Below are 230,686 nucleotides of genomic sequence, written 5' to 3' on the forward strand. Positions count from 1 at the left end.
GCGAGCGCGGCGCGGAGGGCGGGCTCCTCGTCGCGGGCGACGTCCTCGATCCGGAGCCAGAACCGATCGATCGTGCTGCGCTCGAAGCCGGGGAGATCGAAGACCTCGTCGTGGAGGCGCGGCAGGCGGGAGCCGAGGAGCACCGCCGCGAACGCGACGGCGGCGGCGCAGAGGACCGCGGTCTCGAAGACGATCGGGACGTAGGTCGGCCACGACGCGTGCGGGCGGCCGCCGACGTCGAGCGGGTAGTCCCACGCGTTCGTCCACCACTGGATCGCGAGCGCGAGCGTCGCGCCGCCGCCGCCGGCGAGGAAGACGAGGAGCGGGAGGCGCGGCCGCGGGCGCGCGAGGGCCTCGTCGAGCTCCTCGAGCGGGAACGGCGTGTACGCCTCGACGCGCCCGTAGCCGAGCGCGCGCACGCGCCGCGCGGCGAGGACGACCGCGTCCGGCGTCGTGAACTCGGCCGCGACGGTCTCGAGCGTCTCAACCATCTCAACCATCGCGCTCCCTCGCGAGCTCGTGCTGCAGGTGCTTCATCTCCGCGATCGGGACGAGCGGGACGTAGCGAAGGAAGAGGAGGAAGAGGAACGCGAAGAAGCTGATCGTCCCGCCGAGGAGCGCGAGGTCGACCACCGTCGGCGTGAACGTGCGCCACGACGACGGGAGGAAATCGCGGCTCTGCGACGAGACGACGAGCATGTAGCGCTCGGTCCACATCCCGGCCTGCACCGCGAGCGAGAGCGCGAAGAGGAGCCACGGGCTCGTGCGGGCGCGGCGCGACCAGAGCAGCTGCGGCGCGACGCAGTTGCACGCGATCGTCGTCCAGTAGAGCGGCGCGAAGGCGCCGAGCGGCCGCGCCTCGAGGTAGACGTAGCGCTCGAACGGATCGTCGGAGCGCCACGCCGCGTACGTCTCGGCCGCGTAGCTGTAGAGGACGATCCACGACGTCAGGAGCAGCATCTTCGCGATGTTGTCGAGGTGCCGGCCGGTGACGACGTGCTCGAGGCGGTAGAGGCGCCGCACCGGCACGAGGAGCGTCACCACCATCGCGAAGCCGGAGAGGATCGCGCCGGCGACGAAGTACGGCGGGAAGACCGTGGCGTGCCACCCCGGCAGGTTGGCGGTCGCGAAGTCGCTCGCGACGATGCTGTGGACCGAGACGACGAGCGGCGTCGCGAGGCCGGCGAGGAGCCCGTAGCCGATCCGCCACCGCCGCCACGCCGCGGCGGAGCCGCTCCAGCCGAGGGCGAAGACGGCATAGACGCGGCGGCGGCGCAGCGTCGGCGCGCGATCGCGGAGGGTGGCGAGATCGGGGACGAGGCCGAGGTACCAGAAGAGGAGGGAGACGAGGAGGTACGTCGCGACCGCGACGACGTCCCACGTGAGCGGGCTCCGGAACTGAGGCCACATATCCATCGTCGCGGGATAGGGCATTAGCCAATAAAAGAACCAAGGGCGGCCCATGTGGAGGAGCGGAAAGAGCCCCGCCTGCGCGACGGCGAAGAGCGTCATCGCCTCCGCAAATCGATTGATCGACGAGCGCCATTTCTGCTCGAGCAAGAGCAGAAATGCCGAGATGAACGTCCCGGCGTGGCCGATGCCGATCCACCAAACGAAGTTGGTAATCCCGAACGCCCAGACGTTGGGGACGTTGTTGCCCCAGACGCCGATGCCGGTCGTGACCGTATATGCGATCGCGGCGAAGAGCCCGAGCGTGCCGGCGAAGGTGACGGCGAGCGCGGCGACCGTCCAGCGCGGCGGCGCGAGGACGCCGCGGAGGAGGTCGTCCGTGAGCTCGCCCTCCGGGCGCACCTTCGCGAGGACGGCGGCGCTCATCCGAGCTCCGGGTTCGGGTTCCTGATCTTGGCGAGGTAGCGCACGCGCGGCTCGGTGCCGAGCTCCTCGAGCGCGGCGTAGGCGCGATCGCTCGCGGCGAGGCGCGCGACCGGGGCGCGTTCGTCCTCGAGGTCGCCGAAGACGATCGCCTCCGCGGGGCAGGCCTGCTGGCACGCCGTGAGCGGCGCGGCGGGCGCGTGCGCGCGGAGGCGCTGGACACAGAAGGTGCATTTCTCGATCACGCCGCGCTCGCGCACCGTGACGTCGGGGTTGTGCGCGAGCTCCTCCGTCTTCGTCTCGGCCCGGTGGTAGTCGAACCAGTTGAAGCGCCGGACCTTGTACGGGCAGTTGTTCGAGCAGAACCGCGTGCCGACGCAGCGGTTGTAGGTCATCTCGTTGATGCCGTCGGGGCTGTGCGTCGTCGCCCCGACCGGACAGACGTACTCGCAGGGCGCCTTCTCGCAGTGCTGGCACAGCATCGGCTGCGCGATGAGCTCGTCGCCCGCGACGTAGCGATCGATGCGGAGCCAGTGCATCACGCGCCCGCGCAGCACCTCCTCCGCGCCGACGGAGGGCACGTTGTTCTCGGCCTGGCACGCCACCGTGCACACGCCGCAGCCGATGCAGCGCGAGAGGTCGATCACCATCCCCCACTGCGGGCCTTCGTGCCGCGGCGGCTGGTAGAGCGTGAGCGCGCGGCGACGCGGGGGCGGCTTCCGCGCGCGCTCCTCCGCGAGCGTGCGGTGCTGCGCGATGTGCTCGCCCCTCCCGGCGAGGTCGTGATGGAGCTGCACGAGCGGGAGCGGGACGCGCGCGCCGGTCTTCGTCACGACGAGGCCCGTGCCCGCGCCGATCGCGGCGGCGTCCACGCCGTGGCCGCGTCCCCAGCCGAGGTTGAGGCCGACGACGTCGTCGGCCTGGCCCGCGACGACGAGGGCGGGGGCGCGGACCACCCGCGCGTGCCCGCCCTCGCGTCCGAGCTCGACCTCGTCGCCGTCGGCGAGGCCGAGCCGCGCCGCCGCCGCCGGCGAGAACGTCGCCGCGTTCGTCCACGTCAGCGTCGTGACCGGCTGCGGCAGCTCGAGGAGCCACGCGTTGTCGGCGAAGCGCCCGTCGTGGAGGCGTGGATCGAGCGGCGTCACGAGCTCGATCCCGGGCGCCGGCGCGCGCGCCTCCGCTCTCGCGCGCGCGACGACGGCGGACGGATCGAGCTCCGGCGTCACGGTCGCGAGCGCGCTGCCGTCGACGACGCCGCGCCGGAGCGCCCGCCGCCACGCGCGATCGTCGGCGAAGCGCCCGCGCACGAGTGCGTACGCGCCCGCGCCGCCCGCGAAGAGCGCGAGGACGTCGAGCGTGGTGCGCCCGCCGAAGAGCGGCGCGATCAGCGGCTGGACCACGCTCGTCGTCCCGTCGAACGCGCGCGCGTCGCCCCACGACTCGAGCGGATGCGCCTCCGCGAGCGTGACGGTCGCCCCCGCCGCGGGGTAGAGCGAGAGGCACGCGGTCCGCGGCGCGGTGAGCGAGAGGCGCGATGGATCGACCCCACAATGGACGACCGTGCTGGCGCCGCCGGCGGGCGCGTCGTGGCTCTTCTCGCCCGCGTCGAGGATCGGCGACGGCGCGTACGTCACCGTGCTCGCCACGTTTCCGAGGAACGCGTTCAGCGCGTGCGCGACCGCGTGCACGAGGGCAGGCTGATCGTCGCCCGCGATCACGGCGGAGCGCCCGCGACGGGCGAGGAGGTCGCGCGCGATCGCGCGGAGCTCCGGCGTCGGCGCGACCGGCGCCGGGCCGAGCCCGACGAGGCCGGCGAGATCGAGCGCGCGCGCGAGGACGTCCACCGCGCGCACGCGGACGCGGTGATCGGCGACGCTGCTCGTGATCGTCACGAGCGGTCCCAGCGCGTAGAGCCGGCTCGGATCGGCGGAGCCGCGGCGCGCGGCGAGATCGCGCGCGAGGCGGAGCCGCTGCGGACCGCGGCCGAGGAAATCCGCGTCGAGCGCGACGACGACATCGGCGCGGCGGAGGTCGTAGCGCGGCTCGAGCACGCGCCCGAAGGCGACGCGCGCCCCCTCCCACGCCGCGCGCGGTGAGCCGATGGAGTGGAACGCGACGCGCACGTCGGGGCGCCGCGAGCGGATCGCGTCGACGAGCGCGGCGACGGACGGCGACGACGTTGGCTCGAGCACGAGCGTGACGTCGCGCGCGGCGCGGAGCTCGGCGGCGGCGCGGTCCCAGCCGTCACCGCGCGCGCGGCGCGGATCGTAGAGCGATCGGATCGCCGCTTGCTCGAACGCGCTCGTCGCGCCGAGCGAGGCCGGGTGATCGGGGTTGCCCTCGACCTTCGTCGGCCGTCCTTCGTGGCTCTCGACCAGCGTGCCGGTCGCGTAGCCGTCGAGCACCGACGCCGTCGCGTAGTAGCGCGGCTTCCCCGGCGTCACCTCCGGCGGCCGCTGCGCGTAAGGCAGGATCTCCTCGCGCGGCGCGCGTGTGCACGCCGCGAGCGCGAAGCTCGATCCGAGCCAGCCGAGGAGCTCGCGGCGCGCGATCATCGGTGGCACGTCGAGCAGTGGACGAGGGACCGCACCGGCGCGGCGGGCTCGCTCGTCTCGTCCCGCTCCCAGTCCATGTCCGTGATTCGATCGAGCGGGCGGAGCTCGGGCTTCGGATCGCGATGGCAGTCGAGGCAGAAGTCCATCGTCAGCGCGCGCGCGGCGAAGACCTGACCCATGCGATCGACGCGCCCGTGGCACGTGACGCAGCCGACACCTTGGGTCGTATGCGCGGCGTGATCGAAGAAGACGAAGTCGGGGAGGGCATTCGTTCGTTGCCAGCGGAGCGGCGTGTCGGTGAGCGCGCTCGCGCGCACGGAAGCGAGCTCGGGGCTGTCGGTCCAGATCTGGGCGTGGCAGCCCATGCAGAGCGACGTCGCAGGCACGCCGGCGACCGGTGCACGCAGCGCGCCATCGTGGCAGTAGACGCAGTCGATCGCGGCGTCGCGGACGTGGTGGCGGTGGTCGAACTTCACCGGCTGCGTCGCCGGCTCGCCCGCGCCGGTCGCGTAGGGCGTGCGCGCCCACACGATCGCCGCCGCCGGCGCGCCGGCGAACGAACAAGAGAGCGCCGCGATCGCGACCCAGTAGACCGAGTTCGCGGACGCCGGGAAGAGGTTCACCGCGCCATCACCGCGCCGTCACGCTTCGGCGCGCCGTTCGCTCCCCCGGTTGCGGTCGTGCTCGCCGACGCGGCGCGGCGCCTGCGAATACTGCGGGCAGTCGTCGCTCGGCAGGAGCTTCGGGTCGGCGCCGTCGCTGCTCTTCGCCATGCGCTTGATCGCCGCGTAGCGGACGAGGCCGGAGGCCTCCTTCGCCGCGACGTAGACGCCGGCGGCGGCGACGCCGTAACCGAGGAACCTCGCCGCCTTTACGATCAACCGAGCTGTTGCACGTTTCATCGAACCGTCTCCTCTGTTTGTTTCCTGCGGATTGCCTCCGCGATCATCCGAGCGGCCGCGGGAATGGCGCGCTCCACGTCGCTCGTCATCCCCATCTCCGCGCGCGGCTCCTCCACCTCGCAGCCGAGGACGAGCACGGGCGGGAGCTCCGCGCCGAGCGACTTCGCCGTGAGCATCACGGAGTAGAGGTCCATCCCATGCGCGTCGCGTGCGCCCCGGGCGACGTCGCCCTCTTCGCGCGCCGGCTCGATCAGGTGGAGCGTGCCCGGCGCGCCGCGGGAGGGGATCACGTCGACCGCGATGAGGAGGTCGTAGCCGTCGACGAGGTCGTAGGCGAGGTGGAGCCCGCGGATCCCGACGTCGCGCACGACGACGTGGGCGTCCTCCGCGAGCCCGGCGCCGCTCTGTCGAAGGTGCTGCGCGACGGCGACGCCGAACCCGTCGTCTCCGAAGAACACGTTGCCGATCCCGGCGACGAGGACGCGCATCGTCATGACGCGACCTCGAGCGGCTCGATCTCGTCGGTGTAAAACCAGAGGTAGCGTCCGAACCAGCGGTTCATCTCGGCGGCGGGATCCTCGTCGACGATCACCGCGATCCAGCCGTTGCCCTCGAAGTCCTCGCGCACGTCCTCCACCGTCGCGACGCGACCGTCGACGAACATGTCTTGCGCGTCGCTCCGGCGCCGCTTCGCGCCGAGGCGGATGCGGACGCGGCTCCCGCGAGCGACGCTCGTGCCCGCGACGCGGAGCGATCGGATCGCGCCGTGGAGGCGGTTCATGTCGTCGGCGGAGATGTCGTCCGACCGCGCGACGAGCGCGGCGGCGCGGGGATCGGTCGCGCGCGCCTGCCGCTTCTCGTCCTCCGTCAGCGTCATCGTGCGGAGGGTGAGCATCTCGTCCATCTCCGTCGCGTCGAAGAAGTCGCCCTTCGACTCCGGCGCGATCGCGGGCCAGTCGTAGAGGATGATCGGGGAGCCGAGGACGGTGCTGCGATCGCCGGGGCGGCCGACGAGGACGGGGAACGCGCGCTCGTTCGCGCAGCTCTCCGCCGCCGCGCGCGCGTGCTCGGGCGGCTCGAGGAGCGACACGAGCGCGCCGTGCTCGACGTGGAGGAGGACATGCGCGCCGACGAGGGACGCGCGGAGGGCGCGATCGCGATCGAGGCTCGGATCGTCGTAGGGCGTCACGTTCGCGACGTGGACGTGGAGCTTCCACACGTCCGCGCCGGCGCGCGCGCTCTGGAGCGAGAGCTCGCCGCGGAGCCGCTCCGTCCGCCGAACGACGCGCCCGGCGACGGCGCCCGCGCCGTCCAGCACCGTCTCCGTCGTCGTCTCCGCCTCCCAGCCGAAGGCGAGGCGCGCGCGATCGCCGGGCGGGAGCGCGAAGTCGACCTCGCGCTCGATCGCCTCGTCCCACGCGAGGTGGAGCGCGGCCCCGACGTCGAGCTCGTCGGCGTCGACGAAGCGCGCGCCGTCCCAGCGCTCGACGGAGCGGCGGCGGAGCTGGAGGAAGCGGACCTTGCCGCGCACCGCCAGCTCGGCGCCGCCCACCGCGGGGACCTCCACCGTCATCGACGACGCCTCGGCCCCGCCCGCGCGCGTGAAGCCCTCCGGCGCGACGACGCCGAACTGGAAGCGGAAGCGGTTCTTCCGCGACGACGCGCGGTACGGGTAGAGGATGAGGCCCTCGTAGAGGACCGTGTCGGCGACGCGCCGTGCGTCTTCGAAGCTCACGAGAGGGCCTCCTTCCGTCTCCGCTCCTTGATCGCCTCGGCGCCGAGGAGCTCGCGCATCACCGCGTCCCAGGTCGGGAGCGCGCGCGACGACTTGAACGTCACGAGGGCGTCGAGGACGTCGCGCCCGAGCCGCAGCCATCCTTGCTGCGGGAAGAACGCGTCCATCGTCGCGCGCCACGTCGCGACGGGGAGATCGAACGCGGCCTCGCGGTCCCACGGCAGCATCGACACCGAGAAGCCGCGCTCGCTCGCGACGAACACGGTGCCGCGGAAGAGGAAGCGCACGGGGACCGCGCCGTCGCGCATCGCGTGGAGGTACTTGCTCGCCGCGACGTCGAGGTCGTACGTGCACGGCACCGCGACGTCGATCTCGGTGCTCCCCTCGAAGGCCGGCACCATGCGCGCGACGTCGGCCCAGTGGAGCGGGCGCAGCGTCTGCCCCCAACGCCCCGGCTCGCCGAAGACCTCGCCGAGCGCGTGCTGCTCGTCGGGATCGTGCCGGCGACGCGCGGGCTCGAGCCGGAGCTGGGCCTGGAGCGCGATCGCGTGGATGTGCGCGCCGGACGGCTCCTCGATCCGGAGCCCGAACACGATCGTCGGCGCGGCCGCGTGCGGATCCGCGCGCGCGCCGGTCACGCGGAACCCGATCATGACGCCTCCGGGGCGAGGACCGCCGCGTGATCGCGGAGCGCGGCGAGGTGCTCGGCGACGGCGGCGCGTCCCTCGTCGCCGCCGTCGAGGCCGCGCCAGCGACGGCGCACGCGGCCGACGAGCGCGTAGCACGCGTGGATCGGGACGAGCACGCAGTCGCCGCCGTTCCCGTCAGGGCCCGCGTCGAAGCTCACGAGGAGCGCCTCGACGTCGTCCTCGAGCACGCGCGCGAGCGGCGTGCGCGCGGCGATCGCCTCCCACGTCTCGAGCGGGAGCAACGACTCCACCGGTCCGGCCGGGCTCGGGTACGCCGCCGTCCATCCGCCCGCAGCGGTGCTGCGGAAGAAGAAGGCGATCCCGACCGGGATCCCGAGCGCCTCCCACTCGTGATGCTCGAGGCGGAACGACGGATCGCGGAGGTGACGTTCCGGGACCGCGCGCCACCGCGTCCGCGCCGGATGTCCGTCGTTCGTGGGGGACGGCGGGCGCGCGAAGAGGAGCGCGCACGGCCGGCACGCGCAGGCGAGCGCGCGCCGATCGACGTCGGCGAGGTGAGCGTGATCGCGATCGAGCGGCGCGCCGCAGAGCTCGCAGCCGTGCGCGGAGCGTGAAACGTGCCGCCGCGTGACGAAGGGCTGGAGCGCGCCGAAGAGCGTCATCGCGCGACCTCTTCACCGTCCGCTTGCGGCGGGCGCTTTCGGTGGAGCTGGACGAGGTCGCGCCCCGGCGAGGCCGCGAACGCGCCGTCGCGCGTGATCTCGACGCGCTCGAGGTCGGGCGCGGCGTCCTCGATCGCGCGCCGGAGGGCCGCCTCGAGGCCGGCGCCGCCGAGCGGGCTGCTCCGCCAGTCGCCGGTGACGCGGACCGCGAGGACGCCGTGCGCGACGAGCCCGTGCTCGATCCTGCCGCTCGAGACCTCCGCCCCCGCGGCGCGCCGCACGTGCTCGATCGCGCGCGCGACGCGCTCTTCGAGCGGCACGGGATGGAGCCCGTGGAGGAGGAGCACGCTCGCGACGACGGGATCGTCGGAGAGGCGCGCGCGGGCGTCGTCGTCGAGCGGTCCCTTCTCCGCGAGCGCGCCGAGGGTGCGCGCGAACGCCTCGCCGTACACGCTCGTGAGCGCCGCGACGAGCTCCTGGACGCGCGCCCACGCCGCCGGTGCGATCGACGCTCGAAGGTCGGCGAGGAGCTGCTCGATCCGCTCGCTCGCGCGGCGCATCTCGTCGCTCATCGCGGCACCACGAAGTGGGAGGGAGAGTGAACGACCGCGATCTCCTTGCCCTCGCCGAGCCACATGTGGACGCCGCAGGGGAGGCACGGATCGAAGCTCCGCACCGTGCGCAGGATGTCGATCCCCTTGAAGTCGTCCTGGCCGTTCTCCTCGAAGATGGGGCAGCCCTGGACCGCGTCTTCGTAGGGGCCGGGCGTGCCGTAGGTGTCGCGCGGAGAGGCGTTCCACGGCGTCGGCGGGTAGGGGTGGTAGTTCGCGATCTTGCCGCCGCGGATCACCATGTGATGGGAGAGGACGCCGCGGACGGCCTCGGTGAAGCCGCAGCCGATCGCCTCCTTCGGGACCTTGAAGTCGTTCCAGGTTCGCGAGCTGCCTTTGCGCAGCTCCTCGAGCGCGCGCTCGGCGAAATAGAGGCCACACGCCGCGGCGTAGGCCTGGAAATACGAGCGCGCGCGGTTCCGCTCGATCGTGTTGGACCACGTGGGGACCTTCCACTCGAGCGTGACCGCCGGCTTCAGCGCCGTGCGCGGGAGCTCGATGCGGACGCTGTGGCCGGTGGCCTTGAGGTAGGGGAAGTCGACGAGCCCGGCGAGGGCGGTGGCCCAGAGGCGCGCGAGCGGTCCGCCGCCGGTGTCGAGCGCGAGGTGGTCCTTCCCGTCGAACCAGCGCGGGGACATGACCCAGGTGTAGTGCTTGTCGAAGTCGCGCTTCTGCGGCACCGGCAAGGTGTGCTGGTTCCAGGGGTGGCGCGGATCGACCTTGTTCCCGAGCGGGTCGTGGCTGACGAAGATCTCCTGCTCGTTCCAGTCCTTGTAGAAGGAGCTCCCGAGCAGGATGCGGAGGCCGAGGTTGATGTCGACGAGGTCGGTCGTGACGAGCTTGCCGTCGACGACGATGCCGGGGGTGACGAACATCCTTCGTCCCCACTTCGTCATATTTTCGTATTTGAAATCGCAGTGATCGGGGTCCTGGAATGCGCCCCAGCACCCCAGCAGAATGCGGCGATTGCCGACTTTCTCGTAACCGGGAATGGCCTCGTAGAAGAAGTCGAAGAGGTCGTCGTGGAGCGGGACCACCCGCTTCAGGAACTCGATGTAGCGCATCAGTCGAACGATGTAGTCGTTGAAGAGCTGCACCGTCGCCGGGGTGCCGATGCCGCCGGGATAGAGCGTCGACGGGTGGACGTGGCGCCCCTCCATCAGGCAGAACATCTCGCGCGTCATGCGGCTCATCTGGAGCGCCTCGCGGTAGAACTCGCCCTCGATCGGGTTCACCGCCTTCATGATGTCGCCGACCGTCGCGTAGCCGTGGGCCTCCGCGTTCCGCGCCGGCGTCTGCTGCGCGCGCTCCCAGACGCCGGGGTTGGTCTCGCGGACCATCTTTTCGCAGTAGTCGACGCAGACAAGGTTCTCCTGGAAGATGTTGTGGTCGAACATGAACTCGGCCGCTTCGCCGAGGTTGATCATCCACTCCGCGAGGTGGGGCGGCGTCACGCCGTAGGCCATGTTCTGCGCGTAGCAGGAGCAGGTGGCGTGGTTGTCTCCGCAGATGCCGCAGATGCGGCTCGTGATGAAGTGGGCGTCGCGCGGGTCTTTGCCCTTCATGAAGATGCTGTATCCGCGGAAGATCGACGACGTGCTGTGGCACTCGGCGACGACCTTGTTCGCGAAATCGATCTTCGTATAAATCCCGAGGCTCCCGACGATGCGGGTGATCGGGTCCCAGTGCATCTCGACGAGGCCGGATTTGGTGCCGCCGTTCGTGGTCGTATTTGCCATTTCGTCCTCCCGCTCACCAAATCGGTTTGTAGCCGGTCGAGAGCGTGCTCCCGCGCTTTCGCCATTTCGTCTCGGTGTCGACCGTCTTCTTCGTGATTTCGCGGAGCGACCGGATCATCCCGCCGTAGAGCTTCACCGCGGTCGACGACACGCTCCCGCCCGGCGGCTCATCCATGAACGGCATGAACATGTCGGGGAACCCCGGCATCGTGCAGCCGATGCAGATGCCGCCGACGTTGGGGCAGCCGCCGAGCCCGTTCATCCACCCCCGCTTCGGGACGTTGCACTTCACGACCGGGCCCCAGCACCCGATCTTCACGAGGCACTCCACCGTGCCGTACTCCTTCGTGAACTGCCCTTGCTCGTAGAAGCCGGCGCGGTCGCAGCCCTCGTGGACGGTGAGCGAGAAGAGCCAGGTCGGGCGCAGCTTGTCGTCGAGCGGGATCATCGGCGCGTTGCCGTTCACCTGCTGGAGCAGGTAGTGGATCGTCTCGGAGAGGTTGTCGGGCTGGATCGGGCAGCCCGGCACGCAGACGATCGGGAGCCCCGCCTTCGTCCGGAAATTCCAGCCGAGGTAGTCGGGGAGCCCCATCGCGCCGGTGGGGTTGCCCTCCATCGCGTGGATGCCGCCGTAGGTCGCGCAGGTCCCGACCGCGATGATGGCGGTCGCCTTCGGCGCGAGCCGATCGATCCACGCGCAGGTCGTCCGCGGCTGACCGGTCGCGGGGTCGTTGCCGAAGCCCGCCCAGTACCCTTCCTTCTTCGTCTCCTCGTTCGGGATCGATCCTTCGATGACGAGGACGAAGGGATCGAGCTCCCCGCGCTCGGCCTTGAAGAACCAATCCATGAACTCGTCGCCGACCTGGTAGTCGATGAGCGGCCAGTGGAACTGGACCTTCGGCAGGCCCGGGAGCGCGCCGAGCGCGATCTCCTCGATGCTCGGCTGGGTCGCGGCGGTGAGCGCGACGGAGTCACCGTCGCAGCTCAATCCTGCGTTGATCCAGAGGACGTGGACCACGGTCTCCGGTTTCTTCGCTTCAGCGCTCATCGTGACAGCTCCTTCTCCAACTCCGCTCGTTCGTTTCGAATCCAGCCGTAGAGCGCCTCGAGCCCCGCGCCCGTCCGCACCGAGAGCGGAAAGACCTGGAGGCCCGGATTGACCTTGTGCGCGTTCGCGAGGCACCGGTCGACGTCGACGTCGAGGTGCGGGACGAGGTCGGTCTTGCTCAGCACGACCACGTCGGCCGCGCGGAACATGTGCGGGTACTTGAGCGGTTTGTCCTCGCCCTCCGTCACCGAGAAGACGACGACCTTCGCGCGCTCGCCGAGGTCGAACATCGCCGGGCAGACGAGGTTTCCGACGTTCTCGATGAAGAGGATCGAGCCGCGCGCCGGCTCGAGCTCGCGCATCGCGGCGCCGACGCGCTCGGCGTCGAGGTGGCAGCCGGCGCCGGTGTTGATCTGCACCGCCCGGCAGCCCGTCGCGCGGATCCGCTCGGCGTCGTTCTCGGTCTCTTGGTCGCCTTCGATCACCGCGAGCGGGGCGTCGCGCTCGAGCTCCTTGATCATCCGCTCGAGGAGCGCGGTCTTCCCGGCGCCGGGCGAGCTCATGAGGTTCAGCGCGAGGATGCGCTGCGCGTCGAAGAAGCCGCGGTTCCGCTCGGCGAGTCGGTCGTTCTTCGCGAGCACGGCCTGCTCCATCCGGATCACCTTGTCGTCTTCGTGATGATGGTGGTGGTGATCGTGATGGTGGTGATCGTGGTCATGGTGGTGATGACCGTGCCCGCTCGTGTCTGCACATCCGCAAGTCCCGCACATGATCAGGCGACCTCCACGTCTTGAATGACCAGCTCCTGGCCGGCGAGGATCGCGACCCTCGCCGAACCGCACGCGCAGAGAGGAAGGCCGTCGCTCATCGCGAAGACGTCGTCGCACTCTTCGCAGCGGGCTTTGGCGGCGACGGGCTCGATCTCGAGCGCGGCGCCCTCGAGCGACGTCGACTGCGTCGCGACGTCGAAGCAGAATCGCATCGCGTCCGGCACCACCGCGACGAGCGCGCCGACGCGGAGGCGGACGCGGACGACGCGACGCGCGCCGAGCCGCGCGCTCACTTCGTCGACGACGCGCTGGACGATCGCGAGCTCGTGCATCTCATGACCGTAGGTCGAACTCCCGATCTGTCGAAGGCTGATTTCGTCTCGATGAAGGCTATTTGCAATTTGAAACAGGTATTGCAGTGATCGGATGACGACGGGATCGGGCGACGCGCGGTCATCCGTCTCATGTCGTCGAGTGCTACGGCGTGTCCGTCGCACTTCGAACTTCGATGTCGCGTTGATCCGAATTGCAGTCGGGGTCAGGATCGATGGATGGGCGCCGCCGTCACGAGCCGTCGTCGACTGCGTGTTCGCGGCACCGTCCAAGGCGTCGGGTTCCGGCCGTTCGTGTATCGGCTCGCGCACGAGCACGGCCTCGACGGCTTCGTCCGCAACGACGGCGCGGGCGTGTGGATCGAGGTGGAGGGGACGACGCGCGGGCTCACGCGCTTCGAGGCGCTGCTGCGTGACGAGCCGCCCCCGCTCGCGCGCATCGTCTCCGTCGACGCCGACGACGTGCCGTCACGCGGCGGCGCGGGCTTCCGCATCGTCGAGAGCGCCTCCGCGCCGTCGACGCGCGCGCTCGTCCCGGCCGACGTCGCGCCGTGCGACGACTGCCTGCGCGAGCTCTTCGATCCGCGCGACCGCCGCCATCGCTACCCGTTCATCAACTGCACCGCGTGCGGCCCGCGCTACACGGTCGTGACGGCCCTCCCATACGACCGCGCGCGCACGACGATGAGCGCCTTCCCGCTCTGCGCCGAGTGCCACGCCGAATACGAAGACCCGACCACCCGCCGCTTCCACGCCGAGCCCACCGCATGCACGACCTGCGGCCCCTCCCTCCGCCTCATCGCCCCGACCACGCGAGCATCGACCGCACGCGGGGAGGAACCGCATGCGCTTGCGGAGGGAGGTGCTCCGTTCGCGCGTGAGGATGGGGCGCGTGTGTTTTCGGAGGGCGGTGCTCGGTTCGCGCGTGAGGATGGGGCGGGGGGCCTTGCGGTGCGTGGTGTTCAGGCTGTGCGCGAGGGCGCGCTTCGGGGCGCGGTGCGCGCGATCGCGGCGGGGGGCGTCGTGGCGGTGAAGGGGGCGGGGGGGTATCTGCTCGCGGTGGACGCGTGGAACGCGGCGGCGGTGGCGCGGCTCCGCGCGCGGAAGCGGCGGCCGGACAAGCCGTTCGCGCTCATGGCGCGGGGGCTCGCGGAGATCGAGGCGCTCGCGCACGTCTCCGTCGTCGAGCGCGCGGCGTTGCTCTCGCCGGCGCGGCCGATCGTGCTCCTCCGTCTCCGCGACGGCGTCGATGCGCCGGAAGGGGTCGCGCCGCGGCTCCGCGAGATCGGGATGATGCTCCCGTCGACGCCGCTCCATGCGCTCCTCCTCGCGGACGGTCCCCCGCTCCAGGTGATGACGAGCGGCAACGCGCGCGACGAGCCGATCGCGAAAGACGACGAGGACGCGTTCGCGCGGCTCGGCTCGATCGCGGACGTCTTCCTCGCGCACGACCGCCCGATCCATACCCGCGTCGACGACTCCGTCGTACGCGTGACCGGAGGCGCGACGCAGCTCCTCCGCCGCGCGCGCGGCTTCGTCCCCGAAGCTCTCGCGCTCCCGAAAGCGCCCGCGTTCCCAAAGGAGAGCGAGAGCGCGCACCCGGAGGCGCTCGTGTTGCCTGTCGTGGGGCCGGCCGTTCTTGCGGTGGGGGCCGACCTCAAGAATGCGGTTTGTCTCACGCGTGGCGGGGAGGCGTTTCTTTCTCAGCATGTCGGGGACCTCGCGGCGCCGGCGGCGCTCGACTTCTTCGTCGAGACGATCGACAAGCTCGCCGGCTTCCTCGACGTCCGCCCCGCGCACGTCGCGCACGACCTCCACCCGGAGTACCGGTCCACGCGCTGGGCGCTCGCGTGCGGGCGCGCGCTCGTGCCGGTTCAGCATCACCACGCCCACGTCGCGTCGTGCCTCGCCGAGCATGGGCGCGTCGGGCCCGCCATCGGCGTCGCCTTCGACGGCACCGGCTGCGGGCCCGACGGCTCGCTCTGGGGCGGCGAGCTCCTCGTCTTCGACCTCGCCGGCTTCCGCCGCGCCGGTCACCTCCGACCGCTCGCGCTCCCCGGCGGGGAGGCCGCCATCCGCGAGCCGTGGCGCCTCGCGCTCGCCGCGCTCGTCGACGCGGGCGTCGGCGACGGCGTCATCGCCGACGTCCTCGCGGACGTCGCTCCCTCGAAGCGCGCGCTCGTCGAGCGCATGATCGCGCGCGCCGTCGCGACACCCCACGCGACCGGCGCCGGTCGCTGGTTCGACGCCGTCGCCGCGATCGCCGGCGGCGCGCGCGCGATCTCCTACGAAGGCCAGGCCGCGATCGAGCTCGCGGCCGCGGCGACGAACGCGCCGTACGACCTCGCGTTCCACGGCGCCGAGCCGTACGAGCTCGCGTTCCACGGCGCCGAGCCGTACGAGCTCGCGTTCGATGGCGGCGAGCCGTTCGTCGTCGACCTCCGGCCGACCGTGCGCGCGATCGCGGCCGACGTCGTCGCGGGGGCTTCGCGCGGCGCGGTGTCTGCCCGCTTCCACGAGACCGTCGCGCGCGCGATCGCGCTCGCGTGCCGTCGCGTCCGCGCCGCGACGCGGATCGGGCTCGTCGCCCTCTCGGGCGGGTGCTTCCAGAACCGCCTCCTGTCCGAGCGCGCCGCGGCGCTGCTCGGCGCGGACGGCTTCGAGGTTTTCGTCCATCGCCGCGTGCCGCCGAACGACGGCGGCGTCGCGTTCGGACAAGCAGCGATCGCGAGCTGTCGCCTCTGGCGGCGACGAAACCGAAAGGGTGGGTGACGAACGTGTGCCTTGGCATTCCCGGAGAAGTGATCGACGTCCGTGACCTCCACGGCGTTCGCTACGGAACGGTGCAGTTCGCGGGCGTGACGCGCGACGTGTGCCTCGAGTGTCAGCCCGACGTCGCGCCCGGCGACTTCGTGCTCGTCCACGTCGGCTTCGCGATCGCGAAGATCGACCGCGAGGAGGCGGCGCGCGCGTGGCGCGTGCTCGAGGAGATCGGAGAGCTCAACGACCTGTTCGCGAACGGTGAAGAGAGGGGAGGCGTGTCATGAAGTACGTCGACGAATACCGGAACAGCAAGGTCGCCGCCGCGCTCGCGAAGCGCATCGGCGAGGTCGCGTCGCGCCCGTGGGTGCTGATGGAGATCTGCGGAGGTCAGACCCACTCCATCGTCCGTTACGGCATCGATCGCATCCTGCCGCGCGAGGTGGAGCTCGTGCACGGGCCGGGGTGCCCCGTCTGCGTGACGCCGCTCGAGACGATCGATCGCGCGCACGCGATCGCGCGCGAGCCGGACGTGATCTTCACGTCGTTCGGCGACATGCTCCGCGTCCCCGGCTCGGCGACGGACCTCCTCCAGCTCCGCAGCCGCGGCGCCGACGTCCGGATCGTGTACGCCCCGACCGACGCGGTCGCGATCGCGCGCGAGAACCCCGACAAACGCGTCGTCTTCTTCGGGATCGGCTTCGAGACGACCGCGCCCGCGAACGCGCTCGCGGTGTCGCAGGCGCGTCGCCTCGGGGTCGCGAACTTCTCGATGCTCGTCTCCCACGTGCGCGTGCCGCCGGCGATCGACGCGATCCTCGATGCGCGCGACAACCGCGTCCAAGGGTTCCTCGGCCCCGGCCACGTCTGCGCGGTGGTCGGCACCGAGGAGTACGAGGAGCTCACCGCGCGCCATCACGTCCCGATCGTGATCGCGGGCTTCGAGCCGATCGACCTGCTCGAGGGGATCCTCATGACGGTGCAGCAGCTCGAGGAAGGACGCGCCGAGACCGAGAACCAGTACAAGCGGACGGTGAAGCGCGAGGGCAACGCCGGCGCGCGGCGCCTCGTCGACGAGGTCTTCGAGGTCTCCGATCGCAAGTGGCGCGGCATCGGCCTCATCCCGCGCTCGGGCCTCCGCCTCCGCGAGGAGTACCGCGCCCACGACGCGGAGGCGCTCTTCGACGTGCAGGCGATCACGACCGCGGAGTCGACCGCGTGCATCAGCGGCCTCGTCCTCCGCGGGCTCAAGAAGCCGTCGGACTGCCCCGCCTTCGGCAAGACCTGTCGCCCGGAGCAGCCGCTCGGCGCGACGATGGTCTCGGCCGAGGGCGCGTGCGCGGCGTATTGGCAATACGGCCGCCGACCCGACCTCGAGGTCGCGCCGGGAGGCGAACATGCTTGATCCCAAGCTCGGCGACGCGCTCCTCGCGGCGACGTGTCCGGTCCCGATCGCGGACACGCCGACGGTCCTCCTCGGCCACGGCAGCGGCGGTCGCCTCACCGCGAAGCTCATCGAGGAGACGATGCTGCCCGCGTTCCGGAACCCGCTCCTCGAGCCGCTCGAAGACGCGGCGATCCTCGCCCCCGCCGCGGGCCGCATCGCGCTCACGACCGACTCGTACGTCGTGACGCCGATCTTCTTCCCCGGCGGCGACATCGGCGAGCTCGCGGTGAACGGCACCGTGAACGACCTCGTCGTGTCGGGCGCGAGGCCGCTCGCGCTCTCGCTCGCGTTCATCCTCGAGGAGGGCTTCCCGCTCGCCGACCTCGAGCGCGTCGTCGCGTCGGTGAAGCGCGCGGCGGAGCGCGCGCGCGTCCGCATCGCGACCGGCGACACGAAGGTCGTCGGCCGTGGCTCCGCCGACAAGGTCTTCATCAACACGTCGGGCGTCGGCGTCGTGCCGGAGGGGCGCGAGGTGTCGGCGCGCCGCGTGCGCGAAGGCGACGCGATCCTCGTCTCGGGGACGATCGGCGATCACGGCGTCGCGATCCTCTCCTGCCGCGAGGGGCTCGCGTTCGGCGGCGACCTCGCGAGCGACACCGCTCCGCTCGGCGATCTCGTCGAGTCCCTCCTCGCCGCGTGCCCCACCGTCCACGCGATGCGCGATCCGACGCGCGGCGGCGTCGCCGCGACCGTGGTCGAGATCGCGTCGCGGGAGAAGGTGGGGATCGAGCTCGACGAGGAGCTCCTGCCGGTGCGCGACGTCGTGCGCGGCGCGTGCGAGATGCTCGGGCTCGATCCGCTCCTCGTCGCGAACGAAGGCAAGCTCGTCGCGTTCGTGCCGGAGAAGGACGCCGCGATCGCGCTCGCGGCGATGCGCGCGCACCCGCTCGGACGAGGCGCGGCGCGGATCGGCCGCGTCACGCGCGAGCACCCCGGCGTCGTCTGGACGCGGACGCCGATCGGCGGCGCCCGCATCCTCGAGCTCCCCTACGCCGAGATGCTGCCGCGCATCTGCTAGACGTCGTCCGCGCCCTCGGCTTCGGACTCGCTCTCGGCCGCGCCGCGCATCGGGCCGCGGAGCAGGACGCGGCCGCCGGCGAGGCCGAGGACCATCGCGAGGACGGAGGCGACGAGGATCCCTGTCTTCGCGGAGGCGAGCTCCGTCTCGCTCGGGAACGCGAGGGTCGCGACGAAGAGGGAGATCGTGAAGCCGATCCCGGCGATGAGGCCGAGGACGGAGAGCTCGCGCCATCCGACGCCGCGCGGGAGCGCGACGAGGCGCGTCCGCACGGCGATCGCGCACGCGGCGAGGATCCCGAGCGGCTTGCCGGCGAGGAGCCCGGCCACGATGCCCGCGCTCACGACGCTGAAGGAGGAGCCGCGGATCGAGACGCCGGCGTTGACGGCGGCGAAGAGGGGCATCACCCCGAACGCGACCCAGGGATGGAGCGCGCGCTGCAAGCGCAGCGACGGCGACAGCGCCTCACGCTGCGCGAGGACGAGGTAAGACGCCTCGTGCGCGAGCGCTTCGTGGTCGCGCCCGCCTCCGAGCTTCGATTCGATGTGGTCCGCCGATCGACGGACGAGGTCGACGAGGCCCTCCGCGTCGAGGCGCGGGCGGACGGGGGTGAGCATGCCGACGAGCACGCCGGCGATGGATGGATGCACGCCCGCGCGGAGGAAGCCGTCCCAGACGAGGATCCCCGCCGGGAGGTAGAGGAACGCGCGGCGGATCCCGAGCCGCTGCATCGTCAAGATCGCCCCCGTGCCCGCGGCGAGGACGGCGAGGCCCGACACGTCGAGGCTGCTCGAGTAGAAGAGCGCGATCACTACGATGCCGCCGAGGTCGTCGATGATCGCGAGCGCGAGGAGCAGCACGCGCAGCGCGGGCGGCACCCGCTTGCCGAGCAACGCGAGGACCCCGACCGCGAACGCGATGTCGGTCGCCATCGGGACGCCCCATCCGCGGCGCGCCTCGGGATGCGCGGCGGCGATCGCCGTGTAGAAGAGCGCGGGCGCGAGCATGCCGCCCGCCGCCGCGACGATGGGCAGCGCCGCGCGCCGCCACGTCGCGAGCTCGCCCTCGTGGATCTCGCGCCGGATCTCGAGGCCGACGACGAAGAAGAAGACCGTCATCAGGCCGTCGTTGACCCAGAAGTGGAGCGGACGCTCGACGTTCAGCGCGCCGGCGCGGACGCCGAGCGGCAGGTCGACGAGGTGATGGTACGCGCCCGCCCACGAGGAGTTGGCGGCGGCGATCGCGGCGATCGCGGCGGCGAGGAGGACGACGCCGCTCGCGGCCTGGATCCGCAAGAACGACTCGATCGGCGAGACGAGGCGCTGCAGCCATCGCCGCGCCGCGGGCGATGCTTCTGGCGGGACAGGGAGATCGTGTTCGACGTGCTGCCGGGGACCCAACGCAAACCTCCCTGCAGCGTGCGCTGCACGAGAGGGTTGGCGGCCCGACCAACCTCACCGACCTGACGTGGACGCTCTCGCGCCACGGCACCCACGCCATCGAATAGACGAAGCGCGCCCGGCGTTCAAGCGCGTCTACGTCGCGTCGGGCGCGCCGGCGTCGGACGGCGCAGGAGGCGGGCGCTTCGGATCCGCGATCGTCGGCTTCGCGGTCGGGGCGAGCGGGGCCGTGTCCGGATCCGGCGCGGGCGCGCCTGCGTCGCCGGCGTAGCGCTTCGGATCGTAGCCGCTCGCGGCGGCGCAGGCGGCGCACGCGAGGAGCAGGAGCGGGAGCGCGAGGGCGAGGCGCGTCATCGCGCGACGTCCGGCGCGGGGTGCTCTCTCCACGCGGTCAAGAAATGGAGGTCGGGCGGATCGCCGTGGCACGTGGCGCAGTCGTGCTCGCGGCCGTCGGTGCGCTTCAGCTTGCCTTCGTAGACGTCGGTCATGAAGTCGGTGACCTTCGATTTGTCGCGGCGGTCGAGCACGAAGAGCGCGCCTTGATGGCACGAGTCGCAGTACGCGGGCTCGCCGTCGTCGAGCGCGACGACGCGCGTCAGCTCGTTGTACATGCGCTTCGCGACGCGCTTGCGCCGCGTGTCGGCCGCCCAGTCGACGCCGGCGTGGCAGTCGACGCACGCGACGCCGAGCGACTCGGTGAAGGTCCGCATCACCGCGAGCTTCTGGCGGCGATCGAGCGACTCGATCGGCGGCAGGTCCTTCGGGTCGAGCCCGGCCGCCCTCAGCTTGCCGCCGAGCGTGCTCGCGCGCACGGGCGGCATCGCGCCTTCGCCGCGCTTCGGCAGCGCGGCCTCCGTCGTGCTCGTCCGCGCAGGCGGCCGCGCCGGCGCGCCGCACGCCGCGAGCCAGACCGACAGAACGAGGAGCCCCGAGCCGACGCGCACGCCGCGAGGCTACTCGATCCGGCCGCGGCGCGTCACTGCGTCGCCGCGCGCGCGACGAAGACGGTGGGCTCCTCGGAGGGGCCCTGCTCCACCGCGATCGGCTGCGCGAGCACGTCGCCCGGCTTCGCGCCGTCGGCGAAGCGCGTGAGCCCCGCCTTCACGTCGGCGGGGAGCCGCGACCGCGCGAGGTGCTCGCGCTCGACGACGATCGGCTTCGGCCGCTTCTCGTCCGCGCTCGCGGTCTCGCCGAGGACCGCGACGACGGCGTCCGCGATCGCGGCCCGCGCCGGCGCGCCGTCCTTCAACCGCGCCGCGAGCTCGCGCGCGAGCCGCTTCGCGAGGACGGGCGCCATCGCGTCCCGGTAGGCCCGCGCGACGAGCTCCTCCGACGGCTTCGACTTCTTGATGACGTGGAACCCGTCGTCGCTAGGGACGAGCGCCGGCGCGACCTCGCCCACCTTCAGCTTCGCGTAGGCGTCGCGGACCGGCTCGGCGAAGTCTCGCACCTTCTCGTCCGCGTGCTCGCGGGGGTCTTCGCTCGACTCGCGCGCGAGCTTGTCGAAGTCCTCGCCCTTCTTGATCCGGTCGAGCAAGGCTTGCGCCTTCTTCTTCGCCGCCGGGTCGCCCTTGCCCTTGATCAGGATGTGGCGGAACGACTGCGCCGGCGCGTCCTTCCAGGTCTCGAGCTCGAGCGGCATCGTCTTCGCGACCCACGGGATCCGGATCGCGACGACCTCGACGAAGAGCGGCGCGCGCGAGGCGGGGGCGGTGACGACGGGGCCCGGCGGGGTCGGCGGCGGCGCCGCCGCCGGATTCGGCGCCCCTCCGCAAGCGACGACGAACGCGAGCGAAGACGCGAGCGCCCTCACGCGACGTACCGGCGCACGACGTCCTCGAGGCGCTCCTCTTCGTCCTCCTCGAGGTCCCCGACCGCGAGCACGTTGAGGCGGTCGGGCGTCGCGAGCATCGCGGCCAGGTCCTGGATCTGCTTCGCCGTCACCGCGGCGTTGCGCGCGATGCGCTCCTCGATCGACTCGTGGCGATCGAAGAGGATCCCCGCGGCGTAGAAGCCGGCGAGCTCCTCCGGCGAGTCCATCATCGAGCGCATGTCCCAGCGGTGACGGCGGCGCGCCTTCTCGAGCTCCTCCGGCGTGGGGCCGGTGCGCGCGAGCTCGCGGAAGAGGCCCGTGATCTCCTCCGCCACCGTCGCCGCCCGCGCGTGCTGCACGCCCGCCGCGAAGTCGACGATGCCGTCGTCGTCGTAGCCGTCGTACTGCGCGCTCACGTCGTAGCAGAGGCCCTTGTCGTCGACGACGCGGTGGTAGAGCCGCGTCGACATGCCGTCGTCGAGGAGCCGCATCATCATGTCCATCACGTGCCGCTGCGGCGCGACGTCGGGCACGGCGCGGAAGCAGACGCGGAGCTCGGTCTGGCTCGAGACGTTCTCGACGACGTCGAAGCGCGCCGCCTTCTGCGCGTGCTTCGGCGGCGCGCTCGTCACGCGCGTGCCCTTCGGCAGGCGTCCGAAGTGCTCCGCCGCGAGCTCGAGCGCGCGATCGGGGCCGACGTTGCCCGAGAACACGAGCACGGAGTTCGCCGCGTTGTAGTGGCGCGCGTGGTGCGCGACGAGCATCTCGCGGTCGAAGGAGCGGACGCGCTTCTCGTCGCCGGTGATCGTGAAGCCGAGCGGGTGATCGGGGTAGATCATCTCGCGCGACAGGTTGTCGGCGTCGACCTGACGGCCCTCGTCGTCGAGGTCCTCCAGGATCTCCTCGCAGACGATCTCCTTCTCGACGTCGATGTCCGCGAAGGTCGGCGACGTCATCACGTCGGCGAAGAGCGCGGTCGTGGGCTCCAGCGTCTCGGCCGGCAGCGTGACGGAGAAGACGCCGAAGTCGACCTGCGTCGCGGCGTAGAGGTAGCCGCCGAGGCCCTCGAAGGCGAGGTTCACGTCGTGCGCGTGCGGCAGCCGCGGCGTGCCGCGGTAGAGCATGTGCTCGAGGAAGTGGGAGAGGCCGTTCTCCTTCGCCGTCTCGAAGCGGGAGCCGACCCGGACGTAGAGCGCGACGTGCGCGCGATGGAGCGCGGGCTGCGGAGCGACGACGACCGGCAGCCCGTTCGCGAGCGTGTGGAACCGCGCGGCCTCGAGGCCTGCCATGGGGCGGCCTTACTCGTCGTCCTCGTCGTCGCGCGACGCGCCGCCGTCGCCCTTCGGGGCGCCGAACAGGTTGTTCGTGTCGACCTTGATCTCCTGCTTCGACGACTCGCGCAGGCGGCGCACGTAGTACGCGAGCGCCTCGTTCTGCTTCGCCGCGAGGAGCGACGCCGCGTACGTGTCGCGCTCCTTGTCGAAGTCCTCGCGCGACGCGGCCTTCTGCTCCTTGAGCGACACGACGATGTAGCCGTCGTCCGTCTTCACCGGCTCGGGCGCGACGTCGCCCGGCTTGCCCTCGAACGCGAACTTCACGATCGACTCGGTCGCGTCGTGCGAGATCGCCGGGATCGGATCGCCGCCGCGGTTGAACGCCGACGACGTGAGCACCTGCGGCCGGGTCGGGTCCTTGTCCGGGGTGAAGGTCTCCTCCACCGGAGCGGCGGCGGCGTCCGCGCCCGCGTCGCCGCCGGCGGCCTCGGGCCTCCGCTCGACCTTCGGCGTGAATTTGGCGTACTTCACGATTGCGGCGGCGATCGCGTCATCCGCGGATTTGCCGCTCTTCATGTCGGCGGCGACGTCCTTCGCGATCGTGCGCGCGAGGTCGTCGGACTTCCCGCCCTTGTAGGCCTTGAGGATGTCCTCCTTCGTCGCCGGGTCGCGCTTGATGATGTGGTAGCCGTACGAGGTCTGGACGAGCTGCTGATCGAGCTCGCCCGGCTTGAGGCCCTCGACCGACTTCTTGAACTCGGGGACGAAGTTCTCGACCTGCTCGCCGGGGTACTGGCCGCCCTTGTCCTTGCTCCCGGGGTCCTCCGAGAACTCCTGCGCGAGCTTGGCGAAGTCCTCGCCCTTCTTCACGCGCTCGAGGATGCCCTCCGCCTTCGTCTTCGCGGCGGCGAGCTCGTCGGCCTTCTCCTTGTCGCCCTTCACGAGGATGTGGCGGACGGGGACCATGATCTTCGCCGGGTTGGCCTTCGCCCACTCGTCGACCTCCCGCGCGTCGGTGCTGATCGCGTACTTCTCGACCCAGCCCTTGCGGACGATGACGTACCCGACGGTGGAGGTCGAGCGCTCCTCGACGAACTTGTCGAAGGCCTCGTCTTCCGCGACGCGGATCGGCGCCTTGACGAGGTCGCGCATCTTCGCGGCGAGGAGCTCGCGCGCCTGCCACTCGCGGAACTCGGCGGGGGAGCGATTCACGAGCTGCTTGATCGTGCGCTCGTAGATCTTCATGTCGAACTGCTTCGTGTCCTTGTTCTTGTACCCGTTGGGCACGAGGCGATCGACGTTGGTGCTCCCGTTCGGGAAGCCGACCTGCGCGCCGACGTTCGGGTTCTCGCTCGGCAGCGACACGTAGATGTCGCCCTTGAAGATGCTGTCCGTGATCTCGTCTTCGCTCACGGTGAGGCCGAGGCGCTCTGCTTCGCCGATGAGGAGCTCGCGCTCGATCATGCCTTCGAGCACGAAGCGCGAGGCCTGCGCCTGCCTCATGCCCGGGGCGCCGCGCGAGAAGACGAGACGGTACGCGGCGCGGTGGGCCTTCGGCTCGATGCAGTTGCCACGGACCTTGGCCGCGCACGCGTCGCTGATCGACCCGAGCTTCTTGCCCGCGCTCGGGTTGAAGTTGATGACGAAGACGAGGACGGTGGCGACGATGACCGCGCCGTAGACGGCGGACGTCAGGCCTTTTTGCCGAAAGACATCGAGCATGGGAAGCGCGTCCCCATAACACGGGAGCGCCCGTGTCGATACCCGCCGATGCTAGGCGTGGTGCCCGACCGCTTTCTCCAACGAGAGCGCGAGCTTGAGCACCGGGACCGCGTCCTCGACCGAGGCCACGTCCTGGGAGAGGAAGACCTCGTAGAAGGTGTCGATCGTCCGGGAGGCGTCTCCGGGGTCGCTCACGGCGCGCACGCCGGTGGAGGTCTCGGAGAACCCTTTCGCGACGGCCGGCTCGGCGAGCTTGCGGACGCGGTCGAAGAGGGCGGAGTCGTCGTCGTTCGGGAAGTCCGCCTTCTGGGCGCGGAGGACGAGCCTCACCTGTAGCCTCCCGCCCTCGAGTGGTGCGATGCGGACGCCGGAGTCGAGGATCAGGTTCTCTCGGACACGCTCCGCGAGGACGACCTCGGTCGGAAGGGTTCGGAACACCTCGAACCCGCTCGCGACGAGTGCTTTCTTCAGCTGTTGCGGAGTGGACGACACGAGGTGTCCTACATTCTGGCCAAAGGCCCCTCTCCGTCAACAGTGATCGGTTGGGGGGTCCCCGTGCTACTCTCCGTACCCGCTCGTGAGCGATCGAACGAATCCCCCCGGAAGCGAGACGCCGAAGGCCGTCCAGCCGCCCTCCGTGCCGGCCACGCCTGCGATTTCGAAGGTCCCGAGCGGCGTGCACGCGATGCGCCGCGGGGGGGCTCGGCGCGAGGTCACGGAGCGCGTCAACCTCAAGACCGAAGACGGAAAACTCTTCGAGGGCTGGGCGCTCAACGTGAGCCGCGGCGGCCTCCGGGCCATCCTGGAGGACAAGGTCCACCTCGGCCAGAAGTTCGAGATCGAGCTCGGCACCGACGAGATGCTGAGGCGTTCCGGCCGCATCGTCTGGGTCCAAGAGGAGCCCGACGGCGTGATCGTCGGCATCGAGTTCACGGGCATGTCCGGGACGCAGCAGTCCGTTCCGCCGCCGCCCCCCGGCGCCGAGAGCGAGCGCAACCTCGTCGCCGCCGCCGACCCGAGCGAGCCCCTCGACCTCGGCGAAAAAAAATAATCCTACGGCCGGCAGAACAGCGGGATCGCCGCGGTGCCGCCGTTCGGGCCGGTGAAGGTCGCGCGGTTGGTGCCGTCGTATTCGAGCGAGACCTGCTGGTCCTTCGTCGAGATCGTGATCTTGCCGCCGGCCTCGGGGCAGCCGCGGGCGCAGCGGCGGAAGTCCTGGATGACCGTGCGGATCTCGCGGTCGCGGACCTTGCCCTCGGAGGTGCCGTCGAGCGCGAAGCACGCGTCGCCGAGCGACCACGAGACCTTGTGCGTGCTCTGACGCGAGAACGACTTGCCACCCGCGGTCGTGCCGCTGAGGCTCGCGGACCACGTCATCGTGCGCGTCGTTCCGCTCGCGACGATGTCCGTCGACGCGGAGCCATCGATCTTCGCGCCGTTCACCGCGAGCCCCGTGAAGGTGAGCTCGAGGCGGAGCTTCCCCGGCTCCACCGTCGCCGCGGCGACGACGACGCCGCTCACGTCGCGGAGCCCGTTCCGGCCCTGGCAGCTCGTGAACGTGAACGTGACCTCGTCGCCGCCGGACGCCGGCTCGCGCGTGAAGCAACGCGCGGGGTACGCCGCGAGATCGTTGGCGAGCGCGACCTCTCCCGGCGCCGACGACACGAGCGACGACGTGACGATCTGCACGTCGGTATCCGCCGCGTTCGAGTCGGTGCCGTCCTCCGCGAACGACGTGTCTTCTTGCACCGGCGTCACCGGAGGATCTTTGACGTCGCCGTCGCCGTCCTTCTCGCTCGTGCATCCGGCGACGAGGAGCGCGACGACGGAGGTGAACCGGCCCATGCCTCGACCATAGCATCGACGATGCCAGCGACCGGAGGCCCGCAGAGGCGCGGCCCCTGCGTTGAAGACCTGGACGCACCGGCGTCCACCCGGCTCGGCGCTCGTTCGGCGGCTTCTTCCCACGGGGGCCGGAGGTGTGCGAGCGTGGACGAGATGCAAGGCTCGACGCGAGCTCGCGTCCTCCACTGGTTCGTGCGCGGCGGGGTGGTGCGCCTGCCGGACGGGAGCGAGCGCGCGATCGACGTCGATCCGATCGTGATCGGTCGCGACGAGGGCGCCGCCGTCCGCCTCGAAGACCCCGAGGTGAGCGCGGTCCATTGCGAGCTCCGCGCGGTGAACGAAGGGATCCTCGTGCGCGATCTCGGCAGCACGAACGGCACGCACGTGGGCGCGGTGCGCGTGAGCGAAGGGATCGTCACGACGAAGGCCGAGCTCGTGGTCGGGCAGAGTCGGCTCGGGCTCGAGCCGCGCACGGACAAGCAGCGCGTCGACGTCGGGTACGCCGATCGCTTCGCCGAGCTCGTGGGGTCTTCGCCGAAGATGCGCCGCGTCTTCGGCGTGCTCGAGAAGGTCGCGAAGACGCCGCTCTCGATCCTGATCCTCGGGGAGACCGGCACCGGGAAAGAGGTGGTCGCGCGGAGCGTCCATCAGTCGAGCGAGCGGAAGGACGGTCCGTTCGTCGTCGTCGACTGCGGATCGATCCCGTCCGCGCTCGCGGAGAGCCTCCTCTTCGGTCACGAGAAGGGCTCCTTCACCGGCGCGACCGAGCGGAAGAAGGGCGCGCTCGCGGAGGCGCACGGCGGCACGCTGTTCCTCGACGAGCTCGGCGAGCTCCCGCTCGACATCCAGCCGAAGCTCCTCCGCGCGCTCGCCGAGCGGCAGGTGAAGCGCGTCGGCGGGAGCGCGTTCGAGCCGATCGACGTGCGCGTGCTCGCCGCGACGCGGCGCGACCTCGCGGCGGAGATGAACGCGGGCCGCTTCCGGAGCGACCTCTACTTCCGCATCGCGCAGGTCAAGGTCGAGCTGCCGCCGCTCCGCGAGCGCATCGACGACGTGCCGATGCTCGTCGAGGAGGTGTGCAAGCGATCGGGCAAGCCGGAGGCGGCCGTGGTCGTCCTCGACTGGATCGACCGTCGCCTCGGCGCCTACGACTGGCCCGGCAACGTGCGCGAGCTCGTGAACGTCGCGCAGGTCGCGGCGACGCTCGCCGACACGCCGGAGGCGATCGACGACGTGCTCACGCTCGCGCGCGGGGCGGAGGAGGGGGACGCGCGCGGTCCGCAGACGGCGTTCGCGGAGGCGAAGAAGGGCGCGATCGCCGCGTTCGAGCGGGACTACTTCACGCAGCTCGCGAAGGGCGCGAAGGGCAACGTGAGCGAGATGGCGCGGCAGAGCGGGATGGAGCGCCATCACGTGCGCGCGTACCTCCGCAAGTACGCGATCGAGAAGGGCTGAGGGCGGGGATCGTTCGCGACCATGTCCGAGTCACGGCAGCTGCCGTCGTACCCGCCGCGGCGGCCGATCCCGACCGCGGCGCTGCTCCAGTTCGCGCTGACGATCTTCGCGGGGGCGACGCTCCTCTTCGCGTGCCAGCCGATCATCGGGCGCATGGTCGTCCCGCTCCTCGGCGGCGCGCCCGCGGTGTGGATCGTCTGCTCGCTCTTCTTCGAGACGATCCTCCTCTTCGGCTACGCGTACGCCCACTACGTCGGGACGAAGCTCCCGATCCGCGCCCAGGTCGTCCTCCAGCTCGCGATCGTCGCGTCGGTGTTCCTCGTGATGCCGGTGAGCGTCGACGAGCGCGTGATGCAGCGGCTCACCGCCGAGCACCCGACGCTCGGCCTCTGCCTCGTGCTCTTGCGCTCGGTCGGGCTGCCGTTCTTCGTCCTCTCCACCAGCTCGCCGCTCCTGCAGCGCTGGTTCGCGGAGCTCGGGGAGAAGGACCCCTATCACTTGTATGCTGCAAGCAACGCGGGGAGCTTCGTCGCGCTCTTGGGGTATCCGCTCGCGCTCGAGCCGCTCTTGCCCGTGCACGCGCAGGGCCGCGCGCTCCACACCGGCTACGCGGTCTACGCGGTGTGCGTCGTCGCGTGCGCCTTCCGCGCGATGCGTGCGCGGAGCGACGTCCGCGTCGACACGACGCCGGCGCCGCCGCAGGTCCTCGTCACGTCGGGGGCCGGCCCGCGCCACACGACGCCGGCGCAGCGCTGGCGCGAGCGGCTCGTGTGGATCGCGCTCTCGTTCGGGCCGTCGAGCCTCCTCCTCGGCGCGACGGAGTACGTGACGACCGACGTCGCGAGCGTTCCGCTCTTGTGGGTGCTGCCGCTCGCGCTCTACCTCCTCTCGTTCATCGTCGCGTTCGCGAAGCGGCAGCCGATCAAGCCGGCGACGTACTCGCGCGGCACCGCGCTCGTCGCCGCGATCGTGGCCGCGATCACGCTCGCGGACGTGACCGGCCCCGCGTACCTCGTCATCGCGGCGCACATGCTCCTGCTCTTCCTCGCGAGCGTCGTGTGCCATCGCGGCATCGCCGAGCGGCGCCCGCACGTCACGCGCCTCACCGAGTTCTACCTCCTCATGTCGATCGGCGGCGTGCTCGGCGGCGCGTTCAACGGTCTCCTCGCGCCGTGGCTGTTCGACGACCTCTACGAGTATCCGATCGCGATCGCGCTCGTGTGCCTCGGTCGCGCGTCGCTCGAACGCGCCGGGTCGCTCGACTGGAGGCGCATCGGCAAGGACGTCGCGCTCGGCGCGGCGGTGGGGCTCGCGACGTACGGCCTCGTGAAGCTCGGCGCCGCGCGGCGCATCGACCGGACCGGCAGCTTCGGCTGGATGTTCGGGGTGCCGCTCGTCTTCGCGTTCATGTGGTCGGCGCGTCCGCTCCGCTACGCGGTCGCGATCGGCGGCCTCCTCCTCGCCGGCATGAGCCGCGGCTACGACTTCGGGACCACGATCTGGGCGGACCGCGGCTTCTTCGGCGTGCTCAAGGTCATGGTCGACAGCGAGCGCCGCTCGCACCTCCTCGTGTCGGGCAACACGATGCACGGCAAGCAGGCGCTCGATCCGGAGGGCGCGCTGATCCCGCTCGCGTACTACCACCCGACCGGACCGGCGGGCGACGTGCTCGGCCCGCTGCCGTCGTGGGATCAGGAGCTCGTGCCGCGCAAGGTCGCCGTCATCGGCCTCGGGGTCGGATCGCTCGCGGCGTACGCGCGTCCCGGCGACGAGTGGACCTTCTTCGAGATCAACCCGTCCGTGGTCGAGGTCGCGACGGAGCACTTCACGTACCTCAGGCGCGCGGAGGAGTCGGCGGTGGTTCACGTCGAGGTCGGCGACGCGCGCCTTCGGTTGCGCGAGGCGACGACCGCGCCGTTCGACGTCCTCGTCCTCGACGCGTTCAGCTCCGACTCGGTCCCCACCCACCTCGTGACGCGCGAGGCGTTCGCGATCTACAAGCGCGCGCTCCGCCCCGGCGGCGTCCTCCTCGCGCACGTCTCGAACGATCACGTGCAGCTCCAGCCCGTCCTCGGCGCGCTCGCCAAGGATGCGGGGATGTACGCGATCGACCGCCGCGACGACGACCTCACGCGCGAGGAGAAGGCGGCGGGGAAGTCGAGGTCGGAGTGGGTGCTCATGAGCGAGCGCAAGGACGCGCTCGACCTCACGCTGCGGGGGCGAAAGGACTGGCATCCGCTCGCGGCGCCGGCGGGGCAGAGCGTGTGGACGGACGACTACGCGAACGTCCTCGGTTCGCTACGCTTCTAGGCTGTCAGACGAGCTCGCGCTCTCCGTCGGAGGGAGGCAGGGACACCGCACATGCCGCTCACGTTGCACACCTGGTTGGATCGCTCGTCCCTTCGCCCCGCCGGCGAGTCGCGGCTCTCCGCCGTGTTCGAGATCGTCTCGCACGGCGCCGCGGTCGAGGGGGCGCGGCCGCGGTCGCGGACGGTGCTCGCGCTCGACGTGTCGCTCTCGATGAAGGGCGCGCCGATCGCGCAGGTCATCCGCTCGGTCGATCGCCTGCTCGACGCGCTCGGCCCCGAGGACGAGGTCGGCATCGTCGCCTTCTCGGAGCGCGCGGTCCGGGTCGTCGATCCGGTGAAGGTCGACGCGCACGGCAAGCGGCTCGTGCGCTCGCGCGTCGGCCGGCTCACGGTGCTCTCGGGGACGAACATCGAGGCGGGGCTCGAGGCGTCGGCGGCGATGCTCGCGTCGACGCCGTCCGGGATGCGCAAGGGCGTGGTGCTCCTCTCCGACGGCGCGCCGAACGTCGGCGCCCACACCGCGGAGGCGCTGCGCGAGGTCGTGCGGAAGCACAAGCCGGGCATCTCGTTCTTCGCGCTCGGCTACGGCCCCGATCACTCCGAGGACGTCCTCTCCGCGATCGGCGACGGCTACGAGTTCGTCCCCGATCCCGCCACCTGCGCCCGTGCGTTCGCGCGCGCGCTCGGAGCGCAGGGCGACGTGGTCGCGTCGGACGTGGAGCTCGTCGTCGCGCCTTCGAGCGGCGTCGAGATCTCGCGCTTCCTCGCGAGCGAGCGGCTGCGCTTCGGCAAGGAGGGCGCGGTCCTCTCGCTCCCCGACATGGTCGCGGGCGTGCGTCGCTTCGTCGTCGTGGAGCTGCGCGTCCGCGGTCCGGGCGGCGACACGTTCGCGACGACGCTGCTCGACGTGACGGCGCGCTGCCGCGAGTCGGGCGCGGTGAGCGAGTCACTGACGATCGAGGTCGCGGACCGCGAGCCCGCGGTCGTGGTGGAGGCGGCGCGCCACGCGCTCCTCGTCCACGCGGAGCTCGCGCGCGACGAGGCCCGCGCGCTCGCGGATCGGGGCCAGTTCACCGGCGCGGCGGCGACGTTGCGGAAGATCATGACGGAGATCGCCGCGCTCCCCGGCTGGATCGCGAACGACGGCACGCCGCTCGCGGAGGCGTACGAGCTCCTCGTCGACGAGGTGATGGTCTACGAGCGGCGCCCCGATCCCGAGGTCTACGCGATGTACCGAAAGTCGACGATGGGCTCGCGCGTCGCGACGGTGGCGCCGGTGTCTTCGAAGCTTCGCGGCGACGCGAGCTCGAAGCTGATCGAGCACATCGCGGGCGACATGCCGATCGCGTGGCTCCTCGATCCGAACGGCGTGCGCCATCGCTTGCAGGAGGAGTGCGTCATCGGCCGCACCGCCGACGCGGACATCACGATCGCCTCGGCCTCCGTCTCGCGACGCCACGCCGAGGTCTTCGCGAACGCGGGCGACTTCTGGCTCGCGGACATGGGCTCGACGAACACGACGAAGGTGAACGGCATGAAGCTGGACCGCGCCCCGCACAAGCTGACGCCGAACGACGTCATCCACATCGGCGACGTGGAGCTCCGCTACGTCGAGGACCCACGCAAGGTCACCGATTAGACGCGACTAGGCGCGACTAGGCGTCGGCCTAGAACGAGAGCCCGGCCTGCACCGGCGCGCGCACGGTGCGTGTGCCGAGGTAGTAGTACGCGACGAGCGCGATCGTAGCGGCGCCGAGGAGGGCGGGGACGGCCCACGACGCGTACGCGGTGTCGCGCGCGCCCTCGTAGTCACGTTCCGCGCGCGCGGCCGCGGCGTCGTCGCGGCCGTTCGCGCGGTCGTAGTCGTCGCGGTAGTCGCTCGCGCGCGTGTAGAGCGCGGCGGGCAACGCGAGGGACACGAGCGTCACGCCGGCGCCGACGAAGACGAGCGAGCGCGAGTAGGGATGCTCCTCGCGCGCCTCCCATCGGATCGGCGCGGCCGCGGGCACCACGACGGGCGGGGGCGGGAGAGCGGGCGCGGCGGGCGGTGGCTCGACGTCGACGACCTCGCCGGCGGCGACCTCGATCTCGACGCGGCGCGGGTCGGGAGGGAACACGATCGCGTGTTTGCCGGCGGTGACGTACGCGATGTCTCGGCCGACGAGCGGCACCGCGTCGATGACGACGGCGACGTCGGGACGGCGCAGGCGGATGCGTCCGAGGGTGGTGCGGAGCTCCGCGACGCGTTCGCCGGCTTCTTCTTCCTGTTTCGCGACGACGGGCTCGATGGTCTCGTTCGCGTCGCGCCGCCTCCGCACCTCCGCGAGGTACACCTCGTAGTGCTCGGCCGCGTGAGGCGTGTCGTTCACTTGCTCGTACGCGCGCGCGAGGTTGAACGCGAGCCGATACCCGCGCTCGCTCCCGAGCTCGCGATAGATCTCGCCCCAGATCAGGATCGCCGCTTCGAACGCGCCGGCGCGGTAGCGATCCATGCCCTGGCGAAAGCGATCCCGCTGCTTCGCGAGGTCGGGCGACTCGGCGGCCGCCGGCGCTGGAGCTTCCTGCGCCCACGCCGTCGCAGCGAGGAGGAGGAGAGGGGAAGAGACGACGAGCGCGAGCGCGCATCTCCAAGCAGAGCGCCCCACGCGCCCCACGCGAGAGAGGACGGCGTTCGCGCCCCATCGCGCGCGCCACTTCGTTTGCATCTCGCGCCGACACGGGCAGCGCTCAGAAGGGCTTGTCATCGACATCCAGCGGTTTCGTGCTGGGCACCGGCTGCGCCGAGCCCGAAGGCGCGCCCGCTTTCGCGGCGTCGGCCCGCCCCCGGCTCGCCCCGGAAGCACCGGCGCCAGAAGCGCCGCTCGCGCCCGAACCGCCGCTCGCGCCGGGGTTCGCGCTCGCGCCGGCGCTGCCGTTCGCCCCCGAAGCGTTGCCAGCGCCAGCGTTGCCGCTTGCGCTGGAAGCGCCACCCGCGGCGGTGCTGCCGTTCGCCCCCGACGCGTTGCCAGCGCTGCCGTTCGCGCCGGAAGCGCCACCCGCGCCGACGTTGCCGTTCGCCCCCGAGGCGGCGTTCGCACCGGCGTTGCCGCTCGCGCCGGCGCTGCCGCTCGCGCCGGCGCTGCCGTTCGCTCCCGGAGCGTTGCCGGCGCCGGCGTTGCCAGCGTTGCCGCTTGCGCCGGAAGCGCTACCCGCGCCGTTCGTCCCCGAAGCGGCGTTCGCGCCAGCGTTGCCGCTCGCGCCGGAAGCGGCGTTCGCACCGGCGTTGCGGTACGCTCCCGAAGCGCTGCCGCTCGCGCCGGAAGCGCCAACTGTGGCCGCGTTTGCGTTGTTGCTCCCACCGGATGCGTTGCCGGTGTTTGCGTTGGCGCTGGCGTTGCTGTGCGCGCCGGAGGCGCCGCTCGTGCCAGCGTTCGCGTTTGTGCCGGTGTTGTCGCTCGTGCCGGAAGCGCCGGTCGTGCGCGCGCTCGCGCCCGCACCGTTCGCGCCCGCGTTTGCGCCGCCGCTGCTCGCCCCCGCGCCGTCACCGCTCGCGCCCGCGCCCGCCGCGCCCGCGCCGTTCGCGGTGGGGTCCTCCGCGTGGGCACTCGGAGCGGATGGTGTGGCCGTGCCGAGGCGCCAGGCGATGATGGCTGCGAGCGCGGCGGGGAGCGCGAGGCGGGCGGCGCGCAGGGGACGCGCGCGCGACGTCTCGGCGGGAGCTGGGCTCGTCGCGCGGGACGGACGCGACGGCGGCGACGGGAGCACGCTCGCGTCGGCTCGCGTCGGCGTGATGTCGCGTGAGCGGTGATGGGCGTCGGCGTCGTCTCGCGTCGGCGTGATGTCGCGCGAGCGGTGGTGGGCGTCAGTGTCGGCTCGTGTTGGCGTGACGTCGTGGAGGGAGGACGTGAGGCGCTTGCGTTGGTCGGCGGCTTGCGCGGCGAAGTGGCGGGTGAGGAGCGCTTGGAGCGCGCGTTGCGCCGTGTCGCGATCGCCGGCGTGGGGGGCGAGCGCGGTCGCGACGTCGGCGGCCGTCGTCGGTCGATCGGCCGGCGCGCGCGCGACGAGCTTCGCGTGCAGCGCGACGAGCTCCGGCGGCAGCGCGCTCCGCCCCGTCGCCTCGAGACCCGGCGGCGACTCGAGCGCGAGCTTGCGGATCACCTCCATGTCCGTGCCGTCGCCCCACATGCGGCGGAGCGCGAGGCACTCGAAGAGGACCGCGCCGACGCCGAAGAGATCGCTCCGGCGATCGAGCGGATCGCCCATCGCCTGCTCCGGTGACATGTACGCGCTCTTGCCCTTCACCTCGCCGGTCTTCGTCACGCTCTCCGTCTCGATCTTCGCGACGCCGAAGTCGAGGAGGCGCACGCGGCCGTCGTAGCCGAGCATCACGTTCTGCGGAGACACGTCGCGATGCACCAGGTTCAAAGGTTGCCCCGTCGCCGGGTCCGCGAGCTCGTGTGCGGCGTGGAGGCCACGGCAGACCTCCGCTAGCAAGTAGGCGACCAGCTCCACCGAGAGCGAGAGCGACGCGCCCTCCTCGTCCGCGAGCGCGCGCAGGACGCGCGAGAGAGGTTGGCCCTCGACGTACTCCATCGCGAGATAGAGCTCGCCGTCGGCCTCGCCGTAGTCGTAGGCGCGGACGACGTTCGGATGATCGAGCATCGCCGCGAGCTTCGCCTCGCGGAGGAACATGTCGACCCGCCGCTTGTCGCGCGCCGCGTCCGGCAAGAGCCGCTTCAACGCGACGATCCGATCGGGCTCGCCCTCCGCTCCCGCGTCGCCGATCTCGAGCGCCGCCTCGACGGAGCCCATGCCCCCTCGCCCCAACACGAAGAGGGACCGGTACCGCCCGCCGACGCCCGGCGAAGAGGAGCGCTCGGACACGCCCGAAGCGTACCGCATCTCGGCGCGCACGTTGCTACGGCTCCAGTAGTATCCGCGAGGCGGAAGCGGACGGAAGGATCGATTGAGCACGTCGAAAGCGAGCACGATGCGGTTCACCACGCTCGTCGCGGTCGGCGCGACCACGGCCGCCGCCGCGACCGCGATGCTCGGCGCGTGCCTCTCCGACCTCGCTCCGTTCATCCCCGCCGACGCCGGCGCCGACACGAGAACGACCCCGCCGCCGGCCGCCGCGACCGGCTGCGGCGACGGCATCATCGCGACGCTCGACGACGGCGGCGACGCGGGAGAGAGCTGCGACCCCGGCGCCGGCGCCGCGCCCGGATGCACTCCGCGGTGCACGCTGTCGTGCGGCGGCGTCCTCGGGCCGTCGGGTCATTGCTACTTCCTCGCCGATCCCGGCGATCACGCGGCGGCGGTCGAGCACTGCGCGCGCGCGGGCGGGCACCTCGTGACGATCGGTGACGCAGAAGAGGCGAAGCTCGTCGACGCGTTCGTCGATGGCGGCAGCTACCGCGTCGGGCTGAGCGTCAGCCCCGCCGCGAACGCGTACGTCGCCGAGAGCGTCCCGCGCGTGGGCGGCTCGGGCGTGCCGGAGCCCGGATGGCCTCGCGGCGACGACCGGTGCGCGGGCTGCTTCGCGATCGTCGACGCAGGCCCCGACGGATCGAACATCACGTTCCCGCCGGCGGATCCCGACGCCGGCGATCGGTCGTGCGTCGTCGCGCGCGGCGGCGTTTGGCTCGAGGTCCCGTGCAGCGGCGCGAGCGATGCGCTGACCGTCTGCGAGCGCGAGCCGGCGGGGCAGCGAACGCAATACTGCGGCGGACCGTATTGCACGACGCTGCCCGCGACGAGCGGACGGAAGCGGTACGTGATCTCGCTCGAGCCCGCGACGGCCGCCGCCGCGAGCGAGCTCTGTCGCGGCTACGACGCGGGCCGCCTCGTCGTCCTCGAGTCCCCCGCGGAGCGCGCGCAGCTCGCGCGCGAGATCGTGCTCCTCGCGCGCGACCGAGACCTCGAGACGAACGACGTCTGGATCGGCCTCGCGCGAGAGGACGACGGCTGGCGCTGGGACGACGGCGTCCCCGCCGACGACGCCGGCGCAGGCCGGCCGCGGCCGTGGGCCAACAACGAACCGCGGCCCGACGCGACCGGCCGCGCGTTCCTTCGCCTGACGACCTTCTTCGACACGCAGCTCGTCGCGACGAGCCCCGCCGCCGACGCGGAGACGAAGCTCTTCGTCTGCGAGCGCCGCTGAGCCGCGCGCTTACTTGGAGTCCTTGTCCTTCTTGCCCGCGATGCGGTCCTTGAGCTTCTGCACGAGGTACGGATAGCCCTGACCCTGCGTCGTCAGCATCTTGTGCGACTGGTCGTAGTAGTTCTTCGAGAGGATCGAGCCCTCGGTCACGAGGTCGACGACCTTGTACGGCCCGCTGCCCTTGATGAGGTAGTCGACCTGCACCGCCGGCTCGCGCGGCTTGTTCTTGTCCTTCGCCTCGGTGCGGACCTTCGCGATGTCGTTGCCCGCTTCCTTCGCGCCGCGGTAACTGATGTCGTAGTCCTTCGTCTTCTGCGCGTTCTCGCGGTACTTCTTCTCGACGAGCTGACGGAAGAGGCTCGTCATCTCCTTCTTCTGGTCGTCGTTGAGCTCGGCCCAGTGGTTCGTGCAGCTCGGGATCGTGGTCGGGCAGGGCTGACCGAGCGCGCGCCGCGCGACCTCGTCGTAGTCGACCATCGCGTCGATCACCTTCGTGACCTCCGACTGCGCAGCGTTTGCGTCGACCAGCTTCTTGATCGCCCCGTGCTCCTTCTCGACGAAGGCTTGTGCGCCCGCGACGTCCGCCGCGGCGGCGAAGCTGAGCGTGGTGACGGTAAGGCCAAGGGTGGCGGCACGAATCAAAGTACGGAGGCGCATGGTTCGGGGATCCTGAGGTCTCCTCCTGCCGGGTCAAGGGCGGGGGAGAAGTGAGAGCCTGTTGGGTTGGACGACCGTTCCGAAGCGTGATTCATGCCGGCTCCGGGCGGCAACTAAATGGTTTGATTTCCGTTGGTTAGCCTGAGCTCACCCGTGGCTTTGCGCTGGGTGTGGCAGAACGTTCCGATGCCGGTAGTGAACCTCGGGTCGCGCTCCTTTTAGTCGCTGAGCCCGTGGGGGCAAGCACGACTTCGAAGGTGGCGCCCTTCGCCGCGCCGGAGCGGACCTCGATCGACGCCCCGAGGTGCGCGTGATCGTCGATGATTCGCCGCACGAGCGCCAACCCGAGGCCCGCGCCGTGCGCGCGCGTCGTGAAGAACGCGTCGAAGATGAGGCGCTCGCTGCCGGGCTCGATGCCGGGCCCTTCGTCCGCGACCGACATCCGGATCTTCTCGCCGTCGCGCTGCACCGAGACCGTCACCGTCGTCCCCGCGCCGGTCGCCTGGACCCCGTTGCGGACGAGGTTCCACAGCACCTGCCTCATCTGCGCCGCGTCGCACGTGGCGAGGACCGGCTCGGCGGGGCCGTCGTAGATCACGGTGACGTCGCCGGCGCCGCTCCGCTCCGAGCGCGCCGCGAGCGCGACCACGTCGCGCGCGAGCTCCGCCACGTCGACCTCCGCCGGATCGGGCTTCCGCGGCCGCGCGAGGTCCATCATGTCGGTCACGAGCTGGTTGAGCCGCCCCGCCTCGCGCTGGACGATCTCGCAGAGGCGGCGATCGTCCTCCCCGAGCCCGGGCGCCTCGCGCAGCATCTCGATCGAGCCCGAGATCGAGCCGAGCGGGTTCCTGATCTCGTGCGCGAGCCCCGCCGCGAGCCGCCCCAACATCGCGAGCCGCTCCGCTGCTTCGGCGCGCTCGGTCGCCTCCTGCAGCGCGCCGCCGGTGCGGCGGAGGCGATCGGCGAGGTACCCCGAGAGCAGCGCGACGACGACGATGCCGAGCGCGTTGACCGCGAGCGGGTAGAAGATCGCCTCCCACTCGACGATGTAGTTGCCGCCGCGCTGATCGGCGGGGGGGAGGACCCAGCCGAAGCCGAACGCGACGCAGAGGAGCCCGAACGCGCCGATGCCGACGACGGCCGCGATCGCGGCGCCGCGGAGCCCGATGAGGACGGCGGCGACGAGGCAGGTGAGGCCGTAGAACGTGGTCGCGCCGCTCGTCGCGCCGCCGGTGACGTAGACGATCGCGGTCCACGTGAGCTGATCGAGGACGATCTGGGCTTCGGCGAGGCGCTGGAGCCGCTTCCCACGCCGGAGCAAGGTCGCGTAGAGCGCGGTCAGCGCGAACGCGGCGCCGATCGAGACGAGGACGATCGTCTGGCTCTGCGGGTAGTGCGTGAGCGCGCCGCGCAGGTAGATGAACGCGGTCGCGCCGAGCAGGAGCGAGAGGAAGCCGAGCCGGAGGCCGGTGACCCACGCGAGCCGGCTCGCGAGCCTGTCTCGCTCCAAGACGCGGCCTAGTTCGCCTTGATCTTGCCGGCGATGCTGAAGATCGGGAGGTACATCGCGATGAGCACGACGCCGACGGTACCGCCGATGCCGACCATCATCACGGGCTCGATGAGGCTCGTCATCGCGGCGACCGCGACGTCGACCTCCTCTTCGTAGAAGTCGGCGATCTTCGAGAGCATCGCGTCGAGCGCGCCGGTCTGCTCGCCGACGCCGACCATCTGCACGACCATCGGCGGGAAGACGTTCGTCTCCATGAGCGGCGCCGCCATGTTCTTGCCTTCGGAGATCTTGGCGCGCGAGTACATGATCGCCTCTTCGACGACGACGTTGCCGGCCGTCTTCGCGACGATCTCCATCGCGTCGAGGATCGGGACGCCGGACGACAGGAGCGTGCCGAGCGTGCGCGTGAAGCGCGCGACGGCGATCTTGCGGAGGACCGGTCCCATGACCGGCGCGCGCAGGAAGGCGCGATGGAAGAACTTCTTACCGACCGGTGTCCGGTAGAAGTAACTGATCGCGATGCCGGCGGCGACGAAGCCGACGAGGAAGAAGGGCAGGTAGCCGATGAACGTCTCGGAGACCGAGATGACGACCTGCGTGAGCCACGGCAGCGCGTCGTCGGAGCCGAGGTCCTTGAAGATGTTCTTGAAGGAGGGGATGACCCAGCCGAGGAGGATGCCGAGGACGCCGGCGAAGATGATCAAGACCGCGCTCGGGTAGACCATCGCGCCGCGCAGCTGGCGGCGAAGCTTGATCGCCTTCTCGTTGTAGACCGCGAGACGCGAGAGGATCGTGTCGAGGATACCGCCGACCTCGCCGGCCTGGACGAGGTTGACGTAGAGCGCGTCGAAGACCTTCGGGTGGCGGCGGAGCGAGTCGCTGAACGTCGCGCCTTGCTCGACGCTCGCCTTGATGTCGCGCAAGACGACCGCGAAGCGCTTGTTGTCGGTCTGGTTGCAGAGGATGTCGAGGCACTGGACGATCGGGAGACCGGCGTCGATCATCGTCGCGAAGAGACGCGTGAAGGTGACGACGTCCTTGAGGTCGACGCCGGTGCCGATCTGGAAGTTGAACGCGGCGGACTTCTTCTTGATGCGCGTCGGCATCAGCTGCTGTCCGCGCAGCTTGGCTTGAACGGCGGGCTCGTCGTCCGCCTCCATCACGCCCTTGCGAAGCTCGCCGGTGCGAGCGCGTGCTTCCCAGACGAATTCCGCCATGACGTTGGTAGGAAAGGTTACGGGCCAGGTGCCCGCTCGGTAAAGTATCCGCCGTGCCAGACGGTGCTTTCTCTTCGCCGGCCGAGGCGCGGCTCGCCGCCGAGGTCGTCGCTGCGGGCGTCGCTCCGGACGCCGCCGTCGGCTGGGCCGTCCGGACCGAGCGCGGGTGGGATATCGGCCACGGCCACGCCGGCGACTGCCCCGACGAGCCGATCTTCGACCTCGCCAGCCTCACGAAGCCCCTCACGGCGGTGGCGATCGTGCGCTCGCCGGTGCTCCGTCCCGCCGATCGCCTCGCCGACGTCCTCGAGGAGGTCCGCGGAACCGCGAGCGCCGACGCGACGCTCGAGCTCCTCCTCGCGCATCGGGCGGGGCTCGTAGCGCACCTGCCCCTCCACGAGAAACACCTCCTCGGGAGCGAGGTCGACGACGCGCTCGAGCTCCGCCTCGTCGCCGACGCGAGGCGGCCTGATGCGGTCGGGGCGATCCCGGACGAGGGGTTCCCTGCGGTCTACAGCGATCTCGGCTACATCCTCGCCGGCCGGGCGCTCGCGCGCGCGACGCAGGCGGAGGACGCGGGGCAGGCGATCGAGTGGCTCGTCGTCGACGCGCTCTCCGCCGGTCGCACGCCGATCGAGCTCGGCACCGCGCGCTCGCTCGCCGCGCAGGGGATCGACTTCGAGCGGCGCGTCCGCAAGACCGAGGTCGTGGCGTGGCGCGGCGGCGAGGTTCGCGGCGTCGTCCACGACGAGAACGCATGGGCGCTCACCGGCCACGGCGCCTCCGGCCACGCCGGCATGTTCGGCACCGCCCCCGCGATCCTCACCTTCGCCACCGCCTTCCTCGACGCCTTGAAAGGAAGACAAAGCCCCCTGGCTAGCCCCCGGGGCCCCAGAAGCGGCCGCGAAAGCGGGCGCGAAGCGCCCCGAGTCTTCGAGGGCCGTGTCTGGGGCGGGGGTGTCGGGGGCAGAGCCCCCGACGTTGAGTGGCTTGTTCGCGAACGTCCGGGCGGGACGCATCGCGCCGGATTCGACGGCAAGAGCGCGACCGGGTCGAGCGCGGGGGAGCGCGCGGGTCCGCGCACGTTCGGTCACCTCGGCTTCACGGGGACGAGCTTCTGGATCGATCCGGACGCGGACGCCGTCGCCGTGTTGCTCACGAATCGCGTGCATCCTACACGCGAAAACGGCGCGATCCGCGAGGCGCGACCCCGCGTCCACGACGCCCTCTTCCGTCTCGCGGCCGCGCGGGCGGGAGCCTAGGATTTCCCGATGTCCGCCGAGGCGCCGCCATCGTCGACCCGCGCGCTGTCGCGGACGCCCACGCGGCGGGCGGTGGTGCGCTACCGCGGACGGAGCGAGAACCGCTGGCGCTTCGTCCGCGCGTACACGACCACGTTCCAGGTCATCTTCAGCTACCTCTGGCTGTTCTGGAAGGCGCGGCTCCTCGGCCGGGGCTACCGCGAGCAGCACATCGCGAAGGTCCACCGCAAGAACGCGAAGCGCGTCTACGAGACGATCCTCCGCCTGCAGGGCCTCTTCATCAAGGTCGGTCAGGCGCTGTCGATCATGGCGAACTTCCTGCCCGACGCCTTCCGGCGCGAGCTCGAAGGCCTTCAAGATCAGGTCCCGCCGCGGCCGTTCGAGGAGATCGCGAGGCGCATCGAAGAGGACCTCGGCGGCGCGCCGGGCGAGCTCTTCGCGCGCTTCGAGAAGGCGCCGATCGCGAGCGCGTCGCTCGGGCAGGTCCACGAGGCGACGACGAAGGACGGCGTGCGCGTCGCGGTGAAGGTCCAGCACCACGACATCGACGAGATCGTCCGCCTCGATCTCCGCACCATCCGGCGGATCCTCCGCATCGTGCAGTGGTTCGTCCCGGTGCAGGGGCTCGACGGTTACTACCACCAGATCAAGGAGCTCCTCTCGCGCGAGCTCGACTTCACGCTCGAGGCCGACAACATCGAGCGGATCGCCCGGAATTTCTCGAAGGACTCGCGCGTCCTCTTCCCGACGCCGATCCGCGAGCTCTCCACGAAGCGCGTCATCACGGCGACCTTCGTCGAGGGGAAGAAGCTCGGCGACCTCGCCGCGCTCGACGAGATGGGCATCGACAAGAAGGACCTCGCGAGCCGTCTCGTCCGCGCCTACTGCCAGATGATCTTCGTGGACGGCGTCTACCACGCCGATCCGCACCCCGGGAACATCCTGGTCGACGCGGAAGGGAACCTCATCCTCCTCGATTTCGGCGCCGTCGCGGAGCTGTCGCAGCCCATGCGCGAAGGGATCCCCGAGTTCCTCGAGGGCGTCCTCCGCCGCGACACGGAGCGCCTCATCCGCGCGCTCCGCAAGATGGGCTTCCTCTCGCGCACGAGCGACGAGGCCGTGAGCGAGAAGGTCATCGAGTACTTCCACCGCCGCTTCCAGGAGGAGGTGAAGCTCGAGTCCTTCAACCTCAAGGACATCAAGATCGATCCGCAGCGCGGCTTCGAGAACCTCCTCGACCTGCGGAAGATGAACGTCGGCCTCAAGGAGCTCTCCGGCGCGTTCGAGATCCCGCGCGACTGGGTCCTCCTCGAGCGCACGATCCTCCTCGTCTACGGCTCCTGCGCGCAGCTCGATCCCGAGCTGAACCCGATGGCGATCATCCAGCCGTACCTCCAGGACTTCGTCCTCGGGAACCGCGACTGGCAGAAGGTCGCGATGGAGACGGTGCGGGACATGGCGCTCGGCGCGGTGACGCTGCCCGACGACCTCCGGAAGTACCTCGTCCGCGCGACGCGGGGGGAGATGGAGGTGCGTGTCCGCGGGATGCAGGAGGGGGCTCGGACGGTCTACGCCATCGGCCGCCAGATCATCTACACGGCCGTCGGCCTCGCCACCGGCTACGCCGCCCTCCACCTCCACGAGCGAGGCGAGGACGGCACCCCCACGCGCGTGCTCGCCGGAACGGCGGCATTTTGTGCCGTGATGCTCGTGATTTCCTCGATCATCGGCCGCCCTCGGGCGCGCTGACGGCAAGCTCGTCCGCCGCGAAGGCGACGACGCATCGATGGATAACCGCGTAGTACGCTTCGCAGTATCTCATGACGACCCCGTGACAAAACGCGGCGTTCCAGGCTCTCGTGGGTTGGCATGAGCCGTGTATGAGACGCCTTTCAATGGCCCTTCCCTTCGATACGACCTCCGGCGCCCGTGACGCGCGCGCCGTTGCGATCCTCGCGAAGACGATCTACCGCGAGCTCCGCGCGAGCGGTTACGCCGAGAAGGACGTCATGGCGCTCGCCGGCGAGCTCCTCGGCATGGTGACGTCCGAAGTGCAGGGGCGCCGCACGCCGTCGAACGACTGAGATCGGTTCAAACGAAAGGAAGAGCCGGGCGCTTCGTGCGGTCCCGGCTTTGTTCTTTTGTGCGTCCGATCTCGCGCCGAGCAGGGTCAACTCGGCAATAGCCCGCAAGTTGACACGGAACGCGTAACAACCTGACAATCGCGTTGAAATCTCCGGCCCGCGCGCTCGCGTGGGTCCGGGTGGTTTGCCACGTCACGCAGTTACGGCTCCGAAGGATCGCACACGCGTGTTTGCCATCATCATCAGCGAAAAGGGTGGGGCGGAGCGCCGCGAGTCGTTCGACAAGAACGAGATCAACGTCGGCCGCGTGCAGGGCAACGACCTGATGCTCCCGAAGGGGAACGTCTCGAAGCACCACGCCCGGCTCCTCTTTCGCGACGGTCGCTTCATCGTCACCGACCTGAAGAGCACCAACGGCACGTACGTCAACGGCCGCAAGATCGCGCAGGCGACGATCGTCCGCGAAGGCGACAAGATCTACATCGGCGACTTCGTGCTTCGCCTCGAGACGAACGGCGCCGCCGGTGCGTCCGTCCCGCCGCCCGCGGACCCGGGCGCCACGGCCGCGGCCCCGCAGGAGACGGCCGCCTCGCTCGCCGACGAGGCGCGCACCGCGATGGCCGGCTCACCCGCGCCCGTCGCTCCGCCGAAGCCGCTCCCGAACCCGCCCGCCGTCACGCTCAAGGCGCCGACGCACCCGCCCGGCGCGCCGCTCCCGCGGCCGCAGGTCTCCAACGTCTCGAACGCGCCGTCGCTCGGCTCGTCGTCGCCGCAGTACCCGCTCGATCAGGATCCGGACGACAGCGCGCCGATGCAGAAGCCGCCGCCGCGCAACTCGGCGTCGCCGCCGGCCTTGGGCGGCAGCGGCGGCATTCGTCCGATGACGATGCCGCTCAACGTGTCCGCGCCGGGCCTCGCCGGCCTCGGCGGTCGCCCCGTCACGCCGGGCGGTCTCCCGCCGCTCGGTGGAAGCGCGTCGCCGCAGCCCACGCCGCCCGCGGCGGAGGCGAAGGCGCCTGCGCCCGCCGCGCCGCCGCCGCTCCCGCCGATCGCGCCCGTCGCGTCACCGTCGGCCGCGCCGCCGCCGGAGCCGAAGCCCGAGCCGAAGCCGGAGCCCAAGCCGTCCGCGTCGGTGCCGCCCGGTCGCGCGACCGCGCCGCCGCCGCGCGTGCCGCCGAAGGAGACGCCCGCGCAGGCGGGGCGTCGCCTCGCGTTGATGACGCTCCTCGATCGGATCGGCGAGCACGTCGATCTGTCGTCGCTCCGCACCAACCCGAACGTGAGCGACGCGCTCGCGCAGCAGATCGAGCGCGCGGCGAAGGATCAAGCCGCCGCGATGCGCGTGGAGGGCGATGCGCCGGAGGGCATCGATCTCGACGCCGTCGCGCGCGACGCGCATCGCGAGCTCGTCGGCCTCGGCGCGTTCGCCCCGCTCCTCGACGACGAAGAGGTCGGCGAGATCCACTGCGTGCGCTTCGATCAGCTCTTCACCGTGCGCGGCGGGAACAACACCGCGATCGCGGAGCCCACCGCGTTCAGCAGCGAAGAGGCGCTCGCGCGCGTCGTCGCTCGCCTCGCGCAGCAAGCGGGCGCGCCGTGGCAAGCGGGCGAGAGCGTCGTCGAGCGCCGGCTCCCGCGCGCCGCCATCGTCGCGATCGCGCCGCCCGCCGCCGCGAACCACATCGTCTCGATCCGGAAGCGCCGTCGCATCGAGACGACGCTCGAGGAGCTCACGCGCACCGGCTCGGCGTCGAAGGGCATGACGCAGTTCCTCGAGGCGTGCATCGTCGCGCGCGCGAACATCCTCGTCTCCGGCAACACGCCGCTCCCGCTCCTCTCTGCGCTCGCGGTCGCGAGCGGCATCGGCGGCGAGCGCGTCGTCGTCGTGCAGGACGTCGAGGAGATCGGCGTCGGCAACGCGCACTCCGCGACGATCTCCGTCGGCGACACGAAGAAGCAGGGCGAGGACGCGATGCGCGCGGCGGCGAAGCTCCGCGCCGATCGACTCATCGTCACGCAGCTCGCGGGCGGCGTCGCGGCCTCCACGATCGACGCCCTCGCGTCGGGCAACGACGGCATCCTCGCCGCGCTGCCGGCGCCCACGCTCCGTCAGGGCATCAGCCGCCTCGTCGCGCAGCTCGTGCTGCATCGGCCCGGCCTCACGCTCGAGGGCATGCGCGAGGTCGTCGGCGAGTCCTTCGACATCGCGGTCGAGGTCGGCGCGTTCCCCGACGGCCGTCTCCGCGTCATGCGCATCGCCGAGCTCGGCGGCGCGGACGCGAAGGGCGTCGTCGCGCGCGACCTCTTCGTGTTCAACGCGGACCCGGGCGGCGGCGACGGCACCTTCAGCGCGACCGGCGTCGTGCCGCGCATCGCGAACGAGCTCGCCGCACGCGGCATGAAGCTCGACGCTGCCATGTTCAAGCGCGCCACGCGTTAGCCGCGATCGTGACCACGCGCGGCGAGGCGCGCGTTCCCAGCGCGTGCTCGCGCTGGCGCGCCTCGGCCGCGTTTTTCGCGGTCGTTCCGCCCTCGTTCCTCCGGCCGAGCTCGCGGTTCGGCATGCGCGCTGCACCCTGGCCCCGCGTTCAACGGAACTACCAGGAGAAGAAGATGATGAAGCCCATGAGTGTCCTCGCCGCGGTGTCGCTCGCCGTCCTCGCCGTCGGGTGCAAGAAGGACGAGCCCGCGAGCGAGACGAGCACGACGTCGGCGCCCATCGTTCAGGACCAGCCCGCGGCCGAGCCGCAGGTGACGACCGGCACGACCACGACCGGCAGCGCCAACGACCTCGGCAACACGCAAGCCGGCGGCGCGATCACCGGAACGACGCAGACGACGACCGGCACCATCCAGAGGGGCGGCGACGCGGGCGTCCGCGACGAGGTCCCGACCGGCGGCACCGACCTCGGCACGAGGACGGTCCCGTCGGAGCGGACGGTCCCGTCGGAGAAGACGGTTCCATCGGAGCGGACGGTTCCGTCGGAGCAGCGGCTCGGCGCCGAGCCGAACCACTCGACCCCGCTCGGCGATGGCAAGTCCGGCTCGTACACCGACGGCAAGGGCACCCGCGGCGGCAAGGCCACGTGGGGAACGGGCCCGCAGAAGGACACGCAGATGGACCAGCCCGCGGAGCCCCGGCCCTAGGGTCTTCACGGTCAGGGGCTTCGCCCCCGACACCCCCCGCGCGCGCGAACAGGGCCCGCCGAAGCGGCGGGTCGCTTCGCGACCGCTTTTGCGGCCCCGTTCGCGCGCCGTGCGGTCGCTGCAGCCTTGTGCGCGCGCCGTGCGCCTGCTGCGGCAGGCGCTTGCGACCCGCGTTCGTTCGCGTGCTCGAGTGTGCGCTGCAGCCCGGGGAACTACCGAAGCGGCGGGGTGCTTGGTGGCCCGTTCGGGCTGCTGCAGCCGCGTGGAGAGGGGGCGGTCGTGCAGTGGGGTGCGCGAGATGCGCAGGGGGGAATGTCGAAATAGTAGGGAAGGAAATTCAGGGGGCGGCGGGGGTGGCGCGGGCGGTTGTGGCTGCTAGAGAGGCGCATGCTTGCTCGCCTTCTCGGGGCCTCGCTTGCTCTTGTCGCGGTCGCTGCTTGCGGTGACCAACCCGAGGAGGTCACGAGCGATCGGTCGAACCTGATCGGTGGCGCGTACCTCGGCGAAGGGGACCTGCCGTCGACGCTCCGGATCAAGAACAGCTGCACCGCCGCGAAGGTCGGGCCGCGGCACATCCTCACCGCCGCGCACTGCGTGTACAACCGCGGGCTCAAGCCCGCCTACGCGACCGGGGCGCGCATCGAGGTCAGCTCGGCGGTCCGGCAGACCGCGACGAGCGCGTACCTGCCGCTCACGATCAAGCAGACGCACGTGGCCCCGGAGTGGATCGAACGCTGTACCTCCCCCGAGTCGATCTGCGAAGCCGCGGGCGACGACAACGACCACCGCCCCGCCGACGTCGCGCTGGTCGAGACGGTGCAGGAGATCCTCAACGTCCCCGTCGCCACGATCGACACGTCGCCGCTCCCGGTCGGCGAGGCCGTCGTCGTCGCCGGCTACGGCTGCGAAGGGTCCGTCGGCGGCTACTGGTCGTACGCGTCGTCGAACCTGAAGGCCGGCGTCGTGCAGCTCCTCCACCCCGGCGCGCTCCTCCATCGCGGCAGCAGCGTCACCGTCGACAACCTGCACGTCGTCGCCGATCACGACCTCATCACGCCCGGCCCCGCCTGGCCGACGCCGGGACCTGGCCTCTGCCCCGGCGACTCCGGCGGCCCGCTTTTCCGCGCGAAGGGCGGCGGCGCGACCGTGGTCGGAGTGAATGCATCTTACACGTTCTCCGGCGGCGTCGGCGCCGGGCTCCCCGTCACGAACTGGCACGCGCGCCTCGACACCGCGACGCCGCGGAACGTCGGCGGCTGGCTCGCGACGCTCGGCGCGACGACGTGCGCCGGCGACACGTGCCCCACGCGCGCCCCCGCCGCCTCGCTCGCCGCCGCCGCGCCCGCGCCCGCGATCGTCGCGCGGCTCGTGAGCGACGGACGCGACAGCTCGTGCCAGCGCGCGGCGCTCGATACGTCGGGCGTGCAGGCCGCGATCGACGACGTCCTCGCGACGAACGCGTTCTGCATGTCGCTCAACGGCCAGCGCGTCGCGCTCGAAGAGGGCCGCTACACGTACGGCTCGGTCGCGTGGTGCTCGATCCAGACCCAGCCCACCGCCGCGCAGGCGGCGGCGTTCACGAACGCGATGGAGGCGCGAGGCTTCGCCGGCTTCGCGCTCCAGAACGGCGGCGTGGTCGGCACGATCTACTCGCAGGCGTGCGACGCGTTCCCGAACGGCGACGCCGCGTGCCGCGCGTCGTTGCCGTCGAACGAGAAGATCCGCTCCGACGTCAAGTTCGTCTCCGGCACGCGGTCGACCTGCTCCTTCCTCGCGGCGCCGCAGCACCTCGCGTCGTCGGGCTTCGACGGCTACGGCGTGCCGTTCACCTGCACGCTCACGTCCGCGCCGTCGGCCGAGGTCGAGGCGTACATCCCGCAGGCGATGAACCGGTACCCGTACACGAGCGTCACCTACGACGCCTCGACCGACACGCTCGTCGGTTGGGCCGTCGGCGCCCCGTGCGCGACGTTCGCCGCGTCGACGCCCTGAGCGGCAGGCGAATTCAGAGCGCGCGGAGAAGGAGAGGAGTATCGCGTGAGCCCGATGCTCCTCCGCGCTCTCTTCTGCCTCGGCCTCGCGACGATCGCCGCATGCAGCGCCGGCGAGAGCGTCGCGGTCGATTCGAGCGACCTCATCGGCGGCGCGAAGCTCGCGGAAGGCGACCTCCCGTCGGCGCTCCGGCTGAACCAGAGCTGCACCGCGGCCCGCGTCGGTCCGCGTCACATCCTCACCGCGGCGCACTGCGTTCACGGCGGCGGGGGGCTCTGGCCCAACTACCGAGCCGGAGCCCGGATGGTCGTCAGCGGCGCCGCCGTCCAGGACGCGACCGCCGTGCACCAGTCGCTCACCGTGAAGGCGACGCACGTGGCGGCCGCCTGGCTCGAGCGCTGCACCGCGGCGGCTCGTTGCGAGTATTCGCGCGACGAGAACGAGCACCTCGTCTCGGACGTCGCGCTCATCGAGACGGTGGAGGAGATCGCCGGCATCGCGATCGCGCCGATCGACACCGCGCCGGTGAGCGCGGGCGAGAGCGTGATCGTCGCCGGCTACGGCTGCCAGAGCGCGGTCGGCGCCGAGGTGACGGTGACGCCACGCTTGAAGGCCGAGGTCACGCGCGTCCTCCCCGCGACGACGCTCCTCCATTGGGGCAGCGGCGTGCGCGCGGACCGGGTCTCCGACATCGGCGCGCGCGACCTCGTGACGCCGGGCCCGGCCTGGCCGACGGCGGGTCCTGGTCTCTGTCCGGGCGACTCCGGCGGACCGCTCTACCGCGCGTCGAGCCGCGGCGCGACCGTCGTCGGAGTGAATGCATCCTACACGTTTGCGGGGAGCGGCGCCCCACTGCCGGTCACGAACTGGCACGCGCGGCTCGATCGCGACACCCCGCACGACGTCGGCGGGTGGCTCGCGAGCCTCGGCGCAGAGACGTGCGCGGGCGAGACGTGCCCGCGGAACGCCGCCGCCGCGCCTGCGCTGAGCGTGGAGCCCGAGCCCGCGGCGACCACCGCCGACCTCGCGAGCGACGGCCGGGAGGCGCGCTGCCAGAGGGCGATCCTCGAGGTCTCCGACGTCGAGGACGCGATCTGGGAGCTGCTCGATACCGGCGTGGTCTGCGGGTCGTTCTCCGCTCGGCGTGAGCCGCTTCCGGACGGCGACCACCGCTACGTCGCGAGGACGGTCTGCGTCCTCGATCGAGCGCTCACCGGCGCCGAGGAGGCCGCTGTGCCGCGCGGGCTGAGCGCGAAGGGCTTTCCAGGTTTCGCCTTCGAAGGACGCCAGCTGACGGGCCCCCGCGCGACGGCGGGCTGCAAGTCAGGCGCGCTCTGAACGCGACTACGTGCTCGCTTCGGCTTCGGCGCGCTTCACCATCTTGCGGTGGGTGAGGCGCTTCTTGAGCGGACCCATGTGATCGATCATCAGGACGCCCTGGAGGTGGTCGTACTCGTGCTGGATCGCGACCGCGAGGAGGCCCTCCGCCACGAGCGTGAACTCGGTGCCCGACTTGTCCTGCGCGCGGACCTTCACCTTCGCCGCGCGGTCGACGTCCTCCTGGACGCCGGGGAAGCTCAGGCAGCCCTCCTGCCACGTGATGTCGCCCGTGGTCTCCAGGATCTCCGGGTTGATGAACACGCGGAGATCGCTCGGCGCGCCCTCCTCCGCGATGTCGATGATGAAGAGCTGGAGCGGCTCGCCGATCTGCGTCGCGGCGAGGCCCACGCCCGGCGCCGCGTACATGGTCTCGGCCATGTCGTCGATGAGCTTCTGGATCGCCGGAGTCACCTCCTCGACGCGCTTGCCAGGCTCGCGGAGGCGCTTGTCCGGATAGTGCAGGATGGTGCGAATCATGGCTCCGGATCCAGCGTAGCACGCGTCCTAATCGGGATGAACGATGGGGCCGTGCACGTAGGCGTCTTCACCGACGAGCTCCCAGGCGGGCGCGGCGATTCGCGGCGCCTGTTGCGGCGTGTCGGGGCCGGCCCAGTCCACCGCGCCGGGGCGGCCGCGCGGGCCGAGGAGGATCGGCGCGATGAAGGCGTGGAGCTCGTCCGCGAGGCGACCGGCGAGGAGGCTCCCCGCGAGCTCGGCGCCGCCCTCGACCAGGAGCGAGACGCAGCCGCGCTGCGCGAGGAGGCGGAGCGCGGAGACCATGTCGAGCCGGCCCTCGGTCGAGAGCGGGATCTGGACGACCTCGACGCCGTGCGCCGCGAGCTGCGCCGCCAGGTCCTCCTGCGCGTCCGGACCCGCGAGGACGATCGTGGGGATCTCGCGCGCGGTCGTGACGAGGCGGCTCTCGAGCGGGAGGCGCAGGTTCGTGTCGAAGACGATGCGGACGGGGCTGTCGCCCGGGGCGTCGCGCACGGTGAGCCGCGGATCGTCCGCGACCGCGGTGCCGATGCCGACCGCGACCGCGTCCGAGCGCGAGCGGAGGAGGTGCACCTTCGCGCGCGCGTCCGGGCCGGTGACCCACTTCGAGGCGCCGGAGCGCGTCGCGATGCGGCCGTCGAGCGAGAGCGCGAGCTTCAGCGAGATGTACGGCAAGCCCGTCGTCACGTACTTCGTCCACGGCTGGATGAGGCCGCGCGCGTGCGCCTCGCGGATGCCCATCGTCACCGCGACCCCGCGCTGCGTGAGCACCTCCGCGCCGCCGCCGTCGACGTGCGGGTTCGGATCGCGACAGCCGATGACGACGCGCGCGATCTTCGCCTGCACGATCGCGTCGGTGCACGGCGGCGTGCGGCCGTGGTGGTTGCAAGGCTCGAGCGTGACGTAGAGGGTGGAGCCCTCCGCCGCCGCGCCTGCGTTCTTGAGCGCGAGCACCTCGGCGTGCTCGGTGCCGGCGCGCTCGTGGTGCCCCGTCGCGACGAGCTCGCCGTTCTTCACCAGCACCGCGCCGACGTGCGGGTTGGGGGAAGGCTTCCCGCTCCGCCCGTGGACGAGCGCGAGGTCCATCCAGCGCTCGTCTTCCTCTTGTCCCGCCGTCAATGGGGCGTTGTCTCGATCGCTGTTCACGGCGTCCTCGCGACCTTCTCGATCTCGGAGCGGAGCTCGTCGATGTCCTTGAACTGACGATACACCGAGGCGAAGCGGACGTAGGCTACCGGATCGACCTCGCGGAGGTGCGCCATCACGCGCTCGCCGATCTTCTCCGACGCGACCTCTTTGTCGCCCGCGTCGATGAGCTCCTTCTCGATCGCGTCGACGATCGCGTCGATGCGCGACGCCGCCACCGCGCGTTTGTCGCACGCGCGCCGGAGGCCGGCGACGACCTTCTGCCGCTCGAACGCCTCGCGCCGCCCGTCCTTCTTCACGACGAGCGGGAGCACCTCCTCGACGCGCTCGTAGGTCGTGAAGCGCCGCCCGCACGTCTCGCACTCGCGCCGGCGGCGAATGACGTCGCCCGCCGTCCCCGCGCGCGAGTCGGTCACCTTGCTCTCGAGCTGCCCGCAGAATGGACACTTCATGAGCGCGACCTCAACGAGGCAGCTCGATCTTCTCGCGGCGGCGCGCGTGCCGCTCGTTCGCGTCGACGGGCTCGTCGAGCCACGCGGTGACGATGTCCCAGGCGAGGCCGGCGCCGACGACGCGCTCGCCGAGAGACAGGATGTTCGAGTCGTTGTGCGAGCGGGAGAGGCGCGCGGTGTACGTGTCGGAGCAGTTCACGCAGCGGATGCCGTCGTGCCGGTTCGCCGCGATCGCCATCCCGACGCCGGTCCCGCAGACGAGGATGCCGCGATCGAACTCCTTCGCGAGGATCGCCTTCGCCACGCGGTGCGCGTAGTCCGGGTAGTCGACGCTCTCCTCCGCCTGCGTCCCGAGGTCCTCGAGCACGAGGCCCTCGCGCTTCTGCAAGAGCGGCACGAGCTGCGCCTTCAGGCGAACCCCGCCGTGATCGGAGGCGATGCAGACGCGCACTCTTCAACCCTCGTAGCGAGAGAAGACCAGCGAGCAGTTCGTTCCGCCGAACCCGAACGAGTTGTTGAGCGCGTGCTGGACGCGGCGCTCGCGCGCGGTGTTCGCGACGTAGTCGAGCGGGCAGGCCGGGTCCTGGTCCTCGAGGTTGATGGTCGGCGGGACCTTGCCCTCCGCGATCGCGAGGGCGCACACCGCGCTCTCGACCGCGCCCGCGGCGCCGAGGAGGTGGCCCATCATCGACTTGGTCGAGCTCACCCAGAGCTTCTTGTCGGTCGCGTGCGCGCCGAAGACCGCGATCGTCGCCTCGGTCTCGGCGATGTCGCCGACCGGCGTGGAGGTGCCGTGCGCGTTCAGGTAGTCGATCCGATCGGGCGCGAGGCCCGCGTCCTTCAGCGCCATGCGCATCGAGCGCTGCGCGCCCTCGCCGTGCGGCGCCGGCTGGGTGAGGTGGTTCGCGTCACTCGACGCGCCGTAGCCGGTGACCTCGGCGTAGATCTTCGCGCCGCGCTTCTTCGCGCGCTCGAGCGACTCGAGCACGAGGACCCCCGATCCTTCGCCGCAGACGAAGCCGTCGCGCCCCTTGTCGAACGGGCGGCTCGCGCGGGTCGGCTCCTCGTTCCGGCGCGAGAGCGCGAACATCGCCTCGAAGCCGCCGATGCCGACCGGCGTGACGGTCGCCTCCGCGCCGCCGGTGACCATGACCTGCGCGCGGCCGCGGCGGATCCACTCGAACGCCTCGCCGAGCGCGTGCGCGCCGGACGAGCACGCGCTCGTGTTGCAGTAGGACGGGCCCTTGAGGCCGTACTGCATGGAGACCTGGCCCGCGGCGAGGTTCGCGATGATGCCCGGGATCGAGTACGGGCTGATGCGGCCCGGACCCTTCTCGAGGATGATCTGCTTCGTTCGCTCGAGCGTGGCGAGCCCGCCGAGGCCGACGCCGATGAAGCAGCCGGCCTCGTTGCGCTCTTCGTCCGTGAGCTCGAGCGCGGCGTCCTTCATCGCGATCGAGGCCGCGCCCATCGCGAACTCGATGAACCGGTCCATCTCCTTGAGCTTCTTCTTCTCGATGAAGCGGGAGCCGTCCCAGCCCTTCACCTCCGCCGCGAAGCGAACGCGGTACGCGCTCGCGTCGAACAGGGTGATGGGCGCCGCGCCGCTCTGACCGGCGAGCAAGGCGTCCCACGACTCCTGCCGGCCGATGCCGACGGGCGTCACGAGCCCCACCCCGGTGATCACGACGCGGTTCATTCGCTACTTCTTGGCGTGCTTCTCGATGTAGTCGATCGCGTCCTGCACCGTGCGGATCTTCTCCGTGTCCTCGTCCGGGATGTCGATTTCGAAGGCTTCTTCGAACGCGAGGACGAGCTCGACCAGGCCGAGGGAGTCCGCCCCGAGGTCCTCGATGAACGTCGACTCGGGCTTGATGTCCTTCTCTTCGACGTCGAGCTGCTCCTTGATGATGCGCTTGACCTCGCTGCCGATGTCCTGGGCCATGTTCTATCGATGCCTCGTCAGTTCCTGGTTCCGAGCCAGAGCTGCAGCTCGCGGGGGGCCCTTCTACACAGCCTTTCCCGGGACCGCAACCCGCCTAAGACAGCGTAAATCCCTACACGTACATCCCGCCGTTCACGCGGAGGACCTGGCCGGTGAGATAGGCGGCCTCGTCGCTGGCGAGGTAGACGCACGCGGCCGCGACTTCGCGGGCGGTGCCGGTGCGGCCCAGCGGCACGATCTTCACGAGGTGCTCCTTCATCTGGTCGGTCATCGTGCTCGTCATGTCGGTGTCGATGAACCCCGGCGCGACGACGTTGACCGTGACGTTGCGGGACGCGTACTCGCGGCCGATCGACTTGGCCGCGCCGATGAGCGCCGCCTTCGACGCGGCGTAGGCCGTCTGCCCGACGTTGCCCATCTCGCCGACGACGCTCGACATGAAGACGATGCGGCCGGACTTCGCGCGCATCATCGACTTGAGGGAGGCCTTCGCGCAGGCGAGGGCGCCCTTCACGTTGACCTGCCAGAGCTTGTCGAGGTCCTCGTCCTTCATCCGGAGGAGGAGGCCGTCGATCGAGATGCCTGCGTTCGCGATCAGGACGTCGAGCTTGCCGTGCTTCGCGACCAGGTCCGTGATCGCCTTCTCGCAGGCCGCGGCGTCGCCGACGTCGAAGCCGGCGATCTCGGCCTTGCCGCCCTTCGCCGCGATCGCCTCCGCCACCTCGCGTGCGGCGGCCTCGCCCTTCACGTAGTTCACGATCACGGTCGCGCCGTGCTCGGCGAGCGCCTCGCAGCAGGCGCGGCCGATGCCGCGGGAGCCGCCGGTGACGAGCGCGATCTTGCCATCAAGCTTGAACATTCGAACCTCCGAGGAACGCGCCGAGCGCGTCGAGCGAGGCGACGTCGCCCACGCTGGTCATCTTGATCTCCTTCGCGATGCGCTTTCCGAGGCCGGCCAGCACCTTGCCCGGCCCGATCTCGATCGCGTGCGTGACGCCCTCGAGGTGCATGAGGCGGATCGCCTGCTCCCACCGCACCGCGCCGTCGACCTGACGGACGAGCAGCTCCTTCACGCGCGCGGGCTCCGTGTTCGGCTTCGCGTCGACGTTCGCGACGACCGGGAACGCGAGCGGCTTCACGACGACCTTCTCGAGCTCCGCGGCGACGACCTTCGCCGCCGGCGCCATCAGCGCGCAGTGGAAGGGCGCGCTCACCTTGAGCGGGATCGCCTTGCCCTTGATCTCGCCGGCGCGCTCGCTCGCGCGAAGGACCGCCTTCGCGTCGCCCGCGATGACGATCTGGCCCGGCGCGTTGAAGTTCGCGCACGCGACGACGCCGCCGGTCTCGGCCACGACCTCGCGGCAGATCGCCTCGAGCGGCTCGGGCTCGACCCCCATGATCGCCGCCATCGCGCCGACGCCGGGCGGGACGGCCTCCTGCATCGCGCGGCCGCGCGCGCGGACGATGCGCACCGCGTCCTCGAGCTCGAGCGCGCCCGCGGCGACGAGCGCGGAGTACTCGCCGAGCGAGTGGCCCGCGGCGAAGCGGGGCGCCGCGAGGTCGGGGTGGCGCTCTTTGATCGCGGCGAGGGCGGCGATGCTCGCGGTGACGATCGCGGGCTGCGCGTTCGCGGTGAGCGTGAGCTCGGCCTCGGGGCCCTCGAGCATCAGCTTCGTGAGCGGAGCGCCGAGCGCGGCGTCGGCGCGATCGAAGACCTCCTGCGCGGCCTTGGAGCTCTTCGCGAGATCGCCGGCCATGCCGACCGCCTGAGAGCCCTGCCCGGGAAAGAGCCAAGCGAACATCATCGTAGACGCGCCGACTAGCGCAGCTCGAAGTCCGCTTCAATCGACCCAGGTTCGAGAGGGCTCTGCCCTCTCGAGCTCTCCCGCCGGGACCGTCGCGCGAAGACGCGCTCCGCGCCCCGGACCCCCGAGAGGGACCTTTCCGGGCTCTTCAGATCAGAGGACGCCGTCGATGCCGCTTGCGTCGGGGAGCTGGATGTCGTCGTCGTCGCCGCGCGGCCCGTCGTCGTCGTCGTTCTGCTTCGCCTCGGCGCCGCCGGTCGCGCGGCGCCCGCCGCCTTGGTAGCCGCCCGAGTCGAAGCACGCGGCCGCGAACGAGAGCGCGGCCACGCCGAGGAGGAGGAAGAATTGCCTGAGCGTCACTTTGGACAATTCCATGCTCCTTGATCCGTGCAGGTGCACTCGGTGTCTTCGCTCGAGTTGGCGCCGAACCGGCGGCACCGGTCGTCCGGCTCGTAGAAGCCGAGGCAGGAGCTGCCGGGGACGATGAGGACGGGCGGGCACTCCGCGAACTTGACGTTGAACTCGACGGAGCGCACGAGCTCGCCGTCGAGCCGCACCTCGCAGATGTAGCTGCCGGCGAAGAACGGCGCGGAGTCGTCGGGCTCGCCCTTGTCGTTGATGGGGACGAGCGCGATGTCGAGCTTCGTCGGACGCCCGCTCCCCGGCGTCGGCTCGGGCGCGAACTCGGCGTACGCGACGTACTGGTCGCTGTCGACGAACTTGCGCTCCTCGACGCTGTAGATGCTCACCATGCGGATGTGCCCCTCCACCGTCACGTCGGTGCGACCGAAGCCGCCCTCGATGATGCAGTGGATCTCCCGCGCGTCGGTCGTGAACTCTTTGCGCGGACGGTTCCCGTCGCCGTCCAGCGCCATGTACACGTCGCTGATGTTCGCGGTCGAGGCGCAGGCGCTGAACACCGGCAGCGCGGCCGCACCGAGCAGGACGGCGGCCGCGGGGAGGCGACGGAGACGCACGCCCCGATTATGCCTCGGTTTTCGCGAAGGCGCCTAGGCCTTTGCGGGCTAAGCCTTCGCGGCCTTGACCGGCTTGACCTCGCGGCCCTTGTAGTGGCCGCAGGAGGCGCAAGCGCGGTGGGGCGTCACGGGCTCGCCGCAGTTCGCGCACGCGATGAGCTGCACCGGCACGACCTTGTCATGGTTCGCGCGGCGCATGTTGCGCTTGGAACGGCTGGTACGCCTCTTGGGAACGGCCACGGTCGACTCCTAAATCTTCTTATTCAGTTTCGCGTTTGCGAGCGGAGAACCCGAGCAGCGGCGCGAGCCGCGGGTCGATGGCCTTGGCGCCGGCGCCTTGACCTTCTCCGTCTTGATTGGGGGCGGGAGCCATACCCGGACATGACTCCGAGCACAAGGGAATCATGGGGACCCCGAGCACGAGCTCGTCGCGGACCAGGTCGTCGAGCACGACCGTATCGCCGGAAAACGGGAGCGTATCCGCGTCCTCGTCGGAGAGCTCCTCGTCGCCCTCCTCCCGGAGCTTCGCCGCCGGGACGTAGAGGACGGAGAGGTCGGCGTGGATCGGGAGCACCGTCCGCTCGAGGCAGCGCGCGCAGGGGATCTCGAGCTCGGCGTCGAGCGTGCCGTGGACGATGACGTCGTGCCCGCTCTTCGACGCGCGCACGGCGATCTTGCCGTCCTTGCCCGAGGTCGTCGCCTCGTGGCCCTCGAGCGCCCCCCGCACCCACGCCGCCCGCACGGGAAAGACATACTCCCGCCCCCCCGCGTCGAGCTCACTCGTCGGAATCGTATACTCGTCCTTCTCTCGCTCGTTCGCCATCGAGCCGCTGAACCTAATACGCGTTGCCGGCGCGCGAAAGCCGCCGCGCTCAGGGCGAAGCCCCTGACCTAGGGAAGCGCCTCGATGATCTTGTCGGGATCGCCCAGGAACTCGAAGTGCATCGTGTCCTGGAGCACGTCGTGGCCGAGCCAGTAGAAGCCGTACTTCTCGAAGGTGTCGACCCAGGACTTGGGCATCACCATGCGCTTCCACACGTCCGTCGTCTTCTTGCAGACGGGGTCCTCGTTCCACGGCGCGACGCAGCCGCAGCACTTGTTGCGGTCCGGCTCGATGTCGATCGCGATGCCGTAGAGGTGGTTCGAGACCTCCGCGCCCTTGTACGTGTTCTTGAAGCGCATGCCGCTCGACGTGCGCGGCGTGTACTCCGAGCCGGCGCTCGTGCTCTTCAGCGCGGCCTCGACGCACTTCACGGCGGGGATGATCTTCCCGTTGAGCTGCAGCGAGAGCCCCATGAAATTCACGCTCTTCGCGTAGAACTTCGGCGGGTGCGCGTTCAGCTTCGCGTTCCCGAACGGCTCGAAGTAGCCGTACTTCTCGGTCCGGTAGTCGATCGCGCGCTGAAGCATCTTCACCGCTTCCTTCAGCTTGTCGGGATCGTTCGTCTTCGGGAACCAGTTGCCCCGGACGAGGAAGGGCTGCACGCCCTGCTCGCGGCAGGCGACCTTCTTTCCGTCGAGCTCGATCGTGAGCTTGTTCGCGGCGGCGGGGAGCGCGGCTTCGGCCGCGGACTCCTTCGGCTTGCCGACGGACTCCTTCGGCTCGGCGGGCTTGGGCTCTTCGCTACGCGCAGGGAGCGCGGTGGCGCCGAGCAGACAGAGGAACGGGGCGGCGATGAGGGAACGGCGTACTACGGTCACGGCTGAGCCTCCCTACAACGCTGTAGCTGAGGTGTCAGCAGTCACCAAGAAATACGCGCGATCCTGCGGCGTTCAGCGTCGCCGTTCGAAGCGGAGGACCTCGCCGAGGGACTCGTGCTCTTCCACGCCGCTACGGACGAGGCCGGAGCGCTCGAGCACGCGGATCGACGCGGCGTGCCACGGCGGCGTGGTCGCGGTCACGGCGAGGATCCCCTCCTGCACGAGCGCCCACTCGACGCAGGCACGCGTCGCCTCGCTCGCGTAGCCCTGCCGTTGCCACCGCTCCTCCACCCCGTAGCCGACCTCGGCGACGCCGTCGGCCGGGCGGCCGTGGAAGACGACGCTCCCCACGACGTAGCGGCCGCCGTCGGCCTCGGTCGCGATCACGAGGCGATCGCCCCAGAGGCGGGTCGCGGGGTCGGCGCGGATCGCGTCGAGCGAGGCGCAGAACGCGCGCTCGACGAGGGCGCGGCCGGGCCACGCCTCCGGCACCCGCGCGCGCGCGAGGTCCTCGAGCGCGGCGCGATCGCCCGCGAACGTCGCCTCGACCTGCGCGAGCGTGATCGGCTCGAGGATCAGCCGCGGCGTGCGTAGTGACGGGCCGGAGTCCATCTCTCCTCCTCTCCTCGAGCGTAGCGCCGTTGACGGCGGCGGGCTTCCCGTGGATATTTCGTACACGAAATAATATGCCGGCTGCCCTCAACCCCGAGATCAAGACGGACGTGGACGAGGTGATCGAGGCGATCGTCTACCTCTATACGGAGAGCCGCCGCCTCACGAAGGAGATGGCGCGGCGCGCCGACCTCACCGGACCGCAGCTCACGGTCGTGAAGATGCTCGAGCAGATCGGCGACCTCTCGCTCTCGGAGCTCTCCGAGCGCATCCGCGCGCAGAACAGCACCGTGACCGGCATCATCGACCGGATGGTGCGCGAGGGGCTCGTCACGCGCGAGCGCTCGAAGGAGGATCGCCGCGTCGTGTACATCCGCCTCACCGCGAAGGGGAAGAAGCTCGCGGAGGAGATCCCGATCGAGCCGATGGAGATCTTCCGCGGCGCGCTCGAGACCCTCACCGCGAACGAGGTGCGCGACCTCGTGAAGATCCTCGGCAAGGTCGCGAAGCGCGTGCGGCAGGCCGTGCAGCGCGAGACCGCGACATGACCGCGCCCGATCGCGATCCCGACCTCTGCGTCATCACCTGCGCGGTGACGGGCGTGCTTGCGAACCGCAAGCAGTGCCCGCACATCCCCTACACGCCGGAGGAGATCGCGGAGGAGGCGCGGCGCGCGTACGACGCCGGCGCGTCGGTCGTGCACATCCACGCGCGGCGCGACGACGGCTCGCCCACGTTCGATCCGGCGACGTTCGCGCGGATCAAGGAGGAGATCCGGAAGCGGTGCCCGATCCTCCTCAACTTCTCGACCGGCACCATCCTCGACGACGTGTCGGAGCAGTGCGCGTACATCACGGAGAGCAAGCCCGAGATCGCCGCCCTCAACATGGGCACGATGAACTACGCGAAGTACTCCGAGAACCGGAAGGCCTTCGTCTTCGACATGGTGTTTCCGAACACCTACGAGAAGATCATCAAGCTCCTGACCGCGATGAACGACGCCGGCGTGAAGCCGGAGCTCGAGTGCTTCGACACCGGCCACACCCACGGCATCTGGCCGCTCCTCGACATGGGCGTCCTGAAGAAGCCGCTCCAGTTCTCGTTCATCGTGAACGTGCTCGGCGGGATCCCTCCGCTCGTGGAGAGCCTCCAGCTCCAGACGAAGATCATGCCGCCCGGCAGCGAGTGGGAGGTGATCGGCATCTCGAAGAGCGGCTGGCGCATGATCGGCGCCGCCCTCGCGCTCGGCGGGAACGTCCGCGCCGGCCTCGAGGACAACCTGTACCTCCCGAGCGGCGAGATGGCGCGCTCGAACGGGGACCTCATCGAGGTCGCGGCGCGCATGGTCCGTGATTGCGGCCGCAAGGTCGCCACCGTCGAGCAGGCGCGGCAGATCTTGCTAACGGAGAGGAACGCATGACCTTCGGCAAGCTGAGAGTCGCGGACGAGCGCGGGGTGCGCGTGCTCACGCTGAACAACCCCGAGCGCCGCAACGCGATCGGGCCGCAGATGGTGAACGAGCTGCTCCACGCGCTCGAGGCGGCGCACGCGGACGCGGGCGTGCGCGTCATCGTCCTCACGGGGGAGGGGAGCGCGTTCTGCGCGGGCGGCGACTTCACGTCGATGAACGACGAGAGCGGCCTCGCGCACAAGGGCGACTACGCCGATCTCCTCCTCGCGATGACGCGGGCAGAAAAGCCGATCGTCGCGCGCGTGAACGGCCACGCGATGGGCGGCGGGCTCGGCCTCGTCGCGGCGTCGACGTTCGCGATCGCGGAGACGAACGCGAAGCTCGGGACGCCGGAGATCGACGTCGGCCTCTTCCCGATGATGATCATGGCGGTCCTCGCGCGCCTCGTCCCGCGCCGCGCGCTCCTCGACATGATGCTGATGGGCCGGAAGCTGACCGCGGCCGAGGCGCACGCGATCGGCCTCGTGAACGCGGTGCACCCCGCCGCCGACCTCGACGCGGCGGTGGCGCGCGTCACCGACGCGCTCGCGGCGAAGAGCCCGATCACGATCGCGCTCGGCCTCCGCGCGTTCGCGGAGCAGGACGACATGGCGCTCGCGGAGGCGCTGCCGATGCTGCGTGGCAAGCTCACGGAGGCGCTCGCGACGGAGGACGCGCAGGAGGGTCTGGCGGCGTTCCTCCAGAAGCGCGCCCCGGTGTGGAAGGGCCGCTGACGAAGGCGGCGACCTCGTCGCTGAGCGGATCGTTCCGCGCGCCGAACGCGAGGACGACGCCGGCGTGGTCGGTGTCTCTCAGCTCGACGTACTTCGGCGGCATCCCGAGCGCGGTGAGCTCCTCGCGCGCGCGGCGGGCCTGCGGGATCATGTACTCGTAGTCGCGCTCGCCGACGACGACGAAGTACGGCGCCATCCCAGGATGCAGTCGCTCGATCGGCGATCGCTTCTTCCACTCCGCGCGGTCGGTCCCGAACGTCCGGTGCGTGACCTTCGCGTTGAAGTCGGCGCTGAGGTCCTCGCTCATGTGCTCGACGTCCCAGACGCCGGAGAGGACGATCGTGCCGCGCACGTCGCGCGCGAGCGCCTCGTCGGTGCCGATGAGCGCGACGAGGTGGCCGCCGGCGGAGTGCCCCATCGTGTAGAGGCGCTTCGGATCGCCGCCGTACTCCTCGGCGTGCGCCGTCGTCCAGCGCATCGCGGCGAGGACGTCGTCGAGGATGCCGTCGATCGCGACCTCGGGCGTGAGGCGGTAGCTCTGCACCACCGTGACGATGCCGCGCCGCGCGAGGGCCTCGCCGACGGAGCCGTAGAGGCCGGTCGCGAGGGCGTAGTAGCTCTTGTCGCCCTGCTTCCAGTAGCCGCCGTGGACGAAGTGCACGACCGGCGCGCCGCGCGCGTCCTTCGGCGCGTAGACGTCGAGGCGGTGCTTCGGGTTCGTGCTGCCTTCGACGTACGTGACGTCGCGCGTGACGGTGACCTCTCCGGCGGGGTACGCGAGGCGGAGGCGCGTCTTCTTGCGCGTGACGACGGCGCCGGCGATCGCGCCGAGCGCGACGACGGCGGCGCTCGCGAGCGCGAGCTTCTTCCTCAGCGACATGGTGCTCAAGGCTCGAACTGGATGCGGAAGCGATACTTGCCGGGCTTCGCGTCCTTCGTGAACACCTTCACGACGTAGGCCCCGGCCTCGAAGCTCTTCACGTCGGTGGCCTTCAGAGTCTTGTCGTTCACGAGGAGATCGAAGTCGACCTGGCCTTCGATCACCGCCTGGAACACGGTGAGCTTCTTCCCGGCCGGCGTCTCGAACGTCGCGTAGTCGACGTCGGCGCCGGGCGAGATGGTCCCGCAGAACGCGAGCCCGTTCACCTTGTTCGCCTCCGCGGGCGTGTCGTTCGCCTCGGTCTCGACCGTGGTCCCGAGCGCGCAGTCGACCGGGATCGGCGCCGGCGACGGCGGCCCGCCGGACCCACCCGTCGCGGTCGTCGTCGACGTCGGCGCGGGCGGCGTCACGTCGGCCCCCGCGTCCGCGACCGGCGCCGGCGCGTCATCGTCGCCGCACGCCGCGCCCGCGACGGCGAGCGCCACGAGCGCTGTCCAAGTGCCGACAGCGGCGCGAGGGCCACCCGACCGGGCCGTCGGCATGCCGACAGCGGCGAGGGAGACGGGCGGATGCTGGCGCGGCGACGAGGAGCCCACGTCTCCACTATCCACGGAAATTTCCGGTGTGGGGGCCGCAAAAGTGATGACGCAGTGGGCTATTTCATGACATGTGGTGGCGTGAGGGGATGTGGTCCCTCATATAAAGAGCCCCTGTTTCGCACGGGGACACGAACGCCAATGCGCACTGCTGCTCTTCTCCTTCTTGGTTCCACGCTCGCGGGCACGTTCGCCGTCACCGGTTGCTCCGGCGCCGACGAGGACACCGGCGAGGCCACCTCCGAGGTCGGGGCGTGCGCCGACGTGAGCCCCGACACGTTCCGGTTCTCGCATGGCGACGACGACGGGCACGCCGATCCGCTCGGCGCGGTGGCGGCGCACCAGGCGCGCGCGGGCCGCGTGAAGGCCGGCGACATCGTGCAGGCCGCGGACGCGCGGCACAAGGTCCGGCCCGGCGACTTCGTCCTCGCGAACGACAAAGTTGCAGTCTACATCGAAGACGTCGGCCGCTCCGACGGGTACTTCCCGTTCGGCGGCGAGATCCTGAGCCTCGACAAGATCGGCGCGAACGGCCGGCCGCAGGGGCTCTCCCACTACGGCGAGACCGTCCTCATGTTCGGGCTCCAGACGATCGCGCCGGACAAGGTGACCGTGCTCGCCGACGGCAGCGACGGCGGGCCCGCGATCGTGCGCGCGTCGGGCATCCTGAAGCTCATCCCCTCGCTCGACGCGTTCCTCATGCTCTTCCCCGACCAGTACGGCTTCGCCGCCGCGGTCGACTACATCCTCGAGCCGGGAGCGTCGAAGGTCACGCTCCGCTACAGCGTCGCGAACTCGCGCAACCAGGCGGTGAGCTTCACGACGCGCTCGCACCTCGGCGTGTTCCAGTCTTCGTGGTCGCAGACCTTCGCCGAGAACGGCGGCTTCGGGAAGGTCACCGGCCAGAAGCCCTTCATCGCGTGGGAGCAGGGCGACGCGTCGTTCCTCGTGCGGCCGCGCAACGGAAAGCTCCAGACGTTCCTCGCGACGAACGGGCTCGAGGCCTACCAGGCCCCCACGATCCCGCTCCAGGCCTGCGAGAAGAAGACGGTCGAGTACGCCGATCTCGTGATCGGCGGCCCCGGCATCGACGGCCTCCTCGAGGCCAAGCGCGCGGCGTTCGGAGAGGCGCCGTGGCGCGAGGTGCACGGCGTCGTGCGCGAGAACGGCGGCGGCCCGCTCGCCGGCGCGATGGTCCACGCGACCGGCAACACCGGCTACCTCACGCGCGCGGTCGCGGACGCGGAGGGCAAGTACACGATCCACGTGCCGCCGACCGGCGCGGTGAACCTCACCGCCACCGCGAAGGGCTGGGCGGTCCCGAGCGCGCGTCCGCTCGCCGCGACCGAGAGCGACGTCGACCTCACGTTGCCGAAGCGCGCGACGATCGAGGTCACGACGACCGACGCCGACACCGACGAGGCGCTCCCGGTCCGCATCCAGATCATCCCCGACGCGCCGTACGCGAAGGCGCCCGCGTCGTTCGGGCTCAAGGCCGACGAGCCCGACGATCGGCTCTACCGCGAGTACGCGATCAGCGGGAAGCTCAGCGTCCCGGTGCCGCCCGGCGGCTACCGCGTCGTCGTCACGCGCGGCTTCGAGTACGAGCTCTTCGACGCGCCAGTCCTCGCCGAGGAAGGGAAGACCGCGACGGTCACCGCGAAGCTCCGGCACTCCGTCGCGACGCCCGACTCGATGTGCGCCGACTTCCACATCCACTCGGCGTATTCGGTCGACTCCGACGATCCGGTGCTCCGCAAGGTCGAGGCCTCGCTCGCGGACGGCCTCGAGATCCCGGTCTCGAGCGAGCACGAGTACATCATCGATTTCCAGCCGATCATCGAGCAGCTCGGCATGACGAAGTGGGCCTTCGGCGTCCCGTCGGAGGAGCTCACGACGTTCAAGTACGGTCACTTCGGCGTCTTCCCGCTCGTGCCGCAGCCCGACCAGACGAACAACGGCGCGATCGACTGGACCTACCAGACGCCGGCCACCATCCTCCCGAGCGTCGAAGAGCTCGCCTCGAAGCCGCTCCTCATCGTGAACCACCCGCGCGGGAGCATGGGCTACCTCGATCAGGCCGGCTACGATCCTGCGCGCGGCAAGGGCCAGGACGGCCTCTGGAGCGACGCGTTCCACGCGCTCGAGGTCTTCAACGACAGCGACTTCGAGGCGAGCCGCGAGAGCACCGTCGCCGACTGGTTCGGGATGCTGAACGCGGGCCGCAAGATGGCGGCGACCGGCGCGAGCGACTCGCACCACCTCAGCACGAACCCGGTGGGCTACCCGAGCACCTGCCTCCGCTTCGGCCACGACGATCCGCGACAGCTCACCGCGAACGCGATCCGCGACGCGCTCCGCAACGGCGCCGCGGTCGTCAACGGCGGCATCACGCTCGCGGCAGAGGGGCCCGACGGCACGACGCCCGGCGGCGACTCCACCGCCGGCGCGTACAAGGTCTCGGTCTCGTCGCCGAGCTGGATCCGTCCCTCGAGCGTCGAGGTCATCGTCGACGGCAAGACGACGCAGACGATCGCGCTCGATCCGAACGCGGCGGGCTCCGGCCCCGGCAAGCGCTGGGAGCTCTCGATCCCGGTCGCGCCGGTCGAGAGCCGCCCGCGCCACTGGGTCGTCTTCCACGTGAAGGGCGACGGCGACCTCGCGCCGCTCCACCCCGGCCGTAAGCCCTTCGCGGTGTCGAACCCGATCTACTTCTGAGAGCTGGCGTCCGCGTCGTAACAGGCGCATACGCGAGACATGCGCCTCGCGTGCACGGTCTTCTTCTTCGTTCTCGCCGGCGTCGCTACGGTCGGCGGATGCTCCTCCGACGACGGCGGCGTGCCCGCCGCGCCGCCGCCGGTCGCGAACGTCTGCGAGGACCCTCGGTTCCGCTTCCCGAACGGCGGCGACGGGCACGCCGATCCGCTCGGCGCCGCCGCCGCGCGCCAGGCCCGCGCGGGCAAGATCACGCGCGCGAGCGACGTCGTCCAGTCGGTGGAGGCGCGGCACAAGGCGCGGCTCGGCGACTTCGTGCTCGCGAACGACAAGATTGCAGTCTACATCGAAGCAGAGAACGGCGCGCACGAGAGCGACGGCTACTTCGCGTTCGGCGGCGAGATCCTCGCGATCGACGTGATCGGCGTCGACGGGCGCCCGGCGGGCCTCTCCACCTTCGGCGAGGCGGTGATGTTCTTCGGCCTCCAGACGATCGCGCCGGAGAAGGTCTCCGTCCTCGCCGACGGCAGCGACGGCAAGGCCGCGATCGTGCGCGCGCAGGGCACGCTGAAGACGGTCGCGTCGCTCGATTTCTTCAGCAACGTCTTCCCCGACAAATACGACTTCCCGGTCGCGATCGACTACGTCCTCGAGCCGGGCGCGATGAAGGTCGCGACCCGCATCAGCGTCGCGAACGCGACGAACGCGCCGGTCGACCTCACGAACAAGCTCCACCTCGCGACGTTCCAGGGCTCGCGCTCGCAGACGTTCCACGAGGGAGGCGGCTTCGGACCGATCCGCGGCGAGCAGCCGTTCGTCGCGTGGGACAACGGCCCGTCGTCGGCGTGGCTCTACCGCTCGCCGCTCGGTCCGATGGCCCCCGCGCTCACGGTCGCGGGGATGGAGGTCCTGAACACACCCGCGTTCCCGCTCGCGCCGTGCGAGCACAAGACCGTCGACTACATCGACGTCCTCGCCGGCCGCGGGCTCGACGACGTGCTCGAGGCGAAGCGCGTGACGTACGGCGAGAAGGCGTGGCGCGTCGTCCGCGGCAGCGTGCGCGAGACCGGCGGCACCGGCCTCGCGGGCGCGCTCGTGCACGTGCGCTCGAACGGCGCCTACGTCATGCGCGCGATCACGGACCAGGACGGCGGGTTCTCGCTCCACGTCCCGATCGATCAGCCCGTCGACTTCACCCCCACGTTGAAGGGCTGGCCCGTCCCCGCGCCGAGCCCGCTCACGCCCGGCGCCGGCGTCGTCGACCTCGTCCTCCCGCGCCGCGCGTCGATCGCGGTGACGGCGATCGACGCCGACACGAGGGAGCGGCTCCCGGTCCGCGTGCAGGTCATCCCCGCCGCGGCGGTGCCGGAGGCGGACCGCTCGTTCGGCGTCGAGAGCGAAGGCGACGGCCTCCTCTACCGCGAGTACGTGATGAGCGGCGAGGCCACGCTCCCGGTGCCGCCGGGCGAGCACCGCGTCATCGTCTCGCGCGGCTACGAGTACGAGCTCCACGACGAGGTCGTCACCGCCGAGGCCGGCAAGACGACGCAGGTCTCCGTCGCGCTGAAGCACTCCGTCGACTCGACCGGCGTCATGTGCGGAGACTTCCACATCCACTCGATGTACTCGGTCGACTCCTCCGATCCGGTGGAGCTCAAGGTGCGCGGCGCGATCGCGGACGGCCTCGAGATCCCGGTCTCGACCGAGCACGAGTACGTCATCGACTTCCAGCCGGTGATCCAAAAGCTCGGCCTCACGAAGTGGGCGTTCGGGCTCTCCGCCGAGGAGCTCACGACGTTCAAGTGGGGCCACTTCGGCGTCTTCCCGCTCTCGGTGGATCCCGAAGCGACGAACAACGGCGCGATCGACTCGACGAAGGAGTACCCGCCGGTGCTCTTCCCGCAGATCGCGGCGCGCCCCGACGACCCGCTCTTCATCGTCAACCATCCGCGCTCCGCGGCGCTCAACCAGGGCTACTTCGAGGTCGCGGGCTTCGATCGCGCGACGCTCACCGGCTCGAACAAGGAGGTCTGGAGCGACGTGTTCGGCGCGCTCGAGGTCTTCAACGACAGCGACTTCGAGCGCGAGCGTGAGCGCGTCGTCGCGGACTGGTTCGCGTTCCTCAACGCCGGCAGGAAGATGCCCGCGGTCGGGAGCAGCGACAGCCACTCGCTCCGCTCGCGGCCGGTCGGCTACCCGCGCACGTGCATGCGCTTCGGCCACGACGATCCCACCCAGCTCAACCCCGGCCTCGTCCGCGACGCGCTCGCGGCGGGCGCGTCGACGATCAGCGGCGGCCTCTTCATGACGGTGGAGGGCCCGAACGGCGTCGGCCCCGGCGGCACGACCACGGCGGGGAAGTACAAGGTCGTCGTCGCCTCGCCGAGCTGGGTCGACACCACCTCGCTGGAGGTCATCGTCGACGGCACGACCGCGCAGACGATCGCGATCGACCCGACCACGGGCGGCCCGGGCCCGGGCCATCGTTACACGCTCGAGGTCGACGTCGCGCCGTCGCAGAGCAAGCCGCAACACTGGGTCGTCTTCCACGCAAAGGGCGACGGCGACCTCGCGCCGGTGCATCCAGGCCGCAACGCCTTCGCGGTCTCGAACCCTGTTTTTTTCTGACGAGAGGGGCGCTGCCCCTCTCGTGCTCTCCCCGCCGGGGGATGCTTCGCGCGCGGGGCGCGCTACGCCGCCCCCGGACCCCCGCAGAGGGGGGCGCGCTGCCGCCCCTGGACTCCGCAGAGGGGGCGCGCTCGCCGCCCTCGGACTCCCGCAGAAGGGGGGCGTCCTATGGGGCGATGGCGTCGAAGAGGGGGGCGGTGAGGAGGTGCTCGTCGGCGTTGAGGCGGGCGCGTTCCTCTGTGAGCGTGGCTGCGAGGGTGGGGTGGGCGTCGAGGAGCCAGCGCAGCGTCTTGTAGGCGAGGGCGGCGTGGCGGGCTTCGTCGTCTGCGATCGTCGCGTAGTACGCGGCGAGCTCGGGGTCGCGCGCGTGCTCGCGGCGCTCGTCGGCGTCGGCGGCGGCGAGCGTCTCGCCGACCGCGCCGCCGCGGAGGACGTCGCGGAAGAAATCGGCGACGTCGCGGCGGAGCGGGAGCGTCGCGGCTTCGAGCGCGGCGATGCGGAGCGGACGACCGGCCCGCTCGAGGAGCGCGAGCGTCATCTCGGTGTGACGGATCTCGTCCGCGAGCGCGGCTTGCGTCTCGTGGACGAGCGCGAGCGGCGCGCCGAGCGCCATCAGCTCGCAGACGGTGCGCGCGAACGCGGCGATGCTCGCGTGCTCGTCGTGCGCGGCGCGAACGAGCGCGGCGGTCTCGTCGTCCCCGAGCGCCGCGTGCGGGGCGACGTACGTGACGCCCTCGACCACGAGCGGGCGGCCCTTGATCACGCGCACGTTCCCGCGCGGCGTGGGCGGCGGACGCGAAGGCGGCGGCGGGCGGCCGATCGAGAGGACCGGGCGCGGCGGCGGCCGGAAGCTCGTCATGCCGGATGGCGACGGCCTCGACGATGCCGCCGCCGACGACGCCGCCGAGGAGATCGGCGCGAGCGTGGACCCGACCGGGCCGGGCTCGTGCCCGAGGATGAACGGGCCCTCCGTCGTCGTGCTCGTCGGCGTGACGCTGCCGATCGGGATCACCTCCGCCTCGACGACCGGTCCTTGCGACGCGCACGAAGCGAACGCCCCGCCCACTCCGAGGTGAGCGAGGACGAGGAGCGGGATCCGCGACGAGCGCATCGGGCAGAGCGTACCAGCCTACGGGGCGGCGTTGCAGCAAGCCGGGAACACGGGCGGAGGGCTCGTGCGCTTGCACTCCTGCTGGCAGATGCCGCTGACGCCGTCTCCGCAGCTGGCGACCTTGGTGCCCCTACCGCCCTTGCACTCGACGACGAGCTGCTGATTCGTCGCCGGCTCGTAGTCGCGGAAGGTCGCGATGCAGTACGTGCCGTTGGGCTTTCCAGCGCAATCATCGCATATATCGTTTTCCCCGAACGGCATGACGAGGCAGCCGCTCGCGCAGCGATGCACGCACTTGTTGACACAGTCGACGAGGTCGTTGGCCCCGCCCGTGTACCCCGAGAAGGACGACCCGCAGCTCAGCGCCGCCTTCCCCGCGCACGCGGCGTCGGTGACCGCCGGATCGTCCACGCAGCCGGGCGGCAACGAGGACGTCGCGTCGCCCGCCGCGTCCTCGTGGGCCTCGGATGCGCCGTCCTCGCTCGAGGTCGTTCCCGCCTCGTTCACCTCGCTCGAGTCGGGAGGAGCGTCGAGCGCCTCCACGCCGAACGGCGTCGAGCAGGCGTACGCGGTCGTGAGCGCCGCGCCACCGAAGAGCAACCGCCGACCCCAACGCATCCGGCAGAGCGTAGCAGCGACCCCTTGTCAGGAGATATTTCGTGTGCGAAATATCTCGGCCATCCCATGCCGAACATGCGAGAGCTCGTCGCCGATCTCGAGGCCCGCCGCGCGCAGATCCGCGAGATGGGCGGGGCGGAGAAGGTCAAGAAGCAACACGAGCGCGGAAAGCTCACCGCGCGCGAGCGCGTCGCGGCGCTCTTCGACGACGGCGTCTACTTCGAGGTCGGCGCGCACGGCACGCAGATGGGCCTCGCCGCCGGGCCCGACGGCAAGGACAAGCCGCCCGCCGACGCGGTCGTCTGCGCGTTCGGCAAGGTCGACGGGCGCATGGTGTGCTGCGCCGCCTACGACTTCACGGTGAAGGGCGGCACCGTGAGCTACACCGGCGAAGAGAAGGTCACGCGCCTCCGCTCGATGAGCCTCAAGGGCCGCTGGCCGATGGTGTGGTTCATCGACTCGGGCGGCGCGCGCATCGATCCGGGCTCGAACCACCCCGACATGATCTCGCTCTTCGCCGGCTCGGGGCACCTGTTCCGCGAGCAGGTCCACATGAGCGGCGTCGTCCCGCAGGTCGCGGCAATGGTCGGCCCCGGCGCGGCCGGCACGGCGTACATCCCCGGCCTCGCCGACTTCGTGCCGATGGTGAAGAACGTCGGCTCCCTCGCGCTCGCGGGACCGCCGCTCGTGAAGGCGGTGACGGGGCAGGACATCACCGAGCAGGAGCTCGGCGGCTCGAAGGTGCACTCCGAGACGAGCGGCGTCGGCGACGGCGAATACGAGAGCGACGCCGACGCGATCGCGGCGACGAAGAAGTACCTCTCCTTCATGCCGTCGTCCTGCGACGAGCTCCCGCCCGAGCTGCCGGTGACGGACCCGATCGATCGACGCGAGGAGTCGCTCCTCGATCTGCTCCCCGACTCCGCGCGGAAGCCGTACGACATGTACAAGCTGATCCGCGCCATCGTCGATCACGGCGAGATCCTCGACATCAAGCCGCGGTTCGCGCGCAGCATCATCACCTGTCTCGCGCGCATCGGCGGCAAGAGCGTCGGCATCGTCGCGAACCAGCCGAACTGGCTCGGCGGCATCCTCGAGAACGACTCCGCCGACAAGGCCGCGCGCTTCATGCAGATCTGCGACGCGTTCAACGTGCCGCTCGTGTTCCTCCAGGACGTGCCCGGCTTCATGGTCGGCTCGAAGGTGGAGCACGCCGGCATCATCCGCCACGGCGCGAAGATGCTGCACGTGATGAGCGCCGCGACGGTGCCGAAGATCACCTGCGTCGTGCGCAAGGCCTACGGCGCGGGCTACTACGTGATGTGCGGGCGCGCGTACGAGCCGGACCTCTTGCTCTCGTGGCCCACCGGCGAGATCTCGGTGATGGGCGCGGAGGGCATGGTCGGCATCGCCGCGCGCAAGCTGTTCCCGAACGGCGACGCGCCGCCGGAGGCGAAGGCCGCGATCGTCGAGCAGATCAGGAAGAACATCGACATCTACAAGGTCGCGGGCTGGGCCCTCGTCGACGAGGTCATCGACCCGCGCGACACGCGCAAGGCGATCGCGTGGGGCCTCGAGCTCTCCCGCCACAAGAAGGTCGAGCGCGCGCACAAGAAGCGCGGCATCATCCCGGTCTGAGCGCGCGGCGCATCAGCGGCCGGCGGACGCGCGACCCGCTTCGAAGTGAGCGACGATGCGCTCGCGCGGGAGGGCCCTCTCGTAGATCGCGACCTCGTCGAGGACGCCGGTGAACGAGGCGCCGATCGTGAGGTGCTCGCCGGTGTTCGGGGCATCGATCTTCGGATCGATCGTGCCGCCGCCTTGCGGCACGCCGTCGACGTACATCGTCGAGACGGCGCGTCCGCTCGGCTCCGCCGCGACCGTCAGCACGAGGTGGACGAAGCCGCTCGCGAGCCGGTCCCTCGTCTGCGTGCTGAGGTCGACGCCCTGGCCCCAGAACTCGAAGTGGACGTGGCTGTCCGAGCCGCGCGCGTACATGATCCAACCCTGGAAGGGGTCGACGTCCTCGTCGCGCTTCGAGAAGATCCAGCGGTCCTTGCCGTTGGGCTCGTCCGCCGCCCAGACCTCCAGCGTGAAGCTGCTCGCGCCGGCGAAGTCGTAGACGTCGCCGACGTCGAGGCCGCCCCACGGAGCGAAGCGCGCGCCCTTGCCGATCGCGCCGGGGACGCCGAGGACCATCTCCTGGCTCGGCGTCCCCGCGTGGCCGCCGCGCGCGTCGGCGACGGTGCTCGCGCCGGCTTCTTCCTCGAAGCGCCACCACGACGACGGAGCGTCGGCGCTCACCTCGCGACCGTACGGGTCGAGCGGGTCGTCGCCGGCGTCCGGCGGAGGCTCGCCGCCGTCGGTCGCGGGCGGCGTCGCCGTCGCGCCGGCGTCGTCGCCCGGCGCGGCGTTCGCGTTCGCGTCGCCGCCGCTCAGTCCGTCGAGGCTCGTCGCGAGCGAGCACGCGCCGCAGGCGAGGGCGAGCGCGAGGAGCGCGGCGATCCAACCCCGTCTCGACATGCGATGGACGGAGGTTACCTCCTCGCGGAACGGCGCGCCTTCATCTAAGTTTCTCCCACCTATGGAAGGCGAAGCGAAGGACTTCATCCGAGAGATGATTCGCGCCGACGTGGCGGCGGGGAAACACGGCGGAAAGGTCGTGACGCGGTTCCCGCCCGAGCCGAACGGCTGGCTCCACATCGGCCACGCGAAGGCGATCTGCATCGACTTCGGCGTCGCGCAGGAGTTCGGCGGCCGCTGCCACCTCCGCATGGACGACACGAACCCCACGACCGAGGACATGGACTACGTCCGCGCCATCCAGCGCGACGTGAAGTGGCTCGGCTTCGACTGGGGCGAGCACATGTACTATGCATCCGATTACTTCGCGCGCTTCTACGAGCTCGGCCGGCTCCTCATCGAGCGCGGCCGCGCGTACGTGTGCGACCTCTCGGAGGAGGAGTTCTCGAAGAGCTACCGCGGCACGATCACCGAGCCCGGCAAGGTGAGCCCGTTCGCGTCGCGCAGCGTCGAGGAGAACCTCGACCTCTTCCGCCGGATGAAGGAGGGCGAGTTCAAGGACGGCGAGCGCGTGCTGCGCGCGCGCATCGACATGGCCTCCCCCAACATGAAGATGCGCGACCCGCCGCTCGTCCGCATCAAGCACGCGCACCACTTCCGCACCGGCGACGCGTGGTGCATCTACCCGCTCTACGACTACGCGCACTGCCTCGAGGACTCCTTCGAGGGCGTGACGCACTCGCTCTGCACGCTCGAGTTCGAGAGCGCGCGCGAGCTCTACGACTGGGTCATCCAGGCGACGGAGGTCCCGCACGTCCCGAAGCAGACGGAGTTCGCGCGGCTCAACATCACGTACACGGTGATGAGCAAGCGCAAGCTCCTCCAGCTCGTCGAGCAGAAGCACGTGAGCGGCTGGGACGATCCGCGCATGCCCACCATCGCGGGCCTGCGCCGTCGCGGCGTCACGCCGGAGGCGCTCCGCACCTTCTGCGCGCGCATCGGCGTCGCGAAGAACATCTCCACCGTCGACATCGCGCTCCTCGAGCACACGATCCGCGAGGACCTCGACCGCCGCTCGCCGCGGGTGATGGCGGTGCTGAACCCGGTCGAGCTCGTCGTCGACACGTGGGCGGGCGACACGACCGACGAGCTCGAGGCCGGCTACTGGCCGGCGGGCACCGAGCCGGCGGCGGGGGCGGCGCGCACGGGGAGCCGCACGCTCCCGTTCTCACGCGTCCTCTACGTCGAGCGCGACGACTTCGCGGAGGACCCCCCGAAGGGCTGGCACCGCCTCGCGATCGGCAAGAAGGTGCGCCTCCGCCACGGCTACATCGTGACGTGCACGAGCGTGGAGAAGGACGCGGCAGGCAACGTCGTCCGTATTCACTGCGCGCACGATCCCGACACGCGCGGCGGCACCGCGCGCGCGGGAGAGAAGGTCGACGGCACGATCCACTGGGTCTCGGCCTCGCACGCGGTCGACGTCGACGCGCGCATCTACGATCGCCTCTTCACGGTGGAGAACCCGGGCGACGGCGACGCCGACTTCGTCACGCAGCTGAACCCGAGGTCGCTCACCGTCGTGAAGGCGAAGGCGGAGCCGTCCCTCGCGACCGCGAGGGCAGGGGAGCACTATCAGCTGGAGCGGGTGGGGTTCTTCGTCGTCGACGAAGACACCGCGCAGGGGCCGGTCGCCTTGAACCGCACCGTGGCGCTGAAGGACTCGTGGCAGAAGGTCGTCGCGGCGGCGTCGGCTCCTTCGGGGCGGCCGGCGGCGGCGGCGCCGGCCGCGGGCGCGCCGCGGGCGCCGAAGGAGAGCAAGGTGGCGGAGCTGTCACCGGAGGCGATCGCGCTTCGTGACGCGCACGGTCTCGCGCCGGACATCGCGCGCGCGATCGCGGGCGAGCCGGCGCTGGCGTCGATGTTCCTGGCGGTCGTGGCGACCGCGGAGGGGAAGGCGGCGGCGAAGCCGATCGCGACGATGCTGGCCAACGACGTCCTCGGCGAGCTCCGCGCGAGGAAGCTGGACGCGGTCCCCTTCGGGCCGGCGGCGGCGCTCGAGCTCGCGGCGCTCCTGAAGGAGGGCATCATCTCGAGCGCGCAGACGAAGGAGGTCCTCGCGGTCCTCTTCGTGACGCCGGACAAGACCCCGCGCGCCGTCGTCGCGGAGAAGGGCCTCGCGCAGATCGCGAACGCGGACGCGCTCCTCCCGGTCGTCGACGAGGTCCTCGCCGCGAACGCGGACGCGGTCGGCCGCTACAAGGCGGGCAACGCGAACGTCGTCGGCGCCCTCGTCGGCATGGTCATGAAGAAGAGCGGCGGCCGCGCCAACGCGAAGCTGGTGAAGGAGCTCCTCGAACAGCGCCTCGCCTGACCCGCTCCGCTCAATCGTCTCCCGGGAGGTCGAGCGCGCCTTCGTAGAGATCGTCCACCACGAGGACGGTCCCGTCGGTCAGCTCGAGCCGCGCACCTTGGCCGACGACGCGGTAGGTCCACGTGCCGTTGGTCGCCCGCGCGAAGTGTTCGAGCCGCGCGCTCCGCTGCGAGACGAGGACGTAGTCCGTGAGCGACGCGATGCTCTGGTAGTCCTCCCATTTGTCGCCACGATCGTGCTTCTCCGTGCCTTGCGAGAGGACCTCGACCACGACGCGCGGGTTCTCGATTACGTCCGTCGTCCCGGGGTGGAGCACGACCGGCCCGCAGACCACCGTACCGTCGGGGTAGACGAAGTCCCCCGTCGCGGGGACGTGGACCTTTTGATCCGACGAAAATGGTCCGCGCGGACCTCCGCGGAGCGCCTCACGAAGCGCGGCCAGCACGTTCGCGCTCAACCGGTTGTGACGGGGGCTCCCGCCGGCCATCGCGAAGACCTCTCCGCGAAGGAGCTGATGCTTGCCCAGCTGCGCTCGCTCCCACGCGAGGTATTCAGTGGCCCCCATGCGCACGGCTCGCGAGGTCGTGGCGCTCACGGTCGTACGATACCACTCGCCCGCACGCGGGCGTTTCCCGAGGCCGGTCACGTCTGCTGGGAGCGCCTACCCTTCCTGAATTGAAAATGACTTTCACTTGCAATATGGTGCCGGCAGTTGCGAGCGGCGTGGGTGCGTCACGGAGTCGTAGTGGTCGTGGCGTGTGGTGCGGGCGCTCAGGTGCAGTAGAGGTGAGGTCATGCGCTGGTTGAAGCTCGGGATCGTGTCGGTGGTGGGGGTCGTCGTTGGGTGCGGTGGGGCGTCGGCGAGCGCGCCGGAGACGTCGGCGGCGCCTGCGACGTCGGCGACCGCCGCGGCGGGGTCGGGGTTCGGCGTGATCGTCATGGCGCACGGTGGGTCGCCGGAGTGGAACCAAGGGGTCATCGACAGCGTCGAGCCGCTGCGGGCGAAGTATCCGATCGAGATCGCGTTCGGGATGGCCGACGCGACGACGATGAAAGACGCCGCGCAGAAGATCGAGGCGCGCGGCGCGAAGCGCGTCGCCGTCGTGCGGCTCTTCGTCAGCGGCGAGAGCTGGTTCGAGCGGACGGAGCAGATCTTCGGCACGAAGCCCGGCGCGCCGGCCGACGGCGGCGCGTCGGACCCGCATGCTGCGCATCACGGTGGCGGGCACGGCGGGCACTCGATGGCGTTCTTTCGCGTGCCGAGCGTCGCGTCGTATGCGTTCACGACGGAGGGGCTCTCCGATGTCCCCGAGATGGGGGTCGTCCTCGCCGATCGCGCCGCCGCGCTGAGCAAGGAGCCCGCGAAGGAGGACGTGCTCATCCTCGCCCACGGGCCCGAGGACGACGGCGAGAACGAGCGGTGGCTCACGAAGCTCGGCTCGCGCGCCGACACGATCAAGAAGCGGGCGCCCTTCCGCCGCGTGCAGGTCGAGACGCTGCGCGAGGACTGGCCCGACAAGCGCGCGCCCGCGGAGCAGCGCATCCGCGCCTATGTCGAGCGCGCCAAGAACGAAGGCGGGAAGGCGATCGTGATCCCGTTCCGCGTGCAGGGGTTCGGTCCGTACAAGGAGGTGCTGAAGGACCTCGACTACGTCGCCGACGGGAAGGGGCTCATCCCGCACCCCGAGGTGACGAAGTGGATCGATCGCCAGATCGTCGCGCTCCAGGCCGGGCCCTTCCGGCCGCAGGTTCAGTGACGGAGCGCGGCCGAGTACCAGGTGTTGGCGTCGTACCAGCCGTTGCCGTCGCCGCCCCAGCCCATCTCCAGCTCGAAGCGGCCGTTCGAGTAGCCCTTCGCGATCGGGTAGTGGCCGTCGCCGCCGAAGAGCGAGCCCGTGCCGACGATCGCGGGGCGGCCGTCGCAGAGCGCGTCGAGCATCGCGTCGCGCACGCCGTTGTCGGCGATCATCAGGAAGTTGTAACGTGCATCGAACGTCACGCCCGGCGCGCGCGCGGTGATGAAGCCGCCGACGTCGCCCATCGCCCACGGCGTCGTCATGCCCTGGCCCTCGATGCACGACGTCCGCACGACGCGGTTGATCTGCATCATCAGGTTCGAGACGTCCGCGTTCATCGCGAGCGGCGCGTTCGGGAGGAGACCCGCGAACGCGCCGTCGTTCGCCGGATCGGCCGCCGCGCGACGGCTGCCCCAGCCGAAGAGCGTCGCCCACGCGGTCGGCCCGCAGCCGCTCATGCACGCGGTCGTGTTCGGCCCCTCGCCGGGCGAGAGCTGATCGTACGAAGGGACCTCGCCCTTCACCATGCAGGTCCTCTCCGGCGCCGTGCCTCCGAAGAGCGGCGAGTCTTGCGTGCGGAGGCTCTTCGCGTTCTTCACGTGCGCCTCGAGGAGCTCCGTGCGCGCGGCGCGCCACGTGCGCATCGCCTCCTCCGTCGACACCGGCACGAACGTCGCCTCCTCACCGGAGCGATCGATGCGGAGGAGCGAGCGCGTCGAGCGGCCGAGCGCGTTGCCGAGCCCGTCGGCCGCGACGTACACCGCGGCGTCGAGGCGGTACACGCGCGTCATCGCCGACCGCACTCCGAGCTCGAGCCGCGCGCTCGGGCTGCGACCCGTCGTGCCGTACTCGACCACGCGCGCGGGGCCGCTCGCCGTGACGACCGCCCACCCGCTCGCGGTCGCGATCTCGAAGTACGCCGGCGCGTCGCCGTCCGGCTCGTAGATCGGCCGGCCGCGCGTCGCGTCGAGGCCCGCCGTCGCCTTCACCGTCGCCGCCGCTTCGCTCGGCAGCGTCACGAGGCCGTCGTCGTCCACGTTCACCGCCGCCGGGCTCGCGCTCTCGTCCCCTGCCGTCGTCGCGCAGCCCGCGAGCACAGCCCCCGCGCCGGCAAGGAGAGCGCCCGCAAGGAGACGGAGCCGTTTCATCGGCTGCATCCTGGCCCACCTTCCCTGAACGACGCGTCTCAAAGGTGTCCTAATGTGCGATTCTTGCCTACCCGTGGAAAAGCCACACCGCGGCCGGAATTACGGGCAAATTCGAGGGTATGTCGGACCCCGTCGCGATCCTCTCGAAGCTCGTGGCCTACCGCTCGGACGTGGTCGGCGGCGAGGAGCGTCCGATCGCGGAGCACCTCGCGGAGCTGTTCCGCGGGCTCGGACCCGACCGAGGACCCGACGAGGTGACGGTGGGCGACGTCCCCCGTCCGAACGGGAAGACCGCGTCGTGGGTCTACGCGCGTTATGGAGCGCCGAAGGTCCTCGTCAACGCGCACCTCGACACCGTGCCCCCGAACAGCGAGTGGAGCGCCGACCCGTTCACGCCGCGCGTCGCCGACGGCAAGCTCTACGCGCTCGGCGCGTGCGACACGAAGGGCGCGGCGGCGGCGATCCTCGCCGCCCTCGCCGAGACGCAGTCGAAGCCGAAGGACGTGGGCGTGCTCTTCTCCGGCGACGAGGAGTTCAGCAGCGTCGTGATGCGTTGGTTCGTGAAGAGCCCGCATCGCGAAGGGCTCGAGCGCGCGATCGTGTGCGAGCCGACGAACCTCCGCGTCGGCACGCGGCACCGCGGCTTCCACGCGTTCGAGGTCACGGTGGAGGGACCGGGCGGCCACTCGTCGCGCGCGGACACGACCTACGCGCCGCTCGCGCGCCTCGCGCGCCTCGCGACGGCGTTCGACGACTGGGCCGCGCAGCACAAAGGAAAGGGCCCGGAGGGCTTCCCCGGCATGTGCATGAACGTCGCGAAGCTCGACGGCGGCGTCGCCTTCAACGTGATCCCGCCGCAAGGCCGCCTCCTCGCGTCGATCCGCGTGCCGCCGGGCGTCGACTCCGCCGCGATCGGCGCGGAGCTCCGCGCGCTCCAAGAGCAGCTCGTGCCGGAGGCCACGTTCACGTTCCTGCGCGAGAACGTCCCCTTCGCGACGCGCGACCCTGCGTCGTTCGTCGAGCTCGTCGGCGACGCGGCGAAGGCGCCGATCGACCTCGGCTTCTGGACCGAGGCCGCCCTCCTCGCGCAGGCCGGCGTCGACGCCGTCGTGATCGGCCCCGGCGACATCGCGCAGGCCCACGGCCCCGACGAGTGGGTCCCGCTCGACGAGCTCCATCGCGCGAAGGAGATGTTCCAGCGCGTCTTCGCGCGTTAGCCGCGCGCGAGCGAGCGACTCAAGGTCAGGCCTTGCTCTTCGACCCAGCGGCGGAGGACCTCGAGGGCGCGCTTCTTCGGCGGCTTGTTCGCGGGGCCCTTCACCTGGCAGATCTCGCGGCGGTCGCGGTTCACCTCGATCGTGACGGCGCGGAGGCGCTCGCCGTGCTCCTCCACCGTCATCGACCAGATCGAGCTGCCTCCGAACGCGCACTTCGGAGCGTACGTCGCCACGCAGTGACGCATCGCGAGGCCCTCCTCGCGGAGCTCGTCGCTCGTGCGGAGCTCTCGGATACGCCACGCGCGAAGCCGGGCGTCCGTCCCGTCGGCGCGGAGCCACACGAGGCCGCCGAACGGCGCGGGCTTCCACGAGAGCCCGCTCGACCGCGGGCGCGGCGCGACCGCGCGGCCGCCCCACCCGCGGAGGATGCGGTCGCGCGTCTTCGAGCCCAGCCCGCACAGCGCGACGTCGGCGCGCGGATCCGTGTTCGGCGGCCATGTCCCGGCGAGCGACGTCGACGTCCGGGCGCTCCTCCGTTCGTGGAAGAACTCCACGAGCCGGTCGACGAGCACGCGATCGAGGTCTCCTTGCGCGACGAGGAACGCGACGACGTGGGCGATGAAGCCCTCGTCGCCGCTCTCGCGACCGAGGCGCGTCATCGCGACCGCGCGCGCGAGCTCGGGCGAGCCGTTCAGGCCGCGCACCTGCGCCCAGCGGAGCGCGGCCATGATCGACAGATCGTCGGGCGCACCGCGAAGAGCGTGCGCCATGCGGCGGCTCGGGCGCAGCGGGAAGTCGATCGCGCGCACGCTCTCCCCCGCGCCGAGGCGGATGTACCAGCGCTGCTCCCGGCGCGCGCGATGCCCGCCGAGCCACGCCGCCGTCATGAACCGCGGGACCGGAAACGACGCGAAGAGGTGCTCCGCGAGCGACGCGAGGACCCGCGCGTCGGAGCGCGTCTCCGGCGGCGTCCACGCGCCGACGGGTCGTCGCCAGTCCCAGCGATGGACGGCCATCGCGAGGAGCGCGTCGACGAGCGCGCGCGATCGATCCGTCGCCACGCTGCGCGGCGAGAGGATGGTCGTACGCTCCTGGACGGTCGCGAGCAGATGCTGAAATGCAGCGACGACGCGCGGACCCACCCGCGTCGCCCGCCGCAGCGCCGCGCGGACCGCGGCGTCGAGGACCCGCTTCCGGGCCTCCCGAAGGTGACGAAGACTCTTCATGATGCGCTCCGAGCGCGCGACGGCGCGCCGTTCGTGGTCGAAGGACGGCAGCCCGCGGCGGGCTACGAACCGGCGACGATGACGAAACGCATGGGCGAGAAGACTGCGCATCGAGGACGACACGCGCAAGGCCGCTCGTCGCCTCCGCGGTCCACCTCGACGTCCAGGAACGCGACGTCGACGACAGCGTCGACGCTCACTGTGACCGAGTAACACGTGTTCCCGTGGACGTGAACGCGCCCCTCTCGGGCGCGAACACCATCCACTCGTGCTCTAATCATCGCCGGATAAAGAGGTGTCGAAATGCGCAAGGTCTCTCTGCCCGTCGCGGGCGCGCTGGTCGTCGTTGCTGGCTCCGTCTTCGCTCAACCGTTCAAGCCAATGCAGCTCCCTCCGGAATCGGCCCAAGTCCAGCCCGCCAGCGCCGTCGGCGCGGCAAGGCTGCTGTCGATCGCTCCTCCTGCTGCGCTGACTCCGGCCGCGCGCCTTCAGCGAGCGAGGGCGTTGCCGGCCGCTGCGAACGCGACCTCGCTGCCTGCCCAGTTCGAGTTCCGCGTCACCCCGAAGGCACCGAACAGCGGCAACGCCAAGATCCTATACTCCGGTCTCTTCTCGTTCGAGCCAACTGGATCGAGTGGCCGATGGGCGATGTTCGGCGTGCACGGTATGGGGGCGCCTTCCTTCGTCGAGATCGAGCTGGTCACAGTAGCCAACACCAACTACCTGGCGGACTGCAGTGTCAAGGTGAACTGGGGCGCGCTCACCGTGAACAACGCTTCGACGCAGGCCATCCAAGACGGGCACCTGTTTCATGTGATCCGATCGACGGGCACCACGACGAAGGTCCTCCTTGTATGGCCCACCAATCCCGCCGATTGGACCGCTCATCGGGGGGGACTTTTTCGGCTGCGACTTCACCAAGCTCTAACCTGCACGTAAGGACCGCGACGAGGACGGTGAGATCGCGGTCCTCGAGCGCGCGGTAGCTACGCCATCGGCGGGGCTTCGGTGACACGTTTCAAGAGCGGCCGGACCGCCTGGTAGAGCGCGGGGTAGGGGCGGAGGGCGGCGATGCAGGAGGCGACGCGGGCGCCGGTCGACGTGTCGGGATCGTCGCCCTGCTCGGCGACGGCGCCGTCGGAGGGGAGCATCGTCTCGAGCCACGTGCGGAGGACCGTGCTCACCACGTCGCGCGCGGCGCAGAGATCGAGCGCGTGCGCGGCGGCGCTCGGATCGGGCGCGATCGCGAAGTAGCTCACGAGGCGGACGACGTCGCGCTCGCGCGCCAGCGGCGCGAGGACCTCCGCGAAGACCGCGCTCGCGAAGGGATGCGACGACACGTCGAGCATCTCCTTGCCGATCGCGTCGAGCGCCGCGTCGCCGCCGTGGAGGAGGAGCGTGCGCGCGCGCGGGCCCGTGATCGCGCCCCGCTCCAGCGCGGCCGCGAGCGCCTTCGCGTTCGAGGCCGCGTCCGGATCCATCGGCTGCCACGACGCCGGCGGGAGCGACGGCGCGGCGCGGTTCGAGCGCGGCTCGCGCGTCGCGACGAGCAGGAGCGCGCCGTGCGTCGCGAGCGGCGCCACATTCTCGGCGACGATCTTCGCGAGCGGCAGCCCCGGCAGCGTCGCCGCCGCGCGCGCGACGGCGCGCTCGCCCTGCTGGAAGGCGCGCTCGAACGGCGCGCGATCGAGGAGCACCGCGCGGCGATCGGCGGGCGCGATCTCGCCGTCGTCGCTCCACGGGTAGAACGTCGCGGCGGACGCGACGACGGCGGCGTCGGGATCGAGCGCGCGCGCCGTCTTCACGAGCGCGTCGAGCGGCCACGCCGGCGCCGACACGCGCTTCGCGAGCTCGAGGCACGCCTCGAACGCGGCGGGACGCACGCCGTTCGCGCGCGCGAGGCGATCGTCGAAGCGGGCGCACGCGATCGAGACCGCGTCGTCGACGATGAGCGCTCGGTGCGCCTGCGCCTGCGCCTCTGCCTCCGCCGCGCCCTCCGCCGCGGAGGCGTCCGCGTCCGCGCCCGCGAGGAGCACGCGCACGAGCGCCGCGACGGCGGCGTCGCCCGCGACGAGCGGGCCCTCGTCGGACGCCGCGCGCGCGTGGCGGGCGACGGCGCGCTTGACGCGATCGAGCGCGGGCGGCGCGGCGGCGAGGAGGCGCGCGAGGAGCACGTCCCACGACGCGTCGAGCTCCGCGCCGCTCGCGGTCGCGTGCGCGCGGTCGACCTCCTCGACGAGGTCGCGCTCGTCGCGCTCGAGGCGGACGCGGGCGAGGAGGCGTCCGACCGGCACGCCCTCCCAGAGCGCGCGCGCGACGCCGAGATCGACGACCGTGAGCTCGACCTCGTCCTCGGCCGTGGCGACGAACGGCAGCGTGGCCGGCGGCGACACGTCAGTCGAGCGCGGGGCGCGGGCCGGTGAGGGTGGGGCGCTTCGGCTGGCGCACGCGGAGGAGGAGCGGCGCCTTCGCGGTCGCGACGTCGTCCCAGCTCTTTATGTTGATCGAGCGACCCGAGGCGTTCGTCGTGTCGAGCTTCGGCGTGATGCGGTAGAGGCCGGGCAGGTCGAAGGTGCCGGAGGGGCACGTCGCGGTGAAGAGGATGCTCAGCGACGTCTTCCCTTTGACGCCGACGGTGACGAACAGCTCCCTGATCGGCGAGCCGATCGTCCGCGGCGCGCCGCACGCGACGCTGCCGCCGGGGCCGCTCACCGCGAAGGTGACCATGTCCGGGCGGAAGAGCAGCGCGATGGGACGATCGGTCTCGTTCACGAGCGAGACCGTCGTCGTGAGGTCGTCGCCCTTCGCCGCGTCCATCGTCTCGGGCACGGTGAGGTACACGCTCGGCGGCGGCGTCGCGGGCTCGGAGCCGGCCGGCTTCGGCGCGATCGAGATCGTGTCCGGCAGCGTCACCGGATCGGCCTCGAGCTCCTTCACCGGGTCGATCTTGCCGACGGAGGCGCCGACCGGCGAGAGCGCGAAGGGCGGGGAAGGCGCGGCCGCCGTCTTGCCCTTCGTCGCGACGGGCCTCCAGCCGAAGCGCGCCTTCACCTGCGCGTCCTTCACGAGCGCGGCGCGTTCGCGCGCGCCGAAGCAATAGAAGAACGGATCGAACGTCGCGGACCACGATCGCTTGCCGGGGACGACGAGCTCGCGCCCTTCGTCGGTCGAAGGCCGCGACTCGTCGGGCAACGCGCAGCGGATCGGACCTGCCGGCGCGCCCTTCTTCGGCTTGTCGAGCTCGATCGCGCCGCCGCCGGGAGGCACGAGCTCGAACGAGAGGAGGCGCGGATCGGCGGCGAGCCGCACCGGGCCCTCGCCGCCGTTCGTGATCTTCATCGTCCACGGTCCGCTCGCGGTCGGGGTGACCTCGAGCTTCACCGCCGGCGCGGCGGGGGTGGCCGGCTCTTCGGCGAACGCGCCGTCACTCGCGGTGGTGGCGAGCGCGATCGCGATGATGACGAAGAGCCGGCGCTTCATGTCAGCCGCCGCCGCGGAGCGTCTCGTAGAGCTCGAGGTCCGGGATGGCGGTGGTGAGGCGCGTGCGGAGGACGCCGACGTCGTTCTCCTCGAGCAGGCGGCAGAGCGCGACGCCGTCGAAGAGCGCGATCGGCGCGGCCGGCGCGCCCGACTCCTCGCGCGCGCCGGAGAGCACCTGGCCGGTGGTGATGAGCCAGCCCGCGGACGCGGGGCCGTAGTGGTGGAGCGCGCCGCGGAGATCGCTCACGCGCTCGCGGCCGACCTCGCGCCCGTCCTTACGGACGACGATGGCGGTCTTGATCTCGTCGGTGCCCGTCTTGTGCGTCGCGGCGAAGTGGGCCTCGCCGCCGGGCGCGCCGGCGCGGCGCACGGTGCGGAGGTTCGTCATGCCGACGCGCTCGAGCCCGAGGAGCACGAGCTCGATGAGCGCGTGACCCGGGAGCTCCTGGAGCTTGCGGAGCATCATGCGACGCGAGGCCTCGCGGTAGCGCTCGATCGCGCCGATCGCCTCCGCCTCGAGGCGGACGAGGTCGGTCGACAGCGTCCAGTCGGTGAGCGCGACGCGCGGTCCCTGGCCGAAGCGGAAGCGCGGGCGCTGCCCGTTCGCGCTGCGGCGAAGGTTGTCGGCGCGGAGCGAGGCGGTCAGCTGCGCGGCGGCGAGCATCGAGTCGCCGCCGAGGCGACCGCGACGGATCAGCGCGTCGACGACGCTGCGGACCTGGACCGGACCCTGCGCGCGATCGAAGCCCGAGAGGATCATCACCGTCGCGTCCGCGAGCTCGCGGCCGGACAGCTCGTCCTGCTCGCCCGGCGGGATGTCGATCCCCGTCGGCGCGCCGCCGGCCATGATCTGCTGGCGGTCGCGGATCATCGGGCGCGGCGCGGGCGCGAGCGGATCGCGCGACGTGTCGATCGACGAGTCACCCTCGACCGAGAGGATCGCGGTCGGCTGGATCCGCTCTCCGTTGCTGCCGTTGCGATCTCCCTCGAGGCGCGGCGAGGACGCGCGGTCCTCGACGTTGTCGCGTCCGCCGCGTCGGCGTCGGCGGCGTCGGCGTCGGCGGTTGCCGTCGTCGCCCGCGGCGCCGCGCGCGTCGGCGCCGCCCTGCGTGCGCGGCTCCTCGCTGTTCGGGGACGAGGAGAAGATCGGCTGATCGTCGTCGTCTTCGTCGTCGAACATCTCCGCCGCGCTCGCCGCGAGATCGGCGCGGAGCGCGTCTTCGCCGGAGACCTCGATCGGCTCGTCGTCCTCGTCGTCCGGCTCGCCCATCGTGCGGGCCTCGAGCTCGAGCGCGTTCACCTCGACGTCGGCGGCCTCCTCGGCCTCGGCCTCGGCCGCCTCGACCTTCTTCTTCCCCTTCTTCCCGTCCCACTCGCGGAGGGCGAAGACGCCCGGCTTCACGCGAACGATCGGGTTCTCCTTGTCCTCCTTCTTGAGGAGCGCGGCGAGGCGGGCGCCCATCGTGACCTCGGGGCTCTTGCCCACGTGGGAGAGGAGGTTCTTCTCGATGGCGAGCTCGGTGATCTCCTTGTAGTGGAGAGGCTTGCCGGCGATGCGCAGCACCTCGGCTGCGGCTTCCGTAAACGTCATGTCTTTCGTCTTTCGCTGGTGTGCCGCGAGGCCCCCTTCGGTCCCTCGCGCTTGGGCGAGCGGCGGCGCCTACTGAGCTCTCTCAGTCGGCCACCTTTTGCTCGCGACCCTACGAATACATCGCGGCACACCGGCCGTCAAAGCCGAAAACTGCGGGCAATGGGCCTCAGAACGCCTCAGAATCCGAAGAGGCCGCCGAAATTCTCGAACGACACGTCGCCGTTCTGGGCGTTGCCGAAGAGCTCGCCGAGGCCGCCGCCGAAGGGGTTCTGGAGGTCGAGGCCGCCGAGGCCTTCGAACGGGTTGCCGCCGTCGCCGCCCGCCGCGCCGCCGAGCTGGCCGAGGATCTGGCCGATGTCGATGCCGCCGCCCGCGCCGCCGAGCTGCGAGAGGTCGATGCCGCCGAGGTCGCCGAGCTGCGAGAGATCGATGCCGCCGAGCTCGGCGCCGGTCGTGTCGACCTCGCCGACGTTCGCGCAGTCCGCCGCCGACTGCGCCGCGACCTTCGCCGCCGCGATGCACGCGGCCTGCGCGGCCTTCGCCTGCCCCGCGTCCTGCGTGCACTGGATCGCCTGATCGAGGATCGCCGTGAGGTCGGCGCCGCACGCGGCGGCGTTGTCGGGGAGGTCGATGCCCGCCGCCTCGAGGCCGCCGCCCTGGAAGATGTCCCCGAGGCCGCCGAGGTCGCCGAGGATCTGCTGGAGGAAGTCGGCCGAGCCGGCGGGGAGCTGATCGGCGGTCAGGTTCTGCGTCGCGAAGCTGCGCGCGGCGGTGAACTTCGAGCCGTCGTGGACGCGCGTGACGAGCTGCGCCTCACCGTCCTCGTCGGACTCGTTGAACGCGATCGAGATGCCCTTCACGGCCTGCCCGTCCTCGTCGTAGCCCGTCATGAAGAGGTCCTGCTTGCCGCGGAACATGCGCCACTCGGTGATGCCGTACTTCTTCGCGGTCTCCTTCGAGGCGGCGGTGCGGATCGAGGGCTTCGGCTTCTCGAGCGTCGACGTCGTCGAGGAGCGCCGCTCCTTCGGCGCCGGCGGCTCCGAGCACGCGGACGCGCCCATCACCACACATGCAACACCGACGAGGACGCGCGCGCTGAGCCAGTTCATCGAAGGCCCGTCACTGCATCGGAAATGCCAGTGACGGGCTACGAGGGTGGATCAACGCAACTGCGCGACATGCACAGGCTCACGTCCTCGCACGGTGTCGTCGCGAGTGTGACGATCTGTAACGACGATCGAACACTGCGCGATCCGCCCTCGGGATCCAGCAGGGCCCGAGAATTTCAATGGGGCTCGAGTCAGCAGCCTCCCCAGTCGCCGAACCCGAAGCCGCCGAGGTCGAAGCCGCCCCAGTTGCTCGTGCCGCCGCCGCCGCCACCCCCGCCGGAGTAGTCGTTGCCGCCCCCGCCGCCGCCACCGCCACCCCAGCCGCCGAAGAGGCCCCCCAACGCGCCGCCGACGAAGTCGAGCCAGCCGCCGCCTCCGCCACCGCCGCCGCCACCCCAGCCGCCTCCGCCGCCGCCACCCCAGCCGCCGCCGCCGCCCCAGTCGACCTCGCCGGTGCCGCCGTCGGCGTGGACGTCGTCGGCGTCGCCGACGCCGAACGGGTCGCCGCCGAGGCTCCCGAGGCTCCCGAAGCTCTCGAGGAGCGCGGCGGGATCGAGCGACGCGCCGAAGATCCCCGGGTCGAACTCCTCCGCGCCGGGATCGAACGCAGCGTCGTTCGGATCGAACGTCTCGCCTTCGTCCGTCGTCGGCGTCGTCTCGCTCGCGCCCTTGCAGGCCTCGCTCGACTCGGCCGCCTTCTTCGCCGCGGCGACGCACGCCGCCTGCGCCGCCTTCGACGTGGTCTGGCCCTGCGTGCACGCGAGCGCCTGCGTCACGATCGCGGAGACGTCCTCGCCGCACGCCGAGCCGTCCGTCGCGGCCGCGGCGCGGAACGCGAGGTTCGCCTTGCTCGCGTCGACGAACGCCGCCTGCATGAACGCGGCGCCGTCCTCGTTGAGCTCGCCGTTCGCGAGGCTCTTGTTCGACGTGAGGCCGTGGACGGCGGTGAAATCCGACCCGTCGTTGATTTTGGTGTGAACGACGTCTTCGCTGTCATCAGCGGCTTTGCCGAAGCCGGCGGTGAGGCCCTTCACGGCCTGACCTTTCTTGTCATAGCCGGTCATGAAGAGGTCCTTCTTCCCCCGGAAGATCTTCCACTCGACGATCCCGAACTTGTCCTTCGTCGCCTTCGAGGCGGGGGTCTTCACCGCCGCCTTCGGCGCTCCGAGCTTCGAGACCGTCGAGCCTTTGCGCTCTCTCGTCTCGGCGGTTGGGGCCGCACATCCGGTGATCGCCATCACGGCAGCCAACGCCCCCCCGAGCATCCAGCGCGTCTCGCTTCGGATCATCTCTTCTTGCGTCCTTCCACGAGCAACCCCTGCCGCTCGCGAGATGATCCTGGAGCACGTGTGGTGCCATCGGACGCTGCCGCTGGAAAATTCCAATTTCACGAGGAAACGGGGCTGCGACGGATCTCGATCACCCGATCGGCGCTTCCTCATGGAGGTCTGAAAATTTCCAGATGACCTGGCGGATCGTAGTGCGAGGAGGTGCGACCTTTTCGAAATCACTCCTCATAACCGCCGTCGTCGTAGCCACCACCACCGCCGTCGTCGTAGCTGCCGCCGTCGTCGTAGTACGAGTCGTCGCCGCCGTCGTAGTCGGACGCGTCCTCGTAAGCGGCGTCGTCGTAGCCGCCGTCGCCGTCCTCGTCGTAGCTCGTCTCGCCCGTCTCGGGATCCGCCTCGACGTCCTCGAGCGCCTCGTTCTCGAGCGGGTTGTCGCCCTCGTCGTCCGGCTTGCCCGGAGCGTCGCCGTCGCCGTCCCCGTCGCCCGGCTTGTTGGTGTTGTCGCCGCCGCCGGTGCTGCTCTCTTCGCCCGGCTTGGCCGGACCGTCTCCCGGCTTGTCGTCCACCGGCTTGTTGCTCTGCTCGCCGTTCTTCGCGAGCTGCTCCATCTGCTTCAGCTGCTGCTCTTCCAGCTTGAGCAGCTGGAGCTCGTTCTGAAGCTCCTGCTTCAAGATTGCGTCCTCGAGCTTGTCGAGCTCCTGGCCGCCGCCTCCGCTGCCGCCGGTCGGAGCAGGAGCCGCAGGAGCAGGAGCCGGCGCAGGAGCAGGCGCCGGAGCAGGCGCAGGCGCCGGTGCGCTCGTCGTCGAGCCGGTGTTCTGGCACGCCTCCTGGGCCTCCGCCGCCTTCTTCGCGGACGCGATGCACGCGGCCTGCACCGCCTTCGACTGCGCCTTGCCCTGCATGCACTTGAGCGCCTCGGCGAGCACGGCAGAGAGGTCCGCGCCGCACGCGGCGGCGGCGGTGTTGGTCGCCGTCGCCGTCGCCGCCGGCGCGACGATCCTCTTGCGGAAGGCGTGGTTCGCCTTGCTGAGATCGACGAACGCGCGCTGCACGAGGTCCGCCGACGCGTCCGTCATCGACGTCTCGGTCGCGAGGTTCTCGTGGCTCCGGAGCCCGTGGAACCCCTGGAACCTCGAGCCGTCGTTGAGGCGCGTCGTGACGAACTTCTCGCCGCCCTCGCTCTTGCCGAAGCCGGTCGTGAGGCCCTTCACCGCCTTGCCCCGCGCGTCGTAGCCCGTGAGGTGGAGCTCCTTCTTGCTGCGGAAGAGGCGCCACTCGACGATGCCGAGCCGCTGCGTCGTGAGCGCCGACGCCGGCGCGATCACCGTCGCCTTCGGCGTGCCGAGCGTCGAGGTCCGGCTGCGCTTCTTCTGACCCGCTTCGATCGAGGCGCAGCCCGTGAGCCCCATCACCGCCACCATGCCCGCGAGCCACCAACGACCATCGAACAGACGAATCCCCATCGTGCCCTCCTGAGATCGCAACGCCGACGAGGCGCGCCGAACCGCGTCTCGTATTTCATATTTTTCATGACTTTCACGGTGCGCCGAGCGCCCGGGCGTCGTTCCGCCTTATCGCAGGACTGATGCCAGCCGCGTTTCGCGACGATTCTCCCCGCAAACGGCGGGAATGAGACGCGAGCGCGACGGGGTGAGCGCAGAGATCACCGCTGCGCGCGCGCGGGGTGGTGGAGCGCCGTGGGCGCCCGCGCGTTCCAGATCACCGATTACATGTGGTGGCGTGCGAGCATTTGCCCGGCATTTCCCGTGATTTCGCGAGTATGATCCGGGTGTGCAATCCGAGAAGGGGACGCTGACGGTCGCGCAGAGTGCCACCGTCTCGCGCGTGCGTTCGGTGACGGTCCACGTGACGAAGGGGCCGGACGCGGGACGATCCGTCACGATCGAGCAACCGAGCTTCGTGATCGGCGTCGGCGAGGCGGCCGATTTCAGGCTCACCGATCCCGGCGTCTCGCGCGAGCACATCCGGCTCACGCTGCAGCTCCACGGCGTGCGGGTGAAGGACCCCGGCAGCAAGAACGGGACGTTCCTCGGCGGCGCGCGCATCCACGAGGTCACGCTCACGAGCGACACCGCGATCACGATCGGCGGCACCACCCTCGGCATCTCGGTGAGCCACGAGTCGATGGACCTGCAGCTCTCCGCGAACGATCGCTTCGGCGACGCGATCGGCTCGTCGGCGATCATGCGGCACCTCTTCAACATCCTCGAGAAGGTGGCGGGCTCCGACCTCACGATCCTGCTCGAGGGCGAGAGCGGCGTCGGCAAGGACGTCCTCGCGCGCGCGATCCACGGCAAGAGCGCGCGGAAGGACGGGCCCTTCGCGGTCGCCGACTGCAGCGCGATCCCCGAGAACCTGATCGAGAGCGAGCTCTTCGGCCACGAGCGCGGCGCGTTCACCGGCGCCGATCAAGCGCGCAAGGGCGTCTTCGAGGAGGCGAACGGCGGCACGCTCTTCCTCGACGAGATCGGCGAGCTCCCGCTCGACATGCAGCCCAAGCTGCTCCGCGCGCTCGAGGCGCGGGAGGTGCGCCCCGTCGGAGGCCGCGCGCCGCGTCCGATCGACGTCCGCGTGATCGCGGCGACGAACCGCCGCCTCGCCGAGTCGGCGCGCACGGGCGAGTTCCGGAGCGACCTCTTCTACCGCCTCGCGGTCGTGAAGGTGACGGTGCCCCCGCTCCGCGAGCGCGCCGAGGACATCCTCCCGATCGCGCGCGCGATGTTCCGCGCGCTGAAGCACGATCCGCTCGCCGAGATCCCGGCCGACTTCGCCGCGATGCTGAAGGCCTACTCGTGGCCCGGCAACGTGCGCGAGCTCCGCAACGTGATGGAGCGCCACGCCGCCCTCGGCGAGAAGGAGGGCCTCTTCGATCACGCAAAGGCGGTCGAGATGTCCGCCGACGACGAGCTCGCGATGCTGCCGTACCACGAGGCGCGGAAGCTCGTCGTCGATCGCTTCGAGGAGCAGTACGTGCCGCGCCTCCTCAAGCGCGCCGAGAACAACTTGAGCCGCGCGGCCGACCTTGCGAACATCGCGCGACCGAGTCTCTATCGCATGCTCGAACGCGTCGGCTATCAGAAGAAACAGTGAAGGGTGGGAGCGCGCGTCTTCGTCCTCGTCTGCTCACTCGTGTTCGCGGCGCCGCTCACGGCGCTCGCCGCACCGGCGGCGTCCACCCAGACCGCCGACGACAAGCGCGCGGCGAAGGCGTTCACGGAAGGGCAGCAGGCCTTCGAGGCGGGGGACTTCCGGCGCGCGGCAGGCCTCTTCGAGCAGGCGTACGCCGCGAAGCCGCACCACTCCGCGCTCTGGAACGCCGCGCGCTCGTGGCAGCGCGCGGGCGAGGACCTCACCGCGGTGAACCTCCTCGAGCGCTACCTCCACGACGCGCCGACCGACGCGCCCAACCGCGCCGAGGCGAACGCCGCGCTCGCCGCGATCACGAAGCGCGTCGGCCGCATCCAGATCCAGATCGTCTACGTGCAAGACCCGAAGCTCGACAACGCCCCGGCGAAGGAGGGCCTCGCCTACGTCGCGCCGGGCGAGCACGTGCTCACCGCGACGGCGAACGACGGCGCGAGCCCGATCCGTCGTGTCGTCTCGGTGAAGGCGGGCGAGATCGTCAGCGTCACGCTGGAGCCGCCGAAGGAGACGCCGCCGCCACCTCCTCCGCCAGTCGTGATCGTGAAGAAGGGGATCTCGCCTTGGTTCGTCGTCGGCGGCGGCGTGCTGACCGCGGCGGCGGGCGGCCTCACCGTCGTCTTCGGCCTGAACACCGTGAAAAACCGCGACGCGTTCCTCGCCAACAAGACGCAGGCGAACCTCGACGCGGGAAACGACGCCCAGCTGCGGACGAACATCGCGCTCGGCGCTACGATTGGACTCGCGGTGCTCACGACGGCGATCGCGGTCTTCCTGGTCGATTGGGGCTCGTCGTCGTCGAAGACGGCGGCGAAGGCGCCGACGTTCGCGTCGGACTGGGTGTGGCGATGAGCGCGCGCCGCAGCTTGCTCGCCGGCGTGTTCGCGCTCCTCGGCGCGGCGTGCACGATCATGAACGGGCTGAAGCTCGATCCCTCCGCGACGGAGCCGACGCCCGGCGACGACGACGACGACGACGACGTGACGCGGCCGGACGGCAGCTCGAAGGACGGCGATCCGGAGACCCCATGCACGCCGAAGCACGTGCACCCGCCGCCGCCGGCGGCCGCGGGCGGGACCGATCGCGAGCTCGTGTTCGCGCTCCAGGAGATGGACTCGACGCCGTCGGACCGTCGCGCGGGGCTCGACCTCGACGGCCGCTGCTCCTGCCACGACGATCTCCCGCCCACGTGCACGTCGAAGACCGGCGCCGTCACCTGCGACCCCGAGGACGGCACCGGGCTCGACAACATCGCCGGCACGAGCTTCGCCGCGCTCCTCAGCACGACCGGCGGCTTCAACATGATCTCGCTCGCGAACGCGCGCATCCAGAACGGCCAGCACGGCAACGTCTTCCGGATCGAGGGCTACAACGGCCTCGACGACGACGACGACGTGAAGGTCACGTTCCATCCCTCACCCGGCCGCGGCTCGGGGAACGTCAACTTCACCCAGGTGCAGAGCTGGCCGATCGGCCCCGGCGTCGTCGCGACGAAGGCCTACGTCGCGAAGAGACAGCTCGTCGCGCTGTTCGACTCGATCCAGATCTTCTTCCTCGAGGACACGTTCCAGCCGGCGACGCTCCGGCACGCCACGCTCTTCGGCGACATCGTCGACGTCGGCGGTGACCTCCGGCTCCCGGACGTGCAGGTCGCCGGCCGCGCGAACACGACGGAGCTGGTCGCGTCGATCGGCCAGATCGAGACCCCGTTGGGCACGGTCTGCTACGCGCCGACCTACGAGAGCACGGGCAGCAGCGCCTGCAACGCCTCGGACCTGCCCGCCAGCCCGGCGGAGGACGGCACCGCCGCCGCGTGCGACTCCTTCTCGATGGCGATGCGCCTGAAGCTCATACCGGCGACCCTGGGTAACAGCGCATCCATCCCCACCGTGTTCGATCGTTGCAACGGCGCGCCGAAGGTTGTCTGCAACTAGCGCGTGCTACGATAGGGGACGATGGATGCCGCTCGATCGTCCGTCCCGGCCGCCGGCACGCTGATCGCGGGCCGCTACCGCGTCGGCTCACCGATCGGCGAGGGCGGCATGGGCGTCGTGCTCGCGGCGCGCGACGAGCGCGAGGTCAAGGACGTCGCGATCAAGCTGCTGCAAGTGACGGGGGAGGCGAACATCGAGCGCTTCCTCCGCGAGGCGCGGCTCGTCACGAAGATCGCGAGCGACCACGTGGTCCGCGTCCTCGACGTCGGTCAGCTCGGTCACAGCCCCTTCATCGTCATGGAGCGCCTCGAGGGCGAGGACTTCGGCGCGAAGGTGCGCGACGTCGGCTCGATGCCGCTCGCGCAGGTCGCGGACTGCGTGCTCCAGACGTGCGAGGCGCTCGCGCACGCGCACGGCGCGGGCATCGTCCATCGCGACATCAAGGCCTCGAACCTCTTCGAGCATCGGCGCAAGGACGGCGCGCGCCTCGTGAAGGTCCTCGACTTCGGCATCTCGAAGATGATCGCGAGCACGGGCTCACCCGAGATCGAGCGCACGCTCACGCGCACGCGCGACGGCGGCTTCCTCGGCTCGCCTCCGTACATGTCGCCCGAGCACGTGAAGGACCCGCGCAACGTCGACGGCCGCGCGGACCTCTGGTCGCTCGGCGTCGTCGCGTACCGCCTCCTCTCGACCCGTTTCCCGTTCCCCGGCGAGACGACGGGCGAGGTCCTCGCCGCGATCCTCGAGTCCCGCCCCGCGAAGCTGCGCTCCCTCGGCGTCAACGTGCCGGAGGAGATCGACCACATCATCGACCGCTGCCTCAAGCGCGATCGCGACGATCGCTACGACGACGCCGGTCAGCTCGCGCGCGCCTTCGCGCCGTACGCCTCACCGCGCTGGCAGGACTACGCCGAGCGGGTCCCGCGCATCGTCTCGACCGCGAGCGTGCCCTCACCGGCGGAGACCTCGCGCAAGCGAAAGAAGATCGTCGAGCCGTCGACCGCGACGGTGCCGCCCCCGATGGACGAGGCGGTCACGCTCGCGCTCGATGAGCAGAGCGCGCGCCACATCCTCCCCCCGTCCGTGCGCTCGGCCTCGGTCCAGGTCGTCGACGAGATCCCGTCGCCGCTCGAGGTGCTGTCGACCGGCCCAATTCCGCTGATGATCCCGCCACCCGAGCCGAAGCGCCGCACCGGCCTCATCGTCGGCCTCTTCGCGGTGATCCTACTCGGCGCGGCAGGCGGCGCAGCCTACGGCGTGCTCGCGAAGAAGCCACCGCCCACGGTGACGGCGCCCCCGGCCCCCACCCCCGAGCCGCCCGCGCCCGCGCCGCCGCCGAGCGCCCCGATCGCGCCCGCGACGACGAGCGCAGTGGCGATCGAGGTGCCCGCACCCGCGCCCGCGCCGGCCCCGGCCCCCGAACCGCACCCGTCCAACGCCGGCAAGGCAGTAAGACCAACCCGAGGCGTCCGCCCGCCGGCCCCCCGTCCATCGCCCGCCCCCCACGAGGCCCCGGCCCCAAAGAAGCCAGAGCTCGAAGGCAACCCATACGGCCACTAAGCCGCTGCCCCGCCCCAAGCCAGTGCGATGGGGAGTTCTTTTATTTGGGCGTGCACGACTCTCCAGCCCGCTGCAACGCCTTCGGTATGCGGCGTCGCGAGGATCAGCCTTTCGCTACGCATCGCGCCCGCATCCCAGCCACCGCACCCTCCCCGAGTCCACAACCCAGCCCCGTGTCCAAGCAGTTGCACGCGTCCGGCCTTGTGCGTTCGGTCACAGAACCCCGGCGGACGAGCGCGAAGCGGGCGGTCTTGCGCGGTGCCCGTCGCCACGCGCGGCGCCATCGCGAGCACGCCAGCGCTCCGCGCTGCTGTCGCGCCAGGCGAGCCGCGGCGCGCGAGCTCGCCAGGCGATCCGCGCTGTCGCGGATCAATCTCCTCGAGGTTGGGGGCTTCGCCGCTTTGTCCCGACAACCCAAACCCAGGCACGGGCTCTCGCGCTGCGGGGGCGTCAGCGTTTCTTTGATTTTGCCGGCTTTAGCGAATTTACGTCGACGACGATGATGGTTGGTTCTTCCGGCGTTGCGCTCTTTGGGACGTCGAGGGATGGGGGCGGGGGCTCTGGCGCGACGACGACAGAGGGTGGGGTCTCCATCTTCGATGGGAGCGCGGCGCCGACCTTGGGGTGCCAGCGGCTGGCGATGAGGACGCTCGCGAGGGCCACGAGCGCGATGAAAGGTGCGAGCGCGAGCGCGGCCCAGCCGAGCGCGCTGCGGCGGGAGCGGGGCGCGGCGAACGGGCGGATCGGTCCGGCCGGGTGATAGAACGCCTGGCGATCGAGGACGAGGATGGGCGCGGGCGCCACCGGGGGCGGGGGCGGCAGCGACGGGATCCGCGGCATCACCACCGTGTCCTCCACCGCGATCGCCGCGACGGGGCGCGGCGGGATCGGCGTCGGGATGTACGGCTGGTAAAGCGCGGGGCCGACGCAGTCGTCGGTCGCGGCGAGCGCGGCGAAGATGTCGGGCTGGCTCGAGCGCGCGCGCTGCTGCTCGCGCATGTGCTCCTCGGCGCGCGCGATCGCGTGCGCGAGCCCCGACACCGTGAGGATCGCCGTGCGCTCCCGCTCTTGCCGCTGGAACGCCGCGCTCAGGTCGACCGACGACGGCTCCTCGCGAAGCGTCGCAAGGAACGCGCTGCTGACCCTTTTGTCGGCGCCGACGATCACGGAAGCGTGAGGCGTAGCCCCGCGCCGCCCCCGGCGCCAGGAATTTTAAGGTTTCACCGGACACGCACGCCTCCGGGAACAAAGCCGGACGCCCGCGGTCGGTTCGGAAGCTGAGGCCGGGCCGCCGCGGAAGGTGGGCCCCCACGAGGTGTCTTCCATGCTGGCTCTCTCGAAGAGCGGGCGCGTCTCGATCGCGCTCGCAGCGTCGTTCTGTGCCCTGATTTTCGCCGGTGATGCCGCCGCCCAGGAACGCCCGCGGCCGATCGGCACCCTCTACGCCGGGGTCCCCTCCGAGGATCCGCTCACCCCGCCGGCGCCGCCCGAGCCGTGCATGGAGGACTGCTTCCTCCTCGCCTCCCTCGGCCTCCGCGGCTCCGTGAGCGAGCAGATGAGCTTCGAGCTCAAGGGGACGATCCGCGACAAACAAGGCGAGGCGATCAAGGTGCCCCTCTTCGGACCACCCGATCAGGTCCGCCTCGACGACGTCACCGTGAACGGCGCCCCCGCGCAGGTGAGCTTCGACGGCGAGCGGTACTACGTCTACACGTCCGCGCGTGCGTTCACCGTGCGCGGGAAGCTCAAGGTCGGGTCCGACCAGCTCCTCTCCGTCGCCGGTCCCGTCGTCGCCGTCGACGCGAAGCTGTCGAGCGGCCGCCTCGTCGAGGGCGACTCGCTCTCCGGCGTCTCCGGCGCGGTCCTCCACTTCGATCCGATGACCGACGGCGAGAGCAAGCCGAAGGCGCCGCCGGTGTTCCGCCTCGCGCGCGCGCTCCGCTTCGGTCGCGAGACGAGCTTCGTCTACCGCGTCACCGCGCAAGAAGACGGCGACATCGGGTCTCTGCGCCTGCCGCTCCGCTACGGCGAGAAGGTCGGCGACGTGCAGGGATCCAGCGGCTGGACGGTGGAGGGGACCGAGCTCGTCCTCCCCGTCGCCGGAAAGGAAGCGGAGATCACGATCGCGGGCACGATGCCCGGCGTCGTCGGCGGAGCGAAGACGTTCCAGCCCGACGGCCGCTCCGCCTACGAGTGGTGGCTCGTCGAGGCCGATCCCGATCACCGCTTCGACGCCGCGGGCGAGCCGAAGATGGTGGAGACCTCGCAGTCGCCGATCCCGCCGCAGTTCCCCGGCGCGCGCGTGTTCCTCGTCCAGAAGGGGCAGTCGCTCGAGGTCGACGCGCGCTCGCTCGTGCGCGGCGACGTCCTCGCCGCCGTCGCGCGCAAGCATCGCCGCTTCGTCGCGATCACGGGGCGAGGGGAGCTGATCAGCGACGAGACGATCGAGTACGACAACAACGGCCTCGATCACCTGATGGTCACGCCGGCGGGGAAGGCGATGTACCTCTCCACCGATCACGTCGCGCAGCGCATCCTCCACACCGAGGCCGGCGCGCGCGCGATGCTCGTCCCCGTCCGCAGCGGCGGCCACGAGCTCCGCGTGCAGTCGCTCGACGAGGCGTCGCTCTGGCCGATCGCGGGCGCGGTGAAGATCCCGTCGACGCGCTTCCCGCTCACCACCGGCCAGTCCGAGATGACGATCGGCCTCCCCGAGCACGTGCGTCCGCTCGCGGTCTTCGGCGGCGATCGCACGCGCTGGGGGTTCGCGCGCGGCGACCTCGTCGCGATCGCGGTCGGCGTCGCGCTCGCGTGCTTCGGCTTCCGCACCCGGAAGACGCGCGCGATCGCGAGCCTCTGCACCGCGGGGCTGTGGTTCGTCTCGAAGGAGGCCTTCGTCGTCGCGACGGCGGCGCTCTTCTTCGCCGGCGCGGTCTTCCTCGCGTCGCGGTTCCTCCGCAGCACGTGGCTCATGGTCGCGTCCGGCCTCTTCGCGGTCCTCGCGCTCCTCGGCGGCCGCTTCGCGCTCGAATCCGACGCGACGAGCGATCCCCAATACGAGATGCTCGTCGGGCGGAGCGACCTCCCGCGCCCCGAGACCGCGGGCGCCCGTGACGTCATCGCGCACGGCGATCCGCGCGCGGACATCACGCCGGTGTCGATTTCGTTCCCGACCTCGGAGCGCTACGTCTTCGCGAGCCGCCAGCTCGTCTCCAACGAGCGGCCCTTCGAGCCGCGCGTCGTCTACGTCACTACCAGCTTCGTCGGCTTCCTCCACGCCGCGTGGCTCGTCCTCGTCGGCCTCCTCGTCTGGGCGCACAAGGATCGCCTCGCCGCCCTGAAGGCGAAGATCGCCGAGCGCCTCACGCGCCGCCCGACCCCGCCCGATCCGACGACCGCGCCCGAGGCGCCGCCCTTCTAGATGCCGCGAGCCTCACGGTGGGATGGCACTTCACGCCCTGAAACAGCGGGGCTCGTGTTAGAAGCAGGACGCCTTGCGGAACTGGATCTACCTCGCCGGCATCGTGATCGCGATCGCGATCGCGTCGCACGTCGCCTTCGCGCCGGCGCGGGCGGGGACGAGCCTCGTGTTCGTCGCGATGGGCGTGCCCACCGTCGCGTTCGCGATCGTGGCGGTCGTGCGCGCGTACCGCGACGGGGTCGTCAAGGACCTCGTCGGCGTGAAGGGCGGAGACTTCACGCGCGGCTTCGCCTCCGCGGCGGTCCTCTTCGGCGGCGCCTACGCGTTCTCGCGCGTGGTCACGCCGCCGACGTCGCCGCAGGCGATCTGGCTCGCGCGCCTCTACGATCAGATCGGCGACCCGAACGAGCTGCGGAAGAGCGTCGGCGCCGTCGTCGTCGCGCTCGTCGTGATGGCGGTCGGCGAAGAGGTGGTGTGGCGCGGCCTCGTCACCTCGCTCCTCGAGGAGCAGGTCGGCTCGCGGCGCGCCTGGATCTGGGCGGCGGTGCTCTACGCCGTCGCGCACGTCCCGACGATGTGGCAGCTCAAAGGCGCGGCGGGGATGAACCCGGTCATCGTCATCGCCGCGCTCGGCTGCGGCCTCGTCTGGGGAGGCATGGCGCGTTACTTCGGCCGCCTCCTCCCCGGCATCTTCTCGCATCTTCTCTTCGACTGGACGGTCCTCATGATGTTCCGGCTGTGGGGCCCGAGCCTCTGAGGACGGCGGCGATCGCGTTCGCGCTCGTCGCGTCGTGCGCCGCGCCGGCGTCGCCGCCGCCCACGATCCCCGCGCCCGCGACGCGCCACGTCCAGATCGTGCGCGCGCTCACGACGCCGGAGCGGCTCGCCCTCGTCGCGAAGCTGCGCGCGCGGAGCGGCGCCGGCTGGGAGGTGAACGAGGCCGCGCTCGCGACGAGCGGCACCGTCGTCGATCCGTTCGCCGGCTTCCTCCGCCGCGCGCGCAACACCGCGCCGCGCCCCGCCGCGGCCGCGCCGGTGACGGAGGAGGAGGCGATCGCGGCCGCGCGCGCGTTCGTGCGCACGAACGCGGACCTCCTCGCGCTCCCCCACGCCGTGCTGCTCACCTTCGCGGTGAGCGCGCGTCCGGTCGAGCCGCGCGATCACGCCGGCGCGCGCGCGCGGTGGGCGGTGCGCTTCGAGACGACGTTCCCGACCAAGGGCTACGAGGCCTTCGCGGAGCTCGAGAACGAGGTCGACCTCGAGGTCTTCGTCGACGACGACGGCGCGCCGAGCATGCTCGCCAACGTCTCCGCGATCCACCCTCGCCTCTTCCTCGACACGCGTCCCGACGTCGACGCGGAGGACCCGCGGCTCTACGCGAAGCTGCTCGGCCGGCGCGTCTTCGCGCTCGCGGACGACGACACGCCGATCCCGCTCGGCCACGTCGAGCGCGGCGACTTCCAGCGCGCGAACCTCGTCGTCTTCCGCTCGCCGGGCCCGCTCGGCGCGTGGATGACGTACCGGCTCGCGTGGAACCTCGGCGCGGCGAAGGCGGCGATCGAGGAGCCGGGCGCGTACTACTTCTTCGCGTGGATCGTCGACGCCGACAGCGGTGACGTCGTCGCCGACGCGGTGCCGCCGCGGCGCTGGGAGGTCCCGTGAAGAGCGAGGAGACGACCGAGCTCATGAACGCGCTCTCCGCCGCGTACCCCGCGCTCCGCGCGCAGATCGCGCGGCGGCCCGAGGACGTCGCCGCGATCGGCAAGGGCCGCCTCCGCATCGCGCGCGACCTCCGGACCTACCGCCGCCTCGCCGCGACGTTCGTGCCCGATCTCACCGACCTCGACGCCGTCCGGCGCGGGCTCCGCCTCTTCGCGCAGCGCGAGCGGCTCCGCGTCGCCGCGCGCGAGCTCCGCGCGCGTGAGGCCGGCGACGTCGACGTGACCGCGCGCGAGCTCTCCGACCTCGCGCAGGCGTGCATCGAGGTCGCGCTCGCGGAGGCCTCGCGCTGGGCGGAGGAGCGCTTCGGCGCGCCGATGACCGCGAGCGGCGAGCGCTGCGCGTTCACCGTCCTCGGGATGGGCAAGCTCGGCGGCCGCGAGCTGAACTGCGGGAGCGACGTCGATCTGATCCCGTTCTACGAGACGGACGAAGGCGAGGTGGTGAAGGACGGCGTCCCCGGCGAGCAGACGCTGCACGAGCACTTCGCGCGCATCACCCAGCGCTGGGTCGCGACGCTCGACGACGTGACGGAGGACGGCATGTGCTGGCGCGTCGACCTCCGCCTCCGGCCCGAGGGCGCGCGCGGTCCGCTCGTCAACGCGCTCGCAGCCGCGGAGCGCTACTACGAGACGTGGGGCCGGACGTGGGAGCGCGCGGCGATGGTGCGCGCGCGTCCGATCGCCGGCGACCCCGCGTTCGGCGCGCGCGTGATCGACGCGCTCGTCCCGTTCGTGTGGCGCAAGGCGATCGATCCGCGCATCGCGCCGGAGATGGCCCAGCTCGCCCTCCGCGCACGGAAGGAGACCTCGCACGATCCCGATCGCGACCTGAAGCTCGGCGCCGGCGGCATCCGCGAGGCGGAGTTCTTCGTCCAGTCGCTCCAGCTCATCTGGGGCGGCCGCGAGCCGACGCTGCGCCACACGAACACCCTCCAGGCGCTCCGCCGCCTCCGCGCGCGCGGGCTCGTCACCGATCGCGAGAGCCGCGAGGTCGAGGCCGCGTACCTCACGCTCCGTCGCCTCGAGCACCGCGTGCAGTTCGCGACCGGGATCCAGACCCACGTCCTCCCGCGCGGCGACATGCTCGAGGCGATCGCGCGCTCGCTCGGCCACGCGAGCGGCCTCGACCTCGAGCGCGAGGTCGACAAGACGCGCCGCCGCGTCGCCGCCCGCCTCGCCTCGCTGACGAAGGACGTCTCGCCCGGTCCCACCGTCGAGGACGACGGGCTCGAGGCGCTCCTCACCGCGATCGAGTCGGGGGAGGAGGCCTTCGTCCTCACCGCGATCGCGGAGGGCGCCGGCGGCTTCCACGCCGCGTCGGGCGATCTCGCGCGCCACCTCCTCGCCCTCGCGCGGCGGCCCGACTTCCCGCTCGGCGGCACGACGCGCGATCGCCACCCCGGCCTCGCCGCCGCCGTGATCGAGGCGCTCGAAGGCGCGGCCGATCCGGAGCAGGCCGCGCGCCTCCTCGCGGCGTTCTTCGCCCGCCTCGGCGCGCCGAGCGTCTACTCCCGCGCGATGGCGGAGGACACGCACGTGCTCCGCCGGCTCGTCGGGCTCTTCGGCGCGAGCGCGTTCCTCGGCGAGTCGATGGTCTACCGCCCCGAGCTGATGGACAGCGTCGTCTTCGCGAAGATCACGCCGCGGCCCGAGGTCGCGCGGAGCGAGGTCGAGATCGAGGTCGCCGCCGCCGCGGAGGCGACGGAGGACACGGACGCGACCGACGCGCTCGTCGGCGCGCTCCGGCGCGCGAAGGCCCGCGTGACGATGGAGGTCGGCCTCGCCGAGCTCGCGGGGGAGCTCCGCGCGCGCGAGGCCACGCTCGTCCTCAGCGCGCTCGCGGACGAGACGCTCGAGCGCGCCGTCACGCGCGCCCTCGCCGAGCGCGGGCTCGAAGGCGGCCTCGCCGTCATCGCGATGGGGAAGCTCGGCGGCCGCGAGATCGGCTACGGCTCCGACCTCGACATCTTCTTCGTCTACGAAGCGCCGGACGACCTCGCCGAGAAGTACGTCCGCGCGGCGCAGCGCGTGCTCTCGCTCGTGAGCACGCCGCACGGTCAAGGCCCCGGCTACGAGCTCGACACGCGCCTCCGCCCCTCCGGCAACGCGGGCCTCCTCGTCGTCAGCGTGGACGCGTTCGCGCGCTACCACGAGGAGCAAGGGCAGGCGTGGGAGCGGCAAGCGCTCGTGAAGGCGCGCGCCTGCGCCGGCGACGTCGAGCTCGGACGGCGCACGATCGCGATCGCGACGAAGGTCGCCTACGAGCGCGGCGCGCCGGACGCGGAGGCGATGTTCCATCTCCGGATGCGCATCGAGCGCGAGCTCGCGCGCGAAGGCCCGCGCCGCTACGACGTCAAGCTCGGTCGCGGCGGCATCGTCGACGTCGAGTTCGCGGTGCAGTGGCTCCAGATGAAACACGGCGCCGATCCGCGCGTGCGGACGACCGACACCGACCAGGCGATCGGCGCGCTCGAGGCCTGCGGCTACCTCGACTCGGGCGTCGCGGCGGTCTTCCGCGAGGGCTACGCGCTCCTCCGCCGCCTCGAGCAAGCGCTCCGCGTCGTCCACGGGACGAGCGCGAGCCTGATCGAGGAGGGGGCCCCCGGTCTCCCGGCCCTCGCCCGGCGCATGGGATTTCGCGATGGAACGCACGGGCCCACCGAGACGGCAGCGGAGGCGCTGCTCGAGCGTTATCGTGCGGTGACCCGGGACGTGCGGGCGGCCTACCTCGCCGTGCTTGGGATTGCGGATCGCATCGTCCAAGGATCCGCTATGACGTGAGTCGTTCCTCTCGCGAAGATGCGCCTTTTACCGTTGTCCCTCCTCTTGTGTACGACCGCTTCGGCCGTCGCGTGCGTGCACGACGACAAGAGGCCCACGGGCTCGAACCTCACCGCCGAGTCGCGCGCCTTCGTCCCGCCGCCGGCCCCGATCCAGTACGTCGTCGGCGATCCCGGCGGCGCGCGCTCGAGCACGATCGTCATCCCGCTCAACGGCGGCGCGCAGGGCATGGTCGTCGACAAGCGGCGCGTCATCGTCTCCCGCGGCGAGCCCCGCGTCGCGGCCGACGCTCCGACCGAGTCGATCTCCGGCGCGGTGAAGCTGCCGTCGCGCTTCGGCGGCGGCTTCCTCTTCTGGACCGAGAACACGATCTACCGATCGGACGCGTTCGACTCCGCGCTCGTGCCGGTCGCGCGCACGCCGGACAGCATCCAGTCGATCTCGTTCGGCCCCAAGGCGGTGATGGTCCGCACGAACGAGGGCGCGCGCTGGGGCATCGGCCTGCCGAAGGGGGAGCGCGTCCCGCTCTTGCCGCTCGGCGTCGTCGACGTGGTCGCGCTCGACGAGGGGCGCGCGCTCGGCTTCGACGATCAGGGCTCGGTCTTCACGAGCATCGACGGCGGCGAGCACTGGAACGACGCGACCGCGCAGGTGAAGGCGACGCCGACGCGCGTCTTCATCTTCGAAGAGGAGCTCTGGCTCGAGGACAACAACGGGAACGCGATGCGCCTCGAGCCGGACGGCCACCTCTCGTGGTTCGATCACGTCCCCGAGCCTCCGGAGGCGGAGCGGCCCCGCGATCCGCGCTGGCACAGCGCGGAGTCGCCGGTGCGCGTCGCGGTCCGCTCCGGCGTCGCGATCGACGACTCGACCGCGCTCGTCCTCGACTCCGGCGATCTGTTCCGCGTCGACGTGCGCACGGGCGACATCGTCTCCGTCCTCGGCGGCAAGCTCCCGCCCGACGCGATGTGCCAGGGCATGCCCGTCGCGGGCGACGTGCTCTTCGCGTGCATTCCGCGCGGCGGCGGCAGCGCGTTCGTGGTCTCGCACACGCTCGGCGGCTCCGATCCGATCATCGAGCAGACGTTCGCCTCGGGCTCGCCGTTCTACGGGTCGGACGACGGCGGCCTCGCGTACGGATCGACGTGCTCGTCGGTCTCCGCGACGCCGGGGAGCCCTCCCCCGAACGCGCTCCCGACCGCGTGCGTGCGCCTCCCCACCGGCCAGTGGGAGGAGCGCGACGTCTCGAACCTCTCCCTCGACGCCGGCGCAGGACCCGGCGACGTGACGGTCGCCCGCTGGCTGCCGCGCGCCGACGGCCGCGTCGTCGCGCTGATCTCCGATCCCAACCCAGGCCTCTTCGATCCGGTGAGCGGCGTGCTCGTCGCGCTCGGCGACGAGATCAAGAGCGCCGCCCGCGGCAGCGTCGGCTACAGCTACCCGCGCTACTCGTACCGCGGCCGCTCCCGGTACAGCGGCCGCTACGGCCCCAGCGGTGGAATGACCGGCATCATCGACGGCAGCTGGTCGTACGTCGGCCAGAACATCCGCGCCGCCGCGGCGCACGGCGAGACGTACGAGATCTCCGAGGACGGGAAGGTGAAGACCTCGGCCTACGACCTCGAGTCCGTCTTCTACTTCGCGATGGGGATCGGGCGCTCGAAGGACGGACGCCTCTACCAGACGAGCGATCACGGCATGACGTGGACCGAGGTCGCCGCGCCGCCGAGCGGTGCGGAGTCGATCGATCTCCTCACCTGCACGACGGTCGGCTGCGATCTCGGCGCGTTCTACCGCATCGGCTGGTCCGCGCGTCCGCCGCGTCCGGTCACGCCCGCCGTCCCGGCGCCGCCTGCGCCGGCGGTGCGTCGGGTGCGCGGGCTCGAGCTCTCGTGCCGCTCGAGCGGCGCGGTCGTCTCGAAGCTCTCTCCGCGGACCGAGATGTCGCCGGAGGACCTCGGCCTCGGCGCCGCGCGCGTCCCCGCCCCCGACGAGAAGCACGACTGGATGTACGTGCGCATGGGCCTCGGCCGCACGATCGCGACGCCGTGGAGCGGGCCGTTCGGCGGCGACGGCGACGGGGGCGAGTCGATCGCCGGGCTCCGCATGATGCTCACCGGCTTCTCGGCGATCAAAGACGACAACGATCAGGTCATCGCCTCGGGTCCGGTGCGGAACATCAACCTGCTCCGCCGCGGCGCGCCCTACGTCGCGCCGTTCGATCCGCTCGGCCGCGTGGTGCGCGCGAGCATCCCGATGAGCGAGGTGATCGCCGCCGGCCGCCGCGCGGGGGTCCCGCTCGACGAGCTCTTCATGGAGGACCCGACCCAGTCGGGCAACCCGATCCCGCTCACGCCGCTCGATCCCAACGCGGTCGGCGACCTCGCGCTCCACGACACGTCGCAGGGCTTGCTCTCGATCTTCCGCGGCGAGCGCGTGCGCGTCGCGGTCCGTCCGTCGCAGGGCAACAACCCGGTCACGTTCTCGGGCGTCGTCCTCCCCAACGACGAGGCGGCGTTCATCGAGGCCGAGATGGGCGGTCCGGCGCGCGTCTACAAGGTCGGTCCCGGCGGCGTCATCGATCTCTTCAACGTGCCGCAGCAAGAGATGCTGCACGGCCCGAACCCCGACGCGCTCGCGATCGACGCGAAGGGCAACCTCAGCGTGATCCGCACGCCGAGCGGGAGCGATCCGGCGTCGGCCCTCGACTCCGCGTACGTCGTCACGCCGGGCAGCCCCTTCGCGCCGCTCGCGCCGTGGTCGACGGTGAAATTCGCCGACGATCCGGCCTGCAAGAGCGAGCAGGGTGGATACCGCACGACGCTGCAGGTGATCGGTCCGTGGATCCGCATCACGACGCCGGACCTGAAGGTCGAGGAGGCGCCGATGATCGCGCGCGTGCGCTGGACCGACAAGCGCGTGTGCCTCGAGGGCTTCGAGGTGAAGATGCCGCCGGCCGACGTCCGCATCTCGGCGTACGGCAGCCCGCAGACGTTCTCGATCGGCACGTGGCTCGTGGCGAAGGGCAGCACCTTCGCCCGCGTCGGCGTCGGCGAAGGCGTCGAGTGGCGCCAGCCGATGGAGTGCACCGTCGTCTCGACGGGGCCGTGATGCGCTCCGCGCTCGCGATCGTCTTTGGCCTCGGCCTCGGCCTGGTGGCGTGCGCGGCGCCGGCGACGCCGGTCGAGCCGGTGGCGCCTTCGACGCCGCCGGAGGCGCCGAGCAGCGAGCCGCCCGCGGCGGAGGAGGTCGTGTCGACCACGCGCAAGCGCACGCGGACGAGCAAGGCGGTGCCGCCGGAGCGCGACGGGACGAAGCCGAAGAACGGGCGAACGCTGAACCCTCGCGACGCGATGGGCCGCACCGTGTTCGTGCGCGCCGACGATCACTGCTTCGTCGAGGTGAAGGAGGGCACCGAGCTCGTCGACTGCCCACCCGAGACGAACGATCCGGCGTACGACCACTGCACCGCGCAGCTCGTCCTCGAGGAGGGCACCTCCAAGTGCTACTGCGTAACAGGCGCAGGCACACACCGAATGCCGCGACCGACCACTTGCCCGAAGGGGTTGTGACGCCGGCTTCAACGCCGGGGCTTCGCCCCGACACCCCACCCCCGACACGGCCCTCGCGCTGCGCGCTCGGGGCGCTTCGCGCCCGCATTCGCGGCCGCTTCTGGGGCCCCGGCACGCAGACACGACGCTTGCGACGCTCGGAATCGTCGTGGCGTTTGTAACGATCGGGGGGTGAGCGCATTGAAGAGGGGATGACGATGCGGCGATGGTGGAGCGGGGCGGGGAAGGTTGCGGCGCTCGGGGGCGCGTTGGTTGGGGCGGCGGGGGCGGGGCGCGCGGTGGGGGTTGCGTCGGCGCCGCCGCGCGTCGTGTTCGCGGCGGCGCCGCCGGTGACGACGTGTGCGGTGCCGCTGCGCGAGCAGCCGCTCGAGACCGAGACTGACGTCGCGCCGGCGCCGAAGCCGCGTCCTGCGCCGGTGCCGAAAGTGAAGGCGCCGCGCAAGATCGCGATCGCTCCGAACGGCAACCGGGCGGTGCGGACGCCCGCCGATGAGGACCTGCCCGCGTGGGTCCCGATCCGCGGGAGGCTCACGGTCGTGGAGTCCTCCGACCTCGCGGAGAACCTCGGCCTCCTGCCGATCGGATGGGCGAAGGCGCACCCCGACGAGATCGCGTCGGTCGCGGCGCTGCTCGAGGCCGAGCGGGCGGCGCGGGCCGCTGCCGCGCCGCCGCCTTCGAGTGGCCCCACGACGTGGACCTATGTCCCGGGCGAGGTCTTCGTCGGGCTGTGACGCGTGCGTCAGTGGTTCATCGCGTTGATGACGCCGAGCAGGATCGAGAGGATGAGGCCGACGACGGCGCCGACGATCGCCATCGTCATCGAGCTCTTCGCCTTCGCGGCTGCGCCGGCGAGGTCGCCCGTCTTCTTCATGTTGCCGGCCTGAACGGCGAAGACGATGCCGACGATGCAGATGATCGAGCCGATGCAGCCGCCGCTGCAGAAGATGAACGCGACGATGTTGAGGATGAGCGGGAGTGTCGTGTTCACCTCGCCGCCCGCGCCCGGCATCATCGGACCGCCCGGCGGAGGGAAGCCGCCCGGGGGACCGAAGCCGCCGCCCGGAGGAGCGCCGAAGCCGCCGCCCGGAGGCGCACCGCCCGGAGGTCCGCCGTAGCCCGGAGGCCCGCCGCCCGGCGGACCGCCATAGCCGCCGCCGCCCGGAGGACCACCACCCGGCGGACCGCCGTAACCGCCGCCGCCCGGAGGCGGACCGCCCGGAGGTCCGCCGTAACCGCCACCACCCGGAGGACCGCCGTAACCTCCTCCGCCCGGGGGCGGGTAGCCGCCGCCCGGAGGCCCGTATCCGCCCGCGGCTTGAAGGTTTCCGTTTGCGCTCGTCGGGTCCGTCATCATCATGGGTCAAGAATCGCAGAGCCCGCGGGCGATGCCAATTCGGAAAACGGGCCACGAAATTGGTAGGTGAGGGAGCGACGAGGGCGGATGGGACGGTCGCGCTTCCGCGCGCCCCCGAGCCGCCGCGCGCCCCGGAGCCGCCGCCGCGCGCGGTCCGGCTGCGGCGGGCGGGCGGCGCCGCGCTGGTCTGCGCCGCGCTCTTCGCCGTCCTTTACGCGGGCGCGCTGCCGTGCATGTTCGCGCGGCTCACGCACCAGCCTTGCCCCGGCTGCGGATCGACGCGCGCGGTGCTCGCCCTCCTCCACGGCGATCTCCACGGCGTCCTCACGAACAACCCGTTCGGGCCGGCGGTCGCGCTCCTCGTCGGCGCGCTCGCGGCGCAGTGTTTCGTGTCGATCCTGCGCTGGGGCGATCTCCGCGAGGCGGTGACGGGACGGGCGGGCGCGGTCATGAAGCGCCTCTTCATCGCGCTCTTCGTCCTCGAGGTCGCGCTCTGGATCGCGCGGTTCTTCGGCATGTTCGGCGGTCCGGTCCCGGTGTGAGCTGATAGGCTCCAGCCGTGGCGAAGATCTGTCCGCGTTGCTCGGAGCTGCTCCCCGACGACGCCGTCTTCTGCCCGTTCGACGGCACCGCGGTCGAGGCGCAGGCCGACAAGTTCCTCGGCAAGACGATCGCCGCTCGCTACCGCCTCGTGCGCAAGCTCGGGTCCGGCGGCATGTCGATGGTGTACCTCGCGCGCCACGAGCTCATCTCGCGCCTCTCCGCGCTGAAGATCATGCGGCCCGAGCTCTCGCGCGTTCCCGAGCATCGCGAGCGGTTCTTGCGCGAGGCGCGCGCGGTCAACCGCATCAATCACGAGAACATCGTCGAAATTACCGATGTCGGCGAATCCGACGGAGCCGCGTATCTCGTGATGGAGTACGTCGAGGGCGAGTCCCTCCTCGCGCAGATCCAGCAGGGGCCGATGCGCTGGGAGCGCGCGGTGCTCATCGCGATCCAGGTCGCGAGCGCGCTCGCGCGGACGCATCAGATGGGCATCATCCATCGCGACCTCAAGCCCGAGAACATCCTCCTCGTCCCGCGGAAGCCGGGCGCGATCGAGGGCGCGGGCGCGGCGACGGAGCGCGTGAAGCTCATCGACTTCGGCATCGCGAAGATGACGGGCGAGGCGACGCTCACGATGAACGAGCAGCTCTTCGGGACGCCGGGGTACATCGCGCCGGAGTACGTGAGCGGCCTCGCGATCGACGGACGCGCCGACATCTATTCGCTCGGCGTCGTCCTCTACGAGATGGTCACGGGGGAGCTCCCGTTCGAGGGGAAGGGGCAGTCCGATCTCCTCCTGAAGCCGCTCACGACCTCGCCGATCCCGCCGAGCCAGCGCATCGGCGGCCTCCCGGGCGAGCTCGAGGCGCTCCTCATGAAGTGCCTGAAGCGCGAGCCGAACGAGCGCTTCCACGACGCGTTCGCGCTCCACGACGCGCTCGTCGCGATCATCAAGCACGAGACGGAGAAGGGCTCGATCGCGCCCCCGCCGCCGGAGACGCTCGACGAGCCGCCGGTCGGCGCCGCCGCCGCGAGCGTCGCGCCGCGACGGGGCCGCGAGGCGAGCGAGACCGTCGTCGACCTCGGCAGCTCGCCGGAGCTCGCGGTCGCGCGCGAGACCGCGGCCGTCGACAAGATGGTGACGAACGAGATGAGCGCGCGCTGGAGCGACGCGCTCGGCGAGCTCGAGAAGCTGGTCGCGGCGGCGGAGGCGAAGGGCGGCGACTTCGCGGCGACGGCGCGGCGGGCGAACGACCTCGCGATCGTCGCGAGCGAGATGATCCCGCGCATCGAGCGCGCGACGAAGGTCGTCGCCTCGCGCCAGGCGAAGGTGGACGAGCTCGAGGCGATCGGGCGCGCGTTCCGCGCCGAGCTCGGCAACGCGATCGACGTCCTCGTCCATGATCGCTCGCGCGAGCGCGCACACCTCGATCAGCTCCGCGCGCGTCGCGCCGCGCTCGAGAGCGTCCTCGACGAGACGATCATCCGCGGCACCGCGGGCCCGCCGTCGCTCGGGAGCGAGGACCCGCGGCCGTTCGAGGTCGAGGCGCTGCACGCGGCGGAGGGGCGCGCGGAGGCGACGGTGAAGGACCTCACGTTCCAGATCGAGGCGCTGCAGAAGCAGCTCGACGAGCGCAACGAGGCGCACGAGCGCGCGCTCGTTCAAGCGACGGGCACGCTCGAAGGCTCACTCTCGGCGTTCCGCCACCTCACGAACGAGATCGCCCGCACGATCGACGACGGCATCGACATGCTGAAGGGCATCAGCGGCTGAGGCGACGCGCGTCAGCCGCGGCCGAGGAGGCCGCCGAGCTCGCGGACGGGGCGCGGCTCCACGTCGGTGTCGCGGAGGAAGCGGAGGTTCACGATGTTGATCGCGACGTGCGCGAGGATCGGGCCGACCAGGCTGCCGGTCACGAGGAAGAGCGCGCCGAAGAGGAGGCCCATGATCGCCGCCCACGCCGTCCAGAACCATCCCGCGCGGCCGCGGAGCTGATGCAGCGCGCCGAACGCGACTGACGAGAGGGCGAGCCCCAAGAGCGGAGTGAGGAGGCCGCGGAAGAAGAGCTCCTCCGCGACGCCGCTCGCGAGGCCGACGACGAAGATCGTGCCGTCGCCCGCGTCGCGGACGACCGGGCGGAGATCGGAGTGGAGCGACTTCGCCCAGCCCCAGCGGCCGACGAAGAGCCGCGTCGCGCGGACGGTCCCCACCGCGAGGGCGCCCCCGCCCGCCGCGCTGAGGACGTGGCGCGACCAGAGCGGCAGGATCGAGAGCCAGGCCTCCGTCTCGATCGGGCTATTGTCCCGCACGAAGGCGATCCCCAGCGTCAGCAGGCTGAGCGCGCCGTAGACCAGGAGTGCGGACGGCGCCGGCCCCCGCCGCACGCCCATGTGCACGTGACCGCGAGGCCGAGCTCGTCCGGAGTGCGGGATCGCGCGGGCAGCCATCGCCCGGGCTTCTTGGCATGGCCGGGCGCCTAAAGCAACGAGCCAGAGAACGAGCCAGAGAACGAGCCAGAGAACGAGCCAGAGAACGAGCCAGAGGTGACGAGAGGAGAGGAATTGTTCGCGCGAAGACGCGGAGAGCCTGTTACATTGCTCGGTCGACACGCGCACATGACGATGACGAACGAAGAGCGACCGCGTGTTCTGATCGTCGACGACGAGAAATTCATTCGCGACATCCTCGCGGACTTCCTCGGAATGGAAGGCTACGTCGTCCGCACGGCGGAGGACGGGCAGGCCGCCCTCTCCGAGCTGACGCACGCCCACTACGACCTCGTCATCAGCGACCTGAAGATGCCGCGGATGGGCGGCATCGAGCTCCTCGAGCAGATCGGGAGCGCGGCGCCGAACGCCCTCACCGTCATCATGACCGGCTTCGGCACGGTCGAGACCGCGATCGACGCGATGAAGCGCGGCGCGTACGACTACATCCTCAAGCCGTTCAAGGTCGAGGAGGTCATCCACGTCGTCCAGCGCGGGCTCGAGAAGCAGCGGCTCGCGGCGGAGAACCTCCGCCTCAAGGAGGCGCTCTCGCTCTACAAGGTGAGCGAGGCGATCGCGGCCTCGCTCTCGCTCGAGGAGGTCCTCGCCACCGTCGGCGACGCGGCGATCCACGAGATCCACGGCGACCTCGCGTCGACGTGGCTCGACAACGGCGAGGGCGGCTACTTCGAGCGCCAGCGCCTCTGCCCGCCGAAGCACCTCCGCACCGGCGCGATGAAGGACCTGCGCGACACGCAGCCGGGCACGCCGGCGGGCACGAGCACGGGCCTCTCGCTCGGCGCCTTCAACCCGCAGGCGTTCGTCTCCCACTTCGCGCAGGACTCGACCCTCCTCGAGCACGGGCGCGACAACGTGATGCGCTTCTTCGTGACGGAGCCGGAGCTCCCGATCGAGTCGCTCATCGCGGTGCCGCTCAAGATGCAGACGCGGCTCCTCGGCTGGATCACCGCCGCGAGCTTCACGAAGGGCAAGCGCTTCGACGAAGGCCAGCGCAAGCTCCTCTCGCTCGTCGGCTCGCGCGCGGCGGCGGCGATCGAGAACGCGCGCCTCTACGAGGACCTCCGCGCCACCTTCCAGCAGACGATCGAGGGCCTCGCGCAGGCGATCGACAAGATGGACCGCTACACCGCGGGCCACTCCGAGCGCGTCGCGACGTACGCGATGTACCTCGCGATGCGCCTCGGCCTCCCGCCCGATCAGGTCGAGATCGTCCGCCAGAGCGCGCTGATGCACGACATTGGCAAGCTCGGCTGCGTCTTGAACCTCAACAAGCCGGGCAAGCTCTCGCAGGACGAGTACGAGGCGTTCAAGAAGCACCCCGGCTACGGGCGCGACATCCTCGAGCCGATCAAGTTCCTCCACCCGCTCATCCCGGGCGTGCACCTCCATCACGAGCGCTGGGACGGCCGTGGCTATCCCCTTGGCCTGAAGGGCAATGACGTGCCCTTGATGGCACGCATCATCGCGATCGCCGACACCTACGACGCGATGACGAGCGACCGCGCCTACCGCCGCGCGCTCCCGCACGAGGTCGCGGTCACCGAGATCGAGCGCTGCTCCGGCACGCAGTTCGACCCCGACGTCGCGAACGTCTTCAACGAGGGCCTCGACCAGTACCGCGAGAGCGAGGTCGCGAAGGGGAACAGCGTCCCGGAGTAGCTTGCCCTTCGCGGCAGGCGACCTAAAGTCTCTCGTCGAGGCCACGTCCTCACCCCGCAGCGGGGCGCCAAGTCCGGGACGGCCCGGCTCTTCCGAAGGAGAGCCGCCATGGCCTGGTTCCTGTTGATCGTCGCTGGTTTGCTCGAGGTGGTGTGGGCCTACGGGCTCAAGCGATGGGGCTTCTCCGTCCTCACGCTCGCGGCGATGGGGGCGAGCATCCTGCTCCTGTCACGCGCGATGAAGACGATCCCGCTCGGCACCGCGTACACGTGCTGGACCGGGATCGGCGCGGTCGGCGCGCTGGTCGTCGGCGTGGTGGCGCTGGGCGAGTCGGCGACCGCGAGCCGCATCGTCGCGGCGCTCCTCATCCTCACCGGGCTCGTGCTGATGAAGTGACGAACGATTGTGCATCACCTGCAGCCGCCCGGGCGGCGCGTCGTCGGCGATCTGGCGATCGATGTCTTCTTTCGAGCGCGTTCCCGGTCGGAGCGAACGGATGACCTCGAAGATGTCGCGCCTAGGGACCGGCTTGGCTTCCTTCGGCTCGATGGGGCGCAGGACCACCTCGACCTCGCCCGTGACCTCATCGACGGCTTCGTCGAGGTCGATGCGGCGCGGTCCGCTCAGCCGTCCGCGCACGATGATGGCTCGCTGCATGATGCTTCAGCGTAGCCCGGCGGGCTACCTTTCAACATGTGGTCGCCTTCTCGAAGGCTGGTGCACACGCTACTCCGCGAGCCACTGCTTCGCGAGCTGGTTGAGCTTCACGTGCGCCTCGAACACGCCGAGGGTGCTGTTGCGGGTGAGGTTCGAGAGATCGCTGCAGTGGCTGCCGAGCGCGACGACGTGGGTCGTGACGCCGGCGGGCGCGTTCGCTTGCTCGTTGTACGAGAGCGCGGACCACGGATCGTTCTGGCCGTTCACGAAGAAGAGGTTCGTGACCTCGCCGTTCGCGATCGGAGCGAGGTACGTCGCGCGCGTCTCCTCGATCTTCGGCAGCTCGCGTGCGAACGCCCGGCACCGTGTGCGCGCGCGCTCGACCGTGACGAGCTCCGACATGATCGACTCCTGCCGGTCCGGGTTCGGGACGGTGAAGAACCCGACCTCCGTGCACGTCTGGTAGAACCACGTGCCGCCCCGGTAGAGCGGATCGTTCGGGTCGGGCTGCTCGGCCGCGTTCGTCGACGACGCGTCCTGGCTGCCGGGTCCGGTCGACGCCGTCGCCTCGGCGGGGATCGCGGGCGCGGCCGGCGGCGTGTCGGTCTCCTCTTCGACGAGCGGCGGGCGGATGAAGCCGACGAGGCCCTCGAGCGGCGCGTCGGCGTACTGCGCGAGGGCGGAGCAGAGACCGAGCGTCCAGCCGGATTGGACCGCGCCCATCGCGCGGACGCTGAGGCCTTGGAGCACGTCCGCCTTCATGCCCGCGAGCGTCGCGGCGTTGGCGTCTTGCGGGAACGAGATCGGGCGCCCGTAGACGCGGAGGCTCAGCGGCTCCCACTGCGCGGGGTCTTCCATCGCCTCCGCGACCGCCGCGAGCGCGCTGCGGAAGCGGCCGGCGCACTCGGCTCCGAGCGCGCGCGAAGTGATCTGATCGTAGCCGCTGAAGGACTCGACGACGTCGATCGGCGCCGACGACGCCCACGCGCCGACGACGAGCTCGGGGTGCTTCTCGCGGTAGAACGCGGCGAGCATGCCGGGGTACGAGCCGCCGACCGCGATCCACTTGCCGGCGAGGCCGAGCTCGGTCTTCGCGAACGCCTCGAACGCGGCCGCGTCCTCGAGCGCGTTGTGGATCGTGAGGTGCTTCATCTGCGAGACCGTCGGCTCCGCGAACGGGAGGCTCTTGCCGTAGTAGCGATGCTCGAGCGCCACCGTCGCGGCCTTCAGTGTCTTCGCGACGTCTGCGAGCTGCGTCATGTGGCTCGGCGTGCACTCCGACTCGCCGCAGAACATGAAGATGACGGGCGCGTCGGGCCCGCTCGCGAACTGGGTCGAGTACCAGTAGCGCTGCTTGAACGTCCCGAGCGCCTCGCCGCCTTCGGCGTGATCGATCGCCTGATCGAAGGTGCCCGCCGCGACGTCCGTCATCCGGATCGGCAGCTCCGCGAGCGTGAGGTCGGACTCGGACGCGAGCGCGGCTTCTTGTTCCGCTCCGGTGCTGCAGCCGGCGGCGAAGAGGGGAGCGAGGACGAAGGCGATTCCAAGCGAGCGCAAGTTCATGCGGAGCGTTCTTGCACACGGGCTCGATCGAGCAACCAACGCCCGCGTTTTGCGCGATCCGCGCATGAAATCGAGGAAAAATTGGATGAGCGCCGATCCACGGATCGGGCCCGCGCCCCTTTCTTTCGCGCGACCCGCGCGCTAACGGAGCGCCATGCTCGAAGACCGCCTCCGCGAGTGCCTCACGTTCGACGACGTCCTCCTCGTCCCCGCGTACAGCGAGGTGCTGCCGAAGGACGTCGACGTCCGCACGCGGCTCTGTCGGGGCGTCGATCTGAACATCCCGCTCGTCAGCGCGGCGATGGACTCCGTCACCGAGGCGCGCGCCGCGATCACGATGGCGCGCGAGGGCGGCATCGGCATCCTGCACAAGAACCTCCCGCCCGCGGAGCAGGCGCGCGAGGTCGAGAAGGTGAAGCGCGCCGAGAGCGGCATGGTCCTCGGCCCGATCACGGTGCGCCCGAGCCAGTCGCTCCGCGAGGCGCTCGCGACGATGCACGAGCACGACGTCACCGGCCTCCCCGTCGTCGAGGGCGACAAGCCGGTCGGCATCCTCACCGCGCGCGACGTCCGCTTCGAGACGCGGCTCGATCAGCCCGTGAGCGCGCTGATGACGAAGGAGCTCGTCACGGTCGCGCCGAACGTCGGCAACGACGAGGCGCGCGCGCTCCTCCACAAGAACCGGATCGAGAAGCTCCTCGTCGTCGAGAACGGCAAGCTCATCGGCCTCATCACGATCAAGGACATCCTCCAGGCCGACCGCAACCCGCTCGCGGCGAAGGACACGAAGGGCCGTCTCCGCGTCGGCGCCGCGATCGGCCCGGGCGCCGATCGTGACGAGCGCGTGGCCGCCCTCGTCGCCGCCGGCGTCGACGTCATCGTCGTCGACACCGCGCACGGCCACTCGAAGGGCGTGCTCGACGCGGTCCGCGCGGTCACGAAGCGTCACCCCGAGGTGCCGGTCATCGCGGGCAACGTCGCGACCGCGGACGCGACGGAGGCGCTCATCGACGCGGGCGTGTCGGCGGTGAAGGTCGGCATCGGCCCGGGCAGCATCTGCACGACGCGCGTCGTCGCCGGCATCGGCGTCCCGCAGATCTCCGCCATCAGCGACTGCGCGCGCGTCGCCGATCGTCACGACGTCCCGATCATCGCCGACGGCGGCGTGAAGTACTCGGGCGACGTGACGAAGGCGATCGCGGCCGGCGCGTCGGCGGTGATGATCGGCTCGCTCTTCGCGGGCACCGACGAGTCGCCGGGCGATCTCGTCCTCTTCCAGGGCCGCAGCTACAAGGTGTACCGCGGCATGGGCTCGCTCGGCGCGATGAAGAAGGGCAGTAAGGACCGCTACGGCCAGGGCGGCACCGCGGACGAGAAGCTCGTGCCGGAGGGCATCGAGGGACGCGTCCCGCACCGCGGCTCGCTCGCCTCGATCCTCCACCAGCTCATCGGCGGTCTCCGCGCGGGCATGGGTTACACGGGCTCGGCGACGATCAAGCACCTCCGTACGAACGCGAAGTTCATCCGTTCGACGTCGCAAGGCCTGCGTGAGAGCCACGTCCACGACGTGATCATCACGGAGGAGGCGCCGAACTACCGCACTGACGCGCGGTGACACGCCACCGCGACCGCAGATTCCCGCCGATCCGTGCTCAGGCGTGACGCGGCACGTCGACTGCAACGCTGCTCGTCACCATGAGCAATGCAAGCAATCGCAGTGAGGGCATCGCCGAGGAGCTCGGCGGCAAGATCAAGAAGACCATCGGCGCGGCCATCGGCAACGAGCAGATGGAAGCCGAGGGCAAGGCGAAGGAGCTGAAGGGCGAGGCACGCCAGGAAGCGGCGAAGACGGCCGAACGCGGCAAGGGCGTGGTCGAGGAAGTCGTAGGCGCGGTGAAGAACCGCGTCGGCGCCGCCCTCGGCAACGAACAGATGCAAGCCGAAGGCAAGGCAAAGGAGCTAAAGGGCGAGGCCCGCCAGGCCACAAACAAACCGGGCTGACGCCCCCACGCAACACGCCCGAGCGCTCGCACCGCCCCACGCGGTCCGGCGCTCGGCGCTCGCACCGCCCCACGCGCTGTGGCTCGGTGAGCGCGTGCACCGCCCCACGCGGTTCGGCGCCGGCGCGTTTCCTCGTTCGTGCGCGGTCGGTGCCGCCCCGCCTGGTGAAGTGGGAGAGCGCCGTCGTGCCTTCGAGGCGGCTTCGTCACGTGCGCGCGAGCGTGCAGTGGTCGCCCTCGTGGCGCGGCGCTCGTCGAGACATTCTTTTTAAGGGCCTCGCACGAGTATCCGGCCGTTCGCTACGCCTTTGGTCTGGGGCGCTGGCAGGATCTGCCTTTTGCCACGCTGTCGACGAGATGCACGATTGTCACGTCCCGCCGTCGAGGGCGACGACGAGCGAGGGGGCGGAGGCGCCTTGGACGGAGCCGGCGCCGCCGGGGCCGGCGTTGAGCACGCTCGCGTCGTCGATGACGACGCGGGCGTTGCCGAGGGTGACCCAGCCGTAGGAGGGGCCGCCCGCGCCGTCGCCGCCTTTGCTGCCTGGTGCGCCCGCACCGCCGGGGCCGCCGGCGGCGCCGCCGGGCGCGGGTTGATCGTTGCCGAGGACGCAGGTGCATGCGGGACCGGTCGGTCCGCTCTGGGAGATCGTCGTCAGGCAGCTCGTCGGAGCTCCGGCCTTCGGCGCGCTACCTCCGGTGCCGTCGCCGCCCTTGCCGCCCACGCTCCCGTTCCCGCCGCCTCCCGCGAAGAGCGTCGTGTGCTCGATGGTGACGGTGCCATCGAGTGCGAGGAGCGCGATCGATGCGCCGCCGCCGCGTCCCGCCTTGCCGCCCGCGCCTCCGGCGCCGCCGCAGCCGCACTCACCCTTTGCGCCCTGCCGATTCTCGTTGAGTCCTCCGCAGAAGCCCCCGCCCGTGTTGCACTCGCCGCTCACCTCTCGGATGCAGGACTTCTCGGCGCCGTTTGCGCCAGGTGTGCCGTTCGCGCCGGGGGGGCCGGCCTGGCCTCCGGCGCCGTCGCTCGGGTGAAAACCGGTCGGATCGAAGAAGGCGGGGGCGGCGCCGTCGCCGTCGTTGCCCTTGGCTCCATCGGCGCCCGAGGCGCAGCCAGTGACCCCGTCGCATGCGAGCGTTGCACCCGGTGTCCCGGCCGTGGCGGCGCCGCCGTGGGCGCCCTTCGCAGCGAGGAGGCGCGCGCGGCTGATCCGGAGCGAGGCGGAGCCGCGTACGAGCATCGCGATCGACGACGTGCCGGACACGTCGCTCGGGGTCGGGGCGAGGTTGCGGTTCGTGATCGTCATCGCTTCGAACCCCATCGTCGCGCCCGATGAGGCGACGTCGATCGTCACCGCGACGGGCGCGGGAGACTCGAGGGTCGTTCGCGCGCGGAAGTCGTCCTCGCAGTCGCGACGCCAGCTCGTCTTGGAGCCCTTCCAGCCGCCCGACACGAGGATGCCGGCGTGACGTTCCGTGAGAGTGAGGGACTCGGCGTACGTTCCTTCGTCGAGGTAGACGCGCGCGACGCCTCGCGCGACGGCGAGCTCGAGGCCGTCGCTCACGGTCGAGAGAGGAAGCGACGCGGTGCCCGGTGCTCCGCTGAGCCCGAACACCACGCTGACGAAGACCCCGTCGCCCGGCACCTCGCTCGGATCGCACGGTGCGGGCGGTTCGACGATCGAGAGCGAGCCCCCCTCGGCGTCCGGTCCCGCGTCGGCGCTGGGTTCGTCGTCGGAGCTATACGACGAGCACGAAGGAAGGACAGGGATCAGCGCGCACCCGGCCATGAGCGCGCAGAAGAGCGCAGGTGTCCGGGCAATCATGCCACGAGTGTATCGTCGTCACGACGCGCGGGCGAAGATGCTGATTGCGCCGCCGCGCACCTTTGTGAGGAAGCAGTCTTGTTGCCGGCGCACGCCATCCTTCGCTGCTTCGTCGTAGCGCGTGTCGCGTACGCGTCGAAGATCGGGCGCGCTCATGCACATGCGTGACGTCGCGCCGGGGGGGAAGGTGTCGCGCCGGGGAAGGTGGTGCGCTGCGAGGCGTCGGCATTGCGCCTTCAGGCCACGAATGGGGGTGGACACCTGATGTCCCGCCGTCGAGGGAGTTGCTCTCTTCAGGCCACGGGAACGGCTGATGGTCTCTCAGCCAAGGGCGTGTGGCTGCGCCTTCAGGCCACGAACGCGGGTGGACGGCCGATGGTCTCGCAGCCGAGGTGCGCCCGTCGGGTCACGAATGGAGTGGACGGCTGATGGTCTCGTCAGTCGTGCTTCACGTTCCGCCGTCGAGGGTGGCGACGAGCGAGGGCGCGGAGGCGCCGTTGACGGAGCCGGTGCCGCCGGGCTCGGCGTGGAGCACGCTCGCTTCGTCGACGATGACGCGGACGTCACCGATGGCGACCCAGCCGTAGGAGGGACCGCCCGCGCCGTCGCCGCCCTTGCCGCCCGGCGCGCCGTTGCCGCCAGGGCCTCCGGCGTTCCCGCCGGCGGCGGGTTGATCGTTGTTGATGATGCAGGTGCATCCGGGACCGGTCGGTCCACTCTGGGTGATCGTCACGTGGCAGCTCGTCGACGCTCCGGCCTTTCCGGCGCCGCCGGCGACGCCGGCACCGCCCTGGCCGCCGACACTGCCGTCTCCGCCGCCGCCTGCAAAGAGGGTCGTGTGCTCGATGGAGATGGTGCCGCCGAGCGCGAGGAGCGCGACCGATGCGCCGCCTCCGCGTCCCCGACGGCCGCCGCGTCCGCCGTTGCCGCCGCAGCCGCACTCGCCCTTCTTGCCCTGCCGATTCTCGTCGAAGGTGTCACACAAGCCGCCGCCCGTGTTGCACTCTCCGGTCACCTCACGACGGCAGGACTTCACTGCGCCATCCGCTCCGGCCGTGCCGTTCTTGCCGGGGTTTCCGTCCTGACCGTCGGTGCCGTCGCCCAGGTGGTCGTTGCTCGGATGGACAGCGGTGCCGTTGATGCCGTCGTTGCCCTTGGTCCCATTGTCGCCCGACTCGCAGCCCTCGAGCCCGTTGCACGCGAGCGGCCCCGCGCCCGGTTCCCCCGGCGAGGCGGTGCCGCCGTTGCCGCCCTTCGCTGCGAGGAGGCGCGCGCGGCTGATCCGGAGCGAGGCAGGGCCGCGTACGAGGACCGCGATCGACGACGTGCCGGTCGTGTCCTTCGGCGTCTCGGGGAGCGCGGGGGTCGCGATCGTCATCGCTTCGAAGCCCATCGTCGGGCCCGAAGACGCGACCTTGATCGTCACCGCGACGGGCTCCGGGGACTCGAGGATCGTCTTCGCACGGAAGTTCTCCTCGCAGTCGCGGCGCCAGGTCGTCTCCGAGCCCTTCCAGCCGCCCGATACGACGATGCCGGCGTGGCGCTCCGTGAGGGTGAGCGACTCGGTGTACGTCCCCTCGTCGAGATAGACGTGCGCGACGCCGCGCGCGGCGGCGATCTCGAGGGCGTCGCTCACCTTCGCGAGAGGGAGCGCCGCGGTGCCCGGCGCTCCGGTGAGCCCGAACGCTGCGCTGACGAAGACCCCGTCACCTGGGGCCTCGCTCGGATCGCACGGGGCCGGCGGCTCGATGACGGAGATCGAACCGCCCTCCGCGTCCGTGCCCCCGTCGGCGCTGGGATCGTCGATCGGCAAGCGGAACGACGAACACGAAGGAAGGAGGGGGATCAGCGCGCACACGGCGACGAGTGCGCAGAAGATCGCAGGGGTCCGGGCGACCATGACCACGAGCATATCGTCGCCGCGACGCGCGGGCGAAGATGCGGGGACGATGCTGCGATCGTGAGCCACCGAGGAGGAAGGCTCAGCGGCACGGCTTCGCGAGGAAATCGTCGGCGTACGAGGAGGGTTGGAGCAGCGTCACCGTCCCCGCCCGCAGCGTGAGCTTTTGTTTGTGCGCCGCGCACTCCACCTTCGTGACGACGTCGTCGTTGCCGCGAAGCTTGCCGTCGTGGCCGAGGGCGCGCGCGCGGAGGCAGCGGTCCTTGTCGCCTCCGGCGGGGCGCGCGCAGTCCTTCGCCGCTTCGTCGAAGCGCATGTCGGAGCCGATGCACACGACCTCGCCGTCCTCGCCGCGGCGATACTCCGGCGCGTAGCCCGCGAGCCCGGAGCACGAGAGCGCGTCGGCGGTCGGGGCGGCTTCGCCCTTCGTCCACGGCACGGTGATGCTCGACTGCGTCCGCCCGCCGTGCATGCCGCTGCCGAAGAGGAGGAGGCCCTTGTCGTCGAACGGGACGAGCGCGACGTCGAGGCCGGGGCCGACGTCGAGCGGCTTGTTGCCGAGCACGGAGGTGCCGCCGCCGACCGTCACCGCGACCGCCTCGTAGACGGGGCAGTCGACCATCGACTTCGGCGTGGAGTAGTCGCTGAGGCACTTCGTGAGCTTGCTCTCGTGCGCGACCACGACGCCCCCGCGCGGGCTCGGCACCATCGCGACGCGCGCGACCGTCACGGGATGGTCCATCACGAGCTCCACCGTCGCCGGCTTCGACATGCGCTTCAGATCGAGCGAGCCGAACACCACCGCCGAGACGTGCCCCTTCTGTCCGTCCTCGAGGACCGAGGCCCACGCGACCGCGAGGTCGTTGCCGTCCGTCGTGACGACCACGTCGAGCGCCGTCACGCGCCCCGACGTCCGCCGCACGACCACGGGCGCCCCGATCGCCTCCCCGCGCTTCTTTTCGTACGCCGCGAGGATGAGCGTCGCGTCCCCCTCAGGCTCCGCCCACACGACCAGATCGCCCGCCGCGGTCTTGCTCCGATGCACGACCGCATCCCCCTCACCCGACCCCGCAAGCGCCACCCCCTCGACCGGCGGCTTCACAAGCTTCGGCTCCTCCACGCTCACGCTCACGCTCGCGCTCGCCGACGGCGCGGCCGAAGCCACCGCCCCCGCCGACACCACGACCGGCACTCCCGCATCCACCCCCTCACTCGACCGCTTGCACCCCACCCCACCAAGAACCAACAAAACAAAGGGCCCCCAGAAGCGGCCGCGAATGCGGGCGCGAAGCGCCCCGAGCGCACCGCGCGAGGGCCGTGTCTGGGGTGGGGGTGTCGGGGGCGAAGCCCCCGACGTTGAGAACCTCATGGAGACCCGCAGATGGATACACACCGCTCCCCCCGGCAGTCGCCCATGCACTCGATGCTCTCGAGGCACTTCTCGCCGGCGCGCTTCTGCGCCTTGCATGTGCTCGGCGCCTTCGTGCTGTGGAAGCAGTAGAACCCGACGTCGCAGTCCTCGCTCCGCTTGCACGGCGCGTCGGCGCGTCGGAGCGCGCGCTCGCAGCGGTTCGAGCCCTTGTTGCAGAAGAGGCCGTCGCTGCACGAGCCGGGGTGGCAGAGGGCGCCCTCCTTGTCGGTCGGCTGGCAGCGATCGGCCGCGCACCACAGGCCCTCCGCGCACGCGCGGTTCCGCGCATCGAAATGGAGGTCGCCCTTCGCGCACGCGCCGCCGTCCACGCCCGGCGTCGTGCACTTGCCAGGGCCCATCGTGGAGAGCCCCGCGCAGCCGAGCCCGGGCGCGCACTCCCAGTCCTCGCGGCACACCGCGCCGGCCGGCTGCCGCCCGATCACCGCGCCGTCGCACGCGTGCGCCCGCGTCGCGATCTCGGCGCGACCGCTGCGCCGGATCTCCATCATGCTCTTCACGCACTGCTCCGCCCCCGCCGGGTCGATCGCCGCGCGCCCGTTGAGGACGCTCCGCTCGAGCCGCACCGCGCAGTCACCGAGCGCCTGCTGCATGTACGTGCGCATCGAGGCCTGCGGATCGTACTCGCGCATGCACGGATCATGGAGATCCGCGTTGGAGGCGAACGTGACCTGGCAGATCATCGCCGGCGTGATCGTCGCCCCCGCGCGCAGCGGCCACCCCGGCCACGGCGGCGGCCCCGCGTCGCTCGGCTCGACGTCGGCGCGAGGAGGCGCCGCGGTCGCGTCGGGCCGCGACTCCGTGCGCGAGCACGCGGCGACGAAGGCGAAGACGAAGACGAAGAACGCGCGTCTCACGTGAGGGCCTCGAACATGATCGCGACCGCGACGGCGCCCGGATCCGCCACGCCGGCGAGCCGCGCGGACGTAGCTCGCGCGGCCGGCGCGCGCGGTCGTCATCGCCGCGGTCGCCTCCGCGCCGGCGCGTGCGGCGCGCGCGGCGTCGGCGATCGAGCCGCCGCGCTCCAACGCCTCGATCGCGGGCACGAGCGCGTCGAGCATCGTGCGGTCGCCGGTGCGCGCGCCGCCGTATCGCTCTACCGCATCGGCGCCGGCGCGGAGCGCGCCCGACCACGTCGCGGAGCGCGCTCCCGCCGCGGCGGCGAAGATCGCGAGCAGGATCCCGCTCGAGCCGCCCATCACCTTCGCGAGCCGATCCGAGATCGCGGCGGAGAGCGAGGCCTCGTCCGCGAAGGGGAGGCGATCGAGGTCTCCGAGGAGCGCGCGCGCCGCCGTCGCGAACGTGGTGCCGGTGTCTCCGTCGCCGATCTTGGCGTCGAGCGCGTCGATCGCCGCCGCGTGATCGACGAGCGCGCGACAGACCTTCTCGAGCGCCGCGCGTCGCGCGGGATGCGCCGACGGCGCGCGCTCCGGCGCGGCGAGGGCCTCGTGGAGCGGGCGCGTCGCGATCGGCACCGGGCGTCGCGCGGGCGGCCACGCGCGCGGACCGACGGGGGAGAGCAGCGCCTCCTCCATCTCGTCGTCGAGCGCGAGGAGCGACACCGAGAAGCCCTTCATGTCGAGCGACGTCATGAGCCGCTCCGGCCCGATCACGAGCGAGACGGGACGGCTCAGCGCCGAGAGCACCGCCTCGGTGACGAGCGCCATCTCGATCGGCGGCACTCCGCCGAGGTTGTTGATCAGCACCGCGACGCGATCGCCCCCGCCGAGCGGCGCCTGCACGCGCTCCGTCATCTCGCGCACGAGCGCGCGCACCGGCGCGAGCGGCACGACCTTCGCTCCCGGCTCGCCGTGGATGCCGAGCCCGAGCTCCACCTCCTCTGCGCCGAGCCGCTCCGCGAACGGCTGGCCCGGGATCGAACAAGAGGAGAGGGAGATGCCGATCGACCTCGTCGCGCGGACGACGCGCTCGGCCGCGGCCTTCACCTCGGCGAGGCTCTTGCCCGCGCGCGCGGCGTGGCCCGCGACCTTGTGCACGAAGAGCGTGCCCGCGATGCCGCGCGGCCGGAGCGCGCCTTCGATCGCGACGTCGTCGCCGACGACCACCATCTCGACGTCGCGTCCGAGCGCGCGCGCCTTCTCCGCCGCGAGCCCGAAGTTCAGGCGGTCGCCGGTGTAGCTCTTCACGACGAGGAGGCAGCCGGCCGGCCCCGTCACCGCGAGGATCGCGGCGAGCACCGCGTCGACGCTCGGCGACGCGAAGATCTCGCCGCAGACCGCGGCGGTGAGCATGCCGTCGCCGACGAACCCGGCGTGCGCGGGCTCGTGGCCGGAGCCGCCGCCGGAGACGATCGCGACGCGGCTCGGATCGACCTCGCTCCGGAGGACGACCTTGATCGCGGGGAAGCCGTCGAGGCGCGCGAGCGCGCCGCCGCCGAGCGCGACCGCGGCGTCCACCGCCTCGGTCACGATCGCGGCGCGATCGTTCATGAAGTGCTTCATCGCTCGCATGCTAGAACAACGACGCGATGACGACGCGACGGTCCATCACCGCGCACTGGCTCGGCCGGATCGGCTACGACGAGGCGCACCGGCTGCAGGAGCGCCTCGTCGCGGCGCGCGTCGCGGGCGAGATCGGCGACACGCTGCTGCTCCTCGAGCACGACGCCGTCATCACGCTCGGCCGCAGCGCGAAGAGCGAGCACATCGTCGTCTCGGAGCAAGATCGCGAGGCGAAGGGCGTCGCGCTCTACGAGACGGGCCGCGGCGGCGACGTGACGTTCCACGGGCCCGGGCAGCTCGTCGCGTATCCGATCCTCGATCTGAAGCCCGATCGCTGCGACGTCCGCCGCTACGTCGCCGACCTCTGCGCCGTGATGAGCGCGCTCGCGGCGGAGCACGGCGTCGCGTCGAGCATGCTCCCGAACCTCATCGGCGTCTGGGTGGACGAGAACGCGCCGTCGAGCCTCGACGTCGATCGCGCGAAGGACGCGGCGATCGGCGTCCCGACCGACCTGCAGCTCGCGAAGCTCGGCGCGATCGGCGTCCGGCTCTCGCGCTGGGTCACGATGCACGGCTTCGCGTTCAACATCACGACCGATCTGTCGGCGTCCGGCTTCGGCCTCATCGTCGCGTGCGGCATCCGCGAGCTCGGCGTCACCTCGCTCGAACGCCTCGGCGTGAAGACGCTCCCCACGGTGGAGGAGGCCGCGCGCGCCTCGCTCCCCCACTTCGCGCGCGTCTTCGACGCCGACGTGACCCTCACGTCCGCGCCGCCGTAGCCTCAGCGCAGGGGAATCACGGCGCCGACCGGGCGGTGGTCGGAGGCGGTCGTGTTCGGGACCCAGCCGTGGAGGGTCTTGCCCATGCCCTTCGCGCGGTAGATGAAGTCGATGCGGCGGAGCGGGACGTTCGCCGGCGCGGTGTAGCCGAAGAAGCGGTGCTTCTCCTTGTAGGCGTCGACGAAGCCTGCGCTCGTGAGCGCGCCGCCGATGTCTGCGCCCGGCTTCTCGTTGAAGTCGCCGGTGATGATCGCGCGTCCGGCGCGCGCGCCGAGCGCGGTGAGGAGCTTCTTGCCCGTCGCCTTGCGCTCGTCCTCGTGCAGGCTCGCGTGCATCGTCACGAAGGTGACGGTCTCGCCCTTCGCCGTGATGTCCGCGACCGCCGCGACGCGAGGCTCGAAGCCGCCGCCCGACTTCGTGTGACCGTCGAGGCGCACCGTCCTCTTCGCGCCGATCGGGTACTTCGAGAGGATCGCGACGCCGTACTTGCCGCCGTCGTAGTCGAACGCCGGCGCGTAGTACGCGTGCGGCATGTTCGTGAGCTCCGAGAGCTCCTCGGTCTGACGCTGCCCCTTGCTCCGCTTCGTGCCGTCGTCGACCTCCTGGAGGCCGAGGATGTCCGGGTTGCTCTCCCTGATCACCGCCGCGATCTTCGCGAGGTCGAGGCCGGTGAGCTCACCGTGCTTGATGTTGTACGTCATGACGCGGAGCGAAGCGGCGCCCGTCGCGGCCGAGGTCGAGACCGCCGTGAGGTCGGACTCGCTCGGCGGGATCGCGGAGGGATCCTCTTCCTCCTCCGCGCGCGGGTCCGGCATCGTCGCGAGCGGCGCGCCCTCGTCTTCGTCGGCCTGGTCGATTGCGCAGCCAGTTGCGCAGAGGAGAGCGAGGAAGAGGAAGGAGCGCGTCGTCATGTCCTCCCAAGGAGCAATGGTCGGACCAAGACTTACATCTGCACTATCAAGTAATTTCAAGTAGTTAAATTGCGCAACCCGGGATCGGATCGAACCCGGGCCCTGGTCACGGAGCCGGCGGCGGCTTCGACATGCGCTGTCGTTCGAGCATGCGGAGGTACATCTTCGCCTGCGAGTTCTCCGGCTCGAGCTGGATGACGTGACGCCAGTGCTCCTCCGCGCTCGTCGTCTCTCCGAGCGAGAGGAGGATGACGCCGAGCTGCAGGCGCGCGGGCACGTAGTTCGGCTTCGTCTGCACCGCCGCCTCGTAGTGGACGCGCGCGCCGGGCAGATCGTTGATCTCGCGGAGCAGCGCGCCGAGCTTGGTCTGCAGATCGGCGAAGTGCGGGCAGAGCAGGATCGCCTTCTCGTACTCCGCGATCGCTTCGCGGAGGAGGCCGGCGTCGTAGTAGGCCTGCCCGACGTCGGCGTGCATGTTGGCGATCTTGCCGCGCGCGAAGGGGTCGAGGCCCTGCGTCGTGCCGCTCGGCCCGACCTTGATCTTCGCGTAGACCTCGCGCGCCTTCTCGTATTTGCCGCGATCGTTGTACGTGACGGCGAGGTTCAGCGCGGCCTCGGTGTACGCGGGGTTGATCTCGAGGGCGCGCTCGAAGTGGCGCTCGGCGACGACGAAGTTGCCGCGCGAGTGGGCGATGACGCCGAGCATGTCGTGGACGTCGGCGTAGCGATCCTCTTCCTCGAGGACCATGCGGAGCATTTGCTCGGCCTTCTCGAGCTCGCGCTTCGCGTAGTGCTCGCGACCGAGGACGAGGAGCTGCTTCACGCGTTCGTTCATTTTCAAGAACTTACCTCGGCCATTCGGGCGGGAAACCCCCTGGTTGCGTCGCCTCCGGTCAGCGGCTATGTGGGCCGCCGGCCCGCTCCGCCGAGAAACGAAGCAATGTCGCAGGAAAGCCCCGATTCCGAGCTCGAGGAGGAGCGCGCCCCGGACTCCGCGCCTGACTCGGCTGCGGACGCTGCGGACGAGGAGGAGGAGCCGGTCGCGTCGAAGCCGGCGCCGACGCCGTCGAAGCCGACGCCGTCGAAGCCGGAGAAGGGACCGCCCCCGTCGCTGCGTCTTCGGCGGCTCCCGCCGCTGAAGCCGGATCGGACCCGTCTCTACACGTTCGGCGCGATGGGCCTCCTCGTCGCGACCGGCGTCGGCCTGATGATCGCGTCGCCGAAGCGGTTGGGCATGACGCCGCCGCCGCTCGCGCTGACGAGCGGCGAGGTCGGCGACGACGCGGGCGCGGGCGCGGTCGCCGCGGTGACGATCGACGCCGGCACCATCGCGAAGGAGGCGGCGCCGGTCGTGCGTCCTCCGCCGGTGTGGCGTGTCGCGAGCATGAAGGACGAGGCGGGCGTCGACGTCGTCGAGGGCACGTTCGGGAAGAAGGGCCTCGTCGCGGCGCTGACGGCGGCAGGCCTCACGCGCGCGGAGATCAAGCGCCTCAACCGCGCCTTCGAGGACGTGAAGCACATCGACCGTCCCGGCGCGAACGACAAGTTCGTCCTCGCGAAGGACAAGAAGGGGAGCGTGCTCGCCTTCGAGTACATCACGTCGCCGTACGACGTGTGGCAGGCGCGCGTCGATCCCGCCGACCTCGCCGACGCGGCGGCGAAGGAAGCCGACGCCGGCGCGACGCCGAAGGGCAAACCTCCGCCGCCGCCCGACCTCGACGCGAAGAAGCTCGCGCTCTTCGTCGAGCACAAGCGCGTCGGCTCGGCGATCGTCGTCGCGGCCGACCTCGCGAAGACGATCGCGGCCGCGAACATGCGCCCCGAGCTCGTCGACGAGATCGACGACGCGCTCGAGGGCCACGTCGAGGACGGCATCCGCCCCGGCGCGCGCATGCGCGTCGTCTCGACCGAGGACTGGGTGGAGGGCGTCTTCGCGAAGGTGAAGCTCGAGGCGATCGAGATGGCGCCCCGCGCCGGCAACACGATCCGCGTCTACTACTACGAGCGCGGCCCCGACGTGGACGGCCCGGCGAAGCAGCGCCCGGCGGCCGGCTTCTACGACGCAAAGGGCCGCCAGCCGTACCACGGCCAGTTCCGCCCACCGCTCCAGCTCTCGCGCATCACGTCGCGCTTCAACCCGAACCGCATGCACCCGGTCCTCCACGTGGTGATGCCGCACAACGGCGTCGACTTCGCGGGCTCGACCGGCACCCCCATCTTCGCGTCCGCGGCGGGCACGGTGACGAGCGCCGGCGACAGCGGCCCGTGCGGAAACATGGTCTCGATCGATCACGGCGGCGGCATCACGACGGCCTATTGCCATATGAGCAAGATCGCGCCCGGCATCCGCTCGGGCGTGAAGGTGGAGTCGCGCCAGAACATCGGCTTCGTCGGGATGACGGGCCGCGTGACGGGCCCGCACCTCCATTTCGTCGTGAAACGAAATGGCCAATTCATCGACCCGATGTCGCTGAAGATGGACGGCGTCCGCGTCCTCCCGCCTGCCGATCGCGAGTCCTTCGCCCGAAAACGCGCCGACCTCGACGCCGTCCTCGACGCCGTCGCGCTCCCCGCCGCCCCGAGCGAAAAAGAGGCCCCTCCGGACGTCGAAGAGGACAAGGACCTCCACGAGTAGCCGCCCTCGCACCCGAGCTCCGCGGCGGAGTCGCGCGCGTCACTGCTTGCGCATGCGGCGGACCGCGGAGGTCGTCGTCCAATAGATGTACTCTGCATCGAGTGCGATGCCCATCGCTGGCTGCGTCCGCTGATCGTCGGCGATCACCACGGGCTCCGGCGCGCAGCCGGTCACCGGGCAGCGGACGAGGCGCGTGCGCGTGGACTCGTACCAGTAGACGTGTGTGCCGTCGCTCACCGGGCGCAACGCCGCCGACGACGAGCCGATCTTCCGCACGTTGGGCGCGCTGCAGTTGGCGATCGGACAGGTCAGCACCGCCTTCCCGACGCCGTCGACCCAGAAGACGTCCTTGCCGTCCGTGCTGACGTCGTGGCTGCCCGGTCCCACCTCCTGCGGCGTGCAGCCCTCGAGGTTCGCGCAGCGATAGAGCTTCTGGATGAAAGGAGCCGCCCAGAAGGCGAAGGTGCCGCCGACCGCGATGCTCGTGCCGTCGACGTTCGTCGTCGTCAGCGTCTGGGTCGTGAGCGTGTTGCACGCCGTGCGCGGGCAGCGGCGGAGGGCGCTGCCGCCGATCCAGACGAGGTGCGTGCCGTCGTAGCCGAGCGCCCTCAAGAAGCTCTCGTTCGACACGATCGACTTCGGCTGCTCGCACCCTCCGACGTTGCAGCCGTGGATCGCGCCGTTGAAGTAGTCCGGCCAGTAGACGATGCCGCCGGCGACGACGATCGAGCTCGCGTTCCCGGTGCCGAGCACGAGCGGCGCGCCGCTGCAGCCCGTCTTCGGACACTGGTAGATGGTCCCCGCGCCCGACTCGACCGCGAAGTACACGTTCGCGTCGTCGACCGTGATCGTCGTCGCCTGGACGAGGCCGGTCGCGAGCGTCTCGAACGTGCACGGTCCGTCGCACGACGTCGGCGGCGCATCGACGTCGGCGGCGGCGGCGTCGATCGGGACCACCACCGTCCCGCCGTCGGGCAGCGTGACGACGACCGTGTCGGCGTCGGGCGTCGTCGGCGCGCCCGCGTCGTTCACCTCCGCGACGCGGAGCTCCGCGCAGGCGGCGACGAGCGCGATCGCGACGACGACGAGCCCCCGCTTCATCGTCTACTTCTGCGCGAGCGGGCGGCCGTGCCCGGGTCCGAGGATGTCCGCCATCTTCGCCTTCGGATCGAAGACATGGACGTGGGGCGGGTGATGGCACTCGAGGCACATCTCGGGGCCGGGGCGCGCGACGGGGATCTTCGCCTTCGGGTCCGCGGCGTGGAGCGAGCCCGGGCCGTGGCAGACCTCGCACTGCACGTTCTTGAGATCGGCCACGTGCGTGACGGTGCTGCCGCCCGGCTTGTCGTAGCCGGTCACGTGGCAGCTCACGCAGTCGAGGTTCGCCTCCTTGAAGTCCTTCTCGAGGGTGGGGTAGGCGGTCGCGTGTTTGGTCTTGTCCCAGACGTTGCGCGGCTCCTCGTGGCAGTTCGTGCACATGTCGACGCCGACGTATGCGGGCTGTCCCTTCGCGACGGGAGGAGGTTTCTTGTCCTTGAAGGCGATCTTGTTCTCGTCGTTCACCTTCTTGTAAAATGCATTCATCTGCGATTTGACCGCCTCGTCGACGCCGAGCTGGTCGCGGATCTCGCGCATCGAGTAGCGGAAGAAGCTGCCGGTCTTCGGCGGCGGCGCCTTGTCGAGCGCGTCGCGTTCGCCCTCGAGGCGCGCGACGTCGGCCTTGCGGTCGGCGACGTCCTTCGCCGCGACGCTCTTGTCGCCCTCCCACTGCGCGATCTTCCCGCGGAGCTCGTCGATGCGGCCGTTCAGCTCCTCGCGCTTGCGCATGCGATCGAGGCCGGTGCCGTCGGCGAACCTCACGAGGCCGCCCGCGCCGGCGTCGTCGCGGAGGTGGAGATCGAGCACGCCCACCGTCTGGAGGTGGTTCGCGGTCTCGACCACGAGGACGTCGCCGATGCGCTCCGGCGGCGCCGGCTTCGTGTTCTCGTCGCCGCGCGCGCCGGTCGAGCCGACGAGGATCGCGGTCAGCTCCGGCACCTCGTCCGCGATGCGCTTCGCCTCGCCGCGCCCTACCGCCGCGAGCGCGACGAGCACCTGCGCCCCGTCCTTCGTCAGCGCGGCGGCGGCCTCCTTCACCGCTGGCGCCGCGGGCGCGGACGTGATCCCTTCGAGCGGCGTCGTCACGTGCTCGGCCTTGTCGGGCGCGGCGACGCCGATGAGGCCGACCTTCAGCTTGCCGATCGTGACGAGCTTCGACTTCGTCGCGCCGGGCGCGCCGGTCACGTTCGCGGCGAGCATCGCGGCGCCGCTCGTGGCGCGCAGCTCGTCGAGCTCCCCGGGGCCGCCGAGGAACCCGTTGCGTGACGGCGCGAAGGCGGCGAGCTCGAGCGTCTTCATCGCGGCCGCGATCGTCCGCGCCTTCGCGAGCTCCTGGTTCTTCCGCTCCTCCGCGACCTCCATGTCCATGAAGAAGAGGGGACCGGAGGACACCGTCACGAACGCGGGGGCCGTCTTCTTCTCCGTCGCGACGAGCGCGCCGAAATGGTCCATCCCGCCGAGCTGGTCCTTCACGCAGCCGCACGGCTCGAGCGCGCCGGCGAGATCCGAGACGAGATAGAGGCGAGCGTCGGGCGGCGAGATGGCGGCGGCGCCGTCACCCTCCGGCGTCCGCGGCGACTTGCAGCTCTCGCAGGCCGCGAGGAGGCCGACGCACGCCAGAACGCTCGCGAAAAGAACCGCCGTCCTCACCGCCGGCGAGCTTATCGCAACGCCCGAAATCGCTTCACGCATTCGTGACATACGACGGCGGAATCGCTACCATTTCGCCTTCGTGAGCGCGAATCGAAGATTCGGCCCGTTCATCCTCGACGCGCGTATTGCCGTCGGTGGAACGGCGGAGGTCTACCTCGCGCATCCGGCCACCGAGGCCTCGGACCTCCCGCAGAAGCTCGTCGTGAAGCGGCTGCTCCCGCACTTCGCGGGCGATCCGGAGGGCCGGACGATGTTCCACCGCGAAGCGCGGCTGCACGCGGCCGTCACGCACGAGAACGTCGTCACCGTGTACCACGCCGGAACGGACGAGCGCGGCGAGCCCTACCTCGCGATGGAGTACATCGAAGGGGTCGACGGCTACCGCCTCCTCCGCAAGCTGCGGCAGGAGGGGGAGTTTCTCCCGATCGGCGTCGCGATCTACATCGCGCGCGAGATCCTGCGCGCGCTCGAGAGCGTGCACGCCGCGCTCGATCCCGAGTCGGGCGGCGCGCTCGGCATCATCCATCGCGACGTGAGCCCGTCGAACATCTACCTGTCGAAGGACGGCACGGTGAAGCTCGGCGACTTCGGCATCGCGCGCTCGACCACGCGCGCGACGCTGCGGAGCGAGGCGGGCCACGTGCTGAAGGGGAAGTTCGCGTACCTCTCGCCGGAGCAGGTCGCGGGTGAGACGAGCGATCAGCGCGCGGACCTCTTCAGCCTCGCGACCGTCCTCGCGGAGATGCTGCTGAACCGCCCGCTCTTCCCCGGCGGCGGCCAGCTCGCGATCCTGCTCGCGATCCGCGACTGCAAGATCGACGCGCTCGAGGAGATCAAGCCGCGCCTGCCGCCCGGCCTCTTCGAGGTCATGGAGCGCGGCCTCGCGCGCGCGCCGTCGCAGCGCTTCCCCGACGCGGCCGCGTTCGCGGCTGCGCTCGCGCCGTTCGAGGCCGACAAGCGCCTCGCCGCGCGCGAGATCGCCGCGCGCGTGCGCTGGGTGAAGGCGCACGGCTCCTCCGACACGAAGCTCGTCGCGCAGCGTGACAGCGCCGCGATGCGCGCGGTCGCGGTCGAGTCGCCGCGCGTCCCCTCGGTGAAGATCCAGGCGACGCGGCAGAGCGGGGGCGTGCCTCGCGCCGTCGTCACGCGCGAGGAGGCGGAGGCCTCCGATCCCGGCAGGCCGTCCGAGCAGAAGACGATGGAGTATCAATTCCTCCCGTCGCGCGTGCTCAAGAAGGACGGCACCGAGCTCGGTCCGTGGACCTTCGCGAAGCTGATGGAGGGGCTCGCGACGGGGCAGGTCGAGCGCGGCGATCGCGTCGACTTCATCGGGCGCGGCTTCCGCCTCGTCGAGGACATGGAGGAGTTCGCGCGCTTCTTCCCCGCGCCGCCGTCCGCCTCGTCGACCGCGCAGATCCAGGGCCCGGGCGCGCCCGACCTGAAGGACCAGATCGGGCCCGACACGATCCTGAAGATGCTCATGCTCGTCCTCGCGCAGAGCGAGACCGGCGTGCTCTTCGCGGAGCGGGCGAAGCTCGATCCGTCGTCGATGCAGGAGCCGCCGGAGTCGCGCGGCGGGCGCAAGGAGCTCTACTTCGTCTCCGGGAAGCTCCATCACGTCGCGACGAGCAACTCGCACGAGCTCCTCGGCGAGTACCTCGTCCGCAAGGGCAAGCTCGGACGCGAGGAGCTCGACCTCGCGCTCGCGGTGCTCCCTCGCTACAGCGGCCGCATGGGCGACACGCTCATCTCGATGGGCCTCGTCGGCCCGGTCGACATCTTCCGCGCGATCCGCGACCAGGGCCGCGATCGCGTCGCGGACCTGTTCCTCTGGCGCGGCGGACAGCTCTCCTTCTACCGCGGCCACACCGCGCCCCACGTCGAGTTCCCGCTCGACCTCGAGCTGCCCGCGCTCATGCTCGCCGGCCTCGAGACGGCGAAGCCCGGCGACGCGATCATCAACGAGCACCGCGACGACCTCGATCGCAACCTCGGGCCCGCGCCGCCGCGCGACGACCTCATGGCGTTCGAGTCCGTGATCTGGCCGCCGGCGGTGACGAACGTGCGCGAGCTCGTCCGCCGCCCGACCAAGCTCCGCGATCTCATGCAGTATGCAGCGAAGCACCGCTCCTTCCCGCCCGGCGACATCCTCCGCGCGATCGAGATCCTCCTCGCGGCGGGCCTCCTCGAGTGGGAATGACGGTCCTCGAAGACCTGGTGAAGCTCCTCGCGCTGGAGCGGATCGAAGAGAACCTCTTCCGCGGCCAGAGCCAGGACCTCGGCTGGGGCACCGTCTTCGGCGGCCAGGTCGTGGGGCAGGCGCTCTCGGCCGCGGCGCAGACGGTGCCGAAGGAGCGGCACGTCCACTCGCTCCACGCGTATTTCCTCCGCCCCGGCGACGTCTCGCGGCCGATCGTCTACGACGTCGATCGCATCCGCGACGGCTCGTCGTTCACGACGCGGCGGGTGGTGGCGATCCAGAACGGCAAGCCGATCTTCAACCTGTCGTGCTCCTTCCAGAAGGACGAGCCGGGCTTCGAGCATCAGGAGCCGATGCCGGAGGCGCCGCCGCCGGAGACGGTGAAGCGCGATCAGGATCGCTTCGCCGCCTTCGCCGATCGCCTCCCCGCCTTCGTGCGCGAGCGCGCGGTGGCGGAGCGTCCGATCGATCTCCGCATCGTGGGCGAGGAGGACGATCCGTTCCTCCCGAACCCGAAGTCGGCGCGGCGCATGGTCTGGCTCAAGGCCGCCCACGCGTTGCCGGACGATCCCGCGCTCCACGCGTACCTCCTCGCGTACGCGTCGGACTTCGCGTTCGTGACGACGGCGATGCTCCCGCACGGCAAGACGTGGCTGACGCCGGGGATGCAGGTCGCGAGCATCGACCACGTCATGTGGTTCCATCGCCGCCTCCGCATCGACGAGTGGCTCCTCTACGTGATGGACTCTCCCGCCGCGCAAGGCGCGCGCGGCCTCGCGCGCGGGCTCGTGTTCACTCGGGACGGAGCCCTCGTCGCCTCGTCCGCGCAAGAAGGCCTGATGCGCCAGCGCTGACTCGAGCCGCCGGCGTCACTCTCCCGCGTCACTCTCCCGCGTTGGCGCGGTACCAGGCGAGGACCTTCGCGTCGACGCGCGTGATGTGATCGAGGCCCGAGTCGGGATCGGGCTCGCGCGCGACGCCGACGAGCTTGTGTGTGGTCTGGCCGTCCTCGACGAGGAAGAAGCCGGCGCCGGAGTCGCCGCCGTGCGAGAAGAGCGGCACGCCGAAGCCGTGGTCGTAGCCCATGTCCGTCGTCGACCGGACCTCGAGGCCGTCGACCGCCTCGAGCGGCGCCTCGCGCTCCTCTTCTTGCCGCACCGCGGTCGCGACCTTCACCGTCGCTCCCTCGTCGACGCGCGCGGTGACGTCGGTGAGGACGCCGTACTGCGCGAGCTCGATCGGCTCGTCGAGGGTGAGGAACCCGAAGTCCGGCTCGGCGACGTCGAGGAAGCGGTCGCTCATCGGCGTGGGGTTCGAGGCGGTCACGCGCGGCGCGCCGTCCGCGAGCGGGGCGATGACCTGGTAGTCGTGGAAGCGGCGGCGCTCGAGGCAGTGGCCGGCGGTGACGACGCGGTCCTTCGCGACGAGGGTGCCGGTGCAGAAGTACTCGTTGTCGTCCTCGTCGAGCATGAGGACGAGGACGGACTCCTTCAGGACCTCGAGCGTGGCGCGCGGGGCCTGCTTCGGTTGCGGCCTGTTCGGCTCAGTGGTGCTGCTGCTTCCCGACGGCGGAACGATGGTCCCGGCCTGATCCGCAGGCAGCTCCGGATCGGGCGCGTGATCGATGCATCCGGCGAAGAGGGTGGTGCCGAGGGCGACGAGCAGAAGCCGAGCGCTTCGCATGGAGCGCGAGAGCAGCAAGGAGCAGGCCGGCCGCTGACCCCACAAAATGCCGTTGAAGATGGGGTGGATCGCCGGTGTTGTGCCTGCGTGGATGTGCCAGCTGAGCCAGGATCGGAGCAGCGGCGATCGATTCGATCGCGATGACGAGGTCAGGGCTTGAAGAACGCGCCGTCGGGCACGCCGAAGGTGTTGGCGACGGAGCCTCCGCCGCTCCAGACGAGCATGCCGCGCTCGGTCCAGAAAGCGAAGTGGCTGCCACGCCCGATGGGCGCACGCGCCATCGGCGTCCAGGTGTCGTTGACCGGATCGTAGAGCGCGCCGCTGTCGTTCCCGCCGTCGCCGTTGCCGAAGCCGCCCCAGACGATCACGTGGCTCCCGCTCCAGACGGCGCTGTGAAAGACGCGATAGCCCGGAGACCGGACGGAGGAGAGCTTTCTCCACCGCTGCGTTGCGGGGGCGAACGCGGCGCCGTCGGAGCACTCGTCGACGCATCCGCTGCCTCCCCAGACGATCATCTCCGTGCCGGTCCAGACCGCGGCGTAGTTGGCGCGGTAGCCCGGCGCGCCGTCCATCGAGATGGTCCGCCACGTCTTGGTCGTCGGATCGTAGAGCGCGCCGTCGTTCAGCGCGCCCGGAACGGAGCCGGGCCCGAGCCCACCCCAGACGAGCATCTCGCGCCCCGTCCACAGCAGCGTGGGCTGCTTGCGAGGGCTCGGCGTCTCCGCGGTGACGGGGATCGGCTCCCACGCGTCGAGGACAGGATCGTAGGACGCGCCGTCGTTGAAGACGTTCACCGCGTGTTCGCCGCCCCAGACCAGCAGCCGCTCTCCCGTCCAGACCGCCGCGTGTTTGTATCGCGGCGACGGCTGGTTCGTCTTGGAGAGTGTCGACCAGCGATCGGCGCGTGGGTCATAGGCGTAGCCGACGTCGCAACCGCCGCCGCCTCCCTCTTCCGGCGGGCACAGGCTGCCACCCCACAGGACGAAGCGATCCCCGACCCACGACGCCGATGCACCCAAGCGACCCCGCGGCGCCCCGTTCGTATTGCATCGCCGCCAAGTCTCGTCACGAATCGAAAAGACGAACCCCACACGCCACGCCTGACCCCAGAGGAACATCTCGGACCCGTTGAAGTCCGCCGCATCGGTCTCACGCGTGCCGTAGGCCTCGATGAACGCCACCGACGACCATGAGCCGACCCCCGGGTCGAGCGTATTCGAGCCACATCCGGTCATCACAAGGACCGTTCCGACGGTAAGTCCACGGACGAGCATGAGCCTCAGCGGGGGCCCTCATCGTCGCAGCAACGGATGAGGCCACCGTCTTCGAGTCGTCGATCCCGGCAGAATCCTATGCACTCGACATCTATCGTGCATGAATTGCAAGTTGAGGCTGGCGGCGGAGGAGGTGGAGTGACGGGCTCACCCAACAGATCGGGCGAGCCGCATGTGTATGCTGGACCCGTGCCCAGTCTGACAAGGCCATCCTCAGGCGTTCTCGTTGCGGATAGGAGTCGAGAGGTGGCGAGACTGGTGGCATATATTTGCGCCGAAACCCGAGCAACGAATGGTGTAAACGGCCCCGGATTATCAGCGGTATCGCACAGGAATTCTACCTGGACCTGAAATACGGAATGAGAGTTGCGATGCCCATTCTTCTCCTGCCAGAGATCTCCGCCGGAATACTGTGCCTTCGGGTGATAAAAATAGCCATCAACGCCCTTTGTGTTGTGACGTGCATTGATGCCGTTAATGTCCTGCCACGCGTGCCACGACTCGTGAACGAAGTTGGCTGCGCGATTGGTTACACTGTGCACGCCGTACGAACCCACGCCTGAGTACAATACACATGCGGACGTAACGAGATTTACGGCGAAGGGGCGGTAGGTGAAGCGAGATTCCGCGTCGCGACCGGGTAGCACGTCCTTCATGCGGTGCTCAAATTTGTCATGCCACCTTCCGCCCCGATCAAGCGCTCTGGCGGCTTCGAGATAGTCGCGCTCGGGGTCATGGAACGCCTGCGGACCGAAGGTCGGTCGCCCAAACATGTTTCCTCGCCAAATCAGATACACCGCATTCCAGTGTTTTGCGTACTCGAGCGTCGTATTGCACGCGGCATGGTACCCGCGTGTGCGCCACTCCTCCTCTTCGATATTGAACTCTTTCGCATTCCATTGCGGGAAGCGAACGTCGCAGCCATGAACCGCGAAGACAGCCGAGTCGGTCAGTGTCATCGCCATTGGGGTACAGTCCGCGAAGGCGGCGTGCGGTATCATCAAGATGCCGCCCATCGTGAGTAGAACGAGTCCAACGCTAGCCGAGCGCACGGTTTTCATTTCGCGTCCTCCATTGGGGGCTGGCTCGCTTCCGGATGAAGAGAAAGGAACGTCGCCAATCGTTCGTCGAACGACGATCCGCTGTTCAGATCACGGTTTTCAAATCGATCGAGCCAATACTTCTCTTCCGGAGCGAGTAGCGTACCCAGCTGACTTCGAGCCGTTGGGCCTCCGTTTCGGAGGTGAGCACGGACAGCTTCGCTTCGCACCATGGTCGCCGGATGCTCACGCACGAGTCGCAATACCTCGCTACGACTGGTGGGCGTATCAATCAGCGAAAGACCGATGGCGGCGATCATTTGAAGCTGCGCGAGCGAACCCGCTTCTACGGGCATGCCATCAGGAAAAATGCTGTGTTCGAAGACATGCCCTGTCGACGGTAGAGGTTTCCGAACGAAGGTTGTGAGGTACGATTCCGCGGCCGGCGAGCGCAAGGAGCTGAGAAGGTACAGGCTGACCATTGCATAGTCCCAGTCCTTCGAAAGCGCATCGTCGACAGCGCCTGAAAAGGCGCGTACGATCACGTCATTCTCACGCGCATTGGCCAGGGATGTCCGGAGAAGCTCTTCGTCTTCGGGGTACGAGAAGGCTGCCCATTGGATGAACTCGGCGACCTGTGTTGAGGCTTCAGACTGGGTGGTTGCAGTGAGTGGTGGTGGGGGACGACGAGCAGGAGCCTCGCCTGGCGGTGGCGGGGGCTCTCCCGTGGCGAGCGGTGTGTACAGCTGCTTCCAATTTTGAAATGGAGCTTGTTCGATTCGCACGTCCCTATCGACGATGATTCGATTGGCGAAGTAGCTGCCTACGAACTTCATCGACTCGTGCTTCTTGTCGTTCCCGAACTCCTTCTTGTCGTGCTTTTTGTCGTTCCCGAACTCCTTCTTGTCGTGCTTTTTGTCGTTCCCGAACTCCTTCTTGTCGTGCTTTTTGTTCTTCGAGCTCTTCTTTGAGTGCAAGCGATGCTTGTCTCCTCGTGTAGGCTCGTTCTTGTTCTTTAGATGCAGCGCTGCGTTTGATGCGACGATCGAGCCGCTGAAGCCTTCGCGCACCTTTACGGTCGATCGTCCCAGGTATGCCACCAGAGCATTCGCCGAGGAGTCGCCCGACGCGTTTTCCCAGCGGCCATCTGACTCGAATCGCCCGCGGACCCTGATGATGATCGGGCCTCCCGAATCGTCGAGCTCGACGTCGGCATCGTCGTCGATGATCAAGTCCTCAACGTCGTAGATGCCGGAACGAAATGCTACTTGTCCTCCTTTGGCGAGGATGCCCTTGTAGCTCCCGGGCGGGAGATCTCGATCGTCGCGTGAGCGAACTACGATGTTCTTGGTGGCAGACTTGGGGACGGTCACTCTCCAATCCGTGACTTCGATAGGAATGGCTTCGCGCTCGTAGATTCTACCTCGAACGCATGCTCGGCATCCGAGCACGGAATCTGCGGTATGCACATCGCCGCTAACGGTCGCATTTCGGTCGATGCGGACGGCTGAGACGCTCCATAGCTCGCCTTGGAGCCGTGCTTTCTCATCAACGGCGGTCTTTTCTGCTCCTGCGTTGGAGATGACGGGCGTTGATCCCTTGTCGCTCGCACGGGGCGTGGTGATCTCGACTCCTTCCTCGATTCGCAAGCCGTCATTTGCGCCGAGCGCGACTCGTGAGAGCTCGACGGAGCTGGGGAGCCGCACGAACACCTTCTCGCGACAGAGATCGCAGGTGCTCGAGTTGCCTTCTACCGTCGGTACCGCGCACGCGCACTTCGGCGGCGCCTTGAAGGCCCAGCTAAATGCCTCTGCGGTGCTGTCTTCCTGTTCGCCCTCGACATCAGTCGGTGTGAGGCTGCAGGCCAGTGGAAGGGCCGCATGAACGAGAGCCAGCCTAGCCAACCACCACGTCGAACGTTGTCCCATCGTCCCCCCCTCGGCTCTAGGATCAATTCGCGATATTCAGCCTAAGCGTGCACTATGAGAGATCCAAGAGACCGATGCAAGAGGGGCTTCGTCGCAGGCGCAGTTCAATGGGAGCACATGGTTCGAGCGGCTACACGTAGGCGAGCTCGTCGCCGGCTCGCCGCGCTAGCTGCGATTCGGCATCGCCGATGCAGACCACCTGCGCGTTTCAGCGTGGGGGAGCGGGGGCGGGGGCAGGTACGGGAGGGATGAGCGTCGGGAGGCCGCGCATCGCGGCGGCGATGAGCTGTTCGCGTGCGATGGTGCCGGAGAGGGAGTAGGGGAGCGTGACGTTGAGCGACTCGCCGCCGACGGTGACGGAGCCGTCGATGACGTAGGGGACGGGCTTCTGCGCGGTCGCGAGCGTGGCGAGCGCGTTCATGTCGCTCCAGGGCAGCGTCATCGGGACCTCGAGCATCGTCGGCTGCTGCGGCGGCAGCACGATCGGCCTTTCTACCGTGACCATCGCGAGGTCGTATTTCCCGTCGAGCTTCGCCTTGCCGGTGAACGATCGCGCGGAGAGCGTCACCGTGTTCGGGTTCGTCGCCTCGACCTTCACGACGATGTCGACCCCGGCCGGGCTCACCGCCGCGACGCGCGCTTCCTTCGGCACGATGTGCGGCGGCTCGGGCTTCTTGCAGGCGACGACGAGAGCGAGACCGAGCGCGAGGAATGCGAGCTTCACGCGGCGGGAGGATAGGGCGCACCTGAGCGAACCGCCAGCGACTCGGTCAGCGCTTCTTGACCTTGATGACGGAGCCGTCGCGATAGCCCTTGTCGAGCGTGCCGCGCGCGGCGGCGTAGACGTACGCGCCGTCGACGGCGACGGCGACCGGGGAGGGCAGCTCGGCGAGCGTCGCAGCGCCGGCGCCGTCGAGGTCGGCGCGACGGATGCGACCGTCGAGGAGATCCGGGTCTGTGCCCGCCTCCGCCCAGTAGATGCCGTCGCCGTCGACGGCGATCGCGGTGGGCGAGCGCGCGCTCGTGACGATCTCCTTCGCGTCGGTGCCGCCCCAGCGCGCGCGGTGAACGGTGCCGTTGCCGCGGTCGACCCAGTACACCCAGGTCGCGTCGACGGCGACGCCGCGCGGCTGCGGCTGGGAGGTGGCGATGGTGACGGGGTTCGTGCCGTCGATGTCGGTGCGGACGATGCGCCCGTCGCTCGAGCCCCGGCCACGCTCGCTGAAGAAGATCTTGTCGTTCCGGACCGCGATCGCGGCCGGCGACGCGAGGTCGGTCACGAGCGTCGTTCCTCCGGGCGGATCGTCGTCGTCGAGCCAGCGGCCCCGGATCTCGCCGTTCGCCGGCTGATTGCCGGCGTTGACCCAGACGACGCGCGTGCTCGTGAGCGCGAGGCGTCGCGCGCCGACCTCGGCCGGCGCGATGACCTTCGCCTCACCGCCGACGATGGGCACGCGCGTGACGCGGCCGCCGCCGAGACCCGTGTACGTGAGGTAGACGTCCGACGCGTTCACCGCGAGGCCGCTGACGTTGGAGCCTGCGTCGAACATGTCGAGCACGCAGCCCGCGTCCTCGGCGCACGTCCGCATCGGCGCGCGTGAGAGGCGGCCGTCGCGTCCGTTGTTCGTCGCGGTGCCCTGCTCGACCCAGTACACGTAGCCCGCGCGGACCGTGAGATCGGCGGGCGAGAGACGGTTGTCGGCGAGCACGCAGACGCCGGTCGCGCAGTCCTCGACGCTCGCGTCCTCTTCGATCGCGCCGCTCGACGAGGAGGACGACGACGATCCGGACGAAGACGAGGTCGACGACGAGGACGACGTCGCGCCTGCGTCCGGCGCGGTGTCCGCCACGCGCAGCTCGCTGCAAGCGACGCCGATCGCGGCGCTCGCGATCGCGAGCGCGAGGAGGGAGCGGCTCACGACGGAAGGAGGCTCGCCATGTCCGCCTCGAGCGAGGCGTAGATATGGTCGATCGTCTTCTTGCGGAGGCGGACCTTGGAGGCCTCGAACGCGGTCTTGGAGAGGCGCGTCAGCTTGGTCGCCTCCTCCTTCGCCTTCGCGAGGACCGCGTCCGCGGGCACGATCTCGTCGAGGTAGCCCGCGCGCACGGCGCCGCCGGGATCGTAGACGGTGGCGAGCAGCGTCGCCTTCGTCAGCTCGCTCTTCGCGAGGCGGTCGCGCGCGAGCTCCATCGCGAGGACCGGGACCGGCAGGCCGATCTCGACCTCGTTCAGGCCGATGCGGAACGCGCCTTCGGCGCCGACGCGGAGGTCGCCGCAGAGGACCATGAGCGCGCCGCCCGCGAGCGCGTGGCCGGTGCACGCGATGACGAGCGGGACCTTCGACGCGTAGAGCTTCATGAACAGGTCGACGCCGTGGGTGAGGAGCGCCTTCGCCGCGGCGGGGCTCGACATCATCACCTTCAGGTCGAAGCCGCCCGAGAAGCGGCCCTCGCGGCCGGCGAGGATCATCGCGCCCGCTTCGTTCTCCGCGCGCGCGAGCGCTTCGAGGATCGCGTCGATCATCGCGTCGGAGAGCGCGTTCGCCTTTCCGTCGTCCATGCGGACGACCGCGACGTTGCCTTCGAGGGTGTACGTGAGGAGCTCGCTTGCCACGCGTGCACGCTACCACGCGTCCGCGTCTCAGCGCAGCGACGTGGGAGCGGCGAGGTACTTCGCGAGGGCGTTCTTGAACTGGCCGCCGTCGGTCTTCACCGTGGTCTGGTTCGCGGCGCCGGTGCCGAAGACGGCGCCGATGCCGCCCGCCGCCGCGAACTCGTCGGCGTGGGCGAAGAGGTACTTCACCCGGTTGTCGCGGTACTTGCCGGCGGAGCCGGGAGAAGAGGAGGGGACGCCGAGCGGCATCTGCCACCACAAGAGGGGCTTGCCCGTCTTCTCGCGGAGCGTCTTCGCCCACGCGAGGTGGTTCGCGAAGTCCTTGTCGGCCCAGTAGAAGGAGCCGGCGCGCTTGCAGCTCGGATCGGTGCCGGCCTCGAAGCATCCCGCGTCGCGGTCGAGCGTCTCGAGGACGAGGATGTCCGCCTCCACCGCGCCGACCTCGTTCATGAACGCCCCGATCTTCTCCGGCTGCGAGACGCCGTTCGACGTCGCGCCGAAGCTCGAGGCCGAGAGACCGATGACGACGTTCGGGGCGAGCTTGCGCGCGAGGCGCACGATGCACTTGCCGAAGCCCCTCACGTCGGAGGGGAGGTCCTTGCACTCGGGGACGAGCGCGCCGACGCGCACCCGGACGGCGGCGGGGTCGTCGTTGCTCTTCTTCTGCGCGTAGCCCCAGAAGTCGGGCTCGACGTGGACGATCGCGCCGTCGCCGAACGCGGAGAGCTGCTCGAACATGAGGCGCACGTTCGCCCAGTACTGGGTCATGAACGAGTCGGTGTCGAACGGCGCGAGGTTGCCGTCGCCGTGCACGGCCGCCTGGTAGAGCGTGAACATCGGGATCGCGCCGTGGCGGCGCGCGGCCTCCGCCTCGAGCTTCACGTACGCGCCCTTCGGCGAGCTCCACGTCGGCCAGCCGAGGCCCGAGAGGTACATGTAGTGGATGTCGATCTTCGATCCGAGCGCGTAGCCCGCGCGCTTGTCGGCGCCGTTGCCGTCCTGATCGTTGCCGAGACCAACGAGGAAGCGGCTCGGCGCCCCGAGCTTCGCCACGACCGCGCGCTCACGCGACGGCGGAGCGGCGGCGATCGTACCGTTCGCGTGCACGGTCGTGCTCGTGACGTCGTCGTCTTCTTGCGCGTCTTCTTGCGCGTCGTCGGCCGAGCGCGGCGGTGCGGGAGGGAGCTGCGCGATCTGAAGCTCCTTCGCCGCCGGCGCGCTCGCGGTCTGCTCCTGCTCCGCCGCTTCGCCCTCGCCCTCGCCGTCGGAGGTGTCGGCGGCGCACGCGGCGAGCGCGACCATCGTGAGGAGAACGGAAGAGCGAGCGACCCACGACGAACCAATTGACCACTTCATTCACGTGAGACGCTAATGAAGCGCCGAGCTCAATCACAGCGCGAGCGTGGCGATTTGGAGCATGATTTCCCCGCGTCTCAGCGCGTGGAGCACATTTGCACTCCGCACTTCATCGATATTTTATCCACTCGAGCTACTCTCATGAGTCATCTTGCCCCAACAAATTAAACGGGGCCCCAGAAGCGGCCGCGAAAGCGGGCGCGAAGCGCCCCGAGCGCGCAGCGCGAGGGCCGTGTCTGGGGTGGGGTGTCGGGGCGAAGCCCCGACGTTCAATGAAATACGAGCCCGACCTGCAGTGAAATCGGCATCGTGTACGCGCTCACCTTTTCGGCGCGGAGGAGGTCGGGGTTGTAGTTGCTGCCCTCGAGCTCGTAGAACGGGAGGTCGAGGCGCGCGGCGACGACGAGGCCCATGTGATGCGAGCGCAGCGCCTCGACGCCGACGGTGGTGAACGCGCTCGCGCCCGAGCCCTTGAGCTCACCCTGCGTCTCGCGGCTGAGATGGAAGTAGCTCACCGCGAAGCCGGCGCCGACGAACGGCGCGATGTCGCTCTCGCCGATGTAGAGCCGGCCGCCGAGGTCGAGCGACGCGGTCGACACTTTGTTCTCGCTGCTGCCGATCCCGCCGAGGCGGCCGCTCGACGTCAGGCCGAACGCGCCCGCGCGGTAGCCGATGCCGACGTCGAAGCCGGCCGATGCGGCGGACGTCTCGCCGAGGCTCGTCGTCCCGAACATGCCGAGGTTCGCCATCACCGAGCCGCGCTGCGTCTTCGGCGCGCGCGTCTCGTTCGCGAGCACGTTGTCGACCGTGCGCGTCTCCGCGACCGGCTTGCCGTCGACGAGCGAGCTCACGAGGCGCGGCCCCGCGACCTCGACTTCGTCCATCCCGTTGATGAACGTGCGCGCCTCGTCGTACGCGTTGCCGTTCCGCGCCGCGACGGTGAGCAGCGTCTTGCCGCCGAGCTTCCCGAAGCGGACCTCGTGGTTCGTGTTCGTCGCGCCGCGCTTCGCGAGCTCGTGGCAGATGATGTCCGCCGCCGTCTTCGCCTCCGCCTCGTCGACGCCGGTGCGGTCGCCGAGGGTGCACGTCGCCGTGATCGGGATCGCGGACGGCGACGGCGCGGACGCGGCGGCCTGGCCCGGCGCGGGCTCCACCACCGTCTCCGCCACCGGCGCCGGGTCCGCCGCGGAGGCGGCGGTGGTGAACGTGAGCGATACGGAGGCGAGGCCGACGGCGAGGAGCGAACGCATTGAGCTCCACCAGAGCAAGGCGCTTGCCAGCGTCGAGCGCGCGACAATTGCGGTAAAAAGTGCGATTTCGCTCGCGGCGGCGCCAGGGCATTCGGATCATGGCGCGGAGGCCGTTGTCATGCCGCGCTGGGACGAAGCGATCGAGGATGTCCTCGCTTCTTATGAGCGAAGCACGCTCGTGCGCGGCCAGCACTACGCGGATGACGGCCGTGTCACGGTCACCCGGCGCGATGTCTCGGTCGTCCGCGGCCGCGTGCGCGGGACGCAGCCCTACGACGTCCAGATCGGGGTCGAGGAGGGCGAGCCGTTCACGTCGTGCACGTGCCCCGCGTACGACCGGGAAGGGGAGTGCAAGCACATCGCCGCGCTCGCGTACGTGCTCCACGGCGGCAGGCCGGAGCCCGCGAGCGCCCTGCCTTCGATCTTCCGCGCCGTGTACTCCGCGAGCAGTGTGCTCACGCGCCTCCCCCTCTACGGCGGCGAGCCGCTCGCGGGACCGGAGCCCGATCGCTGGCTCTCGCTCGCCGACTGGTTCTGGCGCACGAAGGACCGGAGCGTCCTCCTCGATCACGCGCCGGCGATCGCGCAGGTGCTCGAGCGACTTCGCATCTGGCTGCCGCCGCCACCCGCGCCGATGCCGGCGACCGGCTTCGAGGTCCTCTACGCGCAGCTCGCCGAGCTCTACGCCGATCGCGCGGTGGAGTGCGAGATCCGGCACGCGCTCCCGGGGCCGCTCGACGATCGGCACCCGGGGTGGACGTTCACCTACGATCCGAAGCGCCGCGTGCTCGAGGCGCGCGAGAGCTCGTCGCCGCTCCTCGCGCGTCCGCTCCGCCTCGCGCTCTCCGTCGCGCTCGCGCCCGGGACGCCGCTCCGCTTCGAGGGCCAGGCCTTCACCTCGTACGCCGGCGCCGACGCGTGGGAGCTCTTCGCGCTGCGCGCGCTCCTCGAGGCGATGCACGCGCGGAGGGACGAGGCGATCGCCCGGCTCGAGCGCGAGCTGTCGCGTCCGCTGTGGGAGCACGTGCTGGACGACCTCACGCCGAAGACGCACGCCGAGGACACGCGCGAGTGGGCCTTCTCCGTCCAGCCGACGTACCACGACTACGGCTTCGTCGTGATGGCGTGGACGCGCCCCACCGCCGGACGCGCGACGAAATGGAAGAAGGCGACCTTCGACGCCGCGTTCGCGTCGGAGCGCTCGGACCTCGCGCTCGAGCGGGAGATCGGACGCATCGCGCTGTGCAGCCTCGAAGGCTCGCGCGCGATGCTCGTCCTCGGAACGCCGCAGGGGCACGAGCTCGCGCGCCTCCTCGCGCAGCACCCGAAGGTCGTCTTCGCTCCGAGCCGCGGCGCGATCGACGAAGGCCAGCCGGTGCGGTTCGTGGTGGGGCAGCTCCGCGTGAACCTCGAGCGCGGCGCGAACGGATCGCTCGCGCCCAGGCTCTTCGTCGGCGACGCGCCGCTCCCGCTCCCGCCGACCGCGCTGCTCGGGTCGGGGCCGAGCGCGGTCTTCCGCGGCGGCGCGGACGTCGATCGCGAGTCGCGCGCGCTCCTCCTCTGCTCCGTGCACGTCCCGCCGCCGCTGCGCTCGTGGCTCGAGACGATCGCGAAGATGGGCGGCGCGCTCGCGTTCCCGAGCGAGGCGGTGCCGAAGCTCGCGACCGCGACCCAGCCGCTCGTCAGCGCCGGCGTCGTGTCGCTCCCGCGCGAGGCCCTCGGCGAGGAGCTCACCGCCGAGCCGCGCGCCGCGCTGCGGATCGAGTGGCGGCCCGACGGCGCGAGCATCGAGCCGGTCGTGTCGGTCCATCCGAAGGCCCCGCTCGTCGATCCCGGGCTCGGCGCGCGCCTCTTCACGTTCGAGATCGAAGACAAGCGCGTGTTCGTCGAGCGCCGGCTGGACGACGAGCTCGCGATCGCGTCCGCGGTGACGGAGCAGGTCGACGCGCCGGTCGACTGGGGACCGAAGGGCGGGAGCGTCAGCGGGATCGAGGAGATGATCGCGCTCGCGGGATGGCTCGACGACAACCCGCTCGATCTCCGGATCGAGGTGAAGCGCGGACGTACTCCGACGTTGATCGGGCTCCGCGACGCGCGCTCGAACCTGCGCGTGAACCGCGTCGGCCACTGGCTGCGCCTCGACGGCGAGCTCGACGTGAACGGGGTGAAGCTCACCGTCGGCGACGTGCTCGAGGCCGTGCGACACGCGCGCCGCTACGTCACCGCGGGCGAAGGCACCTTCCTCGAGCTCGGGCAGGAGACGGTGCGGAAGCTCGCGCCCGTCGCGATGGCGGCCGAGCTCGCGCCCGCGAACGACAACGCGGGGCCGGGCGCGACGGTGCACGACGCGTTCGGCGTCCTGCTCCACGAGGCGCTCGACGTCTTCCAGGACGTCGCGCAAGAGGGCGTCGATCTCCGCGCCTACGTGAAGCGCTTCACCGCGCGCACGAAGGCGACGCGCGCGCCGCCGCTCGAGAAGGGCGCGCTCCGCTCGTACCAGCGCGAAGGGGTGGAGTGGATGCTGCAGCTCGCGACGTGGGCGCCGGGCTGCGTCCTCGCCGACGACATGGGGCTCGGCAAGACGGTGCAGACCGCGGCGGTGCTGAAGGCGCGCGCCAAGATCGGGCCCGCGCTCGTCGTCGCGCCGGCGAGCGTGTCGTCGAACTGGGTCGCGGAGCTCGCGCGCTTCATGCCGTCGCTCGACGTGACGTGGTTCAACGAGGACCGCGCGATCGCGGACGTGGGCGCGGGCGACGTCGTCGTCGTCTCGTACGGCCTCCTCGCGCGCGAGCACGCGCGGCTCGCCGCGATCGAGTGGGCGACCGCGGTCGTGGACGAGGCGCAGTACGTGAAGAACACCGGCTCGCGCCGCACCGACGCCGTGCGCAGCCTGACGCGCGGCTTCACCGTCGCGCTGACCGGCACGCCGCTCGAGAACCACCTCGGCGAGCTCTTCACGATCGTGGACATCGTGTTCCCGGGCCTGCTCGGGGACGCGGAGACGTTCCGCGAGCGCTTCCGGCGGCCGATCGAGACGCGCAACGACGCCGAGCGCCTCGAGGCCCTCGGCCGCATGCTCGCGCCCTTCCTCCTCCGCCGCACGCGCGCCTCGGTCCTGCGCGAGCTCCCGCCGCGCGAGGAGATCACGGAGCAGCTCGATCTCTCCGTCCCCGAGCGCAAGCGCTACCTCGCGCTGCGGCAGGCGATCGAAGCCGAATTCGCGAAGAAGCGATCGAAGAAGAAGAGCGAGACCGCGGCGCAGCTCCGGATCGCGCTGCTCGCCGCGCTCACGCGCCTGCGCCAGCTCGCGTGCGATCCCGCGCTCGTCGACGAGACCTACGACGGGCCTTCGACGAAGACCGCGCGCGCGGTCGAGCTCGCGACGGAGATCGCGGCGGAGGGGAACAAGGCGCTCGTCTTCAGCTCCTTCACGCAGTACCTCGACAAGGTCCGCCGCGCGCTCGAGGCGGCGGGCCTCTCGGTCGCGTACCTCGCCGGCGACACGGCGACGACGAAGCGGAAGGAGCTCGTCGACGCGTTCCAGGCGGGCGCGTACGACGTGTTCTGCGTGTCGCTCCTCGCCGGCGGCACCGGCCTCAACCTCACGCGCGCGAGCTACGTCGTGCACCTCGACCCGTGGTGGAACCCCGCCGCGGAGGAGCAGGCGACGTCGCGCGCGCATCGCATGGGGCAGACGGGGCCCGTCACGGTGTACCGCCTCGTCGCGCGCGGCACGATCGAGGAGGCCGTGCTCGAGATGCACGGCGTGAAGAAGGCGCTCGCCGCGGCCGTGCTCGACGGGAAGGGGCAGGCGAAGGCGATCTCCGAGCATGAGCTCCTCGAGCTGCTCCGCTTCGGGGGCTAAGCTTCGAGGATGCGGAGCGTCGTCGGGTTGGTGTTCCTCGCGGCCTGCGGCGGGAGCGTCGGCTCGACGTTCTCGCCCGACGCGTCGACGTCGTCGTCCTCGTCGACGAGCGGCGGCGGCGACCCGACCTGCACGACGTCTCGTCTGGAGCTCTCGCGCGCGTGCGTGCCCGGCGTCGCCGCGCCGGGGACGCCGCTCACGATCGAGGTCGATCAGACGGAGGGCTGTCTCCCGTGCAACCCGAGCGTCGCGCCGTGCGCGGTGAGCATCGCCGGCAACCAGATCACCGTCTCCGTCGATGTCACGTCGTGCCCGCCGGCGAGCGGTGAGTGCCCCGCGATCTGCGGGCTCGGCCGCGCCACGTGCGAGCTGCCGCCGCTCGCGCCGGGCGACTTCGTCGTCACGATCGCGGGCGAGGCGCCGAACGCGCAGCGCCGCCCGCGCGAGCTCGTCGTCGCGGCGGGCGGGAGCGCGTCGTGCGCGCTCGGTCCGCCGAAGTCGGCGTCGAGCATCGAGCCGAAGGTGTACGAGGCGAGCTGCGAGAAAGATGTAGACTGCATGTCGATCGTCGCCGGCGATCTCTGCGCGCCGTGCGTGTGCCCGAACGGCGCGATCGCCGTCAGCGACGGCGCGCGCTACGCGTCGGACGCGCGCGCCGCGTACTCGCAGTGCGAGTCGTTCGACGCCGTGTGCGGTCCGTGCCCACCGCAGCGCGCGGTGTGCAACGCGGCGAAGGTGTGCGACATCGCCCCTGACCTCTGAGGCGAACGAGGAGCAGCGTGTTCCGGCGAGCCTGAAAAATAGGCCTCCCGTCGCGGCCGCGCCCACTCGGCAACGATGTGGCGACGGCGGCGCACATCGGCGCGAGAAGGATGCAGAGTCCCACAAAACCGATCGCCGGCAGAATCGAGACGCTGCCGTGCCGAGCTTTCACGTCTTGCGAAGAGGATAGTCCGTCACGCGCAACGGTGATGCGCGGTCCGAGCACTCGCTGCTCGATCAGAACCTAGGAGTCGTTCCTATGAAGCTCGTGCGTCGCGCGATCCCGATGATCGCGCTAGGGAGTCTTTTGTTCGTCAGCACTCGCGCGACCGCCGTCTCGTACGCGGCGCCGACGAAGCAAGCCAACGCCGGCGACAGCATCTCGCAAGGCTTCGGCGCGAACGGCTGGCCGGGCGATCACGAAGACCTCTCGTGGGTGCAGGGCACCGACAGCCGCGTGAGCTCCACCGCCGATCGCCTCGCGCGCATGCAGAGCGGCTTCACGGAGGAGTCCGAGTCCGTCACCGGCGCGGAGATGGTCGGCGGCGACGACAGCTTCCCCGCGCAGGCGGCCCGCATCTGCGCGCAACGGGTGAAGCCGACGCGCGTGCGCGTGCTCCTCGGTGCGAACGACGTCTGCAACCGGCCCAAGTCGAACAGCGGCGACGCCGCGGCGAACATGTACTCCGTCGGCACGTACACGAACGCGCTCCGCGCCGGCCTCAACCAGCTCGCGCAGTGCCTCCCGGCGAAGTCGGTCGTGCAGGTCCTCTCCGTCCCGCGCGTCGACGCGCTCTACGAGGCGGGCCACGACAAGAGCTACTGGTGCCACTGGGGGATCTGGCCGATCGCCGGCATCTGCCGCATCGTCACCGGCGAGAGCAACGCGAGCCGCCGCGCCCAGGTCGGCGCGCGCGTCGATCAGTACAACGACGCGATCGCGGCGGAGATGAGGGCCTACAACTCCAACTCGAACGGCAAGAACCCGAAGGGCCACGCGTTCGTCACGGACTGGGTCGGCAGCATCGCCGCCGGCAAGAAGAACACGTCGATCGGCACCTTCAAGTTCACCGAGAACGACATCAACGGCGTCGACTGCTTCCACCCGAACGTCAAAGGCCAGGGCCGTCTCGCCTGCCTCGCCTGGGCGAAGTCGCCCGACGGCGCCGGTCCTTACGCCAGCTGCTTCCAGTGAAGGAGAGGAGAACCCCATGAACGCGATCAAGACCTTCTCCGCTCTCCTCCTCCTCTCCGCCTGCACCTACGGCTGCGCCGACGGCTCGAAGACGGGCACCGACCAGCGCTCGGCGAACACCGAGACCGACGTCGCGAAGAACCTCCCCGGCCGGAAGAAGTCGGCGCGGCCGGTGACGCGCGACGAGGTCCTCACCCCGCGCGGCGGCGACGAGTCGGCCGAGCCCGCCGACTACTCCGCGACCGAGAGCGCCTTCCGCCTCTACGGCGTCGAGCCGGGCGACGGCGTCCTCCCCGCGTCGGCGACGATCGCGGAGGTCGGCGTCTGGCAGACGCGCAACTACAAAGTCGGCGATTCGATCGGCCGCGGCCTCGTCGTCACGAAGATCGACGAGAGCGGCGTGACGCTCCACGGCGCGCGCGCCGACGTCACGATGGCGATCGGCGCCGACGTCGACCTCCGCGTGATCCGCCACGATCACGACGTGGCGGCGCAGCCGCTCGGCCGTCACCGCTTCGTCGTGAACCCGCTCGCGGCGAGGGCGGCGCTCGAGACCGCGCCGGCGCGCCCCGCCGCCGAGGAGGTCACGCTCTACGAGATGTCGATGCTGAAGCTCGGCGCCGTCGATCCCGCCGGCCTCTGGGCGGCGGCCGACTTCCGCGAGGGCGATCTCATCTCCGCGGTCGACGGCGCGGCCCCGACCCTCGACGCGATCGAGACCGGCCTAACCGACGACCGCGCGCTGCTCGAGGTCACGGTCTACCGCGGCGGCGTCGACCTCCAGCGCCGCTACGAGACCGATCCCGCGCGCTGAGCACTCGCGCTATAGAGCTGGGGTGACCTCGGTTCCCACGGAACGTCAGCTCGCGCTCTTCAGCGCGCTCGAAGACACCCACGACCTGACCGCCGCGATCGTGGTCCTCCTCGCCGACGAGGACGGGACGACGATCGCGGTGTCGGGCGACGAGGCGGAGATCCCGCCGGACCTCCGCGCCGTGCTCGCGGGCAAGAAGCTCGCGGCGGCGGGGAGCGTGCGCGCGCTGCTCGAGCCGGTCGACTTCACCGGCATGCCGCTCAACGTGTCGATCTTCTCCGCGGGCGCGATGGTCCTCGCGATCTTCTTCGACGCCGACGCCGACCTCAGCACCGTCCAGACGGTCGGCAAGCAGGCGGCGGAGATGATCGGCGAGATCCTCGTCGCGACCGCGGCGAACTGACTCACGTGCCGGCGTCGGCGCTCGCGTCGGTGCAGAGCTTCACGCACTCGTCACGCCTCGGCGTGCAGGCCGCCTCGCTCGTCGCGCCGTGGGCGAGGTCGTGGCAGTCGTGGTACGGCCCGTCGCCGGTGTCGAGCGGATGACACGCCTGGATGATGTCGTTGCACGCGGGGTAGACGCTGGAGTGTCCGCCGCTGCTGCCGCCTTCCTCGGCGTGGCTATCGCACGCCGTCCAAGCGAGCGCCGTGCCGATGGTCATGATGAGGAGCTTCGTCTGATGCGGATTCGCTTTCATGTCTCTTCTCCGAAGGAAGGATTGTCTCGCAGTCCTCGCAGCCGCCGGCTTCTTCCGGCGACTCTATCTGAATCGTGGTGTGATGAATTTCGAATCGCTGCTCGAGCTCGCGCGCGACGTCGCGGAGGAAGGTTGGAGCGCGGTCGGCGGGGGCCATCACGAGGTGGCCGGTCAGGGCGGTCTCCGACGTCGAGAGCGCCCAGATGTGGAGGTCGTGCACGCCGCGCACGGCGGGGAGCGCGGCGAGGTGCGCGCGGACCGCGTCGACGTCGACGTGCGCCGGCGCCGCGTCGAGCGCGAGGTTCAGCGCGTCGCGGAGGAGCGACCACGTCCCGGCGAGGATGACGACCGAGACGAGGAGGCTCATCGCCGGATCGATCCAGGTCCATCGCGTGACGAGGAGCGCGCCGCCGGCGACGACGACGCCCGCCGAGACGAGCGCGTCGGCGACGAGGTGGAGGAACGCGCCGCGGACGTTCGCGTCGCGCTTCCGGTCGCGGAGGAAGAGGAGCGCGGAGCCGGTGTTCACGACGATCCCCGCGCCCGCGACGACGAGCATCGCGAGCCCCTGCGGCGCGGCGGGGACGCGGAGGCGCTCGATCGACTCCCACGCCACCGCGCCCACCGCGAGGACGAGGAGCACGCCGTTCGCGAGCGCGGCGAGGATCGTGGAGCGGCGGAGGCCGTAGGTGCGGCGGCCGGTGGGCTTGCGCCGCGCGAGCCGCGCCGCGCCCCACGCGAGGACGAGGCCGAGGACGTCGCCGAAGTTGTGCGCGGCGTCGGCGACGAGCGCGACCGAGCTCGAGAGGAGACCGGCGACGAGCTCGATCAGGACGAAGGCGCCGTTCACGCCGACGCTGATCGCGAAGGCGCGTCCGGTGCGGGCGCCGTGGTCGTGGTCATGTCCCATGAGCGGCCTCGCGGGGTGGAGCGCGGGGTGGGGCGCGGAGCGAATCGTAGCGGCCGTCGCGGCGCGGCGCGCCGACGATCGTGTAGACGACGGGGAGCACGAGGACGGTGAGGAGCGTGGCGGAGAGGAGGCCGCCGATGACGACGGTCGCGAGCGGCCGCTGGACCTCGCTCCCGGGCGCGGTCGACAGCGCCATCGGGAGGAAGCCGAACGTCGCCACGAGCGCGGTCATGAGCACCGGACGCAGGCGCATCTCCGCCGCGTGCGCGATCGCCGCGTCGTGACGCGTGCCCTCGCGCTCGAGCTGATGCGCGAACGAGATGAGGACGAGGCCGTTCAGCACCGCGACGCCGAAGAGCGCGATGAAGCCGACGCCGGCGGAGATCGAGAAGGGGAGGTCGCGCGCGAAGAGCGCGACGACGCCGCCGACGACGGCGAACGGCACGTTCAGGAAGACGACGAGCGCCGCGCGCCGCGAGCGGAGCGCGAGCCAGAGGAGGAAGAGGATCAGCGCGAGCGCGACCGGCACGACGACGGCGAGGCGGTTCCGCGCTTCGACGTAGTGCTCGAACTGACCGCCCCACTCCACGCGGTAGCCGACCGGGAGCTCGACGCGCTCGCCCACCGCGCGGCGCGCGTCGTTCACGACGGAGAGGAGGTCCCGCCCGCGCACGTTCAGCTCGACGGCGAGGCGGCGCGATTGGCTCTCGCGGCTGATCTGCGCGGGGCCGAAGCCGAAGCCGACGTCGGCGACGTCGCCGAGCGGGACGATCCGGCCGGTCAGCGAGCGGAGCGGGAGCGCGCGGAACGCGTCGAGATCGCCGTCGAAGCCGTGCGCGGTCTTGACGACGATGCCGAAGCGGCGATCGCCCTCGCGCACCACGCCGACGGGATGCCCCACCGCGATGGTCTCGGTGACCTGGTTCACGTCGGCGACGGTGAGCCCGTAGCGCGCGAGCTTGTTGCGGTCGGGTCTGATCTGGAGGTAGCGGAGACCGGCGACGGCCTCGACGCGCACGTCGACCGCGCCCGGCACGGCGCGGATCGCGGCGGCGATGCGCTCGCCCGCGTCGCGCAGCGCGTCGATGTCGGGACCGTAGACGAGCACCGCGACGTCGGAGCGGACGCCGGCGACGAGCTCGTTCGTGCGCATCTGGATCGGCTGCGAGATCGCGCCCGCGATCTCGGGCACGCGCGCCTCCATCCGCTCGGCGAGCGCGTCGGCGAGGTCCGCCTTCGTCACGCCGGGGCGCCACCGATCGCGCGGCTTCAGCGCGACGTAGACGTCGGTCTGCTCGAGGCCCATCGGATCGGTCGCGACCTCCGGCGCGCCGGTGCGGCTCACCACGGTCGCGACCTCGGGGATCTCGCGCAGCGCTCGCTCGAGGCGGAGGCTCGTCGCGACCGACTCGCTCAGCGCCGCGCCCGGCAGCCGCCGCGCCTCGATGAGGAGGTCGCCCTCGTCGAGCTGCGGCACGAGCTCGGCGCCGAGGCGCGTCGCGAGCAATCCCGCGCCGGCGACGACCGCGATCGCGACGCCGCTCGTGAGCCAGCGCCTCCGCAGCGCGCCGCCGAGGATCCGCGCGTAGCGGCGGCGGACGAAGCCGAGGAGCGCGGTGTCGTGGCCGCCGGGGCGCTCGCGCACGAGGTAGCTCGTGAGGACGGGGACCCACGTGAGCGAGAGGAGGAACGCGCCGCCGAGCGCGAGGAGCACGGTGAGCGCCATCGGGCGGAACAGCTTCCCTTCGATCCCGACGAGGGCGAGGAGCGGGACGTAGACGATCGCGATGATCGCCTCGCCGAAGACGCTCGCGGAGCGGACCTCGAGCGTCGCGTCCTCCACCGTGCGGAGGCGCTCCTCCGGCGTGAGCGGCCCCGCGCGCTCCGACAGCCGGCGCGCGGCGTTCTCGACGATGATGACGGCGCCGTCGACGATGAGGCCGAAGTCGATCGCGCCGAGGCTCATCAGGTTCCCGCTCAGGCCGGCGGCGTTCATCACGACGACGGCGAAGAGGAGCGAGAGCGGGATCACGGTCGCGACGACGAGGCCGGCGCGGAGATCGCCGAGGAGGAGGAAGAGGACGACGACGACGAGGAGCGCGCCTTCGGCCAGGTTCCGCGCGACGGTGCGGATCGTGCGGTCGACGAGCTCGCTGCGGTCGTAGAACGGCTCGATGTGGAGGCCGGGCGGCAGCGACGGTGCGATCGCGGCGAGCTTCGTCTTCACCGCCTCGGTGACCGTGCGCGAGCTCTCGCCCATGAGCATGAGCGTGACGCCGACCGCGACCTCGCCGGCGCCGTCTCTCGTCGCGGCGCCGCGGCGGAGGCGGGGGCCGATCTGGACGTCGCCCACGGTCGCGACCGTGATCGGGACGCCTTGGGGCGTCGCGCCGATGACGACGCGGCGCAGGTCGTCGAGGCTCCGCACGAGGCCGTCGGTCCCGATGACGAAGTGCTCGCGGTTGTGCTCGATGTAGCCGCCGCCGGCGTTGCCGTTCGCCTTCTCGATCGCCTCCGCGACCTGCGCGACGGAGAGGCCGGACGCCTGGAGGCGCGCGGGATCGAGGACGACCTGGTACTGCTTGTCCTCTCCGCCGAAGCTGTTGACCTCGACGATGCCGGGGACGGCGCGGAGCTGCGGCGCTATTTGCCAATCGAGGATCTCTTCTACTTCGATGAGTGAATGGCCTTCTCCGCGGACCGTAAACTGGAATATCTCGCCGAGGCCGGTGCTGATGGGGCCGAGCTCCGGCTTGCCGTAGCGGGCGCCGACGGCTTCTTCGGCCTCCCGCATGCGCTCCGCGACGAGCTGGCGCGCGAGGGTGATGCTCGTGTCGTCGCGGAAGACGACGGTGACGACGGAGAGGCCGTACTTGGATATCGAGCGGATCTGGGTCGAGCGCGGGACCCCCGCGAGCGCGCGCTCCACCGGCACGGAGACGTATTGCTCGACCTCGACGGGGGAGAGCGCGGGCGCGGCGGTGATGACCTGTACTTGGATGTTGGTCAGATCGGGCACCGCGTCGATCGGGAGCTCGGTCGCGGCGCGGAGCCCGAGCGCGACGAGGATGGCGGTCGCGAAGAGGACGACGGGGCGGTTCGCGAGCGACCAGCGGACGAGGGCGGCGAGGAGGGCCATTGGTTCAGCTCCGCTCAGTCCTCGTCCGCGAGCGTGCCGCGGAGGAGCACGCTCTTGATCGTGAACGCGCCGTCGGACACGACCTCCTCGCCTTCGCGCAAGCCGGAGAGGATCCGGACGCGCCCGGCCGCGCCGTCGCCGACGGTCACCTCGTGGAGCTCGAACTCCTCGCCGCCGACGTGGACGAACACCACCGTCTTGCCCGCGACGTCGATGATCGCGGTGCGCGGGACGACGAGCCCCGCCTCTCCGGGCTTCTCGGCTTTCGTCACGACGCGGGCCGACCCGAAGAGGCCGATGCGGAGCAGCTCGTCGCGGTTCGTGAGGCGGATCCGCGCGGTGACGGTGCGCGCGGCCGGATCGATCTGGCGGCTGACGTACTCGACCTTGCCGCCGAAGCTCTCGTTCGGAAACGCGTTGAGCGTGACGTCCGCCGCGGCGCCGGTGTCGAGCTTGCCGAGGTCTTTCTCGAAGACGCGGGCGAGGAACCAGAGCTCGCGGAGGTCGGCGATGCTCGCGATGGTCTGGTCGGTCGCGACGGGCTGACCGACGACGGCGTCGCGCGCGACGACGGTCCCGCCGAGCGGCGCGCGCAGCGCGAGGAGCGCGCCGTCGCCGGAGGCGCTCATCCCGAGCGCGCCGAGCTCCTCTGCCACTGCTTTCGCCTCGGCGTCGAGCGCGTTCGCCTCCGCGCGCGCGGCGACGGCTTCTTGTTTCGCCGCCATGCCTTTCTCCGCGAGCGCGTCGAGGCGATCGGCGTTGGCGCGAGCGGCGGCGCTCTTCGCGGTCGTCGCGTTGAAGGCGGCGCGCACCTTTCCGATGTCGGGGATACGCAGCAGCGCGAGGACGTCGCCGCGCTTCACCTCGCTTCCTTCCGCGAACCTCACCTCGGTGAGGCGCCCGGCGACGGGGCTCGCGACGCGCGCGGACTTGTCGGGATCGGCGGCGAGCTCCCCCGCGAGCGCGATCGTCGCGGCGAGCACCTCGCGTTTCGCGGGCGTCCACGCGATGCGAGCGTCGGCGATGATGCGCGGCGTGAGCTTGGCGCGCCGAGGGATGGCGTCATGCTCGTCCTCGCCCCCATCCGAGGTCGAAGCGGCGCGCGCAGGTTCGTCCTTCTTCTCGCGTTCCCTCGGACACCCGATGAGCACGACCACCGCCGCCGCAAGCGCCGCGAGCACGAGGCAGCGCCTGTCGAGCGCGATGTCGCGAGGTTTGCGGCGCTCGCGGTACACACTCACGGCGTGAGCCTCTCGAGGGCGATGCCTGCGGCCCACGCTCGCTCCACGGACGCGACGCAGAGCGCGCGGCGCGCTTCGACGGCGCTCCGGAGCAGATCGACGATCTGTTGCTGCGCGAGGAGCGCGTCGCGCAGCGCGAGGCGGCCGGCGTCGACCTCGCTGCGGATGTCGGCGAGGAGCCGCTCCGACCGTGCGACGCGGTCCGTCGAGAAGAGCTCGGCCTCGGCGCGCGCCTTCTCGTAGCTCGCGTCGGCGCTCGCGAGGTCGAGCGCGAGCTCGCGACGGAGCGCGTCGCCGCGCGCGCGGGCTTCGCGGGCGAGCGCCTCGGCCTCGCGGATCTCGCCGGTGTAGAAGCGTCCGAGCGGCTGCGGGAGCGGTATCGGAACGCTGATGCCGGCGCCGAGGACGCGCTCGTCGTAGCCGTCGTTCTGCGCAAAGAGCTGCACCGTGAGGTTCGGCACACGCGCACGCCGATACGCCTCGGCGCGCTCGTTCGCCGCCCGCTCCTCACTCGCAACGGCGCGAAGCTCCGGCCGCTCGCTCACGTTCGTGCCGCCCACGCCATTGCCGCTCGTGTTCGCATTGGCTCGCGCATTCGCATTCGCATTCGCATTCGCATTCGCATTCGCATTCGCGTTGTCGCTGGCGGCCGAGTTGGTGCTGGCGGCCGAGTTGGTGCTGGCGGCCGAGTTGGTGCTGGCGGCCGAGTTGGTGCTGGGGGTCGCGTCGCTGTTCGAGCTCACGTGGTGGCGGAGCGGCTCGAGTGCACCGGTGACGGTCGTCGTGTCGCGTGAGGGATCGCGTCCGAGCATGGTGGTGAGGCGGGCGTGGTTCGTCGCGAGCACGCGTTCGGCTTCGAGCCGCTGTTGCGTGCTGCGGAGCGCGGCGCCGCCGGCGAGCTCGGCGTCGAGCGGCGACGCGACGCCGTCGTCGGCGCGTGCCTGCACGACGGTGGCGATGCCGCGAGCGATCCCCTCGAGCCGCGCGGCGACGGCGACCGCCTCGCGCGCAGCGAGCACCTCGAAGTACGCGACGTACGCGTCGGCCGCGAGCCGTCGCGTCGCGGCGAGCGTGTCGGCGGAGCGCGCGTCGAGCTCGGCCGCCGCCGCACGCCGGCGCGACGCCCGCTGACCGGCGATCTCGATCTCTTGGGTGAGGGTGCCGTAGTAGTTCACCGCGTCGCCGCGCCCCTCGTTTCCGGCCCGTCGCGCAATGGCGAGCCCAACGCTCGGGTTCGCCGGAAGCAGCGCGCTCGCGCTCAAGCTCCGCGCGCTCGCAGCGAGCTCTGCTTCATGACGAACCCGAAGCGTGGCCCCCACCGCGACGACACACCCCGCGACGTTGTCGCGCCCAATCGTCGAGCAGTCCGCGCCAGCATCCCGCGCCACGAGCCCGATCGCGAAAGCGAGGAAGAGCGCCATCGCCACACGCATCCGTCCCCCCGCTCTCACCGCGCGCCTCCACATCGCTGTGTTTCCGCCGCGCCCTCGCTCACCGCGCCCTCCACATCGCTGTGCTCCACCGCTCCCGCACAGGCCCGCGCGCCTCCACCGCGCGCCTCCACCGCTCCGCACAGGCCCGCGCGCCTCCACCGCTCCGCACAGGTCCGCGCGCCTCCACCGCGCGCCTCCACCGCTCCGCACAGGCCCGCGCGCCTCCACCGCTCCGCACAGGTCCGCGCGCCTCCACCGCTCCGCACAGGTCCGCGCGCCTCCACCGCGCGCCTCCACACCGCGCGCCTCCACATCGCCGTGTTTCCGCCGCGCCCGTGCGCGCTCCACCCGTACGCGCACGCGCTCGCGCTGGCCTTGCGCCTCCGCGCCCTTCCTCTTCAGCAACATCAGCAAGCATTGTTCACTTCACCAGTTGATGAATTGATCAAATAGTCCCGCGTCCGCCGGAAGGCAAGCGCCTTGGGCGTCGGGGCGTCGGGCGTCGGGGAAGTGTGGGGGCATCCGGAGGGGCACCGATGCACGTGTGCGCGTGCCCGCGAGCGCTCGGGCGTCGGGGAAGTGTCGGGAGCATCGTGCTCCTCACCGAGCCGCAAGATCGCCGACGCCCTGGTGTGCGAAGACGCTCCGAAGCGGCCGCTTCAGTCGCCGCCATCGGCGTCGTTGAGGCGCTTTGCTGGAAGATGGACGCCGTCGCGGCCGCGCTCGACGCCCCAATGCGAAGACGCTCCGAAGTGGCTGCTTCCGTCGCCGGCCTCGTTGAGGCGCGCAACGCCCACGCGGTGTGGCCTCGAAGTGGCCGGTTCCGTCGCCGCCGTCGGCGTCGCTGTCGTCGCTTCGCCGCGAAGGCGGCGGGCGAGCTCGGGACGCCGAGGTTCTGTCGCGTTCGGTCAGCGGCCCGTCGTCGCGCCGCCGGCGAAGGGGAGGATCGTCTTCAGGTCCTCGTCTGTGAAGCGGAGTTGGAGGCCGAGGAAGTAGTCGCGGCGGTTGGCGAGGAAGATGTGGTCGATGCCGCCGATGAGCCAGAGGCGCTTGATGAACTCGTAGCCGACCCAGAGGCGGTAGCGCGGCTGGATCTCCTCGCCGAAGCCGAAGAAGTCTTGCACGATCTCGAAGCGGTTCGAGAGGAGATGCGTGTCGAGCCCGATGCCGCCGGTCGACTCCTTGATGCCGAAGCGGCCGGTGAACGGGCCGATGCGGCGCGCGAACTGAAGCGAGAAGCGGAACGCGTCCGTCGTCGTCGTCGTCACCGTGCGGTAGTGCGCCGGGTCGTTCGGGTTCGTCGTGTCGACGTCGGTCTGCGTGAAGCTCGTCTTGCCGCGCGGGTCGTTGATGAGCTCGATGAGGTAGTACTTGTCCTCGCGCGGCTGGAGGCGGAGCTCGACGTAGCTCTTCACCGTGCTCGCGAGGAAGTTGTAGTCGGAGCGCAGGCCTACGACGGTCTGCAGTTTGCGCAGCGAGTCGACGTAGTCGTTCACGCCCTCCGCGACGCCCTGCACCTCGTTGATGAGGGCCTCGTCCTTCGTGAGGCGGCCGACCGTGCCCTCGCCGCGATCGACGCGCGCCGAGATGTTGTCGATGTGGCCGAGCGCGCTCTCGAGGCTCTTCGACGCGCGGTTCACGCGCTCGATCGTCTGGCGGAGCTCGCCTCCCTCGCCGTCGGGGCCGCCCTTCGCCGCCATCATCTCCTTCACGTCCTGCGTGATGGTCTTGATGTTGATCAGGATCTCCTGGAGCTCGGGGCCGCCTCGCGCCGTGATGCGGTCGATGTTGCCGAGCGTCTCGTGGATGACGGCGCGGTTCTCGCGCACGGTGAGGTTGATCGCCTCCGTCGCGTCGGCGAGGTTCTGGAGGATGGCGGTCATGTTCTTGCCGCCCTGCTCGCTGCCGACCGACTTCGCGAGCTGCTCCGCCACCTTCTCGATGAGCGCGGCGATGCGCGAGACCTGCGCCTTGATGTCGTCGACCGACGCGGCGTCGGGGATGGTCTCGATCTCGTCGCCGTCCTTCTTGTCCGGCGCGCCGACGCCTTCGGTCAGGACGATGACGTTCTCGCCGAGGAGCGACGCGCTCTTCACGCCGAGGCGCGCGGTGGCGTGGAGCGGCACGTCGCCGTTGACGCGCACGTCGACGCGCGCGCGCCCGTCCTCGAGGCGGATGTTCTCGACCGAGCCCACCGGGATGCCGGCGATGGTGACGCGCGACTGCCTCGCGATGCCGCTCGCGTCGTGGAGGTACGCGTGGACGACGTAGCCGCCGCCCTTGCCGGTCTCCTTGTGGATCGTCTTGTAGACGAGGTAGCCCGCGCCCGCGGTGACGATCGCGAACAGGCCTATCTTCGCTGCTTGCGAGACCTTCGCCGCCATCCGCTGCCCTGCGGGAGGCTAGTCCACTCGGGGGGAAACATCACGCGAAAGCCGCTCACTTCGTCGTGACGAGCCCCTGGCGCACGAGGCGCGAGACGACCTGCTCGAGGTCCTTGCGATGGATGACGTCGACGACCTCGAGGCCGCGCTCCTGCACCGTGAAGAGGACGCGATGATGGATCCCAGCGCGCGCGGAGAGGATGCCGCGCGCCTTGGTGAGGTTCTTCACCCCGGTCCACGCGTTCGGCTTGCCGGCCGCGAGCGCGGCGACGAGCGTGAGCACGCCGTCGGCCGCGTCGGCGGCGAGGTCGGTGACGGCCTTCGCTGCGCGCTCGGAGTAGCGCGGGATGAGGACCGCGCGCGGCGCCTCCGCGTCTTCACCGTCGTCCTCCTCGGCCCCCTCGAGCTCCGGCGACGACTTCGCCGGCTCGTCGTCGTCGTCGCCGCGCTCCGCCTCGCGCTCGGCGAGCTGGCGGCGCAGCTCGCGGCGCTCGTCCTGCCCCTCGCCGATGATGCGCTGGAGCTCGTCGATCTTCGACTTGAGCCGCTTCTTCTCCTCGACCACGTCGGGCGTCGCGGCGGCTTGGGCTTCGATCCGCTTCGACGGAGAGGGGACGCTCGGCGCGATCTCGTCGAGCTCGGAGACGCGTCGTTGCAGCTTCTCCATCTCCGCCGCGAGCTTGCGCGACGCCGCGCGCGCGTTCTTGAGGTCGGCCTTCAGCTTCTCGCGCTTGGCGTCTTCCTTCCGCGCCGACTTCGCGTCGTCGTCGGGCTCGAAGGCGCGCTCGTAGACGTCCCACCACGCCTCGAACGGAGAGAGGAGGAGGCGATCGCGCGCGTCCTCGATCGCCTCGAGCAGCGCCTGCGAGTCGTGCGGCCGCTTCTCGTGCAGCGCGCCGCGCGCGACGTAGACGCCGAGGCCCGGGTACCAGCGGAGGAGGGCGGACGCGAGGAGCATCGCCTTCGCGCCGTCGGAGTCCTTCGCGAGCGCGGCCTCGGCCTCCTCTTCGATCCGCGCGAGGAGCTCGCTCGGCTTGCGGAGGCAATCCATCGCGAAGGTCTCGCGCTCGGCGAGCTCCGGCTCGAGGAGCGCGACGAGCTTCTCCGCCGGCTCGCGCTCGTTCGCGCCGTACGCGGCGTGGAGCGCGTCGAGCACGAGAGCGGAGAGCTTCACGCCGAGGTCCTTCCGCGCGCGCGCCTCCTCGATCATCCGGAGCGCGAGGTCCCACTGCCGGAAGTCGACGACGCGGCGATAAGCCTCGATGAAGGCCTTCGTGTTGAGGCGCGTCGTCTCGAGCGCGGCGATCTCGGAGGGGCGGAGGAGCGCGGTCTGATCCGGCCCCAGCGTCGCGGCGTCGATCTTCGGCGGCTCGGTCGAGATCGGCGCCGACGACTCGATGAGCGCGTGGCACTTCTTGTACTTCTTGCCGCTGCCGCAGGGGCACGGATCGTTGCGTTCCACCTTCGGCGTGTCGTGCTTCACGGTGAAGCCCTGCGTGACGCGGGCGCCGTCGGCGTCGCTCAGCACCTCGAGCGGCGCGAGCTTCGCGGTCTCGATCGCGTCGTCGAGCACGCGCTTGGATCGCTTCGCGCGCGCGACGTGCGGGCTCGAGAGCGAGGAGAGGTCGCGATCGCGGATCCGCACCGACGCGCCGCCGAGGAACACCGAGGCCTCGGGGCCGAGCTTGTGCCGCGCGAGCCAGCGCCCGCGCGTGAGGAGCGTCTTCGGGATCGTCGTCCGCTCGCCGAGCGCGTCGGCCGCGAGCAGGAGGACGAAGCACTCGAGCTCGAGGTCGCCGCGCTTGTCGTCGAGGAACGCGACCATCACGTCGAGCGGGTCACCCTCGGTCGCGTACACGAGCGCGCCGACGTGATCGAGCGACGACACCTCCGGGATGAGCGCGCGCGTCAGCGCCGAGGTGAGCTTGCCCTTCGCCGCGGCGGCGGTGAAGGCGAGGACCATCGCCGCGTTCGCGCCGGCGACGTCGAGCGCCTCGGTCGCGGCCGCGACCGCGATGGCGGGGTCCGTCTTCTTCGCGAGCTCCTTCACCGCCGTGCGCGTGAGCGGCGTCTTGCGCGCGATCGCGATCAGCTCGGCGTGGCTCATGCGCTCACCTCGAGCTGACCGATGCGGGCGCGGGCTTCGAGCCAGGACCCGCGGTGATAGACGACGGCGTAGGCGATGGCGCTGACGAGGTTGGTCACGGCGACACACTGGAAGAGGCGGTGGAGCGAGGAGCCACCGAAGACGAGGCTGACGGGGAGTTGGAAGAGGAGGATCACGAGCGCGTCGATGACGAAGGTGGTGCGGGTCGCGCCGGCGCCGCTCATCGCGTTGCCGAGGACGATGCCGACGCCGAGCGCGACGTAGGAGGGCGCGACGACCTCGAGGTAGTCGACCGCGATCGCGACCGGCGCGTCCTCGGGGTCGAAGAAGCGGAGGATCTCGGCGCTCCAGCGGAAGAGCGCGATGATGAGGAGGACGTTCGAGACCCCGTCGTAGGCGCTCGCGAGCCAGCCGCTCCGGCGCGCGCGCCGCTCCTGCTTCGCGCCGAGGTTCTGGCCGACGAACGTCTGCGCGGCGTTGCCCCAGCCCATCGCGACGAAGAGCGTCATCGTGTCGAGGCGGAACACGAGGCCCATCGCGGTGGTCGCGGTCTGGTCCTCGGCCGTCGTGTAGAAGCGCGCGACGAGCGAGTTGACGAGGAGCATCGCCGAGATGCGGAGCACGAACTGCGCGGAGGACGGCCACGCGAGATCGACGATGCCGCGGATCTCGGATTTTTTCGGAGCGCGCGCGCCCTTCGGCGGGAACACGTCGAAGCGGCGCGCGAGGATGACGACGTTCGGCAGCAACACCGCGCATCGCGCGATGACGGACGCCCACGCCGCGCCGATCATCCCCATCTTCGGGATGCCGAGCGCGCGCGCGATGTCGGTCGCCCAGCCGAGCCACGCCGGCGCGGGGCCGGGGCCGAAGATGAGGAGGACGGCGAGGAAGAGGTTGAGCGCGTTCCCGAGGACGAGGAGCGTGACGGGCGTGATGCTCGAGCCGAGCGCGCGCTGGATGTTGGTGAGCTGGAGCAGGAAGTAGATGCTGAAGCTCCCGAGCATGCCGACGCGGAGGTACCGGGTCGCGACCTCGGCGACCTCGCCCTTCGCGCCGATGACGTCCCGGACGATGACGCCGGCCCCGAGGCCGCCGAGGCCGCCGAGCACGATGCTGAGGGCGCCGATCAAGAGGATGGACTGCCAGGCGGCCTGCTGGACGCCGGTCTTGTCTGCCGCACCGGCTCGGTTCGAGATGATGGCGGCGGCGGCGGTGGAGACGCCGAAGCTCACGATCGTGCCGAGGGCGGCCACCTGATCGCAGATACCGATCGCGCCGACGGCGGCGCCGACCTCCTCGGCGGGGAGGCGTGCGATGAGGTATGCGTCGATGAGGTTGAACGTCGTCTGGAGCGCCATTCCGAGCGCGAGCGGCGTCCCGAACCGGGCGACTTCCCACGCGAGGGGTCCCTTCAGGATCCGCGTCGACGTGTGGCCCATCGTGCGCTGCGGTATTGCACGGATTTTTTGCGGCTCAAAGCGCAAGCGCGAGGCGTGAAAACCGACGTCCTAAGGTTGCTATCGAGCCGCAGGAAAGGCTAAGAGATGGGCATGTCCGCGATGTTCGAGCGGCCGTCGCGACGCGACATGCTGAAGCGCGTCGGCCTTGCTGCCGGCGTCCTCGGTGGCTCGGCCTTGCTCGGCCGGGCGGTGTGGGATCGTGGCGGCTTCGGCGTCGCGGCGGGGCAGGGGGCGCGGCAGGTCCGCGATTACCGCATTCGCGACGTCGCGCCCGAGCACGCGGAGCTCGCGATCGCGAAGGCGAAGGAGGGCGAGGCGGCGAGCGCCGACACGCTCGTGCGTCGCGCGCTCGACGCGATGGGCGGCATCAAGCGCTTCGTGAGCCGCGGCGACATCGTCGTGGTGAAGCCGAACATCGGCTGGGACCGCATGCCGATCCACGCCGCGAACACGAACCCGGACGTGGTCGGCGCCGTCATCCAGCTCGCGTACGAAGCGGGCGCGAAGCGCGTCGTCGTCGCCGACGGCTCGTGCAACGATCCGAACCGCTGCTTCCAGCGCTCCGGCATCTGGAAGAAGGCCTACGGCCTCGGCGCCGAGGTGGTGCTCCCGGCCGAGCACCGCTTCCGCACCACGCGGATGAAGGGCGAGATCCTCGACGAGTGGCCGATCTTCACGACGCTGGTCGACTGCGACAAGGTCATCAACGTCCCGGTCGCGAAGCACCACAACCTCGCGAAGTACACCGCGGCGATGAAGAACTGGTACGGCGTCCTCGGCGGCCGCCGCAACCGTCTCCACCAGAACATCGACGTCAGCATCGCGGACCTCGCGACGTTCATGCGTCCCACGCTCGTCGTGGTCGACGCGATGCGCGTGCTGATGCGGAACGGCCCGCAGGGCGGCAACATCGACGACACGAAGGTGATGAACCAGGTGTTCGCCACCGTCGACCAGGTCGCCGCCGACGCCTACGGCGCGACGCTCATCGGCCAGCACCGCGACAACCTCGCCTATCTGAAGATGGGCCACGAGCGCGGCCTCGGCACGATGTACTGGGAGCAGCTCAAGGTCCGGGAGGTCTGATGGCCGCCGGCCCCCAGGCGCACGCCGGCGTCTCGCTGGACCCACGCGTGCTCCATACGCACGCCCACGACCACGCGCCGGTCGAGCCGATCCCGTGGAAGACCGGCGACGTCGGCGTCGTGCCGCCGCTGGACCTCGATACATCGTGGTCCCTACACCCTGTCGCGCACGCGTCCGCGTCGTCTGGCTCTGCCGCGTCTGGTTCGGCCCCGTCGTCGGACTCCGTCCGCTCCTCCTCCGGACCGGCGGCGAACTTTGAATTTAGTAAAAAGTCAGCTTCGTCCCGAGCGGGCGAGGCGCGAGGGGGTGAGGCGCCGGGCGCGGGCGGCTGCGGTAGCGCCTGCGGCTGCAAGGTCGCGACCGCGTCCGGTGTCTCGACGTCGCCCGCGTCGCCGCTCCTCCCTGCGAACGCGGCGCGGAAGGACGCGCGCGCGATGGCGCGGGCCGCGGCGATGCGGATGGGCGAGCTCGCGTCGATCCTCGGCATCGGCACGCCGCGCGAGGCCGCCGCCGTGGCGACGCCGCCGGCCGCGGGCGTGAAGGCGCCGCCGAAGAAGAAGCCTGCGAAGAAGCTGCCCGGGTCCGGCATCCCCGCGCGGCGCAGCATCCGGATCCTGGTGTGGGTCCGGCGCGCGGCGCAGATCGGGTTCTTCTCGCTTTTCATGTTTTTCCTGTTCCAGACGGGGTTCCGCGGGACCTTCGCGGCGAACAGCGACACGCCGGTGCGCCTGCCGTATCCGGTCGAGGCGTTCCTGCTCGCCGATCCGTTCGTGACGGCGATGACGCTCGGCGCGACGCATCAGGTCTATCGCGGGCTCCTCTGGTCGATCGGGCTCCTCGCGGTGACGCTCGTGTTCGGGCGCGTCTTCTGCGGATGGATCTGCCCGTTCGGCACGCTCCACCACTTCTTCGGGTGGATCCTCCCGTCGCGGCGCGGTCGCGGCGCCGCGCGCGTCGAGGCGAACAAGACGCACGGCTACCAGCGCGCGAAGTACTACCTCATGTACGCGTTCCTCCTCGCGTCGGTGGTGGGGAGCGCGATCGGCGGGCTCTTCGACCCGATCTGCGTGGCGGTCCGCGCGATCGGGCTCGGCGTGATCCCGGGTGTGCAGTACATGGCGGGCCGCGTGTTCGGCGTGGCGGAGAGCGTGCCGGCGCGGCCGGTGCAGCACGCCGCCGACAGCGCGCAGGACATGCTCGCCACCACCGTGTGGCAGTCGCACCAGTTCTACTTCCACCAGACGTGGCTCATCGTCGGGCTCCTCATCGCGATCCTCTTCATGAACCGCTTCATCCCGCGGTTCTGGTGTCGCGTCCTCTGCCCGCTCGGCGCCTTCCTCGGCGTGTTCGCGCGGTTCGCGCTCTTCGGCATGGAGAAGGACCATGCAAAGTGCACGGATTGCAACCTCTGCCTCGTGAACTGCCAGGGCGCGGACTCGCCGCAGGGCGGCGTGAAGTGGCGGCAGGACGAGTGCCACATGTGCCTCAACTGCGAGAGCGCCTGCCCCGAGGACGTCATCAAGTTCCGGTTCCTCCCGAACCGCAAGAGCCGCATCGGCGTCCCGGACCTCCAGCGCCGCACGCTCCTCGCGTCCGCCGCCGCGGGCGTCGCGTTCATCCCGGCCGCGCGCATCGCGGACAGCATCGACGTCAACTACCACTCGAAGGTCATCCGTCCGCCGGGCGCGGTCGAGGAGCGCGCGTTCCTCGAGCGCTGCATCCGCTGCGCCGAGTGCATGAAGGTGTGCCCGAACAACGCGCTCCATCCCGCGATGTTCGAGTCCGGCGTCGAGGGGCTCTGGACCCCGATCCTCATCGCGCGCATCGGCTACTGCGAGCACTCCTGCGTCCTCTGCGGCCAGGTCTGCCCGACCGGCGCGATCCAGAAGATCACGGAGAAGGAGAAGCTCGGTCAGGGCGTCGCGCCGGTGAAGATCGGGACCGCGTTCTACGACCTCGGCCGCTGTCTCCCGTGGTCGATGCAGACTCCCTGCATCGTCTGCGAGGAGTTCTGCCCGACGAGCCCGAAGGCGATCTGGGTCGAAGAGGTCGAGGCGCCGATGCGCGAGAAGACCGCGGGCGAGAACGGCGCAGAGCCGGCGATGAAGACGGTGCACCTCCAGCGCCCGCACGTCGACCCGAGCCTCTGCATCGGCTGCGGCGCCTGCGAGAAGGTCTGCCCGGTCCAGGACCAGCCCGCCGTCTACATCACGAGCGTCGGCGAGAGCCGCTCGAAGACGAACGTGATCCTCCTCGAGAACACGAACTACAACCAGCAGAGCTGAGTCGCGCTCTGGGCGCCACCGAGCGGCGCCGCCGGCGCTTTGAATAGACCGGAGCAGTCCCGCGTTTCGTCTGCGTGCGTCTCCTCGCGGTCCTGTCGTTCGCTCTCGTCGCCGGATGCGCCCCGCTGGGGCGGGCTCCCGCGCGGGCGGCGCCGGTCGTCGCCGTCGCCGCCGTCCCGCCCGTCGTCGCGTCCCCGTTCGAGCCGGCCGTTCCGGTCGCGCCCCGCGTCCCGTTCGGGGAGGTGAAGCCCGCCGAGCGCGCGACGTTCCTCGCGTTCCTGCCGCGTCTCCTCCGCTTCCAGAAGCGGTCGACGACGATCCCGACGGCGAGCGAGCTCGCCGAGATCGTGGCCGGCGACGGCAGCTACTACGTGAACGATCGCGACCGCGCGGACGAGCTCGGCCTCGGCTTCTACGATCCGGTCTGGCTCTACGTCGCCGACGTGAACAACGACGGCACCGAGGACTACGTCCTCGTCGAGCGGAACTCCGTCGGCCTCCACGACGATACGATCGTCGGCGTCTTCGATCGCCTTGGTCCCGACTCCCTCACCGAGCTCGGCTTCTACGAGCAGGCGCGCGCCTCGCTCTTCCCGCCCGACGCCACCGACGGCGAAGCGCAGCTCCCGGGTCGCCGTGACAGCCCGTTCATCGAGGTCACCGCGATGGGCACGGTCATGAGCTTCATGGACCAGTGGGTCGTCGACGGCGCCGGCGACGCGATCCCGAGCTGGAGCGACCGGACCGGGGACCGCGTCTTCGTCGAGCGCGTGACGTACCTCTGGAAGGCCGATCGCGTGAGCGAGCTCGCGCACACGAAGACGTTCACGAAGCTCTGACGCGGCGGCGCGTGCTCGTCGCGCCGCGGGCCGCCCTCACCCCAAGAGGGGCAAACTGAGCCGCACGCGGGCGCTTGGATGCCGCGGCGGCGAGGGGCGTTGCACCGCGCTACCCGTGCGAAATCCCCGCGGTTTCGTCGGCGGGTTCTTTACTCCCGGGGCGCGTGGCGCCATGGTCCTCGCGGCCCATGTGGCTCGTACGGATCGCGCTCAAGCACGTCTACACCTTCATCGTCATGGCGATGCTCATCGTCATCGTCGGCGTGCTGTCTATCGTGCGGATGCCGACCGACATCTTCCCGGACATCGACATTCCCGTCATCTCCGTCATCTGGAACTACCAGGGCCTCTCGCCCGACGAGATGGAGAAGCGCATCGTCTCGAACTACGAGCGGATGCTCACCACGACGGTGAACGACATCGAGCACATCGAGAGCCAGTCGCTGACCGGCATCGCGATCGTGAAGGTGTTCTTCCAGCCCGGCGTCGAGATCGAGGCGGCGACGGCGCAGATCGCGGCGGTCTCGCAGCCCGCCGTGCGCATGGCGCCGCCGGGGGCGACGCCGCCGTTCGTCATCCGCTACAGCGCCTCGAACGTCCCGATCATGCAGGCGGCGCTCGAGAGCGACTCGATGAGCGAGCAGCAGCTCTTCGACATCGGGACCAACTTCGTGCGCGCCGACTTCGCGACGATCCGCGGCACGCAGATCCCGTGGCCGTACGGCGGGCGGCAGCGCCTCATCCAGGTCGACATCGATCCGCCGCGCCTCTTCGCGCAGGGGCTCTCCGCGCGCGACGTGAACGCCGCGATCGGCGCGCAGAACGTCATCCTGCCCACCGGCACGACGAAGATGGGGTCGAACGAATATCCCGTCTCCGTGAACTCGAGCCCGGAGGCTCTTCAGCAAATCAACGATTTGCCGATCAAGACGGTGAACGGGAAAACGGTTTACGTGCGCGACGTCGCGAACGTGCACGACGGCGCGTCGCCGCAGACCAACATGGTCCACGTGGGCGGGAAGCGCTCCGTGCTTTTGACCATTTTGAAGAACGGAAACGTCAGCACGCTCGACATCGCGTCGAGCATCAAGCAGATGCTGCCGGCGACGCTCGCGCGCCTCCCGCAGGGGATCAAGACGAGCCTCCTCTTCGACCAATCGCTGTTCGTCCGCGCGGCGGTGGACGGCGTCGTGAAGGAGGCGATCATCGCCGCGACGCTCACCGCGCTCATGATCCTCGTGTTCCTCGGGAGCTGGCGCAGCACGCTCATCGTCATCATCTCGATCCCGCTCTCGATCCTGACGTCGATCAGCATCCTCGCCGCGCTCGGGCATTCGCTGAACGTCATGACGCTCGGGGGGATGTCGCTCGCGGTCGGCATCCTCGTCGACGACGCCACGGTCGAGGTCGAGAACATCCACCGCAACATGGGATCGAAGGAGAAGAAGTCGCTCCCGCGCGCGATCCTCGACGGCGCGCAGCAGATCGCGGCTCCCGCGTTCGTCGCGACCCTCTGCATCTGCATCGTCTTCGTGCCGGTCGCCTTCATCACCGGCGCGGCGCGGTCGCTCTTCGTCCCGCTCGCGATGGCGGTCGTGTTCGCGATGATGATGTCGTACTTCCTCTCGCGCACGCTCGTCCCGACGCTCGCGCGGCTGCTCCTCGAGCCGGAGCACCGCGCGCATCAGGAGGGCTACGGGCACGGCGATCCGCGCACGGCGTCGGGGCGGCTCGTGCTGCGCTTCAACCACGCCTTCGATCGCCTGCGGATGTTCTACGGTCGCTGGCTCGCCTTCGCGCTCCAGCATCGCGGGCCCGTCATCGCGTGCTTCTTGCTCTTCGCGGCCGGCTCGCTCGGCCTCATGCCGCTCCTCGGTCGCGATTTCTTCCCCACCGTCGACGCCGGCCTGATGAAGCTCCACGTGCGTGGACCGCCGGGGACGCGGATCGAGGAGAGCGAGCGCCGCTTCGCCGACATCGAGGCGACGATCAAGACGGTCGTCCCGCCGGCCGAGATCGACACGCTGATCGACAACATCGGCACGCCGTACTCCGGTATCAACCTGTCGCTCAGCGAAGGCGCGCAGATATCGCCGGCGGACGGGCAAATCTTCATTGCGCTGAAGCCGCATCACGCGCCGACTGCCGATTACGTGAAGAAGCTCCGGCGCAAGCTCGCCGCCGTACACCCCGATACGACGTTCTTCTTCCTCGCGCCCGACATCTCCACTCAGGTCCTCAACTTCGGAATCGCGTCGCCGATCGACGTCCAGATCGTGAGCACGCCGGGGGGAGACGAGGAGGCGCTCGCGTTCACGCGGAGGCTGATGGACCGCATCAAGAAGGTGCCGGGCGCGGCCGACGTCCACCTCGCGCAAGTGGTGAACCGGCCGGAGCTGCGCGTCAACGTCGACCGCACGATGGCGCAGCAGGCCGGGCTCACGCAGCGCGACGTCGCGAGCGATCTCCTCATCTCGCTCTCGTCGAGCGCGCAGGTGTCGCCGAGCTGGTGGCTCGACACGAAACGTGGAGTTCAATATTCGGTCGCGGTCCAGACTCCGCAATACGAGATCAACTCGCTCGATCAGCTCGGGATGACGCCGCTCTCGCCCGGCGGCGAGGAGACGACGCAGTTCCTCTCCAACGTCGCCTCCGTCTCCCGCATCACCGGGCCGGCGAACGTGACCCACTACAACGCGTTCCGCACGTACGACATCCAGGCCAACGTCGAGGGCACCGATCTCGGCTCCGTCGCCGACGGCGTCGCGAAGGTCGTCGCGGAGCTGAAGCCGGAGGCGCCGCGCGGCGTGCAGGTGAAGATCAAGGGCCAGGTCGAGAGCATGGAGACGTCGTTCCGCGGCCTCGGCTACGGCCTCGTCTTCGCGGTGCTCCTCGTCTACCTGCTGATGGTCGTCAATTTCCAGTCGTGGCTCGATCCGTTCATCATCCTGATGGCGCTCCCGGGCGCGATCGCGGGCATCGCCTGGATGCTCTACCTCTCGCGGACGACGCTGAGCGTCCCGGCGTTGATGGGCGCGATCATGTGCGTCGGCGTGGCGACCGCGAACAGCATCCTCGTCGTCACCTTCGCGAACGGGCAGCGGAAGGTCGGCCGGGACGCGCGCGACGCGGCGCTCGCGGCGGGCATGACGCGCCTCCGCCCCGTCATGATGACGGCGCTCGCGATGATCATCGGCATGCTCCCGATGTCGATCGGGCTCGGTGAGGGCGGCGAGCAGAACGCGCCGCTCGGCCGCGCGGTCATCGGCGGCCTCCTCATGGCGACCCTGACGACGTTGTTCTTCGTACCCGTGATGTACTCTGTCCTGAGGCGCAAAGCTCCGAAGGTCGACGAGGAGCTGGAAGGTATATGAGCCAGGATCCGAAGCACGATCCGAAGTCCGGCCACGACAGCGGCGAGCTCGAGTTCGAGCTGCCGGCGCCGGCGAAGCCTTCTCCGACGCGCATCGTCGCGCTCGGAGCGGGGCTCCTCGTCGCCATCGGCGCGGCCTTCGTGATCGGGTATCTGCCGCGTCATCGCGCGAAGCAGGAGCTCGGCGTCGAGGCGCAGGCGGCCTCTACGGGTCTCCTCCGCGTGCAGGTGCTGATCCCGAAGGCGAAGTCGAGCGATCGCGCGATGACGCTGCCGGCGAGCGTGCAGCCGCTCGAGGAGGCCACGGTCTACCCGCGCGCGAACGGCTACGTCCGCACGTGGAAGGTCGACATGGGCGACGCGGTGAAGGAGGGCGACCTCCTCGCCGAGATCGACACGCCGGAGATCGATCAGCAGCTCGCGCAGGCGCGCGCCCAGCTCGCGCAGGCGGAGGCGGCGCTCGTGCAGGCGAAGGCGAACAAGGGCTACGCGCAGACCTCGCTCGATCGCCTCAACGCGCTCGCGCCGAAGGGGGTCGCCTCGCAGCAGGAGCTCGAGAAGGCCAAGGCGGACGCGGTCGTGAGCGACTCCTCTGTCGAGGTCGCGGAGGCGAACGTCGCGGCGATGAAGGCGAACCTCGGGCGCATCCAGCAGACGGCGAGCTTCAGCCGCGTCACGGCGCCGTTCACCGGCACGGTGAACATGCGCGGCGTGGAGCGCGGGAGCCTCGTCTCACCGTCGACGCCGCTCTTCAAGATCTCCCAGACCGACACGGTCCGCGTCTTCATCCAGGTCCCGCAGGACGTCGCGCCGAGCGTGCGGGTCGACGCGCCGGCGCAGGTCACGGTCCGCGAGTTCGCGGGCCGCGTCTTCGAGGGCAAGGTCGCGCGCACCGCGGCCTCCCTCGACGCGACGAGCCGCACGATGAACGTCGAGGTCCGCGTCCCGAACCCGAAGCGCGAGCTCCTCGCCGGCATGTACGCCCAGGTCGCGGTGACGCTTCCGTCGCCCCATCGCGTCTGGGAGCTCCCCGCGACCGCGGTGATGACCGACGCCCGCGGCGTGCGCGTCGCCGTCGTCGAGAACGGCGTGCTCCGCCTCACCCCCGTCCGCATCGAACGCGACAACGGCGCCACGATCGACATCGCGAGCGGCATCGAAGAAAACGACCGCATCGTCAAAATCGGAAACGCGGAGCTCCACGACGGCCGCGCAGTGGAGGTCGTCCCGGAGGCTGCGGCGGCCGCGGCGCCGGGCTCGCCGCAGAAGCACTGAGCGTCCTCTCCGGTCACGGTGAGCGCAGACGCGTCCGTCGCTCGTCGCTCATTCGACGCAACCGCGGCGGCGGGCGTCCGATATGCGGACTCGATGGGGGACCACGACAGCTTGTTCAAACGGGCATTTTCGGTTCCGGCCCACGCTGCGGGCGAGCTCCGGAGCGTCCTCCCGCCGGCGATCACCGACCGCCTCGACCTCGACGCGCTCGCGCTGGTGCCGGCGACGTTCATCGATGCGGAGATGGGGCATCGTCACGCGGACCTCCTCTTCACCGCTCCGTTCGAGGGTCGCCGCTGCTACGTGTACCTCCTCTTCGAGCATCAGAGCGCGCCCGATCCGCTCATGCCCTGGCGCGTGCTCACGTACCAGCAACGCATCTGGGCCTCGGTCCTTCGCGCCGAGCCCGAGCGCACCACGCTGCCGCCGATCATCACCGTCGTCGTGCACCATGGTCCCGACGGCTGGCAGGCGCCGCGAACATTTCACGCGATGATCGAAGGGCTGGATGGCCTGCCCGAGCTCGAGCGCCACGTTCCGGACTTCGAGCTCATCGTCGACGACCTCTGCGCCGTCGAGGACGAGGACCTCCAGCGCCGTCCCCTCGCTCCGTTTCCGAAGCTCACGCTCTGGCTCCTCCGCGATGGTCGCGACGTCGAGCGCTTGCTCGACCACCTCGCGGCCTGGGCGGCCACGCTGGAGCGCCTCGCGCGCGACGACCCCCAACGCGAAGACACCCTCGTCGTCCTGCGCTACATCTTGAGGGTCGCCGGACCGACGCCGTACGAGCACCTTCGCCAGCGCGTCACCGACGTCGCCCCCACCTTCGAGGAAGTCATGGCGTCAGCAGAGCAGTATTTCATCGAGCAAGGCATCGAGAAGGGGATCGAGAAGGGCACGCGGCGCACCATCCTCCGTCTGTTGCGCACGCGCTTCGGGCCGCTCGAGCCCGCGATCGAGGCGCGCGTAGAAGCAGCCTCCTCCGACGACCTCGATCGTTGGACCGAGCGCATCATCGTCGCAAAGACCCTCGACGACGTCTTCGCCCCCGCGTGATGTCGCCGCCGATGCGTCGATAGTCTAGGGCGGCGCGGCTGGGCGAGAGGCAGCACTGCGCGTACGCGTTGGGCGCGGCGCGCTGCATGCTGCAGTACTGCGCGTAAGCGTTGCGTGCGTGGTGTGTTGCGAAGAAGCGGCCGCCGCTAGCCCAGATGCGCCGCGAGGAGCCCGCGACGGCCGCTTTCTTTTATCTACCATATTGAAAATGATTTTCAATATCGTTAAAGGAGAGGGCGATGGACGCGGTGGCGAGCGAGCCGGTCGTGGTCGTGACGTCGCCGCGCCCCGCGTCGGCCGCGTCGGCCGCGCCTTCGCCGCGCCCCGCGTCGGCCGCGCCTTCGCCGCGCCCCGCGTCGGCGGCGGAGGAGGTTGTCGTTACTGGGACGCGGACTCCCGAGGCGTCGCAGCGGGCGACGGTGAAGACCGACGTCGTTACGCGTGTCGAGGCGGAGAGGCGGGGGGCGACCAACGTGGCCGAGGCGCTCGCGACGCAGCCTGGGGTGCGCGTCGATCCCGGGGCGTATGGGTCGATCGGGGGCGCGTCGGCGATTCAGATCCAGGGGTTCGACCTGCAGCGTGTCCTCATCCTCGAGGACGGGGAGCCTGTCGTCGGGGACATCGGGGGCGCGATCGATCTCGCGAACTTGCCCATCGGCGACGTCGAGCGTATCGAGATCGTCACCGGGCCCACGAGCTCCCTCTACGGCTCCAGCGCCATCGGCGGCGTCGTCAACATCATCACCGCGCCGCCCCGACAGCTCGGCGGCGCCGGTCGCGTTCGCCTCGAAGGACGCAGCTACCGCGGCGTCCTCGCGCAAGGCGGCGGCTCGTACCGCGGCGCCGACCCCGCGCGCGCGTGGGTCGCCGCGGACGCGAACCTCTTTCGTCAGGACGGGATCGCGCGTAACGACGGCCTCCCCGACCTCCAGATCCCCGAGCAGATGCGGTCGCTCCTCGGGCTCCGCGCCGGCGTCTCGCTCTCCGAGCGCGTCGACGTGCGGGTCCGCGCGCGCTGGCTCCGCGATCACCTCGACGGGCTCTCGTCGCGCCTCGCGCCCGGCCTCGGGCGCTACGTCATCGAGCAGCCGAACCACACCGATCGGTGGACCCTGCACGCGATCCAGGAGGCGCGGCTCGCTCGCGGCGTTCGGCTCCGGCTCACGCTCGGACGGCAGTGGATCGACAACATGACCGGCTCGCAGCAGGAAGGCTCGCCCGTGGGCGAGCGCCACGAGCGCTTCCACCGCATGCAGAGCATCGAAGGCGTCGCCACCATCGCCGACGGCGACCGCACCTGGGTCGCCGGGAGCCGCGCCGAGGTCGAGCACTTCACCCAGCTCCTCACCCGCGTCGACTCGCTCAGCACCGGGCTCGTCACGACGCGCGGCGAAGAGGTCACCCCGCAGATGCTCGCGCGCATGGCGCTCTACGCGCAGCTGCAATGGAAGCTCGCCGGCGGGAAGCTCACCCTCCTCCCCGGCGTGCGCGCCGAGACGCACTCGCGGTACGGGAGCGCCCTCACCCCGCGCTTCGCGTTCGCGTATCGACCGGTGGAGCAGCTCACCCTCCGCGCGTCGGCGGGACGCGGGTTCCGCGCGCCCTCGGCGAAGGAGCTCGGGTTCGCGTTCGATCACTCGTCGCTCGGCTACCGCGTCCTCGGCAACCTCGACCTCCGGCCCGAGGTCTCGTGGGGCGTCAACGGCGACGCGACCTGGACCCCGGACTCGCGCTTCAACGTGCGCGCGGGGACGTTCATGAACTGGGTCGACGACCTCATCGACATCGACCTCGCCGGCGGCGTCGCGCGCGGCACCGTCGTCGACTACACCTATCGCAACTTCGGAAAGGCGCGCACGTTCGGCGCGCAGCTCGCCGCGTCGGCGAACCTCGGGGAGCGGCTCCGCGCCGACCTCGCCTACGACTACCTCTGGACGCGCGACGACCTCAACGACCGGCCCTTCGGCGGGCGTCCGCCGCACACCGTCACCGGCGCGTTGCGCGCGCTCTTGCCGTGGAAGCTCGAAGGCAACGTGCGCTGGCGCGCGTCGACGGACGCCTTCGTCTCCGAGACGAGGCGATCGCCGTCCTACCAGACGATCGATCTCCGCCTCGCGCGCGCTCTCTGGCCGCGCGCGCAGGCCTACGTCGGCGTGATCAACGTCGCCGACGTCCATCAAGAGCCCGGACGCGTCGGCGACTTCCGCCCGCCGCTCGGGCGCGTGTTCTACGCCGGCCTTCGCGCCGAGCTGCCAACGGAGGATCCGTGATGCGTCGACTCCTTGTTCTCGGGCTCGTAGCCCTCGCCGCTTGCAGTGATGAAGCCGGCGCTCGCCCCGACACGGGCGCGGGCGCGACACCGATCGACGCCGGCGCCGACGCCGCCGCGAGCTTCGACACCGGCGTCGAGCTCCGCGTCGAGGTGCCCGCCACCGGCCGCGTCTACGTGCGCCTCGAGCCGCCGAGCGTGGTCGGCGCGGGCGACGCGTGGGACCTCGCCTTCGAAGGCCTCGACGTCTACACGAACAGCGGGTCGTCCGGGAGCGGGAAGGGCGGCGCGTTCGGTCCGCTCGACGGCATCACGTTCCTCGGCGACCAGGCCCCGCAGGTCCCCTTCATCACGCAGGACGAGCCCGGCGGCGCCTTCCGCAACTGGTACGCGTACGAGGGATCGACGCATGCGCTCTACAGCCGCTTTCACACCTACGGCGTGAAGGACGGCGACCGCATCTGGAAGGTGCAGCTCCTCTCCTATTACGGCGAGCGCGACGGCGCCGCGGTCTCCGCGCTCCTCCGCGTCCGCTACGCCGAGGTCGGCGGCGCGGCGCAGGAGATCACGCTCGACGGGACCGCGGGCGGCCCCAACTCGCCCGCCGACTCGCCGAGCGAGTGCATCGACTTCGGGACCGGCGCGCGCTCGATGCTCACGCCCGCCGCCGCGCTCGCGTCGAGCGCGTGGCACATCTGCGCGCGCCGCGACTCCATCTTCGTCAACGGCGAGAAGGGTGGACCGCGCGGGATCACCGCGGTCGACCTCCAGGCCGCCGAGACCGCGACCGAGACGCTGAGCGCGGTGCAGACCCGCACGCCGGAGAGCACGGCCGCCGCGTTCGACGCGGTGAACCGCGCGTCGTTCGACGGCAAGACGTTCCGCGGCGATCGCATCGTGAGCGCGTTCTCCGATCGCTGGATCGAGAACGACGCGCCGGTCAACGCGGCGTGGCTCGTGGTCGACGCGGCGGGGGCGCAGAAGGTGCTCGTCGGATTCGTTCGCTTCGAAGGTGCCACGACGGCGTCGCCCGGGACGGTCGTGATGCGGATCAAGCCGGTGAAAGGGTAGTCATGAAGAAGTCATTCGCGCTGGCCGTCGTTCCCATGTTCCTCGCCGCCGTCGCGGCGTGCAGCGACGACGACGCCGATCCCGCCGCCAACACCAGCAGCACCAGCAGCTCGTCCTCGACGAGCAGCAGCGGCTCCTCCACGTCGTCATCGTCGTCGTCGACGTCGTCGTCGTCGAGCGGCGAGCCCGACAAGGACGCCGGCAACGACGGCGCGTCCGGGGCGACGTGCGGAGCGGCGATGAAGCAGCTCCTCGTCCCCGTCGACAAGGTCTCGACCGGCGAGGTCACCGTCATCGCGACGGACGGCGACACGAAGACGGTCTTCATCGACGCGACCGCGGGCGGCACCGGTCCGGTCGCGTCGCAGAACCCGCGCGTCTACGTGAACCTCGAGACGCTCACCCGCGTCGAGGTCACGGACGAGAACGCCGACGAGGCGACGACCTGGGACCTCGCGATCAAGCGGCCCATCCTCTTCACGAACAGCGGCCAGGGCGGCCCCGGCGCCGGTGGCGCGGTCCTCATCAGCAAGGACTTCGCCGCCGTCGTCGCCGCCGACGCGACCGGGCCCACGTTCAAGACGGAGCGCTTCGTCGACGACGACTGCAACCCGATCGTCGACCTCACCAACGCGCCGCTCACGTCGTTCGACGGCTGGTACGACTACAACGCGACGAGGCTCACGCCGCACCCCGGCACCTGGCTCGTGAAGGGCGGCACCGGGAAGCTCTACAAGCTGGAGATCCTCACCTACTACGCGAACGCGGACGGCACCGAGGGCCCGACGAGCGCCCGCTACACGATCAAGGTCGCGCCGCTCTGACCTTCAGGGCGGCAGCACGTCCGGGAGCGAACGTCGCGCCAGCGCGTCCATCGCGCGCTCGCAGCGCGCGAGGACCTCGGGGATCGCTCCCTCGACGCGGCAGACCGCGAGGCGGGCGGCGCCGTGCTCGTCCGGGACGAGGCCGGCGACGCCGCCGTCGATCGGGTCTTCGACGTACGGAGCGACGACCTCCCAGCGCGCGCGGTCGCCCGCCTGCCGCCAGACGATCTCGCCCCGGCCATCGGGGAGCGACCGCGCGATCGCGTCGCGCGCGCGGGCGAGCCCGCCGTCCGCGTTCGGGAAGAGCTTCAGCCGCAGGAGCCCGCAGCGGTAGCTCGCGTCCGCGCGATCGAGCGCGCAGGTCGCGGCGCGCCCGGCCGCGCTCGGGCCGCCCATGACGAGATCGAAGTCCGCGTCGAGGTTCTCGCGCCGCGCCGACGGGGTCTGATGTCCGGCCGTGAGCTCGGCGACCGTCTTCGTGACGAACGCGCGGAGCGCCGAGACGGTGATCGCGCCGGTGCGCCCTTCGTCCGCCTCGCGCTCGCGCAGCCCGCGTAGGAGCGCGTGCGTGAAGACGCTGTTCTGGTAGCGCGGATCCTCGAGCGAATACTCGACCCCGCTCGACGACGCGAGCACGTGGGTGCCGGTCCCGCGCCGCAGCTCGGCGAAGAGATCGCGGGCCGCGCGCGCGCGCGGCGAGACGGTAGCGAGCGCGGCCGCCTGCACCACCTTCACCTTGCCCGCGTGCGCGATCGCGCGGACCTGCTCCGGATCGAGCTCGCCCGCGTTGCACGTGTCCATCACGAGGAGCTTCCGTCGCGCCGGCACCGCGTCGAGCAGCCCTTCGAGCGCGGCGTATGGCACGCCGGTGCGCTCGAGCGCCGACGGATCGACGTCGTGCGGCGCGAAGAGGTAGCCGCCGCGCGCGTCGAGGGCGCCGTGACCGGAGAGGTACACCACGACCGCGTCCTCCGGCTTCGTGCGCTCGATCTCGGTCCGCAGCGCGAGGATCCCGTCCCGCGTCGCGGCCGCGTCGGTGAGCTCCACCGCGTGCGCGCACCGATCGCCGCCGCAGAACGCGGCGAGGACGTCGCGCGCGTCCTTCGCCGGGTAGGTGAGGTCGAGCGAGCGATCGCGGTACCGCGTCACGCCCACCGCGAAGACGTGCACCGCCGGCTCCGGCGCCGGCCCGACGTAGGTGACGACCGTGGTCGCCTCGAGCGACGGCACGCCGTCCTCGTTCTCGACCGCGACCGCGATCTTGTTCGGGCCCGGTACGAGCTCGATCGTCACGTCCTCGTCGACGTTCCGCGCCGGCGTCACCTCCTTGCCGCGATCGCCGAACACCGGGACCCCGTTGTCGGCGACGTGGATCCGGCGGAGGCGGCCCGCCGGATCGGCCCCGCGCACGTGGAGCACGAGGCGCTTCTCGTGGCTCGACGGCGGGACGCTCGCGAGCCGGACGGTGGGGAGCGCCCCGGCGCTGGCGACGCCGCCGCGGAGCCCGAGCTGATCCATGCGTCGCGCGCGGGCGGCGTCGAAGAGCGATCGCGCGTCCGGCGCGAGGAACCCGAGCCCCTCGAGCGCGCGTGTCGGATTATTGTAGATTGCATCGAACTGATCGAACGGGTACACGCGCGCGTCCCAGCGGAACGCGACCGCGCCGGCGGCGTCGCGCGGGGCGAGGTATTCGCCGTGCGGTCCGACGACGACGACGGCGCCGCGCTCCATCAGCGCGAACGTCGAGACGCGGTCGGTCTGGAGGTCGATCGCCTTCAGCGTGCCGCCCGCCCCCTTCCAGACGACGTGGCTCGAGCCGCCGAGGAACGCGATGCTCGCCGCCGCGCCGTCGTCGACGCGAAGCGAGAGGCGGTTCCATGTCGTCGTGTCGAAGACGGTGAGCTCCCCGCGACCGCCGGCGACGGCGAGCGTTCGTCCGTCCGGCGACGTCGCGAGCTGCAGCGGCGCGGCGAGGTCTCCGAGCGTCTTCGTGACGCGGCCGCTCCGCGCCTCGACGACGACGCCGGCGGACGCGACGAGCCCGTCGCCGACGAAGGCGACCGACGGCGCGGCGGTCGTGACCCAGCTCGTGACCCGTTCCCCCGTCGCGGTCGCGAGCACGTCGACGCGGCCCTGCCCGTCGATCGTCACGCCCGCGGCGAGGAGCGATCCGTCCGCGCTCACGGCGAGCGAGGCGGGCGCGCCGCGCTCCGCGGCGGTCGACCAGCGCGGCGCTCCGCTCGCTGCGTCGAAGGCGCGGAGCGCGTGCGTCTCGTAGGCGCCGGCGGACGCGCCGAGCGCGACGACGAGATCGCCGGCGTGGGCGACGTGCGTGAAGCGGGCGCCCTTCGTGGTCGTGCGCCAGCGCTCCGCCCGCGCGGTGGTCGCGACGAGGTCCTCGCTCGTCGCGCGCACGAGGACGTCGGCGCGCGGATCGAACGAGGCCGCGACGGGCGCGCGCTCGATCCCGCGGCGCTCCGTCCCGCCGTCCCGCGCGTCCCACGTCACCTCGAAGGCGCCGTCGAAGGTCGCCTGACCGAGGAGCAGCGCGCCCGCGGCGACGTAGAGGCGAGGCTCGCGCGGATCGGCGGCGACCGCGATCGCGGGGAGCGTGCGCGATCGCAGCGCGCGGATGCGCTGCCACACGCCGGTCTCCCAGACGTCGACGTCGCCGCGGCGACCGCCGGACGCGAGCAGCGCGCCGTCGGCGCTGAACGCGACCGCGTCGGTGGTCGACGCCGACGCGCGCACGCTCTCTTGCGCCGCCCAGTCGTGGACGACGAGCCCTTCGCTCGTCGCCGCGGCGAGCACCGGCCTCGACGGATGGAAGGCGAGCGCGAAGGTCGTGCCCGCGCTCAGGTACGGGTTCGGGTGCCAGCGCCAGCGTCGCTTCGTCTCGCGCTCGACGATCGCGACGACGCCGCCCTGCTCCGCGCACCCGAGGAAGCGGCCGTCCGGCGACGTCGCGATCGCGGTCACCCGCTCTCGCGTGCACGCGCGTTTGTCGGGAGGGATGACGGGCGTGACCTGCTGCGCGGGACGGCGCGAGGCGAGCATGCCGGTGGCGACGTCGAAGACGACCGTCTGGCTCTCGAGCGACGCGACGAGCTCCGCGCCCTCCCACGCGAGCGCGCGGACGCTCTCCTTCGGCCATCCTTGCACGATGACCTCGGGCGCCACCCGCGCCGTCGCCGCGGGCGCACGCGCCGTCCGCGCGGGCGGATGGCAGCCCGCGCCGCAGGCGACGACGAAGAGTATGCGCGCACGCCATCGCGACATCGTGTTCACCTGTACGTACCACGCTCGGCGCGACGGCCGTCGGCGGGACGGCGCTCCTCGTTCAGAAGCGTCGACGCACGTTCAGCGGACCTCGACCGCGAGCGTCTGGAAGGTGGTGCCGCCGCGGGCGTCGCGGAGGACGACGAAGAGGTGTGCGGTGCCGGGGACGTTGGGCGCGGTCCATCCGTTCTCGGTGAAGAGCTCCGGCTCCTCCTCCGCGCGGCCGCTGCGATCGGCGTCGAACGTGCCCGCGGTCGCGAACCACGAGACGCGCATCGACTCGCGGTGTGGGACGAGCGCGCGCGCCGCGAGGTCGTAGACGACGTAAGGCTCCGCCGCTTCGGCCGGCCAGCTCGCGCGCAGCGTGACGCGCGCGCCGCGGGTGACGGGGCCCTGCGCGATCGGATCGAGGACCGGGTTCCGGTTCGCGGTATAGCGCGCCTGATGCTCGGCCGCGATGTCGGCCGGCGCGCTCGCGAGGCCGCACGACACGCGCGTCATCCCGAAGCCGACGTGGTCCCCGACGATCACGCGCACCGGCTGGAAGTAGCCGCCGGTCACGTCGGGATCGCGCGGCCGCAGGTCCTGCCGCGTGACGTTCGGGCCGAACACGTTGCACGCGTCGGTCGGGAGCGTCGTCTCGATCGCGGGCCCGTCGCCGATCGGCCGCGCGCCCTCGTCGCGGAGGCAGGCCGCGCTCACCGCGCCGTTCTCGACGAGGAGCTTGGGCGAAGCGCAGTGGGCCCAGCGCGCGAGCGGCGCCGCGATCGGCCCCTCCGGCGTCGCGGCGAGGACGTCGTAGCGGACCGGCGCGCCCGGCGTGGCCTCGGGCGGCTCGACGCGCACCGCCAGGATCGACGTCGTCGTGACGAGCGAGTCCCGCTCGCCGAGGTCCGGCACACACCCCCCAACAACCACAACCAAGAGCCACGTCAAAAGCGAGCACGCGGCAGAAAAACGTTCTGACGTTTTTCTGCATCGTGCGAGCGGGGTGCAGGGGCGCAGCCCCTGCGTTGAAAAGCCCCTCCTCACAGCTCGAGCCTCCCGCCGACGACGGCGATGAAGGGGAGGCCCGCGATGCGATCGCGGCGGCGGAAGTCGGACGTGTAGACGATCTCCTCGGCGTTGCGCTGGTTGGTCACGTTCTGGAGATCGACGAAGACGAGCGCGCGGAGGCCGCGCCCGAGGTCGAAGGAGCGATCGACGCGGACGTCGAGCTGCCAGAACGCGGGGATGCGGGTCGTGTTCTGCGGCCCGAAGACGGGGTCGAAGCGATCGTTCCGTGCATCGTACACGCTCCCGATCACCGGCGTGCGCGGGTTGCCGGTCGCGTAGCGGAAGCGCGCGCCGAGGCTATAGCGGCCGATCTCCTGGCTCCCCACGATCGAGAGGACGTGCGGCTGATCGAAGTCGAAGCGGCGCCACGTGAGGTCGCCCTCGTACCGGCGCTCGCTCCTGCTGATCGCGTACGAGGCCCAGCCGAAGAAGCCGTGCCACAGCTCCTGGCGCAAGAGGAGCTGCACGCCGTAGCTCCGGCCTTCGCCGTTCTGGGTGAGGAGCCGCGACGCGACGGGGTTCTGGAGCCGCGTGCGGACGACGAGGTCGGAGAGCTGCTTGTCGAACGCGACGACGTCGAGGCTCAAGCGATCGGTCACGCGGAGCGACTCGCCGATCGTGATGTGGGTCGCCTTCGAGAGCGTGAGGTCGGGCGTGCCGAAGACGGCGGAGAGCTCCTCCGGCTCCGGCGCCTGATGGTAGCGCCCGTACGCCGCGGTGAGCGCGAAGCGCGGGGTCACGTCCCAGCGCGCCGAGGCGCGCGGCGCGAACGCGGACTCGAGGCGGGAGTAGCCGATCGGCGGGTTGGTGCCGGTGGGTTGCCGCAGCTTGTTCCCTTCGATCAAGTACGCGTCGTAGCGCGCGCCCGGCGTCAGGGTGACGGGGCCGAAGCGCAGGTCGACGAACGCGTAAGGACCGACGTCGAGCACGTGCGCCTTCCAGCGATCGACCGCGTACTCGTCGCCGGGGGGCTGGCCGAACACGAAGAGGTCGCCCTCGCGCGGCGGCAACGTGAGCGAGCCCTCGCGGCGGAGCGTGGTCGCGGTCCCGAGCGCGTCGAGGCCGGTGTGGAGCGTGATCTGCTTCGCGATGGGGGACCGCAGCGCCGCGCGGAGGCCGTAGCGATCGGCGTCGCTGTCTTGCCGCGCGGGCGTGCCGCCGAAGCGCTGGGTGAGGCCGTTCGAGTCCTGGCCGTAGAACGGCGTGAGGATCACGGTGTCGCCGCGATCGGACACGCTCGTGTACCGCGCGTAGGCGCGCCAGAAGCTCGAGCGCGTCGACTCGACGCGGCGCTTCGCGGGGTCGACCGAGTCGACCGTGCGCGCGAGGTCGTCGTTCGAGAAGAGGAGGACCGTGTCGAGGACCTCGTTCCTGCGCAGATCGAAGGTCGCCTTGACCTGTCCGTCGCGGTAGCGCGGGAGCGGGAAGGTGTCGCCGAGATCGCGATCGGTCGGCACCGCGGCGAAGACGCGATCGATCCACCCGTAGCGAAACGCGGTCGCGACGCGGACGCGCTCGCCGATCTCGCTCGAGATCAGCGCCGAGCCGTCGAGCGTGTCGGCGGCGACGGTCGCGTGCGTGCCGCGCGGGAGCGATCGCGTCTCGACGCGGACGAGGCCGCCGAGGCCGCGGCCGTACTCGGCGCCGAACGCGCCGGGGACGAGGTCGATGCTCGCGACGAGATCGGAGCTCACCGTGCCGCGGAGGCCGCTGCCGTGGAAGAGGGCAGGGATGTCCACGCCGTCGACGTAGACGCGCGTGTCCTTCGGCGCCGAGCCCCACACGATGATCTGGCCCGACGCGACGGGCGGCCGCGAGATGCCGGGCAGGTTCTGGATCACCTTGAGGACGTCGCCCTGCGTGCCGGCCACCTTCCTCGCCTGCTCGGCGCGGACGGAGTAGTCCACGGTCTGCCGCCGATCGCGCGGCCGGCCGCGGACCGCCACCTCTTCCGTCTTTTCAGCGGGAGGTGGCGGCGGCGGTGGCTCGGGCTCGGGTGGTGGAGGAGGCGGCGGCTCTTCCACCGGCGGCGCGACCTCCTCGATGACGAAGTCGTAGCGGTACGTGATCTTCGCGGGCGCGGGCTTGCCGTCGACCTCGGCGGGCTCGAACTGGAACCGCTGCGCGGCGGCGACGGCGGCGGCGTCGAAGTCGGGCCCGGCGCTCGACGCGACCGCGACCGCGGTGACGTTTCCGGTCGCCTCGATCGTGATCGTGAGGACGACCGACGCGGTGATCCCGGCCGCCTTCTTCGACGGCGGATATTCGGCTTCGACGAAGCGCACGAGCCGCGGCATCTTCGTGATCGCGCGCTTCGCCGGCTGGCCGCCGACGCCGGGCTGCTGCGCGTGCGCCGTGGTGGCGACGAGGACGGAGGCCAGGACGACGGCGGCGATCCGCTTCACGGCACGTCGACTTCGAGCGCGAGGACGCCGGCGCCGCGATTGTGCTCGAAGCGCAGGTCGTTCTCGGTCGCGATGCCGGACGCGCCGCCGATCGTGACGCCGTCGAGGACCGCGGTCACGTGCCAGCTCGCGCGGTCCGCGCCGCAGAGCGAGAACGTGTCGACGCGCACGGCGTAGCGACCCGGCGGCGGAGGCTCCTTCCAGACCACGTTCTCGGTGCGCACGCCGTCGAGGACGCAGCGCGCGTTGGAGTCGCGATCGAGGACGCCGCCGTCGCGCGGCAAGAGCGGATCGAAGACGCCCGCGCTCGGCGGCGGCAGGATGAACTCGGCCGGGTTGCGCTTGAAGATGACGACGCCGTTCGGGAGCGTCACGTTGAGGTCGAGGTCGACCTGCGAGTCCCACGTGAGCGAGACGACGAAGCGCCCGGTCGCGACCGCGCGCGGCGCGATCTCCATCGCGCGGACCTGCGCCGGCCCGAAGCGACCTTCGCCGTCGACCGCGCGCACGACGAGGTCGCGCTTGCCCGGCGTCGTCGCGGCCGTGATCCCGAACGCGAACGCGAACGTCGGCGCGAGCGGCGCGCTCGAGCTCGGCGTCTGCGCGGGCAAAGACCACCAGCCGACGTCGCCGGCGAAGCCCACCGCGACGCCGGTCGCCGCGCGATCGAGCTCGCCGCCGACGCCGTAGTCGTGGCGCCCCGCCGCGACGATCGACGGCACCGTCGCGTTGAGCACGTCGGGCCCGCCGCTCTCCTCCGGCATCACGCCGCGATGGAACTGCGCCGATCGGATCTGGAGCGTCGCGTCGACGCCGGGATCGACCTTCGCCTCGACGCAGGCGGCGAACGAGATCGCGAGGGCGGCGAGCGCGAGCGCGCGGCGCATCAGAAGCGCACCTCGGCGCGGAGCGTGAACGAGTCGTCCGCGAGCGTCGTCGGCCTGCCGGCGGCGTCGCGTCCGAGCGTGTTCGTGCGGTGGTCGTACTGCGCGATGAGGCGCCCCGCGCCGAGCCGGCCCGTCGCGTTGAACGACCAGGTCGTCACCGACGTGTCGCGCGGGACGACGCGGAACGGCTCCTGCTCGCGCGCGTCGGCGTCGGGATCGTAGGCGTCGTAACGGACGCCGACGACGGCGTAGCGCGTGAGCTCCTGCGAGACGCCGAGGTAGTAGCCGGTCTGGCGGAGGTCGCGCGTCGTCGCGATCGGATCGGAGACGACGAAGCCGCGATCGAGGTTCGAGCTCCGGACGATCTCCGCGCGGAGGTCGAGCGCGCCGAGGACCGGGACCGCGATGCTCGCGCGGAGGTCGGCGCCGACCGCGAACCGCTTGAAGCCCTGCGACGGCGTGCTCGGCGCGCCGGGGACGACGACGATCTCGCCGACCGTGTTCACCGCGCGGTCGTTGTTCGCGTCCTGCCACTGGATCTGGTCCGCGGTCGCGGGCGCGCCGCGATGGAAGCCGCGGCCGCTCAGCCCCGAGACGCCGCCTTCGATCTTGAGCCACTCGAAGAAGTCCGAGGTGCCGCCGACGCGGAAGACGAGATCCTTGCTCTCGTTCGGATCGCGGCCGGGGAACGCGCGCGCGCCGAGCGGCTCGCCGTTCATCGCGGCGAAGGACCAGCGCATCGCGCGGTAGCCGCCGACGATGCGAAGCCCGAGGTCGAACGACTGCGGGAAGAGCGCGTTCGACACCGTCGCGCGCTCGAGGAACGGCCGCTGCCGCTCGGACTCCTGCACCTCGAAGCCGAACGGCGTGCGGAAGAGGCCGGCCGTGACCATGAACCACGGGCCCTGGGTGTCGCTCTTCTCGGTGAGCGGGACGTCCGTGATCTCGCCGCCGATCGGCCGCGTCGTGCCGGTCGGGTCGAGCGCCCACGGCGTGCGGGCGTACGCGCGCGTCGGCGGCCACTTGAAGGACGCCTCCGCGTTGACGGGGCGGACCTGGATCCCCTGGATCGTGTTCGCGTCGAGCTCGAACGCGCCGTGGAAGTAGCCGCTGTCGCGCTCGCCGCGGAGGCGCGCGCGACGGAGGAGGAAGCGGTCCTCGTTCAGCGGCTGGCCGTCGGGCGAGAGCTCGTCGACCGAGCTCTCGCGGTGGACGACCCAGTCGGTGTGGACGTAGCCCGAGACGACGAGCGGCCCCTCCGCCGCCGCCGTCCTCGGCGCCGCTACGAGCAGGGTCGTGATGACGAACGCGAGGCGCCGGAGCACGCGCGCACTCTACCGCGTCACGCCGTCACTGGAGCGGCGGAAGTCCGCCGTCGGGGAGGAGCTTGTTCAGCGTCGGCCGGCGGTCGATCTGATCGGCGTTCGTGCAGCCGTTGATCAGCTCGAAGTGCGTCTTCGGGTTGTCGAAGCAGTCCTTCGGCGCGCCGTCGGGGAGCGTGCCGGCGTCGAAGGTGATCGGCGGCTGGCCGCTCGAGCTCGTCGACGACGAGGTCGACGACGTGGAGGACCCGGGCTCGACGACCTTGTCGTCGCCGTCGCACGCGGTCGAGAGGAGGAGACCCGCGACGATGCCGGTGATCGCGAGGAAGGTGGTGGTTCGCGTGTTCATCTCACTTCGCCTCGCAGAAGCCAAAGCGGCACTTGCCGCCGCCGCAGGGACCGTCGTTCGCGCACGCGGTGCACGTCGTCGAGCCGCTCTTCACGTTCTTCTCGTAGTAGCAACCGCACGGGGTGGGGTCGTCGTAGGGCTCGAGGTCGGCGCCGTCGCCCGCGCGCGTGACCGTCATCGCGCACTCGGGGGTGAGGCCGTTCTGGGCGACGGCCAGGAGGCCGTCGACGTCGGGGTCGGTGCGGAAGCCGCGGACGAGCTCGTAGAAGCGCTTCGCGTTGGGATCGGCGATGTTGCCAGCGGCGTCCTTGAGCGCCATGTACGGCGTCGGCGACCACGGGAGGTAGTGCCCGTCGCGGACGTTCTGCTTGTCGAAGCTCGTCGACGTCTTGTCCGGGTAGTAGGCGAAGCGCTGGCCGAACGACTTGAACGGGAGCACCTTCACCTTGTCGCGGTTCACGTCGTAGAGGTCCATGCCGAGGATGCCGAGGCGCGCCTCCGCCTGCTCGTCCTTCGCGACCTCGGCGATCAGCTGCAGCGACGTCTCCGGCGAGAGCGCGGGGCCCGTCTTCAGGTCCGTCGCCGTGAGCCGGATCGCGGCCGCCATCGTCAGCGTGGTGCTCGCCGTGTTGCTGCGCTTGAAGCGGAGCGCCTGCACGACCCACGGGTTGGCCTCGCCGAGCCCCTCGGTGAAGCCGTAGGCGAGGTAGCCCTCCTCCGCCGTGATGCCGTTCTGCGTGCTGTTCTTGTGGGCGATGAAGCCATAGGCCTGGATCGGGCCGTCGAGCACGGCGAGGTCCGGGTTGGCGGGGACCTCGTCGGTGCAGCTCGTCAGGTAGGTGGCGCCGATGCCGAGCTGGATCGGGCGGATCGGATCCGCCGGGTCGGCCGAGCCCTGCGCGGGGACGGTGCACTCCGACGAGTCCTCGTCCGGGTTCGCGTGGATGTAGCGCACGGTGCGGGCGGTCGCGCCGTCGGTCACCGCGTACATCGGCGTGTTCGAGAACATGTCGCGCCGGATGTTGCACGTCGGGCGGTTGCGGTAGATGACGCGGAGCGGCTGCGCCGATTTGACGAGCAGCTTCCCGAGCGTCTTGACGAGCGGCTCCTGCGTGTCGCCGTTCTCTATATAGAGCTTCGGGATCGGGCCGGCGGCTGGCTCGTCCGGCAGGCTGTTGCATGCTGGTTGCGCGGAGGCGCGGCTCGTCGCCGTGAGCCCGACGGCGGCCACGATAAGGAGGGCGAGTTTTCGCATCCGCCGACGGTTGCATGGGCATTGTCACTGTCGGCGTCACCGTTTGGTGACACGGGGAGATGTAACGCCTGTTACATCACCGTGACGCCACACCCCGCGCCCCGCGTGTCTCGTTCTGCCCCGTCAACGCGGCTTCTCTCTCTCCGGGATCACGGCCGAAAACGGCGCTGGCGCCGCGCTTGCTCGAGCGCGCCCAATGGCGAAGGCGGCGAAGAACGCGAAGCTGACGGACCTCGATCGAGAGCGCGTGCGCGACGAGGGCACGACGCTGACGACCGATCAGGGGATCCCGATCCCGCACACGAACGACTCGCTCAAGGCGGGCGTGCGCGGGCCGACGTTGCTCGAGGACTTCCACCTCCGCGAGAAGATCACGCGCTTCGATCACGAGCGGATCCCGGAGCGCGTCGTCCACGCGCGCGGCTCCGCGGCGCACGGCGTCTTCCGCGTCTACGAGTCGCTCGCCGACCTCACGACCGCGGAGTTCCTCTGCGACCCGACCATCACGACGCCGGTCTTCGTGCGCTTCTCCACCGTGCAGGGATCGCGCGGCTCGAACGACACGGTCCGCGACGTGCGCGGCTTCGCGACGAAGTTCTATACGACGCAGGGCAACTTCGACCTCGTCGGCAACAACATGCCCGTCTTCTTCATCCAGGACGGCATCAAGTTCCCGGACTTCGTCCACGCGGTGAAGCCGGAGCCGCATCACGAGATGCCGCAGGGCGGGAGCGCGCACGACACGTTCTGGGACTTCTGCGGCCTCCAGCCCGAGTCGGCGCACATGGTCATGTGGGCGATGTCCGATCGCGGCCTCCCGCGGAGCTACGCCACGATGGAGGGCTTCGGCGTCCACACGTTCCGCCTCATCGACAAACGTGGCCGGGCGCGCCTCGTGAAATGGCACTGGAAGCCGCTCCGCGGCATGCACGCCCTCGCGTGGGACGAGGCGCAGAAGATCCAAGGCAAGGACGCCGACTTCCATCGCCGCGATCTCTGGGAGTCGATCGCGGCCGGCCGCTGTCCCGAATACGAGCTCGGGATCCAGGTCATCGACGAGAAGGTCGCGGCGAAGATCGGCGTCGACCTCCTCGACGTCACGAAGCTCGTGCCGGAGGAGGTGGTGCCGGTCCGCCGTATCGGCAAGATGACGCTCGACAGGAACCCCGACAATTTCTTCGCCGAGACGGAGCAAGTGGCCTTTTGCGTCGCGAACGTCGTGCCGGGGATCGGCTTCACGAACGATCCGATGATGACGGCGCGGCTCTTCTCGTACCTCGATACCCAGCTCACGCGCCTCGGTGGCCCGAACCACCAGCAAATCCCGATCAACCGCCCGATCGCGCCGGTCCACAATCACCAGCAAGACGGATTCCATCAGCACCGAATCCCCACTACGACTGCCAACTATTTCCCGAATTTCATCGCCGGCGGCTGTCCTTTTGCGGCCAAGGCGAGCAGCGGGTACGTGCACTTTCCACAGGCTGTGGAAGGGGTGTTCACACGCGAGCGCTCTCCGAGCTTCGCCGATCACTTCACGCAGGCGGCGATGTTCTTCCACAGCATGTCGCAGCCGGAGCAGGACCACATCACCGACGCGTACAGCTTCGAGCTCTCGAAGGTGGTGCGGAAGGAGGTCCGCGATCGCTACGTGAACGAGGTCCTCGCGAACATCGACACCACCCTCGCGCGGACGGTGGCCGAGCGCGTCGGCGTGAGGCTCACGAACAAGAAGCGCACGATGCCGCCGCGGCTCACGTCGCCGGCGCTGAGCATGGAGAAGACGCCGCGCGACAACGTGAAGGGCATGATGGTCGCGGTCCTCGCGGCGCCGGGCGCCGACGCGAAGGACGTCGCCGCCGTCGTTGCCGCGCTCACCCGCGCCGGCGCCGTGCCGGAGGTCGTCGGCCCCGCGCTCGGCCCGGTCGTCCCCGGCGCGCCCGAGGCGACGAAGACGCTCTTCAACACCGCGTCGGTGCTGTGGGACGCGGTCTACGTCGCGAGCGGCGAGACGAGCCTCGCGACGCTGAAGGCGCGCGGCGACGTGGCCCCGTTCCTCAAGGAGGCCTTCCGCCACGGCAAGCCGATCGGCGGCGCGGAGTCGTTCCTGCGCGCGGTCCTCGGCGAGGACGTCCCCGACGCGAAGGGGAAGAGCGCGCTTCCGGGCGTCGCCTTCGGCGGCGGCGCGAGGGCCTTCCTCGCGGTCATGCAGAAGGGCCGCTCCTGGGAGCGAAGCGCGCTCGTGCCGCCGCGCGCCTAGTCGCTCCCGGCGTCGGCCGCGGCGTCGTCGCGGTTCGGGAGGTCCGTGCAGTCGTCGCCGTCGCACGGGGCGGCGCCGTAGCAGGCCATCAGCGTGAACGCGACGGTGGTGCCGCCGACGATGCCGCAGAGCGCGCCGAGGCGGAGCGACCGCTTCGCCGGCGCGCGGCAGTGCGGGCACGTCTCCGCGCGCGCAGGAAGGAAGCCGCCGCAGCGGCAGCGTGCGAGCGCGCTCACCAGCCGCCCGCGTCGGGCCCCGGCGTGTCCGGCGGCGCGACCGACGACGCTGGCGACGCGGACGTGTCCGTGCTCGGCTCGACCGCGTTGCAGTTGCCGCCCTGCGCGCACGGGGCCGCGCCGTAGCAGGCCATCAGCGTGAACGCGATCGCGCTCGAGCCCAGCACCATCGCGACGGCGCCGAGCTTCGTGCGCGTCGCGCGGCAGTGCGGGCACGAATCACCCGCCGTCGGAAGGAACCCACCACACGCCGTGCATTGCTCGAGCTTCACGCGCCCCAGCGTATACGGCTCCGCAGCGCGGCACCAGCCCGCTATGCTCCGCCGCGATGACCGCCGCGCGCCGCATTCAGCTGCCGCAGGCGCGGCATCACCCGGCGTACGTGGTGTGGGAGCTCACGCTGCGCTGCGATCAGCCCTGCACGCATTGCGGCTCGCGCGCGGGGGAGGCGCGGCCGTCGGAGCTCTCGACCGAGGAGGCGATCCGCGTCGCGGGGGAGCTCGCGGCGATGGGCGCGAAGGAGGTCGTCCTCATCGGCGGCGAGGCGTACCTCCATCCCGGGTTCCTCGACGTCATCGCCGCGCTCGCGCGCGCCGGCGTGCGGCCGGTGACGACGACGGGCGGCCGCGGGATCGACGCCGCGCTCGCGCGCGCGATGGCGGACGCGGGGCTCGTCGTCGCGAGCGTGAGCATCGACGGGCTCGAGGCGACGCACGACCTGATGCGCGCCGCGCGCGGGAGCTTCGCGTCGGCGACGGCGGCGCTCGGGCACCTCCGCGCCGCCGGCGTCACCGTCGCGGCCAACACGAACGTGAACCGCCTCAACGAGGCCGACCTCGAGCCGCTCTACGAGCACCTCCGCGCCGCCGGCGTCCGCTCATGGCAGGTGCAGCTCACGACCCCGCTCGGCCGCGCCGCGGACCGCCCCGAGATGGTGCTCCAGCCTTGGGACCTTCTGCGCATCCTCCCGCGCGTCGCCGCGCTGAAGGAGCGCGCGCGGCGCGACGGGATCCTCGTCATGCCCGGCAACAACCTCGGCTACTTCGGGCCGGAGGAGGCCACGCTGCGCTCCTTGCGTGAAGGGGAGGCCGAGCACTGGCAAGGCTGTCAGGCGGGTCGCTACGTGATGGGGATCGAGTCCGACGGCGCGGTGAAGGGCTGCCCCTCGCTCCAGACCGCGAGCTACGTCGGCGGCACGCTCCGCGAACGCCCGCTCGCCGCGATCTGGGACGACGCGCCGGAGCTCGCGATCACGCGCGCGCGCACGACCGATTTCCTCTGGGGCTACTGCGGCGAGTGCGCGTTCGGCGAGGTCTGCATGGGCGGCTGCACCTTCACCGCGCACGCGTTCTTCGGTCGCCCCGGCAACAACCCCTATTGCCACTACCGCGCGCGCGTGATGCAGGAGCGCGGCGTACGCGAGCGCATCGTCTTGCGCGCCCCCGCCCCCGGCACACCCTTCGATCACGCGACGTTCGATCTCGTCGTCGAGCCCTTCGACTCCCCCGACGAGCGCCCCACGCGCCCGCTCGATCTCGTGAAGCTACGTCGCAAGCCGCGCTGACGGCACGCGCGATGCTCCATCGTCGCGTGGAGGATCGACACGATGAAACGGGCAGCGGTTATTGCAGGCGCTCTCATGCTCGCGCTCGGGGTGGGGTGTGGCGCTCCGAAGACGTCGGTCACGGAGGTGTGGCAAGCGCCCTCACCGGTGACGCCGCGGATGAAGACGCTCCTCGTCTTCGGCGTCCGCGTCGACGAGCCCAACCGTCGCGCGATCGAGGACACCTTCGTCGCCGACCTCTCGCGCTACGGCGTCAAGGCGGCGCAGTCGTACGTGCTGTTCCCGGGCGAGCTGCCGCCGATCGATCGCGCGCGCGCGATGGTGAACGAGCAGCACTACGAAGGGATCCTCGTCCTCAAGATGCGCGGCGTGCACGAGGAGTCGCGCTACGTCCCCGGCTCGTACGGCGGCTTCTGGCACGGCTACTACGGCGGCTGGGGCTACTACGGCACGCCGGGCTACGTCGTCACCGACAAGACGGTCATCTTCGAGGCCACGCTCTGGGACCTCCGCAACGACGACAAGCTCGTGTGGACCGCGCGCACGGAGACGCTCAACCCGAGCTCCGGCAGCGAGTTCGCGACGAGCCTCACGCGCGGCGTGAACCCCGCCCTCGTCCGCGCCGGCTTCCTCCCGCCGCGCCCGAAGGATTAGAAGACGCCGCCCGCGTTCATGACGCCGCCGTCGCCCTGAAAGGCGGGCGCGAAGCCGACCCAGACGCGGCGCTGCTTGATGTCCTCGCTGCGATGGAGGTGCGGGACGACGATGCCGATGCCCGCGCCCGCGATGCTCCCCGCGATCACGTCGGTCGGGAAGTGCGCGCCGGCGCGGACGCGCTGGTAGGCGGTGAACGAAGCGAGGAGCGTCGCGACGCCGAGCGTGATCCACGGGCGCGCGCTGTGCGGCGAGCGCGCGAAGGCGAGGTACGTCGCGGTCGCGCCGAGCGCGGCGGAGACCGAGGCGTGGCCGGAGAAGAAGGAGAGCGCGCTGTCCGTGTTCGCGTTCGAGTAGGTCGGGTCGCCCTTGTTCCGCTCGGCTTCGAGGTGCGCGATCGGGCGCGGGCGGCGGACCGCGATCTTCGCGAGGTTCGTCACCGCGTACGTCAGCGAGACGGACTCGGCGTAGAGGAACGCGTCCGCGAGCGCCGTCTGCACGCTCCTCTCGCGCACGCCGCTGAGGATCGGATCGACGACCGCGTACGCGGCGAGCAGGCCGAGGCTGACGTTCGAGTACGCCCGCGCGTTGCCGTCGATGGTCTGCGTGAGCGCGACCCGATCGATCCCGAGGAGCTGCGAGCGATCGAACGACGGCGCGATCTGCTGCGGCCGGACCTCTCCCGTCGAGTTCACCATGTCGAGGAGCAACGCGAACCCGAGCGACACCCCGACGACCGAGCCGTCGATGACCGGATCGATGTCGAACGTCACCCGCTCCGGCGGATGCGCCGCCGCGATCGGCTGCAGCGACCGCGTCCGCTGCGGATCCTCCGCCAGCGGCGCGATCGGCTCGGCGGACCGGGGCGGCGTTGAAGGAGGCGACGGCGGCGGTTGCGCCTGCGTGGGCGGAGGAGGCTGCGTGGGCGGAGGAGGCTGCGTTTGCGAAGGCGGCGTCGGTTCGGGCTCGTCCGCGCGCGCGTCGATCGCGACGAGCATCGCGCCGCCGACGGCGAGGACGCGCAGCAGAGAGCGCATGGCCCCGCATGGTACTCGCGCGACCGCGTCGAGAGGATGCGGATGCTCGCGGCACGCGAGGGAGGCGGGCGATCGTCGCGTCACGGCGGAGAGGTGATGATGGTACGATCGGTGCGATGAACGATCGCTTCCTTCGCGCGTGCCGGCGCGAGCCCGTCGACGTCACGCCGGTGTGGATGATGCGGCAGGCGGGACGGTACATGCCCGAGTACCGCGCGCTGCGCGAGAAGCACTCGATGCTCGAGCTGTGCCGCACGCCGGAGCTCGCGCTGCAAGTCACGCTGCAGCCGATGCAGCTCGGCGTCGACGCCGCGATCTTGTTCGCCGACATCCTCCTGCCGCTCGAGCCGATGGGCGCGCCCTTCAGCTTCGAGAAAGGAGAGGGGCCCGTCGTCCACGCGCCGGTGCGCTCGCACGCCGACGTCGAGAAGCTCGTCGTCATCGAGCCGCAGGAAGGCCTCGGCTACATCACGCAGTCGATCACGCTCCTGAAGAAGGAGCTGCCGGTGCCGCTCATCGGCTTCGCCGGCGCGCCCTTCACCCTCGCGAGCTACCTCGTCGAAGGCGGCAAGAGCCGCGACTTCCAGAAGACGAAGAAGCTCATGTACGGCGAGCCCGAGACCTGGAAGCTCCTCATGAGCAAGCTCGCCGAGGTCACGCGCCGCTACCTCCACATGCAGATCGACGCCGGCGCCGACGCGGTGCAGCTCTTCGACTCGTGGGTCGGGCAGCTCGGGCCCGAGGACTACGTCGAGTACGTCCAGCCGCACGTGAAGCACGTCCTCCAAGACGTGATGAAGCGCGGCGTCCCCGTCATCCACTTCGGCGTCGGCACGCAGGCGCTCATCGAGCACATGAAGGACGCGGGCGGCACCGTGATCGGCATCGACTGGCGCACGCCGCTCGCGGAGACGTGGGAGAAGAAGATCGGCCACGACCGCGGGGTCCAGGGGAACCTCGACTCGACGGTCCTCTTCGCGCCGCGGGCGGTCGCGGAGAAACACGCGCAGCGCGTGCTCGATCAGGCCGCGGGGCGCCCCGGTCACGTCTTCAACCTCGGTCACGGCATCTTGCCCGAGACGCCGGTCGACACCGTGAAGGCCGTCGTCGACTACGTCCACACGCACTCGGCGAAGAAGTGACGAAGAGCGCCGTCGTCCTCATCGCGCACGGCACGGTGGAGGCGCTCGACGACCTCCCCGAGCTCCTCCGCAACATCCGCCGCGGTCACGCCGCGCCGCCGGAGCTCCTCGCCGAGGTGCGCCGCCGCTACGAGGCGATCGGCGGCCGCTCGCCGCTCCTCGACGTCACGCGCTCGGTCGCGACCCGGCTCGAGGCGCGGGTCGGGATGCCGGTCCGCGTCGCGATGCGCCTCTTCCATCCGTACCCGAAGGACGTCCTCGCCGCGCTCGCGAAGGAAGGCGTCACGCGCGTCTACTCGGTGCCGCTCGCGCAGCACTCCGCCGGCGTGTACGGCGCGGCGATGACGGCGGCGGCGAAGGAGCTCGCCCCCGCGCTCGACGTGATCAACGCGCCGAACTGGGGCCGCACCCCGGAGCTGACGCGCGCGTTCGCGGACGCGATCCTCGCCGCCCCGCCCGCGGACGCGCTCGTCCTCACCGCGCACAGCCTGCCGGTCGCGATCGTCCGCGGCGGCGATCCCTACGAGACCGAGATGCGCGCGAGCGCGGAGGCGGTCGTCGCCGAGGTCGCCGCCCGCGGCCGCACCTTCCGGTCGACCCGCATCGCGTTCCAGAGCCAGGGGATCGGCACGAACATGGAATGGCTCGGGCCGGACCTCGAGGGGACGCTGCGCGGGCTGGCGGAGGAGGGGACGACGTCGGTCTTGGTCGCGCCGATCGGCTTTTTGGCCGATCATGTCGAGATACTCTATGACCTCGACATCGAGGCAAAGACCTGGGCCGAGTCTGCCGGAATGACCTTTTATCGAAGTGCTTCGCTGAATGACGGTGACGGCCTCGTCGCGGCGCTCACGGCCGTGGTCGGGAGGATGACGACCTGAAGCGCGTCGTCATCGTCGGCGGAGGCATCACCGGGCTCGCAGCGGCACACGCGCTGGAGAAGGCCGACGAGCGTCACGACGTCGACATCGTCGAGAAGGGCCCCCAGCTCGGCGGCAACCTCCAGACGATCCGGCACAACGGGTTCATCATCGACGCGGGGCCGGACTCGTGGGTCGCGGCGAAGCCGCACGCGACGCGGCTCGCGCGCGAGGTCGGCCTCGGCGACGAGCTGATCGGGACGCGCCCCGACACGCGCCGCGTCTACATCGTCCATCAGCGGAAGCTCCACGCGATGCCGGAGGGGCTCATCCTCGGCGTCCCGACCGAGATCAGCCCGTTCGTCGACAGCGAGCTCCTCGGCTGGGACGCGAAGCTGCGCGCCGGCCTCGACTTCGTCGTCCCGCAGAAGAAATGGAAGGACAACGACGACGAGAGCATCGCGTCGTTCGTCACGCGGCGGCTCGGCGGCGAGGTCTCCGACCGGCTCGCGGGCCCGCTCCTCGGCGGCATCTTCGCCGGCGATCCGGAGTCGCTCTCGGTCCGCGCGTGCGTCCCGCAGCTCGTGGAGGCGGAGCGCGAGCACGGCTCGATCATCCGCGCGATGCGCGCGCTGAAGGCGAAGCGCAAGGCGCAGGCGGCCTCGGGCGAGGCGACCGCGTTCGTGTCGCTGAAGCGCGGGGTGGGGGACCTCGTCGTGAACGTCGCGCACAAGCTCCGCGACGCGGAGATCGCGAACAGCCGCACGGTGAAGGGGCTCGCGCGCCTGCCGGAGGGCGACGCGCGCGGGCGCTGGCTCGTGAAGACGAGCGACGGCGCGATGTTCGCGGACGACGTCGTGCTCAGCGTGCCGGCCAACGCCGCGTCGAAGATCGTGGCCGACCTCGACCCGACCCTCGCAGGAGAGCTCGGCGCGATCGAGTACGCGTCGGCGGCGACGGTCTTCCTCGCGTACCGGAAGTTCGACGTGCGTCACCCGCTCGACGCGTTCGGGATCCTCATCCCGCGCTCGGAGAACCGGCCGATCCTCGCGTGCACGTTCGTGTCGAGCAAGTGGGACCACCGCGCGCCGTCGGGGCAGGTCCTCCTCCGCGTGTTCGTCGGCGGCGCGGGCAACGAGGAGATGCTCGACCGCGAGGACAAGGACCTCGTCCGCCTCGCGCGGAGCCAGATCTTCGATCTCCTCAACATCGATCGCGCGCCGATGTTCACGCGCGTGTTCCGCTTCCGCGACTCGAGCCCGCAGCCGCACGTCGGTCACCTCGGCCGCGTGCGGCGCATCCTCGCGCGCGCGGCGGAGCACCCGGGCCTCCACCTCGGCGGGAGCGGCTACGTCGGCACCGGCATCCCCGACATGGTGCGGCAGGGCGAGGAGATCGCCGCGCGCATCATCGCGCGCTGACGCCGTCGTCACATCCTGCAGAAGGCCGCCTTCACGGTGGGCTCTCTCCAGTAGAGGAGGAGCCCGAGCGCGAACGGCATCAGGCACGTCACGAGGCCGAAGCAGACGAGGACGAGCGCGAGGGTCCAGCCCCAAGGTTTGTACGGGACCGCCGCGCCGACGACGTGGAGCACGACGAGCGGCGCGACGAAGAGCGCGAAGAGGACGGCGAGGTTCGGATCCACCCCGAACATCGACGCCAGGAAGCCGCCGTAGAGCAGCGTCGCGATCGCGCAGTACGTGCGGTACCAGAGGATGACGGAGGGCCGCCCGCGCTTCGAGGGGGGCGGCTCGTAGGCGCCGTAGCCGAACGGCGGCGCCGGCTGCATCAGAACTCGGCGGGATCGGTGTACGTGCCGAAGACGTCGCGGAGCACGTCGCAGATCTCCTGCTGCGTGCAGTACGCCTTCGCCGCGTCGATGATCGGCGGCATGAGGTTCGTCTTGTTCGCGGCCGCGGCGCGGACGGCCTCGAGCCCGGCCTTCACCTTCGCCGCGTCGCGCTTGTCCTTCACCGCGCGGAGGTTCGCGACCTGCTTCTTCTGGACCTCCTCGTCGATCTTGAGGAGCGGGATGTTCGGCGCGTCGCTCTCGGAGGTGTACTTGTTGACGCCGACCATCACGCGCTCCCCCGCCTCGAGCTGGCGCTGGAAGCGGTACGCGCTCGCGGCGATCTCGCGCTGCGGGTAGCCCTTCTCGATCGCGGCGACCATGCCGCCCATCTCGTCGATGCGGCGGATGTACTCGAGCGCCTCTTTCTCCATCCGGTTCGTGAGGTCTTCGACGAAGAAGCTGCCCGCGAGCGGATCGATCGTGCTCGCGACGCCGCTCTCCTCCGCGATGATCTGCTGGGTGCGGAGCGCGATCGTCACCGCCTCCTCGGTCGGGAGCGCGTAGGTCTCGTCGAGCGAGTTGGTGTGGAGCGACTGGGTCCCGCCGAGGACGCCGGCGAGCGCCTGGAGCGCGACGCGGACGACGTTGTTGTACGGCTGCTGCGCGGTGAGCGAGACGCCCGCGGTCTGCGCGTGGGTGCGGAGCTTCATGCTCTCCGCCCTCTTCGCGCCGAAGCGCTCCTTCATCAAGCGCGCCCACATGCGGCGCGCCGCGCGGAATTTGGCAATTTCCTCGAAGAAGTCGTTGTGGACGTCCCAGAAGAAGGAGAGGCGCGGGGCGAAGTCGTCGATGTCGAGGCCGCGGTCGAGGCACGACTCGACGTAGCCGATGCCGTCCGCGATCGTGAAGGCGAGCTCCTGCGCCGCCGTCGCCCCCGCCTCGCGGATGTGGTAGCCGCTGATGGAGACGGTGTTCCAGCGCGGCACCTCCTTCGAGCAGAACTCGATCATGTCGGTGACGATGCGCATCGCCGGCTTCGGCGGCACGAGCCACGCGTGCTGGGCGATGAACTCCTTGAGGCAGTCGTTCTGGACGGTGCCGCCGATCGCGGAGCGGGGGATGCCGCGGACGTCGGCGAGCGCGATGTAGAACGCGAGCAAGACGATCGCGGGCCCGTTGATCGTCATCGACGTCGTGACGTCGGCGAGCGGGATGTCCGCGAAGAGGACCTCCATGTCGCGCAGCGTGTCGACAGCGACGCCGCACATCCCGACCTCGCCGAGCGAGCGCGGGGAGTCGGAGTCGTAGCCCATGAGGGTGGGGAAGTCGAAGGCGGTCGAGAGGCCGGTCTGCCCTTGCGAGAGGAGGAACTTGAACCGCTCGTTGGTCTGCTCCGGCGTGCCGAAGCCGGCGAACATGCGCATCGTCCAGAGCCGCGACCGGTACATCGTCGGCTGCACGCCGCGCGTGAACGGGTACTCGCCGGGGAGGCCGAGGTCTTTCATGTAGTCGAGCGGCACGTCGGCGGGCGTGAGGACGTCCGGGACGTCCATGTCGCTCCACGTCGAGAAGCGCGGCCTGAGCGAAGGCATCTTGGCGGAGCTCTTCTTCACCGGCCCTTCGCGCCAGGCCTTCGTCGCCGCGCGCAGCGCCGCGAGATCACCAGGGATTTCCCCCTCGGACGAGTGTACGTCGAGCTCGGGCGCGAGGACTTTCTGAGCCATGCCCCGAGCCTAGCGCTCTTGCGGCGCCGCCGCAGCTCCCCTTCACGGAAGGGCCGCGTTTGCCCGGCTCGTGTTTGGGCGCCATGATGAACGGATGGCGAAGCGCGACACCGAACGCATCTGATCTGCGGTCCTTCGTGGAACGAGGATGCTCCTCGTCCTGCCGCTGCTCGACGAGCTCGCCGGCGGCCTCGCGGTCGCGTCGAGCCCGACGCTCTCGCGCGAGACCGGGTCGGGCCTCGTCTCGTACAGCGCGGCGCTCCTGACGTTGCCGATGCTGGCGTCGTTCCTCGAGGCGCCGATCCTGGCGTGGACCGATCGCGCCAAGACGAAGCGGCACCTCGTCGTCTGCGCCGGCCTCGCGGGGATGGCGCTGTCGCTCGCGGTCCTCTCGTTCGCGCGCGACGTGTACGGCCTCGGCGTCGCGATGTTCCTGTACGGCCCCGCGTCCGGCCTCGCGCTCGGCACCGCGGAGAGCATGCTCGTCGACGGCGCGCCCGCGAACCTCGCCGCCCGCCGACTCGCGCGGTGGGAGGTCTTCGGCGCGCTCGGCGACGTCCTCGCCCCCGCGGCGATCGCCTGCGCACAGTGGACCGCCGTCGATTGGCGCACGACCTTCCGCCTCGCCGCCGCATGCCTCTTCGGCATCGCCCTCGCCTCACTCGCCCACCCGCATCCGCGCGCGGCGGCGGCGGCGGAGAGGGAGGAGGAGGAGGACGAGCCGCACGAGGTGACGCGTGCGGCCGCGGCGGAGGAGGGCGAGTCGCGCGAGGCGCCTCCTGCGGCTGCGGAGTCGGTCCTTGTGTCGCTTCGCGAGGCGCTCGTGCATCGACCGCTCGCGGCGTGGCTCTTCGGCGCGGCGCTGTGCACGCTGCTCGATGAGATGCTCGCGGTGTTGGTGGCGCTCTGGGTGACGGAGCGCTTCGCGGTCGCGGTCGCGGCGCCGGCGCTCGTGGCGTTCTCGCTCGGGTGCGTCGCGGGTGGGCTCCTGCTCGAGCGCGCGCTCCTGCGTACGTCGACGCGTACGGCGGTGGTCGTCTCGTCGATCGGCTGCGTGATCGCGATGGGGGGCTGGCTCGCCGCCGCGAGCGCGGCGGCGGTGATCGCGTGGGGCTTCGTCGTCGGCGTGTGCGCGGGGCCGCTTCATCCGCTCGCGAAGGCCGAGGCGTTCGCGACGATGCCGGCGCGGCCGGGGCTCGTGAACGGCGCGGCGCAGGCCTTCGTCGCGATCGACGTCCTCGCGCCGGTCGTGCTCGCCGCGATCGCGTCGCGCTGGGGAGCGCGCGTCGCGATCGCCTCGCTCGCGCTCCAGCCCGTCGGGCTCCTCGCGATCGCGCTGGCGACGCGGAGGAACGCGGGGCCGCGGGGGCCGCGCGTCAGCTAGCGCTCTCGGCCTTGTCGGTCTCGGGGGGCGTCGTGCCCGTCGCCGCTTCGGCCACCGCCTCCGGCGCGCCCTTCCCCTCCGCGCGGGCCTTGATGTATTCGATCACCATCGGCATCACCGAGAGGATGACGATGCCGATGACGATCAGCTCGAAGCGCTCCTTCACGAAGGGCACCTGCCCGAGCATCCAGCCGGAGCCGAGCATGAGCGTCACCCACGCCACCGCGCCGACGACGTTGTAGACGATGAACTTGCGGTAGTTCATCGCGCCCGCGCCGGCGACGAAGGGCGCGAACGTGCGGACGATCGGGACGAAGCGCGCGAGCACGATCGTCTTCGGGCCGTACTTCTCGTAGAACTTGTGCGTCTTGTCGAGGTGCTTCTTGTTGAAGAGGCGCGACTTCTCGCTCTTCATGACGCGCGGGCCGATCGCCTTGCCGACGTGGTAGTTCAGCGTGTCGCCCACGATCGCCGCGGCGATGAGGCCCGCCGCGAGGAGCACCACGTTGAGGTACCCGCGCGACGCGACCGCGCCGGCGGCGAAGAGCAGCGAGTCGCCCGGGAGGAACGGCGTGACGACGAGGCCCGTCTCCGCGAACACGATCAAGAAGAGGATCGCGTAGGTCGTGTTGCCGTGGTCGATCGTGAACTGATCGAGGTTCTTCGTCAGGCTCCGGAAGATCGCGAGAAGCTCGTGCATCGAGCCGCTTCCGTAGCCCTATTTCGTCCGAGCGGCTAGCCCGACGAGCGGGCCGCTACTTCCGCGCGCCGGCGCCGGGGTTCGTGGTCTCGCCGTCGATCTCGTTCTTGCCGGCGTCGCCGTCGGCGTCCTCGATCTTGATGAGGACCGCGGTCACGTTGTCTTCGCCGCCGTGCTCGTTCGCGCGGGCGATGAGCTTCGTGCAGGCGTCGCGGATGTCCGGGTTCTGGACGATGATCTTCTCGATCTCGTCGTCCTCGACCATGCCGGAGAGGCCGTCGGAGCAGAGGACGTAGACGTCGCCGTTCTTCGGCTCGTCGTGCTGGAGGTCGACGACGACCTGGTCCTGCATCCCGAGCGCGCGCGTGATGACGTTCTTCGGGAGCTCGCTGCGCTGCTCCTCGGTGAGGTCCGGCATCGCGAGCAGGTAGTCGTTGATGAGGGAGTGGTCGCGCGTGAGCAGCTGGATGCGGCCGGCGCGGACGCGGTAGCACCGCGAGTCGCCCACGTGGCCGATGTACATGCGCTGCTTGCGCGGGCTGAACATCGCGCCGACGACGGTGGTGCCCATGCCGTGGTACTCGCGGCTCCGCGTCGAGCGCTCGAAGATCTGGCGGTTCGCGACGCGGATGCCGGTGAGGAGGCGGTTCTCCTCCTCCGACAGGTTCGTGTCGAAGTGGAAGGGCCACGTCACGTCGTCGTTGGCGGTGGACTTGAAGAACTCGCTGATCGTCTCCGTCGCGAGCTTGGACGCGACATCGCCTGCGCGATGACCGCCCATCCCGTCGGCGACGACGAAGAGGTCGTACTCCTTGAGCACGACGTACGAATCCTCATTGTGCTCTCGCTGGAGCCCAACGTCGCTCAACCCCGCTGCGATGGCGCGCATCAGACAGACTCCATCTTACCTACACCAGCACGGGGAGAGAAAGAACTGGATCGAGGAGGTCATACCTCCATGATATCCTTTTCTTTTTGGCCGATGATCTGGTCGACGAGCTTCACCGAGTCGGCCACGGTCTCCTCCGCCTTCTTCTTCGAACGCTCGATCTCGTCCGTGCTCGCGGAGCCCTCGTCGTCGAGCGTCTTGAACATGTCGTTCGCTTCGTGACGCGCTTTTCGGATGGAGACCTTGCACTCCTCGCCGTACTTGCGCGCGATCTTCACGAACTCCTTGCGGCGCTCTTCCGTGAGCGGCGGGAGCGGGAGGCGGATGAGATCGCCGTCCGTCATCGGGTTGAGCCCGAGGTCGTTCTCGCGGAGCGCCTTCTCGACCGCCTTGATCGCGGTCTTGTCCCACGGCTTCACCGTGATGAGGCGCGGCTCCGGCACGTTGATGTGCGCCATCTGCGAGAGCGGGGTGATCGCGCCGTAGTAGTCGACCTTGATGCCGTCGAGCAGGTTGGCGTTCGCGCGGCCAGCGCGCAGCTTCCCGAGGTCGCGCTTCAAAGCTTCGTGCGCCTTGGCGATGGAAGCTCCGAGCTCCTTGTGAATGTCGTCCAGCATCGCCGGCCACAGTAGAAGGAAGGGCCGTGCTAAGCAATGGGCCGTGAAGTGGGAGCGATGGCACGGCTTCGCCGCGGCGGGCGTCCTCCTCCTCGGCGGCGCGTACGCGCTCGGTCGCTGCGATCGCGACCGCGCGGCGGACACGGCCGACGCGGGGGCGCCGGCGGACGTCACCGCGCAGGCGCCGGCCGATCTCCTCGCCGAGCTCTACGTCGCCTCCCCGAACACGACGTGGACCAAGCTCCAGCGCGGCATCGGCGGCGCGCTCGGCATCTTGCCGGCGACGATGCCCGGAATGGTCGTCGCGGTGAGCGACCTCGACGCGCAGCTCTCGTCCGAGCTCGACGGCACCGCGCCGATCTACGGCGCGCTCGCGGGCGACCCCGCCGATCCGGCGTGGGCCCTCGCGATGAAGCTCGTCGACGGACGTCGCGCGCGCGGCATCCTCGTCGACGGCGACACCTCGCGCTTCACGGGCAAGGACGCGCCGGGCATGACGATCCTCGTGCCGAAGCGCGTCGCCAGCGCGGGCGAGAAGACGCACGAGGTCGCGATCACCACGAACGGCTGGCTCCTCGTCGCGCGCAAGCCGGAGGACCTCGCGAGCCTCGGCGCGTGGGTCACGCGCGGGCTCACCGCGCGGCCGCCGCCGGCCGGCACCGCGGCCGCGATCGTCGACGTCCCCCGCGCCGCGCTCGCGACGTCGCTCGCGCCGAAGCTGAAGGCGCTGTGGGCGCGCGCGAAGGGATACCTCGCCGGCGCCGACGAGCGCATGCGCGCCGAGCGGGGGCGCGCGCCCGACTTCGGCGATCCGGCCGCGATCGTCGCCGCGATCGACGGGCTCGTCACGCAGCGCATCGACGTCGTCGGCGATCTCGAGAAGGCGCGCATCGCGATCGACGTCACCGACGACGCCGCGAGCATCGAGGCGACGCTGACCCCGCTGAAGGAAGGCGCCGCGCAGGCGTGGGTCGCGCGGATGAAGACCGGCGACGCGACGCCCGCGCTCTCCTTGCCGGCGTCGTCCGCCGTCGCGCTGTCGATGCGTGACGACGAGGACACGCGCGCGGCGCAGGGCAAGTCGCTCTCCGGCGCGATCGCCGCCGCCCTCGGCGATCGGCTCAAGGACCGCGCGCCGATCGACGCGATGGTCGACGCGGCGACGAAGGCGCGGACCGAGTCGTTCGCGCTCGCGCTCGCGTGGGACGAGCCGAGCGGCCTCTTCTTGACCGCGCCGATCCGCGATCAGGCCTCGGCGAACCGCGCGTTCGGAGGCCTCGTCGATCTGGCGAAGGTCGATCCGTTCAAGGAGATGCTGCGCGTCGAGTCGGTGCGGAGCGGCAGCGAGGAGGTCCCCGGCGCGGGCAAGGCGACCGTCGCGACCTTCGCGCGCGCGGCGAAGCCGGACGCGGGCGCGAAGCCGCGCGACTCCGGCGTCGCGTGGGTCGCGGACGACAAGACGCTCACGGCGGCGCTCGGCCCGGAGCCGCTCGTGACGCTGAAGCTCGCCGCGAAGTCGGACAAGCGCCTCGCCGACGAGCCGACGCTCTCGCGCTTCGTCTCCGCGATCGGCGAGGGCGCGAGCACCGTCCTCGTCGCGCAGCCGCTCCGCTTCGATCCGAAGAAGGCGCACCTCCCCGCGGCTCCCGTCGCCGTCGCCGTCGGCAAGCGCGGGACCGACGCGTTCGTGCGTATCGACGTGCCCGACCCGCTCCTGCGCGAGCTCGTCCGCATGCAGATGGGGTTCTGATCCGCGCGTCACCTCGGCGTGCACAGGCCGAGGGCGATCGTGCGCTCGCTGCCCGCGAGGCGCGCGATGACGGCGACGCACGTGCCGGCGCCCGTGCAGTCCTCGTTCCGGGTGCACGCGCGCGGACCGGTGCACTGCGACTGGCAGCGCGACGACTTTAGTGCATGTATTGTGCATGCATCTTCCGCGGTGGGCACGGTCTGCACGCAGCAGGAGGAGATGTCTTCGTCGCCGCCGCAGTCGCTGGGAGAGTCGCATTCGATCGTCGTCGCGTCGACGCAGTTGAGGGCGGTCGCCTGCTTGCACTGCCAATCGATCGTGCTGCCCTCGTGCTCCTCTCCGCAGCAGATCGCCTCCGCATCGCAGGTCTCACCGTCCGGGCCGCACTGGATACCTCGGTCGTTGACGGGGAGCGGCGGAGGTTGGCAGACGCTCGGCGCGTCGCCGCCCGCGTCCTTCGGGTCGCCGCCGCCGTCGCCGTCGCCGAGGAGGACGCAGAGCGAGTCGATGCAGCTCAGCGGCGCGTTGCACGTCGCGTTCGGGTAGCAGGGGCCGCCGCGCTCGCCGGCGGCGGCGGCGGTCGCGTCGGGGGCGGTCGCGGGTGGAGCGTCGGTCTCGTAGTCGCGCGCGCACGCGAGCCACGCGAACGACGTGAGGGCGAAGGAGAGGGCGATGAGAGGATGGCGCATGATCAATCGCAGGTCGGCAGCGCGGGCTTCGCGCACTTGCCGTTCGTGCACGTGAGCCCGAACTCGCAGTCGCCGTCGGCCGCGACGCACGTCTGTCCCTCGGGCTTGTAGGGGACGCACTTCTTCGCGACGCACTTCGAGTGGACGCAGACGTCCTGCGCGAGCGTGTCGCAATCGTCGCCCACGTTCCGCCGCTGGCGCTCCACGCACTTCTTCGTCGAGAGGTTGCAGGCGAGCGGGGACGCGCACTCGAAGATGCCCGGGCAGTCGCCGCCCTTCGGCAAGCCGGGCGCGCACGTGCCCGTGACGCAGCGGAGGCCGACGTCGCACGAGAGCGGGTCGTCGGCGCACGGCATGCCGGCGCCGATCCGGTCCTTGCACTTGTCGTCGATGCACGAGAGCTGCGGCTCGCAGAGCCTCGTCTCGTTGTCGCAAGCGCCGTCCCTGGCGACGGCGGGCACGCACTTCCCGCACTCGTCGCGGGTCGTCGTGCGCGCGCACGCGCCGCTCGCGCACTGGAGGAGGTTATGGCACGACGCCCCGGTGGCGAGCGTTCCGGGGAAGGTACACTCGGGGTACGACGGGAAGCCGTCGCACGTCAGGAGCGCGTCGAGCCGCGCGTGGCAGGCGTCGATCTGGGGCTGGGTCAGCTGGGCGATCCCGGGGAGCGTCTCTCGCCCCGCTTGCAGCTCCATCTGGAACCTCACGCACGCGGCCTCGTCGGCGTAGAAGGAGAGGGAGTCGGCGTTGCACCGGAAGTTGTACGCGCAGAGCGTGGCGAAGAGCGCGTCGTAGCGGACGGGCGCGGGAACGGAGCCCGACGACGACGCGCTCGACGACGTGCTCGAGGCGTCGCCGCCGGACGAGCTGGTGCTCGGGCCCTCGGTCGCGTACGGGGTCGAGCACGCGAGCCCGATCGCGATCGTCGCGGCGACGATGACGACGAGCACGCGACGCATCCACGGAGACTAGCGCAACGTGAGCACGACGAGCCCGTCGTTCCACGCGCGAACGAGGGCCTTCGCGAGCGCGGCAGCGTCGCTCGCGCTCGCGCTCGCACGATGGCGGGCCCGCGCTTCACGCAGGAGCTCCTTGCCGCGAATGGGCGCCCGGACGCCGCGCTCGGCGAGGACGCACATCGCAGCGCCAACGATCGGGCTCGCGGCGTCGCGCTGGGCGAGGACGCTCGCGGCGGCGGGGACGACCGGGCTCGCGGCGTCGCGTTGGGCGAGGTCTGCGTGCAGGGCGACGTCCAGATCGAGCGCGGCGGCGTCGCGGACCTTGCGTACGGCGGCGCGCTCGCCGCGGACGAAGAGGAGCTCGCGCGGCCGACCGCGCGCGACGAGGGCGAGGACCGCGCGATCGACGACGTCCTTCGGGAGCGCGACGCGGCCGATCGGGAGGTCGGGCTCGATCAGGCCATAGCCCTCCCGCTCGGCTTCGGCGACCGCAGCGCGCAGCTCGGGCGGCGACGCGACGACGACAGCGCGCCTCTCCGCCTTCGCGAGCCCGCACAGATGCGCGACGACGCTCACACCGCGCCTCTGCGGCTCACGCCTTGCAGCTGCCGCGTCGCCGTCGCTCCGCCGCTTCGCGTCGCCGTGGCTTTGCGGCTCATTTTGTGGCTCCGAGGAAGAGGTGGCGGCGGAAGCGGGTGTGGGTCTCGGTGTCGAAGGTGGCGTCGCGGACCATCGTGAGCTCGGCGGGGGAGACGCGGAAGGAGCGGTGGATCGCGTTCGTGAGCACGTGCTGGCCGCGTCGTGCGCGTGCGCGGACGTGGGGCGCGACCTCGGGGCCGAGCACGGGCGGCTCGCTGCGTAGCGTGAACACCCCCGCGCGGAAGCCCTCGAGCAGCGCGGCCGCGAGCTCGGGATCGTCCTCCGTGAGCTCGCGCACGCACACGAAGCCGGGTGCGTGTCGCGTCGCGCGCTCGAGCCCCGAGCCGCGCGGCGGCCTCACGAGCGCGCCGGTCGACGTCCTGAACGCATCGCCCGCGGGCGCGAAGTCGGCCCAGAGCCAGAGATCGTTCACGCGCTCGAGGACGACGCCGCGATCCGCGCCGCCGTCGTCGCGTACGAGGAGCACCTGCAAGAAGGGCAGCTCGCTCTCGGCCATGAACGCGCGCAACGAACCGAGCGCCGAGGCGGTGAAGGGCGCCTGCAGCGGCGTCTCGCCGAGCACCCGCAGGTCGTGCGCCGCCACCTCGCGCTGCAGCTCCTCGACGCCGACCGGGCGATTGTATTCTGCAAGCAAGTCGTGGAAGACGTAGCGCGAGAACGGTGCCTCCGGCGGCGTCGCGGCCTCGACGTGCGCGAGGTAGCTCGCCGCCGCGGCGGCGAGGCGGCCGAGGTAGCCGGGCGCGCCCTCCCCGCCGGTCGCGATCTCCGCGATCGCCGCGAGCGCGCCGCGCACGCGCGCCTCCGGATCGGTCACGTCGCGCACGCGATCGAGCGCGAGCTCCCGCAGCGCGCGGCGGTAGTCCCACCCCGGCAGCGCGTTCATGCTGAGGAAGGCGACGCCGTGTGGCGCGAGCGAGCGCCGTGTCAGCGCGAGGAGCGCGGCTTGCACCGGCGGCGGCACCCACGAGTAGAGGCCGTGCGCGACGACGTAGTCAAATTCGCCTAAATCATGATTTTTCATGATGTCGCCGGCGAAGAGGCGCACGTTCGGCGGCGCCACCGCCTTGCCGGCCTCGATCGCCGCGGCGGCGAGGTCGAACCCGACGAAGGTGGCCTCCGGTAGGTAGGTCGCGGCGGCGATGAGGTTCTCTCCGTCGCCGCAGCCGATCTCGAGGACGCGCGCGCGTCGCGCGGGCGCGGGGTCCTGCCCGTGGAGCCGCGCGATCGTCGCCATCGCGACGGGATGCGCCTCGGAGCACGCCTCCGTGTCGTACGGGACGTCGTCGTACGCGAACGCCACCCCGTCACGTTACCTCAGAAGCCGTAGCCGAGGCTCCCGCCGATGGAGGGCCCGCCCGCCGCGAACGAGCGCGCTTGGTAGCCCGCGCGAACCCCGGCGAAGAAGCCGCGCCCGAACGCGAAGCGCGCGTCGCCGAGCAGGCGGACGCCGACGTCCTCGGCGTGCGGCATGTTCGTGACCTCGACCGTGGGCGCGACCGTGAGCCAGCGGTTCGCGACGAGGTCGAGGCGCGTGTAGCCGCGCACCCCGAACACCTGCACCGCCTCGAAGCCGAGGGTGAGGTTCGAGCCGTACGCGTCGCCGAGGATGATCGCGCCGCCGCCGCCGTTCGAGAAGCCGACCTCGGTGACGCTGACGAGGAGCTCGCCCTCGACGTGGAGGACATCGGCGAAGCGGACGCGGAGGCGCGGCGCGCCGTAGTTGAGGCCGACCTGCCGCTCGTCGCGCCCGGTCTGGCCGCGCACGACGCCGGCGCGCATGCCGAACTCGGAGACGAAGCCGAGCATGCGATACGTGTAGCTCCCCTCCGTCCGCCAGAAGCTGTCGCGCGCGCGATCGAAGGAGGCGTATTCGCCGGAGCCGAGGACGACGGAGCGGCGGCCCTCGAGGCGGGCGAGGAGCGTGCCCTCGCGCGCGTCCTCCGCCGAGTCGAGGACGGTCACGCGGTGGGGCTCCGCGCGCGTCGCGAAGACGGGGACGCGCGCGCCGTCGGTCGTCTCGACCTCGATCGCGTACGAGACGAGCGGCGCGTGGACCGCGAGCGCGGGGACGATCGCGACGTAGGGGCGCTCGGGATCGGAGGAGCGCGCGAGCTCGACCTCGCCCGCCGCCTTCTCTCCTTTGTAGACGACGAGCGCGCGCTTGATCTGGTCGGCGCGCTCGATCGAGACGCCGATCGTGATGTCGTGGCCTTCCTGCGCGACGACGAGCGGCGCGTGATGGATCGCGGTCACCATTGGTAGCTCACTCCTGCGCCGGCGCCGGGCCCGGCGTGGTTGATCGTTCGACCCTGGTACGAGGCGCGCGCGGAGAGCGCGAGGTCGGGGACGATCTCCCAGCCGACCTGCGCGATCGCGCGCGCGCCGATGTCGCCGCCGACGCCGGCGGGTTGGTTCGTCACCTCGCTGCGGAGGAGGATCGGGACGCGCGGGATCGTGCGCCACTCGAGCTGCACGACGCCGCGGAGGCCGACCGTGCCGAGCGCCTCGCCGCCGAGGAGGAGGTTCGTCGCGAGATCGCTCCCGATGCGGAAGAAGCCCTGCGCGCCGCCGGTGACGCCGCGCTCGCGGAGGCCGAGGATCGGCCGCGCGATGAGCCCGACGTTCTTGCCGATCCCGAGCTCGGTCTCGAGCCATCCGTAGGTGAGGCCGACGTCGCGCGGCGGTTTGTTCAACCGATCGAGGTCGTCGAGCGAGCCGCCCTTTCCGCGCAAGACGCCGAAGCCGGAGCGCACCGCGCGGATGCCGCCGTCGCCGAGGCGCCACCCGAACGCGCCCTCGGTCTGGAAGACCCAGTCGTTCGGCTTCTTCAGGTTGAACGACGCGATCTCGCTCGCGAGCGCCACCGTCGCGAGCGTGCCCTCTCGCTTGCCGGTGAGCGGCCGCCGATCGACCTCCGCTTCGCGCGGCTCCGCGGCCGAGCCCACGAGCGCGATCGGAGGACCGACCTTCGGGATCCCCTCGACGAAGTAGTCCATCGCCGGCTCGTCGATCGCGTCGCCCGGCAGCGTCGCGGCCCAGTAGCGCGCGCCCACCGACGCCATCGCGATCGATCGGTAGCTCTTCGCGCCGCGCCTCCGCACGTGGACGATCGCGCCCTGGTAACGCGGATCGAGCTCGATCGCGAAGCGCTGCGGGGTGCCGGGGCGGAGGCGCTCGATCGGCGCGTACGTCGGCGGCACGAGCGCGGCCTCCTTCTCCGCGCGATCGAGCGCCTGGACCTCCTCGCCGATGACGCGCGAGAAGCGGCTGTTCGGATGCTCCGCGAGCCACGCGCGGTAGGCCTGCGCGCGCTTCTTCGGGTCGGATCCCTCGAGCGAGGAGAACAGATCGGAGAGCTCCTTCGTCTCGGGGTCCGCCTTCACGACGACGACCGGCTTGCCCGGAGCGGCGGGAGGCGGCGCCGGCGCAGGCCCAGAAGGAGGCTCGTCCTCCGGGACGACGACGACGTCGCCGGTCGCGGGCGGGCGCTGCGACGCTTGCTCGATCTTCCCGAGCGACAAGACGCGCTGCACGTCGACGAGCTTCACCGTCGCGATCTTGAAGCGGTCGACGAGGACCTTGCCGTTGACCGGATGTTTGAGCCGGACCGGCCGCCACAGCTCGACGACCTGGCCGACCTGGACGTTCGCCTCCTGCCCGATGTCGAGCACGAGGTCGCCGGCGTCGATCGCGACGAGGGTCCCCTCGCGCGCCGCAGCCGGCGACGAAAAGAGGAGGGCGGCGACGGCCCATGGTGCTGCTCTGCGCATCGTAGTCCTCTACTGGTTGAATGAGTAGATGACTGTGCGAGGGGCGTGCCACCGCGCCGCGCGTGGGATTTCACGCGGTTGGAGGCGCGGAGAGAACGCGCGGTCACTTCCGGCGGAGTCGACGGAACGACACGGACGCGGCGAAGAGGAGCGAGAGCATGATCACGATCGCCGCGCCCTCGGGCCATTCGAGCTTGTGCGCGGCGAAGAAGCCGATCGACACGCTGAGGACGCCCACGAGCATCGCCCAGCGGACGACGCCGCCGAGCGTGCGGCCGAGCACGCGGCCGGCGGCGGACGGGATGACGAGGAACGCGCTCACGAGGACGACGCCGGCGAGCCGGATCGCCGCGACGACGACGGCGGCGAGGAGGGCGAGGAGCGCGCTCTCGAGCCACGCGACCTCGATCCCGGAGAGCCGCGCGAGCTCCTCGTCGAACGTCGCGTAGGCGAGGCGCGTCCACGCGAAAGCCACGAATCCGACGGTAATCACGGCAATCGCGAGCACGGTCCACAGGTCGTCGCCGCCGACCATGAGGATGTTGCCGAAGAGGAGCTGCTCCGGATCGAAGGTCGTCTCCGTGCGGGTCGCCTTCTTCAGGAGGACGATGCCGACCGCGAAGCAGACCGCGAAGAGGATCGCCATCGCGACGTCGGAGCGCATCTCGCCGCGCCGGCGGAGCGCGCCGATCGCCATCGCCGCGAGCGCGGTGAACGGGATCGCGACGAGGAGCGGCGCCTTGAAGCCGAGGAACATCCCGAGCGCGATGCCGCCGAAGGCCGCGTGCGAGAGCCCGTCGCCGAGGTACGCGAGGCCGCGCGCGGTGACGAGCACGCCGAGGAGCGCGAGGAGCGCGGCGAGGACCGAGCCCGCGAGGAGCGCTCGCTGGAAGATGGGGATCGCCAGGTACCCGATGCCGAACGTGCCGAGATCCAAGGCGCACGAAGCTACCTGTAGGCGAGACGACTTGCTACGCTCTCCGCCCAGAGGTCCGGATGCGTCCTTCGCTTGTCTCCCGCTATTTTACGGCGCTCGCGTTCGCCGTGCTCCTGGTCGTGGCGCTCGCGTCGGGCTGCGGGCGTTCGAGCCTCGAGCTGGAGTCGCTCGACGGCGGCACGACCAGCAGCACGAGCAGCAGCAGCGGCGTCGTCCCCGGCGGCTGCAACCCGTCGACCTGCTCGAACGGCTGCTGCGACTCGAACGGCGTGTGCCAGACCGGCCGCAACGTGCGGTCGTGCGGCTCGATCGGCGGCGCGTGCACGGACTGCCTCGCGGCGGGCTTCGACACCTGCACGAGCGCGCGCGTGTGCGGGCGGAGCGATCCCGCGTGCGGTCCCGCGACGTGCGCGGGCTGCTGCGAGATCGACGGCGCCGGCAACCGGCAGTGCCTCAGCGGCACCGAGAGCACGGCCTGCGGGCGCGGCGGCGCGAGCTGCCGCAACTGCGAGGACGACGGGCGCGCGTGCGACCTCTCCACGCGCTCGTGCGGGACCACGCGCTGCGACGCCACCAACTGCAACGGCTGCTGCGTCGGCGATCTCTGTCTGCCCGGCAACTCGTCGCTCGCGTGCGGCGCGAACGGCGGGCAGTGCGGGCGCTGCGCGGCGGGCCAGGTCTGCCGCGTGACGAGCGGCGGCGGCGGGCGCTGCGAAGGCGTCTCCACCTGTGGTCCCGCGAACTGCGCCGGCTGCTGCACCGCGACCGGCCAGTGCCGCACCGGCGACGGCAGCGCGGCGTGCGGGAGCTTCGGGCAGCGCTGCGATCAGTGCGACCCGAACGAGCTCTGCACGCCGGACGGCTTCTCGGGCGCGCGCACGTGCCGGCCGATCGAGACGTGCGGCCCCGCGAACTGCGCGGGCTGCTGCTTCGGCAACACGTGCATCCTCGCGACGAACGAGGACTTCTGCGGGGCGCGGGGCCAGCAGTGTCAGTTCTGCGGGCCGGGCCAGGTGTGCAACACCGCCGGCGGCTTCTGCGAGCAGCCGGCGACCTGCAACGCGTTCACGTGCTTCGGCTGCTGCATCGGTGACATCTGCGCGATCGGCTCGCAGAACACCGCCTGCGGGTTCAACGGCCAGCAGTGCCAGAACTGCACGATCCAAGGGCCGGGCCTGACCTGCCAGAGCGGCAGCTGCCAGCCTCCGTCGTGCGGGCCGGCGACGTGTCCGTTCGGCTGCTGCCTCGGCAACACGTGCGTGAGCGGCACCCAAGATCAGGCGTGCGGCGGCGGCCCGTTCTTCCCGATTCCGGACGGCGGCATCGGCGGCGGCGGGCAGGCGTGTCGGGACTGCACGCTCACGGGGCAGACGTGCGCCGGCCAGCAGTGCGTCACGGCCTGCGGCCCCGCGAACTGCAACGGCTGCTGCAACGGGGGCGTGTGCGTCAGCGGCATCGCGAACAACGCGTGCGGCGCGGGTGGCGTCTCGTGCAACAACTGCACGGCCAACGGCTCCTTCTGCAACGGCCTCGTCGTTCCGCGCCGCTGCAACAGCGACCAGACGACGTGCCCGGCTCCGTACGGCGCGTGCCCGGCCGGCCTGATGACCGACGTGACGCCCGAGTTTCAGGGCGTCTGCAACGACGCGCAGCTCGACGCGATTTCGGCGGCGTGCGCCGACAACCCGACCGGCGCGATCTGCCAGACCGCGCTCCTCGGCGTGCCGAGCAGCTGCCGCAGCTGCGTCTCGCGCTTCAACCATCCGTTCGCGCGGAACACGGGCCTCTTCGCGTGCGCGGCGTCGATCCCCGACGCGGTGGGCAACTTCATGCCGGACAGCTGCCGCCGCAGCCTCGGCTGTTCGACCGACTGCGCGTCCGGCAGCTGCCAGCAGTGCACGACCGCGACGCAGACGCAGTGCTTCTCGCTCGTGAACGGCGTCGGCGGCCAGTGCCGCACGTTCGCGAACGCCACCACCTGCGCGAACAGCCGGCTCGCGACCGGTCAGCTCTGCAGCCAGTTCTCGTACTCCGACTACGGCGCGTGGCTCCGCTCGATCACGGAGCACTTCTGCGGCGACGGGCTCTGAGGCCGTTCGATGCCGGAGAGCGTGCTCGTCACGGGCTTCCCGTCGTTCGTCGCGCGCAAGATGGTGGAGGAGCTCGTGCGCGAGCCCGACGTCGTCGTCCACGCGATCGTGCGGACGAAGTCGCTCGAGGAGGCGCGCGCCGCGCTCGACGTCCTCCCGCTCGCCGAGCGCCGGCGCGTCGACGTGATCGAGGGCGACGCGGCCGCGATCGACCTCGGGCTCTCCGGCGCGGAGATGCGCGAGCTGCTCCCGAAGATCGACGTCATCCATCACCTCGCCCAGGTCTCGTACATGGGCGCGGAGGCGGAGCTCGCGACGCACGTGAACGTCGGCGGCGCGCGCGAGATCCTCGAGATCGCCGCGCTCTGCCCGAAGCTCTCGTGCCTCGTCTATCACTCGACGGCGCAGGTCTCCGGCGATCGCACCGGCCTCGTCCTCGAGGACGACCTCGACAAGGGGCAGGTGTTCAAGAACCCGGTCGAGGAGACGATGGCGCGCGGCGAGCGCATCGTGCGCTCGAAGATGGGAAAAGTTCCGATCGCGATCGTGCGCCCGACCATCGTCGTCGGCGACTCGAAGACGGGGGAGGTCGATCGCTTCGACGGGCCCTACTTCCTCATCTTGCTCCTCGTCACGTCGCCGCCCGACATCCCGCTCCCGCTCCCGGGGCGAGGGGACGCGCCGCTCAACCTCGTCCCGGTCGATTATTACGTCCGCGCCGCGCGGGCGATCGGGCGCGATCCGCGCGCGCCGGGGCGCACGTTCCACGTCGGCGATCCCGCGCCGATCACCGCGCGCCGCGTCTTCGACCTCGTCGCCGCCGCCGGCGGGCGCCGCAGCACGCGCGGCTTCATCCCCGCGAACATCACGAAGGCGCTCCTCCGCACGCCGGGGCTCGACCGCGTCGCGAAGAGCCCGCGCGCGTTCCTCGACGCGCTCGCGACGCCGGTGACGTACAGCTTCGCCCACACGACCGAGCTCCTCGCCGGGACGGACATCCGCTGTCCGCCGTTCGAGAGCTACGTCGAGGGCCTCGTCGAGTACGTGCAGCAGCGGCTCCGCGAGAAGCGCGCGCGCGATCGCTCGAGCGGCGAGATCGAGGATCCTCTCGGATGAATCCCAACGCCGGAATGGCGGTGCGACGCATCGTTGTTCGCGCCAAAGACGTCGTTTTCGTCAAAGGTGTGGTCGAGGCCCACGACGGCCTCGCGCACGTGTTCGCCGAGAGCGGCGGCGACCTCACCCTCGCGTCGGCGCCCGATCGCGAGGCGGAGCTCGACGAGCTCGCGCGCGACCTCGCCCGCGAGCTCGACGGGATCGTGTCGTGAGGGACGTCGTCATCGTCGGCGGCGGCCCCGCGGGCGCGAGCACCGCGCTCCACCTCGTGCGCAAGGAGAAGCTCGAGCCCTCCCGCGTCGTCGTCCTCGACAAGGCGCGCTTCCCGCGCGACAAGCCGTGCGCGGGCGCGGTGAGCCAGCTCGGCCTCGAGGTCCTCGCCGCGATCGGGATCGATCCGAGCTCGCCGCGCGTCGTCATGCGCGGCGTCCGCGTGCTCGACGGCGGCGCGGTCGGGGAGACGATCGCCCCGATGGGCGCGTGCTTCCGGCGCACCGAATTCGACGCCGAGCTCCTCCGCGCGGCGGAGGCGGACGGGGTGGAGGTCCGCGAGGGCGAGGGGATCGGCGCCCTCGCGCGGAGCGGCGACGGCTGGAACGTCGAGACGACGGCGGGCGCGACGATCGCGGCGCGCTTCGTCGCCGCCGCCGACGGCGCGGGGAGCACGACGCGGAAGCTCCTCGACCTGCGCGAGCCCGATCGCAAGGGCCACCTCTACGTCCTCGACACCGATCCGACCGACGCCGACGCGGGCGTGAAGCGCGGCCTCGTCGACTTCGATCTCTCGATCCTCGAGGACGGCGTCGCCGGCTACTACTGGGACTTCCCCACGCCGCTCGACGGCAAGGAGGCGGTGAGCCGCGGCATCTACGACGCGAACCTCACGAAGGACGGCGCGGGGAGGGCGAAGGAGGTGCTCGCGCGCTCGCTCGCGAAGCGCGGCGTCGACATCGCGAAGGTGAAGCTCCGCCCGTTCAGCACGCGCCCCTACGTCGCGGGCTCGCAGGCGTGGGTGCGCGGCCTCGTCCTCGTCGGCGAGGCGTGCGGGATCGATCAGACGACGGGGGAGGGGATCGCGCAGGCGATCGAGATGGGCCGCATCGCGGCGAAGCACCTCGCGCGCGCCGTCGCGACCAAGAACGGCGATTTCGGCGCCTACGCGCGGGAGGTCCGCACGTCGACGACGGGCCGCCACCTCCTCCAGAGCGCGTGGATGGCGCGCCGGGTCTACGCCCGGATCGGCTCCCCGGCGCGGCGCTACCTCCTCCGCTCGAGCTACGCGCGCGAGATGGCGGTGCGCTGGTACCGCGGCGAGCGGCTCCCCCCCGCGACCATCCTCCGCCTCGGCGCGGGCCTCACGGCGTCGCTCTTGTCGTAGGATCGCGCGATGCCTTCGCACCACCAGAAGAAGCTCGAGAAGAAGAAGAAGCAGCGGCTCGCGGCGCAGAAGGCGGCGCGGAAGGAGCTCGCGCCGATGTCGGCGGCGGCGCTGATGCGCGTCGCGGCGGAGCTGCCGGTCGAGGCGGCGTACATGACGAGCGGGTGGCGGACGAAGGAGCCGAAGCCCGTCACGGTGGTGCTCACGCGCCTCGTCCCGGGGCAAGGGATCCTCGTCGCGTGCGCGATGGTCGACCGCACGTGCCTCGGGGTGAAGGACGGCTTCGCGAAGCTCGTGCTCTCGCGCGAGGAGCTCCACGGCATGTTCGATCAGATCGAGACGGCGTACGCCGAGGACGACGTCGAGGACGTGCCGCTCCTCGAGGCGCAGTCCGTCGTCTACCACGCGATCGACTACGCCCGCTCCCTCGGCTTCGAGCCGCACAAGGACTTCCCCGAGCTCCTCTTCGGCCCCCGCCCCGAGACCCTCCTCGACACCCCGCTCGCGAAGCCGAAGGCCCCGATCTACATCGCAGGCCCGAACGACGACCAAGCCCGCATCCTCGCGAAGCTCGAAGCCGCGCGCCCGCGCTGACTTTCTTGTTCGAGAGGGCTCTGCCCTCTCGAGCTCTCCCGCCGGGTGCCTTCGCGCGAAGACGCGCTCAGCGCCCCCGGACCCCCCGAGAGGGGAACCGCGGAGTTCGACCACGCTCGGTGGGCACCTGATCTGAGCGCGACCTACGAAGCGTCATCGTCGGTCTGCAGCTGCGGGTGGATCGTCGGGGTGCTCGAGTCGACATCGAGGATGCTGAGGCGCGAGGCGGAGTCGCGGAGGCTCGGGAGGAGCTCGCTCGGGGTCGACTCGCCCGTCGGCGGGGGCGGGAGGCTCGAGACGCCGCTGTGGCCGAGCGCCTGCTTGTGATCGAGGAAGCGCAGGGTGCCGGGGCCGCTCGTGCGCTCGAGGACGCTCTTGAGATCGCCGGGGAGGGGAGCCTCGATGATGAGGCGGTTGCCCGTGTTCGGGTGCGTGAGCTCGAGGCGGACGCAGTGGAGGAACGTGCGATCGAGGACGTTCTTCTCCTCGAAGAAGCGGTTCGTCGGCGCGTGGCCGTAGCGATCGTCGCCGAGGATCGGGTGGCCGATCGCGGCGAGGTGGCGGCGGATCTGGTGCGTGCGCCCCTGCTCCGGGACGACGCGGAGGACGGAGTGGCCGCTCGCGACCGCGAGGCGGCGGTAGCGGGTGCGTGCAGAGTACATCTTGCCGTCCTCGCGGAGGTCGCGCGTGATCGCGCCCTTGCTCGGCGTGATGCCGCGCGCGCCGGCGAGGTAGATCTTCCGCGCGCTCTCGTGCTGGAGCGCGGCTTGCCACTTCGGCGCGTCGGCGGCGCGGCGCGCGAAGAGGACGAGGCCGCTCGTGCCGACGTCGATCCGGTTGACCGGCACCGCGTCGCCCGCGTCGGCGAGCTTCTTCGCCCGCGCGACGAGCGAGGTGACGTACTCGCCTTGCGGCGTCGTCGGCTCGTGCGCGCCCTTCTCGACGACGAAGACCTCGTCGTCCTCCCACAGCACCTTCGGCGCGACGAGCCCGGTCCGGCGGAGGAGCGCGATCGTCTCGACCTCGTCCGTGAGCGGGATCATGTCGAGCGGACGGACCGACGCGACGCTGTAGCCGAGGCGCGTGAAGTGATCGAGGTCGCGCGCGAGCGTGTCGGGATCGCACGAGACGTACGCGACGGCGGGGAGCTCGAGCCGCGCGAGGAGCTCGCGGGCGAGCGCGCTCGTCCCGCGCCGCGGCGGGTTCACGACCGCGCCCTCGAAGGTCTGCTTCTGCTCCGCGAACCGGCGGAGCGCGGAGGCCACGTCGCCCGCCTCGCCGCGGACGGAGAGCCCCGCCTTCTTCGCGGTGTCGTTGACCTGCGCGACCGCGGGCGCGAACGACTCGACGAGCTGCACGTCGGCGCCCGCGCCGGCGAGGGCGAGCGCGATCGCGCCGGAGCCTCCGTAGAGATCGAGGACCCGCGGCCGCTTCGGCGCCTTGCCGATGCCGAGCACCTCGATGATCGTCTTGTGTACGCGCTCGGCCTGGCCGCGGTGCGCCTGGACGAAGGAGCCGTACGTCGCCTCGTGCGTCGCGCCGCCGATCTGGTCGGGCGCGGACGCGGCGCCGTGGACGACGACGGTCTCGCTCCCGAGGATCTGCGGCGAGTCCCCTTCGTGGAAGTTCAGCGCGACGCCGAGCACGCGCGGCTCCGCCCGCATCAGCTCCTCCGCGGCGGCGGCGTAGACCGCGCGATCGTGCGCGCGGTCGCGCTGGACGACGAGCGTGACGAGCACGTGCTCGCCGCCTCGACCTCGCACCTCGCGGAGGTCCACCGCGCGGAGCGAGCCGCCGCTGTCGATCGGCGCGAGCGGCCCCTTCGCCGCTTCGTCCGCCTTGATGCGCTCGCGGAGGAGCGCGGCGACGACGGAGACCACGCTCGCGACGACGCGGCACGACGGGATGTCGACGACCTGGTGGCCGCCGCCCTTCGCGTAGAGACCGAGCTTGCCGCCCGGCGCGACGATCATCTTGGCGCGCGAGCGGTACTCGACGACGGGCTCGGCGGGCTGGACCGGCTCGGTGTAGACGAGCTCGAGCGCGGGGTAACGCGAGAGCGATTGCACGACGCGGCCGCGCTTGAGCGCGAGCTGCTCTCCGTACGGCAGCGCGATGACGGGGCAGCCGCCGCAGCGATCGGCGTGGACGCAGGTGATGCGCTGCGCGTCGTCGGACGACGATCCGAGGCCTCCGATGAGTCGCTCGCTGGGCTGCATCCGAGTGTATGAGGATACACCGCGCGATCGGCTTCGCGATGGCCTTCGATCAGAACTGGACGCGCGAGGCGACCATCGCGCTCCACAGCACGTTCTGCGGGAGCTGGTTGTCGATGTCGTAACGGATGAGCGTGGTCGCGGAGACCTCCGCCGCGAGCTGGATGCGGCGGGTGACGCGCATCTCGAAGCCGCTCCCGAGCTGACCCGCGACCTCGACCATCCGATCGAGCGCGACGTAACGCGTGTCGACGCGCCACTGCCCGAAGCCGAGCTGCATGAACGGCGTGAAGCGCGCGTTGTTCAGGCGCACGCGCGCGACGACCATTCGCGTCGACGCGGCGAGGCGCATGTTCTCGGTGAACCCCATCTTGTCGCCGATGAGGCGCGTCGAGCTGGTCCAGTCGCGCGCGACGAGCGTGACCTTCGGCGCGACGCCGAACCACGCGTTGCCCATGTTCTGCGGGCTCGGGTCGCCGTCGGCCGGGAGGGCGTGCGAGGTGCGCTTCGGCTCGAGCTTGAGCTGCGGGCTCTCGGCTGCCTTGGTCGATCCGGTGCGGACCCAGTGATCGGCCTCGCCGAGGACCTTCATCCAGTCGACCTTCGGCGCCGCTTCGGCGGGGGGCGCCGTGAGCGTCGTCACGGCGAGGGCGGCGGCCGCCGCGGTGGTCTTTCCAAGCTGCTTGAGCGACACCTTCATCCGAACGCGTCGTGACCTCAGCAAGCGATATGCCCGCGCTCGCCGTTGCTCGATTCGTGACGATTCGACACAAAACCGATCGCGCGCACATGTAGGCGGCTTCGATTCGGGTCCTTTTTCCACTGTCACGGTGCGGACAGCGGACATCACTGGTCTCTCGATTCCTCAGCGGTGTGGGACGGAGTTGCTCCGCCGGTGGGGCGAAACCGCCGTCGTCGTCGGTCGTACTGGTGGGGCGATGCTGGTAGAAGGCGGCCCGTGTCCGAGCGCCCCCATGCCGATCTCGACGCGGCGATGGACCGCTACGCCCGCGGGGACGACGCGGCGTTCGGCGAGGTCTACGACAAGCTCGCGCCGCGCCTCCTCGGGTACCTGCTCCGCCACACGCGCGATCGCGCGCGCGCCGAGGACGTCGTCCAGCAGACGATGCTCCGCATCCATCGCGCGCGGGGCCGCTTCCTCCCCGGCGCCGAGGTGATGCCGTGGGCCTTCGCGATCGCGCGCCGGCTGCTCGTCGACTCCCACCGGCGCGGAGGTCGTGAGGTGCTCGCTCCTTCGAACGACGACGACGGCGCGGACCTCCTCGTCGCGCTCGACGCGGGCGCGGACGAGATCGCGATCGCGAAGGAGACCGCGAAGAAGATCGCGGCCGAGCTCCAGCGCCTCCCCGAGAACCAGCGCGTGGCGTTCGAGCTGATCAAGCAGGAAGGGATGAGCGTCGCCGAGGCGGCGCAGGTCCTCGGCACCACCGTGGCGGCGGTGAAGCTCCGCGCGCATCGCGCCTACGAGGCGCTGCGCGAGGTGCTGCAGCGAGGGAAGGAGACATGAGCACGCTCCGCGAACGTATCCTCGCCGAGGCGGCGCGGACGCCGGCCCCCACCCGCAGCGAGTGGCGGCGTCGCGTCGTGATCGTCGCCGTCCTCGGCGCGCTCGCGACGACGGCGCTCTTCTTCGTGATGGGCGGCTTCGCGCGCGGGACGCGGCCGAGCGAGCTCGTCGCCTTCACCGCCGGCCTCGGCCTCTTCTCCGCCCTCGTGATGACGCGCGTCGCGACCGGGAGCGGCGGCTCGATGCTCGGCCGTCCGCGTCCGCACCTCGTCCTCGCGTGCGTCGCGCTCGCGCCGGTGCTCGCGTGCGTCGCGCTCGCGGCGCCGATGCTCTGGCCCGAGCACGCGAACGAGGAGGTCGCGCTGCGCACGCACGTCGGCTGCGCGGCGATCACGCTGGTGCAGGGAGCGCTGCCGCTCGTCGTCCTCCTCTTGCCGCGTCGCGCGAGCGACCCCATCCACCCCGCCGTCACCGGCGCGGCGCTGGGCATGACGGCGGGGGCGTGGACCGCGATGATGGCCTACCTCCGCTGTCCGCACGTCCCGGCGGCGCACTGCATCATCGCGCACGTCGTCCCGACGCTGGCGCTCACCGCGCTCGGCGCCGTCCTCGGGCGGTTTCTCCTTCGCGTTCGTTGAAGCGAGCAGATACGCTCATAACGATGCGCACGACTCTCACCGTCGTACCTCTCGCGCTCGCGCTCGGCTGCGGCTGCGGCCACGGGCCTTCGAACGTCTCGTTCATGAGCAACGAGCAACCGTCGTCGCAGGGCGCTCCGAACACGGCGCTCGCGCGGTCGCAGGGGCACGTCGAGAACCCGAACGGCGGCGCGGTCGCGGACCTCGGCGAGGACGAGCAGGTCGAGCCGGAGCATCCGGCGGCGGAGACGAAGCAGGAGCGCGCGCTCGTCCACATCCACGCGCCGGAGGGCCGCGTCTGCTCCGGCGTCGTCCTCGGCCCGAAGCTCATCGCGACCGCGCAGCGCTGCTTGAAGGGCCTCGAGCGCGGCGTGAACGTGCTCGGCGCGGGGGCGGACAAGGAGCTCCGCGTCGAGGTCGCGTCGAGCACGTTGACGTGGACGAACCGCAAGGGCCGCTACGTCGTGCTCCCGCAGTGCGACGAGAGCGAGCTCGACGTCGGGATCATCGTGCTCGACGACGTGGTGCCGCCGCTCGCGTCGCCGCTCCGGATCGTGAGCGCGCCCGACACGGGCGGCCGCGTGCAGGCCCTCGGCTTCGGCCGCTGCAAGGGCAGCAGCAAGGTGATGAAGGAGCGCACGGGCCTCGTCCGCTTCCGCGACTCGCAGACGGTGACGATCGACGTCACGCTCTGCAAGGGCGACCGCGGCGGCCCCGTCGTCGACGGCCGCGACGCCGAGGTCATCGGCCTCATCTCCCACCGCGACGATCCGGAGGGTTCCCCGAACCACACCGCCACCATCGCCCGCCTCGACACGGTCTCGGCCCTGCGCCTGAAGGAACAAGCCCAGCTCCTCGCCGAAGGCGGCGACACCGCAAAGGTGCAAGCGGTCGCCTGCCGCTGACCCGGTTCAAGCGGCCGGATACGCCGCGCCGCCGCTCCCGAGGTTCGCCTCGAGGAACACGAGCGCGCGTTCGAGGCTTCCGAACCACGGTAGCCCCTTCGTCCGCACGACGTCGAAGTCGACCATGCGTGTGAGCGGGAGTTGATCTACCGTGGGCTTGTAGCGGCGCCCGCGAGGCATCTGGCTCGTGAGCCATTCCTTCACGCCGCGCCTCGCCTCGAAGTCTCCTTCGTAGCGCGCCTCCGGTAGGAGGCCGGGGCGTCCGTCGAGCGCACGTCCGGCCATGAGCTCGATGCATGGCAAGAACAACGATTCGTATTCGCGGTAAGCCAACACCGCCGCAGAGGGGAAGGGCAGGCCTTGGGCTCGGAGTTTGTCGCCGAGCGGAGGCGCATCACGCTTCGGGCATCCGTCTTCGTCGTCGCGGAGGAGGACGAGCGCCTTGGCGTCCTTCTTCGGGCGGACGAGCTCGAGGTGACGGACTACGTTCTCGTCGCTGCTGATGCCGGGGACGCGGATCGGTGACGCGAAGGGCAGGAGCGTCGGAGCGCGCTCCTGCGCGAGGCGGGAGAGGAGGTTCGTCACCGCGTCGGTCTCGCCGTGGCCCTCGACGAGCACGTACGTTCGCACTACTCGGCTCCGAGTGGCAACGCGAGTTGCTGCGGGCGGAGTCCTTCCGAGCGCATGACGTCTCCGAGCGAGAAGAGGCCTCGCGTCACGACGTCACGCTGTGCCTCGTCGAGCTCTTCGACTCGCGTCTCGTCGTCGACGCGCGTGACGACACGTACCTCCTCGGCGGAGAGGAGCGACAAGAGGTCGGGGCTGTGCGTCGTCAGCACGACTTGGCCGCGGAGGGCTCCCTCGCGGATGTAGTCGTGAAGGAGGCGTAGCGCGCCTGGATGAACCGTGAGCTCCGGCTCTTCGATCGCGATGAGCTCCGGTCGCGGCTCCTGGAGCAAGGCCGTCATCATCCCGGCGACGCGCAGCGTCCCGTCCGACTCCTGGGCGGCATCGAACCACTGCTTCCGCTTCGCGCCGGCGTCGCGCTCGTGCTTGAACTGCAAGACGAGGAAGCCCGCGACCGGCTCGAACTTCACGTCGGCGAGGTCGCCGGTGAGCTTCCGCAGGACGGTGAGGAGGTCGGGCTTCCAGGACGCTTCGGGCTGGTCCTTGAGGATCGAGACCCAGTTCGTTCCCTGCCGGTCCATCGGACGTCGCGGGTCGTACTTCTGCGGAGTCCGAAGCGCGTCGGGGAAGATGCTGTAGCTCGCGATCGATCGGAGGCTTTGCGCGAGCGGCGCGAACCTCGCTTCGCCGGCGAGGGCGGTCAAGGCGAGCGCGGTAGGCTCGACGACGAGGTTCAGGTTCGCCGGCCCCGTGAACTGGCCGTTCTCGACGACGAAGGTGGCACCACGCTCGATCGAGGCCAGCTCACGCTTCACGCGGTACTCGCCCGCTCGTTCGCCGGCGAGGACGACCTCGTATGTTCCGCGGACGTCCTCGCGTTCGATCTCGACGCCGATCGTCACGTCGTAGGGACGACCGCCCGATCCCGCGTGCCGAATCGCGCCGATGCCGCTGCGCTTGGTGATGGCGCCTTCGAGGCCGAGGTGCATGCAGTCTGCGAGGAACACGAGCGCGTCGATCGTGTTGCTCTTGCCGGCCCCGTTCTGGCCGACGAGCACGGTCAAGGGACCGAAGTCGATCGTGACGTCGTTGCCCAGGCTGCGAAAGCGCGAGACCTTGAGGCGCTTGATCATGCGATTCTCCGCGCGAGAGCATAGCCTGGCAGGGCGACGGCGGCTCGGTCCTCCGTTGTCGCATAGAGCGAGTAGTCTGCGAGATCCTCCGGCGCCCGAGCCATGCACGACACCCCGTCCACGCGCTCCGTTCTCACCGTCCTCACCAAGCTGCGCTTGCTCGAGCTCGCCCGCGATCTCGAGGTGGCGGTCCCGGCGGGCAAGAAGGAGCTTCAGGTCGACGGGCTCCTCGCGTCGGGTCGGCTCGCGTTTCGCGGGATCGTCGAGCGCCTCGGGCGCGACGAGCTCCGCGCGGTGTGCGCCGCGCACGGTCTCTCGGCGTCGTCGCGCTCGCGCACCGAGCTCGCGGGCTCGCTCTTGGAGGCGCACGGCAACGTCGACACGGTGCCGCCGAAGCCGCTCTTCGCGAGCCGAGCCGAGGAGCGCTGGCTCCCGCGCGAGCGCGACATCGTCCTCGTACGGCGCCGCCAGTGGCTCGTGGAGCGCGTCGCGCGCGGCGGCGAGGACGAGGCGACGCGCGTGTCGCTCGTGTGCCTCGACGACGACAACGCGGGGCAGACGCTCGACGTCCTCTGGGAGATCGAGCTCGGCGCGCAGGTGATTCAGCCCGAGACGAAGGGGCTCGGCGAGGTCTCCGGCTTCGATTCGCCGCACGCGTTCGGGTCCTACCTCCTCGCGCTGCGCTGGAACCTCGTCACCGCGACCGACGCGCGCCTCTTCCAGTCGCCGTTTCGGGCCGGCATCAAGATCCTGACCCACCAGCTCACGCCGCTCCGCAAGGCGCTCGCGCTCCCACGCGCGAACCTCTTTATCGCGGATGACGTTGGATTGGGTAAAACCATCGAAGCCGGTCTCGTGCTCTCCGAGCTCGTGCTCCGGCAGCGCGTCGATTTCGCGCTCATCGTGTGCCCCGCGTCGGTGGCCGTGCAGTGGCAGGGCGAGATGGAGCGGCGGTTCGGCCTTCGCTTCGAGATCTTCTCGCGCGCGTTCGTCGCCGCGAGCCATCGCGAGCGCGGGTTCGCGGTGCCGCCGTGGAGCACGTTCCACCGCTTCATCATCACGTACCAGACGTTGCGGCGTCCGGAGTACCTCGAGCCTCTCCTGCAACAGCTCGGAGAGCGCGCGCGCAAGTCGCTCCTGATCCTCGACGAGGCGCACTCGGCCGCGCCGGCGACGGCGAGCGCTTACGCGGTCGACTCGAACACGACGAAGGTGGTTCGCGAGCTCGCGCGCCGGTTCGACAACCGCCTCTTCCTCTCCGCGACGCCGCACAACGGCCACTCGAACTCCTTCGCCGCGCTGCTCGAGATCCTCGACCCGCAGCGGTTCACGCGGACGCGTTCTCCCGGCGATCCCTCGGCGCTCGAGCCGGTCATGGTGCGCCGCCTCAAGTCGGATCTCCGCGCCCTCCCGAACACGGGGAGCTTCCCGGAGCGCCGGGTCGTCCGCCTCGCGGTGGGCAGCCCCGATACTCCCGAGGTCGTCCTCTCGTCGATGCTCGCGGAGTACACGGAGCTCGTCGCGCCCGAGCGCGGGCGCGGGCGCCTCGTCTTCGTGAACCTGCAGAAGCGGCTCCTCTCCAGCATCGCCGCCTTCGCGAGCACCCTCGAGGTCCACGCGGAGAGCGCGACGGGGAAGAAGGTCGTGGCGCTCGGCGCGGAGGACGAGCCTGGCGAGGACGAGCGCGACGACGAACCGTACGGCGAGGACGACGAGACCGAGAACGCGCGCCTCGCGAGCGAGGTGCGCCAGGCGACACGAGCGCTCGGAGAGCGCGCCGCGGGCGAGCGTCCGCGCGAGCTCCTCGCGTCGATGCGCGCGCTCGCGGGCACGCACGCCCGCGCGCCCGACGAGAAGATGAAGGCGCTCCGCACGTGGATCGCCGAGCACCAGTGCGCGGCGGTCGCGCTCGATCCCGAGGCGCGGCGGAAGGCGCCTGCCACGGCGCGGCGGTGGACGGACACGCGCGTCATCGTGTTCACCGAGTACGCCGATACGAAGAACGCGATCGTGCGCTACCTGCGCGCCGCCGCGGACGGCACCGACGGCGGGGAGGACCGCGTCCTCGAGCTCGCGGGCGGGATCGGCGACGAGCGGCGCGACGCGATCCAGCGGGCCTTCAACGGCCCGCCCGCCGAGCACCCCGTCCGCGTCCTCGTCTGCACCGACGCGGCGCGCGAGGGCCTGAACCTCCAAGCGTACTGCGCCGACCTGTTTCACGTCGACGTTCCTTGGAACCCGGGGCGGATGGAGCAGCGGAACGGACGCATCGATCGCACGCTCCAGCCGGCGGAGACCGTGCGCTGTCACTACTTCGTCTACCCCGATCGCGCGGAGGACCGCGTCCTCGAGGTCCTCGTCGAGAAGGTGCAGACGATCGAGAAGGAGCTCGGCTCCCTCGGCGCGGTCATCGCGGAGGAGCTCGGCACGACGCTCGCGCGCGGCATCGGCAAAGGCACGCGCGAGGCGCTCGACGCGGCCGGGAGCCCGGCGCGACGATCGAAGATCCGCGCCGAGCTCGAGAGCGCGCGCGGGATCGATCGCCTGCGCGCCGAGATCGACGAGGCGGGCTCCATCCTCAAGAGCTCGCGGAAGCTGCTCGCGTTCCAGCCCGAGCTGCTCCGTCGCGTGCTCGACGAGGGGCTCGCCCTCGCGGGGGCCGGTCCGCTCACGCCTCTCCCGGCGGAGGGGGACGGCCCGGCGCGCTTCGCGCTCCCGGAGCTGCCGGAGTCGTGGACGCCGGTCGTCGACGGCATGCGTCCGGCGCGCGGCGCGGACGAGCCGGAGCACGTCTGGCGGAGGCGTCCACCTCGGCCGGTGGTGCTCGAGGCCCCGGAGGTGTGGAGCGACAGCACGGTGCACGTCCACCTCGAGCACCCGTTCGTGCAGCGCATCCTCACGCGGTTCCGGGCGCAGGGCTTCTCTGCGCACGATCTCTCGCGCGTCACCGTCTTGCCGACGCGCGCCGACGACGAGGTGCGCGCGGTCGCGATCGGACGCCTCTCGCTCTTCGGTCCACGCGCGACGCGCCTTCACGACGAGCTCGTCGTCGTCGCCGCGCCCTGGTTCGAGTCCGCGCGCGACGGACACCTCGTGCCGCGCTCGGCGAAGGAGGACGCCGAGGCGGTGCGTGACATCGAGTCCGCGCTGCTCGCGCTGCCGGCGGGGAGATCGAAGAAGCACGAGGCGCTCGAGCGCTCGCTCGTCCCGCACGCGGCGAAGGACTTCGCCGCCCTATGGCGCTTCGTGACGGAGGAGGCCGACGCACGCGCGCTCGCCGCGGAGCAGAAGCTCAAGGCGCGCGCGCGGGAAGAGGCGACCGCGCTCTCGAAGATCCTGGAGGCGCAGCGGACGACGCTCGAGCGCGAGCTCGCGGGGCGGCAGCTCACGCTCGATCTCGCGCCGGGGGATCGCGACGCGGAGAAGCAGCGGGATCAATGGGAGGCCGATCGACGGCACCTCGAGCGGCGGCGGCGCGAGCTCGAGAAGGAGCGGGAGGAGGAGCCGCGCGCGCTGGAGGCGCTCTACGCGGTGGCGAGGAGACGTCTCGTGCCCGTCGGTCTCGTGTATCTGTGGCCGGAGACGCGCGGATGAGCACGACGGAGCGACGTTTCCACGAGACGTGGATGGGCATGGTCCAGCCGATCGAGGGCCTCGTCGTGAGCGTGCCGGTCCTCGTCGACGCGGACATCGCCGCGAGGAGACCGCCCGAGCTCCACGAGCGCTTCCGCGCGGAGCACGTCGTGACGCGCGACGGCGGGACGCCGGAGCTCGCGAGCGTGCGCGCCTTCGTCGAGGACGCCCTCGAGCTCGGCGCCGATCTCCGCGACGACGATCCGCCGGAGGACCTCGCGGTGTACCTCCCGGAGGGCAGCGAGACCATCCGCGCGACGTGGGCGCTCCGTCGTCCCGAGGTCGTGGCGGGAGCGTGCCACGAGCGTTACCAGCTCCTCGCGTGGGAGCTGCCGTCGTCGATCGAGCTCGATCGTCCCGACGAGCGCGCTGGGGTCTGGGCGTACCCGCCGCGCGCGAAGATGGATCGCCTCCTCCGCGCCACCGGCGTGCCGATCGGGCTCCTCACGAACGGGCGCGTCGTGCGCCTCGTCTACGCCCCTCCGGGCGAGTCGACGGGGGCGATCACGTTCCGCGTCGCCGACATGGCGAAGGTCGACGGGCGGCCGATCCTCGATGCGCTCGTGATGTTGCTCCACGCGCGTCGCTTCGAGGGCGCCGGCGCGGGGCGCTCGCTGCCGGAGCTCCTCGCCGCGAGCCGCAGGATGCAGGCGGAGGTGAGCCGCGAGCTCGAGGCGCAGGTGAAGGCCGCGCTCGAGCGCCTGCTCCGCGGCTTCGAGGAGGCGGCGGAGCGTGACGGCTCGCCGCTCGTCGCGGAGGCGCTCGCGGACGGCACGCTCACGCAGGGGCTCCTTACGCTCCTGCTCCGCCTCGTCTTCGTGCTCTTCGCCGAGGATCGCGAGCTGCTCCCGATGGAGAGCATGCTCTACCGCGAGGGCATGAGCGTGCTCGGGCTCTTCGAGCGCCTGCAGGCCGACGCCGGGACGTATCCGGACGCGATGGGGCAGCGCTTCGGCGCGTACGGTCGTCTGGTCGCGCTCTTCCGCGCGGTCTTCCTCGGCGTCCGGCACGACGGCCTCGTCATGCCGCCGCGCTACGGCGATCTGTTCGATCCGCATCGGTTCCCGTTCCTCGAGGGGTGGGGGCCGGCCGGCGGCGCGCCGATCACGCTGGCGGAGGACCGCGCGCGCGTGCGGATCCCCAGCGTCGACGACGGCTGCGTCTTCGACGTGCTCCGGCATCTGCTCTACCTGCGCCGCGAGCGGCTCTCGTACCGCGCGCTCGATGTCGAGCAAGTCGGCTCGGTGTACGAAGCGCTCCTCTCCTTCGAGGCGCGGCGCCTCGCGAGCCCGGCGGTGCGGCTCGGTCCGTACGGCGTCTGGATCGAGGTGGACGCGATCCTGAACGAGGAGCCGCGGACGCGCGCGAAGTGGCTGAAGGAGGCGACCGACCTGTCGGTCGCCAAGTGCGAGGCGATCGTGGCGGCAGTCGACGATTCGTCAAAATTGGATAAGTCGTCGTATGTGAATAATTCGTCTAAGAATGCGGGGGGGGGGGCGTTGTTGGCCTTCTCGGCGCTGGCCGCGTTCGTTGGAGCAGGCGATCGCGCGGAGGCCGGGCGCCTGGTGCTGCAGCCGGGAGCCGACCGCAAGCACACGAGCTCGCACTACACGCCGCGGAGCCTCTCCGAGCCCGTCGTAGAGAAGACGCTCCGGCCGCTCATCGCCGCGATGGGCGAGGCGCCGACGGCCGCGCAGATCCTGAGCCTGAAGGTCTGCGATCCGGCGATGGGGTCGGGCGCCTTCCTGGTCGCCGCGTGCCGGTTCCTCGCCGGCGAGCTCGTCGCCGCGTGGGCGCGCGAGGGGTCGGAGGCAGAGGCGCGCATCGTCGCGCACGGCGACCTCGTGACCCACGCGCGACGGATGGTCGCGCAGACATGTCTCTACGGGGTCGACAAGAACCCGTTCGCGGTCAGCCTCGGGAAGCTCTCGCTCTGGCTCGCGACGCTCGCGAAGGACGAGCCGTTCACCTACCTCGATCATGCGCTCCGCTGCGGCGACTCGCTCGTCGGCCTCACGTTCGAGCAGATCGAGAAGTTCACGTGGGAGCCCGTCGCGCCGGCGGCGCCGAAGAAGGGCCAGCTCGAGCTCGATCTCTTTCGCGACGAGATCGCGTTCGCGCTGAAGGAGGCGCTCGCGGCGCGCCGGCGGATCGAGGCGCTCGCGTCCGAGCGATCGGCCGCGGCGCTGAAGGAGAAGGAGCGCGCGCTCGAGGACGCGACCGACGCCCTCGCGCGCGTGCGCCTCATCGGCGATCTCGTGGTCGGCGCGTTCTTCGCGCGCGACAAGCCGAAGGAGCGCGAGGCGGAGCGCGCGCGCCGCGAGGCGCTCGTGCGCGCGTGGCTCCACGCGGGCGGCCCGGTGCCGCCCGAGCTCGCCGATCTTGCGGAGGAGGCGCGCGCGAAGCTCCGGCCTTTCCATTGGGCGGTCGAGTTCCCGGAGGTCTTCTTCGCGGAGCGCGCCGATCCGCTCGAGCCCGGGGGCGCGAGCCGCGTCGCGTACGTGGACGCGTTCGTGGGGAACCCGCCGTTCCAGGGGAAGAACGGCATCCTGGCGTCCGGCGGTCCGGCGTACATCCCGTGGCTCCAGGTGCTGCACCCGGGGTCGCACGGCAACGCCGATCTCGTCGCGCATTTCTTCCGCCGCACGAACACGCTCCTCGGGACGCACGGCGCGGTCGGGCTCATCGCGACGAAGACGATCGCGCAGGGCGACACGCGCGCGACCGCGCTCCAGCCGCTCGTCGGAGCGGGGCTCGTCATCTACGACGCGACGCGGATCATGCCGTGGCCGGGCGAGGCGGCGGTCTCGGTGTCCGTCGTCCACCTCGCGAAGGGCAGCGTGATCGCGCACGTCGCGGAGCGGCGGCTCGACGGCGCGGTGGTGCCGTTCGTGAGCTCGCGCCTCCGCGCGGGCGCGGAGCGGCCCGATCCGGTGGTGCTCACGGACAACGCGGACAAGAGCTTTCAGGGAAGCATCGTGCTCGGAATGGGCTTCACGCTCACGCCGGAGGAGCGCGCGGCGCTCGTGGCGAAGGACGCGCGGAACGCGGAGCGAACGTTCCCGTACCTCGGCGGCGAGGAGGTGAACTCGAGCCCGACGCAGACGTTCGAGCGGTACGTCATCAACTTCGGGACGATGTCGCTCGAAGAGGCGGAGCGCTGGCCGGACCTGCTCTCGATCGTGCGAGAGAAGGTG

Annotated in this window: 189 protein-coding genes and 2 pseudogenes (2 of these 191 cut by a window edge); 80 read left to right on the top strand and 111 right to left on the bottom strand. The window is 70.9% G+C overall.

The window, feature by feature from the left end; genetic code table 11:
• The 14 genes in view from KF837_04805 to KF837_04870 are tightly spaced (at most 18 nt apart) and all read right to left on the bottom strand, a layout consistent with a single transcriptional unit that may run on beyond the window.
• Nucleotides 1–500: the 5' portion of a DUF3341 domain-containing protein gene (locus KF837_04805; protein ID MBX3226606.1), read on the bottom strand. 40 nt of this gene lie to the left of the window's left edge; 500 of the gene's 540 nt are visible here — the first part of the coding sequence; its start codon is at nucleotides 498–500; its stop codon lies off the left edge, out of view.
• Nucleotides 493–1,836: a polysulfide reductase NrfD gene (nrfD, locus tag KF837_04810; protein ID MBX3226607.1), complete on the bottom strand. Its 1,344-nt coding sequence runs from the start codon at nucleotides 1,834–1,836 to the stop codon at nucleotides 493–495. The genes KF837_04805 and nrfD overlap by 8 nt, the downstream gene beginning before the upstream one ends.
• Nucleotides 1,833–4,388, bottom strand: a complete 2,556-nt coding sequence (locus tag KF837_04815; protein MBX3226608.1) for a 4Fe-4S dicluster domain-containing protein — start codon at nucleotides 4,386–4,388, stop codon at nucleotides 1,833–1,835. The genes nrfD and KF837_04815 overlap by 4 nt, the downstream gene beginning before the upstream one ends.
• Nucleotides 4,385–5,011 carry a cytochrome c3 family protein gene (locus tag KF837_04820; GenBank protein MBX3226609.1) on the bottom strand — a complete coding sequence of 209 codons (627 nt, stop codon included), beginning with the start codon at nucleotides 5,009–5,011 and terminating at the stop codon, nucleotides 4,385–4,387. Before KF837_04820 ends, KF837_04815 begins: the two co-directional genes overlap by 4 nt.
• 18 nt (nucleotides 5,012–5,029) lie before the next feature.
• Complete coding sequence (locus KF837_04825; GenBank protein ID MBX3226610.1) at nucleotides 5,030–5,290, bottom strand: hypothetical protein; 261 nt, start codon at nucleotides 5,288–5,290, stop codon at nucleotides 5,030–5,032.
• The gene (locus tag KF837_04830; GenBank protein ID MBX3226611.1) at nucleotides 5,287–5,784 is read right to left on the bottom strand and encodes a hydrogenase maturation protease; all 498 of its coding nucleotides are present in this window, start codon (nucleotides 5,782–5,784) and stop codon (nucleotides 5,287–5,289) included. The genes KF837_04825 and KF837_04830 overlap by 4 nt, the downstream gene beginning before the upstream one ends.
• Nucleotides 5,781–7,025, bottom strand: a complete 1,245-nt coding sequence (locus KF837_04835) for a hypothetical protein (protein ID MBX3226612.1) — start codon at nucleotides 7,023–7,025, stop codon at nucleotides 5,781–5,783. Before KF837_04835 ends, KF837_04830 begins: the two co-directional genes overlap by 4 nt.
• Nucleotides 7,022–7,678: a hypothetical protein gene (locus tag KF837_04840; protein MBX3226613.1), complete on the bottom strand. Its 657-nt coding sequence runs from the start codon at nucleotides 7,676–7,678 to the stop codon at nucleotides 7,022–7,024. The genes KF837_04835 and KF837_04840 overlap by 4 nt, the downstream gene beginning before the upstream one ends.
• The gene (locus KF837_04845; protein MBX3226614.1) at nucleotides 7,675–8,337 is read right to left on the bottom strand and encodes a hypothetical protein; all 663 of its coding nucleotides are present in this window, start codon (nucleotides 8,335–8,337) and stop codon (nucleotides 7,675–7,677) included. The genes KF837_04840 and KF837_04845 overlap by 4 nt, the downstream gene beginning before the upstream one ends.
• Nucleotides 8,334–8,909, bottom strand: coding sequence for a hypothetical protein (locus tag KF837_04850; GenBank protein ID MBX3226615.1), 576 nt, complete (start codon nucleotides 8,907–8,909; stop codon nucleotides 8,334–8,336). Before KF837_04850 ends, KF837_04845 begins: the two co-directional genes overlap by 4 nt.
• A complete protein-coding gene (locus tag KF837_04855) occupies nucleotides 8,906–10,687 on the bottom strand; it encodes a nickel-dependent hydrogenase large subunit (protein MBX3226616.1) in 1,782 nt (593 codons plus the stop codon). The genes KF837_04850 and KF837_04855 overlap by 4 nt, the downstream gene beginning before the upstream one ends.
• Before the next feature lie 13 nt (nucleotides 10,688–10,700).
• Nucleotides 10,701–11,735: a hypothetical protein gene (locus KF837_04860; protein MBX3226617.1), complete on the bottom strand. Its 1,035-nt coding sequence runs from the start codon at nucleotides 11,733–11,735 to the stop codon at nucleotides 10,701–10,703.
• Nucleotides 11,732–12,505: a hydrogenase nickel incorporation protein HypB gene (hypB, locus tag KF837_04865; protein ID MBX3226618.1), complete on the bottom strand. Its 774-nt coding sequence runs from the start codon at nucleotides 12,503–12,505 to the stop codon at nucleotides 11,732–11,734. Before hypB ends, KF837_04860 begins: the two co-directional genes overlap by 4 nt.
• Nucleotides 12,506–12,507: 2 nt before the next feature.
• The gene (locus KF837_04870; GenBank protein MBX3226619.1) at nucleotides 12,508–12,837 is read right to left on the bottom strand and encodes a hydrogenase maturation nickel metallochaperone HypA; all 330 of its coding nucleotides are present in this window, start codon (nucleotides 12,835–12,837) and stop codon (nucleotides 12,508–12,510) included.
• Nucleotides 12,838–13,056: 219 nt separating this feature from the next.
• On the opposite strand from KF837_04870, the gene hypF reads away from it, so the two are divergent.
• Genes hypF through hypE form a run of 4 tightly spaced genes read left to right on the top strand, consistent with a single transcriptional unit; the run spans nucleotide 13,057 to nucleotide 18,062 of the window.
• On the top strand, nucleotides 13,057–15,609 hold the full coding sequence (gene hypF, locus KF837_04875) for a carbamoyltransferase HypF (GenBank protein ID MBX3226620.1): 2,553 nt from the start codon (nucleotides 13,057–13,059) through the stop codon (nucleotides 15,607–15,609).
• Nucleotides 15,610–15,614: 5 nt separating this feature from the next.
• Complete coding sequence (locus KF837_04880; GenBank protein MBX3226621.1) at nucleotides 15,615–15,884, top strand: HypC/HybG/HupF family hydrogenase formation chaperone; 270 nt, start codon at nucleotides 15,615–15,617, stop codon at nucleotides 15,882–15,884.
• Nucleotides 15,881–17,002 carry a hydrogenase formation protein HypD gene (gene hypD, locus KF837_04885; protein ID MBX3226622.1) on the top strand — a complete coding sequence of 374 codons (1,122 nt, stop codon included), beginning with the start codon at nucleotides 15,881–15,883 and terminating at the stop codon, nucleotides 17,000–17,002. Before KF837_04880 ends, hypD begins: the two co-directional genes overlap by 4 nt.
• Nucleotides 16,995–18,062 (top strand): hydrogenase expression/formation protein HypE, encoded by a 1,068-nt coding sequence (gene hypE, locus KF837_04890; protein MBX3226623.1) that lies wholly within the window; start codon nucleotides 16,995–16,997, stop codon nucleotides 18,060–18,062. The genes hypD and hypE overlap by 8 nt, the downstream gene beginning before the upstream one ends.
• Here hypE and nhaA read toward each other — a convergent pair.
• The 7 genes from nhaA to KF837_04925 all read right to left on the bottom strand — a co-directional run bounded on the left by nhaA (nucleotide 18,059) and on the right by KF837_04925 (nucleotide 24,763).
• Nucleotides 18,059–19,462, bottom strand: a complete 1,404-nt coding sequence (nhaA, locus tag KF837_04895; protein ID MBX3226624.1) for a Na+/H+ antiporter NhaA — start codon at nucleotides 19,460–19,462, stop codon at nucleotides 18,059–18,061. The genes hypE and nhaA overlap by 4 nt on opposite strands.
• Before the next feature lie 135 nt (nucleotides 19,463–19,597).
• A complete protein-coding gene (locus tag KF837_04900; protein ID MBX3226625.1) occupies nucleotides 19,598–19,816 on the bottom strand; it encodes a hypothetical protein in 219 nt (72 codons plus the stop codon).
• Nucleotides 19,813–20,406 carry a hypothetical protein gene (locus tag KF837_04905; GenBank protein MBX3226626.1) on the bottom strand — a complete coding sequence of 198 codons (594 nt, stop codon included), beginning with the start codon at nucleotides 20,404–20,406 and terminating at the stop codon, nucleotides 19,813–19,815. Before KF837_04905 ends, KF837_04900 begins: the two co-directional genes overlap by 4 nt.
• Nucleotides 20,407–20,438: 32 nt before the next feature.
• Nucleotides 20,439–21,275, bottom strand: coding sequence for a peptidylprolyl isomerase (locus KF837_04910; protein MBX3226627.1), 837 nt, complete (start codon nucleotides 21,273–21,275; stop codon nucleotides 20,439–20,441).
• Nucleotides 21,272–22,564, bottom strand: coding sequence for an insulinase family protein (locus KF837_04915; protein ID MBX3226628.1), 1,293 nt, complete (start codon nucleotides 22,562–22,564; stop codon nucleotides 21,272–21,274). The genes KF837_04910 and KF837_04915 overlap by 4 nt, the downstream gene beginning before the upstream one ends.
• Before the next feature lie 9 nt (nucleotides 22,565–22,573).
• A complete protein-coding gene (locus KF837_04920; protein MBX3226629.1) occupies nucleotides 22,574–24,271 on the bottom strand; it encodes a peptidylprolyl isomerase in 1,698 nt (565 codons plus the stop codon).
• A gap of 51 nt (nucleotides 24,272–24,322) precedes the next feature.
• Nucleotides 24,323–24,763, bottom strand: coding sequence for a hypothetical protein (locus tag KF837_04925; protein MBX3226630.1), 441 nt, complete (start codon nucleotides 24,761–24,763; stop codon nucleotides 24,323–24,325).
• Nucleotides 24,764–24,848: 85 nt separating this feature from the next.
• Between KF837_04925 and KF837_04930 the strand changes: the two genes are divergently transcribed.
• Complete coding sequence (locus tag KF837_04930; protein MBX3226631.1) at nucleotides 24,849–25,322, top strand: PilZ domain-containing protein; 474 nt, start codon at nucleotides 24,849–24,851, stop codon at nucleotides 25,320–25,322.
• Between the two features lie 2 nt (nucleotides 25,323–25,324).
• On the opposite strand, the gene KF837_04935 is transcribed toward KF837_04930, so the two are convergent.
• Nucleotides 25,325–26,116: a hypothetical protein gene (locus KF837_04935; GenBank protein ID MBX3226632.1), complete on the bottom strand. Its 792-nt coding sequence runs from the start codon at nucleotides 26,114–26,116 to the stop codon at nucleotides 25,325–25,327.
• A 144-nt stretch (nucleotides 26,117–26,260) separates the two neighbouring features.
• Between KF837_04935 and KF837_04940 the strand changes: the two genes are divergently transcribed.
• The 3 genes from KF837_04940 to KF837_04950 are packed head-to-tail and all read left to right on the top strand — an operon-like array spanning nucleotide 26,261 to nucleotide 31,519.
• Entirely contained in the window at nucleotides 26,261–27,571 is a 1,311-nt protein-coding gene (locus tag KF837_04940) for a sigma 54-dependent Fis family transcriptional regulator (GenBank protein MBX3226633.1), read from the top strand.
• 21 nt (nucleotides 27,572–27,592) lie between these two features.
• Nucleotides 27,593–29,881, top strand: coding sequence for a fused MFS/spermidine synthase (locus KF837_04945; GenBank protein MBX3226634.1), 2,289 nt, complete (start codon nucleotides 27,593–27,595; stop codon nucleotides 29,879–29,881).
• Between the two features lie 51 nt (nucleotides 29,882–29,932).
• Complete coding sequence (locus KF837_04950) at nucleotides 29,933–31,519, top strand: FHA domain-containing protein (GenBank protein ID MBX3226635.1); 1,587 nt, start codon at nucleotides 29,933–29,935, stop codon at nucleotides 31,517–31,519.
• Between the two features lie 28 nt (nucleotides 31,520–31,547).
• On the opposite strand, the gene KF837_04955 is transcribed toward KF837_04950, so the two are convergent.
• Nucleotides 31,548–32,525 carry a hypothetical protein gene (locus KF837_04955; protein MBX3226636.1) on the bottom strand — a complete coding sequence of 326 codons (978 nt, stop codon included), beginning with the start codon at nucleotides 32,523–32,525 and terminating at the stop codon, nucleotides 31,548–31,550.
• Nucleotides 32,526–32,607: 82 nt separating this feature from the next.
• Nucleotides 32,608–34,743 carry a serine/threonine protein kinase gene (locus tag KF837_04960; protein ID MBX3226637.1) on the bottom strand — a complete coding sequence of 712 codons (2,136 nt, stop codon included), beginning with the start codon at nucleotides 34,741–34,743 and terminating at the stop codon, nucleotides 32,608–32,610.
• An 82-nt stretch (nucleotides 34,744–34,825) separates the two neighbouring features.
• Here KF837_04960 and KF837_04965 point away from each other — a divergent pair, with 82 nt between their 5' ends.
• Nucleotides 34,826–36,022, top strand: coding sequence for a hypothetical protein (locus KF837_04965; GenBank protein ID MBX3226638.1), 1,197 nt, complete (start codon nucleotides 34,826–34,828; stop codon nucleotides 36,020–36,022).
• Between the two features lie 9 nt (nucleotides 36,023–36,031).
• On the opposite strand, the gene KF837_04970 is transcribed toward KF837_04965, so the two are convergent.
• From KF837_04970 to KF837_04980, 3 genes are all read right to left on the bottom strand, one after another.
• The gene (locus KF837_04970) at nucleotides 36,032–36,679 is read right to left on the bottom strand and encodes an ABC transporter substrate-binding protein (GenBank protein MBX3226639.1); all 648 of its coding nucleotides are present in this window, start codon (nucleotides 36,677–36,679) and stop codon (nucleotides 36,032–36,034) included.
• Between the two features lie 136 nt (nucleotides 36,680–36,815).
• Entirely contained in the window at nucleotides 36,816–38,189 is a 1,374-nt protein-coding gene (locus KF837_04975; protein ID MBX3226640.1) for a two-component sensor histidine kinase, read from the bottom strand.
• 8 nt (nucleotides 38,190–38,197) lie between these two features.
• On the bottom strand, nucleotides 38,198–39,409 hold the full coding sequence (locus KF837_04980; protein MBX3226641.1) for a type II secretion system F family protein: 1,212 nt from the start codon (nucleotides 39,407–39,409) through the stop codon (nucleotides 38,198–38,200).
• Between the two features lie 53 nt (nucleotides 39,410–39,462).
• On the opposite strand from KF837_04980, the gene KF837_04985 reads away from it, so the two are divergent.
• The 7 genes from KF837_04985 (at nucleotide 39,463) to KF837_05015 (ending at nucleotide 49,232) form a co-directional block, all read left to right on the top strand.
• Nucleotides 39,463–40,671 (top strand): beta-lactamase family protein, encoded by a 1,209-nt coding sequence (locus KF837_04985; protein ID MBX3226642.1) that lies wholly within the window; start codon nucleotides 39,463–39,465, stop codon nucleotides 40,669–40,671.
• A gap of 9 nt (nucleotides 40,672–40,680) precedes the next feature.
• Nucleotides 40,681–42,420, top strand: coding sequence for an AarF/ABC1/UbiB kinase family protein (locus KF837_04990; protein MBX3226643.1), 1,740 nt, complete (start codon nucleotides 40,681–40,683; stop codon nucleotides 42,418–42,420).
• A 146-nt stretch (nucleotides 42,421–42,566) separates the two neighbouring features.
• Entirely contained in the window at nucleotides 42,567–42,755 is a 189-nt protein-coding gene (locus KF837_04995; protein MBX3226644.1) for a hypothetical protein, read from the top strand.
• 226 nt (nucleotides 42,756–42,981) lie between these two features.
• The gene (gene tadA, locus KF837_05000; protein MBX3226645.1) at nucleotides 42,982–45,195 is read left to right on the top strand and encodes a Flp pilus assembly complex ATPase component TadA; all 2,214 of its coding nucleotides are present in this window, start codon (nucleotides 42,982–42,984) and stop codon (nucleotides 45,193–45,195) included.
• 185 nt (nucleotides 45,196–45,380) lie between these two features.
• Nucleotides 45,381–45,902, top strand: coding sequence for a hypothetical protein (locus KF837_05005; GenBank protein MBX3226646.1), 522 nt, complete (start codon nucleotides 45,381–45,383; stop codon nucleotides 45,900–45,902).
• Nucleotides 45,903–46,289: 387 nt separating this feature from the next.
• A complete protein-coding gene (locus KF837_05010) occupies nucleotides 46,290–47,894 on the top strand; it encodes a trypsin-like serine protease (protein MBX3226647.1) in 1,605 nt (534 codons plus the stop codon).
• A gap of 45 nt (nucleotides 47,895–47,939) precedes the next feature.
• Nucleotides 47,940–49,232 carry a trypsin-like serine protease gene (locus KF837_05015; GenBank protein ID MBX3226648.1) on the top strand — a complete coding sequence of 431 codons (1,293 nt, stop codon included), beginning with the start codon at nucleotides 47,940–47,942 and terminating at the stop codon, nucleotides 49,230–49,232.
• A 6-nt stretch (nucleotides 49,233–49,238) separates the two neighbouring features.
• On the opposite strand, the gene def is transcribed toward KF837_05015, so the two are convergent.
• From def to KF837_05085, 14 genes are all read right to left on the bottom strand, one after another.
• Nucleotides 49,239–49,751 (bottom strand): peptide deformylase, encoded by a 513-nt coding sequence (gene def, locus KF837_05020; GenBank protein ID MBX3226649.1) that lies wholly within the window; start codon nucleotides 49,749–49,751, stop codon nucleotides 49,239–49,241.
• A 27-nt stretch (nucleotides 49,752–49,778) separates the two neighbouring features.
• Entirely contained in the window at nucleotides 49,779–50,855 is a 1,077-nt protein-coding gene (gene ribD, locus KF837_05025) for a bifunctional diaminohydroxyphosphoribosylaminopyrimidine deaminase/5-amino-6-(5-phosphoribosylamino)uracil reductase RibD (GenBank protein ID MBX3226650.1), read from the bottom strand.
• Nucleotides 50,856–50,911: 56 nt separating this feature from the next.
• Nucleotides 50,912–51,367, bottom strand: coding sequence for a transcriptional regulator NrdR (gene nrdR / locus KF837_05030; GenBank protein ID MBX3226651.1), 456 nt, complete (start codon nucleotides 51,365–51,367; stop codon nucleotides 50,912–50,914).
• Nucleotides 51,368–51,377: 10 nt separating this feature from the next.
• The gene (rpiB, locus tag KF837_05035; GenBank protein MBX3226652.1) at nucleotides 51,378–51,818 is read right to left on the bottom strand and encodes a ribose 5-phosphate isomerase B; all 441 of its coding nucleotides are present in this window, start codon (nucleotides 51,816–51,818) and stop codon (nucleotides 51,378–51,380) included.
• A 3-nt stretch (nucleotides 51,819–51,821) separates the two neighbouring features.
• On the bottom strand, nucleotides 51,822–53,066 hold the full coding sequence (gene fabF / locus KF837_05040) for a beta-ketoacyl-ACP synthase II (protein MBX3226653.1): 1,245 nt from the start codon (nucleotides 53,064–53,066) through the stop codon (nucleotides 51,822–51,824).
• Nucleotides 53,067–53,069: 3 nt separating this feature from the next.
• On the bottom strand, nucleotides 53,070–53,312 hold the full coding sequence (gene acpP / locus KF837_05045; protein ID MBX3226654.1) for an acyl carrier protein: 243 nt from the start codon (nucleotides 53,310–53,312) through the stop codon (nucleotides 53,070–53,072).
• 112 nt (nucleotides 53,313–53,424) lie between these two features.
• Entirely contained in the window at nucleotides 53,425–54,171 is a 747-nt protein-coding gene (gene fabG / locus KF837_05050; protein ID MBX3226655.1) for a 3-oxoacyl-ACP reductase FabG, read from the bottom strand.
• Nucleotides 54,158–55,117, bottom strand: coding sequence for an ACP S-malonyltransferase (fabD, locus tag KF837_05055; protein ID MBX3226656.1), 960 nt, complete (start codon nucleotides 55,115–55,117; stop codon nucleotides 54,158–54,160). The genes fabG and fabD overlap by 14 nt, the downstream gene beginning before the upstream one ends.
• A 153-nt stretch (nucleotides 55,118–55,270) precedes the next feature.
• Entirely contained in the window at nucleotides 55,271–55,477 is a 207-nt protein-coding gene (locus KF837_05060) for a hypothetical protein (protein MBX3226657.1), read from the bottom strand.
• Complete coding sequence (locus KF837_05065) at nucleotides 55,474–56,094, bottom strand: hypothetical protein (GenBank protein ID MBX3226658.1); 621 nt, start codon at nucleotides 56,092–56,094, stop codon at nucleotides 55,474–55,476. Before KF837_05065 ends, KF837_05060 begins: the two co-directional genes overlap by 4 nt.
• A gap of 48 nt (nucleotides 56,095–56,142) precedes the next feature.
• Nucleotides 56,143–56,334 (bottom strand): 50S ribosomal protein L32, encoded by a 192-nt coding sequence (gene rpmF, locus KF837_05070; GenBank protein MBX3226659.1) that lies wholly within the window; start codon nucleotides 56,332–56,334, stop codon nucleotides 56,143–56,145.
• Between the two features lie 19 nt (nucleotides 56,335–56,353).
• Nucleotides 56,354–56,836, bottom strand: coding sequence for a DUF177 domain-containing protein (locus KF837_05075; GenBank protein ID MBX3226660.1), 483 nt, complete (start codon nucleotides 56,834–56,836; stop codon nucleotides 56,354–56,356).
• A gap of 149 nt (nucleotides 56,837–56,985) precedes the next feature.
• Nucleotides 56,986–57,795 carry a M15 family metallopeptidase gene (locus tag KF837_05080; GenBank protein ID MBX3226661.1) on the bottom strand — a complete coding sequence of 270 codons (810 nt, stop codon included), beginning with the start codon at nucleotides 57,793–57,795 and terminating at the stop codon, nucleotides 56,986–56,988.
• A 72-nt stretch (nucleotides 57,796–57,867) separates the two neighbouring features.
• Nucleotides 57,868–58,407 carry a GNAT family N-acetyltransferase gene (locus KF837_05085; GenBank protein MBX3226662.1) on the bottom strand — a complete coding sequence of 180 codons (540 nt, stop codon included), beginning with the start codon at nucleotides 58,405–58,407 and terminating at the stop codon, nucleotides 57,868–57,870.
• A gap of 74 nt (nucleotides 58,408–58,481) precedes the next feature.
• Between KF837_05085 and KF837_05090 the strand changes: the two genes are divergently transcribed.
• The 3 genes from KF837_05090 to KF837_05100 are packed head-to-tail and all read left to right on the top strand — an operon-like array spanning nucleotide 58,482 to nucleotide 60,591.
• A complete protein-coding gene (locus KF837_05090) occupies nucleotides 58,482–58,955 on the top strand; it encodes a MarR family transcriptional regulator (GenBank protein MBX3226663.1) in 474 nt (157 codons plus the stop codon).
• Complete coding sequence (locus KF837_05095) at nucleotides 58,952–59,827, top strand: 3-keto-5-aminohexanoate cleavage protein (GenBank protein MBX3226664.1); 876 nt, start codon at nucleotides 58,952–58,954, stop codon at nucleotides 59,825–59,827. Before KF837_05090 ends, KF837_05095 begins: the two co-directional genes overlap by 4 nt.
• Entirely contained in the window at nucleotides 59,824–60,591 is a 768-nt protein-coding gene (locus KF837_05100; protein MBX3226665.1) for an enoyl-CoA hydratase/isomerase family protein, read from the top strand. Before KF837_05095 ends, KF837_05100 begins: the two co-directional genes overlap by 4 nt.
• Here KF837_05100 and KF837_05105 read toward each other — a convergent pair.
• Nucleotides 60,506–61,471 carry an alpha/beta hydrolase gene (locus KF837_05105; GenBank protein ID MBX3226666.1) on the bottom strand — a complete coding sequence of 322 codons (966 nt, stop codon included), beginning with the start codon at nucleotides 61,469–61,471 and terminating at the stop codon, nucleotides 60,506–60,508. The genes KF837_05100 and KF837_05105 overlap by 86 nt on opposite strands.
• 5 nt (nucleotides 61,472–61,476) lie before the next feature.
• On the bottom strand, nucleotides 61,477–61,956 hold the full coding sequence (locus KF837_05110; protein ID MBX3226667.1) for a hypothetical protein: 480 nt from the start codon (nucleotides 61,954–61,956) through the stop codon (nucleotides 61,477–61,479).
• A 252-nt stretch (nucleotides 61,957–62,208) separates the two neighbouring features.
• On the opposite strand from KF837_05110, the gene KF837_05115 reads away from it, so the two are divergent.
• On the top strand, nucleotides 62,209–64,785 hold the full coding sequence (locus KF837_05115) for a carboxypeptidase regulatory-like domain-containing protein (GenBank protein ID MBX3226668.1): 2,577 nt from the start codon (nucleotides 62,209–62,211) through the stop codon (nucleotides 64,783–64,785).
• A gap of 39 nt (nucleotides 64,786–64,824) precedes the next feature.
• Nucleotides 64,825–67,410, top strand: coding sequence for a PHP domain-containing protein (locus KF837_05120; protein ID MBX3226669.1), 2,586 nt, complete (start codon nucleotides 64,825–64,827; stop codon nucleotides 67,408–67,410).
• Between the two features lie 166 nt (nucleotides 67,411–67,576).
• On the opposite strand, the gene KF837_05125 is transcribed toward KF837_05120, so the two are convergent.
• A complete protein-coding gene (locus KF837_05125; GenBank protein ID MBX3226670.1) occupies nucleotides 67,577–68,521 on the bottom strand; it encodes a ferritin-like domain-containing protein in 945 nt (314 codons plus the stop codon).
• Between the two features lie 18 nt (nucleotides 68,522–68,539).
• Nucleotides 68,540–69,139, bottom strand: a complete 600-nt coding sequence (locus KF837_05130; protein ID MBX3226671.1) for a hypothetical protein — start codon at nucleotides 69,137–69,139, stop codon at nucleotides 68,540–68,542.
• 75 nt (nucleotides 69,140–69,214) lie between these two features.
• Here KF837_05130 and KF837_05135 point away from each other — a divergent pair, with 75 nt between their 5' ends.
• The gene (locus KF837_05135; GenBank protein MBX3226672.1) at nucleotides 69,215–70,777 is read left to right on the top strand and encodes an acyl-CoA carboxylase subunit beta; all 1,563 of its coding nucleotides are present in this window, start codon (nucleotides 69,215–69,217) and stop codon (nucleotides 70,775–70,777) included.
• A gap of 12 nt (nucleotides 70,778–70,789) precedes the next feature.
• On the opposite strand, the gene KF837_05140 is transcribed toward KF837_05135, so the two are convergent.
• The gene (locus tag KF837_05140; GenBank protein MBX3226673.1) at nucleotides 70,790–71,662 is read right to left on the bottom strand and encodes a LamG domain-containing protein; all 873 of its coding nucleotides are present in this window, start codon (nucleotides 71,660–71,662) and stop codon (nucleotides 70,790–70,792) included.
• A 61-nt stretch (nucleotides 71,663–71,723) separates the two neighbouring features.
• Between KF837_05140 and KF837_05145 the strand changes: the two genes are divergently transcribed.
• Complete coding sequence (locus KF837_05145; GenBank protein MBX3226674.1) at nucleotides 71,724–74,036, top strand: glutamine--tRNA ligase/YqeY domain fusion protein; 2,313 nt, start codon at nucleotides 71,724–71,726, stop codon at nucleotides 74,034–74,036.
• Between the two features lie 10 nt (nucleotides 74,037–74,046).
• Here the strand turns inward: KF837_05145 and KF837_05150 are convergent, their stop codons facing one another.
• On the bottom strand, nucleotides 74,047–74,601 hold the full coding sequence (locus KF837_05150) for a Uma2 family endonuclease (GenBank protein MBX3226675.1): 555 nt from the start codon (nucleotides 74,599–74,601) through the stop codon (nucleotides 74,047–74,049).
• 229 nt (nucleotides 74,602–74,830) lie between these two features.
• Here KF837_05150 and KF837_05155 point away from each other — a divergent pair, with 229 nt between their 5' ends.
• Nucleotides 74,831–75,793: a hypothetical protein gene (locus tag KF837_05155; GenBank protein ID MBX3226676.1), complete on the top strand. Its 963-nt coding sequence runs from the start codon at nucleotides 74,831–74,833 to the stop codon at nucleotides 75,791–75,793.
• Here KF837_05155 and KF837_05160 read toward each other — a convergent pair.
• Complete coding sequence (locus KF837_05160) at nucleotides 75,787–76,980, bottom strand: hypothetical protein (GenBank protein MBX3226677.1); 1,194 nt, start codon at nucleotides 76,978–76,980, stop codon at nucleotides 75,787–75,789. The genes KF837_05155 and KF837_05160 overlap by 7 nt on opposite strands.
• Nucleotides 76,981–77,099: 119 nt before the next feature.
• Between KF837_05160 and KF837_05165 the strand changes: the two genes are divergently transcribed.
• Nucleotides 77,100–78,197, top strand: coding sequence for a M20/M25/M40 family metallo-hydrolase (locus KF837_05165; protein MBX3226678.1), 1,098 nt, complete (start codon nucleotides 77,100–77,102; stop codon nucleotides 78,195–78,197).
• On the opposite strand, the gene KF837_05170 is transcribed toward KF837_05165, so the two are convergent.
• Nucleotides 78,194–79,423, bottom strand: coding sequence for a PcfJ domain-containing protein (locus tag KF837_05170; protein MBX3226679.1), 1,230 nt, complete (start codon nucleotides 79,421–79,423; stop codon nucleotides 78,194–78,196). The genes KF837_05165 and KF837_05170 overlap by 4 nt on opposite strands.
• 303 nt (nucleotides 79,424–79,726) lie before the next feature.
• Between KF837_05170 and KF837_05175 the strand changes: the two genes are divergently transcribed.
• A complete protein-coding gene (locus KF837_05175) occupies nucleotides 79,727–80,362 on the top strand; it encodes a hypothetical protein (GenBank protein ID MBX3226680.1) in 636 nt (211 codons plus the stop codon).
• 47 nt (nucleotides 80,363–80,409) lie between these two features.
• Here KF837_05175 and KF837_05180 read toward each other — a convergent pair whose 3' ends face one another.
• The 6 genes from KF837_05180 to KF837_05205 form a co-directional block, all read right to left on the bottom strand.
• A complete protein-coding gene (locus KF837_05180; protein ID MBX3226681.1) occupies nucleotides 80,410–81,816 on the bottom strand; it encodes a hypothetical protein in 1,407 nt (468 codons plus the stop codon).
• 1 nt (nucleotide 81,817) lies between these two features.
• Nucleotides 81,818–82,903 carry a hypothetical protein gene (locus KF837_05185; protein ID MBX3226682.1) on the bottom strand — a complete coding sequence of 362 codons (1,086 nt, stop codon included), beginning with the start codon at nucleotides 82,901–82,903 and terminating at the stop codon, nucleotides 81,818–81,820.
• Between the two features lies 1 nt (nucleotide 82,904).
• Nucleotides 82,905–84,494, bottom strand: coding sequence for a restriction endonuclease (locus KF837_05190; GenBank protein ID MBX3226683.1), 1,590 nt, complete (start codon nucleotides 84,492–84,494; stop codon nucleotides 82,905–82,907).
• Nucleotides 84,495–84,670: 176 nt separating this feature from the next.
• Nucleotides 84,671–85,603 carry a hypothetical protein gene (locus KF837_05195; GenBank protein ID MBX3226684.1) on the bottom strand — a complete coding sequence of 311 codons (933 nt, stop codon included), beginning with the start codon at nucleotides 85,601–85,603 and terminating at the stop codon, nucleotides 84,671–84,673.
• 191 nt (nucleotides 85,604–85,794) lie between these two features.
• Nucleotides 85,795–86,892: a hypothetical protein gene (locus KF837_05200; protein ID MBX3226685.1), complete on the bottom strand. Its 1,098-nt coding sequence runs from the start codon at nucleotides 86,890–86,892 to the stop codon at nucleotides 85,795–85,797.
• A 218-nt stretch (nucleotides 86,893–87,110) separates the two neighbouring features.
• Nucleotides 87,111–88,355, bottom strand: coding sequence for a hypothetical protein (locus KF837_05205; GenBank protein ID MBX3226686.1), 1,245 nt, complete (start codon nucleotides 88,353–88,355; stop codon nucleotides 87,111–87,113).
• Between the two features lie 328 nt (nucleotides 88,356–88,683).
• On the opposite strand from KF837_05205, the gene KF837_05210 reads away from it, so the two are divergent.
• From KF837_05210 to KF837_05225, 4 genes are read left to right on the top strand one after another with little or no spacing between them, the layout of a single operon-like run.
• Nucleotides 88,684–90,003: a sigma 54-dependent Fis family transcriptional regulator gene (locus KF837_05210; GenBank protein MBX3226687.1), complete on the top strand. Its 1,320-nt coding sequence runs from the start codon at nucleotides 88,684–88,686 to the stop codon at nucleotides 90,001–90,003.
• A gap of 3 nt (nucleotides 90,004–90,006) precedes the next feature.
• Nucleotides 90,007–90,906, top strand: coding sequence for a tetratricopeptide repeat protein (locus tag KF837_05215; GenBank protein ID MBX3226688.1), 900 nt, complete (start codon nucleotides 90,007–90,009; stop codon nucleotides 90,904–90,906).
• Nucleotides 90,903–91,988: a hypothetical protein gene (locus tag KF837_05220; protein ID MBX3226689.1), complete on the top strand. Its 1,086-nt coding sequence runs from the start codon at nucleotides 90,903–90,905 to the stop codon at nucleotides 91,986–91,988. Before KF837_05215 ends, KF837_05220 begins: the two co-directional genes overlap by 4 nt.
• A 21-nt stretch (nucleotides 91,989–92,009) precedes the next feature.
• Nucleotides 92,010–93,551, top strand: coding sequence for a serine/threonine protein kinase (locus KF837_05225; GenBank protein MBX3226690.1), 1,542 nt, complete (start codon nucleotides 92,010–92,012; stop codon nucleotides 93,549–93,551).
• A gap of 450 nt (nucleotides 93,552–94,001) precedes the next feature.
• Here KF837_05225 and KF837_05230 read toward each other — a convergent pair whose 3' ends face one another.
• Nucleotides 94,002–94,718: a hypothetical protein gene (locus KF837_05230; GenBank protein MBX3226691.1), complete on the bottom strand. Its 717-nt coding sequence runs from the start codon at nucleotides 94,716–94,718 to the stop codon at nucleotides 94,002–94,004.
• Between the two features lie 157 nt (nucleotides 94,719–94,875).
• Between KF837_05230 and KF837_05235 the strand changes: the two genes are divergently transcribed.
• From KF837_05235 to KF837_05265, 7 genes are all read left to right on the top strand, one after another.
• Nucleotides 94,876–96,972, top strand: coding sequence for a hypothetical protein (locus KF837_05235; protein ID MBX3226692.1), 2,097 nt, complete (start codon nucleotides 94,876–94,878; stop codon nucleotides 96,970–96,972).
• A 73-nt stretch (nucleotides 96,973–97,045) separates the two neighbouring features.
• Nucleotides 97,046–97,729, top strand: coding sequence for a CPBP family intramembrane metalloprotease (locus KF837_05240; protein MBX3226693.1), 684 nt, complete (start codon nucleotides 97,046–97,048; stop codon nucleotides 97,727–97,729).
• Entirely contained in the window at nucleotides 97,711–98,634 is a 924-nt protein-coding gene (locus KF837_05245; protein MBX3226694.1) for a hypothetical protein, read from the top strand. The genes KF837_05240 and KF837_05245 overlap by 19 nt, the downstream gene beginning before the upstream one ends.
• Nucleotides 98,631–101,474 (top strand): bifunctional [glutamate--ammonia ligase]-adenylyl-L-tyrosine phosphorylase/[glutamate--ammonia-ligase] adenylyltransferase, encoded by a 2,844-nt coding sequence (gene glnE / locus KF837_05250; GenBank protein MBX3226695.1) that lies wholly within the window; start codon nucleotides 98,631–98,633, stop codon nucleotides 101,472–101,474. The genes KF837_05245 and glnE overlap by 4 nt, the downstream gene beginning before the upstream one ends.
• 33 nt (nucleotides 101,475–101,507) lie before the next feature.
• A complete protein-coding gene (locus tag KF837_05255; protein MBX3226696.1) occupies nucleotides 101,508–104,585 on the top strand; it encodes a hypothetical protein in 3,078 nt (1,025 codons plus the stop codon).
• Nucleotides 104,582–105,046, top strand: a complete 465-nt coding sequence (locus KF837_05260; GenBank protein MBX3226697.1) for a hypothetical protein — start codon at nucleotides 104,582–104,584, stop codon at nucleotides 105,044–105,046. The genes KF837_05255 and KF837_05260 overlap by 4 nt, the downstream gene beginning before the upstream one ends.
• 197 nt (nucleotides 105,047–105,243) lie before the next feature.
• On the top strand, nucleotides 105,244–105,777 hold the full coding sequence (locus KF837_05265; protein ID MBX3226698.1) for a hypothetical protein: 534 nt from the start codon (nucleotides 105,244–105,246) through the stop codon (nucleotides 105,775–105,777).
• A gap of 8 nt (nucleotides 105,778–105,785) precedes the next feature.
• Here KF837_05265 and KF837_05270 read toward each other — a convergent pair whose 3' ends face one another.
• Complete coding sequence (locus KF837_05270; GenBank protein ID MBX3226699.1) at nucleotides 105,786–106,403, bottom strand: CD225/dispanin family protein; 618 nt, start codon at nucleotides 106,401–106,403, stop codon at nucleotides 105,786–105,788.
• A gap of 56 nt (nucleotides 106,404–106,459) precedes the next feature.
• On the opposite strand from KF837_05270, the gene KF837_05275 reads away from it, so the two are divergent.
• Both KF837_05275 and KF837_05280 read left to right on the top strand, forming a co-directional pair.
• On the top strand, nucleotides 106,460–106,942 hold the full coding sequence (locus KF837_05275; GenBank protein ID MBX3226700.1) for a DUF2752 domain-containing protein: 483 nt from the start codon (nucleotides 106,460–106,462) through the stop codon (nucleotides 106,940–106,942).
• A gap of 17 nt (nucleotides 106,943–106,959) precedes the next feature.
• The gene (locus KF837_05280) at nucleotides 106,960–108,720 is read left to right on the top strand and encodes a protein kinase (GenBank protein ID MBX3226701.1); all 1,761 of its coding nucleotides are present in this window, start codon (nucleotides 106,960–106,962) and stop codon (nucleotides 108,718–108,720) included.
• A gap of 11 nt (nucleotides 108,721–108,731) precedes the next feature.
• Here the strand turns inward: KF837_05280 and KF837_05285 are convergent, their stop codons facing one another.
• Complete coding sequence (locus KF837_05285; protein ID MBX3226702.1) at nucleotides 108,732–109,394, bottom strand: CPBP family intramembrane metalloprotease; 663 nt, start codon at nucleotides 109,392–109,394, stop codon at nucleotides 108,732–108,734.
• A 168-nt stretch (nucleotides 109,395–109,562) separates the two neighbouring features.
• Here KF837_05285 and KF837_05290 point away from each other — a divergent pair, with 168 nt between their 5' ends.
• From KF837_05290 to KF837_05300, 3 genes are all read left to right on the top strand, one after another.
• Nucleotides 109,563–111,113, top strand: a complete 1,551-nt coding sequence (locus KF837_05290) for a response regulator (protein ID MBX3226703.1) — start codon at nucleotides 109,563–109,565, stop codon at nucleotides 111,111–111,113.
• Nucleotides 111,114–111,221: 108 nt separating this feature from the next.
• Nucleotides 111,222–111,509 carry a QacE family quaternary ammonium compound efflux SMR transporter gene (locus KF837_05295; protein ID MBX3226704.1) on the top strand — a complete coding sequence of 96 codons (288 nt, stop codon included), beginning with the start codon at nucleotides 111,222–111,224 and terminating at the stop codon, nucleotides 111,507–111,509.
• A 9-nt stretch (nucleotides 111,510–111,518) separates the two neighbouring features.
• Nucleotides 111,519–111,785, top strand: a complete 267-nt coding sequence (locus tag KF837_05300) for a hypothetical protein (protein ID MBX3226705.1) — start codon at nucleotides 111,519–111,521, stop codon at nucleotides 111,783–111,785.
• Between the two features lie 54 nt (nucleotides 111,786–111,839).
• Here the strand turns inward: KF837_05300 and KF837_05305 are convergent, their stop codons facing one another.
• On the bottom strand, nucleotides 111,840–113,333 hold the full coding sequence (locus KF837_05305; GenBank protein ID MBX3226706.1) for a hypothetical protein: 1,494 nt from the start codon (nucleotides 113,331–113,333) through the stop codon (nucleotides 111,840–111,842).
• 154 nt (nucleotides 113,334–113,487) lie between these two features.
• Here KF837_05305 and guaB point away from each other — a divergent pair, with 154 nt between their 5' ends.
• Together guaB and KF837_05315 are read left to right on the top strand one after the other, a co-directional pair.
• Nucleotides 113,488–114,948: an IMP dehydrogenase gene (gene guaB, locus KF837_05310; GenBank protein MBX3226707.1), complete on the top strand. Its 1,461-nt coding sequence runs from the start codon at nucleotides 113,488–113,490 to the stop codon at nucleotides 114,946–114,948.
• An 80-nt stretch (nucleotides 114,949–115,028) separates the two neighbouring features.
• Nucleotides 115,029–115,334 (top strand): CsbD family protein, encoded by a 306-nt coding sequence (locus KF837_05315; GenBank protein MBX3226708.1) that lies wholly within the window; start codon nucleotides 115,029–115,031, stop codon nucleotides 115,332–115,334.
• A gap of 367 nt (nucleotides 115,335–115,701) precedes the next feature.
• Here the strand turns inward: KF837_05315 and KF837_05320 are convergent, their stop codons facing one another.
• The 5 genes and pseudogenes from KF837_05320 to KF837_05340 all read right to left on the bottom strand — a co-directional run bounded on the left by KF837_05320 (nucleotide 115,702) and on the right by KF837_05340 (nucleotide 122,944).
• Nucleotides 115,702–117,153 carry a hypothetical protein gene (locus KF837_05320; GenBank protein ID MBX3226709.1) on the bottom strand — a complete coding sequence of 484 codons (1,452 nt, stop codon included), beginning with the start codon at nucleotides 117,151–117,153 and terminating at the stop codon, nucleotides 115,702–115,704.
• A 448-nt stretch (nucleotides 117,154–117,601) separates the two neighbouring features.
• A complete protein-coding gene (locus KF837_05325; protein ID MBX3226710.1) occupies nucleotides 117,602–119,053 on the bottom strand; it encodes a hypothetical protein in 1,452 nt (483 codons plus the stop codon).
• An 82-nt stretch (nucleotides 119,054–119,135) separates the two neighbouring features.
• Nucleotides 119,136–120,098, bottom strand: coding sequence for a hypothetical protein (locus KF837_05330; protein MBX3226711.1), 963 nt, complete (start codon nucleotides 120,096–120,098; stop codon nucleotides 119,136–119,138).
• Nucleotides 120,099–120,418: 320 nt separating this feature from the next.
• The gene (locus KF837_05335; protein MBX3226712.1) at nucleotides 120,419–121,339 is read right to left on the bottom strand and encodes a hypothetical protein; all 921 of its coding nucleotides are present in this window, start codon (nucleotides 121,337–121,339) and stop codon (nucleotides 120,419–120,421) included.
• A pseudogene (locus KF837_05340) lies at nucleotides 121,336–122,944 on the bottom strand (dihydroxyacetone kinase subunit DhaK). Before KF837_05340 ends, KF837_05335 begins: the two are co-directional and overlap by 4 nt.
• 26 nt (nucleotides 122,945–122,970) lie before the next feature.
• Here KF837_05340 and lipB point away from each other — a divergent pair.
• Entirely contained in the window at nucleotides 122,971–123,723 is a 753-nt protein-coding gene (gene lipB, locus KF837_05345; protein ID MBX3226713.1) for a lipoyl(octanoyl) transferase LipB, read from the top strand.
• A gap of 2 nt (nucleotides 123,724–123,725) precedes the next feature.
• Here lipB and KF837_05350 read toward each other — a convergent pair whose 3' ends face one another.
• Nucleotides 123,726–124,634 (bottom strand): endonuclease/exonuclease/phosphatase family protein, encoded by a 909-nt coding sequence (locus KF837_05350; GenBank protein ID MBX3226714.1) that lies wholly within the window; start codon nucleotides 124,632–124,634, stop codon nucleotides 123,726–123,728.
• Nucleotides 124,635–124,740: 106 nt separating this feature from the next.
• The gene (locus KF837_05355; GenBank protein ID MBX3226715.1) at nucleotides 124,741–125,469 is read right to left on the bottom strand and encodes a tetratricopeptide repeat protein; all 729 of its coding nucleotides are present in this window, start codon (nucleotides 125,467–125,469) and stop codon (nucleotides 124,741–124,743) included.
• Nucleotides 125,470–125,574: 105 nt separating this feature from the next.
• Between KF837_05355 and KF837_05360 the strand changes: the two genes are divergently transcribed.
• Nucleotides 125,575–127,269: a M23 family metallopeptidase gene (locus KF837_05360; GenBank protein MBX3226716.1), complete on the top strand. Its 1,695-nt coding sequence runs from the start codon at nucleotides 125,575–125,577 to the stop codon at nucleotides 127,267–127,269.
• A 39-nt stretch (nucleotides 127,270–127,308) separates the two neighbouring features.
• Here the strand turns inward: KF837_05360 and KF837_05365 are convergent, their stop codons facing one another.
• Both KF837_05365 and KF837_05370 read right to left on the bottom strand, forming a co-directional pair.
• On the bottom strand, nucleotides 127,309–128,370 hold the full coding sequence (locus tag KF837_05365; GenBank protein ID MBX3226717.1) for a hypothetical protein: 1,062 nt from the start codon (nucleotides 128,368–128,370) through the stop codon (nucleotides 127,309–127,311).
• Between the two features lie 3 nt (nucleotides 128,371–128,373).
• Nucleotides 128,374–130,017 carry a hypothetical protein gene (locus KF837_05370; protein ID MBX3226718.1) on the bottom strand — a complete coding sequence of 548 codons (1,644 nt, stop codon included), beginning with the start codon at nucleotides 130,015–130,017 and terminating at the stop codon, nucleotides 128,374–128,376.
• An 82-nt stretch (nucleotides 130,018–130,099) separates the two neighbouring features.
• On the opposite strand from KF837_05370, the gene KF837_05375 reads away from it, so the two are divergent.
• The gene (locus KF837_05375) at nucleotides 130,100–132,220 is read left to right on the top strand and encodes a serine/threonine protein kinase (GenBank protein MBX3226719.1); all 2,121 of its coding nucleotides are present in this window, start codon (nucleotides 130,100–130,102) and stop codon (nucleotides 132,218–132,220) included.
• Nucleotides 132,217–133,074 carry an acyl-CoA thioesterase II gene (tesB, locus tag KF837_05380; GenBank protein ID MBX3226720.1) on the top strand — a complete coding sequence of 286 codons (858 nt, stop codon included), beginning with the start codon at nucleotides 132,217–132,219 and terminating at the stop codon, nucleotides 133,072–133,074. Before KF837_05375 ends, tesB begins: the two co-directional genes overlap by 4 nt.
• Nucleotides 133,075–133,102: 28 nt before the next feature.
• Here the strand turns inward: tesB and KF837_05385 are convergent, their stop codons facing one another.
• The 9 genes from KF837_05385 to KF837_05425 form a co-directional block, all read right to left on the bottom strand.
• Entirely contained in the window at nucleotides 133,103–133,903 is an 801-nt protein-coding gene (locus KF837_05385) for a trypsin-like serine protease (GenBank protein MBX3226721.1), read from the bottom strand.
• 149 nt (nucleotides 133,904–134,052) lie between these two features.
• Nucleotides 134,053–134,922: a hypothetical protein gene (locus KF837_05390; GenBank protein MBX3226722.1), complete on the bottom strand. Its 870-nt coding sequence runs from the start codon at nucleotides 134,920–134,922 to the stop codon at nucleotides 134,053–134,055.
• 260 nt (nucleotides 134,923–135,182) lie between these two features.
• Nucleotides 135,183–136,238 carry a hypothetical protein gene (locus KF837_05395; protein ID MBX3226723.1) on the bottom strand — a complete coding sequence of 352 codons (1,056 nt, stop codon included), beginning with the start codon at nucleotides 136,236–136,238 and terminating at the stop codon, nucleotides 135,183–135,185.
• The gene (locus KF837_05400; protein MBX3226724.1) at nucleotides 136,235–138,145 is read right to left on the bottom strand and encodes a hypothetical protein; all 1,911 of its coding nucleotides are present in this window, start codon (nucleotides 138,143–138,145) and stop codon (nucleotides 136,235–136,237) included. Before KF837_05400 ends, KF837_05395 begins: the two co-directional genes overlap by 4 nt.
• 208 nt (nucleotides 138,146–138,353) lie before the next feature.
• Nucleotides 138,354–138,869, bottom strand: a complete 516-nt coding sequence (locus KF837_05405; GenBank protein MBX3226725.1) for an LEA type 2 family protein — start codon at nucleotides 138,867–138,869, stop codon at nucleotides 138,354–138,356.
• A 46-nt stretch (nucleotides 138,870–138,915) separates the two neighbouring features.
• On the bottom strand, nucleotides 138,916–140,064 hold the full coding sequence (locus KF837_05410; GenBank protein MBX3226726.1) for a hypothetical protein: 1,149 nt from the start codon (nucleotides 140,062–140,064) through the stop codon (nucleotides 138,916–138,918).
• Nucleotides 140,061–140,759, bottom strand: coding sequence for a crotonase/enoyl-CoA hydratase family protein (locus KF837_05415; GenBank protein MBX3226727.1), 699 nt, complete (start codon nucleotides 140,757–140,759; stop codon nucleotides 140,061–140,063). Before KF837_05415 ends, KF837_05410 begins: the two co-directional genes overlap by 4 nt.
• A gap of 27 nt (nucleotides 140,760–140,786) precedes the next feature.
• Nucleotides 140,787–142,115 (bottom strand): hypothetical protein, encoded by a 1,329-nt coding sequence (locus KF837_05420; GenBank protein MBX3226728.1) that lies wholly within the window; start codon nucleotides 142,113–142,115, stop codon nucleotides 140,787–140,789.
• A 269-nt stretch (nucleotides 142,116–142,384) separates the two neighbouring features.
• A complete protein-coding gene (locus KF837_05425; protein MBX3226729.1) occupies nucleotides 142,385–143,365 on the bottom strand; it encodes a hypothetical protein in 981 nt (326 codons plus the stop codon).
• A gap of 118 nt (nucleotides 143,366–143,483) precedes the next feature.
• Here KF837_05425 and KF837_05430 point away from each other — a divergent pair, with 118 nt between their 5' ends.
• The 5 genes from KF837_05430 to KF837_05450 all read left to right on the top strand — a co-directional run bounded on the left by KF837_05430 (nucleotide 143,484) and on the right by KF837_05450 (nucleotide 150,404).
• Complete coding sequence (locus KF837_05430) at nucleotides 143,484–147,230, top strand: DEAD/DEAH box helicase (protein MBX3226730.1); 3,747 nt, start codon at nucleotides 143,484–143,486, stop codon at nucleotides 147,228–147,230.
• A gap of 9 nt (nucleotides 147,231–147,239) precedes the next feature.
• Entirely contained in the window at nucleotides 147,240–147,992 is a 753-nt protein-coding gene (locus tag KF837_05435) for a hypothetical protein (protein MBX3226731.1), read from the top strand.
• Nucleotides 147,993–148,251: 259 nt separating this feature from the next.
• Nucleotides 148,252–149,187 carry a hypothetical protein gene (locus tag KF837_05440; GenBank protein MBX3226732.1) on the top strand — a complete coding sequence of 312 codons (936 nt, stop codon included), beginning with the start codon at nucleotides 148,252–148,254 and terminating at the stop codon, nucleotides 149,185–149,187.
• A gap of 16 nt (nucleotides 149,188–149,203) precedes the next feature.
• Nucleotides 149,204–150,001 (top strand): hypothetical protein, encoded by a 798-nt coding sequence (locus tag KF837_05445; protein ID MBX3226733.1) that lies wholly within the window; start codon nucleotides 149,204–149,206, stop codon nucleotides 149,999–150,001.
• A 22-nt stretch (nucleotides 150,002–150,023) separates the two neighbouring features.
• The gene (locus KF837_05450; GenBank protein MBX3226734.1) at nucleotides 150,024–150,404 is read left to right on the top strand and encodes a hypothetical protein; all 381 of its coding nucleotides are present in this window, start codon (nucleotides 150,024–150,026) and stop codon (nucleotides 150,402–150,404) included.
• A gap of 1 nt (nucleotide 150,405) precedes the next feature.
• Here KF837_05450 and KF837_05455 read toward each other — a convergent pair whose 3' ends face one another.
• The 8 genes and pseudogenes from KF837_05455 to KF837_05490 all read right to left on the bottom strand — a co-directional run bounded on the left by KF837_05455 (nucleotide 150,406) and on the right by KF837_05490 (nucleotide 163,355).
• The gene (locus tag KF837_05455; protein MBX3226735.1) at nucleotides 150,406–150,663 is read right to left on the bottom strand and encodes a hypothetical protein; all 258 of its coding nucleotides are present in this window, start codon (nucleotides 150,661–150,663) and stop codon (nucleotides 150,406–150,408) included.
• A complete protein-coding gene (locus tag KF837_05460; GenBank protein ID MBX3226736.1) occupies nucleotides 150,623–151,609 on the bottom strand; it encodes a cation transporter in 987 nt (328 codons plus the stop codon). The genes KF837_05455 and KF837_05460 overlap by 41 nt, the downstream gene beginning before the upstream one ends.
• Nucleotides 151,599–154,748, bottom strand: coding sequence for an efflux RND transporter permease subunit (locus tag KF837_05465; protein MBX3226737.1), 3,150 nt, complete (start codon nucleotides 154,746–154,748; stop codon nucleotides 151,599–151,601). Before KF837_05465 ends, KF837_05460 begins: the two co-directional genes overlap by 11 nt.
• Nucleotides 154,749–154,762: 14 nt before the next feature.
• A complete protein-coding gene (locus tag KF837_05470) occupies nucleotides 154,763–155,989 on the bottom strand; it encodes an efflux RND transporter periplasmic adaptor subunit (GenBank protein MBX3226738.1) in 1,227 nt (408 codons plus the stop codon).
• The gene (locus KF837_05475) at nucleotides 155,986–157,410 is read right to left on the bottom strand and encodes a TolC family protein (GenBank protein MBX3226739.1); all 1,425 of its coding nucleotides are present in this window, start codon (nucleotides 157,408–157,410) and stop codon (nucleotides 155,986–155,988) included. Before KF837_05475 ends, KF837_05470 begins: the two co-directional genes overlap by 4 nt.
• A 920-nt stretch (nucleotides 157,411–158,330) precedes the next feature.
• Complete coding sequence (locus KF837_05480; protein ID MBX3226740.1) at nucleotides 158,331–159,806, bottom strand: MCE family protein; 1,476 nt, start codon at nucleotides 159,804–159,806, stop codon at nucleotides 158,331–158,333.
• 1,387 nt (nucleotides 159,807–161,193) lie between these two features.
• A pseudogene (locus KF837_05485) lies at nucleotides 161,194–161,274 on the bottom strand (SEC-C domain-containing protein).
• Between the two features lie 635 nt (nucleotides 161,275–161,909).
• On the bottom strand, nucleotides 161,910–163,355 hold the full coding sequence (locus KF837_05490) for an MATE family efflux transporter (protein MBX3226741.1): 1,446 nt from the start codon (nucleotides 163,353–163,355) through the stop codon (nucleotides 161,910–161,912).
• Nucleotides 163,356–163,502: 147 nt separating this feature from the next.
• Between KF837_05490 and KF837_05495 the strand changes: the two genes are divergently transcribed.
• From KF837_05495 to KF837_05535, 9 genes are all read left to right on the top strand, one after another.
• Nucleotides 163,503–164,462: a DUF362 domain-containing protein gene (locus tag KF837_05495; GenBank protein ID MBX3226742.1), complete on the top strand. Its 960-nt coding sequence runs from the start codon at nucleotides 163,503–163,505 to the stop codon at nucleotides 164,460–164,462.
• Between the two features lie 434 nt (nucleotides 164,463–164,896).
• Nucleotides 164,897–166,747, top strand: coding sequence for a 4Fe-4S binding protein (locus KF837_05500; protein ID MBX3226743.1), 1,851 nt, complete (start codon nucleotides 164,897–164,899; stop codon nucleotides 166,745–166,747).
• 74 nt (nucleotides 166,748–166,821) lie between these two features.
• Nucleotides 166,822–167,586 carry a hypothetical protein gene (locus tag KF837_05505; protein MBX3226744.1) on the top strand — a complete coding sequence of 255 codons (765 nt, stop codon included), beginning with the start codon at nucleotides 166,822–166,824 and terminating at the stop codon, nucleotides 167,584–167,586.
• 188 nt (nucleotides 167,587–167,774) lie between these two features.
• Nucleotides 167,775–170,960: an efflux RND transporter permease subunit gene (locus KF837_05510; GenBank protein MBX3226745.1), complete on the top strand. Its 3,186-nt coding sequence runs from the start codon at nucleotides 167,775–167,777 to the stop codon at nucleotides 170,958–170,960.
• Complete coding sequence (locus KF837_05515) at nucleotides 170,957–172,234, top strand: efflux RND transporter periplasmic adaptor subunit (protein MBX3226746.1); 1,278 nt, start codon at nucleotides 170,957–170,959, stop codon at nucleotides 172,232–172,234. Before KF837_05510 ends, KF837_05515 begins: the two co-directional genes overlap by 4 nt.
• Before the next feature lie 93 nt (nucleotides 172,235–172,327).
• Nucleotides 172,328–173,290 (top strand): Rpn family recombination-promoting nuclease/putative transposase, encoded by a 963-nt coding sequence (locus tag KF837_05520; protein ID MBX3226747.1) that lies wholly within the window; start codon nucleotides 172,328–172,330, stop codon nucleotides 173,288–173,290.
• Between the two features lie 419 nt (nucleotides 173,291–173,709).
• Nucleotides 173,710–175,560 (top strand): TonB-dependent receptor, encoded by a 1,851-nt coding sequence (locus KF837_05525; GenBank protein ID MBX3226748.1) that lies wholly within the window; start codon nucleotides 173,710–173,712, stop codon nucleotides 175,558–175,560.
• Between the two features lie 92 nt (nucleotides 175,561–175,652).
• A complete protein-coding gene (locus KF837_05530; GenBank protein ID MBX3226749.1) occupies nucleotides 175,653–176,630 on the top strand; it encodes an HmuY family protein in 978 nt (325 codons plus the stop codon).
• A 2-nt stretch (nucleotides 176,631–176,632) separates the two neighbouring features.
• The gene (locus KF837_05535) at nucleotides 176,633–177,454 is read left to right on the top strand and encodes a hypothetical protein (GenBank protein MBX3226750.1); all 822 of its coding nucleotides are present in this window, start codon (nucleotides 176,633–176,635) and stop codon (nucleotides 177,452–177,454) included.
• Nucleotides 177,455–177,457: 3 nt separating this feature from the next.
• On the opposite strand, the gene KF837_05540 is transcribed toward KF837_05535, so the two are convergent.
• The 7 genes from KF837_05540 to KF837_05570 all read right to left on the bottom strand — a co-directional run bounded on the left by KF837_05540 (nucleotide 177,458) and on the right by KF837_05570 (nucleotide 188,007).
• On the bottom strand, nucleotides 177,458–180,733 hold the full coding sequence (locus tag KF837_05540) for a caspase family protein (GenBank protein MBX3226751.1): 3,276 nt from the start codon (nucleotides 180,731–180,733) through the stop codon (nucleotides 177,458–177,460).
• 81 nt (nucleotides 180,734–180,814) lie between these two features.
• Complete coding sequence (locus KF837_05545) at nucleotides 180,815–181,633, bottom strand: hypothetical protein (protein ID MBX3226752.1); 819 nt, start codon at nucleotides 181,631–181,633, stop codon at nucleotides 180,815–180,817.
• A gap of 128 nt (nucleotides 181,634–181,761) precedes the next feature.
• Nucleotides 181,762–184,194 carry a TonB-dependent receptor gene (locus KF837_05550; GenBank protein ID MBX3226753.1) on the bottom strand — a complete coding sequence of 811 codons (2,433 nt, stop codon included), beginning with the start codon at nucleotides 184,192–184,194 and terminating at the stop codon, nucleotides 181,762–181,764.
• Complete coding sequence (locus KF837_05555; protein ID MBX3226754.1) at nucleotides 184,191–185,081, bottom strand: hypothetical protein; 891 nt, start codon at nucleotides 185,079–185,081, stop codon at nucleotides 184,191–184,193. The genes KF837_05550 and KF837_05555 overlap by 4 nt, the downstream gene beginning before the upstream one ends.
• Nucleotides 185,081–186,406: a hypothetical protein gene (locus KF837_05560; protein ID MBX3226755.1), complete on the bottom strand. Its 1,326-nt coding sequence runs from the start codon at nucleotides 186,404–186,406 to the stop codon at nucleotides 185,081–185,083. Before KF837_05560 ends, KF837_05555 begins: the two co-directional genes overlap by 1 nt.
• Nucleotides 186,407–186,431: 25 nt before the next feature.
• The gene (locus KF837_05565) at nucleotides 186,432–186,752 is read right to left on the bottom strand and encodes a hypothetical protein (protein MBX3226756.1); all 321 of its coding nucleotides are present in this window, start codon (nucleotides 186,750–186,752) and stop codon (nucleotides 186,432–186,434) included.
• A gap of 1 nt (nucleotide 186,753) precedes the next feature.
• Nucleotides 186,754–188,007, bottom strand: a complete 1,254-nt coding sequence (locus tag KF837_05570) for a hypothetical protein (protein MBX3226757.1) — start codon at nucleotides 188,005–188,007, stop codon at nucleotides 186,754–186,756.
• A gap of 196 nt (nucleotides 188,008–188,203) precedes the next feature.
• Here KF837_05570 and KF837_05575 point away from each other — a divergent pair, with 196 nt between their 5' ends.
• Nucleotides 188,204–190,267, top strand: coding sequence for a catalase (locus KF837_05575; protein ID MBX3226758.1), 2,064 nt, complete (start codon nucleotides 188,204–188,206; stop codon nucleotides 190,265–190,267).
• Here KF837_05575 and KF837_05580 read toward each other — a convergent pair.
• Together KF837_05580 and KF837_05585 are read right to left on the bottom strand one after the other, a co-directional pair.
• Nucleotides 190,264–190,503 carry a hypothetical protein gene (locus KF837_05580; protein ID MBX3226759.1) on the bottom strand — a complete coding sequence of 80 codons (240 nt, stop codon included), beginning with the start codon at nucleotides 190,501–190,503 and terminating at the stop codon, nucleotides 190,264–190,266. The genes KF837_05575 and KF837_05580 overlap by 4 nt on opposite strands.
• Nucleotides 190,500–190,775, bottom strand: a complete 276-nt coding sequence (locus KF837_05585) for a hypothetical protein (GenBank protein MBX3226760.1) — start codon at nucleotides 190,773–190,775, stop codon at nucleotides 190,500–190,502. Before KF837_05585 ends, KF837_05580 begins: the two co-directional genes overlap by 4 nt.
• A 56-nt stretch (nucleotides 190,776–190,831) precedes the next feature.
• On the opposite strand from KF837_05585, the gene KF837_05590 reads away from it, so the two are divergent.
• Together KF837_05590 and KF837_05595 are read left to right on the top strand one after the other, a co-directional pair.
• Complete coding sequence (locus KF837_05590; protein MBX3226761.1) at nucleotides 190,832–192,067, top strand: radical SAM protein; 1,236 nt, start codon at nucleotides 190,832–190,834, stop codon at nucleotides 192,065–192,067.
• A 42-nt stretch (nucleotides 192,068–192,109) separates the two neighbouring features.
• Complete coding sequence (locus KF837_05595) at nucleotides 192,110–192,721, top strand: hypothetical protein (GenBank protein MBX3226762.1); 612 nt, start codon at nucleotides 192,110–192,112, stop codon at nucleotides 192,719–192,721.
• Here KF837_05595 and KF837_05600 read toward each other — a convergent pair.
• Nucleotides 192,718–193,758, bottom strand: coding sequence for a phosphatase PAP2 family protein (locus tag KF837_05600; protein ID MBX3226763.1), 1,041 nt, complete (start codon nucleotides 193,756–193,758; stop codon nucleotides 192,718–192,720). The two genes, KF837_05595 and KF837_05600, sit on opposite strands and share 4 nt — an antisense overlap.
• Nucleotides 193,759–193,874: 116 nt before the next feature.
• On the opposite strand from KF837_05600, the gene hemE reads away from it, so the two are divergent.
• The 3 genes from hemE to hemG are packed head-to-tail and all read left to right on the top strand — an operon-like array spanning nucleotide 193,875 to nucleotide 197,181.
• Entirely contained in the window at nucleotides 193,875–194,900 is a 1,026-nt protein-coding gene (hemE, locus tag KF837_05605; GenBank protein ID MBX3226764.1) for a uroporphyrinogen decarboxylase, read from the top strand.
• The gene (hemH, locus tag KF837_05610) at nucleotides 194,897–195,781 is read left to right on the top strand and encodes a ferrochelatase (GenBank protein MBX3226765.1); all 885 of its coding nucleotides are present in this window, start codon (nucleotides 194,897–194,899) and stop codon (nucleotides 195,779–195,781) included. Before hemE ends, hemH begins: the two co-directional genes overlap by 4 nt.
• Nucleotides 195,778–197,181: a protoporphyrinogen oxidase gene (gene hemG / locus KF837_05615; GenBank protein ID MBX3226766.1), complete on the top strand. Its 1,404-nt coding sequence runs from the start codon at nucleotides 195,778–195,780 to the stop codon at nucleotides 197,179–197,181. Before hemH ends, hemG begins: the two co-directional genes overlap by 4 nt.
• 8 nt (nucleotides 197,182–197,189) lie before the next feature.
• Here hemG and KF837_05620 read toward each other — a convergent pair whose 3' ends face one another.
• A complete protein-coding gene (locus tag KF837_05620; GenBank protein MBX3226767.1) occupies nucleotides 197,190–197,549 on the bottom strand; it encodes a hypothetical protein in 360 nt (119 codons plus the stop codon).
• Nucleotides 197,549–199,276, bottom strand: a complete 1,728-nt coding sequence (locus KF837_05625; protein ID MBX3226768.1) for a methylmalonyl-CoA mutase family protein — start codon at nucleotides 199,274–199,276, stop codon at nucleotides 197,549–197,551. The genes KF837_05620 and KF837_05625 overlap by 1 nt, the downstream gene beginning before the upstream one ends.
• Nucleotides 199,277–199,424: 148 nt before the next feature.
• On the opposite strand from KF837_05625, the gene KF837_05630 reads away from it, so the two are divergent.
• Entirely contained in the window at nucleotides 199,425–200,660 is a 1,236-nt protein-coding gene (locus KF837_05630; GenBank protein MBX3226769.1) for an MFS transporter, read from the top strand.
• Here KF837_05630 and KF837_05635 read toward each other — a convergent pair.
• Genes KF837_05635 through frr form a run of 3 tightly spaced genes read right to left on the bottom strand, consistent with a single transcriptional unit; the run spans nucleotide 200,653 to nucleotide 202,866 of the window.
• The gene (locus KF837_05635; GenBank protein MBX3226770.1) at nucleotides 200,653–201,360 is read right to left on the bottom strand and encodes a DedA family protein; all 708 of its coding nucleotides are present in this window, start codon (nucleotides 201,358–201,360) and stop codon (nucleotides 200,653–200,655) included. The two genes, KF837_05630 and KF837_05635, sit on opposite strands and share 8 nt — an antisense overlap.
• A gap of 55 nt (nucleotides 201,361–201,415) precedes the next feature.
• Complete coding sequence (locus KF837_05640; GenBank protein ID MBX3226771.1) at nucleotides 201,416–202,249, bottom strand: Stp1/IreP family PP2C-type Ser/Thr phosphatase; 834 nt, start codon at nucleotides 202,247–202,249, stop codon at nucleotides 201,416–201,418.
• A gap of 59 nt (nucleotides 202,250–202,308) precedes the next feature.
• The gene (gene frr / locus KF837_05645; protein MBX3226772.1) at nucleotides 202,309–202,866 is read right to left on the bottom strand and encodes a ribosome recycling factor; all 558 of its coding nucleotides are present in this window, start codon (nucleotides 202,864–202,866) and stop codon (nucleotides 202,309–202,311) included.
• 43 nt (nucleotides 202,867–202,909) lie between these two features.
• Here frr and KF837_05650 point away from each other — a divergent pair, with 43 nt between their 5' ends.
• Nucleotides 202,910–204,616 (top strand): hypothetical protein, encoded by a 1,707-nt coding sequence (locus KF837_05650; GenBank protein MBX3226773.1) that lies wholly within the window; start codon nucleotides 202,910–202,912, stop codon nucleotides 204,614–204,616.
• Between the two features lie 8 nt (nucleotides 204,617–204,624).
• On the opposite strand, the gene KF837_05655 is transcribed toward KF837_05650, so the two are convergent.
• From KF837_05655 to KF837_05685, 7 genes are all read right to left on the bottom strand, one after another.
• Nucleotides 204,625–205,305, bottom strand: a complete 681-nt coding sequence (locus tag KF837_05655; protein MBX3226774.1) for a hypothetical protein — start codon at nucleotides 205,303–205,305, stop codon at nucleotides 204,625–204,627.
• Nucleotides 205,306–205,307: 2 nt separating this feature from the next.
• Nucleotides 205,308–206,264, bottom strand: coding sequence for a hypothetical protein (locus tag KF837_05660; protein MBX3226775.1), 957 nt, complete (start codon nucleotides 206,262–206,264; stop codon nucleotides 205,308–205,310).
• A gap of 9 nt (nucleotides 206,265–206,273) precedes the next feature.
• Nucleotides 206,274–206,840 carry a hypothetical protein gene (locus tag KF837_05665; protein ID MBX3226776.1) on the bottom strand — a complete coding sequence of 189 codons (567 nt, stop codon included), beginning with the start codon at nucleotides 206,838–206,840 and terminating at the stop codon, nucleotides 206,274–206,276.
• A gap of 79 nt (nucleotides 206,841–206,919) precedes the next feature.
• Nucleotides 206,920–208,224, bottom strand: a complete 1,305-nt coding sequence (locus KF837_05670; GenBank protein MBX3226777.1) for a class I SAM-dependent methyltransferase — start codon at nucleotides 208,222–208,224, stop codon at nucleotides 206,920–206,922.
• A gap of 14 nt (nucleotides 208,225–208,238) precedes the next feature.
• Nucleotides 208,239–209,180 (bottom strand): hypothetical protein, encoded by a 942-nt coding sequence (locus KF837_05675; GenBank protein MBX3226778.1) that lies wholly within the window; start codon nucleotides 209,178–209,180, stop codon nucleotides 208,239–208,241.
• Nucleotides 209,174–210,694 carry a hypothetical protein gene (locus KF837_05680; protein MBX3226779.1) on the bottom strand — a complete coding sequence of 507 codons (1,521 nt, stop codon included), beginning with the start codon at nucleotides 210,692–210,694 and terminating at the stop codon, nucleotides 209,174–209,176. Before KF837_05680 ends, KF837_05675 begins: the two co-directional genes overlap by 7 nt.
• Before the next feature lie 103 nt (nucleotides 210,695–210,797).
• The gene (locus tag KF837_05685; protein MBX3226780.1) at nucleotides 210,798–211,631 is read right to left on the bottom strand and encodes a metal ABC transporter permease; all 834 of its coding nucleotides are present in this window, start codon (nucleotides 211,629–211,631) and stop codon (nucleotides 210,798–210,800) included.
• A 59-nt stretch (nucleotides 211,632–211,690) separates the two neighbouring features.
• Between KF837_05685 and KF837_05690 the strand changes: the two genes are divergently transcribed.
• Genes KF837_05690 through KF837_05710 form a run of 5 tightly spaced genes read left to right on the top strand, consistent with a single transcriptional unit; the run spans nucleotide 211,691 to nucleotide 216,809 of the window.
• Nucleotides 211,691–213,721, top strand: coding sequence for a hypothetical protein (locus KF837_05690; protein ID MBX3226781.1), 2,031 nt, complete (start codon nucleotides 211,691–211,693; stop codon nucleotides 213,719–213,721).
• A gap of 9 nt (nucleotides 213,722–213,730) precedes the next feature.
• On the top strand, nucleotides 213,731–214,837 hold the full coding sequence (locus KF837_05695) for an SDR family oxidoreductase (GenBank protein ID MBX3226782.1): 1,107 nt from the start codon (nucleotides 213,731–213,733) through the stop codon (nucleotides 214,835–214,837).
• Complete coding sequence (locus tag KF837_05700) at nucleotides 214,834–215,049, top strand: hypothetical protein (protein ID MBX3226783.1); 216 nt, start codon at nucleotides 214,834–214,836, stop codon at nucleotides 215,047–215,049. The genes KF837_05695 and KF837_05700 overlap by 4 nt, the downstream gene beginning before the upstream one ends.
• On the top strand, nucleotides 215,046–216,215 hold the full coding sequence (locus tag KF837_05705; GenBank protein MBX3226784.1) for an FAD-dependent oxidoreductase: 1,170 nt from the start codon (nucleotides 215,046–215,048) through the stop codon (nucleotides 216,213–216,215). Before KF837_05700 ends, KF837_05705 begins: the two co-directional genes overlap by 4 nt.
• Nucleotides 216,216–216,224: 9 nt before the next feature.
• Nucleotides 216,225–216,809: a hypothetical protein gene (locus KF837_05710; GenBank protein MBX3226785.1), complete on the top strand. Its 585-nt coding sequence runs from the start codon at nucleotides 216,225–216,227 to the stop codon at nucleotides 216,807–216,809.
• A 143-nt stretch (nucleotides 216,810–216,952) separates the two neighbouring features.
• On the opposite strand, the gene KF837_05715 is transcribed toward KF837_05710, so the two are convergent.
• Together KF837_05715 and KF837_05720 are read right to left on the bottom strand one after the other, a co-directional pair.
• Nucleotides 216,953–219,028 carry an RsmD family RNA methyltransferase gene (locus tag KF837_05715; protein MBX3226786.1) on the bottom strand — a complete coding sequence of 692 codons (2,076 nt, stop codon included), beginning with the start codon at nucleotides 219,026–219,028 and terminating at the stop codon, nucleotides 216,953–216,955.
• A gap of 49 nt (nucleotides 219,029–219,077) precedes the next feature.
• Nucleotides 219,078–219,725 (bottom strand): hypothetical protein, encoded by a 648-nt coding sequence (locus KF837_05720; protein MBX3226787.1) that lies wholly within the window; start codon nucleotides 219,723–219,725, stop codon nucleotides 219,078–219,080.
• Nucleotides 219,726–219,983: 258 nt separating this feature from the next.
• On the opposite strand from KF837_05720, the gene KF837_05725 reads away from it, so the two are divergent.
• Genes KF837_05725 through KF837_05735 form a run of 3 tightly spaced genes read left to right on the top strand, consistent with a single transcriptional unit; the run spans nucleotide 219,984 to nucleotide 222,096 of the window.
• The gene (locus KF837_05725) at nucleotides 219,984–220,553 is read left to right on the top strand and encodes an RNA polymerase sigma factor (protein ID MBX3226788.1); all 570 of its coding nucleotides are present in this window, start codon (nucleotides 219,984–219,986) and stop codon (nucleotides 220,551–220,553) included.
• Entirely contained in the window at nucleotides 220,550–221,191 is a 642-nt protein-coding gene (locus tag KF837_05730) for a DUF1109 family protein (protein MBX3226789.1), read from the top strand. The genes KF837_05725 and KF837_05730 overlap by 4 nt, the downstream gene beginning before the upstream one ends.
• Nucleotides 221,192–221,214: 23 nt before the next feature.
• Complete coding sequence (locus KF837_05735) at nucleotides 221,215–222,096, top strand: trypsin-like serine protease (GenBank protein MBX3226790.1); 882 nt, start codon at nucleotides 221,215–221,217, stop codon at nucleotides 222,094–222,096.
• A 6-nt stretch (nucleotides 222,097–222,102) separates the two neighbouring features.
• Here KF837_05735 and KF837_05740 read toward each other — a convergent pair whose 3' ends face one another.
• Nucleotides 222,103–222,726, bottom strand: a complete 624-nt coding sequence (locus tag KF837_05740) for a DUF4276 family protein (protein ID MBX3226791.1) — start codon at nucleotides 222,724–222,726, stop codon at nucleotides 222,103–222,105.
• Nucleotides 222,726–223,856, bottom strand: coding sequence for an AAA family ATPase (locus KF837_05745; protein ID MBX3226792.1), 1,131 nt, complete (start codon nucleotides 223,854–223,856; stop codon nucleotides 222,726–222,728). Before KF837_05745 ends, KF837_05740 begins: the two co-directional genes overlap by 1 nt.
• 102 nt (nucleotides 223,857–223,958) lie before the next feature.
• On the opposite strand from KF837_05745, the gene drmD reads away from it, so the two are divergent.
• The gene (gene drmD / locus KF837_05750; protein ID MBX3226793.1) at nucleotides 223,959–227,450 is read left to right on the top strand and encodes a DISARM system SNF2-like helicase DrmD; all 3,492 of its coding nucleotides are present in this window, start codon (nucleotides 223,959–223,961) and stop codon (nucleotides 227,448–227,450) included.
• Nucleotides 227,447–230,686 carry the 5' portion of a hypothetical protein gene (locus KF837_05755; GenBank protein MBX3226794.1) on the top strand. 828 nt of this gene lie beyond the right edge of the window, so the window shows 3,240 of its 4,068 coding nt (coding positions 1–3,240); it begins with the start codon at nucleotides 227,447–227,449; its stop codon lies beyond the right edge, outside the window. The genes drmD and KF837_05755 overlap by 4 nt, the downstream gene beginning before the upstream one ends.

This window comes from Labilithrix sp. (assembly GCA_019637155.1).
In the GTDB taxonomy this organism is placed as follows: domain Bacteria; phylum Myxococcota_A; class Polyangia; order Polyangiales; family Polyangiaceae; genus Labilithrix.

Excerpts from the sequence above, each read along its gene's own strand:
- nrfD (MBX3226607.1), bottom strand. The coding sequence starts at position 1,836 with ATGAGCGCCGCCGTCCTCGCGAAGGTGCGCCCGGAGGGCGAGCTCACG.
- KF837_04815 (MBX3226608.1), bottom strand. The coding sequence starts at position 4,388 with ATGATCGCGCGCCGCGAGCTCCTCGGCTGGCTCGGATCGAGCTTCGCG.
- KF837_04825 (MBX3226610.1), bottom strand. The coding sequence starts at position 5,290 with ATGAAACGTGCAACAGCTCGGTTGATCGTAAAGGCGGCGAGGTTCCTC.
- KF837_04830 (MBX3226611.1), bottom strand. The coding sequence starts at position 5,784 with ATGACGATGCGCGTCCTCGTCGCCGGGATCGGCAACGTGTTCTTCGGA.
- KF837_04840 (MBX3226613.1), bottom strand. The coding sequence starts at position 7,678 with ATGATCGGGTTCCGCGTGACCGGCGCGCGCGCGGATCCGCACGCGGCC.
- KF837_04845 (MBX3226614.1), bottom strand. The coding sequence starts at position 8,337 with ATGACGCTCTTCGGCGCGCTCCAGCCCTTCGTCACGCGGCGGCACGTT.
- KF837_04850 (MBX3226615.1), bottom strand. The coding sequence starts at position 8,909 with ATGAGCGACGAGATGCGCCGCGCGAGCGAGCGGATCGAGCAGCTCCTC.
- KF837_04855 (MBX3226616.1), bottom strand. The coding sequence starts at position 10,687 with ATGGCAAATACGACCACGAACGGCGGCACCAAATCCGGCCTCGTCGAG.
- KF837_04860 (MBX3226617.1), bottom strand. The coding sequence starts at position 11,735 with ATGAGCGCTGAAGCGAAGAAACCGGAGACCGTGGTCCACGTCCTCTGG.
- hypB (MBX3226618.1), bottom strand. The coding sequence starts at position 12,505 with ATGTGCGGGACTTGCGGATGTGCAGACACGAGCGGGCACGGTCATCAC.
- KF837_04870 (MBX3226619.1), bottom strand. The coding sequence starts at position 12,837 with ATGCACGAGCTCGCGATCGTCCAGCGCGTCGTCGACGAAGTGAGCGCG.
- hypF (MBX3226620.1), top strand. The coding sequence starts at position 13,057 with ATGGGCGCCGCCGTCACGAGCCGTCGTCGACTGCGTGTTCGCGGCACC.
- hypD (MBX3226622.1), top strand. The coding sequence starts at position 15,881 with ATGAAGTACGTCGACGAATACCGGAACAGCAAGGTCGCCGCCGCGCTC.
- hypE (MBX3226623.1), top strand. The coding sequence starts at position 16,995 with ATGCTTGATCCCAAGCTCGGCGACGCGCTCCTCGCGGCGACGTGTCCG.
- KF837_04900 (MBX3226625.1), bottom strand. The coding sequence starts at position 19,816 with ATGACGCGCCTCGCCCTCGCGCTCCCGCTCCTGCTCCTCGCGTGCGCC.
- KF837_04915 (MBX3226628.1), bottom strand. The coding sequence starts at position 22,564 with ATGGCAGGCCTCGAGGCCGCGCGGTTCCACACGCTCGCGAACGGGCTG.
- KF837_04920 (MBX3226629.1), bottom strand. The coding sequence starts at position 24,271 with ATGCTCGATGTCTTTCGGCAAAAAGGCCTGACGTCCGCCGTCTACGGC.
- KF837_04935 (MBX3226632.1), bottom strand. The coding sequence starts at position 26,116 with ATGGGCCGGTTCACCTCCGTCGTCGCGCTCCTCGTCGCCGGATGCACG.
- KF837_04945 (MBX3226634.1), top strand. The coding sequence starts at position 27,593 with ATGTCCGAGTCACGGCAGCTGCCGTCGTACCCGCCGCGGCGGCCGATC.
- KF837_04950 (MBX3226635.1), top strand. The coding sequence starts at position 29,933 with ATGCCGCTCACGTTGCACACCTGGTTGGATCGCTCGTCCCTTCGCCCC.
- KF837_04970 (MBX3226639.1), bottom strand. The coding sequence starts at position 36,679 with ATGCGCCTCCGTACTTTGATTCGTGCCGCCACCCTTGGCCTTACCGTC.
- KF837_04980 (MBX3226641.1), bottom strand. The coding sequence starts at position 39,409 with ATGGCGGAATTCGTCTGGGAAGCACGCGCTCGCACCGGCGAGCTTCGC.
- KF837_04990 (MBX3226643.1), top strand. The coding sequence starts at position 40,681 with ATGTCCGCCGAGGCGCCGCCATCGTCGACCCGCGCGCTGTCGCGGACG.
- KF837_04995 (MBX3226644.1), top strand. The coding sequence starts at position 42,567 with ATGGCCCTTCCCTTCGATACGACCTCCGGCGCCCGTGACGCGCGCGCC.
- KF837_05005 (MBX3226646.1), top strand. The coding sequence starts at position 45,381 with ATGAGTGTCCTCGCCGCGGTGTCGCTCGCCGTCCTCGCCGTCGGGTGC.
- KF837_05010 (MBX3226647.1), top strand. The coding sequence starts at position 46,290 with ATGCTTGCTCGCCTTCTCGGGGCCTCGCTTGCTCTTGTCGCGGTCGCT.
- def (MBX3226649.1), bottom strand. The coding sequence starts at position 49,751 with ATGATTCGCACCATCCTGCACTATCCGGACAAGCGCCTCCGCGAGCCT.
- ribD (MBX3226650.1), bottom strand. The coding sequence starts at position 50,855 with ATGGACCTCGCGCTCGTCCACGGGCGGAGCGGGAAGCCTTCCCCCAAC.
- nrdR (MBX3226651.1), bottom strand. The coding sequence starts at position 51,367 with ATGAAGTGTCCATTCTGCGGGCAGCTCGAGAGCAAGGTGACCGACTCG.
- fabF (MBX3226653.1), bottom strand. The coding sequence starts at position 53,066 with ATGAACCGCGTCGTGATCACCGGGGTGGGGCTCGTGACGCCCGTCGGC.
- acpP (MBX3226654.1), bottom strand. The coding sequence starts at position 53,312 with ATGGCCCAGGACATCGGCAGCGAGGTCAAGCGCATCATCAAGGAGCAG.
- fabG (MBX3226655.1), bottom strand. The coding sequence starts at position 54,171 with ATGTTCAAGCTTGATGGCAAGATCGCGCTCGTCACCGGCGGCTCCCGC.
- fabD (MBX3226656.1), bottom strand. The coding sequence starts at position 55,117 with ATGATGTTCGCTTGGCTCTTTCCCGGGCAGGGCTCTCAGGCGGTCGGC.
- KF837_05085 (MBX3226662.1), bottom strand. The coding sequence starts at position 58,407 with ATGGACTCCGGCCCGTCACTACGCACGCCGCGGCTGATCCTCGAGCCG.
- KF837_05090 (MBX3226663.1), top strand. The coding sequence starts at position 58,482 with ATGCCGGCTGCCCTCAACCCCGAGATCAAGACGGACGTGGACGAGGTG.
- KF837_05095 (MBX3226664.1), top strand. The coding sequence starts at position 58,952 with ATGACCGCGCCCGATCGCGATCCCGACCTCTGCGTCATCACCTGCGCG.
- KF837_05100 (MBX3226665.1), top strand. The coding sequence starts at position 59,824 with ATGACCTTCGGCAAGCTGAGAGTCGCGGACGAGCGCGGGGTGCGCGTG.
- KF837_05105 (MBX3226666.1), bottom strand. The coding sequence starts at position 61,471 with ATGTCGCTGAGGAAGAAGCTCGCGCTCGCGAGCGCCGCCGTCGTCGCG.
- KF837_05115 (MBX3226668.1), top strand. The coding sequence starts at position 62,209 with ATGCGCACTGCTGCTCTTCTCCTTCTTGGTTCCACGCTCGCGGGCACG.
- KF837_05120 (MBX3226669.1), top strand. The coding sequence starts at position 64,825 with ATGCGCCTCGCGTGCACGGTCTTCTTCTTCGTTCTCGCCGGCGTCGCT.
- KF837_05125 (MBX3226670.1), bottom strand. The coding sequence starts at position 68,521 with ATGCGCTCGTCGCGGATCCCGCTCCTCGTCCTCGCTCACCTCGGAGTG.
- KF837_05130 (MBX3226671.1), bottom strand. The coding sequence starts at position 69,139 with ATGCGTTGGGGTCGGCGGTTGCTCTTCGGTGGCGCGGCGCTCACGACC.
- KF837_05135 (MBX3226672.1), top strand. The coding sequence starts at position 69,215 with ATGCGAGAGCTCGTCGCCGATCTCGAGGCCCGCCGCGCGCAGATCCGC.
- KF837_05140 (MBX3226673.1), bottom strand. The coding sequence starts at position 71,662 with ATGTCGAGACGGGGTTGGATCGCCGCGCTCCTCGCGCTCGCCCTCGCC.
- KF837_05145 (MBX3226674.1), top strand. The coding sequence starts at position 71,724 with ATGGAAGGCGAAGCGAAGGACTTCATCCGAGAGATGATTCGCGCCGAC.
- KF837_05150 (MBX3226675.1), bottom strand. The coding sequence starts at position 74,601 with ATGGGGGCCACTGAATACCTCGCGTGGGAGCGAGCGCAGCTGGGCAAG.
- KF837_05155 (MBX3226676.1), top strand. The coding sequence starts at position 74,831 with ATGCGCTGGTTGAAGCTCGGGATCGTGTCGGTGGTGGGGGTCGTCGTT.
- KF837_05160 (MBX3226677.1), bottom strand. The coding sequence starts at position 76,980 with ATGAAACGGCTCCGTCTCCTTGCGGGCGCTCTCCTTGCCGGCGCGGGG.
- KF837_05165 (MBX3226678.1), top strand. The coding sequence starts at position 77,100 with ATGTCGGACCCCGTCGCGATCCTCTCGAAGCTCGTGGCCTACCGCTCG.
- KF837_05170 (MBX3226679.1), bottom strand. The coding sequence starts at position 79,423 with ATGAAGAGTCTTCGTCACCTTCGGGAGGCCCGGAAGCGGGTCCTCGAC.
- KF837_05175 (MBX3226680.1), top strand. The coding sequence starts at position 79,727 with ATGCGCAAGGTCTCTCTGCCCGTCGCGGGCGCGCTGGTCGTCGTTGCT.
- KF837_05185 (MBX3226682.1), bottom strand. The coding sequence starts at position 82,903 with ATGAAGCGCCGGCTCTTCGTCATCATCGCGATCGCGCTCGCCACCACC.
- KF837_05190 (MBX3226683.1), bottom strand. The coding sequence starts at position 84,494 with ATGACGTTTACGGAAGCCGCAGCCGAGGTGCTGCGCATCGCCGGCAAG.
- KF837_05195 (MBX3226684.1), bottom strand. The coding sequence starts at position 85,603 with ATGAACTGGCTCAGCGCGCGCGTCCTCGTCGGTGTTGCATGTGTGGTG.
- KF837_05200 (MBX3226685.1), bottom strand. The coding sequence starts at position 86,892 with ATGATCCGAAGCGAGACGCGCTGGATGCTCGGGGGGGCGTTGGCTGCC.
- KF837_05205 (MBX3226686.1), bottom strand. The coding sequence starts at position 88,355 with ATGGGGATTCGTCTGTTCGATGGTCGTTGGTGGCTCGCGGGCATGGTG.
- KF837_05220 (MBX3226689.1), top strand. The coding sequence starts at position 90,903 with ATGAGCGCGCGCCGCAGCTTGCTCGCCGGCGTGTTCGCGCTCCTCGGC.
- KF837_05225 (MBX3226690.1), top strand. The coding sequence starts at position 92,010 with ATGGATGCCGCTCGATCGTCCGTCCCGGCCGCCGGCACGCTGATCGCG.
- KF837_05235 (MBX3226692.1), top strand. The coding sequence starts at position 94,876 with ATGCTGGCTCTCTCGAAGAGCGGGCGCGTCTCGATCGCGCTCGCAGCG.
- KF837_05265 (MBX3226698.1), top strand. The coding sequence starts at position 105,244 with ATGCGGCGATGGTGGAGCGGGGCGGGGAAGGTTGCGGCGCTCGGGGGC.
- KF837_05270 (MBX3226699.1), bottom strand. The coding sequence starts at position 106,403 with ATGATGATGACGGACCCGACGAGCGCAAACGGAAACCTTCAAGCCGCG.
- KF837_05285 (MBX3226702.1), bottom strand. The coding sequence starts at position 109,394 with ATGGCTGCCCGCGCGATCCCGCACTCCGGACGAGCTCGGCCTCGCGGT.
- KF837_05290 (MBX3226703.1), top strand. The coding sequence starts at position 109,563 with ATGACGATGACGAACGAAGAGCGACCGCGTGTTCTGATCGTCGACGAC.
- KF837_05295 (MBX3226704.1), top strand. The coding sequence starts at position 111,222 with ATGGCCTGGTTCCTGTTGATCGTCGCTGGTTTGCTCGAGGTGGTGTGG.
- KF837_05305 (MBX3226706.1), bottom strand. The coding sequence starts at position 113,333 with ATGAACTTGCGCTCGCTTGGAATCGCCTTCGTCCTCGCTCCCCTCTTC.
- guaB (MBX3226707.1), top strand. The coding sequence starts at position 113,488 with ATGCTCGAAGACCGCCTCCGCGAGTGCCTCACGTTCGACGACGTCCTC.
- KF837_05315 (MBX3226708.1), top strand. The coding sequence starts at position 115,029 with ATGAGCAATGCAAGCAATCGCAGTGAGGGCATCGCCGAGGAGCTCGGC.
- KF837_05320 (MBX3226709.1), bottom strand. The coding sequence starts at position 117,153 with ATGATTGCCCGGACACCTGCGCTCTTCTGCGCGCTCATGGCCGGGTGC.
- KF837_05325 (MBX3226710.1), bottom strand. The coding sequence starts at position 119,053 with ATGGTCGCCCGGACCCCTGCGATCTTCTGCGCACTCGTCGCCGTGTGC.
- lipB (MBX3226713.1), top strand. The coding sequence starts at position 122,971 with ATGACGACGCGACGGTCCATCACCGCGCACTGGCTCGGCCGGATCGGC.
- KF837_05350 (MBX3226714.1), bottom strand. The coding sequence starts at position 124,634 with ATGACGACGCGCTCCTTCCTCTTCCTCGCTCTCCTCTGCGCAACTGGC.
- KF837_05355 (MBX3226715.1), bottom strand. The coding sequence starts at position 125,469 with ATGAACGAACGCGTGAAGCAGCTCCTCGTCCTCGGTCGCGAGCACTAC.
- KF837_05360 (MBX3226716.1), top strand. The coding sequence starts at position 125,575 with ATGTCGCAGGAAAGCCCCGATTCCGAGCTCGAGGAGGAGCGCGCCCCG.
- KF837_05365 (MBX3226717.1), bottom strand. The coding sequence starts at position 128,370 with ATGAAGCGGGGGCTCGTCGTCGTCGCGATCGCGCTCGTCGCCGCCTGC.
- tesB (MBX3226720.1), top strand. The coding sequence starts at position 132,217 with ATGACGGTCCTCGAAGACCTGGTGAAGCTCCTCGCGCTGGAGCGGATC.
- KF837_05385 (MBX3226721.1), bottom strand. The coding sequence starts at position 133,903 with ATGCGAAGCGCTCGGCTTCTGCTCGTCGCCCTCGGCACCACCCTCTTC.
- KF837_05395 (MBX3226723.1), bottom strand. The coding sequence starts at position 136,238 with ATGAAAACCGTGCGCTCGGCTAGCGTTGGACTCGTTCTACTCACGATG.
- KF837_05400 (MBX3226724.1), bottom strand. The coding sequence starts at position 138,145 with ATGGGACAACGTTCGACGTGGTGGTTGGCTAGGCTGGCTCTCGTTCAT.
- KF837_05420 (MBX3226728.1), bottom strand. The coding sequence starts at position 142,115 with ATGAAGTGGTCAATTGGTTCGTCGTGGGTCGCTCGCTCTTCCGTTCTC.
- KF837_05425 (MBX3226729.1), bottom strand. The coding sequence starts at position 143,365 with ATGCGTTCGCTCCTCGCCGTCGGCCTCGCCTCCGTATCGCTCACGTTC.
- KF837_05430 (MBX3226730.1), top strand. The coding sequence starts at position 143,484 with ATGCCGCGCTGGGACGAAGCGATCGAGGATGTCCTCGCTTCTTATGAG.
- KF837_05435 (MBX3226731.1), top strand. The coding sequence starts at position 147,240 with ATGCGGAGCGTCGTCGGGTTGGTGTTCCTCGCGGCCTGCGGCGGGAGC.
- KF837_05440 (MBX3226732.1), top strand. The coding sequence starts at position 148,252 with ATGAAGCTCGTGCGTCGCGCGATCCCGATGATCGCGCTAGGGAGTCTT.
- KF837_05445 (MBX3226733.1), top strand. The coding sequence starts at position 149,204 with ATGAACGCGATCAAGACCTTCTCCGCTCTCCTCCTCCTCTCCGCCTGC.
- KF837_05455 (MBX3226735.1), bottom strand. The coding sequence starts at position 150,663 with ATGACCATCGGCACGGCGCTCGCTTGGACGGCGTGCGATAGCCACGCC.
- KF837_05460 (MBX3226736.1), bottom strand. The coding sequence starts at position 151,609 with ATGGGACATGACCACGACCACGGCGCCCGCACCGGACGCGCCTTCGCG.
- KF837_05465 (MBX3226737.1), bottom strand. The coding sequence starts at position 154,748 with ATGGCCCTCCTCGCCGCCCTCGTCCGCTGGTCGCTCGCGAACCGCCCC.
- KF837_05475 (MBX3226739.1), bottom strand. The coding sequence starts at position 157,410 with ATGGCGCTCTTCCTCGCTTTCGCGATCGGGCTCGTGGCGCGGGATGCT.
- KF837_05480 (MBX3226740.1), bottom strand. The coding sequence starts at position 159,806 with ATGGCGGCGAAGGTCTCGCAAGCAGCGAAGATAGGCCTGTTCGCGATC.
- KF837_05490 (MBX3226741.1), bottom strand. The coding sequence starts at position 163,355 with ATGGGCCACACGTCGACGCGGATCCTGAAGGGACCCCTCGCGTGGGAA.
- KF837_05495 (MBX3226742.1), top strand. The coding sequence starts at position 163,503 with ATGCTGAAGCGCGTCGGCCTTGCTGCCGGCGTCCTCGGTGGCTCGGCC.
- KF837_05500 (MBX3226743.1), top strand. The coding sequence starts at position 164,897 with ATGGCGCGGGCCGCGGCGATGCGGATGGGCGAGCTCGCGTCGATCCTC.
- KF837_05510 (MBX3226745.1), top strand. The coding sequence starts at position 167,775 with ATGTGGCTCGTACGGATCGCGCTCAAGCACGTCTACACCTTCATCGTC.
- KF837_05515 (MBX3226746.1), top strand. The coding sequence starts at position 170,957 with ATGAGCCAGGATCCGAAGCACGATCCGAAGTCCGGCCACGACAGCGGC.
- KF837_05520 (MBX3226747.1), top strand. The coding sequence starts at position 172,328 with ATGGGGGACCACGACAGCTTGTTCAAACGGGCATTTTCGGTTCCGGCC.
- KF837_05535 (MBX3226750.1), top strand. The coding sequence starts at position 176,633 with ATGAAGAAGTCATTCGCGCTGGCCGTCGTTCCCATGTTCCTCGCCGCC.
- KF837_05540 (MBX3226751.1), bottom strand. The coding sequence starts at position 180,733 with ATGTCGCGATGGCGTGCGCGCATACTCTTCGTCGTCGCCTGCGGCGCG.
- KF837_05555 (MBX3226754.1), bottom strand. The coding sequence starts at position 185,081 with ATGCGCCGCGCGCTCGCGCTCGCCGCCCTCGCGATCTCGTTCGCCGCC.
- KF837_05565 (MBX3226756.1), bottom strand. The coding sequence starts at position 186,752 with ATGAACACGCGAACCACCACCTTCCTCGCGATCACCGGCATCGTCGCG.
- KF837_05570 (MBX3226757.1), bottom strand. The coding sequence starts at position 188,007 with ATGCGAAAACTCGCCCTCCTTATCGTGGCCGCCGTCGGGCTCACGGCG.
- KF837_05575 (MBX3226758.1), top strand. The coding sequence starts at position 188,204 with ATGGCGAAGGCGGCGAAGAACGCGAAGCTGACGGACCTCGATCGAGAG.
- KF837_05590 (MBX3226761.1), top strand. The coding sequence starts at position 190,832 with ATGACCGCCGCGCGCCGCATTCAGCTGCCGCAGGCGCGGCATCACCCG.
- KF837_05595 (MBX3226762.1), top strand. The coding sequence starts at position 192,110 with ATGAAACGGGCAGCGGTTATTGCAGGCGCTCTCATGCTCGCGCTCGGG.
- KF837_05600 (MBX3226763.1), bottom strand. The coding sequence starts at position 193,758 with ATGCGCTCTCTGCTGCGCGTCCTCGCCGTCGGCGGCGCGATGCTCGTC.
- hemE (MBX3226764.1), top strand. The coding sequence starts at position 193,875 with ATGAACGATCGCTTCCTTCGCGCGTGCCGGCGCGAGCCCGTCGACGTC.
- KF837_05620 (MBX3226767.1), bottom strand. The coding sequence starts at position 197,549 with ATGCAGCCGGCGCCGCCGTTCGGCTACGGCGCCTACGAGCCGCCCCCC.
- KF837_05625 (MBX3226768.1), bottom strand. The coding sequence starts at position 199,276 with ATGGCTCAGAAAGTCCTCGCGCCCGAGCTCGACGTACACTCGTCCGAG.
- KF837_05630 (MBX3226769.1), top strand. The coding sequence starts at position 199,425 with ATGCTCCTCGTCCTGCCGCTGCTCGACGAGCTCGCCGGCGGCCTCGCG.
- KF837_05635 (MBX3226770.1), bottom strand. The coding sequence starts at position 201,360 with ATGCACGAGCTTCTCGCGATCTTCCGGAGCCTGACGAAGAACCTCGAT.
- KF837_05640 (MBX3226771.1), bottom strand. The coding sequence starts at position 202,249 with ATGCGCGCCATCGCAGCGGGGTTGAGCGACGTTGGGCTCCAGCGAGAG.
- frr (MBX3226772.1), bottom strand. The coding sequence starts at position 202,866 with ATGCTGGACGACATTCACAAGGAGCTCGGAGCTTCCATCGCCAAGGCG.
- KF837_05655 (MBX3226774.1), bottom strand. The coding sequence starts at position 205,305 with ATGCGCCATCCTCTCATCGCCCTCTCCTTCGCCCTCACGTCGTTCGCG.
- KF837_05660 (MBX3226775.1), bottom strand. The coding sequence starts at position 206,264 with ATGCGTCGCGTGCTCGTCGTCATCGTCGCCGCGACGATCGCGATCGGG.
- KF837_05675 (MBX3226778.1), bottom strand. The coding sequence starts at position 209,180 with ATGGTGACCGCGATCCATCACGCGCCGCTCGTCGTCGCGCAGGAAGGC.
- KF837_05680 (MBX3226779.1), bottom strand. The coding sequence starts at position 210,694 with ATGCGCAGAGCAGCACCATGGGCCGTCGCCGCCCTCCTCTTTTCGTCG.
- KF837_05690 (MBX3226781.1), top strand. The coding sequence starts at position 211,691 with ATGCGTCCTTCGCTTGTCTCCCGCTATTTTACGGCGCTCGCGTTCGCC.
- KF837_05695 (MBX3226782.1), top strand. The coding sequence starts at position 213,731 with ATGCCGGAGAGCGTGCTCGTCACGGGCTTCCCGTCGTTCGTCGCGCGC.
- KF837_05700 (MBX3226783.1), top strand. The coding sequence starts at position 214,834 with ATGAATCCCAACGCCGGAATGGCGGTGCGACGCATCGTTGTTCGCGCC.
- KF837_05710 (MBX3226785.1), top strand. The coding sequence starts at position 216,225 with ATGCCTTCGCACCACCAGAAGAAGCTCGAGAAGAAGAAGAAGCAGCGG.
- KF837_05715 (MBX3226786.1), bottom strand. The coding sequence starts at position 219,028 with ATGCAGCCCAGCGAGCGACTCATCGGAGGCCTCGGATCGTCGTCCGAC.
- KF837_05720 (MBX3226787.1), bottom strand. The coding sequence starts at position 219,725 with ATGAAGGTGTCGCTCAAGCAGCTTGGAAAGACCACCGCGGCGGCCGCC.
- KF837_05730 (MBX3226789.1), top strand. The coding sequence starts at position 220,550 with ATGAGCACGCTCCGCGAACGTATCCTCGCCGAGGCGGCGCGGACGCCG.
- KF837_05735 (MBX3226790.1), top strand. The coding sequence starts at position 221,215 with ATGCGCACGACTCTCACCGTCGTACCTCTCGCGCTCGCGCTCGGCTGC.
- KF837_05745 (MBX3226792.1), bottom strand. The coding sequence starts at position 223,856 with ATGATCAAGCGCCTCAAGGTCTCGCGCTTTCGCAGCCTGGGCAACGAC.
- drmD (MBX3226793.1), top strand. The coding sequence starts at position 223,959 with ATGCACGACACCCCGTCCACGCGCTCCGTTCTCACCGTCCTCACCAAG.